Origin of the sequence: Pseudomonas putida (assembly GCF_005080685.1) — a bacterium.
GTDB classification, from domain to species: domain Bacteria; phylum Pseudomonadota; class Gammaproteobacteria; order Pseudomonadales; family Pseudomonadaceae; genus Aquipseudomonas; species Aquipseudomonas putida_V.
In genome coordinates this window covers 3,440,506-3,671,191 of sequence record NZ_CP039371.1, presented here as the reverse complement: position 1 = coordinate 3,671,191, position 230,686 = coordinate 3,440,506, and the positions used below count along the sequence as shown (strand labels likewise).

The following is a 230,686-nucleotide window of genomic DNA, read 5'->3' as shown; positions in this document are numbered from 1 at the left end:
GCTTACCTCAATCACCACGAAGGCGACAAGTCGGTCAATCCATTGGTACGTCTGCAAGCGGGCTTCGAGGTGGGGTTTGCCCGGCTGCGTGACGGCTACCAGGGGCTGCTGGCGTTGGCGCTGGCCAATCGACGTGGGTTTCTGCTCGGCTTCCTGGCGTGCGTGCTGGCCAGCTTCGCCTTGCTGCCCACCCTCGGTGAAGATTTTTTCCCGGAAACCGACGCCGGTGCGATGGCCTTGCATGTGCGCCTGCCGTTGGGCACGCGCATCGAAGAAAGCGCCGCGGCCTTCGACCGCATCGAGAGCCGCATCCGCGAGGTGCTGCCGGCCAATGAAGTCGAGTCGATCATCGACAACATAGGCCTGCCCATCAGCGGCATCGACATGGCCTACAACACCAGTGGCACGGTCGGGCCACAGGATGGCGACATCCAGGTCTCGCTCAAGGCCGGCCATGGTGCGACTGCCGAGTATGTGAAGCGCCTGCGTGAAGTGCTGCCGGATAGCTTCCCGGGCACTACTTTCGCCTTCCTGCCGGCGGACATCAGCAGCCAGATCCTCAACTTCGGCTCGCCGGCACCGCTGGACGTGAAGATTTCCGGGCCCAACGATGCCGCCAACCGTGCCTATGCCGCGCAAGTCATGCGCCGCCTGCAGCACATTCCAGGCATTGCCGACCTGCGCCTGCAGCAGTCCGAGAACTACCCGTCGCTGCAGGTCAATGTCGACCGCAAGCGTGCTGCCGAGCTGGGCATCACCGAACGTGACGTCACCGCAAGCCTCGGCGCCTCCCTGGCCGGCACTTCGCAAACCGCGCCGACCTATTGGCTCAACCCGGCCAATGGCGTGTCGTACTCGGTGGTCGGCTCGACGCCACAGTACCGCATGAGCAGCATCGCCCAGCTCGAAGCACTGCCGATCACCGGCAGCACCGGCCATACCGCGGTGCTCGGCGGCATCGCCAGCCTGGCGCGGACCAACACCGCCGATGTGGTCAGCCACTACAACATCACGCCGACATTGGACCTGTACGCCAACGTCCAGGTCCGCGACCTGGGCGGCATCGCCGCAGACATTCAGCGCGTGATCGACGATACCGCGCACCTGCGTCCCAAAGGCGCCACCGTGAGCCTGCACGGGCAGATCACCGCGCTGCATGAAGCCTTCCATGGCTTGGGCCTGGGCCTGCTGTGCGCCGTGGTGCTGATCTACCTGCTGATCGTGGTCAACTTCCAGTCCTGGATCGACCCGTTCGTCATCATCACCGCGCTGCCCGCCGCGCTGGCCGGCATCGTCTGGATCCTGTTCGTCACTGGCACCACGCTATCGGTGCCGGCGCTGACCGGGGCGATCCTGTGCATGGGGGTGGCCACTGCCAACTCGGTGCTGGTAGTCAGCTTCTGTCGCGAACGCCTGGCCGAGCACGGCGATGCCATCAAGGCTGCGATGGAAGCCGGCTTCACTCGTTTCCGGCCGGTGCTGATGACCGCCCTGGCGATGATCATCGGCATGTTGCCGCTGGCCCTGTCCCAGGAGCAGAACGCGCCCCTGGGCCGGGCGGTGATCGGCGGCCTGATCGTCGCCACCACCGCGACCCTGCTGTTCGTACCGGTCGTGTTCAGCCTGGCCCACCGCCGCTCAACCCCTCACGCTGTCGTTGGAGAAAACCTGCATGCCTAGCCAATTCGTCCCTGATCGCCGACGTCTGAAACTCGTGGGCGGCGCCGGCTTGTGCCTGGCCGCATTGGTCGTGGTGTTCGGTGTGCATGCACGGCAGCGCCAGGCCGCGGATGTTCAGGCCTGGACCGAGGGCAGGGCGTTGCCTGCCGTGGTCACCATCAGTCCGATGATGAATGCCGCTGGCGAAACCCTGAGCCTGCCGGCCCACCTGCAAGCCTGGAACATGGCGAAGGTCAATGCACGCGTCAGTGGCTACCTCAAGCACTGGCAGGTGGACATCGGCACGCAGGTCCTGGCCGGCCAACCACTCGCTGAAATCGACAGCCCCGAACTGGACCAACAACTGGCCCAGGCCAAGGCGCGACTGGCGCAACACCAGGCCAGTGCGGCGCTGGCGGAAAGTACCTCCCAGCGCTGGCAGCACTTGTTCGCCAGCCATTCGGTATCGCGCCAGGAAGTCGATGAGAAGGTGGCTGCCGCCGCCGTAGCGGGCGCCGATGCCCAGGCGGCCGAGGCCGATTATGCAAGGCTGAAGGACCTGGCGGCGTACAAGGTCATCCGCGCGCCGTTCACCGGGACCATCACCGCCCGCCATGCGCAGGTCGGCCAGCTGATCAAGGCCGACAGCGACAATGCCACCTCGCTGTTCGACATCGCCGACAACCGCCGTCTGCGCTTGTACGTGCCGGTACCGCAGAACTACGCCAGCCAGATACTGCCCGGCATGCGGGTGCAGTTGTCGGTGCCGGAGCGCCCCGGCCAGCACTACACCGCCGCGTTGCTCGGTACCTCCACCGCCGTTGACCAGGGCTCGGGCACCTTGCTCGCCCAGTACGCCGTGGATAACGCTGCCGGCGCCTTGCTGCCAGGCGATTATGCCAGTGCAAGCATCATGCTGCGCGCCGACCCCAATGCCGTCAGCATTCCTTCCAGCGCCTTGATCTTCAGGGCTCAGGGCCCGCAGGTGGCGGTGCTCGATGCACAAAGCCGCGCGCACCTGCGCAGCATCCACATCGCCCAGGACCTGGGCAGCAAATTGATAGTCGACCGTGGCCTGGGCTTGCGTGACGAGGTGGTGGACAACCCGCCCGATGCCTTGCGCGACAATGACGCGGTGCGCAGCGTGACCCCGGGAGGTGCTCATGCGCCGTCGGTCTAAGCGTGTTGGTCTGATGCTGTGCCTGGTTTTGCAAGGTTGCTCGCTGGCGCCGCAGTACAACGCGCCGGTGGTGGCGCTGCCCAGTCACTATGGTGAACGGGTGGGTGCCTGGCAGCAGGTTGGCGCAGACACGCAACTGCCTGCGCAGTGGTGGACGCTGTTCCATGACCCGCGCCTCGATGCACTGCAGGCGCAACTGGCGGCTTGCAACCCGACGCTCGCTGCCGCGCTGGCCCATTACGATGCGGCAGCCGCCTATGCCCAGGGCCTGCACGGCGGGCTCTGGCCCCAGGCGACGGCGAGTGCGACGCCACTGCGCCAGCGCCAGTCGGATCGCAGGCCGCTGCGTGGCGATACCCAGCCTTCGATCTACGACAGTGACACCGCCGGCTTGAGCCTGGACTTCGACCTGGACCTGTGGGGGCGCCTGCGCAACCAGGTGGCTGCCGGTGATGCGACCGCGCAGGCCTCGCGGGACGACCTGGCCGCTGCACGCCTGAGCCTGCAGCGCCAGCTGGCGGTGTTGTACGTGCGTGCCCGGGGCCTGGATGCCCAGCGCCAGTTGCTCGATAGCGCGGTGGCAGACCGGGCACGCCTGCTGACGCTGATCCAGGAACGCTACAACGGCAACATCGCTTCCGAATTGGACCTCGACCGGGCTACGGCCAGGTTGTCGGAGGCCAAGGCGGCGGCGGATGACGTGATCGCCCAGCGCACCCTGGCACAGCATGCCATCGCCGAGCTGGTAGGCAGCCTGCCGGGCCAGTTCGCCCTGTCGTCGGACCCGACGCCGGTCAACCTGCCCCAGATACCTGCCGAGCTACCCGGCAAGCTGTTGTTGCGCCGTCCCGATGTGGCGGCTGCCGAACGCCGCGTGTTCGCCGCCAATGCCAGTGTCGGTGTGGCGCGTGCCGCCTGGTACCCGGATTTTGGCCTGGTTGGGTTGCTGGGCGGGCAGACCCAGGGCAGCGGCAACCTGCTGGCCGCCGCCAATCGGTTCTGGGCGGTGGGGCCGGTGTTGCAGCTACCGGTGTTCGATGGTGGTCGCCGGTCTGCCGATGAAAGCAGGGCCAAGGCCGAGTTCGAAGCTGCGGCGGCGCAGTACCACGGCAAGGTCCTGCTGGCCGTGCGCGAGGTCGAGGACAACCTGGCACAGGTGCGCGACCTGGCGCGTGAAGCCGCGGACGTGGAGCAGGCAGCGGATGCCGCTGGCAGTGCCGAGCAGATTGCCTTGCACAGCTATCGACAAGGCGCGGTGAGCTTGCTCGACGTGCTGACCGCGCAGCTCGATGCGTTGCAGGAGCGGCGTAAGCTGCAAGCCCTGCAGACTCAGCAGCTCGATGCCTGCATTGGCCTGATGGCGGCACTAGGAGGAGGCTGGGAGAGCGGTGACCAGTTGGCCGCCATTCCTGTTCTTGAACCCTCTGGGTGACACGCCAAAGCGATTCTTGAAGGCGCGGGAAAAATGGCTGACGTCGTTGAAGCCCCAGGCAAACGCCACGGCGGAGATCTTCTGCAGGTCGGTCTCGCGGTCGAAGGCCGCCGCGCAGCGGTCCAGCCTGCGTTCTAGGATGTACTTGCCGATCGACAGCCCCTGTTGGGCGAATGCCCGGTGCAGGGTGCGCTTGGAGGTGCCAAGGTCGCTGGCGATCAGGTCGGGGGTCAGTTCGAAGTTGCCCAGCCTGGCCTCGATGTAGCGCTGGGCTTTTTCGAAGAACGACTTCTGCACCTGGGCCTGGTAGGACGTGGGGGCGTCGTCCGGCCGGCAGACGAAGCTTGGCCGGATCACGCCAATCAGCGCCTCCATGACTGCCTCGCAATCCGCAGCGGGGCCGGTGTCCTCGAAAAACTGTTGGGTGATGAAGCCTGCGATGGCGCCTATGCGTGTGTTGGCGCAGAGCTTCTGGTTAAGCAGCAGGCGGCTGTTGGGCTGGCTGCTATCGAGCTTGTGGCGCGGGATGACCAAAGAGATCTGTTCGGAGAGGCCAGAAAAATAGAAGTCGCTGGGCCGCGCGCTGTCGAGCAGTACCAGGTCGCCCGGGCCGATGACGGTCTGGGTGCCGCAGTGCTCCATCACGGCACTTCCCGACAGCTGGTGGACCAGGTAGAAGAAGTCGTGACCGTCGCGCTTGATGTCCTTGGCACTGCGGTGGATGTGCGAAGAATTGCTGGCGATCTTCGCGCCGAAGCCGGGCTGGGCCGGACAGATCGCCCCTTGAAAGCTTTCGATGCCCTGGCTGACCGGCGGTTCGGGGTGGAATGCGCCGCACTGCTCGGCCAGCGTCGACTCCCACAACTGATAGCCGACGGAGCCCTGCAAACGGTCGCCAAACGTCTGGAGTTGATTCATGACGCACCTTTGTAGTGTGCTCAGATGCCAGCAGCCTGGCTGCATCTGTGTGTGCCAATCCGCGGCCATTCCCGTGGCGACGGGCCAGTTCTCCCGCGTTGGCGGAATACTTTGGTAACATGTTAATCATCTGGGTGGCAATGGTCTAGTGGGGCGGGGCGAGCGGGGATGATATTGCTTCGGGATGCTGCAGCCGGGGCGAGCGGCTGCGCAGGAGAAAGGTCAGGCAACCGCCAGGTAGTGCTTGACGAACGACTCGCTCAGGACTTCCCAGAGCACTGGCGTGCCCTTGGTCACGAACCAGGTATCACCGGCCTTGTAGCGGGTCGCCTGGCCAGTGGATTCGTCGGTCAGCTGGATCTCGCCGGTGACGATCACCGCCTGTTCGTCGAATGGGTAGGTCATGCGGAACTTGCCGCGGGTGGTGCCGAAATAGCCACTGCTGACCGCATCGGTGGGTGCGCCGTGGGTCAGCCGACCAAAGGCTTTCACTTCGCCTTCGAGAATGGTCGAGCCCAGGTCGGCAACGGTTCCCCAGGCGTCGAGGTCGGTCAATTGCACGCCCGGCTGGATGGCGGTGAGGGTCATGGCAGTACTCCAGAAAAGAGGAAGTTGAGGTTCTTTCATTGGGCCCTTGCGGCTCGCTTGCTGTCTTGTCCTGGCGTGCCAAGGCGTTAGACCAGCCTGCCAGGGGGCGTGGGGTCAGAGGTGAATTTCGCCTTCGGCGTACAGGTCGGCCTGTAGCCGCCAGCCTTCGGCCTTGCGTTCCCAGACGAACAGCGACTTCATCTTGAACGGCTCGCCCTCCCTGGGCTGCACGTACCAGGTCACCCAGCTGTAGGCGGCGTCTTGCGCCAGGGGCTGGACGTGGTCGATCCGGAGCGTCGCTTTGACGGTGTCGGCGATGAGTGCGCCGACCAATTCGGTCAGTTGCCGGGTGCCCTGGTAGACCGGCGCCTCGCCGGGGCCGGTGATTTGCGTCTGCTCGGTATAGAGCTGCTCGACGATCGCCGGTGCATCGGCGGCGAGCCAGCACTGTTCGAGCACGTCCAGGCGCTCGCGCAGGGCTGCATGCAGTTGGCTTGTCATGCTGTTGCCTCGTGTTGGTGGTTTATCGTGCTCAGCGCCGGCCGTTGCCGTAGCCCTGGATCTGGTGGGCGACCTTGCCCAGGGTGCAGATGAGGTTGCGCCAGCTGTCCTTGCCGATCACGCGCTTGCGCGGGATCGAACTCATCACGTCCCAATGCCGCGAGCCCTGGGTCATGCCATCGGCGACCACCCGTGAGACCACGTGGCTTGGGGTCACGCCAAACCCGGAGTAGCCCTGGACGAAGAATGCATTGGGCTGCCCGGGCAGCGTGCCGACCTGTGGGAACAGGTTGGCCGTGCATTCCATCGGGCCGGCCGACGCTCTTGCGAATGCGTTCCAGGTCATGACCGATGCCCGCCATGACGTGGCCGCCATTGCGCCCCGAGCCGCCGAACCCCAGGTAGCGCGCTTCCAGTAGCACGGTGTCGGTCACTCCGCGCTCGGCGAGCTCCAGGGCGGTACTGACGCCGGAGAAACCGCCACCGATGACCACCACCTCGGCGTCGATGTCAGCTTCGAAGTCGGGAAACTTGAGGTCGTACTTGCGGGTGGCGGTGTAATAGGTGCTCGGATTTTCGACGGACAGCATGATGTGGCCTTTTTTAGAATTATCGAGTGATGCGTTCTGGACTCAGTACCCTGTGCTCAGCCCTTGGCCAGGTCCTCGGGATAGGTGGTGGTGTTGAGCACACTGAGGCGCGAGTTGAAGGGCTGCACGAGGGTGGTCGCCGGCCTGGTCGGTAGACCAGCGGAGCGAGGCGTGATCGTGGAATACATACACGGTGTCGGCGTTGGAAGTTAGAGCCATGGTATTCATCCCTCATCGTTTTTGCGGTATTTGGAGCGCACTGCAGCGTCAGGCTCAGGCGTTATGCGGGGTGGTCGGGTTGGTCGAGTGGTGGCGGTCCTGGAGCTTGCGCAGGCCGAAGAGCACCACCGACAACAAGAGGATGCCGAGACCGATCAACAACTCCTTGTTGCCGCCGTAACCGGCGAGCTCGGTCGAGGCGGCGCCGACCAGCACGATCAGCCCGGTCAACAGACTCAAGGCCCAGCCGATGGGTACCCAGCCGCGCCCCAGTCTTACTGGGCGGACGGCGCTGGCAGCGTCTTTGCGCAGCCACAGGAAGCCTGTCAGGGCGAAGAAAATCGAGGCCACGTAGCCGATGTTCGCCGTGACCAGGATGGCCAGCGGCGAAGACAGCAGGAAGATCATGGCGATGTTCAGTACCACTGCCACGGTCATGCAGCGGCCCGGTACCTGGTGCTTGTTCAGCACGCCCAGCTGGCGGATGGTCAGGCCATCCAGGGCCATGCCGTAGAGTGCCCGCGAGCCATCGGCCAGGGAGGCGTTCAAGCCCATGAACAGGCCGACCAGCAGCGTGCCGACGAAGAAGCTGCTGTACTGGTTGCCCAGCAGCACGTCGAAGGCGCCGATGAAGAAACCGTTGGGGTTGTCGATCGCCGCTTGTTGGTCCACCAGGCCGCCGAGGGCGAACGCCACCGCGGCGAACACGGCAACGGTGTACAGGCCGGAAGTCACCAGGGCCAGGCGCATGTCTTTCTTGCTTCGGTATTCGGGGCCGAAGGCGGCGCACATCTCGGTGCCATAGGCGCTCCAGGCAATCAGGAACAGCCACATCAGCGCGGGACGGCCCGTGCTCCAGTCCAGCGCTGGGAGCTGTTGCCAGGCGCTCTTGAAGTGGGCGAAGCTCCAGGCCTCGCTGTACAAGGGCGCGAACGCCAGTACCAGGATCGGGATCAGCAGCAGTACGCCCATGTACTTGGACACCGACGCCGCCAGTTGCACCCCGAGGCGGTTGAACTGCCAGAACACCACGATCAAACCGGCACCGATGAACTGGACGAGGCCGATGCTCACCGAGCCCAACGAGTAGCTCCAGGTCTGATCGGCGAACCACTGCGCCTGGATCAGCGAGCCGGCACTGACGCCCACGATGGACAGCACCGCCGACCATCCCAGCCAGTAGCCGAACGAAGCGATGGGGCCCACCAGGGTGCAGCGTCGCTTCCAGCCTTCGGTGGCGATCATGGCGATACCGCCCGGTTTGTCCGGAAACATCGCGCTGACCTCGAGGAAGATCCAGTTCTGGCACGCGCCTATCGCCGCCGACCCGACCCAGATGAGCAGGGCGCCGATCGGCCCCAAGGCACCGAGGGCGTAGCCGAACGAGGCGAAGATAGACCCTGATACGGCCATCGACAGGGCGAAGGCATCGGTCCAGCGCAGGGTCTGGGATAGGTGCGGGGCATTGTTTTCGTTGTTGGCCACGACAGAAATCCTTGGAAAGTGTAAGGCGGTTACATTTAGTTCATACCAGGGCCCGGCAGGAAATGACCTACAGCGACCACCGGTTGTAAATCGGTGCCAAGCGGCATCAGAAGTTGGTCACCAGGAGCAGTTGGGCGTAGACGTTGGTCCGGTCGCTGCCCAACTGGCTGCCACCTCGCTCGGCACTGTGCTCGGGCTTGTAGAAGCCGACCAGGGGCAGTACCTGCAGATGCTCGTTGACCGTCCATTCGCCATAGATATCGAGCTCCTTGGCGCTCAGGTCCTGAGTGGCGGTGTTCAAGGTGTCGAACTTGAACAGCATGGCCCCGGCATTGAAGGTGGGGCTGACAGCCAGCTTCAGGCCCACTTGCTGGATGCTGGCGTTGCTGTTGAACGGCCCTGCATAGTTGCCGGCAACTTCACCCTGGAACCAGGTGCCCAGCTCCCGGCCATTGCCGTAGAAGAGCGGGTCGTAGCCTTCCGAGAAGCGGCTGTAGCGGTAGTTGACCCTGGGTGCGAAGCGCAGGTCGTCGAAGGTCCAGCCCGCTTCCAGGTACCAGGCGTTTTCATCGCTGCGCGGCTTGCGTTCGGTGGCGTATTCACCGGCCAGGAACAACCCCGGTACGCCGGCATTGCCCTGGGCGCGCAGGCTGTAGATCTTCATGCCCTTACGCTCTGGATACAGCAGCTCGGCGAAGGTCTTGTCGGTGTCGAGCACCTTCAGCGCGGTCAGGCCGACGGTGCCCTGGGCCGTAACGTTTTCCAGGGTGGCGACGGCCGTTTCCGGTTCTGCCTGGGCACGGTTATCCGATTTCAGCCACATCAGGTCGCCGCGCAGCCCCTCCTTGCCACCCAGGCGTATGACCGCGGTCTGGTCGAATGCCTTGCGGCCTGTGAGGTAATAGGCGCCACCACGGTCGAGATGGCCATCGAGCAGGCCCTTGCCGAAGTTCAGGGCATCGCCGGAAACGATGAAGCCGTCCCCGATCACGATGTTCTGCCGCCCGAGTGACAGGTCGATACCGTCATTGCCGAGCATCGGCAGGCGCTTGCCCGACGTCCAGCCGATGTAGGCGTCCTCTATCTTGGTGGTGCGTTCGTCGCCCAGGGTCCAGCCCGCTGAGTCACCGTCGCCGAACGTGGCGCTGGACACCAAGTTCAGGGCTGCGTAGGTGCTGGTGGAGTGTTGATCGGTGTGTTTGAGGTCAAGCCCGTATTGCAACACCGCTTCTTGCCAGGACGTCGAACCCGATTTGCGATCCGGCGCTTGCGCATAGGACTCACGGCTGCCATATACGCCAAAGGCGGCGGACAGCTTGGCGTCGATGACCGTGGCACCGTCGTCATACTGGGACAGGCTGTTGGCGTTTGGTGCGCCAAGCAGCACGGGTGCCGTACAACTCAGGGCAAGGCACAGCGAACGCTTGTTGCGGGGTGTGAAGGCCATCGACGCTACCTCTGCATTTTTTAGAATTGTCTGAGTGCGAGACACAGCTTGTTGTGTGGGCAGAAGGCTAACGTCTGGGGATTGGCGGGTGCTTGACCGAGGGAGCCAAGGGCTCGCCTGTGGGTGCCAAGATGCGGGGGAAGGGAGATGTGGTGGGGAGGGGCGCGGCAGGCCTGGGAGGCCCGCCGCGAATCAGTGGGTAGAGATCAATACTTCCAGGTCACCGAGGCCGTCAGGTTACGCGGTGCGCCGTAGCTGGCAGTGGTGGCATTGTTGTACAGCGACAGCAGGTATTTGCGGTCGGTGACGTTGTTCAGGTTCAGCGACGTGCTCCAGTTGCTGTCGATGTCGTAGCTGGTCATCAGGTCGACCAGGCCGTAGGCGTTCTGGTGGATGGCGCTGTTGTCGTCGTTTTCCACCTTGGTCTGCCAGCTCAGTCGGGCGCCAACCTTCATCTGCGGCAGGGCCGGCAGGCGATAGGTGACCATGCCGCGGAAGGCGTGGCTCGGTACGTACTTGCGTGCACGGTCGCCGTCGTCGTTGTCGATGCGCACATAGGTGTAGCCGGCGAGCAGGTCCAGGCCAGGTATCACCTCGCCGGTGGCTTGCAGTTCTACACCGTGGCTCTTGAATTCGTCGGCCGTGTAGTACTGGCGACCGTTCTCGACGCCGCCATACACGGCGACGTTACGTTGTTGGGTCTTGAACAGTGCAGCGGTCACGTGCAGGCGTTCGTCCATGACGCTGCCCTTGAGACCGACCTCCATGCTCTTGCCTTCCAGCGGATCGAGGAGTTTTCCGGAGATGTCCGCCACGTTGTACTGCGGGTTGTAGATCTTGGTCCAGCTGCCATACACGCTCCAGGCATCGTTCAGGTCATAGACCAGGCCGGTGTAGGGCGTGACCTTGCCGTGCTCGCGGGTGGAGCGTTCTGCGCCGTAGCTGTCGCCCTTGCCGTCGGCGCTGAGCATGCGCGCACCGGCAATCCAGTGCAGGTCGTCGGCCAGGCTGAAGCGGGCGCCGGCGAATACGCTCTTCTGCGTATCCTGGAAATTCTGCGACAGCGCTTCGTTGGTAGCGCCAAACGATGGCATTGGGGTTTTGCCTGCCAGGATGTCCGACCACGACGTTTGGAAGAAGCTGCCGTTGACCAGGTCGGTGTCGTACTCCTGGCCTTTCTGATGGGTGCGGCCATATGCGGCACCGAAAGTCAGTTGATGCTCGCGGCCAAACAGGCTGAACGGGCCTTGCACCTTGGCCTCGCCCAGCAGTTGGTGAGCTTCGCTGCGGGTGTGGTTGGCGTAGGCATCCGCGACGTCATCGGTGACCGAGTCGACATAGAGCATGTTGGTATTCTGCTTTTCCTGCACGCCGGACGCTGTGAGGGTGGCGTGCCAGTCGTTGCCGAAATCATGCTTGAGCTCGACGAAGGCGCGCTGGGTATGCAGGTTCCAGTAGGTCCACGGCTGGCCGATGTTGCTGCTGCGGCTGCTGTAGTGGATGGCATTGCCAGCGCTGTCGGCCAGCGGCAGGTTGCCCCAGGTACTGCCGTTGGAGTCGCTGTTGTGCTGGGAGAAACCCACGGTCACGGTGTCGGCGTCGGTCACGTCGATGGCCAGCAAGCCGGCGGCGATGTTGCGCTCGTGGCTGTAGCGGTCCATCCACGAATTGCCTTTGTCGTGGGCATAGATGAAGCGACCGCGCACATTGCCGCTGTCGGTCAACGGCCGGAAAGGTCGACATCGACGCGGCGGTTGTCCCAGGAGCCTACGCTGGTGTTGACCTGCGCCTGGAAGGTTTCGGTCGGGCGTTTGCGCACGAAGTTGACCGTGGCGGACGGGTTACCGGCGCCGCTCATCAAACCGTTGGCACCGTGCAGGATGTCCACCTGCTCGTACTCGGCCAGGTCCAGTTCGCCTACCAGCACGGTACCGACGAAGGGCATGCCCATGCCGTCGTACTCGAAGGTGTTGATGTCGAAGCCGCGCGAGGTGAACTCGGTACGATCGGACTCAGTCTGCTCCACGGTCACCGATGGTGCTGCGCGCAGGGCGTCCTTGATACCGTTGATCTTGAAGTCGTCGAGCTGCTGGCGGGTGATGGTGGTCACCGCCTGGGGCGTCTGCTTGTCGGTCAGGCCCAGCTTGGTGGTGGTGGACGATGCCTTGCCCTCGTATCCCTGGCTGACACCATCGACGCTTTCGTTGGTACCGACGATCTCGGTGGCGGGCAGAGTCAGGTCGTTGGCGGCATGAGCGATGGGCAGGGCGCTGCAGGCGCCGACCAGCAGGAGGCTGGCAGGGATATGACGTTTCAAGGAGAATTCCTAAAGGGAAATGGTTACGAAATGTGTTTAATAATCTGAATGAGAATCTAACTCAAACGCACATTGCATTTCGACAAATTTTTCACATCCCGTCACATCTGCGGCGATTGCCTGTGCCGCCGGGGATTACTGCGGGCCTGTCTCCATGGTTTCTGCACATTTGCTGTTTATGTTCGCGGCCTTTGCCGTGAAGCCATGAGGATGTCGATGCAAGCGCATTCAGAGTTGGATCCAGAAAGCATCCAGATCCACAAGTTTTTCGTCACGCCCGTCGCCAGCATCGTTCACCCCCAGGCAGCAACGCTGAACAACCAGCTTCGCGAGGTCATTGCCAAGCGCATGGAGGTGGATCGGGGGGCTTCGCACAGCAACCAAGGCGGCTGGCAATCAACCGCCGACTTCACCGAGTGGGGTGGTGAGGCTGCACAAGCGCTGCTGGCCTTTGGGCGCAATTTCGCCAGCCAGTTGACCGCCGTCCACAGTGCCGAACATGGCTTCATCGAGCCTACGTTCGAGTGGCGCCACAATGCTTGGGCGAATGTCAATTTCGCAGGCGACTCCAACGACCTGCATGGCCACCCGGGTGCCTATTGGTCTGGTGTGTACTGGGTGGACGACGGTGGCCGCCAGGAAGATCCGGCGGTAGGCGGCGACCTGGAGTTTCCCGACCCGCGAGGGATGATGCCTTCGGCCTACAATCCCGACCTAAGGATGCGTATCGAAGGGTGCTTGACGGCCGGCTTCAGCAGCACGGTTGCGCCTGCGAGCGGAACCTTCATCATGTTTCCGTCGTGGCTGATGCATTCGGTGCGACGCTACAACGGCAAACGACCACGTATCTCGATTGCCTTCAATTTCGGCGTGTAGCGCCAGGCTGACGCTCAATACTTGAGGTCGCGCGCCCGTTCCCGGCCTTGCTGCTTGGTGTGACGTTTGTCCTGCCGGCAGCCGGCGTTGCTCTGCATGTCGGCGTGGCGGCAGTCCTGTTTGATCTGGCGGGCGTCTTGACGGGTTTCCTGGCGCACCTCGCGGGCGGCCTGGCGCCGTTCGGCGCGCTCGGTCACCGCCGCCGATGCCTGTAGCGCCGAGATGCAAAGCAGCATGACCGAGATGAGGCAAAGCAAGCGGGAAGAGGCCATGATCAGGGTGCTCCTATGCAGAATCAGCGGTCGCGAAGGACCTGAGCCTATTAAGTACAGTCGCTTCTGCGCCGCTGACCTAGAACCAAAAGCAGCAAACCCATCGCCGGCTTAGAGCCTGAAAAGAGCCGGCCCTCGCTTATCAATCATGAGTAATCTTGAAGGTTTCACATATCCAGACTAATACTAAGGGACTGCCGAAGAGGGATGGTCATGCAGACGCGCTTTGTAGTGGTTCCCGCCGTACCTTTGGAAAAAGAGCTGTTCCCTCGCCGCATCGGCTTCCCCGGCAACCTGGCGCCAGGCTTTGATCTCTACGACACGAGTGACAAGATCCGGCTGAACTTCAACTTTCCCAGCCGGGCCGAAGCGGAGTACGAATGCGCGCTTCGCAATAGCCAGCAAGGTGCCAACGGGATGAACCTCTTGGGGCATGGTTGAAGCTTGTGATCCGTGGCTACTGGGGCTTATCTGTCGTCTACCTGCGAAAGCGGCCTGGCCACCGACTCGAGCGATTTGCGCTCGGCGCAGACGCCCCAAAGCGCCTGGGTCAAAGCGGCTATGATCATCAGCGCCGCTCCCAACAGATACCCATACAGCACATTGGTACGCTCGCCGGTTTCGATCAGGGCGCCAAAGAGGGTGGGGCCGACCAGGCCACCCAGGCCGGTGCCGAACGCATAGAAGACCGCGATGGCCAGTGCGCGGATTTCCAGTGGGAAGGTTTCGGCTACGGTGAGATACGCCGAACTTGCCGCCGCCGAGGCGAAGAAGAAAATCACCATCCAGGCGATGGTCTGTTGGGTGACATCGATCATTTCCTGCTGGAACAGGTAGCCGCTGACGGTCAGCAGCACCCCGGAGATCAGATAGGTCGCGCTGATCATGATCCGCCGCCCCACCACGTCGAACAGCCTCCCGAGCAACAGCGGGCCGCAGAAATTACCCAGGGCGAAGGGCAATACATACCAGCCCACCTGGGCCGAGGGCACGTGGTAGAAATCGGTCAATACCAGGGCATAGGTGAAGAAGATCGCGTTGTAGAAGAATGCCTGGGCGGTGAGCAACGTCAGGCCCACCAACGCTCGGCGGCGATGCTCGACGAACAGGCTGTGAAACACTTCACGCAGCGGTGTGTGGTCGCGGGCACGCAGGTTCAGGGGCGGCGCTTGCATCGCTGGGATCTCGATGCCGCGTTCGTGGTAATGGCGCTCGATGTTGGCGACGATTCGCTCGGCTTCCTCTGGCTGGTTGTGGATCATCAGCCAGCGTGGGCTTTCCGGCACCCATAGGCGCATCAGCATGATCACCAGGCCCAGCAGCGCCCCGATGCCGAAGCACAGGCGCCAGCCCAGTTCGCCGCCCGCCACCGCCGGATCGAGCAGCACCGCTGCGCCCAACGCACCCAGCGCCGCGCCGATCCAGAAGGTGCCATTGATGGTCAGGTCGACCCAACCGCGGTATCGCGCCGGGGTGAATTCCTGGATGGTCGAGTTGATCGCCGTGTACTCGCCGCCGATACCTGCACCGGTGAGGAAGCGAAAGAGCAGAAAGCTCCAAAGATTCCAGGAAAACGCCGTGGCCGCCGTTGCGCCGATGTACAGGAACAAGGTGATGAAGAACAGTTTGCGCCGGCCCAGGCGGTCGGTCAGCCAACCGAAGAACAGTGCGCCGAGCACCGCGCCGGCGATGTAGGTGGCGCCGGCCAGGCCAATCTCGGTGTTGCTCATGGCCAATGCCGGGCTTTCCTTCAGTGCGCCGGACACGGAACCTGCCAGGGTGACCTCGAGCCCGTCGAGCAGCCAGGTAATGCCCAGCGCCAGCACCAGCAGCGTATGAAACCGCGTCCACGGCAGGCGATCGAGGCGGGCGGGGATGTCGGTGCTGTAGAAGCGCTCTTGCGTCGAGGCACCGTTGGGGGACTGCAAGGTTTGGGTCGTCATGACACTCTTAGGCTGGCGGGGCGGGTATGCCCGGCGGGTGGCTGTCGAAGACCAGGCGAATCGGATCGCGCGCCCTCGGCAGGGCGCGCACTCGAACATCAGGCGGCGCGTTTTTCGCCTTTGAGCAGTTTTTTCTGGGCTTGCATTGCTTGCCCCATTGCCTCGAGTTCCTTTTTTCCGAGGAGCTTGCGGGCAGTCGGGAACAGTTCGCTTTCCTCTTCTTCGATGTGGTGCTCAAGCAGCTCCTTCATCACCTTCACTCGACCGGCGAACTCCACTGTGCTGGTGTCGGTTTGCAACAGATCCGGGATGACCAGCGAGTCCACTGCACGATGCTCTTCCTTGGCTTCGTAATACATCTTCGCTTCCTCTTTGCCACCGGCCTGTTTGATGGCTGGGTACAGGATTTCTTCTTCCAGTGCCGTGTGTATGGACACCTCCTGCTTGATGCGCTCAAGCAGCTCGGCCCGTTTCTTAACCGCACGCTCAGTCGTCGAAGACAACTCATCGAGCAGTTTCTTCACCAATTGATGGTCCTGAACCAACAGTTCGATTGCATTCATGGGGCACCTCTTCACAGGCTGGGGAAAATCACGGTTGCCTTGAGTGGAGTGGTGCGCGAAGGGCAAGGTTCAGCTTGAATGATTGGTGGGTGGTTTGCTGGGGAGGCTGGCGGGGATAGTGGAAAGCGCACGGCTACATCGGAATACTTGTGTAGGAGCCCGCCTTGGCGGACTCCTACGGATGGGCGAATTACTTGATCAGCGGTACGCCACTGAGTTCCTGCAACTGCTCGAAGTTGATGTCGGCGCAGATTTCTACCACTTTCAAACCATCGGACGTCACTTCCAGCACGGCCAGGTCGGTGTAGATACGGCTGACGCAACCGATGCCGGTCAGTGGATAGGTGCACTCCGGCACCAGCTTGCTTTCGCCGGACTTAGTCAGGTGGTCCATCATCACGAACACCTGGCGGGCGCCGGTGGCCAGGTCCATCGCGCCGCCCACTGCGGGGATCGAACCTTCGGCGCCGGTGTGCCAGTTGGCCAGGTCGCCTTTCACCGAGACCTGGAAGGCGCCCAGAACGGCGATGTCCAGGTGGCCGCCACGCATCATCGAGAACGAATCGGCGTGGTGGAAGAAGGCGCCACCGGTGAGCAGGGTCACGTGCTGCTTGCCCGCGTTGATCAGGTCATCGTCTTCCTCGCCCGGCGCGGGGCTTGGGCCCATGCCCAGCAAGCCGTTCTCGCTGTGCAGGAACACTTCCTTGTCGCCCAGGTAGTTGGCCACGAGGGTCGGTGCGCCGATGCCCAGGTTGACGTACGCGCCTTCCTGGATGTCTGCGGCCACGCGCTGGGCCATCTCGGAGCGGGAGAGTTTCTTGGTGATGGTCATGGCGGGCCTCAGACAGCTTTGGCGATCGAAGAAGCGGCAGTGCCGGGGACGGCAACCACGCGCTGGACGAAGATACCCGGAGTGATGATGTGCTCCGGATCCAGTTCGCCGAGTTCGACGATCTGGTCGACCTGGGCGATGGCGGTCTTGGCGGCCATGGCCATGATCGGGCCGAAGTTGCGGGCAGCCTTGCGGTAGATCAGGTTGCCCCAGCGGTCGCCCTTGTATGCCTTGATCAGCGCGAAGTCGGCGTGCAGTGGCATTTCCAGGACGTACTGGCGGCCGTCGATTTCGCGGGTTTCCTTGCCCTCGGCCAGCAGCGTGCCGTAGCCGGTTGGCGAGAAGAACGCACCGATGCCCGAGCCCGCTGCGCGGATACGCTCGGCCAGGTTGCCCTGCGGGACCACTTCCAGTTCGATCCTGCCGGCGCGGTACAGCTCGTCGAAGACGTAGGAGTCGGACTGGCGGGGGAACGAGCAGACCACCTTGCGCACGCTGCCGGCCTTGAGCAGGGCGGCCAGGCCGATCTCGCCGTTGCCGGCGTTGTTGCTGATGATGGTCAGGTCGCGGGCACCGGTGTCGATCAGGGCATCGATGAGTTCGGATGGCATGCCGGCAGTGCCGAAGCCACCGACCATGATGGTCGAGCCGTCGGATATCCCTTCCACCGCGCTGGCGATGGACTCAAACGTTTTATTGATCAAGGCGAGCTCCTGGTTGTTCCTGGAGTAGGGTTTTTCAACCTGGCTGCCGCGCGGTGAGACGGTGGGGGCAGTCAGGGCTTGGAATTGTTAGCTGACTTGCCTATAGCGTGCCGCAAGATGGGGCAACAGGGGAGAGGGTTTGGCGGTATTTGTGCGGTTATCGAACGATTGTGCGATGTGCGGGCAGTGCTGCCAGTGATCCAGGGCGCGCGCTCGCCAGCGCTCCACCCTTCCTCAAGTGCGCTGTGGCCGGGCGCAATTCAACGCTGCAAGGGCAATGGCCAACGCCGCGCCCGCGTAGGCCCAGATCGCCGGGACCTGGGGCAGCAGCACCCCGGCCAGCATTGGCCCGAGCCCTGCGCCAATATCGCGCCAAACGGCGTTGCCGGCCAGTGCCTGGATGCGCTCCTGCGGGTTGCGCAACGCCACGAGCGTCATCACCAGCGGCAGTTGCAAAGCGCGCAGCAGCAACACGAAGAAGGCACCGATGAACAGCCAATGGCTGCCGAACACCAGCAGCGCCAGCGAGGTTGCCAGCGACAGCAGCACCAGCATGCGCAGCGGCCCGAAGCGATCGGCCAGGCGCCCGCCGAAAGGGCTGAAGAGCATCTCGCTCAAGTATCGCACCGCCATCAGCACCCCCGCGACCAACACCCCTGAGCTGCCGAGATGGGTTTGCGCATAGAGCGACAGGCCGAAGATGAACAGGCCGTCCAGGGTCACGCCCTCGATGAAGGACCAGGTGGCGATGCTGTCCGGCAGCCTTAAGCGTCTACCGCTGCGGCTGGCAATCTGATGACCCTGGGAGGGTAGGGCGCGGGCGCGCCACAGCCCGCACAGGGCACTGACGCAGAGCACGAAGAACACGCTGCGTGGGCCATAGGCCAGGGCCATCACCGCGCCGAGCGGCAACGCCAGCATCGGCCCGATGGACAGTGTCGCCCGTGAGCGCCCGGCGCGGCGTGCGGCACCCTGGGGCTCGGCGGTGGCCAAGGTCTGGGTGCTCAAGTTGAAGGTGGCGAAGCACAGCCCCCAGACCAGGCGCAGCACCAGCAGCGCGGCGAAGCCGGAAAGCGTCGCGCTGCCCAGCGCGCATGCCGCCGCCGCGAGGGCTGCAAGGCTGCAAGCCGTGCGATCGCCATGGCTGGCATAGAACCTCACCACCCAGCCATAACCGAGGATGCGTACCAGGCGATTGGCAGCCAGCAACAGTCCCGCCTCGGCGAGTGTCACGCCAAAGTCCGATGCGTACATCGGCAGCAGCAGATAGAGCAAGACGTCACTGGGCAGGCACAGCCCCAGCACCTGGGCGGCGTTGCGGGAGTCTCGGTCGGCGCGGAGGGCTTGCGCCGGCAGGGCAGCGGACGACATGACGATCTCGTGACAGAGGCAGGGGAGGGAGGATAACCCGTTTGGCCGTGCCTGTGGATCCAAAAAACGTCTTCGTGTGCGGGGTGCAGGAAACCGATCGGTATGCCTGCCCCCGGCTGGTGTTTTAGTTCGTTAGTGCCGCCAACGTGCTGACTTGCAATGCCGCCTTGCCGTCCAGTACTGCCGCCAGGACAGTAAACGCCGGGCCGGCCAGGTGCGCTTGGAGTGCAGCCTCATCGCGCCAACGCTCGATCATCACCAGCTCATTGGGCTGACCATGGGTTTCGAACAACTGGTAGAGCTCGCAACCGTCTTCCGACTGCGTAGCGGTGACGGCCTCGCGCAGTGCCTGCGTGACAACGTGCTCATGCCCCTGTACGACGCTGATGCGAGCGACCACGGTTACCTTGGCGTTCATTCGGACCTCTGTTTCGATCTGGGAAAAGTGTCGAGCATACCCGTGCTTGGCGGGAAAGTGCGTCCCCTGTGCGGGGACGCCCACGCACTGGTCGAACCCTGCCCACTCGCGGTATGCGCTTGACAGGGTATCGGCTTCGATTAGAAGAGCGGCACTGAATAGCTCACCGTCAGCCGATTCTGATCCTGATCCCATTCGCTAGGCACTCCGCTGCGCAGCATGCCGTTGCGCCAGCTGAAGCCCAGCCCCTTGAACGTCCCGCTCTGCACCACGTAGTCCAGGGCGATGTCACGCTCCCATTCCTTCTCGTCGCCACCCGAGGCCATGCGGATGTTGGTGCCTTTGAGGTAGGTCACCGAAGCCACCAGCCCTGGGACACCCAGGGCGGCGAAGTTGTAGGTGTACTGGCCGAAGGTGGTGCGTTCGCCGGCGCGGGTGAAGCTGGTCACCAGGCGGTCGGTGAACAGGTAGATGCTCGACCCGGCGGCGCCTTCGCCAGTGTTGCCCTGGTTCAGTTGCACGAAGTTGCCGCTGTCGGACACCCGCTGGTGGCCGAGCAGCACTGCGTGGCCGCCGATGGCATAGGTGAACATGGCGCTCCAGGTGTCGTTGTCGATCTTGCCAGGCGTATCGCCAAGGCCGCTCACCTGGTAGCCGGCCGCACGGCCACTGGCCGAGTCGTTGCGCCCGTCGGCGTCGGTCTTGAAATAGCGCAGGTCGGTGGTCAGCGATTGGTTGTCGGCCAGCACCCAGGTGTGCACCAGGCCCGCGAAATGCTGCACGTAGTAGTCCTGGAGCTGCGCCGCGTAGTACTGCAGCTTGAGGTCGCGGGTCAGTTGGTAGTCGGCACCGGCAAAGAGGAACTCGTTGCTCTCGCGGCTGCCACCCGCCACGGCAAGCCCCGAACGGTTGCTCGAGCCGCGGCCGGTGGTGTGCTCCAGCCGCCCGCCGGTGAGGGTCAGGCCGTCAATTTCCTTGGAGGTGACCATGCCGCCTTCGAAGGTCTGTGGCAGCACGCGACCATCGTTGGCCACCAGGATCGGCAACTTGGGAAGCAGCGTGCCGTAGCGTGCCTCCGTTTGCGAAAAACGCAGCTTGCCGGTCAGCCCCAGCCGGCTCCATTCGTCGACGGCACTGCCATCGCTGTCGTCAGGGATCATCGAGCTGCCGCGGTGGTTGCCTGCGCCACCGTCCAGGCGCACGCCGAGCATGCCGAGGGCGTCGACGCCGAAGCCGACGGTGCCATCGGTGAAGCCGGACTTGTAGTCGAAGACGAAGCCCTGGGCCCATTCGGCGGTCTTGCTCTGCCCGGCCGCGCCGGGGCGGTCACGGAAGTCGTTGTTGAAGTAGTAGTTGCGCAGGTTGAGGCTGGCCTTGCCATCCTCGATGAAGGCGGCCTGGGCAGCGGGTAGTACGAAGGTGCTGGCGGTGAGCAGGTACAGGGGCGCGCGTGGCTTTCTTGTCATTGTTGTTTTCCTGAAGGCGAAAGGGCGCCCGAGACTTCCGGGCGCAAAGGGTGTGGTACAACGCAGGGTCAGTCGGGCAGCCACTCCTGCAGGGTCAGCTCGACGGTGATGAACGACAGGTTGCGACCGCGCTGCAGGCGGCCGGCGAAGATGTTGCCGGCGGCGTCGGCCAGCACCGCCTGCAGGCGGCTCTGTCCGGCGATGACCTCGCCGCTGAGGCTGAGGATTTCGATGCCAGGGCCCGGTACGTGAATATCCTGCATGCCTTGGCGGCCCAGGTAGTGCAGCTCGCCATCGATCAGGCTGCCGAGGCCGCCACGGACCACGGCGCAGGTGATGCCATGGCTGGCGCAAAGCGCTTCTGCGCTGTCGATGATGTCTTCGTTGGGTTTCAGTCGGGCGACCACCAGGCGGCCCAACTGGCCACTCTGCACCTGCGAATCGGTGATAGGTGGAGCAAGGGTCATGAGGCCTCCTTGAGCACGGGGTGCAGCAGGTTGAACTGGGTTTCGGCGTCGGGCTGCACCTGGTAAGCCACCTCGTCGAACAGGCACAGGCGGATCACCAGCGGCTCGTTGCCGACGATCAGCCGATTGAGCACCAGGTGGCCGCCGTGCTGCTGCCCATCGCGGTCGATGAAGCCTGCGTGGCAGTGCAGCAGGGGAGCGCCGCTGGCGTCACGGCCAACGGTGAGGGCGCCGCTGATGAAGGTGATGTAGCCATCCAACACCACTGGCTGGCCGTAATCGTAGGGGCGTTGACTGTCGCAGGTGGTGACCATGCGGTGATAGCTCAGGTGCGCCGCACCGCCACAGAGAATACGCCCCACCGCGCTCTGGTAATGGCAGCCCTGCAGCACCGCCAGCAGGCCTTCTGCGACGTTGCAGGCCAGCGGCAACTCGACGCGCAGTTCCTGGCTACGCGCCACCTCGCAGTCGAGCAGGCGCGGTTGCTGTGGCAGGCCGCCGTGGATGAAATGGCGCACGCCGCCGTGGGTTTCGAAGTGGGGCGTCATGCCGGCTGCTCCTGGCCCGCTTCGAGCAGCGTGCGGATGTGCTTCTTGACGATCTTGCCGTAGCCGGACTTGGGCATGTCGTGCCAGCGCACGAAGCGTTTGGGCCACTTGTAGCGGGCCAGGCGTGGCTCCAGATGGGCCAGCAGTTGTTCGTCACTGACATCGAAGGTGGTGACGATCACTGCGCAGCCGCATTCGCCCCATTTCTCGTCGGGCATGCCCAGCACTGCCACCTCGTTGACCGCCGGATGGGTCAGCAGCGCCTCCTCGATTTCCCGGGGGTAGACGTTGGAGCCGCCGGAGATGTACATGTCCGAGGCGCGGCCGGTGATAAACAGGTAGCCCTGCTCATCGACATGGCCAAGGTCGCCGGTGTGGAACCAGCCATGGCGGAAGCACGCGGCGTTGGCCTCGGGGTTGTTGTAGTAACCGGCGAACACCGCCGGGCCACGCACGCAGATTTCACCGTCGCTGCCGGTGGGCAGTTCGGTGCCGTCTTCGTCGAGGATCGCCACCTGCATGCCGGTACGTGGGTAACCACAGGAGCCGACCTTGGCCTGGGGGCTGTCCTCGGCATCGTGGCAGTCGGCCGGCAGCACGGTGATGTTGCCGGTCACTTCGCCCAGGCCGTAGTACTGCACCAGCACCTTGCCCAGGGTACGCAGCGCGTGGCACTGGTCGGCGCGGTACATCGGCGCGCCCGCATAGATCACATAGCGCAGGCTGCTGTGGTCGTAGCGGTCGACGGCGGGGTCTTCGGTAAGCATCTTGACGATGGTCGGCACGGTGAACAGGTTGTCGATGCGGTGTTCCTGCACCAGGCGCCAAGCCTCGTCGCAGTCCAACCGCTCACCGGCTGGTAACACGCAGGCTGCGCCACGGGCGACGTTGACCAGGGCGTGAATGCCGGCACCATGGGACAGCGGGGCGAGTACCAGCGAGCGCGACTGCTGGCTCAGGCCGGGCATCAGATCGGCCAGGTGGTTGTTGACCACGAACGCCATCTGCCCGTGGGTGAGTACACCAGCCTTGGGGTAGCCAGTGGTGCCCGAGGTGTAGAAGAACCACAGTGGGTCGTGGTAGCGCACTTCGGCTGGGCGGAAGGTTGGCTGCAGCGGTGCGCCTTCGTCGAGCAGGGCGTCGTAGCCCAGTTCGCCGTTGCGCGGTGTGCCGATGGCGATGACCGTCTGCAAGGCAGGCGAAGCGTCGCGCACGGCGTCGACGTAATGGCCGAAGCCCTCGTCGTAGAGCATCGCCACCGCCCCGCTGGAGCTGCCCAGGTAAGCGGCTTCCGGTGCGGTGATGCGCACGTTGGTCGGCACCCAGACCACGCCAAGACGGAACGCCACCCAGGCGCTCTCGAACAGCTGCAGATTGTTGCGCGCATGCACCAGCAACCGATCGCCCTGTTTAAGGCCACGGGCGCGCAGGGCTGCGGCGACGCTGTCGACCCGGCGCAGCAGCTGGCTCCAGGACACGTGCTGGTCGCCGCGGATGAAACCGGGCTGGTCGGGCAGGCGGCGGGCCACCTGGGCCAGCAACTCGCCCAGGTTCATCACGTTGTCGATACCGGTCATAGCACGCCCTCCAGGATGCTCACGTAATTGGTGACGGCTGCGCCGCCCATGTTGAAGACGCCGGCGCGGTCGGCGCGGGACAATTGCATATCGCCGGCCTGGCCGCTGAGCTGCATGGCTGCCATCACATGCATCGATACACCGGTGGCACCGATCGGATGCCCTTTGGACTTGAGCCCGCCCGATGGGTTGATCGGCAGCCGGCCATCCTTGTGGCTGATGCCCTCGGCGATCACCCGCGCCCCCTGGCCCCGTTCGGCCAGGCCCATGGCTTCGTACTCGAGCAACTCGGCGATGGTGAAGCAGTCGTGGGTTTCAACCAGCGACAGGTCATCGAGGGTCAACCGTGCCTGGCTCAGCGCCTGTTGCCAGGCGCGTGCCGCACCTTCGAATACCGTGGGGTCGCGGCGCGACAGTGGCAGGTAGTCGTTGACCTGCACCGCCGCACGAAAACGCACGGCGGGGCCGCTGCCGTCGTGCTGGTCGGCACGGCTGATCACCAGTGCCGCCGCGCCATCGCTGATCAGCGAGCAGTCGCTGCGCTTGAGCGGGCCGGCGACGAAAGGGTTCTTCTCCGAGGGTGTGCGGCAGAAGTCGTAGCCAACGTCGCGGCGCATGTGCGCGTAGGGATTGTGTGCGCCGTTGGCGTGGTTCTTGGCAGCGATCATCGCCAGTGCATCGGACTGGTCGCCATAGCGTTCGAAGTAGGCGCTGGCGATGTTGCCGAACACCCCGGCGAAGCCGCTTTCGGTGTCCGCTTCCTCACGGGCGTAGCAGCACTTGAGCAGGATCTTGCCGACCTCGGCGGTGGGCAGGCTGTTCATTTTTTCGAAGCCGACCACCAGCGCATGTCGCGACTGGCCACTGAGCACTGCCTGAAGGGCGGAGTGGATGGCTGCAGAGCCGGTCGAGCAGGCGTTCTCAACCCGCACCGCCGGGGTGAAGCGCAGGGCGGGGATGTGGTTGGCAAGCAGCGCGCAGGGGAAGTCCTGGTAAAGGAACCCTGCGTTGAAATGACCGACATGCACCGAGTCGATCTGCTGCGGGTCGAGCCGGGCATGGGCCAGCGCGCCGAGCGCCGCGTCGGCCATCATGCGCTCGGGGTCGATATCGGGAAACTTGCCGAAAGGGGCGTGGTACCAGCCGGTGATGAGGGGTGAATCCATGAGGTGAGTCCTCGCTCGATGGGTTTGCGAGGTCGATGGCAAGAACGGTGCCAGCCCCTTGGCAAGGCGTCTGCGCCGTGCTTTTGTGGCGCGTGGCGAGGGTGTCGGCAGGTAGCAGCGAGGTGCTACAGGTGTCGCCCTGAAGCCCCAGGCGACAGTTCCAGGAGACACCTGTTACAGCCCAGGCGTTTGCAGCGACCTCGTATCACAAATTGATACATCGTCGCTCGATCGGCTTCAGGTCTTGTAAATCATAGGCTTAGGGGTTGTTTTAGGCCTTTGCGAGCATCGCTTGGCGCTGCCGAGCCAGGGTGGCACCCCAATTGCTATGTCACTGACACCATCGCCTTATCCCACTCGATCAATAAGAACAAATAGGTCAGGAGAGCTTCATGAGCGATTTCACCCGCCGTTCCTTCATCAAGACGGCCTCCGTAGCATCGGCCGCGGTCGCCGCCGCCGGCCTGGGCCTGTACAGCGGCAACAGCCGCGCTGCCGACTTCAAACTCAAGTACGCCAACAACCTGCCCATCAGCCACCCGATGAACGTACGGGCCCGGGCCATGGCCAAGGCCATCAAGGAGGAAACCAACGGGGCACTGACCGTGCAGGTGTTCCCCAGCAGCCAGCTCGGGAGCGACACCGATACCCTGGCCCAGGTGCGCTCTGGCGCGGTAGACCTGTTCTCCCTCTCGCCCGTGATCCTCGGCACCCTGGTGCCGTCGGTGCAGATCAGCGCCGTGGGCTTTGCCTTCAAGGACTATCAGCAGGTGTGGAGCGCCATGGACGGCGCGCTCGGTGAGCATGTGCGCGGCGAGATCGCCAAGACCGGCACGCTGTTCGCTTTCGACCGCATGTGGGACAACGGCTTCCGCGTCACCACCACCAGCACCCGCCCGGTGACCAGCCCTGACGACTTGCGCGGCATGAAGCTGCGCGTGCCGCCCAGCCCGATCATCATGTCGATCTTCCGTGCCCTGGAGGCAGCGCCCACCAGCATCAACTTCGCCGAGGTTTATTCGGCGTTGCAGACGCGCATCGTCGAGGGGCAGGAAAACCCCATGACCCTGGTGTCCTCGGCCAAGCTGTACGAAGTGCAGAAGTACTGCTCGCTGACCAACCATGTGTGGGATGGTTTCTGGATGCTCGGCAACAGCGCCTCGTTCGCCCGCCTGCCGGCGGACATGCAGGCCATCCTGCGCAAGCATATCGATGCCGCGGTGATGGGCCAGCGTGAAGACCTCGCCAAGCTCGAAGGCACCACTCGCGACACCTTGAAATCGCAGGGGCTGGAATTGGTGGAAGCGCCCGCCGATGCCTTCCGCGAGAAGCTGCGCAGCGCCAACTACTATGCCGACTGGCACGACAAGTTCGGCGACGAGGCCTGGGCCATCCTCGAGCAGTACGCCGGGAAGCTGGCATGATGCGCGCCCCAGCGCTACCGGCCTCCACCGTTTCGCAGCGCCTGCCGGCCCGGGTGCTCATCTGCCTCAACAGCTGGGCCATGCGCCTGGTTGGCGTGATCGCGGTCGCCTTGATGGTGATCGAAACCTTCGTTCTGCTGGCAGGGGTGATTTCCCGTTACGTGCTGCACAGCCCGCTGATCTGGTCCGATGAACTGGCGTCGTCGCTGTTCATCTGGCTGGCGATGTTCGGCGCGGTGCTGGCGCTGGACCGTGGCGAGCACATGCGCATGTCGGCGCTGGTGAACAAGCTGCCGGAAGCCTGGCGCGGCTTCAGCGAGACGCTGTCGGCGCTGATCGTGTGCCTGTTCGTGGCGATGATCATCTCGCCGGCCATGCAGCATTCCCATGAACAGATGTGGATCACCACGCCGGCGCTGGGTATCCCCGATGGTGTGCGTGCCGCAGCCTTGCCAGTGGGGGCGATGCTGATGCTGCTGGCGGCGGTGGCGCGCATGGCGCGCTACTCGACGGTGCGCCAGTTCATGGCCGGGCTGGCCGTGGTCGGCGCGGTGGCTGCAGCATTGTGGCTGGCACAGCCACTGCTGGCGGCGATGGGCAACTACAACCTGGTGGTGTTCTTCCTGGTGCTGCTTGGCGCCTGCGTGTTCGGCGGTATCCCCATCGCCTTCGCCTTCGGCACGGCGACCATGGCCTACCTGGCCCTGGCCACCCATGCGCCGTTGTCGATCGTGGTCGGGCGCATGGATGAAGGCATGTCGCACATGGTCCTGCTGGCAGTACCGCTGTTCGTGCTGCTCGGTGTGGTGCTGCAACTGTCGGGCATGGCCCGTACGCTGATCGACTTCATGGCCTCGCTGCTGGGGCATGTGCGCGGTGGCTTGCAGTATGTGCTGCTGGGGGCGATGTTCCTGGTTTCGGGGATATCCGGCTCCAAGGTCGCCGACATGGCCGCCGTGGCTCCGGCACTGTTCCCCGAGATGAAACGGCGGGGCTCCAAACCCGAGGAACTGGCGGCGCTGCTGTCCGCCACCGGGGCGATGACCGAGACCATCCCGCCGAGCCTGGTGTTGATCACCATTGGCGCCGTGTGCAGCGTGTCGATTACCGCGCTGTTCATCGGCGGGCTGATGCCGGCGGTGGTGGCGACTCTGGCAATCGCGGTGGTGTGCTGGTGGCGCTCGCGCAAGGAGGAAGGCCCGAAGATCGAGCGTGCACCGCTGTCGCGTGTGGCCAAGACGTTCCTGATCGCCTTGCCTGCGTTGGCGCTGCCGCTGCTGATCCGCGTAGCCGTGCTGGAAGGGGCGGCCACCGCTACCGAGGTGTCGACCATCGGCGTGGCCTACGTGGTGCTGGTGGGGTTGGTGATGCACCTGTTCATGCGCCACATCGAATGGCGGCGGCTGTACCCGATGCTGCTTGAAGCAGCGGCGTTGTCGGGGGCGATCCTGCTGATCATCGGCATGGCGTCGGCCATGGCCTGGGCGTTGACCCAATCGGGCTTCTCGCAGTCGTTGGTGGAACTGATCGAGGACATCCCCGGCGGTGTCATCGGCTTCATGGTGGTGACCATCCTCACCTTCCTGATCCTTGGCAGCGTGCTCGAGGGCATTCCCGCCATCGTGCTGTTCGGCCCGCTGATGTTCCCCTTGGCCGAGATGCTTGGCATTCATCCGGTGCATTACGCCATGGTGGTGATCCTGGCCATGGGCGTGGGGCTGTTCGCACCGCCGCTGGGGGTGGGCTTCTACGCCGCCTGCGCCATCAGCAAGACGTCTTCCGACCATGTGATCCGCCGCGTCTGGGGTTATCTCGGCGCGCTGCTGGTGGCGCTGGTGGTCGTTGCCTGTTTCCCGTGGATTTCCATCGGTTTCCTCTAAGAGAGCCCTGACATGAGCCAAGCTGCGAAAACGACTTTGCCTGTATCCGCCCACGGACGCGTGGCCCTGGTGACCGGTGCCGCCATGGGCATTGGCGCGGCCATCGCCGAACGCCTGGGACATGACGGCCATACGGTGGTGGTGGCCGATATCAACCTGAATGCTGCCCAGGAGATGGTCGCCGGCCTGCAGGCCCAGGGCATCGACGCCCTGGCCCTGGCCATCGACATCGGCGATGCGGCGTCGATCAGCGCGCTGTTCGACACCCTGCGCGAGCGCTGTGGGCGCTGCGATGTGCTGGTCAACAACGCCGGTATCGCCCGCACCGAGCCATTCCTGGACACTGAACTGGAGGGTTGGCAGCGGCTGATGAACGTCAACCTCACCGGTACCTTGCTGTGTAGCCAGCAGGCCGCCCAGCTGATGCGCGAGCAGGGCTGGGGGCGGATCGTCAACGTCGCCTCCATCAGTGGCATGCGGGCCAGCATGGGGCGTACCGCCTATGGTACGTCGAAGGCTGCGGTGATCGGCCTGACCCGGCAGATGGCCATCGAGCTGGCCGAATATGGCATTACCGTCAACGGTATCGCTCCAGGACCTGTGGACACACCCCTGACACGTACGCTGCATTCGGCTGCGACTCGCGAGTCTTATGCCCGGGCGGTGCCGCTGCGGCGCTATGGCACACCGGCGGAGATGGCCGGCGCGGTGGCGTTCCTGGCGTCGGAGGATGCGGCGTACATCAGCGGGCACGTGATCCCGGTGGATGGTGGTTTCATGGCCTCGGGTATTCTGGAGATCTGACCCGGACCTTGTGGGAGCGGCCTTGTGTCGCGAAAGGGCTGCGCGGCAGCCCCAGCTATCTGTGCTTCATCGCTGAACCCAGGGGCTGCTGCGCAGCCCTTTCGCGACACAAGGCCGCTCCCACAAAGAGCTCGCACGCTAAGAAGTGGGCTTCAGTCTTCAGTCTGGCGCCGCGCCTGGTCTTCCCGCGTCGCCTGCTCACCGGCCTGCAGGGCCGTCTCGACAAACGTGGCAATGCACGGGTTGTGGTTGTCCGCCTTCCACACCGCCACCACCTCGATCACCGGCGCTTCGCGCAAAGGCCGGAAGCTGGTGCTGGCCAGGCGCATGTTGCGCATCGAACGTGGCACCATGGCCACCCCCAGGCCTTCGCCGACCAGGTTGACGATGGTCTGCTGCATGTTGATCTCGAGGCCGATGTTGGGGGTCACGCCGTGCTGCAGGCAGTAGTTGCAGATCATGTCGTGCAGGGCAGGGGCGATACGCCTGGGCACGATGATGAACGTCTCGTCGGCGAGTTCGCGTGGCTCCAGCAGCGTCTGTCCGGCCAGGCGGTGGCCGGGTGGTAGTACCAGGGTCATCTCCTCACGGTACAGCGTGACCGTCTCCAGGCCTGTGCAATCTTGCGGGCGGTACATGATCGCCACATCCTTGTTGCCGCTGCTGATGTCATGGGCGAGGTCCAGCGGCAGGGTCTCGGTGAGCTTCAGGTTCACCTGCGGATAGAGCGCGGCATAGCGCCGAGTGATGGCCGGGGTGATGCTATAGGCAGTCGACATCATGAACCCTACCGACAGCTCGCCGGCAGCACCCCGCGCCGCTGCCAGCGCATTGCGCTTGGCCTGCTCGAAGGCGGCGAACACCGTGCCGGTGTCGAGGTAGAAGCGCTGGCCGGCCTCGGTCAGCTCGACCCGCCGGCGCGAGCGGTCGAACAGCTTGACCCCCAGTTCTTCTTCCAGCAGCGCGATCTGCCGTGACAGCGGTGGCTGGGAGATATGCAGCTTTTCGGCGGCGCGACCGAAATGCAGGGTTTCGGCCAGGGTACGGAAGTACTGCAGGTGGCGAAGTTCGATCATGATGCTCTCAAAGGTATCAGTCGATGCTTGATTATGTATTGGAAAATATAACTGCGCCTCCCTAATGTGAACCTGCAACACCCCCTCGGCCCCGGCAGTGCCACAAGCGCCGCCCGCCGGCATAGTCACAAGCTATAGAACAAGAAAAAGGTGACGCTAAATGACCGCTTCGACCCACCCTGTTCGCCCGTGCCTACCCGCCGTTCCCGAATGTGATATCGCCCACGACAGCGACCCGCTGGTGCGCCAGGCCTTTCGCCGTGCGCTGCGCCTGATGGAGCGCGGGATCGCCGTGTTGATCCGTGGCGAGACCGGCACGGGCAAGGAAATCCTCGCCCGCGCACTGCATGCCCACAGCCAGCGCCGTGCCGCTCAACTTGTCGCGCTCAACTGCGCCTCCATTCCCGAAACGCTGATCGAAAGCGAGCTGTTCGGCTATTCCCGCGGCGCCTTTTCCGGCGCGCTGCCGGGGGGCAAGAAAGGCAAGGTGCAGCAGGCCGACGGCGGCACGCTGTTTCTCGATGAGATCGGCGACATGCCATTGGAGCAGCAGACGCGTTTGCTGCGGGTGATCGCCGAGCGCGAAGTGACCCCGCTGGGCGCCGAACGCAGCGTGCCGGTCAACTTCGCCCTGGTCTGCGCCACCCACCAGGATCTGGCGGCAAAGGTAGCCGACGGCAGCTTTCGCGAAGACCTGTTCTACCGCATCGCCACCGGTGTGGTAGAGCTGCCGCCCCTGCGTGAGCGCAATGACCGCGGCGAATTGCTGTGCAACATGGTCGCTTTCGAGCTGCCCGGTTGTGAGCCACGGCAAGTGCTGAGCGACGTCTGGGCGCTACTGCTGGCGCACCCCTGGCCGGGCAACCTGCGCCAGATGCGTGCGGTGGTGCGTTATGCCTGCGCTGTGATGGAAGGTACCCGTATCCAGCGCAGCGACCTGCCGCTGGACTTTCTCGGCCAGTGCGAGCCTGGCCCGCGTGAAGCGTCCCTGCCGCTGGCAGGCAACATCACCCCGATCCGCCGCCCGGCGCAGCAGGGCGATGAGCGCGCCGACGTGCTCGACACCCTCCAGGCCTGCCGCTGGAACATGTCGGCCGCCGCGCGCGAGCTGGGTATCTGCCGACCCTCGCTGTACCGGGTGATGCGCCGGCTGGACATCCCGCCGCTCAAAGAGCAACTGGCGCTGGGTGCCTACGGCACCGCCTGAGCCCTCTTTCATTCGCTGATTCGATCAACGCCCTTTGCGATGCAGAGGGCGCGCCTGGCTACGGCCTTCAAAAGGGATAACGACAATGAGCAACACTGCCGTGCAAGCAGCACTGAATTTCAGCTTGGCCGGGCGTACCGCGCTCGTCACTGGCGCCGCTCGTGGCATCGGTCACGCCATCGCAGTGGCGTTGGGGCATGGCGGGGCAAGGGTGGCCCTGTGCGATCTGGACCCCGCGGCCGCCGAACAGGCCGCGGCTGATTTGCGCGAGCAGGGCGTCGAGGCGGTGGGCGTAGGTGTGGATGTGGCCGATGAAGCGCAGGTGCTGGCGATGGTCGAGCAGGTCGAGGCGCAGTTGGGGGGCGTCGATATCCTGGTCAACAACGCCGGGATCGTCTCCACCGCACCGCTGCTGGAGCTGACCACGGCGGAGTGGAACCGGGTCATGGCCATCGACCTCAACAGCGTGTTCTTCTGCGCCAAGGCGGTGTTGCCAGGCATGATGGCGCGGCGCAGCGGGCGCATCATCAACATCGCCTCGGTGGCCGGCAAACGCGGTGGCGGGTTGCTGGGCAACAGCTGCTACGCGGCGGCCAAGGGCGCGGTGATCGCCTTGACCAAGGGCCTGGCGCGCGAGGCGGGGCCTTACGACATTACCGTCAACGCTGTGTCACCTGCGTTGACCGACACGGAGATGACCAGCGTGCTGGCGCCACAGGCCAGGGCCCAGGTGCTGGCGCAGATGCCCTTGGGGCGGGCGGGGACGCCTCGGGATATTGCCGCAGCGGTGTGCTTCCTGGCATCGGCCGAGGCAGGGTTCGTGACAGGGGAGATCATGGACGTCGATGGCGGTTTCATGCGCGACTGACTGCGCGAAAGTGAACAAACCGTGCGCAGCGCTCGGTTTGCCAATAGCGTCCCGGGCTTATTCTCACGCGCAGCGCAAGGTGAGCCCGCCGTCTACCACCAGGTCGACGCCCGTGATATAGCGAGCGCCATCCGACGCGAGGAACACCGCCGCGTTGGCGACATCCCAGGCGTTGCCCATGAAGCCCATGGGGCACTGGGCATGCCGCTTGTCCAGCATCGCCTGGGTCTCGCCGCCATAGGCCTGGGTCAACGAGGTGCTGACCATGGGGGTGTCCATGAAGCCAGGCGACACGCAATTGGCCCGGATACCCAGCGGCGCGTATTGGATGGCCACATTTCGAGTGAAGGCGATCATCGCCGCCTTGGTCGCCGAATAGCCCACGTAAGGAAACCCCAGCCAGCGCTGGGCGGCGATGGACGCAATATTGACGATGGCGCCACTGCGCTGCCCCTCCATGACCGGCAGTGCATACTTGCAGGTCAGGAACAGGCTGGTCTGGTTGACCGCGATGAGTTTGTTCCAGCTGTCCTCGCTGGCCTCCACCGGGCCGCCGGTTTCGGCGATACCGACATTGTTGTGCAGTACATCCAGCCCGCCAAAATGATCCTGCGCCGCGTCCACCATCTGGCGCATGTCCTGTGCGCTGGTGACATCTCCGGTGAAGACTTCGCAGCGGCCTCCCTCTTCGAGGATGATGTCGCGGGTTTGCCCCACCGAAGCCGCATCGCGGTCCACGGCCAGCACCCGGTAGCCATGCCGGGCATACATCACGGCAGCGGCCCGGCCATTGCTCCAGCCATCGGCAATCGCCCCGGCACCTGTAACGAGCCTACCAGGGCCTGTCCGGCTCCACCGCCATGCCTTACTTGATCGGCACCGATGCCTACCTGACCAACTACATGATGGCTGCCGACTTCATGGAAGCCAGCGAGCGCACTTGGCAGCTGCGCTACGCCTACGACTTCGTCGGCCTGGGCATCCCCGGCCTTACGTTCTCGACCCGCTACAACCATGCCGATCATGCCAACCCGGCGACCTTCGCCGGGGAAGGGCGCGAGTGGGAGCGCGATACCGACCCTGCCAGTTAAAAACTGTTACCTATGTGCGTGAACTGATTTGTAACCCATGTGGGTGAGTCATACCCGGTAAAGACTTTTACCGGCTTTTTTTTCGACCCTCAATATTCGTCGGAACCTGTTTGCGCTCAGGGCATACCAAACAAAGGACCAAGCCACTAGCCAAGGAGCACATGCATGAATATTGGGGTCGTTACCTGGACATTGGGCTTGACTGAGCCTGGGCCAGTTGTCGCCAAAGTCCGCGAGCTGGGGCTTGATGCGCTGCAGTATGCGGGCGATTTTCGCGACTGCAGCGGCATCGAACTGAAGGAGAAGGCCGCCGCCGCAGGCCTCAGGATTCTAGCGATCGACCCTTTCAACGCAGGCCCGCCGGAGCCAGATGCAGCCAGTGAGCAGGGGGCTATAGCGTACTACTGCAAGCTGGTCGACTTTGCAATGGACGCAGGTCGTGTGCCGGTCACATTGCAAGGCCTGGCGCTATGGACGCGCAACTGCCCGGATCGGCAAAGCGCCTGGCAGCGGCTGTTGGCCTGTTGCAACGCTGTAGATGCCTACGCGCGCGAACGAGGCGTGCGTACGCTCTACGAGGTATGCAACCACTACGAACTTCCCCTGGTGAATACCAGCGAAGCCTGCCGAGGTCTCATCAGCCAGATGGCCGGCGGTAACCTGCAGATGATCCTCGACAGCTTCCACATGAATATCAATGAGCGCGACCCGGTCGCAACGATTCGGCGCCATGCTCCGAACACAGGTATCTACCATATTTCCGATTCCGGTCGTGGCGGCATGGGTAGTGGGCATATCGACTTCCGGGAGCAGTGCGATGCGCTGCTCGCGGCAGGGTTTGAGGGTGATGTGGCTATCGAGCTGGTGTTGCCACACCTCACCCCAAACTCACCACCCCAGACGGCTGAGGACCAACAAATGCTGGATGCTGAAATCATTCGCAGCGCCGTCGCTTGGCGCAGCTACCTTTCCCAGGGCGGCGGCGCGTAAGCGGATCAAACCAGTCATTTTCTGGGGTTTGCAGTTCGTCGGCCGGGTCATGGCTTGTCGGTGCGCGCTTGCATCTGAGTTGCCGATACCGCTGCACGTTGCAACAGGCCGGGCAGATCAGCAGCCAGCAGCTTGCCGTCTTGTTTGACGAGCCTGCCATCGACCATCACGGTGCGTACGTTTTCCGGTCGGGCCGAGTACACCAGCAGGGCCGCGGGATCGCCACCGGCAAACCCCGACGTATTGATGTCGTCAAGGGCGATGATTTGCAGGTCGGCGCGCTTGCCAGGGGTGATCGAGCCAATTTCGTCTGCACGCCCCAGCGCCGCGGCGCCACCCTGTGTCGCCAGCCGTAACAGGGCCCGCGGGTCGGGCGCTGCTTCGTTGCGCAGCCCGCCGCTCCAGGTCAGGGCCGCCAGGCGAAGGCTGGCGAACATGTCCGCACTGCCTGCCAGCGCGTTGCCATCGATGCCCAGCCCTTGTCGTGTCACTGCGCTGAAATGGTCCAGGCGGGTCAGGCCGTAGCCGACCCGCTGCTCGCTGACAGGAGTGAGCGACAGACTGCCTCCGGCTTTCTCCAGCGCCTGAAGTTGGTCCGGTGTGGCGTCGGTGGCATGAACAACCGTAAGGCCAGGATAGAGATAACCGCGTGTGATAAGCGCGTCAAACATGGGTTTCGCTTCGCCGCTGACATGCACCTGAATCGGTATTTTCAGGCGGCGAGCGGTATCGTACTCGCGCTGGCGCATCGCCCAGTTGGCAGCATCGTCGCGATTACGGGGCAGGCGCCATGCCAGGCCCATCCGTACCAGGCCGTCGCGCTGTTGGGCAAGCGCCTCGAGCTGCTCCAGATCGACGGGGGAGCGGGTGGTCTTGTCGGGGCCGCCGTAGAACAAGGTGGCGCGAATGCCCGCATCCTGCAACGCGCGAAGACCGGCCTCGCCGTGCGCAGGCGACAATACGTTGTCAAAGAAATCGCCCGTGGTGGTGATTCCGCCCGCCAGCAGCTCCAGTGCCCCCAAGCGCATGGCGGTGTAGGTATCGTCGGCGCTCATCTTTGCAGCCAGGCGCGAGCTGACCGGGAAGAACTGGCCTTGGTGGTTCCTGAATTGCCCGCGCATGGTCGTAACGTAGAGGTGGTTGTGGGTATCGATGAAACCTGGCAGGACGATCTGCCCGCGGGCATCGACACGGCGCGCATCGTCGGCCTGCAGATCGCGCCCCACCGCCACGATGCGCCCGTCCCTTATCAGCACGTCCCCTTGATCGATGTCGCCCAGGGCCGGATCCATCGTCATGATTCGCCCTCCTTGAATCAATATCGAAGCCGAGGGTTCTTTCGCGGAAGTCAGTTGCCAAGGTGAGCAGAGCAAGAACAGCAGCACGACTATCGGTGACTTCATGCGTTTCTTCCTTTTAGTGACGTAGTGGCGATGCCTAATGCTCGGCATGCAGTTGTTTTGCCGCAGTCAGGGTGTGTCTGGCTCGGGCAACCTGCTCGGCCTGGACGGCCGGCGCTGCGTTACCCCAGCTGTTGCGTACATAGGTAAGGACAGCAGCGATATCCGCATCACTCAATTTCCAGTCGAACGAAGGCATGCCGGCACCGGTCAGGTTATGTTCGGTTACCACCGCCTTGCTTCCTTTGAGCACCGTGCCGATCAGGTTCGAACCACTGGGGGTGCGTACCCCAGGATTGTCGGCGAAGGCGGTTACCATGCCGTTGATGCCTTCGCCGTTAACGTTGTGGCAGGCCATGCAGTTGTACTCGTAGACCTGCGCGCCGCGCTGCATCATCGGTTCGCTGACGGCCAGCGGCCGCGGTGGCGCGGCGCCGGAGCCGGGCAGGGACTTGAGGTACTCGGCTATGGCGGCCAGGTCCGCGTCGGTCAGGTGCTGTGTGGAGAACTCGACTGCTTCACCCATGGGGCCGGAGGCGATCGCCTGGTGATTGGCACCGGTCTTCAGGTAGGACTGGAGCTGTTCACTGTTCCAGTTGCCGAGGCCCCGATAAGCATCGTTGGTGATCTCCGGCGCATAGCTGCCGAGCAGTTCGGCGCCCTGGAGGTACTGGTCGGTATCGCCGCCGAGCAGGTTCTTGGGTGTATGGCAGGCTGCGCAGTGGCCTGCGCCATCGACCAGATAACGGCCGCGGTTCCACTGCTCGGACTGCTCGGCTTGGGGCACGAACGGCTTGTTGTTGAAATGCAGCAGGTTCCAGCCGAGCAGGCTCAGCCGAATGTTGTAGGGGAAGCCAAGTGTGTTGGCGGGGGCCGATTGCCGGACAGGCTGCAAGGTGCGCATGTACGCCCACAGGTCATGCATGTCGGCATCGCTGATGTTGACGTAGGCATTGTAGGGCATGGCCGGATAGAGCAGTCGCCCATCCTTGTGCCGGCCATGGCGCACCGCCCGAAAGAAGTCACGCTCGGTCCAGTTGCCGATACCGCTGCTGCGCTCGGGGGTGATGTTGGTCGAGTAGATGATGCCGAAAGGTGTTTGCAGGCCGTACCCGCCTGCGTAGGCGTTGCCGTCTGGTGCAGTGTGGCAAGCGGCGCAGTCTGCCTGCCGTGCGATGTAGGCGCCTCGGGCTACGGCAGCGGGATCGACGCGCGTCGCATCAGCGGCGGTCACCCGGTCATCGGCGACGTTGACCGCGGTCGTGTCGCCATTGATCAGCAGGGCGCCACCCAGCCCTGCCAACGCCATCAGCGCCAATGCTGTTACTGTCTTCTTCTTGTTCATCGGGTCATCTCATGCCTGTACCAGCGGGCCGGGTTTTTTGATGTACTGCTCGATGATGGCCTTTGCCGTCCACAGCGCCAGGGCGCCAATGGTCACCGTCGGGTTATACCCGCCGTTATTGGGGAACGATGAAGCACCCAGAACGAACACGTTGTGCGCCGCCCAACATTGCTGGTAACGGTTCAGGGCGCTGGTGTTGGGGTCGGTACCCATGACCACGCCGCCATTGGTATGGGAGGAATCGTTGGCACGGAACGGGGTGTAGTGGTCGGCGGCGAAGTTGTACGACTCGATGTGCGTACCGCCAACCTCGCGTGCAATTTGCTCGCACTTGTTGCGGATGAACTCGCCTGAGCGCTGGTCGTTGAGGTTGTAGTCGAAGGTCATACGCATCAGCGGCCGCCCGTAATTGTCCTTGTAGGTAGGATCAAGGTCGAAATAGGCTTGCTCGTGGGCATAGCTGGTGCCTTGTCCCTGGATCATCGCCCAGTTCTGGTAGCTGTGGCGGAACGCCTGTTTCCAGCCCTTGCCCCAGGCAGGCGCGCCTTTGGGGAGTACGCCCGCCATTCCTATCGGCAGGCCGCTGTTGGACAGCGACTGGATGCCGGCACCGCCGATGAAACCAAGGCCGCTGTGGTCGAAGTTGTCGGCGTTGAAGTCGTCGATCTGGATGGCCAGGCATCCGGTGTTTATGAACGGGTTGAGGTGTTCATTCTCGAACCATAGGTAGGCATAGGAGAGCGTCTGGAAGCTGTAGTTGCGGCCGATCACACCACGGCGAGTGCGCGGGTCGTAGGGCTCGCCGATGCCCGAGAGCAGCATCAGGCGCACATTGTCGAGCTGGTAGGCGGCGACGATGACGATGTCGGCGGGCTGTTCGCCCCGCACGCCGTGCTTGTCGATGTAGCTGACCCCGGTCGCAGTCTTGCCGTCGGCAGACTTGTTGATGTGTAGCACTTCGGTTTCGGTCAGCAGCTCGAAGCTTGGGTGGCGCATCAGCGCCGGCACCACGCAGGCATTGGGGCTGCTCTTGGACCAGTTGCCGCAACCGAACAACTGGCAGTAGCCGCAATAGGTGCAGGGGCCCATGCGCACGCCCAACGGGTTGACGTAGGCCTGGGAGATCGTGCCGGCGGGTACCGGGAAAGGGTGGTAGCCCATCTCGGTGGTCTTCTGGGTAAAGATGTCATTCCAGTGGCTGGGGACCAGGGGAGGGGTCGGGAATTCACGGTTGCGCGAACCTTCGAAGGGGTTGCCGCCGGGCATCACCTGGCCTTGGATCACCCCGGCCTTGCCGCTGGTGCCGGCGATGCGCTCGAAGCGATCATAGAAGGGCTCGAGTTCGGCGTAGGTCACGCCCCAGTCCTGCACCTGCAGACCCGCCACCAGCTGCTGCTTGCCGTAGCGCTCCACGGTTCTGCTGTAGGGCTCGAAGTCGAACGGATTGAATCGCCAGGACGCGGCGGCCCAGTGGGTACCGGCGCCGCCAACGTTGTTGCCGAGGGTCAGGTTGCTCCACTCGCGCACCGGCAGGGCCTGCTGGCCGGCGTGGTTGCGCATGGTGTAGGTTTCCAGGCGTGGCGCCTGGAGGATTTCCTTGCGGGTGGCCCAGCGCAGTTCGTCGGTGTCCACCGAGGGCGGAAAGTCGCTGGCGGTGTCGCGCCAGGCGCCACGCTCGATGGCTACCACCTTGAGCCCGGCCCGGGCCAGTTCCTCGGCGATGATCGAGCCGGACCAGCCCAGGCCGATTATCACCACATCCGCTTTGGCTCTTGTCGTTCTCATCTGTATTCCTTGGGGGGCGGGCAGGCTCAGGCCGGCAGGGCCACGGGGCTGCCTCGCGCAAATTGGGGGGAAGGTGGCGGGCGGGCTCAGCCCGCCCGGTCGAGCAGGCTCACCGGCTCCAGGTCGAGCGGCAGGCCTTTCCTGTGCAGGTATGGGCGGTAGTCGTAGCGGGCGCCGGGGAAACCGATCAGCCGCCAGCCAACCATGTCGCGGTTGCCGCCATACATCGGGTCGGCGAGGTACCCTTCGCGCACGTTCTGCAACAGCAGGGCGAAGAAGTCGGCGTCCAACGGCGCGGTGCCGGCCTCCATCGCTTGCAGCAGGGCATCCTGCTGCTCACCGCTCAGGCCGCTGAACGGCCGGGCGTGCTGCCGCTGGCAGTACTGGCCGAGCCGCGCCAGGCCTTCCCGGTAGCGCTGCGCAGGCGTCAGCCTGAACTGTGGCCCTTGCTCGGGCGTGCCCTGAACGTATGGGCCGAGGCGGTAGGTGCTGGCGGCCTGGCCGTAGGGCCCGGCCAGTTGCCGGTCGAGAAACACCACGCAGCCGGCCTGGCTGGCGCTCATGCCCAGCTCGTCCTCGGGGATCAGACGGTCGAAGATGGCCGCCACTTCCCGGGCCTCTTCTGTGGTGAGGTAGGTAAGGGCGCCCGGTTTCGCGGGCTGGGGCAGAGCGTCTGCGTGGGTGCCGATGGCCTGCGGCCGGTCGCTGGCGAGCACGCCGGCACTGACCTTGCCGACGGCGCCAAGGGCGCTGAGTTGAACGAGTGAGATCAGGGCTTCACGTCGATTCATGTCCATCATCCTCAGGACGTGCGTCGGCCAAGAGGTACTGGCGACGCGTGCGTTATTGTTATGGGGCCGGCCTTGTGGCTGGCGGGGCGAGTCTAGGGGCGCAGCGGCGACCCGCGCCACGACTGTTTTGACGGGTTTCCTTCAAGTTTGTCGCAGGCTACTCTTGCCCGACTTCAGCAACGGTGCATCCACGGGGTAGGGCGGTTATGGCTTCAGACGGCAAAGGGCAGGGGCGTGCGACAGTCACCTTGAGCGATGTGGCGCGCCTGGCCGGCGTCGCGCCGATGACGGTGTCGCGCTACCTCAACCAGCCGGATACCGTGCGCGAACCGACACGGCTCAAGGTGCGTCGGGCCATCGAGCAGACCGGCTACGTGCACAACCGCCTGGCCGGGGCATTGAAATCCAGCCGCACCCGGTTGGTAGCGGTGGTGGTGCCGATGGTCACCAACCCGATCTTCTCCGACACCTTCCAGGCCATCAACGAGCGCCTGATCAAGGCCGGTTACCAGGTGTTGCTGGGCGTGTCCGGCTACCAGACCGAGCAGGAGCAGGAACTGCTCGAGGTGATCCTCAGCCGCCGCCCGGACGGCATCATCCTAACCGGCACCCTGCACACCAGCCTCAGCCGCAACCGCCTGCGCGCGGCCGGCGTGCCGGTGGTGGAAACCTGGGACCTGTCCGCCGAGCCGATCGACATGCTGGTCGGGTTTTCCCACGAACAGGCTGGGCGCGAGGTGGCGCGTCAATTGCTGGGCCAGGGCTACCGACGCTTCGCCCTGCTGGCCGTTGACGATCCGCGTGGTTTGCGCCGGGCCGACAGCTTCGTCCAGGCCCTGGCCGAGCAGGGCATCACCGACGTCCAGCGCCAGACCTGGCAGGGCCTGCCGTCCCTGGCCCAGGGGCGTGAAGGCCTGAGCATGCTGCTGGAACAGTCCGCCGTCGATGGCGAAGGCCCTTGCGCCGTGGTCTGCACTTCCGACACCATCGCCCAGGGCGTGCTGACCGAAGCGGCCGCCCGCGGCATCGCGGTGCCCCGGCAACTGGCGGTGATGGGCTTTGGCGACATGGCTTTCGCTGCACACACCTTTCCGGCCTTGTCGACGGTGCGCATCGACGGCACTCTGATGGGCGACACAGCCGCCAGGTTGCTGTTGGAGCGCCTTGGCGGCGATAGGCAGTCGCCCGCGACCATTGATATCGGCTTCAGTCTGGTGCAGCGCGAGAGCACCAGAACGCTTGAAAGTTAGCGTTAACATTTCCACGCTTCTGAAAACTTTTTTCAAAATCCACTTGTCCTGAAATTTGTGATGCGCTAGGTTTTTTTGCAGAAATGGTAACGATACCATTTGCGGTAATGCACTCAGGATAAGAACAATGTCGAAGATCACCTGTGTTAGAACCCTGCGTCTGCCCGAACGTCCCAAGCTGCTCTGGCTGGAGATCGAAACCGATGAAGGCCTGGTTGGCCTGGGCGAAACCTTTCGCGGTGCCGCCACCGTCGAGGCGGCCATTCACGAACTCATCGCCCCAGGGCTGATCGGCCGCGACTCACGGCAGATCGAAGCCATTTCCCTGGAGCTCACCACGCCCTACGTGGGTTACCACAGCGCCAGCGCTGAAATCCGTGCCGCCAGCGCTGTGGACATCGCCCTGTGGGACCTCAAGGGCCAGCGTCACGGTATTCCCATCCATGAAGCGCTCGGCGGTGCCTGCCGCGAGCGCATCCGGGTGTACAACACTTGCGCCGGTTACGAATTCAACACCCAGCAGGGCGCCCGTCGCGAGATCTGCGCAAGTGACCGCGCCCAGGGCCCCTATGACGATCAGCTGGCCTTCAGCCGCGACGCCGGCGACCTGGCCATCAGCCTGGTGGAGGAGGGGTACACGGCCATGAAGATCTGGCCGTTCGACCAGTTCGCCCGCCAACCCGGGGCCAACACCATCAGCCTGGACGAGGTGCAGAAAGGCTGTGAAGCGTTCCGCCAGATTCGCGCGGCGGTGGGCAACCGCATCGAGATCATGTGCGAATTGCACAGCCTGTGGGACAGCACGGCAGCCCTGCGTATCTGCCAGGCGCTGGAAGCGTTCGATGTGTACTGGGTAGAAGACCCGCTGTGCAAAATGGATGACGCCCAGGCCCTGGCGGACTTGCGCAACCGTACCCGGGTGCCTATCTGCGCCAGCGAGACCCTGGGCGGCAGCGCCGCCTACCGCGACCTGCTCAAGGCCGGTAGCCTCGACTACCTGATGCTGGACCTGGTGTGGTGCGGCGGCTTCACCGAAGCGCGCAAGATTGCCGCGCTGGCCCAGGCTTGGAACAAGCCGCTTGCGCCCCATGACTGCACCGGGCCGGTGGCGTTGTTCGCTGGGCTGCACCTGAGCCTGCATGCACCGACTGCAGTGTTGCAGGAGGTAGTAAGGGCGTCGCTATCGACCTGGTACGGCGAACTGGTGACTGCACTGCCGCAGATCGACTCAGGCTTCGCGCTTGCGCCGCAACGGCCTGGTCTGGGCACGGCACTGCGGCCTGAAGTACGACAACGCGCCGATGCGACCGTGCGTGAAACCCACTGCTGACTGATTGCTGCGCGGCGACCTAAAAGGTGGCTCGCCCTCGCAATCCGGTATCGAGAATACAATGAAAAAAATACATTCTCTGCGCCGCTTCATCGCCGAACACCGGCGCCATGAAGTCATTGCCCTGCTGTTCGTGATGATGATCATCAACCAGGGTGACCGCGCCACGCTGTCCATCGCCGGCGCCAGCCTGGCCGATGAAATGGGCCTGGGGCATGCCCAGATGGGCTGGCTGTTCTCGGCCTTCGCCTGGGCGTACATGCTCTTGCAACTGCCGGGAGGCCTGGCGATCGACCGCTTCGGCAGCATCCGCGTGCTGGGCTTGGCGATCATTGCCTGGTCGGTGTTCACCGGGCTGATCGGCACTGTCGCGATGATGCCGGTGGGCCTGGCCTTCGTCGCCGTATTCGCCTTGCGCTTTCTGGTCGGCGCTGCCGAGGCGCCGTGCTTTCCGGCCAACAGCAAGATCGTCTCGATGTGGTTCCCCACGGCTGAGCGTGGGACTGCGACGGCGATCTTCAATTCGTCCCAGTACTTCGCGGCAGTAGTGTTCACACCTCTACTGGCGTGGATTTCCACCCGCTGGGGCTGGCCGTGGGTGTTCTACGTGATGGGCGTGGCCGGCGTCGCCATGGGCTTGGTGTTCATCCGCCGGATCAAGGCACCGGTCGAGCACTCGACGTTGACGCCAGTGGAGCTGGAAACCATGCGCATGGGCGGTGCCAGCCTACGTGAGCATGGCGCCAGAAGAGCGCAGGGGCAGGGCTGGCGCGACACCTGGATGCGTGCTCGTGGCCTGCTGCGCCAGCGCATGTTCCTCGGCATCTACCTGGCGCAGTTCTGTATCAGCACGCTGACGTTCTTCTTCCTCACCTGGTTCCCGGTATACCTGGTGCAGCAGCGCGGGCTGTCGTTGCTGGATGCCGGGCTGTTGGCGGCGGTGCCAGCGATTTGCGGCTTTGTGGGCGGGATCACCGGGGGTATGGCTTCGGACTGGATGTTGCGCAAGGGGATGTCACTGACGTTGGCGCGCAAGCTACCGATCTTCATCGGCATGGCGCTGTCGATGAGTATGATCCTGTGCAACTACGTGGAAACCAACCTCCTGATCGTGCTGTTCATGGCCCTGGCGTTCTTCGGCAAGGGCGTGGGCGCGCTGGGCTGGGCAATCATCGCCGATGTCTCGCCCAAGGACAGCATTGGCATGAATGGCGCGATCTTCAACACCTTTGGCAGCCTGGCCGGCATCGTCACCCCGGTGGTGATCGGCTACATGGTGCAGTCGATGCACTCGTTCAACGGTGCCCTGGTGTATGTCGCGCTGAATGCCGTCGGCGCGTTCGTCAGCTACCTGCTCATCGTCGGCCCGCTGCAACGCCCCGACGACAGCTCGAACCCGCAAGGCCGCGACCGGTCCGCGCCATCGCTCAAGCCCGCTACTGCGCGCTGATTCCATTACTGAGAAGGACAACAATAATGAACGCATCAGGACGTACTTCCCGCGCTTTGCGCATTGCCGGTTTTGCCCTGGGCCTTGCCTGCGCCCCGCTGATACAGGCGCAGGATCTGCCGCCCAGCGGCCAGCCGCTGACTGAGGTCGCCCGTCTGGACTGGCTGTGCAACGCCGTGGCGCTGACCTCCGGTGGCCGCCTGTTCGTCGGCCTGCCGCGCTGGCCGGGCTTCGAGAAAACCCCGTCGATCGCCGAGGTGCTGCCCGACGGCAGCCTCAAGCCGTTCCCGGGCGGACAGTGGAATGCCTGGTCACCGGGCAAGCCGAGCGCTGCGGCGCTGGTAAAGATCAACACCATCCATATCTTCGACGACGACACCCTGTGGGCCATCGACCAGGGTGAGGATGCCGGCCCCAAAGGCATCAACCTCGGGCAGAAGATCCTGCAGTTCGACACCCGCGACGGCAAGCTGCTGCGTAGCATCAGCCTGCCCGCCAGCGTGTTGCCGGCCGGCGCCAACCTCAACGACCTGCGTCTGGACAGCGAGCATGCCTATGTGACCGACTCGGGCCTGGGCGCGATCATCGTCATCAACCTTAAAACCGGTGAAGCCGTGCGCCGCCTGGCCGGGCATCCGTCGACGCAGATGGCGCCCGAACGCCGACCAATCGGCGAGAACGGCCAGCCGCTACTGCTGGCTGACGGCAGCGATCACCAGGTGCATTCCGACCCTATCGAGATCAGCCCCGACGGCCAATGGCTGTACTACCAGCCGCTGAGCGGGCCGTTGTGGCGGGTGCCGACCGCAGCGTTGCGCGACACGCGGATCAGCGAGGCGGAGCTGGGCAAGCAGGTCGAGTTCGTGCATGACACCAGCCCGCTGACCGGCACCGCGATGGACAGCGCCGGCAACGTCTACCTGGGCGAGTATGACCGGCCGCGTGTGTCGGTGTACGCCCCGGACGGTACGCTGCGCGTGGTCGCCGAGGACCCGCGGCTGTGGAACCCGGATGCGATGATCATTTCCGACCAGCGCGAGCTGTACATCCCGGTACCGCAGAGTGCGCGCATGGCCTCCAACCGTGGCCCTGGCGGCCAGGACGCGATCGTGCGGCCCTTCATGATCTACAAGGTGCAGCTGCCGGCAGCCCTGGGCGGGCGCGAAAAAGTCCCGGCCGTGGCCGGCAAGCCGCTGGCCACCGTCGCCCGCTGACCCACTTACCCCTTCGAACCCTTTGATGCACTTGCGAGCCCTGAGCGGCTCGCGAGCAGGGCGCCCCTGCGCCCGCATTCAGCCAGCCCTGCGCAATCACGCTCAGGGCACTACCCCAGGAGATGTACCGATGAAAACAACAATGACCATCGCCGCCTTGTCCCTTGCCTTCGCCATGGCGACCTCCGCTCAGGCGGCCAGCCCGGCAGCCACGGTGGTGGCCCAGGAAAACCTGTCTACCGCCGCTGCCCAGCAGCTGGCGCAGCAAGCCACCGAACTGGCAGCCAGCCGCGCCATGAAGATCTGCATCGCGGTCACCGATGCCGACGGCCACCTGCTGGCCTTCACCCGGATGCAGGGAGCCTATGCCGGCTGCGTCGAGGCCTCGATTGCCAAGGCCACCTCGGCCGCGCGCTTTGCCATCAACACCATCACGTTCTATGACCTGGCGCGCAAAGAGAACCTGGCCATCGGCACCATCCCCGGCATCCTGCCGGCGGTGGGCGGTGTAGTGGTCAAGCACGGGGGCAATGTGGTCGGTAGTGTCGGCGTCAGCGGTGCCACCGACCTGACCGAACAGAAACTCGCCGAAGACGTGGCAGCGACCTTCCACTGATGGCCGTGGCCCTGCGCGCCATTGCGCGGAGGGCCAACCTGGATCGATTGAAAAGGAATTGCAGATGAACGTTCATTTCCGGCGCCTGTTCCTGGCTGGCCTCACTCTGTTTGCCGTGCCATGGGCTCAGGCCAGTGAAGGCACTGCCGTGCGTGGCACCATCCAGCTGTCCCTGGGCGGCGCGGCAGCGCTGCTCGATACCGCCGTGGCCAAGGCCCGCGCCGAAGGCACTCACCCGTGCATCGCGGTGACCGACGCCAATGGTTACCTTCTGGCCTTCAAACGCATGGACGGCGCAGCCCCGGGTTGCATCGAGGCGGCGATCAAGAAGGCCAACTCGGCGGCGATCAACGACGTCGACACCGTGGTGTTCTACGACCTGGCGCGGCAGAAAAACCTGCAACTGGGCAGCATCCCCGGGATCTTGCCCGCCGTCGCCGGGGTGGTCATCCGCCAGCAGGACCAGGCTGTCGGTGCCTTGGGCGTGGCTGGCGGTGCCAGCGATGACCAGGAGCAGCGCATGGCCACCGAGCTTGCGCGTGCCTTCGAGAAAACGCTGCCTGCCAGCCACCCCTGAGAGAGGTTCGTGATGAACAGTCCTGTACGTTCCCTGGATGTGGTCGAGGGCGCCTATGCCAACGACTACGGTCTGCTCAAACCGTCGCGCATGCCCAACACGCTCAGCGTGGCCGGGCTGGCGGCGACTCTGGTGGCCGCCCTTTATTGCGGCTGGGGCAACCACACGTTGCCGGATTTCGCGGCCTGGTCGAGTACGCTGTGGATGTGCGTCGCCTTGTTCAGTGCGGCGTTGATCACCCCCAGAACATTCGCCCCGGGCTTCCTGATGTCGTTGCTGCCGTTCCTAATCGCCTGGCGCGTGGCGGCAATGAACGATGCGCATGTCATGGTCTGGGTCGCAAGCATCGCCGCCGTGCCGCTGTTGCTGCAGTTCGCCGACTGCGTGCTCAACGACCTGCGCCGTGATCGCAACAAGCCAGGGGCCTGGCTGGGGTTGCTGTTGTGGCAGACGACGATCATGCGCATGTACTTCGGCCTGAACGAGCTGTGCCACAGCTCCGAGAAGATCTTCGCCGGGCTGGGCTGGTTCCATCGGTTGGAGACGGGCTTTCAGGGCTTTGGCCTGGGCGAGGTCGCGGCGTACTTCGTGGTGTTGGGTGGGCTGATCGAGTTTGCCAGTGCCGTCAGCGTCGGGCTGGGGTTGTTCGCAAGGCTGGGGGCATTTGTGAGCCTGGTGTATTTCCTCGTGGCTACGGTCGGTTTCGGCGGTGAGTGGAGCCGGGGCTATGCCTGGGCTTCGCCGGGCGGGGGCGGCTGGGAGTACGTGATGCTGCTCATGGTGGTGTTTGCCGGAGTCATGGTGACCGGGGCCGGCAAGTTCTCGCTCGATGGCTGGCTGTTGCGTCGGGGCTGGATGCCGCGTCGATTGCGGTGGTTGGCGTTCAATGAAAAGTGGGGGCGCCACACTGGGTAGGAGAAGTACGCGCAGTAGGCGAAAGCGGCGCAGGCATGGCAGACTCCGCGTCTTTGGTTACTGGATGTTTCTAGGTGGACAAGATTGACCGTCGCCAAGGCATGGCTGATGTCGCCCAACTGGCCGGCGTCAGCCTGAGTACCGTCGATCGTGTGCTGAACGAACGCGGCAGCGTTTCCGACAGCAAGCGTCGCAAGGTGCTGCAGGCAGCCCAGGCGCTGGGGCTCAAACGCCTGCTGCCGTCTGCGCTGCATGGCTTGCTGCGCTTCGATTTGCTGCTGGTAGACAGCGCCACCGACCATTACCGGCGCCTGGCAGCCGCCTTCGTCAAGCAGGCGCAGATGCACCGCTCGCGGCTGGTGCTGCAGCGCCACATCTGGCAGGAACGTGATCCGCAGCAATTGCTGGATCTCATCAACCAGCCCAGGGTGCCGCGCCAAGGGTTGATCGTGGTTGCCCAAGATACCCCGCAGGTGCGTGAAGCCCTCAGTGCGCAGGTCGCTGCTGGCGTGCCGGTGATACTGGTGACCAGCAGCCTGCCTGGGCTGGAGGGGGCAATCTACGCGGGTATCGACAACCATGTCGCTGGCCGCGCCGCCGGGAGACTCATGAGCCAATGGGTTACGCCGGCCCAGAGCCGTGTGCTGCTGGTAACCAACTCATTGCTCTATCGCGCCCATCAACAGCGTGTGCAGGGCTTTCTCGAGGTCATGGCCGAGCGGGCGCCGCAGGTCGAGGTGCTCGGGCCAGTGGAGTGCTTCGACGATAACCAGCTCAATGCCGCAAAGATCAGCGATTACCTGGCTCAGGACGCTGGGGTGGTCGGGCTGTACACCACTGGCAGCGGCTCCACGGGTGTGCACCAGGCGCTGTCCAGGCACGCCGGGCGGTTGGTCTGGATCAGCCATGAGGCGACTGCACAGCATGCCGACATGCTCCGCGAAGGCCTGTTGTCGCTGGTGCTCGATCAGGATCCTGAAGGGCAGGCCGAAGCGGCCATCCAGCAACTGCTGTACGCCAACGGTGACCTGGACGCACCGCCGCAGGTGTGGCCGCAGCTGCGCATGGTCATCGACGAAACCCTCCCGCCTGCCACGTGTTGAAGCGATTTTGACGTAAACACGTCAATGCTCTGATGGCGCGGCGTTATGTCGCGCCATAGACTTGCACCCGCCGTGACCGGCAGGTTACCAGTTTCGCTCCCCCGTACACCGCGTTTTTCGTTCACACGCCAGATCCCCATCGCCCCCGACGAGCCCGTCCGTGCTCGCCGTGTGCCTTTGCGCGCCCGAAATTCCGCGACCTGCCGCACGGCTCCCCCGTGATTGTCGATAAGGAGAACTCCATGAAACGTAGGGACGCCTTGCGTTCAATGGGTGCGTTGTTCGCCGCCGCTGGCCTGGCCAAGGTCGGCGCAGTTGAACTCAAGTCGGTGCCGCCCGAAACCGGCCTCAACCGCGAAATGCTGCCATCCCCGGTCATGAGCGGCGGTCAGGGCAATGTCTTCAAGGGCCAGGCGCGCGCCACCCTGACTGCCGTGTTCGACCGCCTGATCCCTCACGACGAGCTGGGCGCTTCGGCCAGCGAAGCCGGCTGCGTCGACTACCTTGATGCGCAGATGAACGGGCCCTATGGCGAGTCGAAAGACTTGTACTTGGACCAGCCGCTGCGTGCCGATGAATCTCAACTGATGGGCCTGACCATCAGCCTGCGCACGCGCCGCGACTACACCTTGGCTGGCCTCGACTTCATCGATCGCCACGCCCGTAAGCTGCATGGCCGTGCCTTTGCCGAACTCGGCGGCGAGCAGATGGACGCAATCCTGCGCCAGCTCGATGAAGGCCGCCTGGACTGGGAAGGCGTCGGTAGCGGCAGCCGTTTGTTCGAATTCCTGCTGCTCAGCGTGCGCGAAGGCTATTTCGCCGACCCGCTCTATGGCGGCAATCGCGGCATGGTCGGCTGGAAGCTGGTTGGGTTCCCCGGCGCCCGTTACGACTACCGCCAGTACATCGACCGTCGCGGTCAGAACCTGGGCTTGGAGCCCATCAGTCTGATCCCGGTGAGCTGAGGCCAGAGGAAAACAACATGGCAATTACACGTAAAAAAGCTGACGTAGTGATCGTCGGCCTAGGCTGGGCCGGGTCGTTGATGGCCGAAGAACTCACGCGCGCTGGGCTGGAAGTGATCGCGATCGACCGCGGCCCGTGGCTCGACACCTCTACCGACACGCCGCCGGCGGTCGACCCCGACGAGCTGCGCTGGACCATTCGCCGCGAGCTGCTGCTGCAGCCAGGTGATTACACCCTGACATTCCGCAATCATTCCGGGCAGACCGCAGTGCCTACCCGTGAACTCAAAGCCTTCCAGATGGGCAAATCGGTCGGTGGCGCGGGTTTCCACTGGGCCGGCATGGCCTGGCGCTTCTCCGAGTGGGACTTCCGCGTGCGCTCGGCGACCATCGAGCGTTATGGCGCCAGCAAGCTCAAAGGCCTGGAGCAGGTGCAGGACTGGGGCATTACCTATGCCGACCTCGAGCCTTTCTACGACCGCTTCGAGCGCATCGCCGGGATTTCCGGCGTTGCCGGCAACATCAACGGTGAGCTGCGCCCCGGCGGCAACCCGTTCGAGGGCCCGCGCAGCCGCGAATTCCCGACCCCGGCGCTTAAAGACTCGCGCCTGATGCAGATGTACCGCTCCAGCACCGAGCAAATGGGCTTGCACCCGTTCTACATCCCGGTGGCGCACGTCGGTTCGGCTTACGTGAACCCGCTGGGCGTGAGCATGGCGCCGTGCACCTACTGCGGCTACTGCATGTTCCACGGCTGCGGCAACTACTCCAAGTCCTCGCCACAGGCTTGTGTGATCCCTGCGCTGATGCGGCGCAAGAACTTCACCCTGATCACCCAGGGCTATGTGACCAAGATCCACAAGGCCGAGGACGGCAAGACCGCCACCGGCGTGAGCTACTTCGACGAGCAGGGCCGCGAAGTGATCCAGCCGGCCGATATCGTCGCGCTGTGCTCGTTCACCTACGACAACGCCCGCCTGATGCTGCTCAGCGACATCGGCAAACAGTACGACCCGGTGACCCAGACCGGCACCATCGGCCGCGCCTACAACTACCAGACCTGCGCCGGTGCGCATGTGTGGTTCGAGGACGAGACGCTCAACCCCTTCATCGGGGCCGGCGGCCTGGGTATCCAGGTGGACGACTACAATGGCGACAACTTCGACCACAGCGCGCTCGACTTCATCGGTGGCGCCGGCCTGCTCACCGTCTCCCGCGAGGGCATGCCGATCGGTCGTTCGGGGCTGTTGCCGCCGGGCAGCCCGCGCTGGGGCAAGGGCTTCAAGCAGACCTACAAGGACAACTACCAGAACTACGGGATCATCTTCGGCCAGGGTACCTCGATGCCAACCCGCGATGCCTACCTGTCGCTGGACCCGAACTACAAGGACCGCTGGGGGACGCCGCTGCTGCGCATGACCTTCGACTGGAACCAGAACGACCGCAACATGGCGCGTTTCATCGAGCAACGCGCCGTGGACATCGGCAAGAAGATGGGCGCCAAGCATGTGCACACCTTCAACTCGGCAGCCCGGTCCTGGACCCCGTACGACGAAAATTCCAACCACACCCAGGGCGGCATGATCATGGGCGAAGACCCGCGCACCAGCGCAGTCAACACCTACCTGCAGAGCTGGGACGCGCATAACGTGTTCGTGGTCGGCGCCTCGGCCTTCCCCACCAACGCCGGCTACAACCCTACCAGTACCGTGGGCGCCCTGGCCATCCGCACGGCCAGGGCGATCCACGAGAAGTACCAGCACAACCCCGGTTCCCTGGTGTGAGGCCTGCGATGATCAACAAGAAAACCGCCCTGATCGGCGGCGGCGTGCTGGCCCTGGCCGGCGCCGTGATGCTCGGCCTGGTGATCCAGGCCAACTCCACCGCGCGCTCGGACATGGCCGACGATTCTGTGCGCCTGAGCGACTTCCGCTCACCTGACGCAGCTCTGGTCAAGCGGGGCGAGTATGTGATGCGTTCGGCCGACTGCGCGGCCTGCCATACCGCCAAGCACGGTGACTTTGCCGGTGGCTACGTGATCGGCACGCCCTTTGGCGATATCCAGTCATCGAATGTCACCCCTGACCGGGAAACCGGCATCGGCAACTACACCGAACGTGACTTCTTCAATGCGGTGCGCCAGGGGCGTGGCCGGCACGGCATGCTGTTCCCGGCAATGCCTTACACCGACTACACACGCATGAGCGACGATGACCTGCATGCCTTGTGGGCATTCTTCAGCACCCTGGAGCCCAAGGTCCACGAAGTGGACGAGCTGGCGGGCATGAACTTCCCGTTCAACCAGCGCCTGCTGATGGCTGGCTGGAACTGGATGTTCTTCGAGAACAAGCCGTTCGTGCCCGACCCTGGGAAAAGCCCCGAATGGAACCGCGGGCGTTACCTGGTGGACGGCGCAGGGCATTGCGCCGCCTGCCACAGCCCGCGCAACGGGCTGGGTGGGCCGGTGGTCAGTGAGGCGCTGTATGGCGGACTGGTGGGTACCTGGTTCGCGCCGAACATCACCAACGACCGGCACTTGGGGTTGGGCGACAGCTCGGTCGAGCAGATCGTCGATTACCTTAGAACCGGCAGCGATGGGGTGGCTGTCGCCAGCGGGCCGATGGCCGAAGCCATCGAGAACTCGACCCAGCACCTGACCGATGCCGACCTGCGTGCAATCGCCGTTTATCTCAAGTCACTGCCGGGCAGCGGGCTACCGGCACCCGAGGCGCTGGCAGCCTCTGAGCCGCGCATGCAGCGTGGCGGGCAAGGGTACGAGGTGCATTGTTCAGCGTGCCACGGCACAGCAGGCGAGGGCGTGAGCCACATGCTCACCGGCTTTGCCGGCAACAAGGCGATCCTGGCCGGCAATACCGACACCCTTACCAGCGTGGTGCTTGGTGGCGCGCGGGCCGTGCACACCCACACCTATGTCACCGGGGCCGGCATGCCGGCGTTCGACTGGAAACTCAGCGATGCCGAGATCGCCGACATCCTGACCTTCATGCGCAACAGCTGGGGCAACAGCGCCGCAGCGGTGTCGCCCGATGAAGTGGCGAAGATGCGCAAGCGGCTCGAGCTGCCTGAGCAGATGCGCGCCAGCGTTCGGTAAACATCTGTCGTCGGCAAGCCCAGTGCTCCGGTAGGAGCCGGCTTGCCGGCGACAGGTCCCTGTCAGTCTGCAGACCAATAACAAAGAGAATTCCATGCTCCCTTTCAAACATCGAGCCCTGCTCGCCGCCATGGCCTGCGCACCGCTTGCCCACGCCGCCAAACCTTTTGCCAGCGATTCGCCATGGGCCCTGGGCGACTGGAACGGCACCCGCAGCGATCTGGCCCAGCAGGGCATCGACTTCGAATTCGCCTACGTCGGCGAAATCGGGACCAACCTGGATGGTGGCTACAACAATGATCGTAGCGCCAGCTACAGCGACCAATACGCCCTCGGCGCGCGTTTCGACCTCCAGAAGCTGCTCGGCTGGCACGATGCCCGCTTGCAGCTGACCGTGGCCAACCGCAACGGCGACAATATCTCGAATGAACGTGTCGGCGACCCGCGCGTCGGCACCTTGAGTTCGTCCCAGGAAGTCTGGGGCCGCGGCTCGCATTGGCGCATGACCCAGCTGTACTTCCAACAGGCGTTCTTCGACCAGCGCCTGGACATCAAGGCCGGCCGCTTCGGCGAGGGCGAGGACTTCAACAGCTTCGACTGCAACTTCCAGAACCTGACCTTCTGCGGCTCGCAAGTCGGTAACTGGGGAGGCATCTGGTACAACTGGCCGATCACTCAGTGGGCCCTGCGAGTCAAGTACGCACTCGCGCCTGAGCTGTTCGCGCAAATTGGCGCGTACGAGCAGAACCCGTCGAATACCGACAATCCCAACGGCTTCAAGCTCAGCGGCAGCGGCACCAAAGGTGCGGTACTGCCGGCGGAGTTGTTGTGGAAACCGCGCATCGACGGCCTGCCAGGTGAATACCGCGTGGGTTACTACTACAGCACTTCGAATGCCAACGACGTGCTCGAGGACAGCAATGGCCAGCCAGCGGTGATCAGCGGCGCGGCGTATCGCAGTGCATCGAGCAAGCACGGTGTCTGGCTCGGCGCCATGCAGCAGGTGACCCGGCACGCGGGCGACGCCTCGCGGGGGCTGACGCTGTTCGCCATGGCCACGGCGCACGACCGCAAGACCAGCAAGGTCGACCACTACGTGTCGGTCGGTGCGATCTACAAGGGCCTGTTCGACGCACGCCCAGAAGATGACATCGGCCTGGCGATCTCCGAAGTACACGTGAACCCGGCCTATCGCAAGAACGCGGCACTAACCAACGTGGTCAACGGTGTCGACGATTACGCGGATCCCGATTACCTGCCAGTGCAGGAAACCGAATACAACGCCGAGCTCAACTACGGCGTTCACTTCACCGACTGGCTGACAGTCCGCCCGAACCTGCAGTTCGTGCGCCACCCCGGTGGGGTAAGGGAGGTGGATGATGCCTGGGTAGCTGGCTTGAAAGTGCAAGCGACGTTCTAACCGCCCTCGGCGGGCCGCGTTCAGGCAGGGCATCCTTGCTGGACGGATGCGTACGCCGGGCAGCGCTTCTAGAATGTAAATTCCTGAGCCACAGGAGATTGTCGTCTAAAGGTTTTCAGTTGATTAGGTCCAATTGAAGAAGCGTTAGGCAGGTCGCTTCGCTTATCTAATCTGACCCCAATCTGATTTGGATGGGCGATGGAGGAGGTAGGCGAGCGGCCGTACTGTTGCAGGGAATTGGGAAAGAGATTTGGATTGTTGCGAGACTGTCCCTTGAGTGTGCTACTGGACAGTGTAGAAAACAGAGACTTCGGGGTTTGCGAATGATGGCAACGCTTTCGCCGTAAAAAGCGTTGCCGTATTTGCTGGCGTTTGAATGGAGTCAGGCCGGAGCTGTTTGGTGAGTGGTATTGTCCACTTTGTTTCGAACGAACAACCAGACGGCCAATGCCCCTGCAACACCGAGTACGCCGGTAACCACAAATGCTGCACTGTAGGTTCCGGTCACCTGAATGATCACCCCGGTCAGTGTCGGAGCGAAGAGACCGGCGCAGTTCCCCATACCGTGCATGAGGCCACCAGCAGTGCCGACATAATAACTAGGTACGGTGTCCTGAATCAGCGCCCAGTAGGCTGATGCCGTCAGCATCAAGAAGCCAATGGCAACGGACATGAACAGAACGACCATCTCCGTCGATTCCGAGCGGCCACTGATGCCAATACAAGCGGCAGCTACAGTGAGGCAGGTGACCAGTACGACCTTGCGGGAGAAAAGCTGACGCCCGGTCTTCTGGTAGATGCGGTCAATTAGGAAACCGCCCGCTGCCATGCCGCAAGCACCAACCAGCCAAGGGAAGGCAGTGATCCAGCTCATGTCCTGGAGGGACACGCCTTTGGTATCCACCAGGTAGCTGGGGAACCACGTCATGAAGAAGTACAGCGTGTAGTTGTAGCAAAACAGCGAGAAGCCGGTGCATAGAACTGCGGGGCGCAGAAGCACGGACGCCAGGCTTGGTTTGTCAACCGGTTGGTCAGTATGACTGACGGTCTCTCGACCTTCATGGATTTCAACAAGTTCGGCAGCGCTTACTCTCGGATGATCCGCGGGGTTATCAGTAGCGATGAATTTCCAGGCCACAGCCCAGAGCACTCCAATAGCGCCAACGATCACAAACGACCATTGCCAACTCAACGATAGGGCGAGGAAGCCAATCACCGGCCCCGCCAGCGCACCACCCAGCGGCCCACCAGCTTGGTTAATGCCGACGGCCCGAGCACGCTCGCGGATTGGGAACCAGTTGTTGACTACCTTGTTAGCAGTGGTGGGTACCGGACCCTCACCAACGCCGAATAGGGCGCGGACGATCAGCAATGACCAGAAACTGAATGCCGTCGCGGTGAGTGCGCACAGGGCGGACCAGATGCACATGGCATAGAGGAATACCCGTTTCGGGCCATACCGGTCAGCCAGATAGCCACCGATGAAGTTGAACGCGGCGTAGCCGACGAAGAAGCCGCTGAATACCATCCCCTTTTCGCTGGGCGTAAGCTCAAAGCTCTTGGTGATAAAAGGCATCGCAACCGAGAGCGCAGCGCGATCCATGTAATTAATAACCATCGCGATGAACAGCATGGTCACGATGAACCAACGGTACTGACTTTTATTGTTATTCATGTAGGTTCGCCTAAGGAAGGACGCGCAGGCCGAGGAGATCCTGCGCGCTTTAGGTGGAGGATATGAATCAGCGCTTCTGGGCAGCTACGGCTTCATCAACCATGTCGAAAAGGCTGTAACGTGGCACCCAGCCCAGTAGTGCGCGAGCTTTGGCTGCGGTGCTGTGCGGCTGGCCCAGTTCGGCAGGCAACTTGGCTTCGACGTAGCGGCGACCGGTGGCTTTGGCCAGGTACGGAATGAAGGTGTCCAGACCTACCAGGCTAGGCGGCGCCAGGTTAAAGGTCTCGCCAATGGCCGTAGGCTTGTCGAGCATAAGCAACAGCGCGTCCACGATGTCGCGTACATCGGTGAGCTCTTGAGTGTGGGCGTTGCCGTTCGCGTCACGAGCAATCAGCAGCGGGTCGTCGTCGGCGGCAAGCGGTTCAAGAATTTCCAACAGCCGTTGAACATCGCTGGCGGCGGAGTTTGCGTTGTGGCTGCTTGCGGCGCGCAGGCTATCGATACGACCCTGTAAGGAGAAAGCCGGACGCGAGTATTCGCCCTTGGGGTCGATCACTTCTGCAGCAGCTTCGATGTGCGAGAAAATCGCAGTGCTGACTTTGAGGTTCGGATTGGTGCGAGCGAAGAAGTCCAGCAGGTCCTGACCCAGCAATTTGGTCATGCCGTAGAAGCTGTAGGGCTCGCGCGGATGGTTTTCGTCTACTGGGCGGTAGCGAGCGAAGCGAGTTGGGTAGACCTGGTCGCTGGAAGCGAAGATCAGTCGTACGGGGTGTTGGGCGGATTGACGTGCGGCGCAGTCGAACACGTTGTAGCTGCCGGTTACGTTGGCCTGCCACAAGCGATCACGGTCTTCAGCGCGGAAGGAAATCAGTGCTGCCAAGTGAAAGACTGCTTCAGCACCTTCCATCGCTTGGGCAACGCAGTTGCGGTCAGCGAGGTCACCGGTGATGCATTCAATGCCAGCGGCTTGAGCCGTGGAAAGGTTTGGGTCACCTGGCAGAACGACGGTGCTGATGGAGTGACCACGACCCATCAGTGCTTTCGCGACTTGGCTGCCTACGCGACCAGAAGCACCAGTAATGAATACCTTCACGAGTAAATCCTCTGAATTGTTATTGGTTGGGACATGCATGCACGGTGCGGTAAAAGGTCGCAGGCGACAATCAACTTCCCGGTAGACTCGTCCTACTTCTCCCGCACTGTGAGAATGTCTGAATTCATTTCGCTCTAGATCGCCCGCTGGACTGCCTTTGCGATGGCGTCATAGAACAGTTCCACCTGTTCGACTTCCTTAGCTCTCAGGCTGGCGTGAACCAGGCCTTGACCAATGTGTAAATCAGCTGGGATGCCGCCGTCCTGCAGCAACGCTGCATACGCTTTCCCTTGGTCACACAGCGGGTCGTACTCCGCAACGCCGATAAAGGCTGGGGCCAGGCCCGACGTGTCTTGTAATTTAAGAGGAAGAGCCTGGGGGTGATCTCTGTGCGAGGGGGTGGGCACATATCCCTGTAGCGAGGTAAGCAATCCCGCAGTGGTTAGCATGGGGGCATACGCATGCTGCTGCATCGAAGGCAGGTGAACAGAGTCGGTTAACACCGGATACACCAGCACCTGCAGTAGGGGTTGTTCCATCGCACTCTCTCGAATAGCGACGCAGAGGCCTGCGGCAATCGTTCCACCTGCACTGTCACCCGCAACGATCAGCCGCTCTCGGCTCAAGGCTGACCACTTTCCCTCTCGCAAGGCGCGCCATACGGTCAGGGCGTCCTCCAAAGGCGCCGGATATGGATGCTCCGGTGCCAAGCGGTAGTCAACTGCAACTATGGCCACCTGCATTCGCTTGAGCAGGGCAAAGGCAAACCAGTCATGGGTTGTATGGCTCCCCATGTTCCAGCCACCGCCATGTAAATAGAGCAATGTTGGCCAGCCACCGTCAGGCGCCTCGCCGTTGGGTAGGTAGATCCGAATCGCGAGATTACCTATCGCATCATCGAAGAAGCTGACGTTGGCTGGAGCCTGTGGAGTGAAGTGACGACAGGCTGTGGCAAATGCTTCCCGTCTGGATTGCAGGCTTTCATCCCTCGCTTTGAACATCGCGCTGGCGTCGATGTACGCCACCAAGTTGGGGGTGAGGTCGTATTCCGTCATTCGTCGTACCAGGGCTGAAGGGCCTGTGCAGCCTATCCCGGTAAGCATTGATGGGCGCGGGTTTGCGCAGGTCTGGCGAACAGAACTCTCGCTATATGAGAAAACCACAGTTGCCGAGTGACGATGACGTTTTGTCGCAGGGAGAGTAACCCCTAGCATCGGCTCCAGTTGCTGGCTCGACGAGCCTGCCGTCCCATTCAGCCTGGAGAACAATAAATGGCTATTCACCAGTATTCCGACGACTACGACAACAGTGCTAATCGCAACGTCGCGGTAAGCGATGAAACCCTGGAGAAACTCTCTCGTTGCTCCAGCGGTTCGCTGACCACGCAGCTGTTCAAGCGCGGTTTCCGTCAACCAGCGTTCGTCGGTCTGAAAGCCATGAGCCGAAATGCCAAGCCTTTTGCAGGTCGTGCGTTCACCATGCGGTTTATACCGGCGCGGGAAGACATTGATACCTACGGCACCATGACCACCAAGCCTAATGGCGACAATTTGCAGTGGCAGGGCGTGGAGCAGATTCAGCCGGGCGATGTGTTGGTTATCGATAGCCGTAACGACCCAGCCGCAGCTTCCGCTGGCAACATTCTGGTCACCCGCCTTTTGGCCCGAGGCGCCCGCGCCATTGTGACCGACGGCGCCCTGCGCGACGGCAGTGAAATTGCAGAGATGACTCTGCCGGCGTACGCCCGAGAAATCACCGCGACTACCCGTATTTCCTACCATCACGTGGCCGACCTGCAGGTGCCAATTGGCTGTGCAGGCATTGCCGTGTACCCAGGCGATGTAATCGTTGGCGACGCAGATGGCGTGACGCTGGTCCCTGCGCACCTTGCCGCTGAATTGGCCGATGTGTGCTTGGAGCAAGACGACATCGAAAACTACTTGGCCATGCGTATCGCCTCCGGTGAGGCGCTGTGGGGTGTCTACCCACCAAGCCCCGAGGCCGTCGCCGCCTACCAAGACTGGGTAGCCTCCGGCCGTCCTGCTATTCCATCGATCATTGCCAAGAAGGACTGAGATCATGGCCGAGCATAAGCACGCCCAGACCATTCGCCGTTACTTCGCGGCCTGCAACGAAGCGGACTACGACAAGTTGGTGTCCTGCTTCACTCCTGACGCCGTGCACTACTTCCCAGATGGGTTGCCGGACATTCCGTGGCGTACTGCCGACACCATCGCACGCAAGTGGCAATGGTGTGTGGAAAACCTCGGTTCACAGTGGACGATCGAGAAGATCTTGGTCAGCCATGACAGTGACGAAGCGGTGATTGAGTGGACGCACTGGAAGAGCAAACTGAGCACCGCACTGCGGGGTGACGAGTGGTACATCTTCGACAAAGACAGTGGTTTGATCAAAGAGATCCGCGCTTATTACGCATCGCCTGCCGACAAGCAGGTGTCCATTAATGAACTGGTTGACTTCGATTATAGCGGTCGTGGCTATCACCTCGAACCGGCCACTAAGGAAGCATGAACATGACCCAGTTAAATGCGCAACAAACCATTGATCATGCTGTGGCCTCGGCCGTCCAAGCTGCGCCATTGTGGGCCAAGGCCAGCGTCGAAGTGCGCACCCGGCTGCTGAGGGGGCTGGCCCAAGCGCTGGAAGCTCACCAGGCTGATCTCGTAGCGATTGCTGATAAAGAAAGCCATCTTGGCGCCGGTCGGCTCAACGGCGAAGTAGCGCGTACTGGCTTCCAGTTGCGCGGCTTCGCCGAGCAGCTCGAAAATGGCGCGGCCCAGGGCAAAGTAGTGGACGAGGCTGCTGCCGGTGCACCGCCAGTTGGGCGCCCGCAATTGACCCGTGTACAGCGCCCACTGGGACCGGTGGCAACGTTCTCGGCAAGCAACTTCCCGTTCGCCTTCTCTGTACTCGGTGGCGATACCGCATCGGCACTTGCGGCTGGATGCCCGGTGGTGGTTAAAGCTCACTCGGGCCACCCGAAGCTATCTGTTGCTGTCTACGAGCTCGCGCGTCAGGTTGTGGTGGCACAAGGACTGCCGGAAGGTCTCATCACTCTGGTGGAGGGCGCTTCACGCGGCGCGGGGGGCTACCTCGTGCAACATCCTGACATCGCAGCGGTGGCCTTCACTGGCTCCTATCAAGGCGGTACCGCCTTGTGGAAACTGGCCAACGAACGTCCTCGTCCAATTCCATTCTTCGGAGAGCTCGGCTCGATCAATCCACTGGTGGCGTTGCCTGCCGCGCTACAGGCAGACAGCCAGAACCTGGCCAACACGCTGGCCGGCTCGATCACCCTCGGCTGCGGGCAATTCTGTACAAGCCCTGGTGTTATCGTATTGCTCGAAGGCGAAGCCAGCGAGCGTTTCGTTGAGCAACTGGGTGCTGCCCTTGAACCGCTCCTCACTCATGCCATGTTGACGCCGTCCATGCGTGACGGTTTCGAGCGTGCCACGTCAGTGGTGGGAGCACATGCCGAGGCAATCTTCACAGGTACCGAAGGTGTTGGGCCTGCTCCACGTCTTTATCGTACCGATGCAACGTCGTTCATCGCTAATGCCCATCTGCGTGAAGAAATGTTCGGTCCGGCTGCATTGGTCGTGACCGCTTCTGATCTTCGCCAAGTCGAGCAAGTGCTGGCGGCCATCGGTGGCACGCTCACCGCCACCCTCTGGGGCGCCGACGACGATACTGCCGACAACCGCTCACTTGTTCACGCTGCCGAACAGATCGCTGGCCGAGTGCTGTTCAAGGGTGTGCCTACCGGTGTGGCTGTTTGCTCTGCACAACAACACGGTGGCCCATGGCCGGCCTCTACAGCTCCGCAGACCACGTCGGTTGGCTACGCGGCGCTTGAGCGTTTCCTTCGTCCAGTAGCGCTGCAAGACGCGCCAACTTGGGCACAAAAGTAAAAAAGAGGGCGAAATCATGATGCGTCATATCGTTATGTTTCGTCGCCGTGCGGATGTCGACGCCCAGCCCGGCCTTGAGGCTGAGCTGGTCGAACGCATGCATGTACTGCCTCAGCAGATCGACTTCATTCGGGACTGGCGAGTGGCGGCCAATGAGCTCGATAGGCCGATTTGCTGGGACTATATCCTGGAATCCAGTTTCGATGATTCCGCTGCGGTCGAACGCTACCTGCCTCACCCTGCTCATCAGGCGTTGGTGAAAGACTTGAAGCAGTATTTCGAGTGGGTGGCGGTCGACTACACCGTTTGACATCGACAGCGATAACAACAGACGCGCCCCAACGAGGGCGCGCGGAGTCACCGATGAATAACAACAAGTCCTACCGCTGGACAATCCTGTCCATGCTTTTCCTCGCCATGGTTATTAACTATGTCGATCGTGCTGCGCTTTCGATCGCCATGCCTTTTATCACCCAGGACTACCACCTGACCCCAGCCGAGAAAGGACTGATTTTCAGCAGCTTCTTCTTTGGCTATGCGCTGTTCTGCTTCGTCGGCGGTTACCTGGCCGACCGTTTCGGTCCCAAGCGCGTGCTGACCTGGTCGATGGGTTTCTGGTCGGTTCTGTGCGGTTCTACCGCCCTGGCTTTCAATTTTTGGTCGCTGTTGATCGTGCGTGCCTTATTCGGCGTCGGCGAAGGCCCGGTCAGTACTACCGCCAACAAGGCCATCAATAGCTGGTTCCCCATCACCGAGCGAGCTCGGGCCATTGGCATTGCCCAGGCGGGCGGCCCGTTGGGCGGCGCGTTGGCGGGTCCGATCGTTGGCTTCCTGGCCATTTGGCTGGGTTGGCGCGTTGCCTTTGTGGTGATCGCCTGCATTGGCATTCTTTGGGCGGTCGCTTGGTGGCGCATGGCTGCATCCACGCCCAATGAACACCCTCGGGTCAGTGCCGAGGAACTGGCACTGATTAACGCCGAGCGCGATGTTCCGGTGCAGGCGGCGGACGAGGCACCTCGCACCCCGGTCATGCAGGTCATCACTCAGCGTGCGGTGCTGATCTCCGGGCTGTCGCTTTTTTGTTACAACTACATCCTGTACTTCTTCATGACCTGGTTCCCGAGCTACCTGATCGACGCCAAGGGCATCGACCTCAAATCGATGAGCGTGGTCACCGCGCTGCCGTGGCTGGTGGGTACGTTCGGCTTTATCGGTGGTGGGTTACTGATCGACTGGGTGTTTAAGCGCACCGGGCGCCGTCTGTATTCGCGCAAGCTGGTGCTGGTCAGCTGCCTGCTGGTGGCCGCTAGCTGCGTCGCCCTGACAGGGCAGCTTGAAAGCATCAGCGCGGCGGTGGCGGTAATGACCGTTGCCGTGGGCTTCCTGATGCTATCTGCACCAGCCTACTGGTCGATGATCCAAGACGCTGTACCTGATCATCAGGTTGGTACCGCTGGCGGCTTCATGCATGGCCTAGCCAATCTGTCCGGGATCGTGGCACCTACGGTTACCGGGATCATTATTCAGTCGACGGGCACCTTCTCCAGTGGCTTTGCCTTGGCCGGCGCGCTGGGCATTGTTGGAGCTGTCATCGTGGCGCTATTCGTAAACGAACGAGCCGCGGTCGAGGCAGCCCCTGCCATCGTGTGAATACAATTTGCCGTGCAGCAATGCCTGGCGCGGCAGTCAGCAATTCGAGGAGTATCAGGAATGCAAACCTTGTTGATCACCGGTGCCGCAGGCATCGTCGGTACCGCGCTTCGCCCTCTGCTGCGCGAGCACTACCAATTGCGTTTGCTCGATCGCCGACCAGTCGGCGATCTTCAGCCGGGAGAAACAGAAATCGTAGGCGACCTTACCGATCCCGCTTTGGTTGATCGCGCAGTTCAGGGCACGTACGGCATTCTTCATTTAGCGTGTGCACACGGTACTGACATTGCGTTCCAGGCGACGGTCGAGCCCAACTACCACGCGACGCTGTATCTGCTGGAAGCTGCGCAACGGCATGGCGCAAAACGTTTCCTCTTCACCAGCAGCCACCATGTGGTTGGGCAATATCGAACCGATGCAGCCGAGACCTTCGATGATGCAATTCCAGCGCCTGATAGCTATTACGCGATGAGCAAGGTCTTCGGCGAAGCCGCCTGTGCGGCGTTCTCCCAGCGCTACGACTTGGCCACCTTCATTATCCGAATCGGTAATGCGGACGCAAAGGTTTCTGACGCGCGTCGCCTGCGTATGTGGACCAGCGGTCGAGATCTTGCCCAGTTGATCCGCATTGGCCTGGAGCATCCCGAGGTACGCCAGGAGATCGTCTACGGCGTCTCGGAAAGCCCCAATCCGCTGTTCAGCAACGGCCGTGCCCGCGCCCTCGGCTACCAGCCGAAAGACAATGCCAAGGATCATCTGGCACCTGAATACCTGCCTTACGAACAGATGGACCCACACACATCTGGTCGCGACCATGTAGGTGGAGCTTATGCCGGTGCGCCATTGGTGAGCGTACTTGGAGCGCGGTCATGAAAATTGCCAGTATCAAGACCTTCGTGGTCGAGATACCGTTCCACGACGGCGGCAACCCCAAGATCATCACCCCGATGACCTGGCACACGCTGGAAAACGTGCTGGTGCGGGTGGAAGACGAGCTCGGCAATGTGGGCTGGGGTGAGGCATTCGGTTATTTCGTGGCCGATTCGGTAAGGGCAATGATCGATCGCCTGATCGCCCCGTTGGCCGTCGGCCAGACCATCACCGATATCGCGGCATGGAACTTGGACACCCAGCTACGGTTGCACATCTTCGGTCGTTACGGTGTGACGATGTTCGGCTTATCTGGGGTGGACATGGCCCTCTGGGATCTGCAGGCCAAACGTGAGGAACTGCCCCTGCACCACCTGCTGGGTGGCGGTACCCGGTCATCTATTCCCGCTTATGCCAGCTTGGTCCGTTATGGCGAAGGCTCGATCGCGCCGAAAGTCTGCGAGCGCGCGCTGCGCGAAGGTTTCAAGCACATCAAGCTGCACGAAAACGTTGTCGGGGAAGTCGCCGAGTGCCGTCGTGCCATCGGCCGCGACATTCCTCTGGCCACCGACGTCAACTGTTCATGGGCAATCGACGCCACTCGCGAATGGTTGCCAAAGTTGGCCGAAATCGACTTGGCATGGCTGGAGGAACCGATCTTCCCCCCAGAAGACTTCCAAGCGCTGGCCAGCTTACGCGGACATGGCGTGCCGATATCCGCCGGTGAGAACTGGTGTACCGCTGTGCAATTCGAAGAAGCCCTTCGACAAGGTGCAGTGGATTCTATTCAGCCATCGGTAACCAAGGTTGGCGGCGTCAGCGAGTGCATGCGCATCGCCAATCTGGCTGCGCAGTACGACACCTTGGTTCTGCCTCATAGCCCGTACTTCGGCCCTGGCCTATTAGCGACCCTTCACCTGGCCGCCGCTCAGCCAGGAGTGCCATTGGTGGAATACCACTACGTCGAGACGGATGGTTGGCTCTATGACATCAAAGGGTTGCTGCACGATGGACTGATGCATGTTCCAACGGCAGCAGGCCTTGGGCTTGAAATGAACATGAGCGTATTCGAGCAGTTCCGCCGAAGCTGAGCCCGCCCGAACCGCGACCCTAATAACAACCCCCACCGGCGTGTAAAAACGCGCCGGGCGGGACGCTGCATGCTTGAAAAAGGAACTGCCAATGACTCGCGTAGAACTCAGCAATAAAACTTGGTCGTTGTCGCTAATTCCCGAGTGGGGCGGACGCGTCGCGCTGATGCAAGCGGATAGCGTGGACATCATGACCCCGCTGGTAGCCGACAGCTTCGATCCATTGGCATGGCCAAGGGGTGGTATCTATCCGCTCATGCCTTATTCAAACCGGGTTCGTGAGGCGAACCTGATGCATGAGGGGAAATCCTATTCGTTGCCTCCTCATCCTGCGGCTCTCCCGCATACCCTGCATGGCGTAGCGCAAACTTTGCATTGGACGGTGGCTGCAAGGAGTGCAGACAGCGTCATCTTGGTCTGCCTTTACGAGGGAGAACATTGGCCGTGGCCGGTAAGGTTTGAGCAACGTTTCTCCTTGGGCGGCAATACCCTTTCGGTACGGCTTGCCGTTACCAACCTGGGTGAGACATCGATGCCCGCAGGCTTGGGCCTGCATCCCTATTTCCACCGCCATCCAAGGATGCGTGTTGAGCTTAATGTAGGGCGCTCTTGGCAGATTGATGATGAGTACTTACCAACCGGCAAGTCGGATGCAGTGAGTGCTCCAGTCATCATCGATGACGCGCTGGGGCAAGAGTTGGCCTTGTACGGTTCGCAGTGGGATGGCGAGCTCAAGGTTGATTATCACCAAGGTCATTTGCTCATGAAAGCAGACGAACCTCTTACCCATTTCGTCGCGTTTGCCCCCCCTGGTGCTCCTTATCTTTGCCTGGAGCCCGTCTCGCACTTGGCGGATGCCTTTAACAGTCATGTCAGCGAGTGGACAGACCGAGGCACGAATGTGGTCCAGCCCGGCCAAACGCTGGAGGCGAGCGTGCGATTTATCTGGTCACCACGCTGACACCTGCACGCAGCGGTGAGCCCGCTGCGCACACTGAATGTCCAAAGGAAAATAATAAGAATGCAATTCAGTCAACCTCGTTCCTCGTCCGTATCCGCCATCGCTCTTTGTGTATCAGGGCTCATTCCATTGTCGGCACAAGCTGCGTTCTTCGAAGACAGCAAGGCCAATCTTACGCTGCGCAACTTCTACTATAACCACGATCTGCGCGACTCGACCGCGCCCGCCCAGTCCAAAATTGAAGAGTGGGCGCAGGGATTTATCTTCAAAGCCCAATCTGGTTATACAGACACGCCGATTGCCGTAGGTGTGGATGTCTACGCAGGCTTAGGCTTAAAACTAGACTCTTCACCGGATCGTAGCGGCAGTGGTTTGTTGCCTGGCGCCTATAAGCGCGTCGGCGCCCCTCGCAATTCCGATCCGCGCTCGGCAGATGAGTATTCGGAAGCCACAGCGGCAGTGAAGGTTAAAGTGTCGAAGACGGAGCTCAAGGTAGGTGGGCTTTTCCCAAAGATACCGCTGGTGTATGCCGGCGATTCGCGGTTGCTGCCGCAATTCTTTGAAGGCGCGATGCTAGATATCAACGAGCTTGATCACTTCAGCTTCAGCCTCGGGCAAATGCGCCAGGTCAACTATCGCGAGTTCAGTGGGAGCCGGGACATGCAGACCGGTAACTATTTCAACGTGACGGGTGACCGATTCACCTATCTCGGCGGGACCTGGCTGCCCGACCCAAGCCTGTCGGTAGGGGTTTGGGGTGGACGGCTGGAAGATGTCTATCAGCAGACGCTGTATACCGCTACGAAGTATGTCGATCTGGGGGGCGTGCGACTGAGCGGTACGCTGAACTATCTCGACAGTAAAGAGGACGGCGCTGCTCGCGCCGGCGACCTCGACAGCCGCATGACCTCCGGCCTGCTGAGCGCCGCGTATGGTTTCCAAAAGGTCACGCTGGGATACCAATACAATGCCGGTGACAGCGCCTTACCTTTCTTGCATGACACTGACCTCCCAGGCGTTTCCAACGCTATCCAGGTCCTGCGCTTTGACAGAGCAGGAGAGCGCTCCTGGCAGGCGCGCTATGACGTTGACTTCGCCGGTCTCGGGGTACCCGGCCTCTCTGCGTTTGCACGATACGTTCGTGGCGACGACTTCGAGGTCAATGGCCAATCCGGCAAAGAGTGGGAGCGTAACTTGGACATCACCTATGTCATCCAAAGTGGGCCTCTCAAGGACTTGGCCTTGCGCTGGCGCAATGTGGAGATTCAAGGGGACGTCACTGGACGAAGGGATGAGAACCGTGTGATTCTCACCTACACCTTCGCCCTTAAATAGCTCAGACAGGGCCGCGTGTGACGGTCGCGGGGGCTCCGCGACTGTCCACAGGAGTGCACATCACTGTGCCCGACCAAGGGGCTGTTTTGAGTGCATGACGGCTGACTGCTTGGCGCGAAGAGGTAATGTACAAAGTGGTGCCATCATTACCGCCGAAACAGAGGTCAGTAGGTGATGCAACAGGGACGCCAAGCATCTGCTCGATGTTACCGTCACGGTCGAATTTGACAATGCTCCAGCCATCTGATAGCGCGGTCCAGACGTTGCCTTGTTCATCCACGGCAAGGCCGCTCAGCAAACCCGAACCCTTGGGAAGCGTGGCGAAACGACGAACCTGACTGGTTGAGTCGAGCCTAAACAGCGTGCCGGAGTCAGCAGCCAATGCAAACAGTTGGGCCCGGTGAGGGTCCCAAGAAAGGGCAGTGATCGCTTCGTTAAATTGCCACTGGCTGGCCAATGTCCCGTCCCGGTGCACCTCGCCGACTTTCCATTGGCCGCTGCCCATGCGAATAGCCGCCCAGATCCGCCCCTGTGGATCGCTGCAGATGCAGGTCGGCATTCCAAATCCCCATTTACCACGGCTGCGAACTCGACCCTCGCTGACAAATAGGTATTCATGTTCCAGTGCGATGAACTGACCGTCAGCGGTGAGTTCCATACCGATGACAGGGTGTTCAGGCCGAAAGATCTTTTCTGTGCCCTCGCAGGTGTATCGGTAGACCGCGGGTGCAAGTCGATCGACCCAGTAAAGGCATTTCTCCCGCCCGCTCCAGCGGGGAAAGCCCCCTAAGAACGCCCAGCGGTCATCGATTGGCTGCAAGACATCCGGTGTGTTACTGACTTGGCGAACCGTCAATTGGCTGCCGACTCGTTGTGCTGACGCTGCGACTTCTGGCCCTAGGAGGTCCAGGCGTTTACGTGTAAGTCGGTAGGCTGGACCGGCAATGCTCAGCGCCCCCCTTACCTGACCTGCAGCATCAATGATCGGAGCAGCTACACACCGAATACCCAGGACGATCTCTTCATCGTCGATGGCGTAACCACGGGTGCGGGTAACCTCAAGCTCAGTCAACAGACGTGCCCGATCAGTAATGGTGAGTGGGGTAAGACGCTCCAACTGAATTCTTTTCAGCAGATCGCGCCGTTCAATCTCGGCAATCGCGCTGAGAATCGCTTTGCCCTGGCCGGTGCAGTGCATCGGCTTGCGTTGCCCCATTGCCGCCGCAGAACGGTTGCTGTGCGCGCCGTCGCATCGTTCTAGAGATAATACGTGTTCACCATCACGCACTGCCAGATAGGTGGTCTCGCCAGTCAAGTCGCGCAATGACCTTAATTCGAAGCTGGCGGCAGCGACAAGGTCGGGCTCGAGCCAGGCGCCGCGCACCATTTCAAGGTACCGAAAACCGAGTCGATACCGTTTACCAGTGCTGTCACGCCTAATCATGCCGCGATCGATCAAAAGGCCTAGTAAGCGGTAAAAGGTCGCCCGGGGCAGGTTTACCTGCGCGTTGAGTTGCTGGGGTTCGAGTCCGTCAGCTGATAGACCGATTGCCTCCAACAAATCGAACGCTTTTTCGAGTGCGGCAGTACCCTTGGTTCGTTCCATATCACCTCTCCTTTATTTTTGATACATATCACGATATGAGAGGTTCTGGCGTGCAACCAGGTGATGCTTCGTAAAAAAATCCCACTATGCGGGACTTGCCTCTGCGCTGATCGCCGGCTTCGCTGGAACGGCTGGCTGTGTGAGAGCGATTTTCAAAGTAAAAGGGGGACGCTTATGAAGCGATCCATTGAAGGGAAGCCAGTCAAGTTGCTTCAGCAGTACTTAGACAAATTGCATCACCGCGCTTGGGCTTTTGCTGGCGAACGCACGCCTTCAGGTGCTTTCCCGAATCACCAGTCTGAAGCCGACATCCTCCACTTGCGCCCCACGCTCCAGGCTGCCTTCGATCCGCTGCAGCAGAAGCTCTGCCGTACGCAGGCCAATGCGCCCGCCGTCAACACTCACCGTGCTCAAGCGCGGGTGGGTATGCGCGGCGAATTCCAGGTTGCCGAAGCCCATCACCGCCAGGTCCTGAGGCACCTGCAGGCCGTTGGCCTGGGCCTCGGCCATGACCCCCTGGGCGAGCAGGTCGATGCTGCAGATCACCGCATCCATAGGTACCTTGGCTGCCAGCATCCGGGCCATGGCTTCACGGCCGTGGCCCATATTCACCGGCACTGCTTCGAGCTCGCAGGCAACTACCTCAACGCCGGCTTCACGCAGGGCCTCCACACACGCCTGGCGCCGCCGAGTGGCGCGGGCATCGTCGCTCCAGACCAGGCCCACGCGGCGGTGGCCGCGTTCGATAATGTGCTCGGCCATGGCCCGGCCAACGGCCTCGTGGGAAAAACCGACCACCGTGTCGATCGGGTCCTGCGCCAGCTCCCAGGTCTCTACCACCGGAATGCCTCGGGCGATCAGTTTTTCCCGCGCTTCAGGGCTTTGCAGCTGGCGGGTCAGCACGATGCCGTCGGGGCGGCGGGCGAGGATCGCATCGATCAGTTCCGCTTCACTTCTGTTTGCCAGGTCTGACTGGCTGAGCAGCAACTGGTAGCGGGCCGTGGCCAGTCGCTGACCGAGCTGGGTAATGGTGTCGACGAAGGCACGGTTGGCGACATTCGGTACCACCACGATGACCAGCCGGCTGCGCTGCGAAACCAGGGCGCCCGCGAGCATGTTCGGTACATATCCCGTCTTGCGGATGGCATTGCGCACCTTTTTCTGGGTTTTCTCCGACACCAGTTCCGGCCGGTTGATCACCCGGGAAACGGTGATGGGCGAGACCTTGGCCATCTTCGCCACGTCGTCGAGGGTGGCAGGGGCAGCCAGCGGTGGTTTCGGGTCAGCGACGGTAGCGGGCGTTTCCAGCATGGGGGCCTCTGGACGGGAGCTTTGAGCATGTTGCCGATGTTACCGGAACGGCGCGCGTTTTTTGCATTTCCTGCTCATTCCCAAAGTATGGGAATTCACTGCGAACGGACATTTGCAAAGCCCGCCAGCTCGAGCCTAGGATTAATGACAGCGCTGTCATTTGATAGCGCTGTCATTGGTCGAAAACAGCTCTCCTGCAGGGCTGCGAGCTGCCAGAATTCGAAGCAGGTGCCGGTGCAAGGCCCTGCACGACGCCAATAAAAACAATGAGGCAACCGCGATGCACAACCACGACACCTACGCCGCCGGGCCAGCCCCCGGCGCCGTTGCCGCGTCCACCACAGCTACCCGTTATCGCTACCTGATCCTGGCCCTGATCACCATGGTCCTGGCCTTGAGCAGCGGTGACCGCGCCGCCCTGTCGGTAGCGGGTTCCGACATGAGCAAGGAGCTCGGCATCAGCTCGGTGGAAATGGGTTACCTGTTCTCCATCTTCAGTTGGGCCTATGTAATCTTCCTTATCCCCTCGGGCTGGCTGGCGGACCGCTTCGGCTCGAAGAAAACCATGGCACTGGCCATCTGCGTATGGTCAGCCTTCACCGTGTGCATGGGCCTGGTGCACTTCGTCGGCATGATCGTGCCGCTGCTGCTGGCACTGCGCTTTCTGCTGGGTGTGGCCGAGGCGCCGGTAGGGCCGGCTTCAACCCGGGTGATCGCATCATGGTTTCCGTCTGCGGAGCGGGGTATGGCCGGGGCCATCTTCAACAGCGCCCAGTACATCTCGCTGGCGTTCTTCACCCCGTTCATGGGCTGGCTGTGCTACGCCTTCGGTTGGGAATACGTGTTCATCGTCATGGGCATCGTCGGCTTCGGCATCGCCGCGATCTGGTGGAAAAACTACTACCTGCCGGTCAGCCACCCGAAGATGAACGGCGAGGAACTCGACTACCTGCGCAAGGGCGAAGCGCTGGTCGACCTCGAAGCCCAGGCTTCGCTGCCCAAGGAAAAGCGCCGGAACTCGTTGACGGAAGTCGGCCTGCTGTTCAAGAGCCGCATGTTGATCGGCATGTTCCTCAGCCAGTACTGCGTCAGTGCGGTGACCTGGTTCTACGTCACTTGGTTCCCGATCTACCTGGTCAAGGAGCGTGGCTTCGACATCCTCCAGGCCGGCCTTGTCGCTTCGATCCCGGCCCTGTGCGGGCTGATCGGCGCAGTGTCGTCGGGGTTCTTCTCCGATTACCTGTTGCGTCGTACCAGATCCCTGAGCATTGCCCGCAAGACGCCCATCATCACTGGCGTGCTGCTGAGCTCGAGCATGATGCTGTGCAACTACGTCGATGCCCAGTGGCTAGTGATCGCCGTTATGAGCCTGGCGTTCTTCGGCAAAGGCTTCGGCAACCTCGGCTTCAGCGTGGTGGCAGACACCGCGCCGCGGGAAATGATCGGTATGACCGGCGGCGTGTTCAACGCCTTGGGCAACACTGCCGGCATCGTCACCCCGGTGGTGATCGGTTACCTGCTGCACTCCAGCGGTTCGTTCAACAGCGCACTGATCTACGTCGGTGCCCACGGCCTGCTGGCAGCTTTTTCTTACCTGGTGATCGTCGGTCGCATCCAGCGACTGCAGCTATCCGACCTGACCGGAAAAACTTCCAACGCTCAATGATCAAGAGGAAGACCGCATGATCGAAAGCAACGTGTACATCGCCCCGAAAATCGCCGCGCTGCAACCTGGGGCCGCCACCACCGACAGCATCGAGTGGATCAAGCTGTCGTACACCGTACTGCCGCTGGGCGCGCCGATCAGCGATGCCAAGGTCTTGACCGGTCGGCAGAAACCGCTGACCGAAATCGCCTTCTTCTTCGCCGAAATCCGCACCCGTGAAGGCCACGAAGGCATCGGTTTCGGCTACTCCAAACGTGCCGGTGGCCCCGGCATGTACGCCCACGCCCAGGAAATCGCCCCGACGCTGCTGGGCGAAGACCCGAACGACATCGCCAAGCTCTACAACAAGCTGCTTTGGGCCGGTGCTTCAATGGGCCGCAGTGGCCTGACCACCCAGGCCATCGCACCATTCGACATCGCCCTGTGGGATCTGAAAGCCAAGCGCGCGGGCCTGCCGCTGGCCAAGTTGCTGGGCGCTCATCGCGACTCGGTACAGTGCTACAACACCTCCGGCGGCTACCTGTCGACGCCCCTGGAAAAGGTCCTGGAAAACGTGCAGACCTCCCGTCGCAATGGCATCGGCGGCATCAAGATCAAGGTCGGCCAGCCGGACACCAGCATCGACTTCAAGCGTGTGCAGGCGGTGCGCGAGCAACTGGGCGAAGGCTTCCCGCTGATGGTCGACGCCAACCAGCAATGGGACCGGGTTACCGCCCAGCGTTTCTGCCGCAAGCTCGAGCAGTTCGACCTGACCTGGATCGAAGAGCCGTTGGACAGTGCCGACGTCGAAGGCCACGCCGCCTTGGCTGCGTCGTTGGACACCGCCATCGCCACCGGCGAGATGCTCACCAGCTTCAACGAGCACGCCCAGCTGATCACTGCCAACGCTTGTGATTTCGTCCAGCCCGATGCGCCGCGGGTAGGCGGTATCACGCCGTTCCTGCAGATCATGAACCTAGCCAGTTTCAGAGGCCTGAAGCTGGCCCCGCATTTTGCCATGGAAATCCACCTGCACCTGGCGGCAGCCTACCCGGAGGAGCCGTGGCTGGAACACTTCGAATGGCTAGAGCCGATGTCCAATGAACGCCTGGAGTTGCGTGAGGGCCGCATGTGGGTGCCCAACCGCCCAGGCCTGGGCTTCTCCCTCAGCGAACAGGCCCTGGCCTGGACCCAGCACAGCATCGAGTTCGGCAAACGCCCGTGAGCAAGCCTTGGCGGTGGCGAGCGTGCCGCCACCGTCATGGGCGTCATACCTATAGGAAAACACCATGAGTTACCGTGAAGTCAGCCCAGTCATTCGCCTCGATGCCGCCGACAATGTCGTGGTCGCGCGTATCGAGATTCCTGCCGGCACCGCCATCCCCGGTGAAGGCGTCACCATCCAGCAAGCCGTGCCGCTGGGGCACAAGGTCGCTGCCCGGCTGATCACCAAGGGCGAGCCGGTGCTCAAGTACAACACGGTGATCGGCTATGCCGCCGAGGATTTGCCGCCTGGCACCTGGATGCACAGCCACAACATCGTCTTCGGTGAAACCGACCGCGATTACCGCTACGGCCTGGACTATGTGCCCACCGACCTGCTGCCGCCCGAGCAGCGCGCGACTTTCCAGGGCATCGTCCGCGAGGATGGCCGCGTGGCCACCCGCAATTACCTCGGTGTGTTCGTGGTCGGCAACTGCGGTGCCACCGTGGCGCGCAAGATCGCCAACCACTTCGACGAGCGCCGCTTGGCAGGTTTCCCCAACATTGATGGCGTGGTGCCTTATGTGCACGAAATCGGCTGTGGCATGGAAATGACCGGCGAGCCGATGGACCTGTTGCGTCGCACCATCGGTGGTTACATCAAGCACCCCAACACCGTGGGTGCGGTGGTGATCGCCCTGGGCTGCGAGCGCAACAACATCCACGGCTTCTTCGAGCAGGAAGGGCTGGTGGAAGGCGACATGCTGAAGAAGCTGGTGATCCAGGAGGTCGGCGGGGTGAAAAGCGCCACCGATCAGGGCATCGCGCTGATCGAAGGCATGCTGCCCAAGGCCGACCAGGCGCGGCGGCAGCCGGTGTCCGCCGAGCACTTGATGATCGGCATGCAATGCGGCGGTTCGGATGGATTCTCCGGCCTTTCGGCCAACCCGGCGCTGGGCGCGGCGGTGGATATCCTGGTGCGCCATGGCGGTACGGCGATCCTTTCGGAAACCTCGGAAATCTTCGGCGTCGAGCACACCCTGACCGCCCGCGCCGCCACCCCGGCGGTGGGCCGCAAACTGATCGAGCGCATTGAGTGGTGGCTGGAGTACAACCGCGGCCGCGATACCCAGATCAACGGCCGCGTCAGCCCCGGCAACAATGCCGGTGGCCTGGCCAACGTGCTGGAAAAGTCACTGGGCGGCGCGAAAAAGGGCGGCAATGCGCCGCTGATGGACGTGTACGAGTATGCCCATCCGGTGAAAACCCACGGCCTGGTGTTCATGGATACCCCTGGCTACGACCCGGTCTCGGCCACCGGGCAGATCGCCGGCGGTGCCAACCTGATCGCCTTCACCACCGGCCGCGGCTCGTGCTTCGGCTCAGTGCCGGCGCCGACCTTCAAGCTGGCCAGCAACTCGCCGATGTACCAGCGTATGAGCGATGACATGGACATCAACTGCGGGCAGATCATCGACGGCGACAAGACCATTGCCCAAATGGGTCAGGAGATTTTCGAGCGCCTGCTTGCCCATGCCTCGGGGGAAGCGACCAAAAGCGAGCTCAATGGCTTGGGCGAGGATGAATTCTGCCCGTGGCAAATAGGCGTGCTCGCCTGACCCGGCCTCTTCGCGGCTAAAGCCGCTCCTACAGGTTCGCCTCGATCTTAGGGGCTGTGCAGTCCCTGTGGGAGCGGATTTATCGAGGCGTCGACCGCCGCGGAAGGGCCCTCTCGGAAATCACAATAACAATGGCCGGTGCGAAAACCGGCCAAGGGACCTGTCATGCATAAAAACAACAAGACGCTGCCCGCTGCCATCCTGCTGTCCGCTGCGCTCCCGGCCCACGCTGGAGGTTTCCTGGAAGACAGTCAAGCCTCCCTGAAAGCCCAGAACTTCTACCTCAACCGCGACTTCCGCGAAGACGCCGGCATCTCCAAACGTGAGGAGTGGGCCCAGGGATTTATCTTCGATTTCCGCTCCGGCTACACCCCCGGTACGCTCGGTTTCGGCATCGACGCCCTCGGCATGCTCGGCCTGAAGCTCGACTCAGGCCCAGGCCGCAGTGGCACCGGCTTGCTGCCGGTGGGCGACGATGGCCGCGCCCCTGACCAGTACAGCAAGTTTGGCCTGACCGCCAAGGCGCGTCTGTCGAAGACCGAGCTGAAGATTGGCACCCAGCTGCTCAAGTACCCGACCATCGCCTCCAGCACCGGGCGCATCCTGCCACAGACCTTCCAGGGCGGTGTGATGACCTCCAAAGAGCTGGATAGCCTGACCTTCACCTACGCGCAGATCGACCGCACTACCAAGCGTGACTATTCCCATACAGAGGCCATGAGCCTGGTCAACAAGAACCGGCGATTCAGCGGCACCCCCGAGGCTGACGACTTTCGCATGGGGGGTGTGGACTACTTGGTCAACCCCAACCTGAGCCTCAGCTACCAATACGGCGAGCTCGACGAGATTTACGGCCAGCACTATTTCGGCCTGCTCGGCAGCACCTCGCTGGGCCCCGGCAAACTGGCGCTGGATGCGCGCTACTTCATCAGCGACGACAAGGGGGAGGCGCTGGCCGGTCCGGTCGACAACCGCACGCTAAACGTGCTGCTCAGCTACAGCCAGGCCGGGCATACCCTAGGCGTCGCCTATCAGGGGCTTTCCGGCTCCACGGCCATGCCTTACCTGATCGGCACTGATGCCTACCTGACCAACTACATGATGGCCGCCGACTTCATGGAAACCGGCGAACGCACCTGGCAACTGCGCTATGCCTACGACTTCGTCGCCCTGGGCATCCCCGGGCTGACCTTCTCTACCCGCTACAACCATGCCGATCATGCCAACCCGGCCACCTTCGCCGGGGAAGGACGCGAGTGGGAGCGCGATACTGACCTGGGTTACACCATCCAGTCCGGGCCGCTGAAGAACGTCAACGTGCTGTGGCGCAACGCCGCGCTGCGTTCCAATTACCAACGCGATATCGATGAGAACCGGCTGATCGTGAGCTACACATTGCCGCTGTTCTGATCGCTCAGGTCATGTACGAGGAGTAGCCGCCGGGTATTGGCGGTGTGGCCGGTAAAGACTTTTACCGGCCTTTTTTTCAACCCGTCTGCTGCCCTTGCTCCAGCAGCCTGCCGACGACGGCTAGAGACTGTCAGGGTCGCCGAAGAACATCTGTATCCGCGACCGCAACCAACGCTCCGCCGGATCATTATCCTGCGCCCCCCGCCAAGCCATGTGCAGCTCGAAACTGCGCACCTCGATCGGCAAGTCTTCAGCGCGCAAACCGCCGGCAGCGGTCAGCACATCCGCCGTGTAGTCCGGCACCGTGGCGAGGATATCGGTGCCCGCCAGCAAGCTCCCCAGGCCATTGAACTGCGGCACCGCCAATACCACATGGCGCTTGCGGCCGATCTCGTCAAGCGCCTCGTCGATGAACCCGGACAAATCCCCGGCAAACGACACCAACGCATGCGGCCGGGCGCAGAAGTCATCGAGGCTGATGCTGCCCGGCATGCTGTCGGCCCGCAGCAGCTTGGGTTTGCTGCGCCGCAGCACCTTGCGCTTGGCATTGGCCGGCAGGTCGCTGGTGTAGCTCACGCCCACCGAGATTTCGCCCGAGGCCAGCAGTGTCGGCATCAACAGGTAGTTGACCCGCCGCACCACCAGGACGATACCCGGCGCTTCGGCGCGGATGCGCTTGAGGAGTTGCGGCAGCAGGGCGAACTCGGCGTCGTCCGAGAGGCCGATGCGAAAGACCGCATTGCTGGTGGCCGGGTCGAACTCGGCGGCGCGGCTGACTGCAGTGGAGATCGAGTCCAGCGCCGGCGACAGCAGGGCGAAGATCTCGTGGGCGCGGGCCGACGGCTCCATGCTACGGCCCGTGCGCACGAACAGTGGGTCGTCGAACAGGTTGCGCAGGCGCGACAAGGCCGCGCTGATCGCCGGTTGGCCGAGGAACAGCTTCTCGGCGGCGCGGGTCACGCTGCGCTCGTGCATCAGGGTTTCGAACACGATCAGCAGGTTAAGGTCTACGCGACGCAGGTCGTTTCGATTCATCGGTGCGCTTCGCCTAAAGTGGGGCAGGGGTGAATCTTAAGGCCAAAGGCTGTTACCCTGCACCGGTTTCCGGGCATTGATACGCTCAGGAGCCCAATCGATCATAAGCATGTCGACTATTAATGGCTGCTGATGGTCTAACGGGCAAAGCCCGGATAAAGTTCGTGGTAATACGAGATTCACATAGGCGAGGTATGCGATGTCCCGCATCATCCGTTTCCACAAGTTCGGCGCGGCCGATGTGCTCCGCTTCGAGGAGCAGGCCGAACCGACGCCTGCTGCCGGCGAGGTGCAGATCCGCGTCGAGGCCATCGGCATCAGCTGGTACGACGTGCTCTGGCGGCAGAATCTGGCACCGTCCCAGGCACGCCTGCCAGCCGGGATCGGCCATGAGATGGCCGGGGTGGTCACGGCGGTCGGCGAGGGCGTAGAGGACATCGCGGTAGGCGATCGGGTGGCCAGCTTCCCGGCCACCAGCCCCAACGAGCACCCGGTGTACGGCGATGTCATCGTGCTGCCGCGCACGGCCATCACCCGGTATCCCGACCTGCTTACGCCAATCGAAGCCAGCGTGCACTACACGCCGTTGCTGATCGCTTACTTCGCCTATGTCGACCTGGCACGCGCCAAGTCCGGGCAGACCGCGCTGGTGACCGATGCCAGCCACTGCGCTGGGCCGGCCTTCGTGCAACTGGGCAAGGCCCTGGGCCTGACCGTGTTCGCCGCTACCAAGGAGCCCGAGCAGCGCGAGTACCTGTTGGGGCTGGGCGCCGACAAGGTGATCGTCACCGAAGAGCAGGATCTGTTGCTGCAAATCGGCAAGTACACCGGTGGACGCGGCGTGGACATGGTCCTCGATGGCATGGGCGGGCCGCAGATGTCGTTGCTTGGCGATGTCCTGGCCCCGCGTGGCAGCCTGGTGCTGTATGGCCTGCAAGGCGGCAACCAGACGCCGTTCCCGGCATGCGCGGCGTTCCAGAAGAACATTCAGTTCCATGTGCACTGCGTGAGTAACTTCACCGGCAAGCCGGAGCTGGGCATCATCCAGGACCAGGTGGCGTTGCACCGGGCCCTGCGCGACATCAACCAGTTCACCGCCGACCAGCTGCTGACTCCGCAGATCATCAAGGTCTACCCTTTCAGCCAAGTGGTCGAGGCACATCGCTACATGGACGAATGCCCTTGTGGCGGACGGGTCGTGCTGGACCTTGCCAAGCCGTAGCCGGCGACAGCTGCACGGTTCAGAAAAAGCCCAGGTTGATGACCTGGGCTTTTTTGTGTCCGTAATTCCTACAGCGCGTAAGTGTAAGTTCCTACAAGTCTTATATGTCGCCAATTGACCTGCGTCATATGTTGGAAAGGTTTTTTACTTGAGCGGTCTTTATGTTGAATGCAAGGTGGCTTTCCTTGCTGACTGCATGGTTTTTTTACTTTGATCTGTATCTTTTATTCGTTCTGCAACGCTCGATAATGGCACGGTGATAGTTTGCCAAGCGGCGGCGCAAAGCGTTCTGCCGCCTCGGTTTAGCTGATATCGATGTGAAGAAGATTTTTATCTCTGGGATGCTTCCTAATAGTTTGTAGGACGTTTCTTTAACTGGATGCTCTGTGCCGCTGTCTTCTGGCAAGTGCGGGGGTGAACTAAAAAGTTGGCGAGGTGACCCAGTGACAGTAACTCACGATCAGGCCATGTCTTTCATCTACGAGCAGGTACTGGAGCGTTTGATGGGGCACATGTCCCCGGCGCAGCGGGCCTCGGTGCAACTGCTGGTACAGCGTTTGCTCGTTTCGGCAGGGGGTGCCGAGCACATCGGCACGTTCCGCCTGCTGGTGGTGCACGGTAACGACCGGCGCAGTGCGCGATTGCTGGCGGTACTGCGTGCGGCCCAATTGTGTATCGCCCTGCGTGCGCCGGGCACGTTCCAGTTGCGGGTGCTGATTGCCTGCCTGCCGGGCCCCAGTCGCGCTGTGATGCAGCAGCACGAGCGCTGTTTCAACGCTCTGTTCATGGCTGACGACCCCCGCGTGCAATTGCAGATCATCGAAGGCGCCGAGGCAGTGTCGTTCGATTGCCGAACCCTGTTCCACTGCAACGACTGGGTGATGCACCGGCGGTCGCTGCTACTGTTCGGTCATCTGCGCGAGGCCGGTTGCCAGGCCCTGTTGGGCAGCCGCTTGCATCTGGAACTGGCCAGTGCCGTGTGCCGCGTCATCGACGATAGCGAGGCACGCGCTGATGCGCTGGTCACGGCCTTGCCAAAGCGTGAGCGCCTGCGCTATCTGGCCTGGGCGCGACGCTTGCTGCGGCTGGCAGAAGCACGTGGCACTCAACCTGCCCAGCAGTGCCTGGCGGCGCTCCTGGGTGGGTTGAGCCAGCTCCACACCATAGCCGAGTCGCCACTGGAAATGTTGCACCCGCAGGTGAACGTGGTCGCCGACGAAAAGGCGCCGCTTTGCAGCATCAACGTCGATGACCTGCTGCCGCACCTGCGTGACGAGAGCCAACTGGACGTCATGCTTCAATGCGCTGGCGAAACGACCCAGGACGGCTCGCCACTGGCTGCTTTCCTCGATTCCCTGGCGCTGTCGCAGCTGGCGAATCTCCTGCAACAGTGTGCCTCGTCGAGCGAGCAAGCGCCGAGCCTGGCCGAGGAGGGCAGCGATGTCGTCGTGCAGGCGGCTGTGCTGGCACCCGGCCCAAACGTCTATGGCCTGGAGCCAGCGCACAGCAGTTGCCTTTTGTTCCGGCCCTTCGTCAACCGCGGTCAGGCGCTCGAAACGTATCTCAGCTGCTGCCATCCCGACATGCTGGTGGCGCTTCCATATCTGCTGCGGGCCTTGCAAGGGCAACCCTGTCCGGACGCGATCAAGGACTGGCTGGTCAACACCAGTGGCTTGCCTCTCATGGCGCTACAGGCGATCTTCGACGGTCGTGTGCCTCTGCGGGCGCGCCGCTTGCTGGCAAGCCTGGCGCGACGCGACGCGAGTCTGGTCCTGAGGCCGAGCGGCGAGGCCAAGCGCTGATGGGGCGTTCGCCATCGGACGAGTTCGCCTACCAGGCGGTCTACCGCTATCTCGAAAGCCAGTTCGACAATGCCCGGCGCAGCGGCCAACTGCGCTTGCCATCGCTACGCGCGCTGGCACGGGTGCTGCGGGTCTCGCTGGGGACGGTGCAGACTGCCTATGCTCTGCTCGAGCATGAGGGGCGGGTAGTCTCGGTTCCCAAGAGCGGCTATTTTCTTCGCGTCGATGATCAGCTTGCAGACGGGCCTGGCGCTGCCTTGTCGGGGATGCCTGCACAGGGCAGCGCGTTGAAGCTCCCGCAGCGTGCCCTGCTTACTCACGAACGGCGCCTGGCCCGCCAACAAACCCGACGCTGGGGGGCGGCGGCGGGTGCTGGAAGCGAACAGCTTCAGAACGTCGTGGCCAAGCGCTACACCCGATGCTGCGAGCATCCCTGGCGTGCCGAGGACGTGCACCTGGGGCCCGACGTGCGGGCGGTGCTGGAAACGCTGCTGCCAGCCCTCGGGCTGCGCGGCGCCATGGCGCTGGTCGCCTCGCCCTGCTGCTGGCGGCTGCTGAACGCATTGCAAGAGGTGGGCATGCGGGTGCTGGAGGTGCCATCCGATGCTTACGGGCAGTTGGACCTTGCGGCCATGGCCCGGCAGCTGAGGGACGAGCCGGTGCGTCTGGTCGTGATGCCGTCCTGCCTGGGCATGCCTCAGGGGCGGTTGTCGACACAGCAAGAGCAGCGAACGATTGCCGAACTGTTGGCCGGTCGCCCGCTGTGGCTGCTGGAGAACGACTTGGACAGCGAATTGTGTTTCAGTACGCCGCCCAAGTTGCGTCTGCGCGATCTGGTCGATCCTCAGCGCTTGCTGATACTGGGTTCGCTGTGGGCCACGGCGGGAGCCGAGGCGCCTTACGCCTACGTACTCAGCCGCCATGCCGAGGCCGGCCGAGCGTTCACCCGGCGCGCTTTCGAGCTGGCCCCACTGCGCCAACAGGCACTGGCCTGCCTGCTGAGCAAGGGCGAGACCGATGCCCACCTGAGGGGGTTACGCGGCGATCTGCAATGGCGCATGGACTACCTGTGCCAGCAACTCTGGAACCTGTGCGGAGAATGGTTGACGTTCGAGCCGCCGGAGGGTGGCGGCCTGGTTTGGGTACGCATGCGTGAACCTGGGGCCGTGCGCCAGGCGCAGGCGGTGTTGGCGGGGTCGGCGCTGCAGGCGCTGCCTGGTGATTGGTTCAGCGTGCAAGGCGGTTACTCGCAATGGCTGGCCTTGGCCTGGCTTGGTGAGCACCCCGACCCGCTGAACGAAGCGCTGCAACGCTTGGCGCGGGCAATCGCCCCGAGGGTCGACGGGTAGCGCTCGACCGTTGATCCAGCGCGCTTGCCAGCGCCTGCGATCTGTATGTATAACCAGTGCCAAGCCCTGCAACCTGACTTCGCCTCGTGATTGCCCATTCCGTCGATGACCCGTTCTACTACCTGCACAACTTTCGCCAGGTACTGATGTGGGTCGAAAAACGCTATGCCGACTTGCTCGATGAGCAGGAACTGGCTTTCCTGCATCGCTTCGCCCTGCTCGAACAGCCCGCCCAGGCGCTGATGGTGCGCATGGTCATGCGCAAGGGCGAGCTGTTTCGCCTCGACCGCCTGACCTACGCCGAGATCGGCGCCACCGAGCAGGCCTTGCAGCCTTTGCTGGCACTGGGTTGGGTAGCAGAGCCTGCACAACTGAGTCTCGAGCAATTGTTTCACCTGTTGCGCAAGGACGAGTTTGCCAGCTGCTTTGCCGCCTACCTGGCCCGCCCACGGGCCAGCAAGCGTGAGTTGCTGGCTCAGCTCGAACCCCTGGAGCTGGCGGCCAGGCCCCTGGGCGAGTGGTTCCCGGCGTTGCCCGTGGCCATCGTGCAATGGCATCAGCAAGATGTGTGCGACCGCATGCGGCTGTTGTTTTTTGGCAACCTGTACCAGGACTGGTCGGATTTCGTGCTCGCCGATCTGGGTCTGCTGCGCTACGAGCAGGTGACCTTCAGTGCCGATTCGCGGGCCTTGCGCCAGCGTGACGACGTCGACCTGGCGATGGCCCTGCACCAATGCGCCGAGCGTCTCGAGCAAGGTGATGCACCCACCCGGATCCTCGCCACGTTGCAGGGTCTGCGCAGTGACAACCCCTGGCTGGCGCGGCGCCATGCGCGCCTGCTGTTCGCCCTTGGCCAGCAGTGCGAGCGCCTTGGCGAGTGGGATCAGGCACTGGCGCTGTATGCCGACTGCAGCCATGCGCAGGCGCGCATACGTCAGGTACGGGTGCTGGAACGCAGCGAGCGCTGGCCGCAGGCCCATGCGCTGGCCTTGCAGCTGGCTGCCGCGCCGGCCAATGCGCTCGAAGTCCAGGCGCTGGAGCGCATGCTGCCGCGCCTGGTGCGCAAGCTCGGCGGGCCGCCGCAACGCCGTCGTCGCAGCGCGCCACTGGAGCTGATCGAACTCGAGTTGCCACGGGACCATGCCGCGCTGGGCGTCGAGGAGGCGGTGCGCCAGCACTTGGCCGAAACGGGCGCAGCGGTGCACTACGTCGAGAACACGCTGTTGAACAGCCTGTTCGGCCTGCTGTGCTGGGAAGCGATCTTCGCCCCGGTGCCGGGTGCATTCTTCCATCCGTTCCAGGCCGCCCCCCAGGACTTGCACGACAGCGACTTCCAGCTGCGCCGCGCCGAACTGTTCGACGCCTGCTTCGCACGCCTGGACGACGGTAGCTACCGCCAGGCGATCCGCGATTGCTATGCGGCCAAGCAGGGCCTGCAATCGCCGTTCGTGTTCTGGCCCATGCTCGGCGAGGCCTTGCTCGAACAGGCGTTGGCCTGCCTGCCGGCAGCGCAGCTCAAGCAGTGCTTCCTGCGCTTGCTGCAGGACATTCGCAACAACCGCGCCGGCATGCCCGACCTGATCCAGTTCTGGCCAGAGCAGGGCACCTACCGCATGGTCGAGGTCAAGGGGCCGGGCGACCGCCTGCAGGATAACCAACTGCGTTGGCTGGAGTTCTGCCGCGAGCAGGGCCTTGCGGTAGCCGTCTGTCATGTACGCTGGAGCGAGGCTGCATGAGCTACAGAGTGGCGGTTCGCGCCCTGTGCGAGTTCAGCGCCAAGGTCGGTGACCTCGACCTGCGTTTCACGCCGTCGCCCACTGCCCAGGAGGGCATGGAGGGCCATCGCCGAGTGGTCGCCAGGCGAGGAGCGGAGTATCAGGCGGAAGTCACCTTGGAAGGTGAGTACCAGGGCCTGAAGGTCCGTGGGCGTGCCGATGGCTACGACCCGACCGCCAATCGCCTGGAGGAAATCAAGACCTACCGCGGCGACCTGGCGCGCCAGCCACACAATCACCGGCAATTGCACTGGGCCCAGGCCAAGGTCTATGCCTGGTTGATGTGCCAGGCGCGGGCTTTGCCGAGCATCGAGGTCGCGTTGGTGTATCTGGACGTCGACAGCGATGCCCAGACGCTGATCAGCGAGCCCTACAGCGCCGCCGAACTGGAACGCTTCTTCCACGCCCAGTGCCAGCGCTTTCTCGGTTGGGCGCGGGCCCAGGAGCAGCGCTTGGCCGAACGCAACGTCGCCTTGCAGGCCTTGGGCTTTCCCTATGCACAGTTTCGGCAGGGCCAGCGGCAACTGGCCGAGACCCTGTACAAGGCAGTAAGCACCGGGCGCTGCCTGATGGCCCAGGCCAGCACCGGTATCGGCAAGACCTTGGGCACGCTGTTTCCATTGCTCAAGGCCATGGTGCCGCAGGGGCTCGACAAACTGTTCTTCCTCACCGCCAAGACTCCAGGCCGGGCGCTGGCTCTGGACGCCTTGCGCCAGATCACCGATGCCACGCCGCAACCGGCGTTGCGCACGCTGGAGCTGATCGCGCGCGACAAGGCCTGCGAGCACCCCGATAAAGCCTGCCATGGCGAGTCGTGCCCACTGGCACGAGGTTTCTACGACCGCCTGCCCGCCGCTCGCGAGGCCGCTGCGCAGTTGCCCATGCTCGATCGCGCCAGTTTGCGTGACGTAGCATTGGCGCATCAGGTCTGCCCGTATTATCTGGGCCAGGAGATGGCCCGTTGGGTCGATGTGCTGGTGGCCGACTACAACTATTACTTCGATGCTCACGCCCTGTTGTTCGGCCTGTCCCAGGTCAACCAGTGGCGGGTGGCGGTATTGGTCGACGAAGCGCATAACCTGGTCGAGCGCGGTCGTGGCATGTACAGCGCCAGCCTCGACCAGGGCCAGTTGCTGGCATTGCGCCAGAGCAAGCCGCAGGGACTGGTCAGCGCCCTGGACCGGTTGAACCGGCAGTGGAACGCCCTGTACAAGGACCAGCGTGCTCCGTACCAGGCCAGCGAGCAGTTGCCGGACGCATTCTTGAGGGCATTGCAGCAGTGCCTCGGCCTGATCCAGGCGCGGCTGAACGAAACGCCCGCTGAAGTGGACCCGCAGGTGCTGCAGTTTTTCTACCAGGCGTTGCAGTTCAGCCGGGTAGCGGAACTGTTCGACGAGCATTTCCTGTTCGATATCAGCCAGCGCGAGGGGGCGCGCAAGCGGCGCCTGGCCACGCTCTGCCTGCGCAACGTCAACCCGGCGCGGCTGCTGGCTCCGCGGATGCAGGCGGCGCGCAGCGTGACCCTGTTCTCCGCCACCCTCAGCCCGAGGCGCTTTTATGCCGACCTGCTGGGCATGCCCGGCGATACCGCCTGGCTGGAGGTCGCTGCGCCGTTTCGCGCCGAGCAACTTGAGGTGCGTATCGCCAGCGAGGTCTCGACCCGGTATCGCGAGCGCCAGGCGTCGCTGGCGCCCATCGTCGAGCTGATCGCCACGCAGTACCAGCGTCAGGCGGGGAACTACCTGGCGTTTTTCAGCAGTTTCGAATACCTGCAGCAAGTGGCTGCGCTGCTCGCCGAGCGATACCCGGGTATCCCCGCCTGGGCCCAGGCGCCGGGCATGGATGAAGCCGCACGCCAGGGCTTTCTCGAGCGCTTCGTCGCCGACGGCGAGGGGGTCGGCTTCGCGGTGCTGGGCGGCGCCTTCGGAGAAGGTGTGGATTTACCCGGTACGCGGTTGATCGGCGCCTTTGTGGCGACGCTGGGTCTGCCGCAGGTCAACCCGATCAACGAGCAGTTCAAGCAGCGTTTGGGTCGACAGTTTGGCGCTGGGTTCGACTATGCCTACCTGTACCCGGGCGTGCGCAAGGTGATCCAGGCAGCGGGGCGGGTGATCCGCGGTGACCAGGACCGTGGGGTGTTGGTGCTGATCGATGAGCGCTTCGCCGAGGCGCGGGTGCAGCAGATGTTCCCGAGCTGGTGGCAAGTGGCGGCGCAATAGGCCCAGGCGGCTTGGCAAAATGCCATGTGCTCCCCCATCGCATGGCGCTGAAACTCCCAGTACACTGCGTGTTCCAACACCCACATCCGTTGAACTCGAGGTTTTTGCATGACGCTCAGTCCTTTGGCAGGCAAGCCGGCTCCGGCCAGCGTGCTGGTCGATATTCCCCGCCTGCTCACCGCTTACTACACCGGCCGCCCAGACGCCGCCGTGGCGGCCCAGCGCGTGGCCTTCGGCACCTCGGGGCACCGGGGCAGTTCGCTGGAGCTGAGCTTCAACGAACATCATGTACTGGCCATCACCCAGGCCATTTGCCTGTATCGCCAGGAAAAGGGCATCGACGGCCCGATCTTCATCGGCGCCGATACCCACGCGCTGTCCGCCCCGGCTGCCGCCAGCGCGCTGGAGGTGCTGGCGGCCAACGGCGTGCGGGTGATGTTGTCCAAGGACGACGAGTACACCCCGACCCCAGCGGTGTCCCACGCCATCCTCTGCTACAACCGGGATCGTGACCAGGGCCTGGCCGACGGTATCGTCATCACCCCTTCGCACAACCCGCCACAAAGCGGCGGCTTCAAGTACAACCCACCCAATGGTGGCCCTGCCGACAGCGACGTGACCAAGTGGATCGAGGCCAAGGCCAACGAACTGCTGGCCGCCAACCTGGACGGCGTCAGGCGCATGGATCACGCCCAGGCGTTGCAGGCATCCACCACCGAGCGCCACGACTACGTCAGCCATTACGTCGAAGACCTGCAGAATGTCATTGATTTCGACGTGATTCGCTCGGCCAACCTGCGCCTGGGCGTCGACCCGCTGGGCGGTGCTGGCGTGCGCTACTGGTCGGCGATTGCCGAGCGCTACCAGCTGAATCTGGAAGTGGTGAACACCGAGGTCGACCCGACGTTCCGTTTCATGAGCGTCGACTGGGACGGGCAGATCCGCATGGACCCATCCTCGCCGTATGCCATGCAGGGCCTGATCGGCCTGCGCGAACGCTTCGACGTGGCGTTCGCCTGCGACCCGGACCACGATCGCCACGGCATCGTCACCGCCGATGGTCTGTTGCAGCCGAACAACTACCTGGCCGTGGCCATCGATTATCTGTTCCGCCATCGCCCGCAATGGCGCAGCGACGCGGCAGTGGGCAAGACGGTAGTGTCCAGCGGTCTGATCGATCGCGTCACCGCGCGCCTGGGCCGTGAACTCTACGAAGTGCCGGTAGGCTTCAAGTTCTTCGCCCAAGGGCTGTTCGATGGCGCGTTGGGCTTTGGCGGCGAAGAGAGTGCAGGGGCGTCGTTCCTGCGTTTGGACGGCTCGGTCTGGGCCACCGACAAGGACGGTCTGATCCCGGCCTTGCTGGCGGCGGAAATGACCGCTCGCACCGGTCGCAACCCGAGCCGGGCCTATGCCGACCTCACCGCTGCGCTGGGCAAGCCGTACGCCACTCGGGTAGAGGCCAAGGCCGATGCACGGCAGAAGGCGCTGCTGAGCAAGCTGTCGCCCGAGCAGGTCAAGTCGACGGAGCTGGCCGGCGAGCCGATCGAGCAGATCCTCAGTCACGCGCCGGGTAATGGCCAGGCGATCGGCGGGCTGAAGGTCATGACCGCCAACGGCTGGTTCGCCGCGCGGCCATCAGGGACCGAAGACATCTACAAGATCTACGCCGAAAGCTTCGTCGACGAGGCGCACCTGCAGCGTCTGGTGGAAGAAGCCCAGGTGCTGGTAGACGCGGCGATCGCCTGATCGACGCTGGGCCCCGGCAAGCGGGCTCCTACCGTTGCGTACAAAAAAGGCCGCTCGCCACAATTACCTTGTGGGAGCGGCCTTGTGTCGCGATAGGGCTGCGTAGCAGCCCCCTTGGCCACTGAATCAGGCCACGTCGACCAGCACGATCTCGCTGTCCTCGATCGCGGTCACTCGCAACACCTCCTCCTGCTCGATCGCCACGCCATCACGCGCCTTGGCCTGCACGCCGTTCACCTCTACCAGCCCCTTGGCCGGCACCAGGTAGCCCCGGCGTCCGGCATCGAAGCGATACTCGGCGCTTTCACCCGCCTGCAAGGTCGCCGCCACCAGGCGCGCATCGGTACGAATGCGCAAGTTCTCCTCGTCGCCAGCGCGGCCACTGGCCAGGGTCACGAAGCCTTCGCCACGTTCGCCTTTGGGGAATGGCCGGGTGCCCCAGCTCGGCGCCTCGCCGACCCGCTCAGGCACGATCCAGATCTGGAAGATCCGCGTGTCGACCTGCTCCAGGTTGTACTCGCTGTGCACGATGCCGGTACCGGCACTCATCACCTGCACGTCACCGGCCTCGGTACGGCCCTTGTTGCCCAGGCTGTCCTCATGAGTAATGGCACCTTCGCGAACGTAGGTGATGATTTCCATGTCGCGATGCGGGTGCGGTGGGAAGCCACTGCCGGCGGCGATCAGGTCATCGTTCCATACGCGCAGGTTGCCCCAGTGCATGCGTGCCGGGTCGTAGTACTCGGCGAACGAGAAGTGGTGATGGGCGTCGAGCCAGCCGTGGTTGGCATGGCCGAGTTTTTCGAACGGTCGCAGTTGCAGCATGATCGCGCTCCTCAATCAGTGGAATGAGGCAATGATGCGCTAAAAAAAGATCGAAAATAAGCGTAAATATCGGCTTGTAATGATCACATAAATAGATAGTTATTGTTGTCTGCCTGCTTTCGTTTCGTCACCTAATTGACTGATATTCAAGCAATAGCTGGCGATTTTTTGCCGATGGGGCGAACATGCCCGCTGTCTTGATTTTCACCGGAGTGACCGTGGCTCACGAGCATCCTCAGCCCCCCGCCGAACTGATCCCGCCTGCCCAGTTGCCCTGGTTCCGCCGCCTAGCGGCACGCCTGCTGGGCCGAGGCTTGACCCGCCTGCAGGCGCAGCACCGCGATTCGTGGTTCCTCGGCCATGTCAGCGGCCAGCGCAGCGGTCACACCGATGGCATGCGCGAGGGTTTGGAGCAGGGCAGGATCGAAGGCTATGAAGCCGGGCGCCAGGTGCTGGTGATTCGCGATACCCGCCCTGAAACCGCCGCTGTACCCGGGTGCGACGACAACCTGTTCGACGACTGGCGCCTGCCGCTTTCGGCCGAGCTGAAAAAGCGCTTCAAGGCCGATGTAGCCCAGCGACTGCCGGCCGAAGCCCAGCCAAGCGCTGCGCAATGGAAGCTGATATTCAGCGAAACGCCGTCGACCTGCGTGGTGGCCGGCGCCGGGGCGGGCAAATCGACCTCCCTGGTGCTGCGTATCCTGCTGCTGCGCCACTATCTGGGCTACGAGCTCGACGCGATGACCGTGGTCACCTTCACCCGAGAGTCGCGCAAGGACTTCATCAAGCGCCTGGTGCAGGTGTTCGCCCTGTGGCAGCTCGATCTGCAGCCGGCCCAGGCCCGCGAGCTGGTGCGTACATTCCATTCCCGCATCCTGCCGCTGGTGCGCAGCCTGCCGGGCTTCGGCCAGATGCGGGCATTCGAAACCCTGGGTAACGAGCTGCCGGCCGGACGCGAGGCAGAGGGCGAAAGCAACCCATTCGACCTGCGCCTGAATGATGCCCAACGCCAGCAGCTCAACCTCTGCTACCGCGACCTGTTGCAAGGCAATCCGCGTTTTGCCGAGATCATCGCCACCCTGCGCCGCGAAGCGTTGCAACTGAAGCCACTGGACCCGGATCACCCCGATGTGCAGAAGCGTGTGCAAGTACTTCAGCTGGCCGCCCAGCGCGACGAAGAACTGTGCGATGTGATCGAGGACCTGTGGTTCGCGGCAGGCGCCTGGCCGATCAAGGGCATCGAGCCATGCCGGGAAACCGTTGAAATTCGCGGCAGCCGTTTTCACGTCCATGGCCGCCTGGCGGGCACCGATGCCTGGGTGGTGCTGGGCTTCGATCCGGGCGAGAGCGCCCAGTACCAGCGCCCCGGTGCCAAGCTGGCGGTGCGTGCCGAGTGGGCGGTCAAGCGCACCTTGCTGCAGGCGTTCTGCGACAAACCGCTGATCTGGCTCGATAACTACGCCATGGCCCGGCGCCTGGCGGCCTCCCTCGCGGGCGACGCAGTGGCCGGGCCCGGCTTCGAGTACAAGGTCAAGGGTGAATTGGCGCCCGCGCCACTGCTGGACGCCTTCGTCGGCGCCGCCAACTTCATCGAGAACCTCGGCCTGGATGTCCATTGCGCCGTCAGCGCCATGAGCTTTCCCAGCGGCGACAGCGACGCACTGTTCTTCGAGGCCCTGGCGTTGTACTGGAAGGCGCTTGAGGCGCACCTGCTGGGCCTCTCGCCGCCGGTGATGAGCTACAACCGCATGTTCGCCCTGTTCGGCGAGAACAACCCGGAAAACCTGCGCTTGTTGCCTGACCCGCTGCTCCGGCCGCTGGCGCACCTGATGATCGACGAGTTCCAGGATGTGTCGCCGCAGATCGTCAGCTGGCTGCGTGCCAGCCTCACGGAAATCCGCCGCCGTGGCCCGGCCATGCATACCGGGCGCAATGCCCAGCATTCCTCGCTGATGTGCGTGGGGGACGATTGGCAGTCGATCTACGGCTGGCGAGGCAGCTCGCCGAAGTACTTCATGGAGTTCACCAAGGCTTTCCCGTCCCCGGCCAATACCCGGGTCATGCTGGTCGACAACTACCGTTGCCAGCAGCAGGTGATCGACGCTGCCGAGCATCTGGTCAAGGGCACGCCGGCGATCGCCGGGAAAAAAGCCCGGGCCAGCGGGCCGGCCGCGCAGTTGCCTGGGGCGCCGGTACGCGTGTTCGACCGCGACGAAGCGGCCTTGGGCGAGACACTGCTCGAACACTACCAGCGCGGCGAGTCAGTGATGATGCTGTACCGCAAGGGCAGTGACAAAGCGCTGATGAGCGACCACCTGCAATCGGTTCTGCAAACCGAGGCCATGCTCCCCGCCGAGCAACGCCGCTTGCGCCAGCTGACCTATCACAGCGCCAAGGGTCTGCAGGCCGACGCGGTGTTCATGCTCGGCGATTGCCAGTACCTGACCAGCTCGCCGTACAAGAACCAGGTGTATCGCCTGGCCGGGCTGGGGCGCTCCGGCGATGCCCAGCCATTCGATACGGCCCAGAAGGAGGAAGTACAGCGCCTGGCCTACGTCGCGGTGACCCGTGCGGTCAGCCATTGCTATTGGCACGTCGAAGCGGCCAACGGCGATGCCCAGGGTGCGCCACGCGCATCGAGCCAGGTGGACGGCCGCCAGGCCTTCTTCGAGGACCTGCGCGGCCAGTAGGGCGGTCAGCCGTTGGGGTCCTGTTCGCCTGTCAGGCTCATGTACAGGGCGTCGAGTGCAGCTTCACGCGCGCCCGCCACGGCGCGTGACGCTTCATCGTATTGGCTGGAGTTGAGTGCGATGCGCTGCAACCGGCCTTGACTGTCCAGCGGTGAGGCGGACAGCCAGCCCGTGAGTTGCCGCACGACATCTGGCGCAAGGCGAGCAGAGGGCTCACTGCTGGGATCGGCACAGTAATCGAGGTATTCCTGGGCATCGCTCCAATCCGTTTTCACGGCCTCGAAGCGCTCTGCGAAGCGCTGTTCCAGGAAGCGCATCCAGCTCGGTTGCCGGGCGATCCAGCCACGCCGGGTCGCGGCACCTTCATCCATCAGGCGCACCGCGTCGGCCACGTTATCTTCGACGAGCGGGGATACCTGGGCGGTTTGCCGGTAAAGCATGTCCTGGCTGGGTTCAGGGAATTCCAGCTCGCTGGCCAGCGCCTGGCGAAGCGCCAGGCGGATCTCGATCTCGTCGACCATGGCCTGTTCAAGCTCCTCCAGGCTGAGGTCATCCAACTCGTCGAGCGGGGGAAGGTCCGGCATTCTCGGTTGCTGCTCCGTTGGCAGTTCCAGCCAGGCGCGGTGCGCGGCTTGTCGGGCCGCGCGCGCGGTATAGATACGGCTGGCGAGGACGTTGACCTGCTCGCGACGAAACAGGCGACGATAGAAATTGAACAGGTGCGGGCCGCGCAACTCGGCGTCGGTGCTTTCATCGAAGGCAAGCAACTCTACCTCCAGGGTGCTGAAACCATCTGCTCCGGCATCGCCGCAGGAGGCAGGGAACTGCGCTGCAACTTCTTCAAGACGCGTGCGCAGCTGGGTATCCTGGCTGGCCCGGGTGAGCATTCTCCAGACCTGATCGCTCAATGCCTGGGGGTTGCCCCGAGCTTGCGCCGACCGGCCAAGGCGTTCTACCACGTCACGCAACGAGGCGTTATCGCCGTCGTCGAACAGGTCGCGCCAGGTGCGTTGCTGAGCCGCGTTGGCGTGGTCCAACCAGTTCACCGCCTGGTCCGCAGGCAGGAACCCCTCTGCTTCCTCGACCCTGGCTCCGGCAGTGCGCAAGCGCCGAGCCAGCCGTGGCTGCAGGCGGTTGAAGTTGAAATCCAGGCGCCACAACAGTGCCCTCTGCGCGCTGCCAATGGTCTGGAAGTAAGGCGTGGCTAACAGATGGTCGAGATCGGGAAGGTCGGTGATCCTGTTTTCGTCGAGGGCCACGGAGCGCAGTTGGCTGCCTGGGTTGGCCATCAGCTCCATCAGGCTCGCCGGCCACTGCGTCAGTCCGCATTGGCTCAGGTTCAGCGAATGCAGGCGCAACAGGCCCGCCACGTTCGGTACCTCGCCTAGCTGCGGGTTGGCTGACAGGTCGAGCGTTTGCAGTCGGGTCATCTGCCCGAAACGCTCGGCCTGCACCTGGTTCAGGCTGATCTGGTTGTGGCGCAGGCGCAGATGCTCCAGCGGCAGGCGGGTGAATAGGTCGAGGTCTTCTTCGGACAGGCTCAAGGCGTTGCTGCTGAGGTCCAGCGAGCGCAGTTGGGTCAGTTGCTCGAGCGCTCGGCGGCCCTCGTCGGTGAGCGCTTGCAGTTCGTTGGACGGGAGGATCAGTTCACGGAGTCTGGGGGTGTTGCGCAGGGCGCGGAACAGTGAGCCCGTGTCGAAGCCTGGCCCGGCAAAGGCCAGCCTTAGCGAGCGCAAGAACGGGAAGCTCTGCAGGAAGCCTGGGGGAAGGGATTGGATGGGGCCGCCATACAGCGACAACGACGCCACGTGGTCGAAGCGTGCGGGTAGCAATGCTGGCAGGGATTGTAACCCCTCGAGATTGAGTTCGAGTGCGTTACCGCCGGCAGCACGGTGTTGGCGGGTGATCGCCGGAGGATCGGCGCGCCATGCTCGATTCAGATGCAGGCGCAATCTGGCGTGGGCCGGTCGATACGCCGTGTCGGCAGCCTGCACCCAGGCTTGCAACGTGGCGTCCAATGCCTCCTGCTCGCGTTGCAGGGCCGTGATCTGCTGGCCAACGTCGCCGCGTTCGCGCAAGCGCGCCAGCAGTTCGCGGCGCTCGCGTGCGGTCAAGCTGGGGAACAAGTCTTGCAGGCGCTCGTCGGGAATGTTGCGGACCAGGTTACGCAGCCGCTCGAACAGCCTTGGGCGACCGCTGAGCGGGTATCCGATCCGGCCGTCGCTCAGGCGCATGGGAGACCTGAACCCCGGGCGAGGCACCTGTTGGCCAATCAGTGCGGCGCAATGTGCACGGTCGGCGAGTGCCGACTGCAGGATGCTTTCGGTCGTTGCACCGGGGTGTTCAGCCAACAGGGATTGCTGCAGCGCCCTGCTGTCGGCATTGGCCAGGCCAGGGCGATACAAGCCGGCGAGCGCCCGATCCAGACGCACGCGGCTCTGCAACAATCGCGCCTCCTCGGCAAGACGCAGGGGGACGCGTCCTGCTACCAGGCGCGAGCGTTCGGCTATCGTGGCTCGGGCGTCAAGCTCAAGCACTGCCCGGGCTGGCAGGCTGGGAAACTGCCTTGCAAGGGTGACATGAGCACTGTCGAATTGCGGCTGACGCTGCTGGTAAAGGCTCCCGATCAGGCTGTCGCGGCGCGCCTGCAGACGTAGCGCCAGGCGCTCGTCCAGGTCGCTGGCCGACAGCGATGAGGCATCGCCACGCAACGAGGCCCGTGCGGATTCGTCGAGCTGCGCCAGTACCGTTTTGCTGAGCTGGCCGCTTTCCAGGTCGTTCAGGGTGAGGACTATTTCCACATGGGGATGCGAGCCTGGCGCTGAGTAATGGCTCGCCAAGCCCCAGGGTTCAGGGCCGGCGAAAACCTTGAGCGCGTAATCCGCTGGCCAGCCCGGCAAGTGCGGTAGTTCAGCGACCGCATAGTGTTTGTAGGCTGCGAGAGAGCGGCCGTGGCGCACCGCCTCGATTATCGCATCGGCCTCGCGATCGCAACCGAGGCGCATCAGGCTATCGGCCAGCAGCGCGGGCGGCGGCTGATGATTGATGTGGGCGTAACGCAGGGTATCTGCCGTGGTTTCGGTGCTGCGCATGGCGAAGGACAGTTCGCTGTCGTCGAGGCCGTCGGCCAGCGGCCCGAAGCGACGCACCAGCTGCACATCGCTCCAGTCCAGCGGTGCCTCCATTACCAAGCGCCAGGCACCGTCGCCGTTGTCGCTCAAGCGTGCGGCATAGCCTGCGCGGGGGTGGCGCGCGCGCAGATGGCCATCGGCGCCTTGCAAGGTTTCGATGACTTCGCCTTCGATACGGATGAAGCGGTGATCACCTTGCGTATAGATGCCCCGCGAATCGGGTATCGCGCGCTCGTTCAGGAGCGTGTCGCTGCGATAGCCATCGAACGAGGGGGACCACAGCCTCTCCTTGCCGTCGTCCCAGACGCTGCGCATCGCATCGACGAATCCCGCCTGCTTCAGCGCCATGCCTGCCCCAGCGACTGCGGCGACGGTCACCACATTGAACAGAATCGACTCGACCTGGGCCAAGGCCTGGGCGTTGTCGCCTTGCTCCCAGGCCTCGATGCCATGGAAGACGCTGCCCATGATCTGGGCGGCGCCCAACGCCATCATCAAGGGGTTCAGGGCGGGGATGAACATTGCAGCGACGTTGAGCACGGTCAGCCCGGCATCCAGCCAATGGGTCAAGCGTGCCAGGCGCTGTTTGGCATCCACGTCGGCGGTCGGCACGGCAATCGCCCTGGCATCGCTCTTGAGTCGCAGCACATGCAGTGCATGCAACTGAGCCCAGGGTTGATCGGGCAATTGCGTGACGGCAATCGTCAGGTGCGCCTTGGGGCGCAGGCCCGTTGCGTTGTCTGGGTTGGCGAATAGTTTTTTGCGCAGAGCGCGTTCCAGTTCGGGCTGCAGCTTCAGTGGTGCCAGTGCAGTGAGGCGCTGCCGCGAAGCGGTGTCGGCCAGCGCTTGGCGCAAGGCGCGGGTGGCGTCGGCACGTGAATCGTATTCACGCACGCTGTCGTTGGTTGCGTTGGGCAGGTAGACGATGATCGGGCTTGGCAGTCTGTCGTCGTCGGTGCCGATCAGCAGCAGCTCGTGCAGGGCGATGGTTTCCAGGGTCACACGCCAACAATGCAATGCCCGCGCGCCGTAGCGAGGTGCCGCGATACCCGCGCACAGTTGCTCGATGGCGGCCAGACCGGTATCGCTGAGGTTGCCGCGCATGAGCGCGATGTGTCCCTGCACGCGCAGTTCGGCCCGGCTGGCGTCGGTCCATAAGGTCGGCAACGTGGCCTTGGGGCGTCGAGCACATGGGCCAGGTGTTGCTGGTAGGCGCGGCCCAGATCGAGTCGTCGACAATGGTCGATGAAGCCGGCCAGCGTCAGCCCGGGTATCGGCTGGATGTCCGTGGCGCTGCGTTGCAGGCGGTCGAACGGGTGGACCTCGTTGTCGGCGGTAAAGTTGTGCAGCGCGGCTTCGAGCAAGGTTCGGGTTTGAGCCGCACCCTTGGGTACCACGGGGGAGCGCTCGCGAGGTGGTGTCTGGCCCAGTGGCGATGGGCCTGTCGTGGGCTGTTTCAGCTCGAAGGGCTGATGCACGAACAGCGCTTCGGTCACTGACACCTCATTGTTCAGGCGGTTACTCAGCAAGGGCTCGCAGAACTCGACGATGCCCTTGAGCGGCGCCAGCGCCGCGTGCAACGCCTGGCGTCGAGCGTCCCGCTCGGCGATCGCATCGCGCAGGGCTTGTTGCCTGGCTGGGCTGGCCTGGGCGAACCAATCGACTGGCTGGCCCTGAGAATCCAGGAATTCGCTGCGTAGGCGGCTCAACATCGGGCCGACATGCTCGGGGTGCAGGGCCTTGCTCCAGCGGGGCAGGGTGCGCGAGATCTGTGCGTGGTGCAGTGGTAGGGCCATGGTGGCAATCCTTTGCAAGAAAGATATCCATCAAGCCCTTTGCGCCTGGCAGCTGGGTGGTACTTGGCTAGCCCCTGAAGAGGGGTCGGTCTTGCACATGCGACGGTCGGTGAGGGACCAGCGTTCGGCGGCTGCCTGGGCCACTGTAACCTGCCGGCCTGACGCGCAGGCGCCAGGCGCAAGCCAGGGAGAAAGCGTATGCATTCGCGGTTCGGTCCCAGGGACCATCTGCTGGATTTAAATGGCATCGAGGTGGCTGTGCGCACCTGGGGCCCGGAAGACGGCATTCCGCTGTTGGCCTTGCACGGTTGGCTGGATAACGCCGCTTCGTTCGAGCGCTTGGCGCCGATGCTCGATGGCTGCTTCGTGGTGGCCCCCGACCTGGTCGGCCATGGCCGCTCGGACCACCGCCGGCACGACAGCGGCTACTACCTGTGGGAGCATGCCGAGGACATGCTGGCGGTCACCGACAGCCTGGGCCTGGCGCAATTCCACGTCCTGGCCCATGGCATGGGGAGCGGTATCGCGTCACTGCTGGCAGCGATGACCAGCGGCATCGCCAGCATGGTTTTCCTCGATGGCATGGGCGCACCGTTCACCGTGGCCGATGACGATCGCGTGCAGCATCTGGCGCGGGCCTATCGGCTCAAGCGCATGGTTCAGCGCAGCCAGGCGCAAGGCTTCAGCGAGCCGCACGGCAGCCGTTTCGTCGACCTCGAAGCCGCCCTCGAACAGCGGCGCAAACGCCTGGATGGCGAGCTTTGCGACGATGCAGCGCGGCTTTTGGCGCTGCGTGACCTGTTGCAGTTGAGCGATGGCTACTGCTGGCGCCACGACCCTCGCCTCGTGTTGCCCGAACCCATGCCCCTGACCGAGCGCGAGGCTTGCGACCTGCTGCGCCAGATCCGCTGTCCGCTGTACCTGATGCTGGGGCGCCAGGGCGCCTTTGCCGACGCCGGATTCGCTCGGCGCCAGGACGCATTGCCCAGCCAGGCCAAGGTGTCCTGGCACCCGGGCGGGCATCACTTTCACCTGGAAGCGCCGGACCGCGCGTTGGTCGATCAACTGCTGCGCATTCTCGCCCGACACGAAGGGAGCGGGTTGCTGCGACGGGTAAACGAGTGAAGCGCATGGCCAGCGGTTCCGCTGCTGGGCTAAGGTAGCTGCCGACGCCCATAACAAGGAAAACCGGCATGTCATCGCTCGACCTCCAATCACCTCGAACGCACTGGGTGCAAACACCGCAAGGCAAGTTGTTCGCCCAACAATGGTCGCCAGCGGAGGCGGGAGCGGTGCCGATCATCCTCTTGCACGACTCCTTGGGATGCGTAGAGCTATGGCGTGACTTCCCAGCGCAACTGGCGGCAGCCACAGGGCAACAGGTGATTGCCTACGACCGACTGGGCTTCGGCCGGTCCGATGCGCACCTTGGCTTGCTGCGGCGCGGGTTCGTCGAGGCCGAGGCGCTCGAGGGCTTCGCCGCGTTGCGCGAGCAACTGGGCATCGATGAGTTCGTGGTCTTCGGTCATAGCGTTGGCGGTGGCATGGCGGTGAGCTGCGCGGCTGCATACAGCGGGCAGTGTCGTGGCGTGATCACCGAGTCGGCGCAGGCGTTCGTCGAAGACCGCACACTCGAAGGCATTCGCGCTGCTGATCGTCAATTTGCAGAGCCTGGGCAACTGGAGCGCTTGCAGCGCTACCACGGCGACAAGGCCGCCTGGGTGTTGCGTGCCTGGGTCGATACCTGGTTGGGCGCAGACTTCGCCGATTGGTCCCTGGATGCAGTGCTGCCAGAGGTGGTTTGCCCCCTGCTGAGCCTGCATGGGGAACAGGATGAGTTCGGGTCGAGCGCCCATCCTGAGCGCTTCGTGGCCATGGCCGGTGGCCCATCGGTGATGCGGATGTTGCCAGGGTGCGGGCATGTGCCGCATCGGGAGCAGGGGCCGGTGGTACTGGACGAGGTGCTGCGGTTCCTGGGCTGATCCGTACCGCTTCGAAACGGCCGTCCGGGCGGTGGATGCTGGCCAGTGGATATCCCGCCAAAGCCGATTATGCTTCAGATACCTTGCCGTGATCCGAGGCGCGGTTCGCCGTACCTGCGTGACCCGATGCAAGCCCTGAGGCCCGGGTGCGATGGTGGAATACATGTGAGGTGCTCCGGCCTGCCATAACGACAAGACGGAGGCACCCCATGGCGGTTCTCGACAGCGCATCCACGGGCAGTAGCGCGCCCCAACGCGGTATCACCAAGGAGGAGCGCAAGGTCATCTTCGCCTCGTCCCTGGGCACGGTGTTCGAATGGTACGACTTCTACCTGTACGGCTCGCTGGCGGCGATCATCGCCAAGCACTTCTTCGCCGGCGTCAATGAAACCACCTCGTTCATCTTCGCTTTGCTGGCCTTTGCTGCAGGCTTCGCCGTAAGGCCGTTCGGCGCCATCGTGTTCGGCCGGCTGGGCGACATGATCGGGCGCAAGTACACCTTTCTCATCACCATCGTCATCATGGGCCTGTCCACCGCGGTGGTAGGCCTGCTACCGAGCTACGCGGTGATCGGTGTGGCCGCGCCGGTGATTCTCATTACCTTGCGTCTGCTCCAGGGCCTGGCATTGGGTGGCGAGTACGGGGGCGCTGCCACCTACGTCGCGGAGCACGCGCCCAAGGGGCGTCGGGGCTTCTTCACGGCGTGGATCCAGACCACCGCGACCCTGGGCCTGTTCCTTTCCCTGCTGGTGATCCTCGCTTGCCGGACCGCGCTGGGTACCGAGGCCTTCGAGGCCTGGGGCTGGCGCATTCCGTTCCTGCTGTCGATCCTGCTGCTGGCGGTTTCGGTGTACATCCGCATGCAGCTCAACGAGTCGCCGGTGTTCATGAAGATGAAAGCCGAGGGCAAGGCGTCCAAGGCACCGCTGACCGAGTCCTTCGCCCGCTGGGACAACCTCAAGGTGGTGATCATGTCGCTGCTGGGCGGCACCGCCGGCCAGGCAGTAGTGTGGTACACCGGGCAGTTCTACGCGCTGTTCTTCCTGCTGCAGATGCTCAAGATCGACCCACAGACAGCCAATCTGCTGATCGCCGGCTCGTTGCTGATCGGTACGCCGTTCTTCATATTCTTCGGGAGCCTGTCCGACCGCATCGGCCGCAAGAAGATCATCATGGCCGGTTGCATCATTGCCGCGCTCACCTATTTCCCGATCTTCAAGGCGCTGACCGAGTACGGTAACCCTGACGTGTTCGTGGCCCAGGAGCAGAATCCCGTGGTGGTGGTGGCCGATCCCGGCCAGTGCGCGTTCCAGTTCGACCCGGTGGGCAAGGCCAAATTCATCAGCTCTTGCGACATCGCCAAGAGCCTGCTGGCCAAGCGGGCCATTCCCTACACCAACGAGGCGGCCGAACCTGGCAGCGTGACGCAGATCCGTATCGGCGAGCGGGTGTTGCCGAGCTTCGAGGGCAGCAGCCTGGCGGCGGCCGACTTCAAGGTGCAGAACGATGCCTTTACCGTCACCCTGGGTGGGGCGCTCAAGGAAGCCGGGTATCCAGAGAAAGCCGACCCGGCGAAGATCCACTACCCGATGGTGCTGTTGCTGCTGACCGTGCTGGTGATCTACGTGACCATGGTCTATGGCCCCATCGCTGCGTGGCTGGTCGAACTGTTCCCGGCGCGCATCCGCTATACCTCCATGTCTTTGCCGTACCACATCGGTAACGGCTGGTTCGGCGGCTTCCTGCCGACGGTGGCGTTTGCCATGGTGGCGGCTACCGGGGATATCTATTACGGGTTGTGGTACCCAATCGTGATCGCGGTGATGACGGCGGTGCTGGGGATCTTCTTCCTACCGGAGACCAAGGACCGGGATATCAATCACGCGTGAGGCCGGTGTCTTCAGTACCGGCCCTATCCAGGGGTCGGTGCTGAAGGATCAGTCGAAGTACCCTCGCAGGCTGAAGGCATACCCGATGTCCACATCCGCCTCGCCTCGGCTCCAGCGCTTGTTCATCACGAATTCGAACGCCGGCTCGAACAGCCCGTCGCGTACCACGGCCCCGGCCAGTACCTCGACGTCGTACCAGCCATTCTCGATCTCGATGATTGGTCGCCCCGGTACCTGGTAACGCGCGAGCAGGTCGCCGAGGGTCTTGTTGGTGAAGTGCTGAAGGATGCGCCAGGTGTAGAGCATGACGGCGCGGTTCTCGATACGTAGTACGTAACCTGTACGATGATGCTTCAAGCGGCTGCCCGGCTCACGCAGGGCCGGCGTCTGCCCGTCCAGGGTGAAGATGATGTGGTAAGGCAGGTTGTCGACCCCGGCCAGGGGCACCACCACGCCTTCGCGGACCGCCCGGTCACCGCTGTCGGTATGGGTGAACTCGGTCGCCAGGTCATCGGGCAGGCGGTTTTCGTACTTGAAGCGATCGAGCAGCTGGATGTCGCCGAGCAAGAAATAATCGACCAGGTCATTGAGGACTTCGCTGAATTCGTGGCGCATCTGTTTTCCTTGTTGTTGGCGCACAAGTAACAGATGCAAATGTAGCGAACCCCACTGCGACCTGCCATAGACGACGTTCAGTGCTTCTGGGCGATCTGGATCAGATTGCCGCAAGTGTCGTCGAACACGGCCACCGTGACCGGGCCGAGATCGGTCGGCGGCTTGGTGAAATGCACGCCGGCTTTGCACAGGCGCGTGTACTCCGCCTGGATATCCCGCACCCCGAACGAGGTGGCAGGGATACCATCTTGCTTCAAGGCCGCTTTGTAGGTTTTCGCCGCAGGGTGGGCATCGGGTTCGAGCAGCAGTTCGACGCCGTCAGAATCCTTGGGGGAGGTGAGTGTCAGCCAGCGATGCTGGCCATTGGGGATGTCATGCTTGGGCTCGAAACCGAGCACATAGTGATAGAAAGCCAGGGCCTTGGCCTGGTCGTCGACGAGGATGCTGGTGACAACGATCTTCATAGGCGCACACCTTTTCCTGGAGACGTTACTTAACAAGTAAAGACGTTCTGGCCTATTCCACCAGCGAAGGGGTTGGGCCAGCCAGGTTCAATGAGCCGTTTTGCCGGCCGGGCTGTCAACTGGCAAATCTACCAGTAGCCAGGTCGATGCGGCGGCGCGACGCCCTGCACAGCTGCGCGGCGAGTGCGACTCAGATCGCGATCGCACCGCTGACCAGGCCATACAGGGCAATTGCTGCGCCTAGTATCACCAGGACGAAAACCACACGCTCGAAGCCTGTGAACAGTTGGCGGGCCTGTTCGCGCCGCGCCTTGATGTAGAGCAGCGTCCCTGGGCCGTAGATCAGCGCTGACAGCAACACGTACTTCAGCCCGCCGGCCCAGACCATCAGCACCGCGTAAGCCGTGGCGAGCAGGGCAATCAGCAGGTCCTTGCCGCGCTCGCCGGGTTCGCTTTCGTAGGTTTCCCGGCTCCCCGCCAGCTTGAGCGCATAGGCAGCCACCAACAGGTAGGGGATCAGTGTCAGCGAACTCGTCAGTTCCAGAGCCAGGGTGAAGGCGTATTCCGTGAACCAGGTCAACAGCAGGAACAGCTGCACGAACAAAGTGGTCAGCCACAGCGCCGAGGAGGGTACCTGGTGGGCGTTTTCGCGGGTAAGAAAGCTTGGCATGGCCTGGTCGTGTGCCGCTGAGTACAGCACTTCGGCGGCGAGCAGGGTCCACGACAGGTAGGCGCCGAGCACCGAAATGATCAGACCGATACTGATGAATATCGCGCCCCAGCGCCCGACGATGGCTTCCAGCACGCCAGCCATCGATGGCTGGCGCAGGCCGGCGAGCTCAGGGCGCAGCATCACGCCATAGCTGAGCAGGGTGATCAGCACCAGCAGGCACAGCACGCCGATGAAGCCCAGTACCGTGGCGATGCCGACGTCGCGGCGGTTGCGTGCATAACGCGAGTACACGCTGGCGCCTTCGATGCCGAGAAACACGAATACCGTGACCAGCATGGTGCTGCGCACCTGGTCGAACAGCGATTCGCTCGGCGCCGCCATGTCCAGGGCCGCGTGGCCGACCCGGCCGTAGTCGTCCAGATGTGCGAGGTCGGCAGCCGGCCCTGCAGCGGCGTTGCCCCAGAAGTTCTGGCTGAACAGGTCGCTGTCGAAGGCGGCGATGATGACCACGACGAACACCAGGATCGGGACCATCTTCGCCACCGTGGCGATGGTGTTGATCACCGCCGCCTCCTGTACGCCCCGCAACACCAGGAAGTGGAAGCCCCACAGCAGTACCGACGAGACTGCGATGGCCGCGACCGTATTGCCATCGCCGAACACCGGGAAGAACGCCCCCAAGGTCGACTTGATCAGAATGAAGTAGGACACGTTGCCGATGCAGGTGCCGGCCCAGAAGCCGAACGCCGAGGCGAAGCCCAGGTAGCTGCCGAAGCCAGCGTTGGCGTAGGCGTAGATGCCGGAATCAAGGTCGGGGCGACGCCGTGCCAGGGTCTGGAAAACGAACGCCAGCATGAGCATGCCGGCGCCCGCGATGCACCAGGCGATGATCGCGCCGAGCCCGCCGGTAGCGCGGCCGAAGGTGGCCGGCAGGGAGAAGATCCCGGCACCGACCATCGAGCCGACCACCAGTGCGGTAAGCGACCATACGTTGAGTTTGCTTTGCGTGGCGCTGCTCATCGGTCTTGGTTCCCCCCCCAGGTCAAGTAGGTCAAGTGGGGTTGAGTAAAGACCGAGCGCGAGCTTTCTGCCATCGTTGGCACAATCGCCGACAGGTTCTTGCAAGGGCCAGCCTGCCGGCGATTTGGGGCCACATCGCGGCCCGTGGGGCATCAGAAGGTGGCCTTGACCTGCAGGCCAACCACCAGGGCATTGTCGATCGCCTGGCCTGAGAACGCGCCTGGCTCGATGATGTATTGCACATCCGGGCGCAGGTTCAGCCAGGGGGTTGCCTGGTAGCCGTAGCTCAGTTCGATCAACTGTTCGGCACTGTCGATGTCAGGGAACTGCTCGCCGTTGTTGAATGCGGCGTCCTCGAGCAGGTCTCGGCTACGCGGGTTGGGCACCGCTCGGCCATAGCCCAGGGCCACGGTGTCGCGTGGGCGACCTTCGAACGGCTTGTACAGCACCACGCCAGCGCCATACCACTTGGTGAACGGCGAGGCGGCCTTGCTCGACGCCGAGTATTGACCGAAGGCGTGCAGGCTGCGGCCCGGCAGGGCGTCGTCGTTCCACACGGCCTGGTCGACCAGCAGGTAGTGGCCGCTACGTCCGGACACTTCCTTGTCGCTGCCGATGCGCTTCACGTCGGAGCTGTCGTAGTAATAACCCAGCTTGTACTCACCTGGCAGCTCGCCTTGCAGCTTGTAGACGAGCTCCACGGGCACCACGGTACCGGTGGTGTGCTTGGGCCCCAGGTGCCACGCACGGCTGGAGTTGCCATTGCTTTCGGGGTCGACGTTGAACGCGGCCACGCGAAGCTGCCAGGCGGGTGACAGGTCGTATTTCACGCGCACGCCCAGGTGTGCGTTGGGGTAGTTGGTCCAGCCGCTGCCGCCGGACATGTTCAGCGGGTGACCGCAGAAACCGGCGTTCATGAAGTTGCACAGGATGCCGCTGTCCAGGCCGCCCAGGTCGTTGCCCATGGCCATGTAGCCGAGCTTTACATTGAGCGCCGGGGTGAACAGGGTGCGCTCGTAGCTCAGTTCGGTGAGGCGGGTGTAGAGGCCGCCGAAGTTTTCCTGAATGGGCAGGCGGTTGCCTACCAGGTCTTCGGAGGCGCTGTTGCCGCGGCGGTCGTTGATGGTCAGTTGGACCTTGCCGCCGTTTTCCAGGCCGTACAGTTTCGACAGGTCGAACTGCACGCCGAGCTTGAGGTTCTGCGAGTAGCGTGCCGAGCGGTGCAGGCCGCCGTGGGCGTTGTAGGCGGTTTCGCCGCTGTAGTCGCCGGTGAACTTGATGCCGTCATCTTCGAGCTGGTGGCGCAGGCCGCCCCAGTCGCCGGTCATGGTGCTGCGCGAGAACATGTCACCGTCGGCCAGGGCAGGGGTGCTGGCCAGGGCCAGCAGCAGGGTAGGGGTGATGCGAATTGCGGATGGCATTGCTGTGTCTCGTGTTGTTTTTCAGGGCCTCTTCGCGGACAAGCCCGCTCCTACCTAGGTCAAGATTCAAACCTGTAGGAGCGGGCTTGCCCGCGAAGCTGGCGATGGGGTCTTACGGCAGAGCGTAAGAAATCACGTAGTCGCCACGATCAGTCGACTGGCGCGCACCACCAGCGGTGATGACCACGTACTGCTTGCCGGTCTTCGGCGAGACGTAGGTCATCGGGCCGCCCTGGCTGCCGACGGGCAGGCGGGCCTTCCAGATTTCGTTGCCGTTGCTGCTGTCGTAGGCGCGCAGGTAGAAGTCCTGGGTGCCCGCGATGAACACCAGGCCACCTTGGGTGGACAGGGTGCCGCCGAGCGTCGGCAAGCCGATCTTGATCGGCAGGTGCATGCGGATGCCCAGGGGGCCGGTATCCTCGACAGTACCGACCGGAACCTGCCAGGCCACCTGGCGGGTCTTCATGTCGACTGCGGTCAGGGTGCCGAAAGGCGGTGCCTGGCAAGGGATGCCGGCGACCGACAGGAAGCGGTTCTTGTTCACCGCGTATGGCGTGCCCTTGAGCGGTACGGCGCCCATGCCGGTGTTCAGCGCTTCGCCACCGGAGGCAGCGTCACCCTTGTTCTGCGACGGGATCATCTGGATCCACAGGCCCAGGCGCATGTCGTTTACGAAGATGAAACCGTGTACCGGGTCAGTGGAGATGCTGCCCCAGTTCATGCCGCCCAGCGAGCCGGGGAAGCTCAGCGACAGGTCGCTGCCTGGCGCGGTGTACAGGCCGTCGTAGCGCATCTTCTTGAAGTCGATACGGCACAGCAGTTGGTCGTACGGGGTGGCACCCCACATGTCCGACTCGGTCAGGGTCTGCGCGCCGATCTGCGGCATGCCTACCGATTTCGGCTGGGTCGGGGAGTATGGCTCGTTAGGAATGTTGCCCGGCTTGACCGGCACTTCGTCGACCTGGGTCAGCGGCTTGCCAGTGGCACGGTCGAGCACGTAGATCTGCCCGGCCTTGGTGCCGATCACCACTGCAGGAACGGTCTTGCCGTCGTCCTTGGTGAAGTCGATCAGGCTCGGCTGCATCGGCAGGTCGAAGTCCCACAGGTCGTTGTGCACGGTCTGGAACACCCACTTCTGGTTGCCGGTGGTGGCGTCCAGCGCCAGTACCGAGGCACCGTAGGTGTGGTCCAGCTTGCTGCGCTCCACACCATAGATGTCGGTGGACGAAGAGCCCATCGGCAGGAATACGGTGTTCATGTCCGGGTCGTAGGACATCGGTGCCCAGCTGTTGGGGGTGCTGCGTACGTAGGTGTTGCCGTCAGCTGGCGCTTCGCGGTCTTCCGGGTTGCCCGGGTCGAAGGCCCACTTCATGGCGCCGGTGATCACGTCGAAGCCGCGAATCACGCCGCCTGGCATGTCGGTCTGGACGTTGTCGGCAACACGGCCGCCAACCACCACGGTAGTGCCGGCCATCAACGGTGCGGAAGACAGCTGGTAGTAGGAATCGGGCACGTCGCCGAGGCCGGCCTTGAGGTCGACCTGGCCGTTGTTGCCGAAGCCCTGGCAGAACTCGCCGTTGTCCGCGTCGACAGCGATCAAGCGGCCGTCGATGGTGTTGGTCAGCAGGCGACGTTGGCAGTTGGCACCCGCCGCTACGCTACCGCCGGTGATTGGCGAGCTGTTTGGCTGGGTCGGCTGGGCGATGGCGGTAGTGGCGTCGAAGTAGGCCATGCCACGGCAGCGCTGCCAGACCTTGGACTGGGCGTTGATCTCGTTCTTCCACAGCTCTTTGCCGGTGTCGGCATCGAGTGCGATCAGGTTGTTGTGCGGGGTGCAGATGAACACCTTGTTGCCGACCTGCAGCGGGGTCAGCTGGTCTTCGGCACCGTTGCCGTCGCTGATGGCGACGTCGCCGGTGTGGTAGGTCCAGGCCACCTTGAGCTTGTCGACGTTGTCGCGGTTGATCTGGTCCAGCGCGGCGAAGCGGCTGCCACCTTCGGTATTGCCGTAGTGGGCCCAGTCCTTCTGCTCCTTGCCGGCTTCGACCGGGGTCATCCCCGGGCCCTTGCCGTTAGGTGCGACGCTTGGGTGTGCGACGAACATGTTGCCGGCGGCGATCACCAGCACCACGGCCAGCACGCCGGCCAGGCCGTAGGCGCCACGCCCGGCAACGCCGCCGCTGGCACGGGCCAGCATGGGGTAGACGAGGGCCACGACCATGCCGATGGCGCCGAACATGAACAGGCGTGAGAACAACGGCCAGAACACCAGGCCGGCGTCGATCACCGCCCAGATGGCAGTGCCGAGCAGAAACACGGCGTACAGCCAGGCACCGGCAGGTTTGCGCCGGGCAATCAGCACACCGGCGATGGCCATGGCCAGGCCGCCGATCAGGAAGTACCAGGAGCCGCCCAGGCCGGCGAGCTTGATGCCGCCAGCGGCGAGGAGCAGGCCAAGCAGGGCGATGATCACGCCCAGGCCGGCCAGGATGAAGGTGGAGGCGCCAGAGGCGCGCGGTGTTTCGTTCATGCCAGGTATCTCAGCAGGTGGAATCGGCGCAGTTTAAGCCCTTAGCAAGCTAATTAACAAGTTAGTACATTAACTTGTGGGGCTGATTGTCGCAGGGGTGAACTCGCCTGAATGTGCTGAAAATTCTAGATCAAGCGGCTAAAAATGCACGGTTTGTCATGAACGGTGCGAATCAGGGAATCGTGACCGTTAGACTTTTGTCTATCGTTGGGCCTGCCGTCGGATGGCAGGCCCGCATCGGTCAGAAGTGGTAGCTGGCGGTCACTACGGCGGCGCGGGCATCGCCGTATTCGATGGCCGAGGAACGCGCGGCAGACCCAATGCGTTGGCGTACGCGCTCGACGTAGGTCTTGTTGAACAGGTTGTTGACGTTCAGTTGCAAGTCAAGCTGTTCGGTGACCCGGTAGCTGAGCATGGCGTTGTGCAGCCAATAGGCATCGAGCTTGGCGTTGGTGCTGGAGGTGACGTTGCGCTGGCTGACATGGCGGGCGCCGTAGCCCAGTGTCCAGGCGTCGCCCAGGTCATAGGTGGTCCACAGGTTCAGCGAGCGGGGTGGGGTATTGGCCAGGGCGTGGCCCTTGGCCGCAGAACTGGTATTGCCTGGCGCAGCTTCGAGGGTCTGGCTGTCGAGGAAGGTGAAGTTGGCGAATACGTTCCACTGCGGGCTCAGACGGCCCGTCAGGCCCAACTCCACGCCTTGCACGCGCTGCTTGCCGGATAACTGCGTCGCGCCACTGGCCAGCGTTTCGCGGGCGTTGTGCTTGACGATGTGGAACAACGCGGCATCGAGTTCCAGCGTGTGGTCGAGCAGGGACCACTTGCTGCCGAGCTCCCAGGCTTCGGAGCGCTCGGGTGCGAGCACCTGGGTGTTGCCGTCCAGGCCACGGCCGTTGCCGGTGAGGCTTTCCACCGTTGGATTGAAAGAGTTGCCCCAGGAGAGGTAGAGGCGGCCGTTCTCGGTGGGTTTGTAGACTACCCCGGCGCGGCTGCTCAGCACGCGATCGCTGGCCTTGTATGCCGAGGTGCGGGCACGCTCCGGGGAATAGGCAGCGGTCTTGCCGACGAGTCGGTCCTGCCGCAGGCCCAGGTGCAGGTCCCAGCGTTCGTCCAGGGCGATGGTGTCGAACAGATAAAGCGCGTAGGTATCCAGGGTATTTTGGTTGTAGCGCTCGGTCGTCCGTGCGAGGGGCCTGGCCAGTACCCCGGTGGGTTCCCGAGGGCATAGCCGTTGGCGGGATAGCCGGCCTTGCCAAGGCCATGGTTATAGGTTTCGAGGTCGAGGGTTTCGCGGGAAAGCTCAACCCCAGCGACCCAGTCGTGGGTCATGCCCAGCCAGCGGGCATTGCCGATCAGGCTGGTCTGGTTCATCCACAGCTCGGTGGTGGCCTCGCGGCCGTAGCCTTGCGGCCCCGCCGGTCGATAGCGCCCAACGGGCAGCCCGCGGGTATCGACCTGGGCGGCAGAGACCACGGTATCGCGCTCGAGGCGGCTGTAGCGGTTCATGTGCAGCAGGCGTACGTCATCGTTGAAGCTGTGCTCCAGCTTCAGGGTAAACATGCTGTGCACGGCCTCTTCCTTATCCAGGCCCTCCAGGCCGAAGTACGCCTCGCGCTCGACACCTGCCAGACGCTTGCCATCGCGCGCGGGCACGCCGTAATCAGGCAGGTTGTCGTCGACCTGGTGCATCGCGCTGAGCGTCAGGCGGGTACTCTCGCTCAGGCCCAGGCTCAGGCTGGGAGCCACGCCCCAGCGCTCTCGTCGGGTGCTGTCGCGGCCGGGAACCTGGTTCTTGTGCTGCATCAGGTTCAGGCGAATTGCGCTGTTTTCGCCGATGTCTTCCAGCGGCTGGTTGGTGTCCAGGGTCAGGCGTTGGTAATGGTCGGTACCCAGGCCTGTGCCCAAGTGGATGAAGGCGCGCTGCTCGGGCTCCTTGCTGATGATGTTGACGCTGCCACCGGTGGTGCCGGCGCCGCCGAATACCGAACTGGGGCCCTTGATGACCTCCACCTGCTCGGTGTTGAAGCTATCCGAGCGGGTGGTCTGGGCGGTGTCGCGCAAACCGTCGACCCGCAGGTTGCTGTCGGCCGAAAAGCCGCGGATGTTGAGGCTGTCGCCGGAACCGCCGCCGCCTTCGCCGGCATTGAAGGTGATGCCCGAGACGTTGGCCAGCACCTGGCGCAGTCCCAGCGCCTGTTGACCGGCAATCAGCGGGGCGGGTACCACGGTGATGGTTTGCGGGGTATCGAACAGGGGCGCTGGAAGCTTGTGCGATGCCGAGTAATCGGTCCGCAGGCCTGGAGCTGGTGCGTTGACTTCGGTGGCCTCCACCTCGAGTGGGGCGGAGAACTCGGGCGAGCCGTCGGCGCAGGCCGAGGCGGAGCCAAGACCGAGGGCGGAAGCGGTGAATACATGGCGGAGACGGCAGTCGGTGATCAGAGAGTACATGATGAAATGTCCAGAAATCGGGCGCACTGCGCCGCTGCCTGGTTCGCCAGGCAGGGATTGGAAAGGGAATCAGGGAGCGGTTTTTTCAGGCGCCGGGGCTGGCCGTGTCGCCGCCATAGAACACCGCCAGCCACACCGTCGGGGTGTCTTGCGCAGTCCATTCCACGCGGTGGCGGCAATGGGCGGGGATGTCGAGGCAATCTCCTGGGACCAGCAGGCAGGTGTGCTCGGCCTGTTCGAAACGCAGGCCGGCGCTGCCGCTCAGCAGCAGGATCCACTCGCCCTCGGGTTGGTCGTACCAGAAACCGGGTGGGCTTGCCTGGCCGTGGGATACGATGCGCTCGATGCGCAGGTCGGTGCGTTGCAGCAGGGTCTCGACCCACTCGGCGGCAGCCGGGTCACGGGTGGGGATGGGGGCGAACAGGTTGGTGGGTGTCATGGGGAAACTCACTGAAGAGGTGGTGTTCCACTATGGACGCGCTGCTTCAAGGACGCGCTTCTTGACCGTCCACGCTGATTGTAGGACCGTTCTCTGATTTGGATACCGGGGCAGATATGGACAAACTCCTGGCGATGAAAATGTTCATGGCCACTGTCGAGGCTCAGGGTTTTTCCGCTGCCGCGCGCAAACTGGCGGTGGCGACCTCCTCGGTGACCCGCCTGGTCGACGCCCTGGAAGCAGAGCTTGGCGCTACCTTGTTCAATCGTTCCACCCGCCAGGTCAGCCTGACCGAGGCGGGCCTGCGCTACTACGCTCGGTCACGGGAGATCTTCGAGGCCCTGGACGCTGCCGACGCCAGTGTCGCCGACCGTGGCGAGGAACCGGTCGGGGTGCTGCGCTTGTGCCTGCCGGTCGAATTCGGTCGACGGGTGATCGCTCCACACCTGGGGCCATTTTTGGCCCAGCACCGAAATCTTGAGCTGGACATCGACCTCAGCGATCGCCTGGATGATTTGCTCGACGGCCGCTACGACCTTTCCATCCGCCTGGGTGACCCCGCGCCCAGCGACGAACTGGTGTGCCGCCAGGTCGGTCGCTTCGAGCGCTGGCTGGTGGCTAGCCCGGCCTACCTGGCGCAACGCGAGCCGTTGGCGCATCCGACGCAGTTGCTCGATCACGCCTGCCTGCGTTTTCGCTACGGGCAAAAGGCTCGGCCCTGGCGTTTGCGCCGCGGCAGCGAGGCCCTGGAACTGAGCGTGGCAGGGCCACTGCGCAGCGCCAATGCCGACATGCTCCGTGAAGTGGCACTTGCAGGCGGAGGCATAGCCTTGTTGGCCGACTGGCTGGTGCAGGAGGACGTGGCGGCTGGCCGCCTGCAACGCCTGTTTGGCCAATGGCAGGCAAGCCCTGGCGCCGCCAGCGACACGATCAATGCATTGTACCTGCCCAACCATCGCGGCTCGCGTCGGGTGCAGGCGTTCATCGGCTTCTGCGAAGCGCTGTTGCAACGCTGAACCCGAGTCGTTGCGCCTGGCGCAAAACCCTGTTGCGCCCGCATGGGATTCTATCGGGCGGTGCGTCTGGGTAAGGTGCGCAGCATATCCGTCCTGTTCGAGGAACCCCGCATGAATCCTTCCCTAGCCGTTGCCGGCCCATCGGCTCACAGCCTGAGCCGAGCTTTGGTAGCGCTGTTGGCGTTCTGCTGTGGCGCGATCGTCGCCAACATCTACTACGCCCAGCCCATCGTCGGGCTGATCGCACCGGACCTTGGCCTTTCCGAACAACACGCCAGCCTGATCGTGTCCCTGACTCAACTTGGCTATGCCCTGGGCCTGTTGCTGCTGGTGCCGCTGGCTGACCTGCTGGAAAACCGCCGGTTGATGATCTGCACCGCCGTACTGGCCACCGTCAGCCTGTTGCTGGCCGGCACCAGCGGTCATGGCCAAGGGCAGTTGTTCCTGGCTTATGCGCTGTTGATCGGCTTCAGTTCGGTGGCGGTACAGATGTTGATCCCGCTTGCCGCGCACCTGGCACCCGAGCAGCAGCGCGGGCGGGTGGTGGGCAACATCATGGGCGGCCTGCTGCTGGGTATCCTGCTGGCCAGACCGTTGTCGAGCGTGGTGGCCGACCATTTCGGCTGGCGCACCGTGTTCATCGGCGCGGCGGCGATCATGCTGGGGATCATCCTGTTGCTGGCACTGACCCTGCCGCGCCGGATGCCCGAGCACAAGGCCAGCTACGCCGAGTTGATGCTATCGCTGGTGTCCCTGTTGCGGCGCTATCCGCTGTTGCGCCAGCGCTCGCTGTACCAGGCGTTGATGTTCGCCGCGTTCAGCCTGTATTGGACAGCCGTGCCGATGGCCCTGGCCGGTAGCCATGGCCTGACACAGAGCCAGATCGCCGTGTTCGCCCTGGTTGGCGCGGTGGGTGCCGTCGCAGCCCCGCTGGCGGGGCGCCTGGCCGATGCCGGACATGCCCGCCGCGGATCGCTGCTGGCCTTGACCCTGGCCCCATTGGCGCTGCTGCTGGGCCTGAGCGCACCGGGCTACAGCGTGATAGGCCTGGGCCTGACCGGAGTTTTGCTGGATTTCGCCGTGCAGATGAACATGGTGATTGGCCAGCGCGAGGTCTATGCACTCGACCCCGCCAGCCGCGGGCGTCTCAATGCGGTGTACATGACCAGCATTTTCCTGGGCGGGGCCGTGGGCTCGGCGGTCGCCAGCGCATTGTTCGTGCAATATGGCTGGCATGGGGTGGCGCTGGTCGGTGCTGGCTTGCCAGCCTTGGCGTTACTGGCATTCCTGGCAACCGGCCGACGTGCCTGAGAGGCGCTGGGGCGCAGTCAACGCCCCAGCGGCAACGCCACCCCGATCAGCGCGAACAGGCTGCCGCAGCAGCGGTTGAAGCGTTTGCCGCCGCGGGCAAGCCAGGGGCGGATGCGAAACGCCATGCGTGCCAACAGGTATTCGACCAGGCATTCCACGCCAGCGAAGGTCGCCGCCATCACCACGAACTGCAACAACAGGCCGCGCTGTGGGTCGATGAACTGTGGCAGGAAGGCGCCATAGAACAGCAGGACCTTGGGGTTGGCCATGGCCGACAGCAAGCCTTGGCGCAGCAGTCCGGCATTGCTCAGCTGCGCCGCGTGCGTGGTGCTTGTCAGGTGCAGGGCTGGGCTGCGCCACAACTGGATGCCGAGCCAGACCAGATAAGCGCCGCCCACCCACTTGAGTACGGTCAGCACCGAGCCACTGGTTTGCAGCAGCGCGGTAAGGCCGAACATGGCCAGGGCGATCAGCGCACTGAAGCCGATCACCCCACCGGCGATGGTGAACAAGGTGCGTCGGGCCCCATGGATTGCGCCGTGGGTCAGGGCCAGCAAGCTGTTCGGACCAGGGGTCAGGGACAAGCCAATGCTGGCGAGCAGATAGATAAGCCAGGTGTCGAGTGCCATGTGCGATCAGCCTTTGCGCTCAGATGGGAACAATGGGGGCCGGGCTATCGCCCGGCGTGGTCATTGTGGCGTACCGAACAGCCCGGTCCAATAGATTCCAGCGTCGCTCTTCGGGTCGGTTGCATAGGCGGCGCCCATTTCCCGGAAGTCGGGGTTCATCAGGGTGGCGCAATGGCCAGGGCTGGCCAGCCAGCCATCGACCACCTTACGCGCTGTGTCGCGCCCGGCAGCGATGTTTTCGCCGATTTGCTGATAGAGGTAGCCGGCCAGCTCGGCGCGGTCCCCCGGGGTGCGGTTGTCGCGGTCGATGTGGTCGAAGAAGTTCTGGTTGGCCATGGCCCGGGTGTGGCTGGCGGCCACGCCGGCCAGGGTGGTGTTCCAGGTCAGGGTCGGGGCCGCAGCGAACGGTTGGCCGCCGCACTGGCGCGCAACCTTGCGTGCTGCATTGACCTCCTGCAACAACTTCTGGCCTTCGGCCTGCCAGTCGCCCAGACGCCCGCTGAGCAAGGGGCGGGCCAGCACGATGCGCCAGTCGCGGCCTTCCTGGCTGACACCAATGTCGACGAACTGGGGGTCGAGCACCACCTGGCAGAAGCTTTCCTCGATGGCATGCATGGCCGCGCGGGCGTCGCGGGGCCGGACAGGCTGATGGCCTGGACGTTGACCATGGGATAGGCGGCGCGGGTCATGGCTTGCTGCAGGTCGCGAGTGCCCTCCGGCGACAGGGCCAGACGGGTGTCACTGTTGAGAGGGGGCAGCTCCAGCGACGCTTCGCCGCCGCATGGCTGAGCCTGGCTGCGGTAGACGTTGATCGAATCGATCAGTTGCGCCTCTTCGCCGGTAACGGCCAGGGCCGCGGTCGAGATGACCAGCCCTGCCGACAAGGCAGCAACGGATGACAGGACGCGCATGTGGATCTCCCTATGACTGGCAGCGTCGTGGTGTGCGCTGCTCATCCTACACAAGCCCGGGGCTTTTGGCCCCGGTCATGTGCAAAGCAAAATGAAGGCCGCAAAGGGGGTTGGCGGCAAAAGCATGAGTAGACCACCCAGGGTAGGAAAAGTGCGACACTTTTTGAATCGTTCTTGTTGCTCTCTGGCCCTTTGCCTTGAATCATCGACCGTGCCCGACGGCGGCTGTTCCGTTGCCGTGGACCCTCACCGGGCCAGGGCTTGGTTCGGCTTGTAGAAGATGAAGTGGCGGGTCTCGGCAGTCTTGCGGTAGGCCCTGGCCCAGTCAGGATGGACCTGGCGATCGTGGAAGTAGAGGGCGCCACCGGTGGAGTCCTTGAGTTGCTGGTTGAGCGCCTTGCGCGCGATCTCCTTGGCGATGTCGTAGCGCTGTGGCTCCTCGACCTGGTCGGGACGCCCGTCGCACCACCAGGAAAACTGGCACGCGCGCGTTTCGACGCCCTGTTTGACGACGCCGCAGAGGGTGTCGGGAAAACCGTCATGGCCCAGGCGATTGAGCACCACGCTGGCCACCGCGCTCATGTCCTTGTCGTCGGCGCCCTTGGCTTCCCAGTAGATGGTGCGGGCCAGGCAGGTGATGCTGTCGTCCATTGGCGACTGGCCAGCCGGGTCCACGGCGCGCACCTCGCCCGTCGTCAGTTTTTCGCGTGGTTTTGGCGGGGCGGCGTCTTCCACCACCTTTTCCTCGAGGGCCTCGGCCTTGTCTTCGGCGACGGATGCCTTGCTCGCCTCGGTGGCGAACAAGGGGGTTGCCAGCAAGGTCGCGGTCAAGCCGATCACCATCCCCGTCAGGCGCATGGTCGAGGTCTCGAACTGTGGACTGAATCACAGTCTAGCCAAACGCAATCGACTTGGCCTGGCGGGGCGTTGGTTCATGGCTCAGTGCCGTGGCGGCCATAGGCCTGGCTGATGCGGTCGATGACCATGGCCAGCGCGACGATGGCCAGGCCAGCCTTCACGTCCTGGCCGACGTTCAGTGTCTGAATGCCCGCCGGTACGTCCTCGCCCAACCCCCGCGCACCGATCGTCGACGCCACCAGACAGCGTGAGGGCTTCGGGGAAGCCACCGGTCATAGGCCTGCCTCGACTCTGGCTGCGTGCTCGGCCGGCAGCCAGGGCTTCCATATGTCCGGGTTGGCCCGTAGGAACGCGAGCGCGGCTTCCCGGGGCGGCTGGCGGGTTTCGTTCATGTGTGCCAGCGCCTTGTTCAGGCGGTCGATGGGCAGGTCGACTTTCTCGAACACAGCCACCAGTTCTGGATAGCTCTCGCGAAATGCCTTGGACACGGCGATCGACAGTTTCGCCGGCAGTGACTGACTGCCCCGTGGATTGGCGTTGTTCGGGTCCATCAAGGTTTTCCAAGCCTCGGCGTCGTAGGCGGGTTCTGCCAGGCGTACCAGGTCGTAGCGACCGATCAAGGGTGAGGGACTCCAGTAGTAGAACAGCACCGGCTGGCCGCGGCGGATCGCGGAGGCGACCTCGGCATCGAGGGCGGCGCCGGAGCCGCTGCGAAAGTTGTTGTACAGGCTATCGAGGCCATAGGCCTTGAGCTTCTGGCTATTGACCGTTTCCGAGGTCCAGCCACTCGGGCTGTTCAGAAAGCGGCCCTTGCCGGGGGATTCGGGGTCGCGGAACACGTGGTGGTAGCGCTTCAGGTCATCGACGCTGCGTAGCTCGGGCGCGAGTGGCTTGAGATCGCGTGCGGGGTCGCCTTTGATGACGTAGGCAGGCACCCACCAGCCTTCCTCTGCGTTTTTCACGGTATCGCCCAGGGCGAACACCTGGCCTGCCTGTTCGGCCTTGACCCAGGCGGGGCTGCGCCCGGCCCACTCCTCGGCGATGACTTGCAGGTCGTTGCGGGCGAGGGCGACTTCCATGCTCACGGTGCTGCCAGGGAGGGTGTCGGTGGGGTAGCCGTAACCGTGCTCGACGATCAGGCGCAGGACTTCGGTGGTGAAGGCGCCGCTTTCCCAGGCAATGGCACCAAAGTGGATGGGCGCGGATGGGTTTTTCGAGGTGGCGTCTTTCGAGGCGGCAGTGTCGGTGCTGGCCAGGCCGACAGCCAGCAGCAGGCCGGCCAGCAGGGTGGGAATCGTTTTCATGAGCCCTCGTCGGTTGCGGATCCTTGCGGTCCGAAAAAGTGTAGACGACGAGGGTTGCGGGGCCGCTGGAGGCCCGCGCAACGATCAGACGCGGAACTGGTCCATTAGCGCCTGCTGCTGGTTGGCCAGGCTGTTCAGCGATTGGCTGACGCGCGCAGACTCATTGGCCTGGCCAGACAACGATTCGGTGACATCGCGGATGGTCGCAACGTTGTTGTTGATCTCCTCGGCCACCGCGCTTTGCTCTTCGGCAGCCGAGGCGATCTGCAGGTTCATGTCGGTGATCACCGTCACTGCCTGGCCGATGCGCTGTAGCGCGGTCACTGCCTGGCCGACCTGCTCGACGCCGCCCTGGGCCTGGCGGTGGCTGTTGTCCATCGCGCCGACCACTTCGCGGGTGCCGTTCTGCAGGGTTTCGATGACCTGGCGGGTTTCCTCCACCGACTCCTGGGTACGGCGCGCCAGGTTGCGCACCTCGTCGGCGACGACGGCGAAGCCGCGCCCGGCTTCCCCGGCACGGGCCGCCTCGATGGCGGCGTTGAGGGCCAGCAGATTGGTCTGCTCGGCGATCGAGCGGATCACCTCGAGCACCGAGCCGATGCGCTCGCTGTTGTGCGCCAGGCCCTCGACCTCGGTCATGGCATTGGCCATCTCGGCGGCAAGGGTATCGATGCTGCGGGTGGTGCGCTCGATCACCGCCAGGCCCTCGCGGGTCGCCTGGTCGGCTTCGCGGGCAGCCTGGGCAGCTTGCGCGGCGCTGCGTGCGACATCCTGGGCGGTGGCGCTCATCTCGTTGGACGCGGTGGCTACCTGGTCAACCTGGCGGTACTGCTGCTCCATGCCGGCGCTGGTTTCGGTGGCGATGACCGAGGAGCGGTCGGCGGTGCCACGGGCATCCTGCACCGAGCGTTTGACCTCGGCGATGATCGGTTGCAGTTTGTCGAGGAAGCGGTTGAACCAGCTGGCCAGTTCGCCCAACTCGTCCTGCTTGTCGTAGTCCAGGCGGCGGGTGAGGTCGCCTTCGCCGCTGGCGATGTCCTTGAGCATGCTGGCCACGCCGAGGATCGGCCGGGTCACGCTGCGCGCCATCAGCCAGATCATCAGCAGGCCGATCACCGCCGCCGCCAGGCCCAGGCCGAGCTCAAGCAGGGTGCCGCTGGTATTGAGCGCGTCGAGTTCTTGCTTGAGGCTATCGGCAGGTCCGGTCAGGACCTCCTCCGGAACATCCAGCACCACGCCCCACGGGCGACTGCCGGGGATCGGCGCGAAGGCGGCCAGCACCTTCAGCCTTTGCTGGTCGTGGGCGATGGTCATTTTACCGTCGGCCAGCTTGCGCACCAGTTCGGCGCCCTGGCGCGGATCGACCTGGTCGAAGCGCTGGGCCAGCTTGCTGGCGTCGGCACTGTAGCCGGCCAGCAGACCTGTGGGGCTGAGAATGCCGACGGTGGTGCGGCCTTCGTACAGCCCGCGACTGGCGTCCTGGCTGAGGGCTTGCAAGCTGTTGAGGTTGATATCCACCGACAGGGTGGCGATGACCTTGCCGTCGACCGCCAGCGGGAAGGCGATGCTGGTCATCAGCACGCGCTGGCCTTCGATGTCATAGAAGTAGGGTTCGGTCACGCAGACCTTGGCAGTTTCGCGCGGGCAACTCCACCAGGCATTGGCAGGTTGGCCGCCAGCGCCGATCTCGGTATTGGCCATGTCGTGTTCCGGCAGCGCCATGGAGGTCAGGGTGCCAGCCCGGGGCTGCGACCAGTACAAGGCGAAGCGGCCGCTCTCGTTGCTGCCCAGCGCCTCCTGGTTGACGAACAGGCTGTCCTTGTTGTCCAGCGCATTGCGCTCAAACACCAGCGACAGCCCGAGCAGCTCGGGGTTGGCTTGCAGGGCGGCTTGCACCTGGCGGGTCATGTCCTCGCGCAGATCGAAGGCATCGATGAAGCGTTTTTCCGCCTGTTCACGCAGGAACAGCACCTGGCGGGAAAAGCCGGCGCCGTATTGGTAGGCATCCATGAACTGGCGCCGGATGTTCAGGGCCTGTACCTCGCCCTGCGACTCGATCCGCGCCTGTGCGGCTTCGGCAAGCATCTGCGAGCTGCTCGCCTTGACCAGGTCGGAACTGTGGTCCATCCGGTACAGCGAAAGCCCGACGAGCAGGGTGACGATACCGGCCAGGCAAAGGCCAGCGAGCAGCGTGATCTTCCACTGGATGGAGAGTTGGCGCAGAGGCATGGAGAGTACCCTTGTAATTGGAGTGTGGCTTGCCTGTGTATCGGCGGGGGCGGCGGCTACTTTATTGGTGCGGGCGTTTTAATGGGGGTTTCATGGATTTGTGGATAGATGGGCTGTTCGCTTGGGAGATGCAGTGCGGCAGATATCGAGCGCCGCCCGCGCGGCGCATCGCGACGCAAGGCCGCTCCCACATCTGTTTCAGGCCAATCATGTCTGGTAGGCCATAGTTGTCAGCCTGGTGGGCCCGGCGCGATATTTGTGTTGGCGCAGGGGCCTCCACGATTTTCCGTTGTGCCCCAAAGGCGAACAACCATGGCCTGACAGACAGTGGCACGTTGCAACAAATGTGGGAGCGGCCTTGCGTCGCGATGCGCCGCGCGGGCGGCGCTCGATCCCGACAACAACCTAAACCTCAAGCCAACCACCTTGAAAACACCGCCAATCCGTGACGTTCCTCTACAATCCACGGTTTTGACATCCTCCGCCCACTGCGGCAGAGTGCGCGCTTTTTTTCTGTCGCAACGAGGGAAGCCAAACCATGAATGCAGTGATCGCCGCAGTCGGCATCATGCTGATTCTCAGCCTTTCACGCGTGCACGTGGTCATCGCCCTGATCATTGGTGCGCTGGTCGGAGGGCTGGTCGGCGGGCTGGGTATCGAAGGCACGCTCGAGGCGTTCAATGGCGGCCTCGGTGGGGGCGCCACGGTGGCATTGTCCTATGCCTTGCTCGGTGCCTTTGCCGTGGCCATTGCCAAGTCCGGCCTGGCGCATGCATTGGCCGACCGCGCCCTGGCGATGGTCGACCGCCAGGGGCATGCCGAAGGAGGCAAGGTCAAATGGCTGCTGATCGGCTTGATGCTGGTGGTCGCCGTGGCTTCGCAGAACATCCTGCCCATCCACATCGCTTTCATTCCGCTGCTGGTACCGCCGCTGCTGTATGTGCTGACGCGGTTGCGCATCGACCGGCGGCTGGTGGCCTGCGTGATCACCTTCGGCCTGATCACCCCCTACATGTTCCTGCCAGTGGGCTTCGGCAACATCTTCCTCAACCAGATCCTGCTGGCCAACGTCGCCCGTGCCGGCGTCGACATCAGCGGGGTCAATGTCACCCACGCCATGGCCATTCCGGCTGCCGGCATGCTCGCCGGCCTGTTGCTGGCCGTGTTCGTGAGCTACCGGCGCAAGCGCGACTACGACCTGGCACGTATCGAACAGGTCGAGCAGGTGACGGTGCAGTACAACCCGCTGACCCTGATGGTGGCCGGCCTGGCGATTGCCCTGGCGTTCATCATTCAGCTGTGGCTGGGCTCGATGATCATCGGCGCCATGGTCGGATTCCTGGTGTTCTCGCTGTCGGGCATCGTGCGCTGGAAAGACACCGACGACCTGTTCACCGAAGGCATGAAGATGATGGCCATGATCGGTTTCATCATGATCGCGGCCTCAGGCTTCGCCGATGTGATGAAAGCCACCGGCGAGGTCAACAGCATGGTCGAGGCTGCAGCCCAATGGATCGGCCATAGCAAAGGCATCGGTGCATTGCTGATGCTGCTGGTCGGCCTGTTGGTGACCATGGGCATTGGTTCGTCGTTCTCGACGGTGCCGATCCTCGCGGCGATCTTCGTGCCGCTGTGCGTGCAACTGGGCTTCGACCCGCTGGCTACGGTGTGTATCGTTGGCACCGCCGGCGCCTTGGGAGACGCAGGCTCTCCAGCATCGGACTCGACCCTGGGACCGACCTCCGGGCTGAACGTCGATGGCCAGCATCACCACATTTGGGACACCGTGGTGCCAACCTTCATCCACTACAACCTGCCGTTGCTGGCGTTCGGCTGGTTGGCGGCGATGGTGCTGTAGGGGGATGCTGCTGTAGGGAAAGGATCAACCGTTGTTGGGCGCAGGGGAAATGCTGTTGAGGACGGTGCTGCCGTCCTTGCTGCGGGTCAGGTAGACCGGCAGTACCTTGGGCAGGTTGTCCACCAGCCGACCGACTTCGCGGGTGTTGTAGATGCCACTGATGCGAATGTGCCCGGTGGCCTGGTCGGCCAGCCGCAGCGGTGCATCGAGGTACCGGTTGATCACCGGCAGCGCCTGGTCGAGGCTGAGGTTGTCGAGGATCAGCTTGCCGCTGCGCCAGGCCAGGGTGTTGCCGTAGTCTTCGCTCTGGGCCACTTGTGGCTCGAAGTCGCCCGCGCGATAGCTGGCCTGCATGCCTGGGCTCAGGTGGTAGCCGCTGCCGCTGCCATCCGTGCTGACCAGTACGGAACCCTCCACCAGGGTGACCTTGACTTGGTCCTGGTATTTCCACACGTTGAACTGGGTGCCGGTGACACGCGTCTGACCGCGTCCTGCCTGGACGATGAAGGGGTGCGTGCTGTCGTGCGTGACCTTGAAGAACGCCTCGCCACGATCGAGGGTGACCTGGCGCTGGTCCTTGTAGTTGAAGAAGGTCAGCTCGGTGTTGAGGTTCAACTCCACCGTGCTGCCATCGCTCAGTTGCACGATCTGCATGTGGTCGCCGGCTTCGAAGTGCTGATAGCGGTTGGGCAGCCAGCCTTGCTCCCAGCCCATCCAGCCAAGCAGGGGCAGCACCGCGAGGGCGATGGCCGCTGCCGAAGCCAGGGGCCGCCAGTTGCGCGGCGCGGCAGCCGGGCTTGGTGGGTTGAACTCCACCACGGTGGCGGTGCGTGGCAGCAAATCGGCGGTGTCCCAGATCTCCAGCATCGCCTCGTACTCTTCCCGGTGACGCGCGTCCGCCGCTACCCAGCGGGCAAATGCTTCACGCTCGGCGGCCGTGCAATCATCGGCGTGCAAGCGCATGCACCAGTGCGCGGCGGCATCGGTCATGGCATCGTCGGGGTTGGCGTTGAGGCGGTCGTGGTTCATTGCGGCTCCGGGTTTTGCGCATTCTACCCTCGCAATGGTGTATCGATAAACGTCGTAATGGCGAATGACTATCAGTCATGCGCTTTTTCGTCGGAATTGCGAGTGATTCCGATCCCCTGATAGGCATACGGAGCCCTGAAACCGGCATTTTAGATAGCCTGCTAATCAGAGCTTTGACATTGACTGCCTAGGCAGTAATATTTGCACACAATTACCCGAGTCGTTATCGATGCCTCATTTCACTCCGGAAAACTTCGAAACCTGCGCCATCGGCATCCTGCTTGGGCGTGCGGCACTGCTCAAAGACCGCATCCTCGATTCGCACCTGGAGTCCGAGGGCATTACCGCGGCGCAGTTCAAGGTGTTGATCATCGTCACCCAGTACCAGGTGGATACGCCCGCCGAGCTGTGCCGTTACCTGGGCCTGGATAGCGGCTCGATGACGCGCATGCTCGATCGCCTGGTGCAAAAGGGCCTGATCGAGCGCAATCGCTGCGCCGAGGACCGCCGTCAGGTGCGCCTGGCACTCACCAGCGAAGGTCAGCGCGTGGCCAACCGCTTGCCAGAGATCGGCGCTGCGGCGATGAACGAGCTGGTCGGCGTTCTGCAACCTGAGGAACTCACCACCCTCGAAAGTCTGTTGACCAAGCTGCTGGTGAATGCTGGCGACCCGCTGATGATCCGCCGCTTCGGCGATCGTTGATCCCTGTTACGTACTAGCCAAGGTATTATCATGGCCACTCCCGCTGACACCCCGACTCCCTCCGAACAGGGCTCGCCAAGCAAGCGCAAGGCCTGGCTGCTGGGCCTGCTGTTGCTACTGATCGTCGCCGGAGCCTGCACCTACGCCTGGTACACCCTGGTCGGGCGCTGGCAGGTAAGCACCGACGATGCCTACGTCAACGGCAACGTGGTGGAAATCACCCCATTGGTCGCTGGCACCGTCACCAGTATCGGCGCCGATGACGGCGATCTGGTGCATGCCGGCCAGGTACTGTTGAAGTTCGACCCGGCCGACAGCGAAGTGGCCTTGCAGTCCGCCGAGGCCAAGCTGGCGCGCACGGTGCGTCAGGTGCGCGGGCTTTACAGCAATGTCGATTCGCTCAAGGCGCAGTTGCAGACCCGTCAGGCCGAGCTGCAGAAGGCGCAGCAGAACTACAACCGGCGCAAGGTGCTGGCCGACAGCGGTGCGATCGCCGCAGAGGAAATCTCCCACGCTCGTGACGACCTGACCGTCGCCCAGGCTGCGGTGAACAGCGCCCGCCAGGAACTCAACACCAGCACCGCGCTGGTGGACGATACCGAGGTCTCTTCGCACCCCGAGGTCATGGCTGCTGCCGCCGACTTGCGCCAGGCCTACCTCGATCATGCCCGTACCACCCTGGTCGCGCCGGTTACCGGATACGTGGCAAAGCGCACCGTGCAACTTGGCCAGCGCCTGCAACCGGGCACCGCGACCATGGCAGTGATCCCCCTGGACCAAGTGTGGATCGACGCCAACTTCAAGGAGACCCAGCTGCGCGACATGCGCATTGGCCAGCCGGTGGAAATCACGGCCGACCTGTACGGCAGCGAGGTCAAGTACAGCGGCACGGTCGATAGCCTGGGCGCCGGTACCGGCAGTGCCTTTGCCCTGTTGCCCGCGCAGAACGCCACCGGCAACTGGATCAAGATCGTCCAGCGCGTGCCGGTGCGTATCCACATCAATCCCGAGCAACTCAAGGACCACCCGTTGCGCATCGGCCTGTCGACCATCACCGAAGTCGATCTGCACGACCAGAGTGGCCCGACCTTGGCGCAACAGCCGCCTCAGCAGGCCAGCTTTACCACCCAGGTGTACGACCACCAGCTGGCCGAAGCCGATGAACTGATTGCGCGGTTGATTCACATGAACAGCGCCGCCGGCAAGACGGCCCAGCGATGAGCAAGGAAGCGCCTGCGCAGTTCACCCCGCCGAGCCTGTTGCTGACCACCATCGGCCTGTCCCTGGCAACCTTCATGCAGGTGCTGGACACCACCATCGCCAACGTGGCCTTGCCGACCATTTCCGGAAACCTGGGCGTGAGCTACGAACAGGGCACCTGGGTGATCACCTCGTTCGCGGTAAGCAACGCCATCGCGCTGCCACTCACCGGTTGGCTGAGCCGGCGTTTCGGCGAGGTCAAGCTGTTCATCTGGGCCACCTTGCTGTTCGTGCTGGCGTCGTTCCTGTGCGGTATCGCCCAGTCGATGCCGGAGCTGGTCGGCTTCCGGGTCTTGCAGGGTGTGGTGGCCGGGCCGCTGTACCCGATGACCCAGACCTTGCTGATTGCCGTGTACCCACCGGCCAAACGCGGCATGGCCCTGGCTTTGCTGGCGATGGTCACGGTGGTGGCGCCTATTGCCGGGCCGATACTCGGAGGCTGGATCACCGACAGCTACAGTTGGCCGTGGATCTTCTTCATCAACGTGCCGATCGGCTTGTTCGCTGCCGCCGTGGTGCGCCAGCAGATGCGCACGCGGCCGGTGGTCACCAGTCGCCAGCCGATGGACTACATCGGCTTGCTGACGTTGATCGTCGGGGTCGGAGCATTGCAGGTGGTGCTCGACAAGGGCAACGATCTGGACTGGTTCGAGTCGTCGTTCATCATCATCGGTACCTTGATCTCGGTGGTGTTCCTGGCGATCTTCATCATCTGGGAGCTGACCGACCGCCACCCGGTAGTCAACCTGCGGCTGTTCGTGCACCGTAACTTTCGCATCGGCACCATGGTGCTGGTGGGGGGCTATGCGGGCTTCTTCGGCATCAACCTGATCCTGCCGCAATGGCTGCAGACGCAGATGGGCTACACGGCGACGTGGGCGGGCCTGGCCGTGGCGCCGATTGGCCTGTTGCCGGTGATCATGTCGCCGTTCGTGGGCAAGTATGCCCACCGTTTCGACCTGCGGGTGCTGGCGGGGTTGGCGTTCCTGGCCATCGGTGGCAGTTGCTTCATGCGCGCCGGGTTCACCAGCGAGGTGGATTTCCAGCACATCGCCCTGGTGCAACTGTTCATGGGGATTGGCGTGGCGCTGTTCTTCATGCCGACCTTGAGCATCCTGCTGTCTGATCTGCCGCCGCACCAGATTGCCGATGGCTCGGGGCTGGCGACCTTCCTGCGTACGCTTGGGGGGAGTTTCGCGGCGTCGCTGACCACGTGGATCTGGATTCGCCGGGCGGAGCAGCATCATGCTTATCTGAGCGAGCACATCAGCACGTTCGATCCGGCGACCCGGCATACCCTCAAGCAATTGGGGGGTGCGGGGCCGCAGGGGTATGCGCAGCTGGAGCAGATTCTCAACGCGCAGGCGTACATGATGTCCACGGTCGATTACTTCACCCTCATGACCTGGATGTTTGCCGGGTTGATCTTGTTGGTCTGGTTCGCCAAGCCACCGTTTACGGCCAAGGCGGCAGCGGCGGGGTCAGGGGGGCATTGAAGCCTAACTCCAAAAGCCGAATTCCCATGGACTGGCTTTTCACCTATTGTCGGAAGTCCGTTACCAGCGATGGGTAGGTCCATGGAGAAAGTCATCGTCATCACCGGTGCCAGTCGCGGCATCGGCGCGGCCACAGCGTTGCTGGCCGCTCGTCAGGGTTATCGAATCTGCATCAACTACCATGCCGACGACCAGGCTGCCGAGCGCGTCCTTGCCCAGGTACGCGCGCTTGGCGCCGAAGCCATCGCGGTGCGGGCCGATGCCAGCGTCGAGGACGAAGTGATCCAGTTGTTCCAGCGCGTGGACCACGAGCTTGGGCCGGTCAGCGCCTTGGTCAACAACGCCGGAACCATCGGCCAGCAGAGCCGGGTGGACGGCATGTCCGAGTTTCGTCTGCTCAAGGTCATGAAAACCAACGTCGTCGGTCCGATGCTCTGCGCCAAGCATGCGCTGCTGCGCATGTCTCGCCGCCATGGCGGCCAGGGTGGGGCCATCGTCAACGTATCGTCAGTGGCCGCACGGCTTGGATCGCCCAACGAATACGTCGACTACGCCGCCTCCAAGGGCGCGCTGGACACCTTCACCCTGGGCCTGGCCAAGGAAGTGGCCGGCGAAGGTGTGCGCGTCAATGGCGTGCGCCCCGGCTATATCCATACCAGCTTCCACGCATTGTCCGGCGATGCCGATCGGGTAGCCAAGCTCGAACCGGGCTTGCCCATGGGGCGGGGTGGCCAGCCGGAGGAAGTCGCCGAAGCGATCATCTGGCTGTTGTCGGACAAAGCGTCCTATTCCACCGGCAGCTTCATCGACCTTGGTGGCGGGCGCTGAGTCGGCAAGCGCTCAGGATTGCAGCAGCTCAGTGGCGCGCTCGGCCAGCAGCGCCAGGCTGAACGGCTTGTTCAGGACGCGAGAGTCGGGTATTGGCTGGCCTTGGTTGAACGCAGCGCTTTCGTCGTATCCGGTGATGAAAAGTACTTTCAGACCGGCATGCAAGGCCTGGGCGTGTTCGGCCACCTGACGGCCATTTACCCCATCGGGTAGCCCGACATCAGTGATCAGCAGATCTGGACGAGGACTGTTGTACAGATGGTCGATCGCAGAATGCCCTGAGTCGAACACCTGCACCTGGTGTCCCAAGTCCTCCAATACCTCGGTGATCACCCGGCGCATCGCCGCCTGGTCCTCTACCAGCATGATCCGACAGGAAGCCGCTATGGGTAGTGCAAGCGTATGCGGCGTATACTCCTGATCCGTCGCAACCCCTCGATAACGGGGCAGGTATAGCTCGATATGACTGCCAACACACAGCTCTGACTGAATGTGTAGCTGGCCACCGGATTGCCGCACGAAACCGTATACCATCGACAAGCCGAGCCCCGTCCCTCGGCCAATTGGCTTGGTTGTGAAAAACGGGTCCACGGCACGCGCCAGTACGTCTGCCGTCATGCCTTGGCCGGTGTCCTTCACACCCACACGTACGAAATCGCCCTCATGTAGGTCTAGATCCCGGGCTCGCTCGGCATCGAGGGAGACATTGTCGGCAGAGATACTGACGAGGCCGCCATTGTGCATGGCGTCACGCGCATTCAGGCAAAGGTTCAGCAGTGCACTCTCCAATTGGGGGGGATCGATGAACGTGGGCCACAGCGCCTCGGCGAAATGGCTGCGCAGCGAGAAATCCGGACCAAGACTGCCCCTTATCAAGTCCTCCATATCTTCGACCAGCCGACGTACGTCGGTAGCTTGGGGTTGTAGGGTTTGTTGGCGCGAGAAGGCTAGAAGGCGATGCACCATTGCCGACGCGCGCTGGGCTGAACTGTTGCTAACGGCCAGAAGGCTGGCAAGCTCGTCGAAGCGCCCTTGTTGTATCCTCTGCTGCATCAATTCCTGGGCACCCAGGATACCGCCGAGGAGGTTATTGAAGTCATGGGCAATGCCGCCCGTGAGCTGGCCTACCGCTTCCATTTTCTGTGCTTGACGCAGGGCCTGCTCGGCTTGGATCAAGCGCTGCTGGTCAGCGACCCGTTCGCTGATGTCGTAGGCGAAGACGAAGGCGGCGACCACGACACCATCATCGCCGCGAATACAGTTGAAACGGAGTTCGTAATAGCGCTGGGCAGGGCTAAGGCCGAACAACTCGGTCACGATGAATTGCTCACCGGAAAGCGCCCGTTGCCACAGGCTCAGGATCATGTCGTGTTCGCGCTGATCGCACTTTAGCAACGCTGGCATCGCATCACCGACGCTGGGTAACGTTCCGTAAAGGGAATGAAAGTCCAGCCTTGCCTGGCGGTTGATGGCCAGCCAACGCATCTCTGTATCCAGTACGTGGACATTGGCCGCGCTGTAGTCGACCAGCCGGGAGAAAAACTGCCGCTCGGAAAGCGCGGTATGCACCTGCTGCTCGAGATTTTCGTTGATCTGCAGCAGCATCTGATCGGCTTTGCTCCGCGCAGTGACATCCCTGAACAGCACTGCGACCTGGCGTCGAGTAGCAGGTTCGATCCGAAAGCAGGTGACTGCAAGGATGTGGCCAGTGGCTATCAGCTCTTGCTCAAAGTGTGATGACTCCCCTGTGCGCCACACTTCACTAAAACGCGCTACCCATTGATCCGCTTCGTTGGGAATCAAGTCACGTACGCATTTACCGACCACATCCCCGGTCCCGGCATGTTTCACATAGGCAGCATTGGTCAGCACGTGCGAATAATCGCTGAGCGGGCCGTGCGGGCCGTCGAGCAACTCAAGGATGCCGAAGCCTTCATCCATCGTTTCGAACAGTGATCGGTAGAAATGCTGGTCGTTCTGTTTGTAACGCGCCAGGCGCGATTCGAGCTGAGCATTGATGCGCTGCAATCTTTCGATTTGCTGGATTGGCGAGGATTGGCGGCGAGAGGACATCACGATGCTCGGCAGAAAGGTCTGCGCTGACTGTAGCGGGTCCTCGCGATAAGCGGTAATGATTCGGAAACTTAAAACGAACGAATGATACGCCCCAGCGTTTCCATGGCGTGCTCGGCGCTAGAGCCCCAAGGGCTGCCGTAATTCAAGCGTATGCAGTTGCCGAATCGCTGTGTCGGGGAAAAAATCGGCCCCGGTGCGATGCTGATGCCTTGGGCGAGCGCCAGATGGAACAGCTTGAGCGCGTCCAGTCGTTCGGGCAGTTCCAGCCACAGGAAGTAACCCCCAGAGGGTTGGCTGACCCTCGTTTGCGATGGAAAGTACTGGGTGATGGCGGCAAGCATGTTGGCTTGCTGGCCCTCCAGCGCATAGCGCAGCTTGCGCAGGTGACGATCGTAGCCACCGTGCTGCAGGTAGTCGGCGATGGCCGCCTGTGCCGGCATCGAGGCGCATAGCGAGGTCATCAACTTGAGCCGTTCGATCTTGCGCGCGAAGCGCCCGGCGGCCACCCAGCCGATCCGGTAGCCGGGTGCCAGGCTTTTGGCAAACGAGCCGCAATGCATCACCAGGCCCTGGGTGTCGAATGCCTTGGCCGGTTTCGGAGCCTGCTGCGAATAATAGAGTTCGGCATAGACATCGTCTTCGATCAATGGCACCTGATGGCGTGTGATCAGTTCCACCAGCGCCTGCTTCTTCGCCTCCGGCATGCTGGCGCCCACCGGATTCTGGAAATTGGTCATGCACCAGACGGCCTTGATCGGGTGCTTTTGCAGGGTTTGCGCCAGTACGCCCAGGTCCATGCCTTCGCGGGGGTGCACGGGAATCTCGACTGCCTTGAGCTTCAGGCGCTCGAGCACTTGCAGGCAGGCATAGAACGCCGGCGCTTCGATGGCCACCAGGTCGCCGGGCTCTGTCACCGCTTGCAGGCACAGGTTCAGGGCCTCCAACGCGCCGTTGGTGATCAGCAGCTCCTCCATCGGCAGCATCAGGCCGCCGACCATGTAGCGCAGGGCAATCTGCCGGCGCAGCTGCGGATTGCCCGGCGACAGGTCGGTGACCACCATGCGTGGATCCATGGCGCGGCTGGCGCTGGCCAGCGAGCGTGACAGGCGCTGCAAGGGGAACAGTTCAGGGCTGGGGAACGCCGAGCCGAACGGCACGGTGCTGGGATCCTTGATCGATTCCAGGATCGAGAACACCAGTTCGCTGACATCCACCTCGGTGGACTCGCTCAGTGGCTGTTCGGCCTGCGGCTCGCGGAAGGGGCGCGGCGTATTGGCGTTGACGAAATAGCCCGAGCGCGGCCGTGCGCGGATGAGCCCACGGCGCTCCAGCAGGTAGTAGGCCTGGAACACCGTGGACGGGCTGACCCGGTGGGTCTGGCTGGCGTAACGGACCGACGGCAGACGCTGGCCAGGGCCAAGCACCCCGGAGCGGATCAGTTCGGCAATGTCGTCGGCAAATTGTTCGTAGCGTTTCATACGGGCTCGGCAGGCGAGGGGGTCGGCCCAGTATGGCGCCTGAACTGTTTGCAATACAGGAGCAGGCTTGGTGATTTGAACCGTATCAGATGACAGAGCCAGGTGTGCTGGCCTTCAAGTGCTTGCGGCTATCCCTGGCGCCTGCGACGGTGAGCGCATCTGCCTCGGCTTCGGTGATCGGCACGCGCTCGCCTGCCAGCACCGCCACCGACATGCGTAGATGCTCGTCGGTAACGATTTCGATTTCCTCACCTTTGCCTTCAATGGGCAGGTGATCGCCAATGAGCGTGCAGGTGGATCCGTCGATTTCGATGGGCATGACTGTGGCCTCCTGGGGCGGTTATCCATTGAGACCGCAGCGGGAGGCGGGACGTTGCATTCTCTGATCTAGCCTTTCGCGTCGGATCGCCGCAAAAGGGCTGGAACACACAGCGAAATCTCATGGTCAACCGCTTATCCAACACGGCGGGAGATCTTCGATGGACCCATGGTGGGATTCGATCTGGCAAGCCATCGAGGCCGAATTCGCCGATATCGCCGATACCCGGGAAGTCACGCAGATCATGGTGCGCCTGCTGATGGCCGCGGTGCTCGGCGCGGTGCTGGGGTTCGAACGCGAACACAAGGGTAAATCGGCGGGTGTACGGACCCATATGCTGGTGTCATTGGGTGCGGCGCTGTTCGTGCTGGCGCCGAGCATGGCCGGTGCCGACGCCCAGGCACTGAGCCGGGTCATCCAGGGTATCGTCGCGGGGATCGGTTTTCTCGGGGCGGGCACCATCCTCAAGGGCAACGGCCGGGACACCAGTCACGTCAAGGGGCTGACCACTGCGGCAGGCTTGTGGATGACGGCGGCGATCGGCACGGCGGCCGGCATGGGGCGCGAGGCCACGGCGCTGATCAGCACGGTGCTGGCGCTGCTGGTACTGGGTACGATGCCGTTGCTGGTGGAAAAGATCGAGGGGCAGGAGAAGGAGGAACAGGCGGTGAAGCAGGAAGAGGAGGAGGGCAGGAAGCACTGAGGGGAGCCGAAGCTCCCCTCAAAGCGTTGTTGCCTGCTCTTTTCTTATTATTGAAGACTGGCCTTTTGTTGTTTTTGTAAGCCTGCCTCGGTGTAGCGGGTGACCCCCATGCGGGGTCAAGAGCAAACGTATTTTTTTGAGCGCTGACCTGTTTTCATCTTGCGATCCGTTCTGACTGCCGCTACCTGAAGGTAGTTTTATTGTTCTGTGTCAGCCCGCGGGGACGAACCCCTGGAAAATCTGTCGACTCCAAAAAAATCTGCTTGCTACGCCTCTGCCGTGTTGTTCTTGTTATGTCAGAGCCGTTACCTGTTGTTTTTATTGGGTATCGCATTTTTGTTGTTCTTGTACCAAAGATATAGCAGGTGCCGTGCCAACTTTTAAAAATCCTTTAAAATCAATGTGTTAATGATTTTGAGTGGATTGCGTGGCCGGGAAATTCTGTCGATTTGTTTCCCTGTTACCCGATTTTCTGTGGTGGTGGGCAGGGGAGGTAACACTCCCGCCCACACTTGTGTGACACCCGTATGACTCAGTGCGCGCTGCGCGCCCGCGCCACTCGCGAGCCGTTGGCGCGCCCGAGCACGGCGCTGATGCGCTGGCCTGCGGCAATCAGCTTGTCGAGGTCGATGCCGGTGTCGATGCCCAGCCCTTGCAGCAGAAACACCACGTCTTCGCTGGCAATATTGCCAGTGGCGCCCTTGGCGTAGGGGCAACCACCGAGGCCGGCCACCGAGCTGTCGAACACGGCGATGCCCTCGAGCAGGCTGGCGTAGACGTTGGCCAGCGCCTGGCCATAGGTATCGTGGAAGTGCCCGGCCAGCTGTTCCCTCGGCACCTGGGCAGACACCACTTCGAATAGGCGGCGGGTATCGCCGGCGGTACCGGTGCCGATGGTGTCGCCCAGCGAGACCTCGTAGCAGCCCATGTCGTGCAGGGCCCGCGCCACCGGCGCCACCTGCTCTGCGCTGACCTTGCCTTCATATGGGCAGCCCAGCACGCAGGACACATATCCGCGCACCCGCACGCCATGGCTGCGGGCCGCCTCCATGATCGGCTCGAAGCGCTTGAGGCTGTCACTGATCGAGCAATTGATGTTGCGTTGGGAAAACGCCTCGGAAGCCGCAGCGAACACCGCCACTTCCTTCACGCCGGCCGCCAACGCATCCTCGAAGCCACGCAGGTTGGGGGCAAGGGCTGCATAGGTGACGCCTGGGCGTTGCTCGATGGTGGCGAACACCTCGGCGGAGCCAGCCATCTGCGGTACCCATTTGGGCGAGACGAAGCTGCCCACTTCTATATAGCCCAAGCCAGCCGCGCTCAGGTCGTCGACCAGGCGCACCTTGTCGGCGATGCTGATGGGTTGGGCTTCGTTCTGCAGGCCATCGCGTGGCCCCACTTCGACCAGGCGGACTTTGTTCGGCAACGGCATGGCAAGGCTCCAGTGACGGGTCAGGCTTTGTGGTTGTTGTTCAGGGTGGCGGCCAGGGCCTGTTCGCAGCGTTCCTGGGCGGTGTCGAGTTCGAGCTGCATCTGATGGATGTCGAGCATATGTTGTTCGAGCTGACTGCGACGTTCGGCGATCTTCGCCAGCATGCTGTTGAGCTGCTTGAGGTTGCCGCTGGTTGGGTCGTACAGCTCGATCAGCTCGCGGCATTCGGCCAGCGAGAAACCGATGCGCTTGCCGCGCAGGATGAGCTTGAGACTGACCTTGTCCCGCGCCGAGTAGACGCGTTCGAGACCGCGACGCTCGGGGCTGAGCAGGCCTTGTTCTTCGTAAAAGCGGATAGCCCGGGTGGTGATGTCCAGCTCACGGGACAGGTCGGAAATGCTGTAGGTCTGGCTGCTCATGCGTGGCGCTCGACGGAAGGTATGCCACTATCCTGAATGCAGGTTGACGTATACGTCAAGCAGAAGCCGAAACCACCCTGTTGTGCCGGCTGTGGTCAGTCTGGTTGTTGCGCTCGGCGGTAGTGGTTGGGGGTCTGGCCGCTCAGGCGTTTGAAGAACCGTGCGAAGTAGGTCGGATCGCTGAAACCCAGGTTGTCCGATAGCTGGCCGATGCTCATCTGGGTGTAGGTCAGGTTACGGCGGGCTTCGAGCAATAAACGCTGGTGAATGACTTGCAACGCGGTTTGCCCGCTCAGCGCCCGGCACAGTTGGTTGAGTTGCAGGCTGGTGATGTTCAGGCGGGCGGCAAACGCCTCCACGCTCAGGTGCTCGCGGTAGTGCGCCTCGACCAGGCGCAGGTATTGACCCAACAGTTGGCGGTCCCGTTCGTCGCGGTTACGCGGCGCCTGGCCCAGTTGCTGGCGGCGGCTGATCCACACCATCAGGGCCGTTACCAGCGCCTCGAGCATGGCCGCACGTGCTGGCGCCGTCCCCTGATACTCCTGCTGCAGGGTCTCGATGAGGCTGCGCAGCGAGCGCCGGTCCTTGCCCAGCGCATAGCACCCAGGGGCCGCCAGCACGTGCAGCGGCGCGCCGAGACGCTGCTCCAGATCGGCTACCAGGGCGGGGCCGAAGGTAAGGACGTAGCCTTCGATGTCGGCGCTGAAACGAAACCCGTGCACCGCCAGCGGTGGCACCACCTGGATGGCAGCCTCGCGGATGATGGTGTTCACGCCTTCGATCTGCACCTGGGCTTCGCCGCGCTGGACGTACAGCAACTGGCACAGGTCGGCATGCTGGTGCGGCTTGATTTCCCAATGGTGCAAGCGGCTGCGTGCCGGGATCGACTCACAGTGCAGCAGGTCGGTGCTGGGCCAAGCCTGGTTCTCACCATAAAGCTGGAACAGTGGCACGCCCGGTAAGGTGGATTTCATTGTTATCTGCCTGTTCGTTAATCGAACGTTTTTTGTAAAAGTGCAGTTTTTGCATCGGATAGCACACTTTTTTAGCGGGGTTTGCCCGTAAAAATGCAAGGGCAAACCCTAACAGCAGATGCTCGCCACTGCCAGAGGTGGGGCGCCATCGCCACAACGAGACAACAACAATGAAAACTCAGGTTGCAATTATCGGTGCGGGTCCGTCGGGCCTGCTGCTTGGCCAGCTGCTGCACAACGCTGGCATCGAAACGGTCATCCTTGAACGCCAGACTGCCGAATACGTACTTGGCCGCATCCGCGCCGGTGTGCTCGAACAGGGTACCGTCGATCTGTTGCGCGAGGCCGGCGTCTCGGCCCGCATGGACGAGGAAGGGCTGGTTCACGAAGGCGTCGAACTGCTGGTGGCCGGGCGCCGTCAGCGCCTGGACCTGAAAGGCCTGACCGGTGGCAAGACGGTGATGGTCTACGGCCAGACCGAAGTCACCCGCGACCTGATGCAGGCGCGCGAGGCCAGTGGCGCGCCGATCTTCTATTCTGCCAGCAATGTCCAGCCCCATGAGCTCAAGGGCGAAAAGCCCTACATCACGTTCGAAAAAGACGGCGAGACCTACCGCCTGGATTGCGACTATATCGCTGGCTGCGATGGCTTCCACGGGGTGTCGCGGCAAAGTATTCCCGAAGGTGTGCTCAAGCAGTACGAGCGCATCTACCCGTTCGGCTGGTTGGGTCTGCTGGCCGATACGCCGCCGGTCAATCACGAGCTGATCTACGCACACCATGAGCGGGGCTTCGTGCTCTGCAGTCAGCGGTCCAATACCCGTAGTCGCTACTATCTGCAGGTGCCGCTGGACGATCGCGTCGAAGCTTGGTCGGACGAGCGCTTCTGGGACGAGCTCAAGGCGCGTCTGCCTGAAGATGTCGGTGCGCGACTGGTCACTGGGCCTTCGTTGGAAAAGAGCATCGCGCCGCTGCGCAGTCTGGTGGTCGAGCCGATGCAGTACGGCAACCTGTTCCTCGTTGGCGATGCGGCGCACATCGTTCCGCCTACCGGGGCCAAGGGGCTGAACCTGGCGGCTTCCGACGTCAACTACCTGTTCCGGATTCTGGTCAAGGTTTACCGGGAAGGGCGTACCGACTTGCTTGAACAGTATTCGCCGTTGGCGTTGCGGCGGGTTTGGAAGGGGGAGCGGTTCAGTTGGTTCATGACCCAGTTGCTGCATGATTTTGCTGGGCACAAGGATGACTGGGATCAGAAGATGCAAGAGGCGGATCGGGAGTATTTCCTGTCGTCCCAGGCGGGGTTGGCGAATATTGCCGAGAACTATGTGGGGTTGCCTTACGAAGAGGTGGCTTAGGTCGGCATTTGGCATTTGGCATTTGGCATTTGGCATTTGGCGTTGGCGTTGGGCGTTGGGTGAATATCCATTTGCGACGGTGGCGTTGAGTCACCTTTCCGCTTTTACAGCGGGTCACTTTTTGTCAAACGCCACAAAAAGTAACCAAAAAAGGCTGGCTCCCACATACGGCCCCTACGCTGCGCTTCGGGGTTCCCTCGCTTCGGCGGCTTGCGGGCCCGCGCGGCCTACGACTTGCTCCGCAAGTCTACATCTCGCGCCTCCGGCTACGCCGGAGGGTGCTGCGCACCTGGCCCTCCAGCCGCCTACGCTCGGCCTCCTGAGGTCGCGGGTAGATCAAGAGCAAGAGCAAGATCAACAGCCAGAGCAACGGCAGGCGAATCGCTGTGCTCTCGCGGTTTACCTATCGCTTTGTGTTGGCGGCTAGTGCGTTCTGTTTTTCGAAGATAACGCCAGTGCAGGCGCCGCCGCTAACTTTGCGACGTCAGGAGGCCGAGCGTAGGCGCCTGTAGGGCCAGGTGCGCAGCACCCTTCGGCGTAGCCGAAGGCGCGAGATGTAGACTTGCGCAGCAAGTCGTAGGCCGCGCGGGCCCGAAAGGCGCCGTAGCGAGGGGACCCGTAGCGCAGCGGAGGGCCGGATGCAGGAGCAAGCGGTTTTGCCTACTTTTTCCAAGAAAAAAGTAGGCCGCCGTAAAGGCGGCAGGGGCCAGTAGCGCCGCTACACCCAATGGATCAGCTCACGATCTAAATGCCAAGCCAAGCCAAGCCCAGCCCAGCCCAGCCCAGCCCAGCCCAGCCCCTCAAACCCTCAAGGCATCCCCAACCACTCCGGCAACGCCAACGATATAAACGGCACATACGTCACCAAGATCAGGAACAGCAACAGAATCGACAACCAAGGCAACGCCGCACGAATGGTCTGCCCCAAGGTCAACCCAGTCACCGCCGAGGTCACGAACAGGTTAAGCCCCACCGGCGGATGCACCAACCCGATCTCCATGTTCACCACCATGACGATCCCAAGGTGAATCGGGTCGATCCCAAGCTTCATGGCAATCGGGAAGAAGATCGGCGCCAGAATCAGGATGATCGCCGAAGGCTCCATGAAGCTTCCCGCCACCAGCAGCACGATGTTGACCATGATCAGGAAGCCAATCGGCGTCAGCCCCTCGGACATCACCCACTGGGTGATCTGCTGGGGAATCTGCTCGGTGGTCAGCACGTGGGCAAAGAGCATGGCGTTGGCGATGATGAACAGCAGCATGATGGTCAGCCGCCCGGACTCCAGCAGCACCTTGGGGCAATCCCGCAGGCGCATGTCCTTGTACACGAACAACGCAATGAACGCCGAGTACACCGCCGCCACGGCTGCCGCCTCGGTGGGGGTGAACATGCCGCTGTAGATGCCGCCGAGGATGATCACCAGCAGCAACAGGCCCCAGAACGCGCGCCTGGCGGTGCTCAGCCACTCGGCGAAACTGGCCCGGGGTTGTGCCGGCAGCTTCTTCACCCTGGCAACGATGTAGATCGTCACCATGAGCGCCACGCCCAGCAGGATGCCCGGTATCACACCGGCCATGAACAGCTTGCCGACCGAGGTCTCGGTGGCGGCCGAGTACACCACCATCACGATCGACGGCGGGATCAGGATGCCCAGGGTACCGGCGTTGCAGATGATGCCCGCGCCGAATTCGCGTGGGTAACCCGAACGCACCATCCCGGCCACGGCAATCGAACCCACAGCCGCTACCGTGGCGGGCGAGGAGCCCGACAGCGCGGCGAACAGCATGCAGGCCAGCACCGCAGCGATGGCCAGGCCGCCTCGGATATGGCCGACGCAGGCATTGGCGAAGTCGATCAGGCGTTGCGCCACGCCGCCGGTGGTCATGAACGCACCCGACAGCAGGAAGAACGGAATGGCCAGGAAGGTGTAGCTGTCGGACGTCTCGAACAGCTTGATCGCCAGCGAACTCAGCGAGTCCTGGCTGAACAACAGGATCGACAGCGCCCCCGACAAACCCAGGGAAATCGCGATCGGCACCCCCAGGAACATGAACACGAACAACAACAGAAACAGACAGAGAACCGTCATCAGTGATGCTCCTCACCGGGGTTGGCCAGCTTGCTCGCTTCCGCGGCCTCGTCGGCCAGGCCCAGGCCGTATTGGCGGTGGGTGTAGAGGCGGTAGAGGATTTCCAGGTAGCGCACGATGATCAGGGCGAAGCCCAGTGGCACGATCAGGGCGATGTGGCCGATCTTGATGCCGTAACGATCCAGGTCCTCGGCGCCGATACCGGCAGCGAGTACCGCGCTCACCCACTTGATGCTGGCCAGCAGGAACAGCCCGGCGTAGGCCAGGCAGCAGGCGCAGGCGATCATCGCCAGGACCCGCTGCACCGGTTTGCGCGTGCGCCGCACCAGCACGTCGACGCCCAGGTGGCCGGCGGTACGCACGCCATACGAAATGCCGAAGAAGATCAACCAGCCGAACAACACCTTGGTCAGGGCGATGCTCCAGGTCATTTCCTGGGCATAGCCCATCAGGTGGTCACCGATCGCCAGCAGCAGGTCGCTGGCCCAGGCCCAATGATCACTGAGGCTGTAGAACATCGAATAGAGGTTGTTCAAGGCCACGTAGATGAAGGTCACCAAGGTCATGGCCGCCAGGAGGAAGGCGATCATGCCTTCCTCGAAATGCTCCCAGACACGCCTGAGCGCTTGCATAGGAATTCTCCACGAAGAGAGGGGTGGGCCACCCAGGCGACGGGTGGCCCAGACAGGGCGGGGTGGCTGTCAGGACGCTTTGTTGGCGTCGTCGGCGGCCTTGATCAGGTCGGCGCCGATCTGGTCGGAGAATTTCTCCCATACCGGGCGCATCGCCTCACGCCAGGTTTCCCGTTGCTCAGCGGTGATCGGGTCGATTTCGCTGGTCTTGGAATCGATGATCTTCTGCTTCGAGGTCTGGTTGAGCGCCTCGGCCTGTTTGTTCACCTCGACGGTCACCTTGTCCATGATCGTCTGCAACTCGCCCCGTACGTCTTCAGGCAGGCCATTCCAGAACTTGGCGTTGGTGATCACCATGTAGTCGATCAGGCCGTGGTTGGTCTCGGTGAAGAATGGCTGCACTTCGTTGACCTTCTGGCTCTCGTAGTTCGACCAGGTGTTCTCGGTGCCGTTGACGGTACCGGTCTGCAAGCCCTGATAGACCTCGGCGAAGCTCATCTTGCGCGGGTTGGCGCGAATCGCCTTGAACTGCTCCTCGAGCACGCTGGAAGCCTGCACGCGGAACTTCAGGCCACGGGCGTCCTTGGGCAGGATCACCTTCTTGTTCGCCGAAAGCTGCTTGAGGCCGTTGTGCCAGTAGGCCAGACCACGGATCCCCTTGTCTTCCATGGAGGTCAGCAGCGCCTTGCCTTGCGGGCCTTGCTGAAAGCGGTCGACTGCGGCCAGGTCGTTGAACAGGAATGGCAGGTCGAAGATCTGCACCTGCTTGTTGTAGTGCTCGAACTTGGCCAGCGAGGGCGCCAGCATCTGCACGTCGCCCAACAGTAGGGCTTCCATTTCCTTGCCGTCGCCGAACAGCGACGAGTTGGGGTAGACCTCGACCTTGACCTTGTCCTTGAGCTGCGGGTCTTCGGCGACGAGTTTCTGGAACATCAGCGCGCCTTGGCCTTTGGGTGTGCTGTCGGCTACCACGTGGGCGAACTTGATGATGATGGGATCGGCGGCCTGGGCCAGGCCCGCCATGGACACGGCGGCGGCGCACAATAGCGCCTGGGTGAGTTTGAACATCGATGACACCTCGGATTTATTGTTGTTGAGGGTTGGCATAAAGATGGCGCAATGGGCTGCGTGTGGAGAATCAGCTTTTGTGTAAGGCGGCGTTCGGCAAAGCCGAACGCGGGCGAAATGACTGCCCCTGCCGCTCCCACGCTGTTCAGCCTCGATGCTGGCCCAATAGCCGCTGCGCCCGCAGCAATACCGGCGCATCGACCATCTGCCCGTCCAGTTGGAAGGCGCCGGCGCCATTGGCAGCCGCGCTGGCCGACACCACTCGACGCGCCCAGGCCAGCTCTTCGCTGCTGGGCGCCAAGGCGGCATGGATCACCGACACTTGCTTGGGATGGATGCACAGCGCTCCGCCGTAGCCCATGTCGCGGGCATGGCGCATCGCTTGCCGCAACCCCTCAGGGTCGCCGATGGCCGGGTACACGCCATCGAGCGGTGGCAGCAGATCGGCGCCGCGCGAGTGCAGTTGCACCGCCATGCGCGCCTGATCGAGGAACTGCCGGGCGGCCTCGCTTTCGGTATTGAGATCGAGGTCCAGGGCCAGGTCGAGGCTGCCGAACGACAAGCGCTCGACGCCCTCGGCGGCAGCGATCTGTGCCAGTGCCAGCAGGCCCTTGGCGCTCTCGATGATCGGCCAGATCGGCTTGCCGCCGTGCCAGGCGACCGCTACCTGGGTGGCATTTTCCACCTTGGGCAGCAGCAGCCCGACGACCCCCGGCTGCTGCGCGCAGAAGGCCAGGTCGTTGGCATGCTCCGGGTGTTGGGGCGCATTCACCCGGACCCACACCGCGGCTTCTGGCTCGACCTGCAGGAACGCTGCGAGGTGCGCTCGGGCCTGCTGTTTCAACGGCTCTTCCACGGCATCCTCGAAATCGACGATGACCGCGTCGGCTCCGGCTGCCAGCGCCTTGGCGAAGCGCTCGGGGCGGCTGCCGGGGACGAACAATGCGCTGCGAACCCGGTTCATACCACGCCTCCGGCAGCCAGGTCGGCCTGTTGCTCGGCGCTGAAGCCGAGCTCGGCAAGAATCGGCTGGGTGTGCTGCCCCAGCCCCGGCACCGCGTCCATGCGTGGGCTGAACGCGGCATTGCGCCCCGGCGGCAGCAGCGACGGCAACTTGCCGGCCGGGCTGTCGACCTCGCGCCAGCGGTCGCGGGCGCGCAGCTGTGGGTGTTGCCACACCCCGTGCATGTCGTTGACCCGGGCATTGGCGATCTGCGCCTGCTCCAGGCGCTCCACCACATCGTCCAGCGACAGGCTGGCGAAGCGCTCGATGATCAGTTGACGCAGCACGTCGCGGTTTTCCGAGCGCTTGAAGTTGGCACTGAAGCGGTCATCGCTGGCCAGCGCCGGGTCGAGCAGCACCTTGTCGCAGAACAGCGCCCATTCGCGCTCGTTCTGCAGGCCGAGCATGATGGTGCCGCCATCGCCGGTGGGGAAGGGGCCGTACGGATAGATGGTCGAGTGCGATGCGCCTGCCCGCGGCGGTGGCGGCGCACCGTCGTAGGCGTAGTACATCGGGTAGCCCATCCATTCCACTAGGCTTTCCAGCATCGATACGTCGATGCGGCTGCCAACGCCCGTCTTGTCGCGCAGCATCAGCGCTGACAACACCCCGGTGTAGGCGTACATGCCGGCGGCGATGTCGGCGATCGAGCAGCCAGCCTTGGCCATCTCGTCCTCGCCAGGGCCGCCGGTTACCGAGAGGAAGCCGCCCTCGCTCTGGATCAGCAGGTCGTAGGCCTTTTTCTTTTCATAAGGGCCGCCTTCGCCGTAACCGGAGATATCGCATACGATCAGCTGCGCAAAGCGCGCGTGCAAGGCCTCGAACGACAGGCCCATGCGCGCTGCCGCGCCTGGGGCGAGGTTTTGCACCAGCACGTCGGCCTTGGCCAGCAGCGATTCGAGGATACCTTCGGCAGCGGGTTGCTTGAGGTCGAGGGTGAGGCTCTCCTTGGAGCGGTTGGTCCAGACGAAATGCGAGGCCAGGCCGTCGACGCGTTGGTCATAGCCGCGGGCAAAGTCGCCGCTGCCGGGGCGCTCGATCTTGATCACGCGGGCACCCAGGTCGGCCAGTTGCCGCGTGCAGAACGGCGCTGCGATTGCGTGCTCCAGGCTTACGACAGTGATGCCGTCAAGTGGACGGGGCGTGGGTTGGGTCATGTCAATCACCTGTGGGTCTGGGTTGCGGGGCGCGGCTCAATGCAGATCTGCCAGCGTGCTGGCGTCACGCAGTTGCCACACCCGTTCGATCAGTTGCTTGCCCTGGGCCTCGCTGCGTGCACCGGAGTAGGCCAGCAAGCGCTGGAACTTGGCTTCCAGCTCCGGGCGACTGAGGGTGTTGCCCGGGTCGCCCTTGGGGTCGTCGATGGCGGCGCTGTAGTGGCGCCCCTGCACATCGGTGACCTCAACGCGGCCGAGCCAGCGTGCCGGATAGGCCGCATCCACTTCTGCGTCGAGCTGCATCTGGACCTTCTCGCGCAGGGCGGCGACCCTTGGGTCGGTCAGTGCCAGGTCGCGGAACTCCAGCAGTTGCGCGCTGCCATGCACGGCGATCAGGCCCAGTACGGTGCCCATGGAAAACTTGGCTTGGTGCACGGTGGTTGGGACGGTGACCCGGCCGAGCACATCGATGGCACCTTGGTGCACGCGGGTCACCACCTTGGCGATCTGCTCGTGGCCCAGGCCTTCGCGCTGCATCAGGTGCAGCAGGGCATCGGCGGCGGGATGGGTGTGGCGGCACGAGGCGTGGAACTTGAACGAGGTCTCGACCAGTGCCCAGCGCGTACCCAGGCGATCGCTCAGGCGTGTCGGGTCGGCGTCGCTGGACATGCCCGCAGCCATGCCTTGGTCGCCTTCGAGGATGTTGCGTGCACCGCTGAGGCCGTCGGCGGTCAGGTAGGCGGCGAGCAGGCCATCGGCGGCAGCCTTGGCAGTGTGCAGTTGCTTGGAGTCAGCGGCATCGCGCAGGAACTCCCACAGCCCGGCGGCCTGGGTTCCGGCGCTGCCCAGCAGGTTGATGAACTGCTCCTGGTTGAAATCGAGCAGCTTGCCCACGCCTACTGCAGCGGCCAAGGTGCCGACCGTGGCGGTGGTGTGGAAGATGCGGTAGTGCGAACGGCCAAGGAACTCGCCGATGCGAATGCCGGCTTCATAACCCGCAACGGCTGCCAGCAGCAGGTCCGGGCCGGACTTGCCGAGGTCTTGCGCGGCGGCCAGCACGGCGGAGAACACCACGGTCGCCGGGTGCAGCACCGAGCTGTTGTGCAGGTCGTCCTGTTCGACCAGGTGCGAGGCAGCGCCGTTGACCAGGGCGGCGAAGTAGGGCGAGGAACTGCGCCCGTTGGTCAGGATCCGCGCGTTGCCCTCGGCTGGCCCCATGCGCTCGGCATAACGCTCGAACAGTGGAATTGGGTGCGAGCCCTGGCTGGCCAGGGCCGAGCCCAGCCAGTCGAGGAACAGGTCCTCGGTGCGGTCGAGCACGTGGCCGGGAATCTGGGCGTAACGCAGGTCGGCGAGAAAGCCCGCCAAGGCTTGGGTATGGTGCATGGTCAGGCCCTCAGAAGCTGCGTGGCAGTTCGAGCAGATGCTCGGCCACATAGGAAAGGATGAGGTTGGTGGAGATCGGCGCTACCTGGTACAGGCGGGTTTCGCGGAACTTGCGCTCGACGTCGTATTCGCAGGCGAAGCCAAAGCCGCCGTGGGTCTGCAGGCAGGCATTGGCGGCTTCCCAGCTGGCCTTGGCGGCCAGGTACTTGGCCATGTTGGCGGCGGCGCCAGCGTTGCGGCCGCTGTCGTATTCCTCGCAAGCGCGCCAGCGCATCAGGTCGGCGGCTTCGATTTCGATATGCGCCTCGGCGATGGGGAATTGCACGCCCTGGTTCTGCCCGATCGGCCGACCGAATACCACGCGGTCGCGGGCGTAGGCGCTGGCCTTCTCGACGAACCAGCGACCGTCGCCGATGCACTCGGCAGCGATCAGCGTGCGCTCGGCATTGAGGCCGTCGAGGATGTAGCGAAAGCCCTTGCCTTCTTCACCGATCAGGCTGCTGGCGGGGATTTCCAGGTTGTCGAAGAACAGCTCGTTGGTTTCGTGGTTGACCATGTTGGCGATGGGCTGAACAGTCAGGCCGTTGCCGATCGCGTCGCGCAGATCGACCAGGAAGATCGACATGCCTTCGGACTTCTTCTTCACCTCGGCCAGCGGCGTGGTGCGCGCCAGCAGGATCATCAGGTCGGAGTGCTGGACCCGCGAGATCCATACCTTCTGGCCATTGATCACGTACTTGTCGCCTTTGCGCACCGCAGTGGTCTTGAGCTTGGTGGTGTCGGTCCCGGTAGTGGGCTCGGTGACGCCCATCGACTGCAGGCGCAACTCGCCGCTGGCGAGCTTGGGCAGGTAGTAGCGTTTCTGTTCGTCGCTGCCGTTACGCAGCAGGGTGAACATGTTGTACATCTGGCCATGGACGGTGCCGGAATTGCCACCGCAGGCATTGACCTCTTCGAGGATGACCGACGCCTCGGCAAGGCCCAGGCCCGAGCCGCCGAATTCCTCGGGGATCATCGCCGACAGCCAGCCGGCATCGGTCATGGCCTTGACGAAGGCTTCGGGAAAGCCCTTCTCCTCGTCGATCTTGCGCCAGTAGCTGGCATCGAATTCGGCGCACAAGGCGCGCACGCCTTCGCGGATGGCGTTGAGGTCATCACTGTCGTACGTATGCATGGGATATCCCTGTCAGGTATCAGTCGAAAAGCACTTCGGCGCTCTGCGCGACGCCATCTCCGTTGCCCGCCCACAGTTGGGCCTGGCCGGGTTCGCTGATGTGGCCGGCGACTTCGAAGGGGGTCGGAACGGTCAACGGGCGTACGCCGCGATAGGCGAAGCGCCGCACTTGCTTGCCTGGGTTGGCGCGCAGGAACGCGCGCAGGTTGAGCGTGGCGATCATCGGGCCATGCACCACCAGGCCGGCGTAGCCTTCGGTATCGGTGACGTAGGGATGGTCGTAATGGATGCGGTGGCCATTGAAGGTGACGGCGGAGTACCGGAAAAGCAGGGTCGGCGTGGGTGCGATCGTTTCGCTCCAGTCAGCGTGGGCAGGGGTCGCCTGGCTTGCGAGCTTGGGCGGGTTGGGTTCGCGGTAGACGATGTCCTGCTCTTCGCGCACGCACAACTGGCCATCTTGCGAGTAGTCGTGGCGTACGGTGACGAACAGCAGCGCGCCGGTGCGGCCGTGCTTTTCCTCGATGTGGAGGATGGTGGACAGGCGCTCGGCCTCACTGCCAACCCGCAGCGGGGCGATGAATTCAACGCGGCCCCCGGCCCACATGCGGTTGCGCTGGTCGGCCGGTGGCAGAAAGCCGCCACGGGCGGGGTGGCCGTCGCTGCCCAGTTGCGGCTCGGGCACCGGTTCCTGGAAGAAGCACCACATCCACAGCGGTGGCAGCGGTTGCCCGACGGCGGGGGCGATGTCGCCGAAGGTCGCGGCGATGCGCTTGACCAGATTGCGGCTCAGCTCGTCATGGACCCGCTCGGTGCGGCCGATCCACGGGCTGTAGTCGATGGGCGGATTTATAGCAGTCATCACCATGGGCCTCTGCATTTGTTGTTATGCGGCGATCATGCGAGGCGTCTGGCATTCTGTGAATTTGCATTTGCATAAAGCAGCGTTCATGTATGCTGAACGCCATGAGTTTGCCTGCACCGGAGCCCGCATGCATTTTGACCTGGCTGACCTTAGGCTTTTCATTCACATCGGCGAATCGCCGAGCCTGACCCAGGGCGCGCGTCGTGCGTTTCTCTCGCCAGCCGCTGCCAGCGCCCGCATCAAGGCACTCGAGGCGCAGCTCGACACCCGTCTGCTGTACCGCGACAGCCGCGGCGTCGAGCTGACCCCTGCAGGGCACAAGCTGCTGACCCATGCGCGCCTGATCATGCGTCAGGTGGATTATCTCAAGGCCGAGTTCACCCAGTTCGGCACCGACTCGGCCGGGCATATCCGCATCTTCGCCAACACGACTGCAGTCACCGAGTTCCTGCCCGAGGTACTGGCAGGCTTTCTGGCCAAGCGCCCCGGCGTGACCGTCGATCTGCAGGAGCGTCTGTCTCGGGATATCGTCCGTGGCGTGCTCGACGGCAGCAGCGACATGGGCATCATCGCCGGGCCGGTGGAGGCCAGTGGGTTGCAGGTCATGCACTTCAGCACCGACCGCCTGGTGTTGATCGTGCCGGCGGGGCACGAACTGGCGCGCTCAGGGAAGGTGACGTTGAAGCAGACCTTGGCGTTCCAGCACATCGGTTTGCACGATGGCAGCACGCTGCTGAGTTTTCTGCGCGATCACGTCGAACGCATGGGGCTGAGCCTGTCGCTGCGCATTCAGCTGTCCAGTTTCGAGGCCATCTGCCGGTTGGTGGAGGCGGGCGTGGGCATCGGCATCCTTCCCGAATCGGCGGCGCTGCGGCACAGTCAGACCATGAACCTGGTCACCATCACCTTGGACGAGCCTTGGGCGGTACGCGAGCGCAGTATTCTGGTCCGCGAGCTGGATGCGCTGCCTGGGGTGGTGCGGGCGTTGATTTCTACGCTGATGCCGGCGGGGGCGGTGGGGGGCTCGGCGGTAGGGATGTAGTGCGGCGTTTCGCGAAGTGTGCGCTGTAGGGTTTTGGTGTCGCATATATCGAGCGCCGCCCGCGCGGCGCATCGCGACGCAAGGCCGCTCCCACATCTGTTTCGGGCCAATTATGTCTGATAGGCCATGGTTGTCAGCCTGGTGGGCCCGGCGCGATATCTGTGTTGCCCCAAAGGCGGACAACCATGGCCTGACAGACAGTGGCACGTTGCAACAAATGTGGGAGCGGCCTTGCGTCGCGATGCGCCGCGCGGGCGGCGCTCGATTTCAGCGGCACCCCAACTCCCAAGCGCACGCTTCGCGATGCGCCGCGCGGGCGGCGCTCGATTTGTGCGGCACTGCAACTCTCCAGCGCACGCTTCGCGAAGCGCCGCGCTACCAATCTCAAGCGAACCTACCAAGACCCTAAAAGAAACTCCGCTGAGCCTTCAAGGTAACCACACTCTCGCAATAGGTATTGATGCCCGCATAAGCATCGCAGCCACCCCCACTGAGATCGGAGTTGCTGTAGATCAGATCCAGATCCAGGCCCAGCCAGGGCCGCGAGAGCTGCAGCGACCAGTCTGAGAAGGCATCGACCTGGCTGCCATCGCCGATGGTGAAAGGGGTACCCAACTGGTGATGGGCCAGTTTGACCGTGAGGTCCACATCAAGCAGCGGCAGGCGCCCTAGGTCGGCGAACAGGGTGCTGGTGCGGTTGTCGGGGTTGTCGCGCAGCGCACCGCCGATGCGGCTGCCAAGTATCGAAAGGCCGCCATACAGGGCATAGCTGTCGGGGCCGGCGATGTTCGGTTGGCTGTAGTGGATCAAGCCCACCTCGTAGCCGAGGGTGCTGTCGAAGCGGTCCTTGTAGCCCAGGTAGCTGTCCAGGCGCAGGGTCGAGTCCGGGGCCACGCCCATGCTCGGGGCGTACTGGCCGAAGTACAGACCGCTCGGGTGGCTCAGATCGAGACCGCCGTGGAAGGCGCCCACGGCGCTGGGTGAAATCAACCCCTGGGCCATGCTGCGCGAAGGTGTGGTACCCAGCGTGAAATTGAAGTCGCCCAGTTCGCGCTGGATCTGCTGGGCGTGCAGCGTCGGGCTCAACAGCAGGGCCGCGCTCAGCAACAGAAGGGGCCTGGTCATGGTCTCCGTCCTGGAAGGCTTGCTCTAGAGGGGGCCAGGATACCTGGGTTGGCCGGCAATGGTACACCGTCAAGGGCGAACGGGTCGCGATTGCAGCTGCCGCAGGCAACTTTCCGATCATTGGCGTGCCGGTATTTGGCGTTGCGCTACGCTTGAAAAACCGAGCCCAGCGATACTGCGGGGAGCCTGAAATGGAGCCGCAAGCGCAAGTGCAACGTCGGCCTCTGCTGGAGCCGATCGACCGCATCACCGAAGTCATTTTCGGCCTGCTCATGGCCATGACGTTCATTGGTTCGCTGAGCGTGGCCACCGCCCAGCGCGAAGATGCACGATTGATGCTGATCGCGGCATTTGGCTGCAACCTGGCCTGGGGATTGGCCGATGCCGTCATCTTGTTGTTACGCACCTGGACCGAGCGCACCCGTAGCCGCACTCTGTTGGCCCGCCTGCAAGCGGACCAGATCGGCGCGCTGGGCCGTCGCCTGATCGGCGAGGCGCTGCCGGAGCGTATCGGCCAATCCCTGGACGACAATGGCCTTGAGTTGCTCAGGACGCATCTGTTACGCGATGCCGGGCGTGCATTGCCGGCGCGGCTTGGCGTGGATGATTTCAAGGCGGCACTGGCGACCTTCCTGCTGGTGGTGCTGGCCACCTTCCCGATGGTCGTTCCGTTTCTGCTGATAGAAGCCACCGGCATGGCCATCCGCGTGTCGCATCTGGTGGCGTTGGCCATGCTCTACCTGGCCGGTTGCCTGCTGGCGCGGTATTCAGGCGGGCGAACCCAGCTCACCGGCCTGTGCCTGGCGCTGGTCGGCGCGGCGCTGATCCTGGCGATCATCGCCCTGGGCGGTTGAGGTCGGCATGTGCGCAGAACGGACGGGCGAACTCTGGAGCAATGGCAGCCCTTTGCTAACTTTGTTCCACGGCACGGCTGCCGGCTGTCCAACCACTTTTCCAACGCGGTATGACCTCATGGGGAACTGCGATGCGCATGCCATTGTTATGCGTCGTGTCGGTGGTAGTGTGCCTGAACCTCCCAGCCGGCAGCGCGCTGGCTGAAGACCTGCCGGCGCCCGATCCCGCGCCGGCGCAGGCCAAGCAGGCGGTGTTCAACCAGGAACAGCTGGTCCAGATGACCGCGCCCATCGCACTGTATCCCGACCCGTTGCTGGCCCAGATATTGATGGCCGCCACCTACCCAGGCGAGGTCAGCGAAGCGGTGGCCTGGTCCAAGGCCAACCCCAAAGCCCAGGGTGACGACGCGGTCAAACAGGTGGCGAGCCAGCCCTGGGATCCGAGCGTGCAGGCGCTGGTGGCGTTTCCCCAGGTGCTGGTCACCCTCGGCCAGGACCCGGTCTGGGTGCAGCGCCTGGGCGATGCCTTCCTGGCCCAGCCCGACGACGTCATGGCCAGCGTGCAGCGCCTGCGCCATCAGGCCCAGGCTGCCGGCAACCTGCAAAGCAACCAGTACCAGAACGTCACCGTGCAGGCCGCCCCGGCGCCGAGTGCCCAGGCTGCTGGCAACGCACCTGCCGCACCTGCCAGCACTAGTTCGACCACCACCATCGTCATCGAGCCTGCCGACCCGCAGGTGGTGTACGTGCCCACCTATAACCCGACCACCACCTATGGCACCTGGGCGTATCCCGCCTCACCACCGGTGTACTACCCACCATCGCCGCTGTACTACGCGGGGTCTGCGCTGATGGCGGGGCTGGCGTTCGGCGCGGGCGTGGCGATCATCGATTCACTGTGGGGCGATTGCGACTGGGGCAACAACGACATCGACGTCAACGTCAATCGCTACAACAACATCAATGCCAATAACCGCATTGGCAACAACCAGGGCAAATGGCAGCACAACGCCGTGCACCGCGATGGCGTGCCATACCGTGACAATCGTAGCCGCGAGCAATACGGCCGCCAGCTGCAAGGCGCCAACCAGCGCACGGCCTTCCGTGGCGACGATGCGCAACGCGCCCAGGCCCGTGACCGGGCGCGCTCGTCGATGGACCGGGCTGGGATCGAACGGCCCGCCACTTCCAACCAGCAAGCGCGTGAGCGCGTCCGCGAAGCCAAGGCCAGCGGTAACCTGGGCAATCGGGTCCAGGCCGGTGCCGATCGCTCCGGGGTTGGCGAGCGCCGCCAGGAACCCCGGACCCAGCGCGAACATGCTCCCCGGGCGCAAAACACCCAGGCCCGCCAGGCCGTGCAGAACCGGGCGGGTAGCAGTGCCGGCAGAGCCCGTGACAACGCTTTTGCCGGCGTGCGTTCACCGTCGCGCAGTGCGGCGCAGGCCAATCGGGGCCGCACCAGCCAGTCGTTCGCCCAGCGGCCGAACACCTCGCGCGCAGCCGGCAAACAGATCTCGAGGCCCAGCGCGCCAATGCGCCGTGGCGGGGGAGGTGGCCGTCGATGAACAGCAAAGCGATCGGTGCCGCATGGGCAATGGCGTTGAGCCTGGCGTGCTCAGGCCTGGCCCTGGCGCAACAGGCGTTCACCGCCCCCGAGCAAGCGGTGGATGCCTTCATCCAGGCCCTGGGCGTCGAACCGCCCGACGAGGCGCGTCTAGCCCAACTGCTCGGCGATGACTGGCGCACCTTTATTCCCCGAGGCGGCGTGCAACGCAGCGATGTCGAAGCGTTCTTGCAGGCCTACCGCGAGCAGCACAGCCTGCAACGCAATGCCGATGGCAAGGTCATCCTGGCGGTCGGCCCCGATCATTGGACGCTGCCTATCCCGCTGAGCAACAGCCCCAGCGGCTGGCGCTTCGACCTCAAGGCCGGCCTCGCCGAAATCCGCGCGCGGCGCATCGGCCGCAACGAGCTGGCCGCCGTGCAGTCGGTGCTCGCCTACCATGACGCGCAGATGGAATACGCCACCCAGGACCGCAACGGCAATGGCGCACTGGAATACGCCCAGCACATCTTCAGTACGCCCGGTAAGCACGACGGCTTGTATTGGGACGATGAGCAGGATGGCCAGGTCAGCCCGCTGGGGCCGCTGTTCGGCAAGGGGCGTACCGGCAAGGACTGGTACGGCTACCATTTTCGCATCCTCGACGGGCAGGGCGCCTCGGCACCGGGCGGTGCCTACAGCTACCTGATCGGCAACCAGATGAGCCGTGGCTTCGCCTTGGTCGCCTGGCCGGCGCGCTACGGCGACAGCGGCGTGATGACCTTCATGATCAGCCATGACGGGCAAGTGTTCGAAAAGGACCTCGGACCGCACAGCGACCAGTTGGCCAAGGCCATGACGCGCTTCGACCCGGACGACAGCTGGAAGGAAGTGGACGTCGACAGCGATGATTGAGCGGCACTGGGGCACCGTGCCGCACGATGGCTACCAGATGTTGAAGGTGTAGGTGATCAGCACCCGGTTCTCGTCCACGTCGGTGGTTTCACTGCCGCGGTACATCACGTTGCGCAGGCGAAAGCCCAAGCCCGCCAAGGGGCCGCTCTGGATCACATAGCCCAGGTCGATGTCGCGCTCGCGTTCGGTGGCCGACTGGTTGCGGATCTGGAAATCGTCGGCGCGGATGTAGCGAGCCATCAAGGTCAGGCCAGGCAGGCCCATGGCCGCGAAATTGTAGTCGTAGCGCAGTTGCCAGCTGTCCTCGCCAGCCCGGACGAAGGGCTGGTAGGTGCCGTTGTTGAACGCCCAGGGGTCGGCGACCAGCAGAAACGGCAAGCCCGTCTCGCCGCTCTGCTGCTGGTAGGCAACGCCCAGCGAGTGGCCGGCGCTGGAGTAGGTGACCATGGCTGCGCGAAAGCGGTTGTCCACGGTGGTGCGCCCACGACTGTCACTGTCGAACAGGCGCAGGTCGGTCTTGAGCTTGCGATCGCCACCCAGTGGCAGGGTGTAGACCAGATCGGCGATGTTCTGCTGGTAGTTGTCCTTGAGTTCGGCGCGGTACAGCGTGCCGGTCAGTTGCGGGGTGAAGTTGTACACCGCGCCCGCGTAGTTGAAGCGGTCGGTCGGTTTGCCTCCTGTTGAGCCATCGGCGTACATCACGATGTCCTCGTAGTCGCTCGAATCGCGCTGGTGCATCTGGCGGAACTGGCCGCCGGTCAGGGTCAGGTCGTCGATGTCGTTGGATTGCAACTGGGCGCCCTGGTAGGTCTGTGGCAACAGGCGAGTGTCGTTGCGCACCACCACCGGCAGCACTGGCTCGTGATCGCCGACGGTCAGCACCGTGTTGCCGATGCGCGCCTTACCGGTCACACCGAGGAAGGCGAATTCGTCGGCGGGGCTGCCGCTCACCGGGTTGCGTCGCAGGGCGCCAGTGCCGCTGGTGCCGCTGCCGGAATCGAGCTTGATCCCCACCAGCCCCAGGGCGTCGACGCCAAAGCCCACGGTACCCTCGGTGAACCCCGACTGCGCACGCAGCAGGAAACCCTGGGTCCAGTCCTCGGCCTTGCTCTGGCTCTTGCCATCGTGGCGCGGGGTATCGGGCTGGTCGGCATCGCGGAAGTCGCGGTTCATGTAGAAGTTGCGCAGTTCGAGGCGCAGGTGGCTGTCGTCGATGAAAGCGGCGTCGGCCAGGCCGGGGCTGAGCAGGGCGGCGAGCAGGGGCAGTTGCCTGACAGGTGAGCGGGTGAGATACGGCATGATGTTTACCTGTAATTGTTTTTGTTTTTGAGCAGGGCGGATAAACAAATGCGTTAAATCATTTTGTTGCGGTTTTTTGTTCTGAATTCAATGTCAATGGTCGCTTTAAACATATCAATATCATTACCTAAATAGGCGTTATTATCTGCTGCTCCAAGTGGCGCCTGCTTACTGCCTGAGTAAGGTTGTCTGGGGGTGACGCCGCCCGGTCCTGATGACCGGGTGGCGACAGGGTCGTTTTCAGTCCTCGTTACTGGTGGGCGGGTGGTCGCCGCCCAGGTCGACCTTGCTCAGATCGGTATTGAGCTTGTTCAGCAGGTGCAGCAAGCCGACCGTGTCGTCGAAACTGAAGCCCTGCAAGGCCTGGCCGTAGAACTCGTAGATGCGCCCTTGCAAGGATTGCCAGAACCGCAGGCCGGAGGCGGTCAGCAGCACCAGGCGAGCACGGCCGTCGTCCGGGTGTGGCACGCGCACCACATGGTTGTCGCGTTCCAGGCGCTTGAGCACGCCGTCCAGGTTCTGGCGGCTCACCACCAGGTACTCGGTCAGTTCGTTGAACGAAACACCTTGTTCGGCGCCCTCGCGGGACAGGGCACCGAGTACCGCCCATTGCACGGTGCTGATGCCAAATTCGCTCTGGACCTGGCGCTGCAGGGTGTTTCCGGTCTGGAAGAGCCGGAAGAACAACCGGTTAGGGATGCTCTTCGCCTCGTTGGTGGTCATTACCGCTCCTTGTCCGATCGGCTAACGGGTGCGCTGCCAACACGGGGCGCATGGGTTACTTGGGGGTGAGTTCCCGGGCGATGATGTTCTTCATGATCTGCGCGGTGCCATCGCCGATCTGCAGGCCAAGCACATCGCGCAGGCGCTGGGCAAACGGCAGGTCTTCGCCGTAGCCGGTGTGCCCGTGGGCCAGCAGGCACTGCTTGACTACATCGAACGCCAGCTTCGGGCCCCACCATTTGTTCATCGCTGCCTCGGCATTGTGCGGCAGATTGCTGTCCTTAAGCCACAACGAGTAGTAGCACTGCAGGCGTGCGGCATGCACGTAGGTCTGCAATTCGGCCAGCGGGTGGGTCAGGCCCTGGAAGGCGTTGAGGCTCTGGCCGAAGGCCTGGCGCTCGGTCAGCCACTGCCAGGTCTCGTCCAGCGACTGCTGGGCCAGCGCCAGGCATTGCAGGCCGATCAGCGCGCGGCTGTAGTCGAAGCCCTGCATGACCTGCTTGAAGCCCTTGCCTTCCTCGCCCATGCGGTGGTTCAGCGGCACCCGCACATTGTCGAAGAAGATCGAGCCGCGGCCGATGGCGCGTTCACCGGCGTCGTCGAAGCGGGTGGTGCTGATGCCGGGCAGGTCCATCGGTACCAGGAACGCGCTGATGCCGCTGGCGCGTTGCTCTGGCGTGCCGGTGCGGGCGAATACCACGGCGACATCGGCCTGGTCGGCCATGGAGATCGAGGTTTTTTCGCCATTGAGCACGTAGTGCTCGCCCTGGCGCTCGGCCTTCAGGCGCAGGCTGGCAGCGTCGGACCCGCCGCTGGGTTCGGTCAGGGCGATGCACACCACCTTGCGCCCGGCGTTGATTTCGCCCAGCCAGTGGCGGGCCAGCTCGGGGTCGGCATGCTGGGCGATGATCTGACCATTGAGCGAGGCCAGCAGTGGAATGTAGGCGACGTTGAAGTCGCCGCGCGCCAGCTCCTCGATGATGATGCCGGCGGTGACGCAGTCCAGGCCGCTGCCGCCGTATGCCTCGTCGAGTTCGCCGCCGAGCAGGCCCATGTCGCCGAGCTGGGTGATGGTCGTGCGTTCGATGCGCCCGTCACGGTCGCGTTGCCGATAGCCGGGGGCGAGCACTTCGCTGCTGAAGCGGGCGACGCTTTCGCGGATGGCGTTCTGTTGTTCGGTGAAGGCGAAGTTCATGTGTGTCTCCTGACCCGCTGGCACTGGGGCGCCGCCCTGGGCAGGGCGGCGCAGGGGGTTATTTGTAGAACTTGCGGAAGTCCGGTTTGCGCTTTTCCTTGAAGGCGGCGACGCCTTCGCGCGATTCCTCGGTTTCGTAATACAGGCTCAGGGCCTGCATGCCGAGGCCGCCGATGCCGGCGATGTTCTCGCTGTCGGCATTGAAGGAACGCTTGGCGATGGACAGGGCGGTCGGGCTCTTCTCGAGGATCTCGTCGCACCACTTCTGCACTTCGGCATCCAGTTCGGCGTGGGGTACCACGGCATTGACCAGGCCCCAGTCCAGCGCTTGCTGGGCGCTGTACTTGCGGCACAGGTACCAGATTTCCCGGGCGCGCTTTTCGCCGATCAGGCGCGACAGGTAGGCGGTGCCGAAGCCGGGGTCGACCGACCCGACCTTCGGTCCGACCTGACCGAAGATGGCCTGTTCGGAGGCGATCGACAGGTCGCAGACCACGTGCAGCACATGGCCGCCACCGATGGCGAAACCGTTGACCCGGGCGATCACCGGCTTGGGCACTTCACGGATCAGCCGCTGCAACTCTTCGACCGGCAGGCCGATCAGGCCGCGGCCATCGTACTGGCCTTCGTGGGCACCCTGGTCGCCGCCGGTGCAGAAAGCCTTGTCGCCAGCGCCGGTGAACACGATGACGCCGATGGCCTTGTTCCAGCCGGCGCGGTTGAACGCGTCGATCAGCTCCATGCAGGTCTGGCCGCGGAACGCGTTGTAGCGCTCCGGCCGGTTGATGGTGATGGTGGCGACGCCGTCGTTTTCTGTGTAGAGGATGTCTTCGTAGTTCATGTCGATACTCCTTGAAGGCCGGCTTAGCCGGCCATGGTCAGGCCGCCGGACACGCTGATGACTTGTCCTGTGATGAAGTTGGCGTCGTCGCTGGCGAGCAGGGCGATGATCCCGGGGTAGTCTTCCGGCTGGCCAAGGCGGCGCATCGGCACGGCGTTGCGGAACGCTTCCAGGAGCTTGTCCGGGTTGTTGGAGGTGGCCGCCACGCTCTTGAGCAGCGCAGTGTCGGTAGGGCCTGGGCAGACCACGTTGAAGTTGACGTTCTTGGTCGCAAGCTCGCGCGCCAGGGTCTTCGACAGGCCCACCAGGCCTGCCTTGCAGGCGGCATACACGGCCTCGCCGGAGGAGCCGACGCGGGCGGCGTCGGAGGCGACGTTGATGACCTTGCCGCCACCGGCCTCGAGCATTTTCGGCAGCACCACGTGGTGCATGTTCAGGGCGCCGGTGAGGTTGATGTCGATCAGTTGCTGCCACTGCTGCGGTTCGGTCTTGAGGAACGGCAGGAAGCGGTCGAAGCCTGCGTTGTTGACCAGCACGGTGGGTGTGCCCAGGTCGCTTTCGATGGCTGAGACGGTGGCGACGATCGCTGCATAGTCGGTGATGTCCGCGGCATAGGCCTTGGCCTGGCCGCCTTGTTCGAGGATCAGGTCGACCGTGGTCTGGGCTGCCGCCTGGTCGCGGTCGAGCACGGCTACCCGGCTGCCTTCCTCGGCGAAACGCTGGCACACGGCGCGGCCGATGCCGCCGCCACCGCCGGTGATGATCACGGTTTTACCTTGCAGGCCTTTCATGGGGTCGTCCTCTTGTCGTCAGTGCTTGAAGGTGTGATTCCGGCTGCGCTGGCGCGGCCCAGGCGGATGTCGCGGGCCAGCTCGCGCAGCTTGAACTTCTGGATCTTTCCGGACGGAGTGCGTGGCAGTGCTGGCAGCACCTCCAGGTATTCGGGCAGGTAGTTCTTGCTCAGGCGGTGCTCGAGCAGGAAGGAGACCAACTCGGCCAGGCTCAGCGCGGGTTCGCCTTCGTGCAGGGTGACGTAGGCGCAGACCCGTTCGCCCAGGCGCTCGTCGGGGCAGCCGACCAGAGCCACCGAGGTGACGGCGGGGTGGGTGTAGATGAGGTTCTCGATTTCCACCACCGGGATGTTCTCGCCGCCTCGGATGACCACGTCCTTAGTGCGCCCGGTGATGCGGATGTAGCCGCGGGTGTCCATCTGCGCCAGGTCGCCGGTGTCGAACCAGCCGTCGCGGTCGACCGTGTACCATTCCGGGCGTTTGAGATAGCCGAGGAACAGGCTGGCGCCGCGCACCTGTAGGTGGCCTTCGACGCCTGCAGGCACCTGCTGGCCATGGTCGTCGAGCACCCGCACTTCCATGTAGGGCAGGGCGCAGCCGTCGGTGTGGGTGGCGCGTTCGGTGTCGTCCTCCGGGAAGGTCATGGTCACCGCGCCGGTCTCGCTCATGCCCCAGGCGGACACCACCTGCGCGCCCATGGCCTGGCTGGCCTTTTCCACCAGGATGCTGGGGATTGGCGCGCCGGCGGCGGCGAACACCCGCAGCGAGGCCAGCGCTTCGCCATGCTCGGCGGCGATATCCACCAGGTCGGCCAGGAACGGCGTCGATGCCATGGTGAAGGTCGGGCGCTCGGCTGCTGCCACCTGGGCGGCGAAGCGCGGGTCCCAGACATCTTGCAGCACGGCGGGTGCCTGCAGGTAGACGGGCATCATCAGGCCATACAGGAAGCCGGTCTGGTGGGCCATGGGCGAGGCCATGAACACTACGTCGTCGCTACCCAGGTGCAGGCGTTCGGCGTAGGGGCGAATGTTGGCGAACAGGGTGTTGGAGCTATGCAGCACGCCCTTGGGCTCGCCCGTGGTGCCGGAGGTATACAGCAGCTGGACGATGTCGTCGGCATGCGGTCGGCGGTCGGCGAACAGGGCCTTGGCATCGACCTGTCGTTCCCAGGGGTGATCGAGCAGCAGGCGGGTGAAGCTGTCGTCGCCACCGATGGTCAGTACATGCTCGAGGCTTGGCAGGGTCTGGCGCAGGGCGTTGGCCATGGCCTGGTAGTCGAAGCCGCGGAAGCTGTGCGGCACCACCAGTACCCGGCTTTGCGCATGTTCCAGAATGAAGCGCAGTTCGCGCTCGCGGAAGATCGGCATCAGCGGATTGAGCACCGCGCCGATACGCACGCAGGCCAGGTGCAGGGCGAACATCTGCCACCAGTTGGGCAACTGGCACGACACCACGTCGGCTTTTTCCACGCCCATGGCCGCCAGGCCCAGCGCAATGCGGGTGACGTGGCGGTCGAGCGCCTCGCGGGTCAGTTCGATGCGTTGGCCATCGCCCACCCGGTAAGCCACCAGGGCAGTGGTGTGTGGCGCTGCGGCCAGGCCGCCGTCCCAATAATCTGTAATGATGTTGTCTTTCCAGGCCCCGGAGGCCTGGAGGGGTGAGCGACGTTCCAGAAGCTGGTTTGTTGTTGTTTTCATTGTATATACCAGTGATTGATACGTGGCGTTGTCGACAGCCACACTGCCGTTGGCGATGAGCGAACAATACGCTCGTGAAAATTATTATGTCAACATGTTGTCTTTATGTTTTCTGCTGGCATAGACTCGGTCCAAGCCTGGTGCTCGTCCTTCGCGAGCACCGCCGTCAATCAAAGAGGAGCGCGCCCGTGGCCTATGAAAACATCCTCGTCGAGCAGCACGGACCGGTCGGGCTGATCCGCCTGAATCGGCCCGCTGTTCACAACGCCTTGAACAATGCCCTGATGAGCGAGCTGGGCGAGGCGCTGCGCGCCTTCGAACGCGACCCCGAGGTGAGGGCGATGGTGATCACCGGCAATGCCAAGGCCTTCGCCGCCGGTGCCGATATCGGAGAAATCCAGGGGCAGGCATTTGCCGATGCCTACATGGACGAGTTCATCACCGCCAACTGGGAGCAGGCCTGCCGTTGCCGCAAGCCGCTGATCGCGGCGGTGGCAGGCCTTGCGCTGGGCGGTGGTTGCGAACTGGCGATGATGTGCGACCTGATCATCGCCGCCGACGATGCCCGCTTCGGCCAGCCGGAAGTACGTGTCGGCACCTTGCCGGGGGCGGGCGGCACGCAACGCCTGACCCGCGCCATCGGCAAGGCGCGGGCGATGGACCTGTGCCTGACCGGGCGCCTGATGGATGTGGCCGAGGCTGAGCGGGCCGGGTTGTTGAGCCGCGTGGCGCCTGCCGCGCAGTTGCTCGACGTAGCCCTCGAGGTGGCACGCGAGATCGCCAGCCACTCGGCGCTGGCGGTAAAGCTGAACAAGGAAGCGGTCAACCGGGCATTCGAGACCACCCTGGCCGAAGGTGTGCTGTACGAGCGCCGGCTGCTGCATGCCAGCTTCGCCAGTGCCGACCAGAAGGAAGGCATGCAGGCGTTCACCCAGAAGCGCGCCCCGGTCTGGCGCCATCGTTGAGACGGCCATTCGTTCACCCATCGCAGGCAAGGGCCTGCAGGAGCTGTCCATGTCTTCTCCCGTGAAACTGACGCTGGTCGACCGACTGGCGTTGATCCGGATCTACAGCCCGCCGGTCAATGCCTTGGGTCATGCCGTGCGCGCCGGGCTGCTGGAGGCCCTGCGCGAGGCCGAGGCCAACCCTGGCGTGCGCATGCTGCTGTTGCATTGCTCGGGCCGGACCTTCATCGCCGGTGCCGATATCCGTGAATTCGGCCAACCACCGCAGGCACCGACCCTGCCTGAAGTGACGCAGGCCATCGAGGCATGCCGCAAGCCGGTGGTGGCGGCCCTGCATGGTTCGGTGCTTGGCGGGGGACTGGAAGTGGCGATGGCCTGCCATTACCGCATCGCTCGCCAGACCACGCGCCTCGGCATGCCCGAGGTCAAGCTGGGGTTGCTGCCCGGCGCTGGCGGTACCCAGCGGCTGCCGCGCCTGGTGGGCGTCGCCCGGGCCTTGGAGATGATCGTCGGCGGCGAGCCGATCGATGCATTGCAGGCCCTCGACGCCGGCCTCGTCGATGCACTGTTCGATGACGAGGAAGAACCGGTGACTGCCGGCCTGGGCTATGCCATGCGCCTGCTGGCGGCCGATGCCCAGCCACGGCGTAGCGGCGAGCTCGGCGTCGCGTCGGTGGACGCCGGGCTGTTCCAGCAGCAGCGCCTGCGCGAAGGCCGCGAACGCCCTGGCGCGTACGCCCCCTTGCGTTGCATCGCCGCGGTCGAGGCTGCCACGTGCCTGCCATTGGCCGAAGGCCTGCAGCGCGAACGCGCACTGTTTCTCGACTGCATGCAATCGCCCGAGCGCGCGGCCCTGGTCGAGGCGTTCTTTGCCCGGCGCCAGGCGGCCAAGGCCAGCCACGGCGCGGGCTAGGCTGCTCCCCACATTCTCGAGGAAAACTCCATGGACATCGACTACACCGCCAGCGAGCTGGCTTTTCGCGACCAGGTCCGGCAGTTCCTGGCTGACCGGCTGCCGACCGATATCGCCACCAAGGTGCGCCTTGGCAAGCACTTGGACAAGGCCGACCACCAACGCTGGCAGCGCATCCTTGCCGAACAGGGCTGGTACGCCGCCAACTGGCCGGTGGAGCACGGCGGCACTGGCTGGAGCGTGGTCCAGCGGCACATCTTCGACGAGGAGTGCGCTGCGGCGGGTGCGCCCAGGCTGATCTCGTTCGGCGTCAACATGGTCGCTCCGGTGATCATCAAGTTCGGTACCGAGCAGCAGAAGGCCCACTACCTGCCACGCATCCTCGACGGCCAGGACTGGTGGTGCCAAGGCTACTCCGAGCCGGGCGCGGGCTCCGACCTTGCCAGTCTCAAGACCCGCGCCGTGCGCGACGGCGACCATTACGTGGTCAACGGCCAGAAGACCTGGACCACCCTCGGCCAGCATGCTGACATGATCTTCTGCCTGGTGCGTACCGACCCCGAGGCGCAGGCCCAGCGCGGTATCAGCTTTCTCCTGATAGACATGCGCAGCCCCGGCATCACGGTGCGCCCGATCATCACCCTGGAAGGCGAGCACGAAGTCAACGAGGTGTTCTTCGATAACGTGCGGGTGCCGGTGGCAAATCGCGTCGGCGACGAGAACCAGGGTTGGACCTGCGCCAAGTACCTGTTGACCCATGAACGCACCGGCCAGGCCGGCATCGGTGGCTCCAAGGCGGCGCTGGCGCACCTCAAACACGTTGCCAGCGTCGAGCTTCGAGGCGGCCGGCCACTGCTCGACGACCCGCTGTTCCGCGCCCAGGTGGCAGAGCTGGAGATGCAACTGCTGGCCATCGAGATGGGTACCCTGCGCATTCTCGCCGCCGCCCAGGAAGGCGGGGTGCCGGGGGCCCAGAGTTCGATCCTGAAGATCAAGGGCTCGGAAATCCGCCAGGCCATCAGCCACCTGCTGCGCAAGGTCCTGGGCGTGCATGCGCTGCCTTTCGTCGAGGCCGAGCTGGCCGTCGGCGAGCCACCCGAGCCGCTGCACGCCAGCTACAGTGCGGCACCGGCCAGCCAGTACTTCAACCTGCGCAAGCTGTCGATCTACGGCGGCTCCAATGAAATCCAGAAGAACATCATCGCCAAGATGATTCTCGAACTCTGAAGGGGCACGGCATGGACTTCAAACTCAGCGAAGAGCAGCAGATGCTCAAGGACACCGTGGCGCGCCTGGTGCGTGACACCTACAGCTTCGAGCGCCGCGAGGCATATGCACGCAGTGCCCTGGGCCATGGCGCCGATTTCTGGCAGCAGCTCGCCGAACTGGGCCTGTGCGCCGTGCCGTTCGCCGAGGCGCAGGGTGGCTTCGGCGGCAACGGCGTGGACAACATGCTGGTGATGACCGAATTGGGCAGGGGGTTGTGCCTGGAGCCTTACCTGACGTCGCAGATCCATGCCGGTGGGCTGCTTGCCCAACTGGCCGAGAGCGACGCGCATCAGGCTCTGCTCGAGGACGTGGTCGCCGGCCAGGTGCAACTGGCGCTCGCCTGCGAAGAGGCGCAGAGCCATTACTGCCTGGAGGATGTGCACACCCACGCCGAACTGCGCGGCGGCAGCTGGCACCTGACCGGGCGCAAGGTGGTGGTGATTGGCGGTGGCAGCGCCGCGCGCCTGCTGGTGAGTGCCCGCACCCAGGGCGGCGAGCGTGACCTGCACGGCATCAGTCTGTTCCTGGTGGACCCGGCAGGGGCGGGCGTGAGCCGCCGCGAGCATGCCAACATCGATGGCCCGCGCGCATGCGAAGTGCTGCTCGAAGACGCGCCTGGCCAATTGCTGGGCGAGATCGGCGAGGCGCTGCCGCTGCTGCGTTATCACCAGGGTCGGGCAATCGCCGCGCAATGCGCCGAGGCGCTCGGCAGCATGCAGGTGGCCTGCGAGCTGACCCTGGATTATCTCAAGACCCGCAAGCAGTTCGGTGCACCCATCGGCAAGTTCCAGGTGCTCCAGCACCGCATGGCCGACATGCAGGCGGAGCTGGAGATGGCCACGTCCATGGCGATCCTGGCTGCCTGTGTCGCCGACCAGCCCGACAGCGTTGCACGCACGCAGCGCTTGAGCGCCGCCAAGTTCATCGTCACCCGCGCCGGGCGGATGATCGCCGAGCAAGCGATCCAGCTGCATGGCGGCATCGGCATGACCTGGGAATACGTGCTGGCCCATCATGCCAAGCGCCTGGTGATGCTCAGCCATCAGTTGGGTGACGATGACCATCACCTGCAAGCCTATGCCGCCCTGTTGTCGGCGGCCTGAAGGAGCGCGTATGCATTCGTTCAAGCGTATCGGCGTCATTGGCAGTGGCGCGATGGGCCGGGGCATCGCCCAGTTGTTCGCCAGCGCGGGTATACCGGTGTTGCTGCACGACAGCCGGCCCGAGGCCATCGAGCAGGCGCTGGCGTACAACCGTCAGCAGTTCGAGCGCCTGGCCAGCAAGGGAAAACTCGATGCCGACGGGCTGGGCGTGGCGCTGGCGTGTCTGCAACCTGCGCCGGCACTGGCCGATCTGGCCGATTGCGACCTGTTGATCGAGGCGATCATCGAACAATTGGAGGCCAAGCAGGACCTGTTTCGTCAGCTGGAGACGTTGGTCGGCACCGATGCGGTACTGGCCAGCAATACCTCGTCGCTGTCGATCGGGGCTATCGCCAGTGGTTGCCGGCACCCGGAGCGGGTGGCTGGATTGCACTTCTTCAACCCGGTACCGCTGATGAAGATCGTCGAGGTGGTGCGCGGCGAACGCACTGCGGCGCAGGTGATCGAGCGCCTGAGTGCACTGGCCGAACATGCCGGGCACTACGCGGCGGTGACGCCGGATTCACCGGGTTTCCTGGTCAACCATGCCGGCCGCGCCTATGGCCCGGAGGCCTTGCGTATTCTTGCCGAGGGCATTGCCACGCCGGCGCAGATCGACCGGATACTGAAAGACAGCCTGGGTTTTCGCATGGGGCCGTTCGAGCTGTTCGACCTGGTGGGGCTGGACGTGTCCCATGCGGTGATGGAGTCGATGCACCAGCAGTTCTACCAGGACCCACGCTACGCGCCCAGCCCTTTGGTGCCGCCGCGTCTGGCGGCCGGGTTGCTTGGCCGTAAGAGTGGGCAGGGTTTCTATCGCTACCTTGATGGCGTACTACAGGCACCGGAGCCGCAAGCCGTGGCGGTGGTGACGCTGACGCGGCCGTTCTGGCTCGATAGCCGCGACCCATCGGTCCGCGAACAGGTCGGGGCGGTGCTGGAGCGAGCCGGGGCGCGGCTGGAGGAGGGGCTGCAACCGAGCGAGCAGGCGATCTGCCTGGTGACGCCGCTGGGCGAGGACGCCAGTACGGTGATCGCTCGCAAGCTACTGCCACCGGTGCGCACGCTGGCGCTGGAGACCTTCGCCGGCTTCGATCGTCGGCGGGTGCTGATGCGCCAGCCGGCACTGGACGCCGAGGTGTTGGCTCAGGCGCGAACCGCTCTGGGCGGCGATGGCGTGGCAGTGGAGGTTATCAATGACTCGCCTGGGTTCATTGCTCAGCGGGTGCTGGCCAGTATCGTCAACCTTGGCTGCGAGATCGCCCAGCGAGGTATTGCCGAGCCGCAGACGCTGGACCAGGCGGTGCAGTTGGCATTGGGATATCCGCATGGGCCTTTGGCGTTTGGTGATCGCCATGGGCCGGAGCTGATCCTGCAGATTCTGCAGGGGATGCACGGGGTGTATCAGGAGCCACGGTATCGCGTCAGCCCCTGGTTGCGGCGACGGGTGCAGTTGGGGCTGCCATTGACTGCGCTGGAGTGAGGGTGCCGATCAGCCGATCGGGTCCTGCCCCAATACCTTGCTCAAGGCCACTCGTGCATCTTCGAGCTGCACCAGGGAAGCATGCCGGGCGCCAAGCGCATCGCCATTCTGGATGGCGGTGAGAATCGCCTTGTGCCGGGGCAGGGCAAGTTCATCGAAATTGGCGCGCTGGTTCGAGTAGCGTACCGATTCGCGCAAGGCCATCGACAGCATGTTGCACAGGTAGGCCAGCAGGTCGTTGTGGGTGGCATCGGCGATACGTGCGTGGAAGTCCAAATCCGGCTGCAGACGTTCTTCGTGGTTACGCGCGGCTTCCATGCGCTGGTAGGCCTCGTCGATCGAAGCGACGTCCTCGGGCGTGGCATTGGTGGCGGCCAGCGCGGCGGCGGCCGGTTCGATGACCCAGCGTACGCTGGACAACGTATTGAAGAATTCCTGTTGCGGCGTGGCTTGCATCAACCAGTGCAGCACGTCGGGGTCGAGCATGTGCCAGTCATGGCGCGGCCGTACCTGGGTGCCGACCCGTGGGCGGGCCTCGACCAGACCCTTGGCGGTGAGGGCGCGCATCGCTTCACGGAACACCGGCCGGCTGATCGCATAGGTTTCGCACAGGCTGGCCTCGGAGGGCAGTTTCTGCCCCGGTGCGAGTTGGCCGGATACGATTTGCAGGCCGAGATCCTGGACCAGGGTGGCATGCATGCTTTTGCGCGTGGTGGGCTGGCGGTAGTTCATGTGGGGCGGGGGAGATCCTTCGGGCGGAGGCTGCGCATCATAGCACTACTGTGATGGGAGCCGACCCTGTAGGAGGGGGGTTGCCCGCGAACCAGACACTGCGGTGCATCGCACGGGCGGTGCCCGTGTTCGCGGGTGAACCCGCTCCTACAGGGATCGCTGTGGTTGGGTGCAGCGATAGCCCTGTAGGAACCGGCGAGACTCAGTGCGAGTGCTTGGGCACCGCCGAGCCTCGGCAGCCGACCAGGAAGTCGAAGTCGCAGCCTTCGTCGGCCTGCATCACATGATCCAGGTACAACTTCGCGTAACCGCCAGTGATCAGTTGCGCTGGGGCCTGCAGGTCGGCCAGACGGCCAGCCAGTTCCTCGTCGGAAATATCCAGGTGCAGGCGGCCTTCCTTGCAGTCCAGTTCGATCCAGTCGCCTTCGCGCACCGCCGCCAACGGCCCACCTGCCGCCGCTTCCGGTGCCACATGCAGGACCACGGTGCCATAGGCAGTGCCGCTCATGCGGGCATCGGAGATGCGCACCATGTCGGTCACGCCCTGGGCCAGCAGCTTGGCCGGCAGGCCCATGTTGCCGACCTCGGCCATGCCCGGGTAGCCCTTGGGTCCGCAATACTTCATCACCAGCACCGAGTTGGCGTCCACGTCCAACTCTGGATCATTGATGCGCGCCTTGTAGTCCTCGAAGTTCTCGAACACCACCGCACGACCACGATGCTGCATCAGCGCCGGGGTCGCCGCCGATGGCTTGAGCACAGCGCCCTTGGGCGCCAGGTTGCCGCGCAGGATGCAGATGCCGCCATCGGCCACCAGCGGTTTGTCGAGCGGGCGAATGACTTCTTCGTCGTACAGCGGCGCGGCCTGGCAGTTGTCCCACAGGCTCTTGCCATTGGCGGTCAGCGCGGCAGGGTTGGGCAACAGACCGTGTTCGCCGAGGCGGCGGATGACGGCAGGGAGGCCACCGGCATAGTAGAACTCTTCCATCAGGAAGCGCCCCGAGGGCTGCAGGTCGACCAGGGTCGGCGTACCGCGGCCGACGCGGGTCCAGTCTTCCAGTTGCAGGTCGACGCCGATGCGTCCGGCAATGGCTTTCAAGTGGATCACCGCGTTGGTCGAGCCACCAATGGCAGCGTTGACGCGGATGGCGTTCTCGAAGGCTTCGCGGGTAAGGATCTTCGACAGGCGCAGGTCCTCGCGGACCATGTCGACGATGCGCATGCCCGACAGGTGCGCCAGCACGTAGCGGCGCGCGTCCACTGCCGGAATGGCGGCGTTGTGTGGCAGCGAAGTGCCGAGTGCTTCAGCCATGCAGGCCATGGTCGAGGCGGTACCCATGGTGTTGCAGGTGCCCGCCGAGCGCGACATGCCGGCCTCGGCCGAGAGGAACTCGTTGAGGTCGATCTGGCCGGCTTTGTAGGCCTCGTGCATCTGCCAGACGATGGTCCCGGCGCCGATGTCCTTGCCTTTGTGCTTGCCGTTGAGCATCGGCCCGCCAGTGACCACGATGGCCGGCACGTCGCAGCTGGCGGCGCCCATCAGCAGCGCGGGGGTGGTCTTGTCGCAGCCGGTCAGCAGCACCACGGCATCCACCGGATTGCCTCGGATCGCTTCTTCCACATCCATGCTCGCCAGGTTGCGCGTGAGCATGGCGGTGGGGCGCAGGTTGGACTCGCCGCTGGAGAACACCGGGAACTCCACCGGGAAGCCACCGGCCTCCAGCACACCCTTCTTCACATGCTCGGCGATCTTGCGGAAATGCGCGTTGCAGGGCGTGAGCTCCGACCAGGTGTTGCAGATGCCGATGATCGGCTTGCCCTGGAATTCATGATCGGGGATGCCCTGGTTCTTCATCCAGCTGCGGTACATGAAACCGTTCTTGTCGGTGGTGCCGAACCATTGGGCGGAGCGCAGCGGGCGTTTGTTATCAGACATGAGTGAGACACCTTCATTGGTATTACTATTTGTCGTTATGTGGCCGACTCTACCGACTAAAATGGCATCTGTGAAGGCTTGTCGATTTAAATAGTAATACTATAAGATCATTCGGCCAGGTCAGAGGACTGCCAAAAAGCCCCGGCCAGGTGCTGTGCCCATTACAAGAACAATTGGAGACATCGCCATGATTCAGGAGCAGCGGCTCGTCCGCCTGATCACTCTGAAACTCATCCCTTTTCTGGTCTTGCTGTACCTGGTGGCCTATGTCGATCGTTCGGCGGTGGGTTTCGCCAAGCTGCACATGGGCGCCGACATCGGCCTCGGTGATGCCGCTTATGGCCTCGGCGCCGGGCTCTTCTTCATCGGTTACTTTCTCTTCGAGGTGCCGAGCAACCTGTTGCTCGACCGCTTTGGCGCACGTCGCTGGTTCGCCCGCATCCTGGTGACCTGGGGCGCGATCACCATCGGCATGGCGTTCGTCACTGGGCCCAATGGCTTCTACGTGATGCGCTTCTTGCTCGGAGCGGCCGAGGCGGGCTTCTTCCCGGGGGTGCTGTACTACATCACCCAGTGGTACCCGGTGCGCCACCGCGGCAAGATCCTCGGCTTCTTCATCCTTTCGCAGCCGCTGGCCATGCTGGTCACCGGGCCGCTCTCGGGCGCGCTGCTGGGGCTCGATGGCAGCTACGGCCTGCATGGCTGGCAGTGGCTGTTCATTTGCATCGGTACTCCGGCGGTGCTGCTGGCCTGGCCGACGCTGCGCCTGCTACCCGACGGCCCGGCCAAGGTGCGCTGGCTCAGTGACGAACAACGCAGCTGGTTGCAGGAGCAATTGGCCAACGATCTGCGCGAGTTCGGCCAGACCCGCCACGGCAACCCACTCCATGCCTTGAAGGATGGCCGGGTGCTGTTGCTGGCGCTGTTCTACCTGCCGGTGACCTTGAGCATCTATGGCCTGGGCCTGTGGTTGCCGACGCTGATCCATCAGTTTGGCGGCAGTGACCTGGTCACCGGCTTCGTCTCGGCGGTGCCGTATCTGTTCGGCATCATCGGCCTGCTGATCGTCCCGCGCAGCTCCGACCGCCTGAACGACCGCTATGGCCATCTGGGCCTGCTGTACGCCTTGGGCGCCATCGGCCTGTTCCTCAGTGCCTGGCTGAGCGTGCCGGTGATGCAACTGGCGGCGCTGTGCCTGGTGGCGTTCGCGCTGTTCTCCTGCACCGCGATCTTCTGGACCCTGCCGGGTCGGTTCTTCTCCGGTGCCAGCGCCGCCGCAGGCATCGCCCTGATCAACTCGATCGGCAACCTTGGTGGCTACCTCGGGCCATTCGGCATCGGCGCGCTCAAGGAGCACACCGGGCAGCTGTCCTCGGGCCTGTATTTCCTCGCCGTGGTGATGCTGTTCGGGCTGTTGCTCACCGGCGTCGTCTACAGCCGCCTGGAGCGCCGCCAACGACTGTCTTCCACGCGGGTGGCCGAGGCCTCCCGTTAATCTTCGCAACCGAAAAGCGAGCACAAGCATGCGATTGATCCAATTCGAAACCGCCACTGGCGAGCGCCGCGTGGGCGTGGTGGAAGGCGAGCACGCCCTGGAAGTGCGTGGCGCCGGCAGCACCCGTGAACTGGCCCTGCAGGCGATTGCCGCCGGCCGCGACCTGGCCAGCGAAGTACAGGCCGCAGGCCTTGGCGAGAGTCACGACTACCTGGCCCTGTTGGCCGAAGGCCGCGTGTTGCCACCGCTGGACCATCCGGACGCGGCGCACTGCCTGGTCACCGGTACCGGCCTGACTCACCTGGGCAGCGCCGCCACCCGTGACAAGATGCACCAGCAGCAGGCCGAAGGCGCCGTGACCGACAGCATGCGCATGTTCCAGTGGGGGCTGGAGGGCGGTCGACCGCCAGCGGGCGAAGAGGGCGCGCAGCCAGAATGGTTCTACAAGGGCGACGGCGGCATCGTCGTGCGTCCCGGTGCCGACCTGCCGCTGCCGGCCTTCGCCGAGGATGCCGGGGAAGAGCCGGAACTGGTCGGGCTGTACCTGATCGGTGAAGACGGCACGCCGTACCGCCTCGGCTATGCCTTGGGCAACGAGTTCTCCGATCACGTCATGGAGCGGCGCAACTACCTGTACCTGGCCCACTCCAAATTGCGCGCCTGCAGCTTCGGTCCGGAGCTGCGCCTGGGCGCATTGCCGGCGCACCTGGAAGGCACCAGCCGCATCCTGCGCGATGGTCAGGAGCTGTGGAGCAAGCCGTTCCTTTCGGGCGAGCAGAACATGTGCCACAGCTTCGAGAACCTTGAGTTCCACCACTTCAAGTACGACCAGTTCCTGCGTGCTGGCGATATCCACGTTCACTACTTCGGCACCGCCACGCTGTCGTTCGCCGACGGCATCCAGGCGCGCCCAGGCGACACCTTCGAGGTCAGCCTCGATGCCTTTGGCCAGCCGCTGCGCAACGGTATCAAAGCTGCGCCCGAGCAGGTCCGCCCCGGGGTCGTGAAAAGCCTCTGAGCCTTCTTTTTTCGTTACAGGAGTCAATCATGACCGTAAGCAACTTCATCGGCGGCCAGCGCAGCGCTACCGGCAGCGTGCGCCTGCAGAGCCTCGATGCGCGCACCGGCGAGGCGCTGCCTCTGGCATTCGCCCAGGCCACCCCTGAAGAGGTGGCCGCCGCTGCGCAGGCCGCCGAGGCGGCGTTTGCCGAGTACAACGGCCTGGCACCGGAGCGCCGCGCGCAGTTCCTCGAGGCCATTGCCGACCAACTGGACGCACTGGACGACACCTTCGTCGCCACCGTCTGCCGCGAGACCGCGCTGCCGGCCGGGCGGATCCAGGGCGAGCGTGGTCGTACCAGCAATCAGATGCGCCTGTTCGCCAAGGTGCTACGCCGTGGCGACTTCCTCGGCGCGCGCATCGACCGTGCGCAGCCCCAGCGTCAACCCTTGCCACGTCCCGACCTGCGTCAGTACCGCACCGGCGTCGGCCCGGTGGCGGTGTTCGGTGCCAGCAACTTCCCGCTGGCGTTCTCCACCGCCGGCGGTGATACCGCCGCTGCCCTGGCTGCCGGCTGCCCGGTGGTGGTGAAGGCGCACAGCGGCCACATGGCCACCGCCGAACAGGTCGCCGAAGCCATCGAGCGCGCGGCCGTGGCCACCGGCATGCCGGCTGGCGTGTTCAACATGATCTACGGCGCCGGTGTCGGCGAAGCCTTGGTACGCCATCCGGCGATCCAGGCCGTGGGCTTCACCGGTTCGCTCAAGGGTGGCCGTGCCCTGTGCGACCTGGCAGCGGCACGGCCGCAGCCGATCCCGGTGTTCGCCGAGATGAGCAGCATCAACCCGGTGCTGGTGTTGCCTGGGGCATTGCAAGCCAGGGGCGAGCAGGTTGCCAAGGAACTGGCAGGCTCGGTGGTGCTGGGTTGCGGGCAGTTCTGCACCAATCCAGGGCTGGTCATCGGCATCGCCGGTGAAGCGTTCACTGCCTTCGTCGCGGCTCTTGCTGCGCAACTGGCCGACCAGGCCGGGCAGACCATGCTCAACGCCGGCACCTTGCGCAGCTACGCCAGCGGCGTGCAGCGCTTGCACCAGCACCCAGGCGTGCGCCACCTGGCCGGTGCCGAACAGACCGGCGACCAGGCCCAGGCGCAGCTGTTCCAGGCCGATGTGAGCCTGCTGCTCGATGGCGACGAATTACTCCAGGAAGAAGTCTTCGGCCCTACCACGGTAGTCGTCGAAGTGGCCGATGAAGCCGAGCTGCGCCGCGCGCTGGAAGCCCTGCATGGACAATTGACCGCAACGCTGATTGCCGAGCCGGACGACTTCCAGCGCTTCGCCGCGCTGGTGCCGGTGCTCCAGCGCAAGGCCGGTCGCCTGCTGTTAAACGGCTACCCGACCGGTGTCGAGGTGTGCGATGCAATGGTGCACGGCGGGCCGTATCCGGCTACCTCCGATGCCCGAGGTACCTCGGTCGGCACCCTGGCCATCGATCGCTTCCTGCGCCCGGTGTGCTACCAGGACTACCCCGACGCGCTGCTCCCCGATGCCTTGAAGAACGCCAACCCGCTAGGCCTGCAACGCCTGGTCGACGGCCAGCACAGCCGTGAGCCGCTGAACTGACGCTAAAGGCGTAGACGTTGTACCGCTGTACGCCCGCCTGGCCATGCCCGGCGGGCTTTCTACGAATGACCCAAGAACAACAACAAGAGGTTGCAGCCATGCCCAGTCGTTCCGTGCCCGCCGACCTGGTCGAGCGGGAATCGTTGGATAACCGTCTGTTCCGCAAGATCAACTGGCGCATCGTGCCGTTGTTCATCGTGTGTTTCCTGTTCGCCTACCTGGATCGCGTCAACATCAGCTTCGCCAAGCTGCAGATGCAGAGCGCGCTGGGTTTCAGCGACGCCGTGTACGGCCTGGGCGCGAGCCTGTTCTTCGTCGGCTATTTCCTGTTCGAAGTGCCGAGCAACGTTTTGCTGCACCGCATCGGCGCGCGCATCTGGATCGCCCGCATCATGGTCACCTGGGGGCTGACCTCGGCGGCGATGATGTTCGTCACCAGCGAGACGTGGTTCTACGTCCTGCGTTTTCTCATCGGCGTCATGGAAGCCGGCTTCGTGCCTGGGGTGCTGTACTTCTTCACCCAGTGGTACCCCAGCGACCGCCGTGCGCGCATCAATGCCTACTTCAAGAGTTCGATCTGCTTGTGCGGGATCGTCGGCGGCCCGCTGGCAGGATTCATCCTCAGCCATTTCGACGGGGTCAATGGTCTTGCCGGCTGGCAGTGGCTGTTCCTCCTCGAAGGCCTGCCTTCGGTGCTGCTTGGCCTGCTGGTGCTGTGGCTGGTCAGTGACCGTATCGAGGATGCGCGCTGGCTCGACAGCGAAGAGAAACGCTACCTGCGCGAGCGCCTGGATGCCGAGCCCAAGCCGAGCGGCGGTAGCTCGATCCGGGCGATCCTGCGCGAGCCGGCCTCGGTCGCGCTCTCGGCGATCTACCTGTGCCTGGTGATGGCGCTGACCGGTCTGCTGTTCTGGATGCCGCAACTGATCCGCAACGCCGGGGTGGCGGATGCCATGGACATCGGCCTGCTGACCATGATCCCGTACCTGGTGGCGGTGGTCGGCAACCTGCTGATCGGGCGCAGTTCCGACCTGCGTGGCGAGCGGCGCTGGCACATGGCGAGCTGCGCGGCGATGACCACCGTCGGCTATGCCCTGTGTGCCGGGTTCAGCGGCCAACTGTGGCTGCTGATGCTGGGCATGAGCCTGATCATGACCGGGATCATCGCCTGGATGCCGATCTTCTGGACGCTGCCGCCGAAGTACCTGGCCGGCCTGGCTGCCGCAGCCGGCATCGCGCTGATCAACTCCATCGGCCAGCTCGGCGGCATCGTCGGCCCCTACCTGGTGGGCAAGGTGCGCGATGTCAGCGGCTCGCCGACCCCGGCCCTGTGGCTGTTGACGGCGGTCAGCCTGCTGGCGGTGGTGTTGATCGTCTGGGCCGTGCCGCGCCGCCTGTATGCGGCTCAAGCTGAATCGCGCATCGACTGAGGAGGTTTCATGCAACGTATCGTTTCCTTCGGCCCGATCTCCAGCGCCGAGGTGCTGGACGACCTGGGCCGGCGTTACCACTTCCAGCGTTTCGACCAGCCGCTGGCCGACCTCAAGGCCTTTCTCGCTGCCTTGGCCACGGCTGACGGGCTGATCGGCAGCACCTTGCCGCTGGGCGCCGATTTGCTCGACCAGGCGCCAGCGCTCAAGGTCATCGCCAGCGTGTCCGCCGGCTTCGACAACTACGACCTGGACTACCTGCGCAAACGCGGCATCCGCCTGACCAATACCCCCGATGCGGTGACCGAAACCACCGCCGACACCGGCTTCATGCTGTTGATGATGGCCGCACGGCGCGCCGGCGAGCTGGCGCAACTGGTGCGCGACGGCGAATGGACGCGCGGTATCGACGCCTCGCGTTTCGGTCTCGACGTGCACGGCAAGACCCTGGGCATCGTCGGCCTCGGGCGCATTGGCGCGGCGCTGGCCCGACGGGGGCACTTCGGCTTCGGCATGCCGGTGCTGTACAGCGGAAACAGTGACAAGCCTGAGTATGAGGCGGAGTTCGGCGCACGCCGGGTGCCGCTGACGCAGTTGTTGGGCGAGGCCGATTTCGTCTGTGTCTGCGTGCCGCTGAGCCCGGCCACCCATCACCTGTTTGGTCGCGAGGAGTTCGCCGCCATGCGCGCCGATGCGGTATTCGTCAATATCGCCCGTGGCGCGGTAGTCGACGAGCCCGCTCTGGTCCGGGCACTGGCCGAGGGGCAGATCCGCGCGGCCGGGCTGGACGTGTTCGAGCGTGAGCCGCTGCCGGCAGATTCGCCGTTGCTGGCACTACCCCAGGTGGTGGCTTTGCCGCACATCGGTTCGGCCACCGTCGAGGCACGTGCGTTGATGGCCCGCACCGCCGCGAGCGAATTGGCGGCGGTGCTGGAGGGCAGGGCACCTTGCCACCCCGTACTCTGAGGCGCAGACAGGCGAGCAAGACGCACCAGCCTGTGAGAGGATGGCCGCTTCCGCCGCCAAGTGGCCAACCGAGACCTCGAACGCAAGCCTGATGAAGACGCCAAAACGAATCGAACCGCTGATTGAAGACGGCCTGGTCGACGAAGTGCTGCGCCCGCTGATGAGCGGCAAGGAAGCCGCCGTCTACGTGGTGCGCTGTGGTAGCCAGGTGCGCTGCGCCAAGGTCTATAAAGAGGCCAACAAACGCAGCTTCCGCCAGGCTGCCGAGTACCAGGAAGGGCGCAAGGTGCGTAACAGCCGCCAGGCCCGCGCCATGGCCAAGGGCAGCAAGTACGGGCGCAAGGAGGCCGAGGACGCCTGGCAGAACGCCGAGGTGGCGGCCTTGTTCCGTCTGGCCAACGCCGGCGTCCGGGTGCCCAAGCCGTTCGACTTCCAGGACGGTGTGCTACTGATGGAGCTGGTCACCGATGCCGACGGCGATGCCGCGCCACGCCTGAACGATGTGCATCTGGAGGCCGAGGAGGCGCGTGAGTACCACGCTTTCGTCATCCGCCAGATCGTGCTGATGCTCTGCGCCGGCCTGGTGCATGGCGACCTCTCGGAGTTCAACGTGCTGCTCGGCCCCGATGGCCCGGTGATCATCGACCTGCCCCAGGCGGTGGACGCAGCCGGTAACAACCATGCGTTCAGCATGCTGCAGCGCGATGTGGCGAACATGGCGCATTATTTCGGCCGTTTCGCACCGGAACTCAAGGCTACCCGCTATGCCCAGGAGATGTGGGCCTTGTACGAGGCCGGCGAGCTACGGGCGGACAGCCCGTTGAGCGGGCGATTCGAGGACGACGAGCATGCAGCGGATGTCGCAGGGGTGATGCGCGAGATCGAAGCTGCCCGGCTCGACGATGCCCGCCGCCGCGCGGCGCTGGCCGAGGCCGAGCATGGGCCGGCCAGGGCCGAGGAGCCGCCGCCGCCCTGGTTGCAGTAATGATTCGGCAAGGTAAGGTCATGCCAATGACCTTACCGATTGGCCTTTTTCGGTAACTTTAGCTGCATTTATTGATACTAAATTCCTACATATAACTTCCTGTGCTTGGGAAGTTTCCTATAGAAATATTTTTTGTTCAGAAACGTCCTTCTGGTTAGTCAGACCTATGTAGGACAGTCCCGCTTTAGCAGGCGCTAACATCCATCCATGTCGTCTTTTGTACATGGAGTGCAAGGTGTCCCTTAAAGCGCAAGCGGGTATTTCGGCTTCGATCGATAGTGGTTTGGCTTGTCTGGTCCTGCTGGCTCGCTATCACGAAGTAGCGGTATCCCCCGAACAACTTCTCCATGGCTTCGCCATACAAGGCGAGCCTTTTTCCAATGCGCAGATACTTGCCGCCTTCCAGCAACTTGGCCTCAAGGCCAAGCAGCGATACATCGATCCAGAACGGTTGGGCCACGTGTCCTTGCCTGCCATCGCGGTGGATACCGAGGGTGGCTATTTCATCATCGCCCGGGTCGAGGGTGGGCGCGCCCTGGTGCAGGACCCTCGAACCAGCTCCCCGCAAACCCTGACACTGGCTGAACTCGCCCGGCGCTGGCAAGGAGCGCTGATCGTAGTGCGCTCTGACGCCGCGTTGCCACAAGGGTTGGGGCGTTTCGACCTGACCTGGTTCATTCCCGCGTTGGTCAAGTATCGCAGGCTGCTGGCGGAAGTCTTGCTGGTGTCTCTGGTGTTGCAGTTGCTCGCGCTGTTGACGCCGCTGTTTTTCCAGGTGGTGATGGACAAGGTGCTGGTCCACAGGGGGCTTACGACGCTTGACGTGATTGCGCTGGGGCTGTTGGCCGTGATGGTGTTCGAAAGTCTGCTCAGCGCGGTGCGCGCCTATATTTCCGCGCACACGGCTTCGCGCATCGATGTGGAACTAGGCGCCAAGTTGTTTCAGCATTTGATCGAACTCCCCTTGGCCTATTTCCATGCGCGCCGCGTGGGCGACTCGGTCGCCCGCGTGCGGGAGTTGGAAAATATAAGAAGTTTCCTCACCGGTAGCAGCATCACGTTGTTATTGGATGTGCTGTTCGTGGTGGTGTTCATCGTGGTGATGTTTCTCTACAGCGGGTGGTTGACCTGCTTGGTCATCGCTTCGCTACCGCTTTATTTCCTGGTCTCCCTGCTGGTCACACCGGTGCTGCGTGCCAGGCTTGATCAGAGCTTTCAGCGGGGCGCGGAAAACCAGGCGTTTCTGGTGGAAGCGGTCAACGCCATCGATATGTTGAAGTCCATGGCCGTCGAACCACAGATCAGCCGCCGTTGGAACAACCAGCTCGCAGCCTACGTTGCCGCGAGCTTCAAGACTCAGGTCCTGTCCAATCTCGCTCATGAAAGCGTGGCCTTCATCGGCAAGTTGGTGACGGTGGCGACGCTGTGGCTCGGCGCACGGCTGGTCATCGATGGCGAACTCACGGTTGGCGAACTGATCGCCTTCAACATGCTCGCCGGGCGCGTGGCGCAGCCGATCATGCGCCTGGCGCAGTTGTGGACCACCTTCCAGCAGACAGGCATTTCGATACAGCGGCTGGGTGACATCCTCAACAACCGTACGGAAGTGAACCGTGGTACGCCATTGCCAACGTTGGCAGGCCGGATAACGCTCGATCGGGTGTGTTTCCGCTACCGTCCCGATGCCCCGGAGGTGCTGCGCGATGTCAGTCTTGATATCGCCGCAGGTGAAATCGTTGGCATCGTCGGGCGCTCCGGCTCGGGCAAAAGCACGCTGACCCAGTTGATTCAGCGCCTGCACTCGCCGGAGCGCGGTCGGGTATTGCTCGATGGCGCGGACCTGGCGTTGGCCGACGTCGCCTCGCTGCGCCGGCAGATCGGCGTGGTGTTGCAGGAGAACATGCTACTGCGGCGCACCATGCGCGAAAATATCGCCCTGGCCAATCCCGCAGCGCCACTTGAAGAGGTCATCACTGCAGCGACCCTGGCCGGCGCGCACGAATTCATTCTCGAATTGCCCGAAGGCTATGAAACCTTGCTCGGCGAGCACGGTGCGAGTCTGTCGGGTGGCCAACGGCAACGGATCGCCATTGCGCGGGCATTGATGGGCAATCCGCGCATCCTCATCCTTGACGAGGCGACCAGTGCGCTGGACTACGAGTCCGAGCGAATCATCCAACAGAACATGGCGCACATCTGCGCCCAACGCACGGTGATCATCATTGCCCATCGCCTTTCGGCGGTGCGTCACGCCGATCGTATCGTGGTGATGGAGCGTGGCCAGGTCGTCGAGCAAGGCACCCATGACGAATTGCTGGGCAATCCGCTTGGCGCCTATGCCTACCTGCATGGCTTGCAATACGGAGCTTGCGCATGAGCGCTGCTGGTTACGAGCTGCTGCAGCGCTACCGCGAGGCCTGGCACATTGCCTGGAAGCGGCGGCGGGCCATGCAAGGCCCCCTGCGGGAGCCCGATGAACTCGCGTTCCTGCCCGCCGCCCTGGCCCTGCAGGAAACACCAGCGCACCCCTTGCCGCGCCGAGTGCAGTGGAGCCTGCTGAGTTTCATCGGCCTGGCGTTGCTTTGGGCTTGCGTCGGCGAAATCGACGTGGTCGCAAGTGCCCCCGGCAAGATCGTTCCCAGTGGCCGCAGCAAGCTGATCCAGGCCAGCGAAGTGGCCGTGGTCCAGTCGATTCACGTGCGCGATGGCCAAGCGGTGAGCAAGGGTGAACTGTTGCTGGCGCTCGAAGGGCAGATGACCCGCGCCGAAATTGATCGCTTGCAGGGTGACCGGCTCGCGGCGCAAGTCGACCTGGCGCGCTCCAGCACATTGCTAGCCGCCATCGACGGTGATGCGCCTCCTGCCTCCCTGGCGCCGCTAATCCCCGAAGCCACGTCCACACAACAAATGACGGCGCAGCGGTGGCTCGAAGGCCAATACCTCGAATTGCGTGCCACGCTGGAGCAGGTGGACGCGGAGATCGACCAGCGCACGGCCGAGACTCGTTCGGCACGAGCCCGGGCGGATGCGTTGCGCCAGCTGCTAGTAATCACGCGGCAACTGACGGCGGACTACAAACAGCTGTTCAGCGAGTCGGCGGTTGCCAAGCACACCTGGCTGGAAAAGGAGCAAGCGCGCCTGGAGCAAGAGCGCGAGTTGGCCATCCAGCATTCACGGATCGAAGAGCTGAACGCCGCACGCCTGGCTGCCCGTCATCGCAGGGCGGGCGTTATCGCGCAATTGCGTCGGGCCATGCTCGACCTGCACGGCGAGGCCGAGCGGCGCTTGGCGAGCCTTGGTCAGGAGCTGAAAAAAGCCGAACAACGCCACCGGCTGCGAGCGCTGACCTCGCCGGTCGATGGCACCGTGCAGCAACTGGCGGTGCATACCGAGGGCGGGGTTGTGACGCCTGCGCAAACGTTGATGGTAATCGTGCCCAGCGGCCAGCCCGTTGAAGTGGAAGTGCAGATCGAGAACAAAGATATCGGCTTCATTCACCCGGGGCAGACGGTCGAGGTCAAGGTCGAGACATTTACCTTTACCAAGTATGGCGTGGTGCCAGGGGTGGTACTGAGCGTTTCCCACGATGCCATTGAAGATGAGCGGCGGGGGTTGGTTTATAGCGCACGGATTCAGTTGAACGAAGATGAACTTCGAGTGGGAGAGAAGTCGGTAAAGCTGGCGCCCGGCATGGCGGTGCGCGCGGAACTGATTATCGATAGGCGTAGAGTGATTAGTTATTTCCTTAGTCCGTTGCAGCGGCATGTTCGGGAGAGTTTGGGGGAGCGATGACAACTACCTGCGAAAAATGGGTTTCAGCGATTATTTGGAATTTCTTGAGAGTTGCCGTGTTGAGCATGTTTGCTATGACTCCCGTGGGTATGGGGATAGTTGCTTATTTGATTGGTCTGGCTACCGGTGAGGATGTATTTGAGGTAAGTGAGCCTTACTCCTCTTATTCGTGCGTGAGGTTGTCTGGTGTGTTGGACGGAGTCATTAGTGGAGCGGAGGTGACTTGGTTTCAAGGTTTTGGCTCTAGCGGTAATTACGAGTGTGATGTCGAGTTTTATAGTCGCTTGATGCGTTAACTTGCTTTGATTTTCATTGGCTACTTTTCAGAAGACAGGGATTAAAGATGGAATTAACAACAAAAGATTTGGAGTTTGCGAAGGCAATTCTTGATAAGGAGGGGCCAGGGAGAATGTATGATCTTCTGGCACGAAAGGGGGACAGGTATGCAGTGTTGGCAAATGGCGTAGTGCGCGGTGACACGATAGCGGGTGTGGCGGCAATTAATTTTATGAAATCCGTTGCGGCTGATGCGGGAACACCTATGGGTGAAACTCAGGTTGATGCTGTTCGACTGGGGATGGCACATGCATACCTGTCGGCATTGAATGCCAACGTTGTGGCTGGGGTAGTGAAAGGACCATTGCCGCAAACAGATATCGCTAGGTTTCACCGTGAGGTATTTGTAGGCAATGGTTACCCAGAGAGTGCTTGGACGCTTCATTCTGTGTTCATGGCGATGCCACAAGCGAGTCACCAGACTTATTGGGAGCAGGTTTTGTCTTCAGCGGGCGACCTCCGAAAAGAAGTTGAGTTATCCGCTCGTACCCATTACCTGATGGGACAAAGCTCGGTCATGGGGCCGTCAACCGTGCGTGCCGCTGCCCGAGACTGGATTCGAAGAGTGGAGTCTCCCTCAGGTTGGCGAGAACTTGGCGAGGTCGGCATGAACAGTTTGTTTAAACCGATTCTGAGAGATATGCCTGTCCCTGCTGAATCCTCATCGCCTAGTTCTCCAATCAAGATCGACATCACCCCCACCACCGAATCCCGCCGCGACCTGCAAGGTCAGGACGATATCCGCAATGACGTCTCCGCAGGCTACGTGACCCGACGCCTCACTCACAGCATCGCGTTCACCGACAAGACCCTGGACAACACCGACTTCACCTCCGCCCAGATGGGCAGTCTGGCCACCGGGGGTATCCGCCCTGGCGAACTGCAGCGTGACCCCAACGTACGGCCCAACCAGCATCTGGCGCAATTCTACAAGGAGGGCCCCGACAAGCCCGATTTCAGCCTGCGCAACGCTGCCGTGCTCAATGGGCTGGCGGCCATGACCACGGTCAACACCTACGTCGACCCGCTTCTGTTCGACCTTAGCGGCAAGGGAGCCGGCATGACTGGGCTGGATGACGCGGTATTGTTCGACGTCGATAACAGCGGCTCGTTACATCGCACCGGGTGGGCCGACCGACAGACCGGCATGTTGGTGCACGACGATGGCAGTGGCCAGATCAACCGAATCAGCCAGTTGTTTTCCGAATACTACGCAGGTAAGCCGGGGACCGATGGCGCGCCGGGAGAAACACCTTTCAAGGATGGTTTCGCAGCGCTGGCAAGCGTGGACGCCAATGCCGATGGTGCGATCACGCCGACCGACGCAGCCTGGGGCGCGCTCCGGCTTTGGGTCGATGGCAACCACGACGGCCGCGCCGACCAGGGCGAGCTCAAGACCCTTGCCGAGCATGGCATCACCCAGATCAGCCTGGGCGGTGTCAAGCCGCTGGGAGAGCTGCGCCAGGGTAACGAGGTCATCGCACGTGGGACATTCCTCGGCAACGGCGTGCAGCGGGAGGTACTGGCTGTGAGGTTTCTTGCCGATACCGTCAGCAACCTCGTCGAAAGGCAGAAGGATGCGGCCATGTTGATCTCGACCAGCGGCGAGACGTCCCGCCGCGCATATGTGCACCAGGGGGTGCAGGACGCCACGCTCGATGCTGGTGTGCTGAAGGTGGAGACCCTGAATGGGGGCGTCGGCAACGATACGCTCAAAGCCGCCCCTGATGGGAGCTGGTTGGTGGGGGGCGGAGGCAGCAACACCTACGTGGGCGGCGCCGGCGACGATGTGTTCGTGATCAGCGCCAGTGACGACCCGGCCAACCTGCGCGGCAACGGCGGGCGCGACTCCGCGCTGATCGTCGGCGAGCTGGGTGTCGGCCTGAATATGGCCGAGACCGGGCTGACCATCGCCCAGGGTGGGCGCGGCAAGGACATCATCGTCAGCGGAGGCCAACGTGGCGTGTTCATCAAGGGAGGGGCTGGCGATAGCCTACTGATCGGTGGCGGTGGCAACGATGTGCTGGCCGGTGGCAGCGGCCGCAACACCATCCTTGGTGGCACCGGCAAGTCGGTGATCTATGCCGGCCCCAGCGGTGACTACATTCACGCCTCGGCAGCTGGCAGCATCATCCATGCCGGCCGCGGGGCGGACCATATCATGGGAGGCGCCGCCGACGATGTGATCGAGGCAGGGCGTGGCAATGCCATCATCGATGGTGCTGGCGGTGTCAACCTGGTGACCCTGCATGGCAACCACGATGAATACCTCATCACCCGCACCAAGACCGGATACACGATTGTCGACCGGGTGAAGGAGCGCGACGGCGACCTGACGTTGAGCAATGTGCAGAAACTCAGCTTTGCCGACGTTGCCGCGATCGACTTGGTCGCGCCCCATGCAATGCCAATCGGCGATTCGTTGGCCCCCGCACAGCTCACACCGTTCCGCACGCAGGGCGGGGCAGCTGTACTACCTGCCTCGGCGTTGCTGGCCAATGATCTGCCGCTCGCCAGCAGCGGCCCTTTGCGCATCGCTTCGGTCGGTGACGCCAAGGGCGCTACGGTAGTGCTCACCGCCCAGGGCGATGTGCAAGTGACGCCGTCGGCGGGCCATGATGGCGATATCAGCTTCCGTTACGACCTGGTCGATGCGGCCGGCAACGCCTCCATCGCGGTAACCGAGATCGGCAGCAGCGCCTCGGCGCCATTGCGGGCCACGGTCATCTTGCGTCACGCGCAGTCGCCCAATGACCCGCTGGCGTTCCGCCAGTGGTACCTCGAGGACATCGACGTGCTGCCGGTCTGGCGCGATTTCACCGGCAAAGGCATACGCATCGGCCAGTTCGAGCCAGGGGGCGAGTTCGCCGTTGCGCCGGAAATCTTCGACGTGCAGCATCCAGATCTCAAGGTCAACATCGACCCTGTCTGGCTGGCGACCCAACGCAGCAGCGGCACACTGCCGGCGTTGGCCTCCAATCATGCAACCCAGGTTGCCGGCGTCATGGTGGCAGCACGCAACGACCAGGGCGGCATCGGTATCGCCCATGAAGCCACGCTCGGCGGTCATTACCTGGCCAACAAGGGCGACGACCTCACCAGCCTGGGACAGATGGTCAATTATGACGTGGCCAACAACAGCTGGGGCTTCAAGACCGACTTTGCCATTGGCAACGTGCAGGAGGGAAGGATCGACACTGCGTTGGCGCTGGCTTTCACTAGCACGTTGGCCGCTACCAACGGCCGAGGCGGATTGGGCACCATCGTCGTCGCCTCGGGCGGCAACCAGCGTGAAAAAGGTGGCAGCGCGCAAGGTTCGCTGATCAACAACTCGCGGCATGCCATCGAGGTCGCGGCGATCAATGCCAAGGCAGACCTGTCGGTGCTGCAGGTAGCGAGCGTGCCGTTTTCCAATCCCGGTGCCAGCCTGCTGGTGGCGGCTCCTGGCAGCCATGTGCTGTCCAGTGGCATCGACCTGGAAGCCGAGCGGGGGGCCAAGATCGGTAGCGCCTATGGCACCACGCAGGGCACCAGTTTTGCCGCGCCGATTGTCTCGGGGGTGGCGGCCTTGATGCTGCAAGCCAATCCTGGGCTGGGCTACCGGGATGTTCAGCAGATCCTTGCGTTGTCTGCGCGCAAGGTTGAAGACCCCACCACGGCTTGGGCTGACAACGCGGCGCGCAACTGGAACGGTGCAAGCATGCACGTTAGCCACGATTACGGTTTCGGCTTGATTGATGCGCGTGCGGCGGTGCGCCTTGCCGAGTCGTGGCCAGGCCAAGCGAATGCAGCCAATGAGCGTCAACTAAGCGCCAGCAGTGAAGCTCAAGCCCGGCAGTTGCTTGCAGGGCAGACCCTGACCCTGTCCCTGCCGATGCCCGGTGATGTACGGGTCGAGCACGCAGAAGTCGATATCCATGCCTCGGTTGGCCGTCTCGGCGACCTGACCCTCACCCTGGTGTCCCCTGGCGGCACACGCAGCGTGTTGCTGGACCGTGCAGGCAAGGCGCCGGGTTCTGCCGCCGATGCGCCGGGCGACCTGCGCTCCGGTGTCTTCAAGTATGCGTTCATGTCCACCCACCACCGCGCTGAGCCATCGGAAGGTGACTGGCACCTGGAAATACGCAACGCGAGCAATGGCCTGCCGCTGACGATCGATCGCTGGAGCCTACGCCTGGCTGGCAGCCCTGTCAGCGAGAATGACGTCTATTACTACACCGACGAGTACGCAGCCAGCCTGTCGGGCAATCCAGGCCGGTCCGTGCTGGACGACGCTGTCAACGGCAAACCGGGCGGGCGTAACACCCTCAATGCGGCCGCCGTCAGGCGTGGTGTTTCGCTGAACCTGACCAGCGGTGTCGGTCAGATTGCAGGGGCAGCCCTGACCATCGCCCCTGGCTCGGTGCACAACCTGATCAGCGGTGACGGCGACGATACCTTGGTGGCTGGCCCTGACGCAGCGCTACTCGATGGTGGCCGGGGTAATAACCTGTTGCGCGGTGGTGCGGGTACCGATCGCTTCGTGATTCACCGGCGCGCAGCTGGATCCGACCTTATCGAAGGGTTCGAGGCAACGCGGGAGGTGGTGGATCTGATCGGATTCGGTAACCGAAAATTCACTGACCTGACCCTGCATCAGGACGGACCGGCGGTCGTGCTCGATCTGGGCAAAGGTCAGACAGTGCGCTGGGCGCAAGCCAAGCTAGGCAGTCTCCAAGCCAGCAATTTCCGCTTTCTGAGAAGTGTCGAGGCCGCTCCTGGCTACCTTTCAGGCAATCCCGAAGGGGAGAAACCAAAACCTGGCAACGCACCCATCGTGCTAGCGGGAGGCGCCAAGGGCGTTTCGCTGACTTCGGATGAAACAGGGCGGATGGTGGCGACACTGGCCGGCACCGTTCACAAGCCGGCAGGGGTTGCACCCAGCGTCTTCCAGCTGGCCCATCAGGAAGGCGTGACGGACTACGGCAACGCGTTGCGCGGTTTCCGCCATGGTATCGACAAGATCGACCTGACCCAGATAGGCATCAGCCGTTTTGAGGATCTGCAGATCAGCAAGCAGCAACGCTTCCAATTAAACGGTTTTGCCCAGATTCACGGTGTGTCGGTCGAAACCAAGGCGCTGCCAGGGCAGGATGGTGCGGTCAAGTTGCTGTATCTCGACGCGCTCGAAGTCGCCCAGGTGACCGCCGATGACTTCGTCTTTGCCAAGCCAGCGGTTGTGACGGCCGGGGACCAGGAAATCGCCTCCGCGCACCTGGTGCAGTTGCACGCTTCGACTTTGGCAGTCGAAACCATGCATCCTGCATCGGTGGCAGAGGGTGGGCCGAGCACTGTCGCGCCGCTGCCTAATCTTGCCAACCTGGTCGAAGCCATGGCCGCCTTCATACCCCAGCCGGGCAGTGCTCCCCTGGCGCTACAGGCACCCGCGCAACCTTGGGAGTCGACCCTCGCCGTCGCCGCATGAAACGGCAGTTCCGCCTGCCCGGTGTGGCTACCAGGGCAGGCTATTGCGTCCCCTGCAATTCACATTCTCGTGATTGAGCCTTTTCACTGGCGCCCGACAGGCATAAGGTATACGCCGTTAAAATTCCCTGGAGCTGTCATGTCCAACCTTTTCCCTGCCGTTCGTCCCCGCCGCCTGCGCCAGAACGAGCCCCTGCGCACGATCTTCCAGGAGACCGAATTCCGTCTCGAGGACCTGATCCTGCCGATCTTCGTCGAGGAAGGCATCGATGACTTCGTGCCGATCACCAGCATGCCCGGCGTCAACCGCATCCCGGAAAAGCTGCTCGCCCAGGAAATCGAACGCTATGCCCGCGCCGGCATCAAGTCGGTGATGACCTTCGGCGTCTCGCACAACCTCGATGCCACCGGTAGCGATACCTGGAACGAAGACGGCCTGGTGGCGCGCATGGCGCGTATCTGCAAGGACACCGTGCCGGAGATGGTGGTGATGTCCGACACCTGCTTCTGCGAATACACCAGCCACGGCCACTGCGGCGTGCTGCACGACCACGGCGTGGACAACGACGCGACCCTGGCCAACCTGGGCAAGCAGGCGGTGGTCGCGGCCGCCGCCGGTGCCGACTTCATCGCGCCATCGGCGGCGATGGACGGCCAGGTCCAGGCGATTCGCAGCGCACTCGACGGCGCAGGCTTTCACGACACGGCGATCATGGCCTATTCGACCAAATTTGCCTCTTCGCTGTATGGCCCGTTCCGTGAGGCGGGCGGCACCGCGCTCAAGGGCGATCGCAAGAGCTACCAGATGAACCCGATGAACCGCCGCGAAGCCGTGCGCGAATCGCTGCTCGACGAGCAGGAAGGGGCCGACGTGCTGATGGTCAAGCCGGCGGGCGCCTACCTCGACGTGATCGCCGACATCCGCGCCGCGTCGCGCCTGCCGTTGGCGGCCTATCAGGTCAGTGGTGAATACGCGATGATCAAGTTCGGCGGCCTGGCCGGTGCCATCGACGAGGGCCGGGTGGTACGTGAAAGCATTGGCGCGATCAAGCGTGCCGGTGCCGACCTGATCCTGACCTATTTCGCCATGGACCTGGCGCGCGAAGGTATCTGACTCGGCCAACGTCCATCAGTGCGAGGAGACGTACTGCGCCCCGGCGAACGCCGGGGGCAGGGCGAAGTGTTCTCGCATGCGCTTGGCCTCGGCCGCAGGCGTAAGGCCGAACAGCCGTTTGAATTCTCTGCTGAACTGCGAGGCGCTGGTATAGCCCACGGCGTAGCAGGCGGTTTCGGCCGTCATCCCCTGACGGACCATCAGCAGGCGCGCCTGGTGCAAGCGCGTCGACTTCAGGTACTGCATCGGCGAGGTGCGGGTAATGGCCTTGAAGTGGCTGTGGAACGTCGGCACGCTCATGCCGGCCTCGCGCGCCAGCTGCGCCAGGTCGACCGCTTGCGCATAGCGGGCATGAATGCAGCGCAGGGCCTTGCCGATCTTGCCGAACTGACCCTGCATCGCCAATGCTGCCCGCATCGCGTTGCCCTGTGGGCCGGTTAGCACGCGAAAATACAACTCCCGTACCAGTGCCGGGCCGAGGATGGCCGCTTCGAGCGGCTGGTCGAGGGCTTCCAGCAGACGCAGCACGCTCGCCTGCATCCTCGCATCCATCGGGCTGGACATCATGCTTTCGGGCGGATGTTCTTGCGCCGCGGAGCGTTGCTGGCCGATCTCCACCAGCAATTCGGCGGCGAGCTTGAAGTCCAGGTGCAGGTACAGGGCCAGCAGCGGCTGTTGCGCCGAGGCGTCGGTTTCCATGGTGAACGGCACCGGAACCGCGACCGCCAGATAGTGTTGCTCATCATACAGATAGTCCTGGCCCCCGAAAAAACCACGCTTGCGCCCTTGGCAGACGATCACGATGCCTGGGTCATACAGGACTGGTGTACGGGCCAAGGCACGGTCCGAGCGCAGGATACGCACGTCGGGCAGGGCGGTCAGGTTGTAGCCCTCGGCAGGTGCCTGGGCACGCAACAGGGCCAGCAAGCGCTGTCGCTCGGTCCGTGGCAGTGCGGCAGTGGTGTCGTGCATTGGCCATGGCCTCATAGGAATAGGCAAGAAAACGACAGTATCCTGCCTGAGCGAAACTAGCACGCCTGGTTATTGTGCATCCACGTCAACGTTCAGTGGAGCCAGTCCCATGTCATCGAGCAAAACACTTTTCATCACCGGCGTAAGCAGTGGCTTCGGCCGGGCGCTGGCCCAGGAAGCGCTCGCTGCGGGCCATCGTGTCGTCGGCACGGTGCGCAGCGAGCAGGCCAGGCTGGATTTCGAGGCGCTCGACGCGACCAATGCCGTGGGCCGCCTCCTCGATGTCAGCGATTTCGCTGCCATTGATGCAGTGGTGGCCGACATCGAGGCCGCCGTCGGGTCGATCGATGTGTTGGTCAATAACGCAGGCTATGGCCATGAAGGCGTCATGGAGGAGTCGCCGCTGAGCGAAATGCGCCGACAGTTCGACGTCAATGTGTTCGGCGCGGTCGCCATGACCAAGGCTGTGTTGCCCTACATGCGTATGCGCCGTCGCGGTCATATCCTCAACATTACCTCGATGGGCGGCTTCATCACCCTGCCAGGCATCGCCTACTACTGCGGTAGCAAGTTCGCCCTGGAAGGTATTTCCGAGGTGTTGGGCAAGGAGGTGAAGCCGTTCGGCATTCACGTTACCGCCGTGGCGCCCGGCTCGTTTCGTACCGATTGGGCGGGGCGTTCGATGAGCCGTACGGCCCGGTCGATTGCCGACTATGACGCGTTGTTCGACCCGATCCGCCAAGCCCGCGAGGAAAAGAGCGGCAGGCAGCTCGGCGACCCGGTCAAGGCGGCGAGGGCGATGCTGGCGGTGATCGACAGCGACACGCCTGCGGCGCACCTGCTGTTGGGCAGCGATGCGCTGGCACTGGTCCGCGAAAAGCTGGCGACGCTGGCCAAGGAAATCGATGCCTGGGAAGCCTTGTCGCGGTCCACCGACGGTTGAGCAGGAGAAGGTGCGTGCAAGCCCCTCGGTCGACGCTGTTCCTGTAGAAGAGAGGCCGGCGTGGACGAAACTGGATTAACGGTCAAGACTCATTAGGCAAAATGCTGACAGCAGTGAATTTTTCAGCGCTCTCTCGTATCTGATGCATAGCACCGGGCCATCAAGATGATCGCGCCCGGGGAACTGTGAAGCACAAGGGATACAGGCATGAAATCTCGCAAGAAAAGCGTCAAGCCCATCGGCCTCAAGGACATCACCATCGTCGACGATGCCAAGATGCGCAAAGCGATCACCGCCGCAGCGCTGGGCAATGCCATGGAATGGTTCGATTTCGGTGTCTATGGCTTCGTTGCCTACGCGCTGGGCAAGGTGTTCTTCCCCAATGCCGATCCCAGCGTGCAGATGATCGCCGCCCTGGCGACTTTCTCGGTACCGTTCCTGATCCGGCCCCTGGGCGGGTTGTTCTTCGGCGCCTTGGGCGACAAGTTCGGCCGGCAGAAGGTCCTGGCCGCGACCATCGTGATCATGTCGCTGAGCACCTTCGCCATCGGCCTCATACCGTCATACGCGAGCATCGGCATCTGGGCGCCGATCCTGTTGCTGCTGGCGAAGATGGCCCAGGGGTTCTCGGTGGGCGGCGAGTACACCGGCGCCTCGATCTTCGTCGCCGAGTACGCCCCCGACCGCAAGCGTGGCTTCCTCGGCAGTTGGCTGGACTTCGGCTCGATCGCAGGCTTCGTGCTGGGCGCAGGGGTCGTGGTGCTGATTTCCACGATCCTCGGCGAAGAAAAGTTCCTCGAGTGGGGCTGGCGCCTGCCGTTCTTCCTGGCCTTGCCGCTGGGCATCATCGGCCTCTACCTGCGCCATGCGCTGGAAGAGACACCGGCGTTCCAGCAGCATGTCGACAAGCTCGAGCAGGGCGATCGCGAAGGCCTGGCGTCAGGGCCGAAGGTGTCGTTCAAAGAGGTGGCGACCAAGCACTGGCGCAGCCTTGTGACCTGCGTCGGCGTGGTGATCGCCACCAACGTCACCTACTACATGCTGCTCACCTACATGCCCAGCTACCTGTCGCACAACCTGCACTACAGCGAAGACCACGGTGTGTTGATCATCATCGCCATCATGGTCGGCATGTTGTTCGTGCAACCGCTGATCGGCCTGCTCAGCGACAAGTTCGGGCGCCGTCCCTTCATTATCATCGGTAGCGTCGGCCTGTTCGCCCTGGCCATTCCGGCGTTCATGCTGGTCAACAGCGGGGTGCTGGGGCTGATCTTCGCCGGGCTCTTGCTCATTGCTGTGCTGCTGAACTTCTTCATTGGCGTGATGGCCTCGACACTGCCGGCGATGTTCCCCACGCATATCCGCTACAGCGCATTGGCCAGTGCGTTCAACATCTCGATCCTGATTGCCGGCCTGACCCCGACCTTGACCGCGTGGCTGGTGGAAAGCACCGGCAATCTGTACATGCCGGCCTATTACCTGATGGTGATCGCCGCAGTGGGCCTGGTGACCGGGTTGACCATGAAGGAGACCGCCAACAAACCGCTACGGGGCGCGGCGCCGGCAGCGTCGGACATCGAGGAAGCGCGTGAGCTGTTGCAGGAGCACCACGACAACATCGAGCAGAAGATCGAGGACATCGACGAGCAGATTGCCGAGCTGGAGGCCAAGCGCAAGCTGCTGGTGCAGCAGCACCCGCGCATCGAGTGATGGCGCGTGCTCAGCGCGGCATGTAGCCGCGCTGCCAGTTACGTGGAATGAAGCGCGACACCAGGGCCAGCAGGCAGGCGAGGGCGCAACTGCCGGCCAGTGCCTGCAGGCCCAGGTGATGCTGCAACCAGGCACCAAGGGCGGCGCCCAGCAACATGCCGGCCCACGGCACCAACTGCACCCGCCAGCCGCTGCGCCGCTCACCCAGCAACCAGCGCCCCAGGCCGCGACCGAAGCGTGATAGCGCGCCGGTGACGTAGGTCAGGCCGATGGGCAGGCCGTTCACTTGTTCGACCACGGCATTGATCATGCCCATGGCCAGGGTTGCCGCCAGCAATGCCGGAAAACTCGCCGCAAAGGGCCAAGCCGCAGCGAATGCGAGCAACGCCGCCACCACCAGCAATACCGGCCAGGCCCGGCGCCGGAAGCCTCGCGCCAGCAGCACCCCCAAGGCATTGCCGGCGACGAAACCCAGCACTGCGCCACTCAGGCGCAGCACCATGGCAAGGTCCGCCTCGCTGATGGCCACCGCCAGGCGTGTGGTATTGCCGCTCATGAACGACACGAAATCGCCCAGCGCCAACAGGCCGATGGCGTCGGTCATGCCTGCAAGTACCGACAGGCCGGCGACCAGCCCGAGGCCGACGCGCCCGCGCAGGATCTGCAGGCGCAGACGCCTGGCGTTGCGGGCGGGAAGGGCGTTGGGCAGCATGGGCAGGCCTCAGCGCAGCAGGTTTTCGCGGGCCAAGGTGCCTTTGATGGTGCGCTCGACCACATCCACCAGGACCATGGTCTGGTGGTCCACCTCGATGTTGAGGAGGTCACCGGCCTGGTAGCGGGCGAAGGTGGTCTGGCGCAGGGTTTCCGGGATCAGGTTGATGGTCACCACGCCGTCCTCGACATCGGCCACGGTCAAGCTGCAGCCGTTGACGCCGAGAAAGCCCCGCGCGAAGACGTACTTGGCCCATTCCGGGGGCATGCGGAACGTGATGAACGCGCCGGTGTCCTTGATCGACAGCTCGACGACTTCGGCAGTGCAAGCGATATGGCCAGCCATCAGGTGCCCGCCGACTTCGGCGTTCATCTTCGCCGAGCGCTCGATGTTGACGCCCACGCCTGCGTTGAGAAAGCGCAGGTTGGTGCGTTCCAGGGTAGCGGTCATGGCATCGAAACGAACCTGGCTGCCGTCGATCTCGGTGACCGACAGGCAGGTGCCCTCGACACTCACGCTGGCGCCGATCTTCAGCTCCTCGAGCAGCTCGGGGGTGAGGTCGATGGTGAACTGGTTGTGGCCTGGGTAGCGGGTCACATCGAGGAGGGGGCGGACGGCCTGGACGATGCCGGTGTACATGGTGTTGCTCCTGGGCGCGGACTGGAAACCCCAGCACGCTATGCCCGTAGCGCAGTAAAAGCAAGACCGGCCACAGGCCCACCTCAAGCCCTAAGCCTGTGGTGAACCTGTGCGGGCTTGTCGGGGCGCCGAACCGCCGCGAAGGGGCCGGTACAACCCGCGAAGGCTCAGAACTTCAATTGCCACTGCCCGACAATGGCATGGTTGCGGCTATTGCTCCCCAGCTCGCCGCTGTACCCGAGCCCGACGCTCTGCCGTGCACTCAACCCCAGGTCCAGCCCGGCCTCGACCAGCAGGCTGTCGCGGTCGAGCGCGCTGCCTTCGACACTGAAGGCGTCGCCGCCGGCCAGGAAGGCCTGGCGCGTGCGGGCATCGACGCTGCCATACACATGTCGCCAGCCCAGGGACGCCCGCGGTGTGAGACTCATGCCGTTGTCCAGTTGCCCGAGGTGGGCCAGGCGCATGCCGAAGGTGCTGCTGAAGTTGTCCTGGGTATCGGCATCTACCGCCAATGCCGCGTCGCCACCTTGCTCGCGGTAGCTGTCGCGGTGGTAGCGTTGGTAGCCGAGGTTGGCGAATGGCTCTGCGCTCAAGCGACCGCTGCCCATGGCATACCCCAGCTCGACGAAGGCCTGTTGGCTGTCGGCATCGTAGGCGCCCTTGAGGCGCTCGTTGAAGCCGCTGAAGGCCACGTCGCGCTTGGTGTCGCCGTCATGGCTGCTGTAGGCCGCACCCAGGCGCACGGCCAGTGGGCCGCTCTGGTGCTGGGCATACACGCCGGCATGCCAGCTGCGTACGCTGCCATCCAGGCCGTTGCTGTCCAGGCGGGTACGTGAGTAGCCACCGAGCACGCCCAGGTGCCAGTCGTTCGCCAAGGCCCAGTCGACGCCCAGCACAGCGCCGCCGGTACGCTGTTCGAGAGCGCTGGCGCCGTGGCTGCCATCGACCTTGCCATAGCTGCCCAGTGCCTGCGCCCAGACGCGTCCCTGGGCGCTCGGGTCGTTGAGATTGCGCGCCTCGCGGGGTACCCCGGTGGCAGCAAGGGCCGGGCCGTCGCCATCGTTCATACCTACCAGCAGGCCGCCGCCACTGCCCATGGCCTGCATGGCTGCGAGCATGCTGCTGCCGACCTGGGCGGTGCCAGCCAGGGTTGCCGCCGCCAGGTTGGCGGTGTGGCTGCCGGAAAGCTGCTCCATGGCGCTGCCGGCGCTGATTGCCGAGGTGCCGAGCACGGCATTGTAGAGCGCACTGTCGTGGCTGAGGCTGCCCAGGCTGCGGGCGGCAGCGGCGCCGTTGCCGGTGCGTGCGTAGTCGGCGAAGGCCACGTCGTTGCGGTTGTAGGCCAGCTCTACCGAGGTGCTGCCATAGCTTAGCGTCGGGGTAAGGAAGGCGTAGTCACTGGTGACCTGGGCGAAGGTGCCGTTGACTGCGGCGGCCGTCAGCACGGTGTACTGGCTCTGCCAGGGGTATTGGCCCGGAGTCGGCTGGATGCGCAAGGTGGCGCCGTTGAGGTTGGCGTTACCCGCAACGCTGATCGGTGCGCTGCTGCCGTCGGCGTTGACGCCGTAGATCAGTGTCGCGCCCTGGCCGAAGTCCAGGTCACCGCGGACCTGGGCCACGCCCAGGTCGCTGTTGGTGAGCATCGTCCCGTCGACCTGCAAGCCGCCGACCGAGCCTCCACCTGCGTAGGTCGCGCCCTGCTCGACGCGCATCCGCCCAAGGATGCTGCCTTGGTTGATGAGGGTGGCACCTGTGTCGATGACGCCACCTTGGCTGAAGTCGTCGACACTGGTGAGGGTCCAGTTGCCGCCGCTGACCTGCAAGGTCTGGAAATTGGCGCTGTTGCCAAAACTGCCGGTGCCGTCGAGGGTCACGCTGTCGATGCCGTCGCCGCCATCGACCAACCCCTCGAACACGCTGCCGGTCTGGACCACCAGGGTATCGTTGCCCGCGCCCATGCTCAGTGCCAGGCCGTTGCCACCGATGATGCTGCCGCTGTTGATCACGGTATCGTCGAACTCGCCGATCAGTTTGACGCCGAAGCCGCTTTCGCCTGCGATTTGGCCGGCGTTGCTGATGGTGGTCGCGCCTACGCCCGAGCCCTCGGCGCCGTCGTCGACCAGGATGCCATTGTCGACACTGCGAATAACGCCACTGGCGGTGTTGATCACGGTGCCGCCGCCCATGGCGATGCCTTCGCTGCCGTTCGGTCGGCCGCCGCTGTCTGCGCCTTTGGCGCCCAGGCCCTGGATGGTGCCGGCGTTGTACACGTAACCGATGTTGTCGATGTCGACCCCATCGCCGTCGCCGTTGATCTTGCCGTCGGCGATGGCCCCGGTGATGGTGCCCCAGTTGTAGACCGTGCCACTGCCATCGGAACCGAAGCCCGAGCCGTTGCGCCCGGTAACGCTGGCGTCGGCATAGTTGTAGAGTGTCGCATCGGACTTCAGGTCGATGCCATGGCGGTCGGCGCTGATGGTGCCGTGGTTGTACACCGTGACGCCGGTGGCGGTGCCGATCTTGATGCCATCCCACTTCTGCTCGAGACCGTCCGCATCCTGAGGCGCGGTGTCGGTATGGATCAGCCCGTAGTTGGTGATGGTGGCGTTGGAGCCGGTCTTGATCGCATCGTTGCCCACGGCATGGATCACCCCGGTGGCCTGGTTGACCAGGGTGGTGGTGAAGGCGGGGTTGTCCAGGCTTTCCAGGTCGATGGCCTGGCCCTCGACAGTCGACTCGATGGTGCCGGCGTTGACGATGGTCAGGCTGCCACCTGCGCTGGGGTTGGTCTGCAGGCGCAAGCCGTCGTTGGTACCCTGGATCAACGCCCCGGCTTGGTTGGTGATCACGTAGTGGCTGAGGTCTTCGCCCTCGTCCTTGCTGTCGATGCCACGGCCATTGCTGGAGGCGATGATGCCGGCGTTGTCGAGACTGACCGTGGCGCCACTGGTGTGCTTGGGCAGGATCACGCCATCATCGTCACTGGCGACGATGCTACCGGAGGCGGCGACTTGCAGCGTGTCGGACTTCTTCAGCTCAAGGGTATCGGTGGTGGCGCTGTCGATCAGATAGTCCCTGGCGAAGGCGGCGGGGGCGAGCGAGACGCTGGCCAGCGCCACGCACAAGGCCAGGCGATGAGGCGTGAATTGCATTGGGCGACCCAGGATGTTGGACAAGGCCGCCCAATATGGCCAGTGGATATTACGGTTTCATTGATCCTGGCCGAGTCTTATTCCATTGCCGCTATCAGACATGTCCGCTGCTGCTGACGATCCGCAGGCACAGCGCCTCATAAGGGTCCAGATTGATCATCAGGCGGCCATCCTCGGTCAGGTCGCCCTCGAGGGTCTCGTTGATCATGTCCACCACCGGGCCTGGGGTGAAACCGGTCAACTGCAGCTCCTCGGCAATCACCTCCTGGCTGAAGTTCAGCGCGCTGATCTGGATGCCGCGGCCCGCCGGTAACTCATGCACCATCACCAGCAGCCCCGGGCTGGCAACCTCGGGCACCAGCACCTGGCGGCTGGTGGCGATGCCATAGGCCTGACGCACGGCCAGCAGTTTCTTCACCTTGCAGGCGAACGAGTCGCCATGTTCCAACTGGCTGGCCAGGCTCCCATACAGCGCGCGGGCACGGGGCATGCCGCGTACCGAAGCCTCTGCCTGGTCATCGAGCCCGGCCAGGTCGTAGCCGCCGCGGTGGATCCAGCGGGTATCGCCATCGCCCATGCGTTCGGCAACCTGTTCGGCGGCCAATGGCAGCGCGCCGACCAGGTCCCAGCCGGACAGCGCGACCACGCCCGGCTGCATGGCGTTGTACATCACCAGCAGCAGGTGCACCTTCTGCACCCGCTCGATGTCCGACGCACTGATACGCTCCAGGTCGCGGATGCCCAGCGCCGCGGTGATCAGGCTGGCGGTGGTGCAGGAGATGCCATTGGTGACGAAGCGCAGGTTGTAGGGCGCATGCTCGCCCGACAGGCGCTCGTAGATCTCCTCGCGGATGTGTTCGCGCAGGATGTTGCCCGGCAGGGTCTGGCCCTTGTACATGTACATGTCGTGGGCGTGCAGGGTCCAGAAATGCACCAGCTCCACGGTCAGCTCGTCATGGTTCTGCAGGGCATGGATCAGCGATGCCGGGTCGATACCGAAGGTGTGCATTTCCTTGAGCATCAGGCGCAGGAACTCGGTGTCGCCGGTGAGCAGGGCATGCTGGTAGGCGGGCCGGGTGATGAAGTCGTAGGACAGGTCGGCGCCGCCCTTGGACATCTGCGCGATATCGTCCAGGGTCAGGTTGAGTTCCTGGAAACTGAAACCGCCGGCCTTGCGAATCATGCCGCCGATCAGTTGGTTGCCGACGATCGACAGCGGATGGCTCTCGGACCAGGCCGGGCCTTCGGCGCGGGCCTCGACGCCGAGAAAACCATTGGCGTCCAGGCGCAGGCCGCGTGCGCCCAGGCAGTCCAGCGCATGCAGGGCATCGCCGATGATCATCTGCTGGGCGGCGAAGGTCGGATCGAGCCAGTTGAGCGAAGGTTGGCCCTCCTTGAAGTAGTGCAGGTACACCCAGCGCCGGGTCTTGCCGTCCACCCCGGTGATCGGTGCGGTGGCGCTCCAGTCGGTTTCCTTGACCCCGGGCTCGAAGAAGATCACCCGTTGCAGTTGGCCGACGATGTAGTGGCGCAGCTTGAGTTCGTCGCACTGTGCCGGCGACAGGTTGACCGCGTCACGCCCTGGCGGCACCTCGGGCAGCAATGGCCAGTCCTCCTCGCGGACCTCGACCATGTGGTAGAGCCCTGGGAAGGCGCCGTGGGCCAGTTCGGCCAGGCGGAAGTCGGCGCCCTTGCCGGTATGCGAGGGGATCAGGTCGTCGATGGTGACGGCGTTGTGCGCGGCTGCCATGCGGCTCATGTGCACCAGCTCCTGCTCGCTGCCGTAGAGCGGGTCGATGTCGAAGCCGATGCGATCGAAGTTGCCGTCGATGCTGGGTGTGTAGTCGCGCCCACGCACGCCGCCGGACTGCTTGATGGGGCCGGTGTGGATGCCTTGCACACCGAGCTCGGAGAGGCGTTTCCACAGGGCTTCGTGGCCCAGTGCCGCGAGTACCGAGCAGCCTTCGGGAGCGATGATGGCGTCAGGGTAGACGGTCAGCCACACCGAGGCGATTTCGGTGGCTCGCCGGGGTTGGGCTTCGGCGTAGGGGTTGAGCCACAGGCGCGACTGCCCGGCGTAGAGGCGGGCGCGTTCCTGGGAAGCCTTGAGCATGGAGCGGTCTTCGAGCCACTTGACGTACGACGGGTCGGGTTGGGTCATTACGCGTCCTCTTTGCGTGTCGGCACCGGCCCAAGTTAAGACGATATTGGGGGCGGAACGTTCGGCTGGAGTCGACCCACCCGCTTGCCGCGTTGGCTGGCCACTTCGATGGCCTGCCCATCGCGCTGCTTGCCCTGACGGGCCAAGCCCTCCAACTGTGGAATCAGCATGCCCTCCGGCAGGTGCCGCCAGAACCGTCCCGGCAGATGTTGGCGCAGGGCATCAGGGTTGAGGCGGGCAGGATTGAAGGTGTGCCGGTAATAGGTGCGCCATAGCTCGGCGCCTGGGTCATCGGCGTTGCGCGCCCAGTCGCGCCAGGCTTGCGGGCAGCGCCGCTGGTAATCGAACGCCTGGCCATCGAAGCGAATGCCATCTTCGGGTGTGGCGATCAACCAGCGCTGGCGACCGAGGCGATCGGCAAAGTGCCCGCTGGCGCTTTCGAGGATATCGTGGGCCGGCTCGTGATAGGCCACCAGGTCGAGTTGCAGTTGCTCGGCCAGGCCTTCGGGCAGTGGCACGAAGCGCACGAATGCGTGCAAGTGATGGGCTTCCCGGCTCACTTGCTTGATCCGCCGCTGCAGTTCACTGCCCAGGCAGTCACCGGCGAGCATGGCGGTGCGGTCGCCATGGGCCACGCGCCAAAGCACCTCATACAGCAGATTCCAGCGCTGCTCGCCGCGGTAGCGCGCCGCCTGTTCCAGCTGGCTCAGCAGCGCTGCCGGTACCCGAGCCTTGAACGGCCCCGGCCCCTCGGGCAACGGCGTCGGCGTGGCCAGCAAGTCATCGATCGGCCCTTGGGCCCAGGTCACTTCGGCTGGGTCGATGCCATGCCCGAGCAGGCAGCGGGCCTGCTCGCGCCAGCGGCCGAAGAGGTTGTCGCAATCGAGCGCGATCATCCCCACAGGCCCATCTGTATCGGTGCCTGCGGCTCGCGCAGGCGCGCCCGCAACAGCCCGCTGCGCAGTTCGGCCTGGGCCGGGCGATAGTCGCTGGTGACGATGAACGGTCGGGCTTTTTCCAGCACGCAGCGCAGTTGGATGAGGTCGTCATAGCGGATCCGCCGCTCGCGGCGCAGCGCCACCAAGCGCTGCACGCTGCGCAGGCCGATACCGGGGATACGTGCCAGCAAGGCCGGCTCGGCCCGGTTCACGTCCAGCGGAAAAACCTCGCGGTTGGCCAATGCCCAAGCCAGCTTGGGGTCGATATCCAGTGCCAGGTTGGTATTGTCGCTGAGCAGTTCGCCAGCCTTGTAGCCATAACCGCGCAGCAGGAAGTCGGCCTGATACAGGCGGTGTTCGCGCAGCAGAGGCGGGGCAGCCAGCGGAACGCTGCCGGGGCTGTCGGGAATCGGGCTGAACGCCGAGTAGTAGACGCGTTTGAGCCCGTAGCCCTGGTACAGCGACTCGGCGTTGCGCAGCAGCGTGCTGTCGTCGGTGGCATCGGCACCGACGATCACCTGGGTGCTCTGCCCGGCCGGGGTGAAGCGCGGGGCGCGTGGCTCATTGGCGACGGCCTGCTGGCCCTGATGGATCACGCCCATGGCCTGGCGGATGGTGTGTGCGTGTTTTTCCGGTGCCAGGCGTTTGAGGCTGGCGTCGGTGGGCAACTCGATGTTCACGCTCAAGCGGTCGGCCAGGCGTCCGGCTTCCTCGATCAGCAGCGGGTCGGCGTCGGGAATGGTCTTGAGGTGGATGTAACCGCGAAAGCCGTGGTCCTCGCGCAACAGCTGGGCGACGCGGATCAGTTGCTCCATGGTGTAGTCGGCCGAGCGAATGATGCCCGAACTCAGGAACAGGCCGCTGATGCAGTTGCGCCGGTAGAAATCGAGGGTGAGGCGTACGACCTCCTCGGGGCTGAAGCGCGCCCGAGGCACGTTGCTGGAGCGGCGATTGACGCAGTATTGGCAGTCGTACAGACAGAAGTTGGTCAACAGCACCTTGAGCAACGACACGCAGCGCCCATCGGGGGTATAGCTGTGGCAGATACCCATGCCATCAGTGGCACCCAGGCCATCGCCGCCCCGCGAGCTGCGCTTGGGGGCGCCGCTGCTGGCGCAGGAAGCGTCATATTTGGCGGCGTCGGCGAGGATGCCGAGCTTGGCGATGAGCTGCATGTCGCGTTCTCAAATTACTGAATATTCATACAGTATTTTGAGAACGCGCTCTTGGCAAGAGCCTGTTGTCGTACTGTGGCTCAATCCTTGGATCCAGGCAGCACGCTACTGAGCAACTGGCGCGCGGTCTGCTTGATGATCCCGCCGCGATCCGGGTCCTGGATCAGTGCCGAGGCGAACTTCTTCGCCTGTTCCAGGCTGATGTGCGGTGGTAGCGGTGGCACGTCCGGGTCGGTGCGAAAATCGATCACCACCGGCACGTCGCTGGCCAGGGCCTGCTCCCAGGCCGGGCCGACGTCTTCCTCACGGTCGACATAGATGCCCTTGAGTCCGATCGAGATGGCGAACAGGTGGTAGGGCACATCGGGGATGTCCTGGCTGGCGGCGAACTTGGGGTCGCCCTGCATCACGCGCTGTTCCCAGGTCACCTGGTTGAGGTCCTGATTGTTGAAGACCGCGCAGATCCAGCGGCCGTTCGCCCACTGGCGCCAGTACTTGGCCACGGTGATCAACTCGGCGAGGTTGTTCATCTGCATGGCACCGTCGCCGACCAGGGCGATCACGCTGCGCTCGGGGTGGGCGAACTTCGCGGCAATCGCGTAGGGAACCGCCGCGCCCATCGAGGCCAGGCCGCCGGACAGCGAGCACTGCATGCCTGGGCGAATCTGCAGATCACGGGCGAACCAGTTGGCGCATGAGCCTGAGTCGCTGGTGATGATCGCCTGGTCCGGCAGGCGTGGCGACAGTTCATGCACCACGCGCTGCGGATTGATGGGCGAAGCGGGGGCGAGGGCACGCTTTTGCAACTTTTCGTCCCAACGCTTGCGCCAGCCCTCGATGCGCTCGCGCCAGGTGCGCTTTTCCTTGTGGACCAGGAGTGGAAGCAAGGCATCGAGGGTCTCGGCCGCGTCGCCCTGCAGGTTCACTTCCATTGGGTAGCGAAGGCCAAGCATGTCGGGCGCTATGTCGATCTGCACGCCCCGCGCCTTGCCTTCCTCAGGTAGGAATTCGGCATAGGGAAAGCCCGAACCTATCATCAGCAGGGTGTCGCATTCGTTCATCAGTTTCAGGCTTGGTTCGGTGCCCAGCAGGCCGATGCTTCCGGTGACCCAGGGCAGTTCATCGGCCAGCACGGCCTTGCCCAACAGCGCCTTGGCAACGCCGGCGCCCAGGGTGTTGGCCACCGCTGCGACCTGGCGGCTGGCTTGCAGGGCCCCGGCGCCGACCAGGATTGCCACCTTTTCGCCGCTGTTGAGCACCTGCGCGGCACGCTCCAGCTCTTCGGCCCGGGGCACTACGCTGGGCCGGTTGTAGCCGACGCCGGAGTGCAGGGTGCCATGGGCCCGCGCTGGCGCCTCGTAGGGCAGTTCCTGCAGGTCATTGGGCAATATCAGCGCCGTCACCCGGCGTTCACCCAGCGCGGTACGGGCGGCGCGGTCGACCAGATGGCGGACCTGGGCTGGCGCTGCCGCTTGCTGGACGAACGCGCCGGCTACATCCTTGAACATCGAGACCAGGTCCAGTTCCTGCTGGTAATGGCCGCCCAGCGCAGTGCGTGCCTGCTGGCCGACGATCGCCAGTACCGGCATGTGGTCCAGGCGCGCGTCGTAGAGGCCGGTGAGCAGGTGCGAGGCACCCGGTCCGGAGGTGGCGATGCACACGCCCAGCTCACCGGTGAACTTGGCGTGGGCGCTGGCCATGAACGCCGCCATCTCTTCGTGGCGGCACTGGACGAACTCGATCTTGCCGGCACGGCGCAGGGCGCCGAACACGCCGTTGATGCCGTCGCCGGGGTAGCCGAAGATGCGCGTCACACCCCATTCGCTGAGGCGTTCGACGAGAAAGTCGCTGACGGTGGTTGCCATGGTTTGGCTCCTGTTCAGGTTGCGTTCGTGGTGAGCGCCGACCGCGCTGGCGTTTCCCGCCTGCGCGGTGCCATGAAGCTGCGCCTGGCCCAGAAAAGTTGTTCCAGCTGGCCTGCGCCCAGCCCCCCGTGGGTCGCCAGGGTACTGGCCTGTTCCCAGTCGAGGTCGGGGCTAAGCCATGCTTGCGCGCCGATGGCGTCGAGGGCGAGGAGGCGTTTCGCGCCATCGCCCGGGTCGTGGGTCACCAAGGCCAGGCCGTCACAGCCGTTGTGTTCGCTGCTGGCCTGGGCCACGGCCGCGAGGAACAACGGCCCGGCGCAACGCGAGGTGACGTACGCCAGGCGAGGGCGGGCGCCTGGCGCACCGTCACGGACCGATTCGTACCATCCCTCCACGGGGATCAATGCACGGCCTTCGTCGCGCAGCCTGGCGTACAGGCGGGTTCGCATCACCTGCTCGAGCGATAGCTCGGTCACCGCTGGCCGGGTGCCCATCGACCAGTGCGGCACCCAGCCCCAGCGCACTAGGAGCGGGGTAGGCTCGCCGTCGCGACGCAAGATCGCCCGCAGGCGCATCCGCGGCTTGACCAGGCGTTGCCGGGTGTCGCCTTGCCGCGCCGTGGTGGCTGCGGGGTCGTCGTCCTCGCCTGCGATCGCGCAACCGGGCAGGCTGAACGGCCCGAGCTGGCCACCGGTTGCTGGGGTCTGGACGATGCATTGGCACATGATGTTCTACCTCCTTGGCGTGATTCCTGGTCACGACGGGCTAGGCTCATGACGAGCCAAGCGACCGCGCCTGCAGTTCGGAGGGCGGGAGGCTGGCCGCCGTTCAGCCTCATGCGAGGCAGCGGCGACGAACGGGGACGCTGCGGGCGCGTGGATTGTTTTGAACTGCCCCGTCAGGTGGGTCTCGAAGCTGGATCGAATGCCAGTGAAGGCGTTCAGGACGACGATGGAGTAGCCATGAAAATCACGAACAAGCGTAATTGGGCCTTGTTGGGCCTGACGTGCGCCATGCTCAACGCGCAGGCCGCCGAGACCAAGCGGGTCGATGTGCTGCTGGTGGGCGGCGGGATCATGAGTTCGACCCTGGCGGTCTGGCTCAACGAGCTGGAACCCGGCTGGTCGATGCAGATGGTCGAGCGCCTGGACAAGGTCGCCGAAGAGAGTTCCAACGGCTGGAACAATGCCGGCACCGGCCATTCGGCGCTCGCCGAACTCAACTACACCCCGGAGAAGGACGGCAAGATCGACATCACCAAGGCGGTGGAGATCAATGAGTCGTTCCAGATTACCCGCCAGTTCCTGGCCTGGCAGGTAAGGCAGGGTGTGTTGAAGAATCCACGCTCGTTCATCAACAGCACCCCGCACATGAGTTTCGTCTGGGGTGACGACAATATCCGCTTTCTCAAAAAGCGCTACGAGGCGTTGCAGGCCAGTCCGTTGTTCCGTCCGATGCAGTATTCAGAAGACCCCGAGCAGATCCGCAAGTGGGTGCCATTGATGATGCAGGGGCGTGACCCCGCGCAGAAGTTGGCGGTGACCTGGACACCCATCGGTACCGACGTCAATTTTGGCGAGATCACCCGCCAGTACGTGGGCTACCTGCAAAGCCGGCCGAATTTCGACCTGAAGTTGTCCAGCGAAGTCCGCGACATCAGCCGCAACGACGATGGCTCCTGGCATGTCGAGTACAAGAACCTGAAGGACGGCAGCGAGTCGAGCACCGATGCCAAGTTCCTGTTCATCGGTGCCGGCGGCGCGGCACTGCCGCTGCTGCAGAAGTCGGGTATCGACGAAGCCAAGGACTATGCAGGATTCCCGGTTGGGGGCTCGTTCCTGGTCACCGAAAACCCCACCATCGCCCAGCAGCACATGGCCAAGGCCTATGGCATCGCCGCCACCGGCGCGCCGCCGATGTCGGTGCCGCACCTCGATACGCGGGTGCTCGACGGCAAGCGGATGATCCTGTTCGGGCCGTTCGCGACGTTTTCCACCAAGTTCCTCAAGGAAGGCTCGCTACTCGACCTGTTCGCCAGCATGAGCCTGCACAACAGCTGGCCGATGGTGCGGGTCGGCGTGCGCGAGTTCGATCTGGTGCGCTACCTGATCGGCCAGGTGATGCAGTCCGATGACGACCGCTTCGCGGCGTTGCAGACGTACTATCCCGAGGCGAAAAAGGAAGACTGGCGCCTGTGGCAAGCCGGGCAGCGGGTGCAGATCATCAAGAAGGACAAGGACCAAGGCGGCGTGCTCAAGCTCGGTACCGAGGTGGTGGCATCGAAGGATGGCAGCATCGCCGGTTTGCTCGGCGCCTCGCCGGGCGCGTCCACCGCGCCGCCGATCATGCTCGACTTGCTGAACAAGGTCTTCAAGGAACAGGTCGCCTCGGCGCCCTGGCAGGCGAAGATCAAGCAGATCGTGCCGTCCTATGGCATTCACCTGAACGATCATCCGGACCGGGTGCAGGAGGAATGGGATTACACCAACGAGGTATTGCAGCTGGCTCCGGCGCCGGAGATCGACAAACGCCAGGACCCTGGCAATCCCAAGGATATCCAGCCGATCAAACAGGGCCACCAGGATACCGATCCGGACCTCAAACCCTAGCCTTTTCCCAGCCGAGCCGAGGCCGCTTGGCTAGACTTACAGACAGCCCGCCCCGGCCTCGCCGCAGCGGGCGTCTGTACTCATCCGACCACCGCCCACGGGGCGGGCGACCCGCGCCGACGGTGGCCTTCTGCTAGAGGAGGGCTGGTCATGGACGAGGAAAAACTGCACGCATTCATGGGCAAGCTGGTGGGCGACATGGGCGCCGCAGCCACGCTGGCCAATGTCATTCTCGGAGACGAGCTGGGCTTGTACCGGGCCATGGCCGATAGCGAGGCCGTTACCCCGGAGGCGCTGGCCAGCAAAACCGCCTGTCATCCGCGCCTGGTGCGGGAATGGCTCAATGCCCAGGCGGCGGCCGGCTACATGGTGCATGAACGAGGGCGTTTCCGCCTGCCTGAGGAGCAAGCCATGGCGCTGGCTATCGAAGCGTCGCCTGCCTATATGACCGGTGGCGCCGCAGTGGTGGCGGCGCTGTTCCACGACAAGGACAAACTGGTGGCGGCCATGCGCGGCGATGGCGGCCTGGCCTGGGGCGATCATCACCCGTGCATGTTCAGTGGCACCGAACGCTTCTTCCGACCCGGTTATCGAACGTTCCTGGTGTCCGAGTGGCTACCGGCACTCGATGGCGTGGTGGCCAAGCTGCAGGCGGGCGCCAAGGTGGCGGACGTGGGCTGCGGACACGGCGCTTCCACGCTGGTGATGGCCCAGGCGTTTCCGGCTTCGACCTTCATCGGCTACGACTACCATGCACCCTCCATCGCCACGGCCACGGAGCGTGCGCGTGAAGCCGGGTTGCAGGGGCAGGTGGCGTTTGCCCAGGCCTCGGCCAAGGACTATCCCGGGCATGATCACGACCTGGTGTGCTTCTTCGATTGCCTGCATGACATGGGTGATCCGGTGGGGGCGGCGCGCCATGCCTACCGGGCGCTGAAATCCGATGGCACGGTGATGCTGGTGGAGCCCTACGCCGAGGACGCCCTGGATGGCAACCTGACCCCGGTCGGACGCCTGTTCTATGCCGCGTCGACGTTCATCTGCACGCCGAATTCGCTGTCGCAGGAGGTGGGCCTGGGGCTGGGGGCGCAAGCGGGGGAGGCGCGCTTGCGGGCGGTGTTCGAGGAGGCTGGGTTCACCAGGTTCCGGCGGGCTACGCAGACACCGTTCAATCTGATTCTGGAGGCCAGGAAGTAGCCGGCGCCCACAGGGGCGCCGGGGCATACGAAAAAGGGGCGCCTGGTTGGCGCCCCTTTCAGTCTTGCTTAGGCTTCAGCGTCCCAGGGACGATCGCCTTTCTCATCTTTCACGCGGGTGGGCAGGCCCATCACGTCCAGCGCCTTGAGGAACGGCTCGGCTGGCAGTTCCTCGACGTTGACCATGCGCTGGGCATCCCATTCGCCACGGGCGACCAGCAAGGCCGCGGCAACCGGCGGAACGCCAGCGGTGTAGGAAATACCCTGGCTATCGGTCTCGGCGTAGGCTTCTTCGTGGTCAGCCACGTTGTAGATGAACACTTCGCGCGGCTGGCCGTCCTTGGTGCCCTTGACCAGGTCGCCGATGCAGGTCTTGCCGGTGTAGCCAGGAGCCAGTGAGGCGGGGTCCGGCAGCACGGCCTTGACCACTTTCAGCGGTACCACTTCCAGGCCTTCGGCAGTTTTCACCGGTTGCTCGGAGAGCAGGCCGAGATTTTTCAGCACGGTGAACACGTTGATGTAGTGCTCGCCGAAGCTCATCCAGAAACGCACGTTCGGCACGTCGAGGTTCTTCGAAATCGAATGGACTTCGTCGTGGCCGGTCAGGTACAGGTTCTGCGAGCCCACCACTGGCAGGTCGTCGGTACGCTTGACTTCGAACATGGTGTTGCTGGTCCACTGGCTGTTCTGCCAGCTCCAGACTTGACCTGTGAACTCGCGGAAGTTGATTTCCGGGTCGAAGTTGGTGGCGAAGTACTTGCCATGGGACCCGGCATTGACGTCGAGGATGTCGATCGAGTCGATGCGGTCGAAATACTGCTGCTGCGCGAGCTTGGCGTAGCTGTTCACCACACCCGGGTCGAAACCGACGCCGAGAATGGCGGTGATGTTCTTTTGTTGGCACTCTTCGAGGTGTTTCCACTCGTAGTTGCCGTACCACGGCGGGGTCTCGCAGATCTTGCCCGGCTCTTCGTGGATGGCGGTGTCCAGGTAGGCGACACCGGTATCGATGCAGGCACGCAGCACCGACATGTTGAGGAAGGCGGAACCGACGTTGATGACGATTTGCGATCCGGTCTCGCGGATCAGCGCCTTGGTTGCCTCGACATCGAGGGCATTGAGCGAGAAGGCCCGGATGTCGGCGGGCACCTTGAGGCTACCCTTGGCCTTGACGCTGTCGATGATGGCCTGGCATTTGGAGATGTTCCGTGACGCGATAGCGATACGACCCAGTTCGTCGTTATGCTGCGCGCACTTGTGGGCCACCACCTTGGCGACACCTCCTGCACCAATGATAAGAACGTTCTTCTTCAATTTATCCCTTGCTCCTCACTGAAAGCCGGTCTTACGACAGGCTGGAAACGTAGTCTTCGAAACCGAACTCGCGCTTGACCTCGACGCTGCCGTCGAGTTGCTTGACGACGATGGCCGGCATCTTCAGACCGTTGAACCAGTTTTTCTTGACCATGGTGTAGCCCGCCGCGTCGACGAACGACAGGCGATCGCCGATGGCCAACGGACGATCGAATTGGTACTCGCCGAAGATGTCACCGGCCAGGCACGACTTGCCGCAGACCATATAGGTGTGCTCGCCGGCGTTGGGGGCCATCTTGGCATTGAGGCGATAGATCAGCAGGTCGAGCATGTGCGCTTCGATCGAGCTGTCGACCACGGCCAGGTGCTTGCCGTTGTACAGGGTATCGAGCACGGTCACTTCCAGCGAGGCGCTGTTGGTGATGGCGGCTTCGCCCGGCTCCAGGTAAACCTGCACGCCGTACTGCTCGGAGAACGCCTTCAGGCGCGCGCAGAACGCATCCAGTGCATAGCCTTCGCCGGTGAAGTGGATACCGCCACCGAGGCTGACCCACTCGACCTTGTGCAGCAGATGGCCGAAGCGCTCTTCGATGTGCGACAGCATCTTGTCGAACAGGGCAAAGTCGCCGTTCTCGCAGTTGTTGTGGAACATGAAGCCGGAGATCTGCTCGATCACCTGCTCGATCTTCTCTGGGTCCCACTCGCCGAGGCGGCTGAACGGGCGCGCCGGATCGGCCAGCAGGTAGTCGGAACTGCTCACTTGCGGGTTGACGCGCAGGCCCCGGGTCTTGCCTTCGGACTGCTCGGCGAAGCGCTGCAACTGGCCGATCGAGTTGAAGATGATCTTGTCGCAGTTCTCGAGCATCTCCTCGACCTCGTCGTCGGCCCAGGCCACGCTGTAGGCGTGGGTTTCGCCGGCGAACTTCTGGCGGCCGAGCTTGAGCTCGTAGAGGGACGAGGAGGTGGTGCCATCCATGTACTGCTGCATCAGATCGAATACCGACCAGGTAGCGAAGCACTTGAGGGCGAGCAGGGCCTTGGCGCCGGAGTGTTCGCGCACGTAGGCGATCTTCTCCATGTTGCCCAGCAGCTTGGTTTTGTCGATGAGGTAGTACGGCGTCTTGATCATTTAAAGGCCCCCGGCCAGGCCGGCCAAAAAAAGGACACGCATTGTGCCTTCCCTTGTCGCATATCGAAAGGGCGGAACACGTATTTCGTCAGCGATGCTGGCGATTCGCCGGAATTTTTCCGTGCATGGCAGGTTCAGTAGAACAGAACTCTGTGACCATCCTGAGCGACTGCAGGGAAAACAAGGAGATATCCGATGAGTAACCGCTACAAGACAGGCGATCACGTGCGTTGGAATTCCGAGGCTGGGGTCATCCATGGCACGGTGGTCAAGGTGCATACACAGGATGTGGAATTTCTCGGCAGGCATCGGCATTGTTCCAGCGATGCACCGCAGTATGAAGTGAAGAGCGACAAGACCGGGCATCTGGCGATGCACAAGGAAGAGGCGCTGGATAAGGATTGATTGGGCTTGGGCTTAGGATTTGCGGTGGCGCGCAGATCGAGCGCCGCCCGCGCGGCGCTTCGCGGGGCAAGCCCGCTCCCACATCTGTTTCGGGCCAATTATGTCTGGTAGGTCATGGTTGTCAGCCTGGTTGGGCCCGGCGCAATATTTGTGTTGCCGCCTGGTCGCACTACGCTATTGCGTGGTGCCGCCATAGGTGGACAACCATGGCCTGACAGACAGACTGTGGGAGCGGGCTTGCCCCGCGAAGCGCCGCGCGGGCGGCGCTCGATCTATGCGACACCACAACTCTACAGGGCACACTTCGCGAAGCGCCGCGCGGGCGGCGCTCGATCTATGCGACACCACATATCTCAAGCGCACCCCTCCAACCACTCCCGAATCTGCTCCAAGGTCGCCGTAGCCCCTCCACAGACCACCACCAGCACATTCTGGTAACTGCCCAGCGCGCCGGGTGTGTACGCCAGGGCCAACGCCGCCCCACAGGCGGGTTCCACCAGCACACGATGATCGAGCAAGAACCGCTCGCACGCCTCCAGCGCTGCTCGGTCGCTGACCAGGTGGCTGTGCACCGGATGCTGGCGCGCGCACGCCAACGCTTGCTCGGCAACGCGCTTGGCCCCCAGCGAGGTGGCGACCGAGTCGATTCGTTCCAGTTCCACCGTACGCCCCGCTTGCATCGCCGCATGCAGGGATGCCGCGCCCTCGGTCTCTACCGCCAGGACCGGTACATCGTGCCAGCCATTGCGTGCCAGCCCCTCGACCACGCCGCTGAGCAGACCGCCGCCGCCCACGGACAGCACCACTGCGTCCGGCTTGAACCCGCTTGCCGCCACTTCATCGACCAGGCTGGCATGCCCGGCCCACAGCAGCGGGTCGTCGAACGGATGAATGAAGGCGTCGTCCGGGCCGAGCAGGGTCTGCGCGAAGGCGTTAGCCTCTTGCCAGGAGCTGCCGTGAACCACCACCTTGGCGTCTTCCAGGCCCAGTAGTTCCTTCGCCCTCTCGGTCGTGGTCTCGGGCACCACGACGGTCACCGGTACGCCCAGCTTGCGCCCAGCGTACGCGACCGCGAGCCCGGCATTGCCCCCGGACGACGAGACGAAATGGCGTGCGCCTCGGGCGTGGTGAACTTCGCAGGCATGGCCGACCCCACGCAGCTTGAACGAGCCACAAGGTTGCAGGGCGTCGAGCTTGAGCCACGACGCGCGGCCAGAGGCCAGCGAGAGCGGGCGCGATTCGATCAGGGGGGTATTGATATGTAGCGTCATGGCTTGGCTCCGCGCAGTTGCTCGAGGTAGTTGTAAACGGTGTAGCGGGTCACGCCCAGGGCCTCGGCGGCCTTTTCCACGCCGCCCTTGACGATGAACAGCCCGCGCTCCTGCATCACGCGCACGGCCTCGACCTTGGCCTGTTTGTTCATTCGGCCCTGGCCGGAGCGCTGCAGCGAGCCCTGGATGATCTCGCCCATCAGCACGGACATGTCGGCAGGCTCGCCCGGGTTGCTCTGGGCAGGGACGGCGCCCAGGGGCTGGAGCTGCTGAAGAAAGCGCATGGCAGCGTCGAGGCCGGTGATGTCGGTATTGACGCACAAGCTGGCGAAGGGGTGGCCAGTGCTGTCACGGAAGATCGCCGTGGCGCTGCGCAGGCTGCGACCCTTGAGGTGGGTGGGGTAGTCAGGCAGTACCACGGGCTCGCAGCCATGCTGTTCGGCGCCGGCCTGCATCAGCGCCTTGAAGCCTTGGTCCTGTTCTGGCGCGGCGAGGATCGGGCTGCCGACCACGCGGCCGGAAAGATGGCCGTTGACGATCGCCACCACGGAGTGTTCGGGGTGATCGAGGTCGTGCAGGAGAATTTCCAGGTTGCCGGGCACGACGCTACCCAAGGCCTGGATTGCGGCTTTGAGGACCGTGAGGGTGAGCTGACGCTCGTCGGTCGTGGAGAGGGGCATGACTCATCGCCAAATTCAACTGTTTGTGTATTTTTACACATTAAGTTGAATTTGGCGATTGGGCCGCAGAGCGGCCCGTGCCGTGATCAGCCCAGGGCTGGCGTGCGCGGAGGAATCACCCGGCGCGACCCGGTCGATTCGAATGCCGAGGCGAAGCTCAGCAGGGCGTTGTCACTGTACGCGCGTCCAGCGAAGGTAAGCCCCACCGGCATGCCGATATCCGCCATCACGCCCATCGGCACGGTCACGGTCGGCACGCCCAGGTGGCGGATGGCGAGGTTGCCGTTGGCCACCCAGACGCCGTTGCTCCAGGCGATGTCGGCCGAGGCCGGGTTGACGTCGGCATCGGCAGGGCCCACGTCGGCCACGGTCGGGAACAGCACCGCGTCCAGGCCAAGGTCGTCCATCCAGTCTTCCAGGTCCAGCTTGCGGGTTGCTTCCAGGCCGCGCAGGCCGTCGGGTAGGGTCTCGATCTGGTCCCAGGTCTTGAGGCCGCGCTTGGCCATGTTGACGTACTCGTCCATGCCGGCAGCCAGGTCGTCCTCACGGTTGGGCAGAGTGCCTGGATCGTGGGGAAGATCTGGGGTCCATCGACGTCGGCCAGGCGGTTGAGCTTGGGGTCGTCGTTGGCGCGCAGGAAATCGTCGAAGCCCCAGCCCGACAACTCCCACAGTTCGTCATGGAGAAACGCTTTGCTGACGATGCCGCGGTTGTACACGGTCGGGGCACCTGGGCGGTCACCCTCGCAGTTGGATACCAGCGGGAAGTCCACTTCGATCACCTCGGCACCGGCCGCTTCCAGGGCCTGGCGAGCCGCCTGCCACAGGTCAATGACGCTGGCGCGGGTATTGATGCGCTGGCCAGTCGGGCCGCCGATGCCTGGTTTTTCCGACGTGCCGGCTTCGGGGTCGGCATTGATGTACATGCGCGGTACGCCGAAACGCTTGCCCTTCAGGCTGCTGGCATCCACCGCCAGGTCCAGGTAGGAGGTCGGGCGTACCGACGACGCTGCCGGGATCGGTACCCATGGCTGCAGGCGCCACAGGTCGCCGCGCTTGTCGGCATCGTCGGCGACCACCACGTCGAGGACCTCGAGCAGGTCGGCCATGGTGCGGGCGTAGGGCACCACCACGTCCATGGTCGGGGTCAGCGGCCAGTTGCCGCGCACCGAGATGACTCCGCGCGAAGGCGTGTAGGCGCACAGGCCGTTGTTCGAGGCCGGGCCGCGGCCGCTGGACCAGGTTTCCTCGGCCAGGCCGAAGGCACTGAAGCTTGCGGCTGTGGCGGTACCGGCACCGTTGGAGGAGCCGGAGGCGAACGGCGCGGTCAGGTAGTTGGCGTTGTACGGGCTCTCGGCACGGCCGTAGACGCCGCGCTGCATGCCGCCATTGGCCATCGGTGGCATGTTGGTCTTGCCCAGGCACACGGCGCCGGCCGCGCGCAGGCGCTCGATGGTGAAGGCGTCGCGCTGCGCGACCAGGTCCTTGAAGGCTGGGCTGCCGGAAGCTGCGGTCAGGCCTTTGACCAGGTAGCTGTCCTTGGCGGTGTAGGGGATGCCGTCGAGCGGGCTGAGCAGTTGCCCCTTGGCCCGGCGTGCGTCGGACGCCTGGGCTTCGGCGATGGCCTCGGGGTTGCGTACCACGACCGCATTCAGTGCGGTGGCAGTGCTGGCCGGGTCGTAGGCGTCGATGCGCGCCAGGTACGCCTTGACCAGCTCGACCGCCGTCGTGCGGCCCGACTCGAGCGCGTCACGCAGCTCGGCAATGGAAACCTCGGTTACCTCGATCATGCTTTCACCAAAAAAGATTGTGCAGGTGGGGGCTAATGCGAGGAGTGTACAAGAAGGGATTGGGGGAAGCAGGTTTGCGCGGGAGAAATGGATTTTTGCATGGGGGCATTGTTGGGGCGTGGGCGGCCCTATCGCCGGCAAGCCGGCCCTACGGGTGCAGCGCAATCCTCGTAGGGGCCGGCGATGGTTCAGCCCAGGTCTGCTGCCGAATGGCGCTCAGGCACCTGGCTCGCTTCGTCGCCCCAGGTACGGTTCACCCGGGTGCCGCGTTGCACCGCCGGGCGCTTGGCGATTTCCTCGGCCCAGCGTTGTACATGGGCGTACTCATGCACGGCGAGGAACTGCGCAGCACCATACAGGTTGCCGCGCACCAGCTGGCCATACCAGGGCCACACGGCGATATCGGCGATGCTGTATTCGTCGCCACCGAGGTAGCGGCTTTCAGCCAGGCGCCGGTCGAGTACGTCCAGTTGGCGCTTGGCTTCCATGGTGAAGCGATTGATGGCGTACTCGATTTTCTCCGGCGCATAGACGTAGAAATGGCCGAAGCCACCCCCGAGGTAAGGCGCCGCGCCCATCTGCCAGAACAGCCAGTTGAGGGTCTCGGTACGCGCGGCCGGTGCCTTGGGCAGCAGGGCGCCGAACTTTTCGGCCAGGTATAGCAGGATCGAGCCGGACTCGAACACCCGGATCGGCGGCTCGACGCTGCGGTCGAGCAGGGCAGGGATCTTCGAGTTGGGGTTGACCTGGACGAAGCCGCCACCGAACTGGTCGCCTTCGCCGATGCGGATCAGCCAGGCGTCGTACTCGGCATCTGCATGGCCCAGGGCGAGCAGCTCTTCGAGGGCGATGGTGACCTTGACGCCGTTGGGAGTGGCCAGGGAGTACAGTTGCAAGGGATGCTTGCCCACGGGCAGGTCCTTGTCGTGGGTCGCGCCGGCCACCGGGCGATTGATGCTGGCGAACTGACCGCCAGAGGCTGCATCGTTGCTCCAGACCTCGGGCGGGACGTAGGGGGGCTTGCTCATGCACGGTTCTCCTTCAATGGCGCGATGCAGTCACATAAAGACCAAGACCGCCATCTATGCCACGGGTTCGGTGGCCAGGGCAAATGCAAAGCGTGCATCGCGCTGGCGTCAGCAATCGCAGACGTTGGCCATAACAGCGGACTGTTGCGCAAGGCTGGTCGGTAACTGTGCTGGTCGCCCGTCCGGGAATACCCTTATGCTGTAACGAAATATGTCTCGAAGCCTGGAAAAAGGATGCTGCAATGCCGCTCAAGGACCTGCTGATCGCGCTGGTGGTGATCATCGCGTGGGGAGTCAATTTCGTGGTGATCAAGGTCGGTCTCGACGGTCTGCCGCCGATGCTGCTGGGCGCGCTGCGATTCATGCTGGTCGCTTTTCCGGCGATCTTTCTGGTGAAGCGGCCGAACCTGCCGTGGCGCTGGCTGATCGCCTACGGCGCGACCATCTCGCTGGGTCAGTTCGCCTTCCTGTTCCAGGCCATGTACAGCGGTATGCCGCCTGGACTGGCCTCGTTGGTGCTGCAGTCACAGGCGTTCTTCACCCTGGGCTTTGCCGCATTGTTTCTCGGCGAGCGTCTGCGCCTGGCCAGCGTGCTGGGCTTGCTGGTGGCGGCCAGTGGCCTGGCGCTGATCGGCAGCGAGGACAGCGGCCATGTGCCGTTCGTGGCCTTGCTGCTGACCCTGTGTGGCGGGGCCATGTGGGGGATGGGCAACATCATCACCCGCCGTTTTGGCTCGGTGAACCTGGTGGCCCTGGTGATCTGGGGCGGCTTGATTCCGCCGCTGCCGTTCCTGGCGCTGTCGTGGTGGCTGGAAGGCCCCGAGCGCATCGGCCAGGCCCTTGCCCACATCAGCTGGAGTTCGATCCTGGCCTTGGCCTACCTGGCATTCGTCGCCACCATGCTTGGCTATAGCCTGTGGAGCAAGTTGCTGTCGCGCCACCCGGCCGGCAAGGTCGCACCGTTCTCGCTGCTGGTGCCGGTGATTGGCCTGAGCTCCTCGGCCTGGCTGCTGGGCGAGCGCCTGACGCCAATGCAGGGCTGGGGTGCCTTGTTGGTGATGGCCGGCCTGCTGGTCAACGTGTTCGGGCCCAAGCTGGGCCAGCGACTGCGCGCAGCGAGCGCGCAGTAGCTGCGACTTCGCCCGGCAACCGGCGTGCGGCCACTGGTCGGTTGCGGGGGGATTTGCCCGGGTAGTCTGCAAATGACCGGCTAGTCTCACTTCACCGGTCCCGTTCTTTCAGGCAGCCGATCTGGTTGCCGGCAGGACCGCCGCTGGAGGGAGACAGGGCATGAGCGAGTCCTTTTACGAAGACATGAACGACGCATTCCCGATCAACAGCCAGGTTCGTTGCGGTCAGGCCGCCTACCGGCTGGGCTTCGCCCACATGACGCTGGACGAATCGCAGCAGCTACTGCCTGCGTACCTGCAACGCGCGAAGAAGGGCCGCTTCACTCCCCGCATACCACAGAAACGTTGACACTCATCACACCCCGCCAGGCGGCGTAGTGCTGTTCACTCAAGAATGCCGGGGCTGCTGCGCAGCCCATCGCGACACAAGGCCGCTCCCACAATGACCGTGAAAGCCCCCATCTACAGGGCAAGCACGGACAATGTGGGAGCGGCCTTGTGTCGCGATGGGCCGCAAGGCGGCCCCAGCATTCTTTAAGTGAACAGCATTAGGCCGTCTGGCGGGTTTTTTGTAGGAATTGTTTGATCCTGCTCATGGCAACGTCGCTTTGCCCTCGCTCAAACCAGGCGCTTATGGAATCCTTGCGCGGCAATTCGGCAAAGGAGGATTGTTATCCATGCGCGTCAGGGAAGAGACCTATTGGCAGTGGGCGGACGCCCATCTGCACAGCCGCAGCCATGATGAAGCACTGAGCGACGGCACCACCTTCGATGTACAGGTGCGTTTGTCGCGGCTGGGGGCTACGCAATTGTTCCTCGGCTTGTACGGCCAGGATGGCAAGGCCCTGGTGGAGGAGTACTACCGCTCTCGCCCGGGCGAGACCATGACTCGGGCATTGGTGTGGGGCGTCGATCGCGCCCGTGCCCTGGCGACGGGTGCAATTGCCCTGCCGGAGCGGGCGGCACCGCGCTTGCGGGCATGAAAAAGCCCGGCCGTTGCCGGCCGGGCTCAAGTGCGGGTGAGGCCACTCAGTTGAGCGGTTCGATCACCTTGACTGCCTGCCGCTCACGGGCGGCGGGCCATTCTTGTTGCAGGGTCTGCAGGACGCGACCGACGAACTCGGTGTCGGCGGCGGCCTTCTTGCCGACGTAGCCCTGGCCACGGCGGTAGACCTTGAAGCGCGCACGCATGCTGGGCAGGTGCTCTTCGAATTCGTCTTCGATGGTGTTGGGCGGAAGGCGGTCGAGGCGCACTTCGCCGGTTTGGCTGACCCACAGCAGGTGGTCGTCCAGGCTGTCCTTGCGAACGGCGAACAGCTGGGCCAGTTGGTCGATCGTGGGATTGTTGTTCAAGTTCATCATATAAGCCCCTATTACTCAGTCGTTGTTGATTTTTCACAGTTGGCGCTAGCACGGTGTAGCGCACTACCTAGGCTGCTACAGCAGCATCGCAACAGGGGCTTTCTCACGCTGCCTTTTGGACAGTTTCCCTCTCCACGGACGGCCTGCGTTACCGCGCAGGCCGTCTGGAACACCCTTGCCACCGCTCCCGATCGGGGAGACGGCCTCATCATGCCCAAGGCCGATCAGCGTCGTCAACAGTTTTGTAGTGAATATTTTTTGGCACTACATCGTGTCGGACAATCCTAACGGAGGCTGCTCATCGACCGGTTTCGGAAAGGATCTGGTAGGCGGCGCGCACCCTCGCTTCGTTGGGGAAATTGCGGTTCGCCAGCAGGATGATCGCCTTGTCTTCGGCAGGAACGAACGCCACGTAGGCCCCGAAACCGTTGGTAGACCCCGTTTTGTTGTACCAGGCCGCTGGCAGGCGCGGCAGCGCCGGATCCAGGCGGTGGGTGGCCTGCGGTTCGCGGACCATTCGCGCGCCGTTGCCGTCGATCAGCGTTTGCAGCGAAGCGGGGTAGGGATAGCGCTCCCAGCCCAGGCCCTGGGTCATCGCGCCTACCTCGAAGTAGCCCTGCTGGGTGATGGCCACGGCCCTGCGAAGTGCTGGAGCCAACTCGGCCGGCTGCATGTGCAGACGGGCGTAGCGCAGCAGGTCGCGGGCGCTGGTCTTGATGCCATAGGCGGCATCGGCGAAAGGACCTGGGCTCACGCGTACGGGACGATTCTGCGCATCGTAGCCCTGTGCGTAGAGGCCCTGGGCGTTGGCCGGGACCTCCAGGTAGGTATGCCGCAAGCCCATTCGCGGGAGCAGGCCCTGGGTCATCAGGTCGGCGAAGGGCTGTTTGCTGGCGCGGGCGGCCAGGTCGCCGAACAACCCGAGGCTGGGGTTGGAGTAGCAGCGCTGGGTGCCAGGCGCAGCCTTTGCCTGCCATTGGCGCAAGAATGCCAGGGCTTGCTCGTCGGTGTGCACTGGCTCGGGAAACTGCAGGGGCAGGCAGTCGGCGCTATAGGCCCCGAGCTCCAACACGCTGGCCTTGCCCAATGCGCTGCCGGCAAGAGCGGGTTGGTAGCGTTCGGCGGGAGCGTACAGGTCGAGTTCGCCCTCGGCGCTGGCCAGCGCGGCGAGCGTGGCAGTGTAGGTCTTGCTCAGTGAACCGACCTCGAACAGCGTGTCGGCGCTCACTGGCGTGCGCTCGCGTTTGCTGGCCACGCCGTAGCTGAAGTAATGCGACTGGCCGTTGGCGTACACCGCCACGGCCATGCCGGCTATGCCTTCGGCTTTCATCAGTGGCTCGATGATCTGGTCGACCTGGGCTTGCAGCGCGTCGGCGGCCTGCGCCAAGGGGCTGGCCAGGGCCAGCAGGGTCAGGGTGAGGCGGGTCAGTGACATGATCGGTCCTTGCGCGGGTGTCCGTTGGGCGATACCGGTGGGGGCTCTAGCGTTAGCAGGAATCAGCGTTAGACGTTATCGTCGCGTTTTGGACAACAACAAGATGGAAACTGTTATGAAGTATGTGCGCATGTTGTTCGACAACTTCACTTTGGCCTTGCTTAGCGTGGTAGCGATCGCCACCGTGTTGCCTTGTTCGGGCGATGGCGCGGTGTATTTCGGCTGGCTGACCAACCTGGCGATCGGCCTGCTGTTCTTCCTGCACGGTGCCAAGCTGTCGCGTGAAGCCATCATTGCCGGGGCCGGGCACTGGCGTCTGCACCTGCTGGTGTTCTCCTGCACCTTCGTGTTGTTCCCGTTGCTGGGCATGGCATTCAAGCCGCTGTTCGTGCCGCTGGTGGGTAACGAGTTGTACCTCGGTATTCTCTACCTGTGCGCCTTGCCAGCCACGGTGCAGTCGGCCATCGCCTTCACTTCGTTGGCACGCGGCAACGTACCGGCTGCCATTTGCAGCGCTGCCGCCTCCAGCCTGATCGGCATTTTCCTCACGCCATTGCTGGTGATGATGTTGCTGGGCGCTGCGGGTGATACAGGTTCCGGCCTGGACGCCGTGCTGAAGATCACCTTGCAGCTGCTGGTACCGTTCGTGGCCGGGCAGATCGCACGGCGCTGGATCGGTGCCTGGGTCAAGCAGAACGCCCGCTGGCTGAAGCTGGTCGATCAGGGGTCGATCCTGCTGGTGGTCTATACCGCATTCAGCGAAGCGGTGGTCACTGGCTTGTGGCACACGGTGTCGCCCCAGCACCTGGCAGGCCTGTTCGCTGTCTGCGGCATCCTGTTGGCAGTGGTGCTGTTCGGCACCCGGTTGCTCGGCAAGTTGTTTGGCTTCAGCCTCGAAGATCGCATCACCATCCTGTTCGCCGGCTCCAAGAAGAGCTTGGCAACCGGGGTGCCGATGGCGCAGGTATTGTTCGTGGGCAGTGGTATCGGCGCGATGATCTTGCCGTTGATGCTGTTCCATCAGATCCAGTTGATGGTCTGCGCGGTGCTGGCGCAACGCTACGCCAGCCGTGAGGAGCCGGTCGAGCAGGCGACCGCTGCGTCCCGCTAGACCCGCTCCGGCGAAATGGCAGGCCGCGCCTAGCGCGCCTGCCCTGAAGCACGCTCGCGCAACGCCTTTCGCACCTCGGCCTCGATCGCATAGGCCGGCCCCTCCAGCGCTTGGTAGTCGCGGGTGTAGCGCCGGGCAAACTCCTCCACGCCCAGTTCCTGGTACTGCTGGACATGCTTGAGCTCATGGGCCCACAGCGCCACGTTGTCTTCGGCATCGCCGGCATGGCGAAACACGATGGTGTCGATCAAGGTCACTGCATTCACATCCGGGTTCTGCAGCATGGCATTGGCCGCGCTGAGCTGTTGCTCGTCTCCTACCCGGTAACGCGCTGCGTCGAGCACGGCGAAGTCGTACCACGGCTCGAGCTGGGCACGTATGTGCAGGGGAATCGGTTCGCTGCCCAAGGCGTTCGCCTGGTCGCGGGCCTGGCGCAGGGCATAGGCCAGACTGGCCGAGGCCATCACCTCGACATCCTTGAGCACCTGTCCGGCCTGGCCTGGATCGATCGGGGCGCAGAAACAGCCCAGCAGGCACACCGGGTATTGGCCAGCGGGGCAGGCCTGTTCGGCCGGCGCCGGTGGTGCCAGCAGCAGGCCGGCCAGCAGGAGCAGGTGCCTCATCGGGCCGGCTACGGTCAGAAATTGGCCGGGGTGTTGGCGCTGATGATCTCGGCCTCGTCGGGGCCGATGTTCTTGAAGCTGTGCGGCAGGGTAGTGGGGATATAGTAGCCGTCACCGGAGTTCAGCACGCTGACCTGGCCGTCGACCCACAATTCGACCGTGCCCCGGGTCACCAGGCCGCATTCCTCGCCTTCGGCGTGGACGATAGGTTCGCCCGAGTCGGCCCCTGGTGCGTAAAGCTCGCGCAGCATGCGCATCTGCCGCGCCTCGACGCTGGCACCGACCAGCAACATGCGTAGGCCGTTGCGACCGAGGTCCGGCTGTTCACTGGCGCGGAACACGAAACGCTCCTCGCGCACCGGCTCATCGAAGCTGAAGAACTCCGCCAGGGTCATGGGGATGCCTTCGAGCAGCTTTTTCAGCGAACTGACCGATGGGCTGACGCGGTTCTGCTCGATCTGCGAAATGGTCGAGTTGGTCAGCCCACTGCGGCGGGCGAGTTCCCGCTGGGAGAGGTTGTTGCGCTCACGCACCAGTTTGAGTCGTGTCCCCGTGTCCATAGCCGCCTTGGTGTCAAAAAAGAATGGTTGTCAGAGGTGTCAAAAATAATGGGCGACGCATTAAAACACACTCTGCTCGCTTGCGCGCTGTGCTTCTCAGGCACGTTTGTCGCGCGGCATCGGCCATAGCCCGACCAGCAGCAACAGCACGGCCACGGCCAGGAAGGGCAGGCGTGGGTCGAGGGCATAGACCAGGGTTCCGGTCAGCGGCCCTATCACTGCGCCCATGCCCTGAGCTGCGCCGATCGAGCCGGCCGTGGCGCCTTGCTCGTTGGCTTGCATGGCGTTGGCGGCCAGCGCGGAAAAGGCCGGGAAGACGAAGCCCATGCCGGCGGCGGCAACGAAATAGCATCCCCACAACCAGGGCGCGGACGTGGCCAGGGCACCACACGCGAAGCCCAGGGCGGAAACGCTGGCGCCGACCCGGATCATCTTCAGCGGTGGCCATTCCAGCCGGCGCAGCAGAACCTGCGCCAGGATCAGCGCTACGCCTACCGTGGTCAGGGCGATGCCGGCAGTTTGCGCGGCCTGGGCCGGCCCCAACTGCAGGCGGTCGAGGGCGAAGAAACCGACCACGATCTGCGACACCGTTACCGCCAGCATGGCACTGAAGGCCACCAGCAATGGCCGGCGCAGGCGCGGGTCGCCCAGGTGCACCGGGGAGGGCGCATGGCTATGCGGCAGGGGCTGTGGCTTGAGCGTGAACAGCAAGCAGATGAACGCGCCGGCCGGCAGCAGTGACATCACATGGAACGGCAGGCTCAGGCTGTGGCGCGCCAGCAACGCGGCCAGCGCTGGCCCGACCACCAAGCCGACCGCGTTGGCTGCGCCCAGCGAGGCCATGGCCCGGGCACGCCGCTGCGGCTCGACGTGATCGGCGATCAGGGCATTGCATGCCACAGGGATCGCGGCATAAAACGCGCCGATGCAGCCTCGCGCGAGCATCAAGCCCACGAACGCCAAGGTCGCCCCAGGCAGCCAGCGAAGGGCACCTTCGATGAACAGGCACATCAGCCAATAGGCCACGGTGAAACCGGCACTGCCCAGCAACAGGATGCGCCGCCGCCCAAGCCGGTCGGCCGCCCGGCCCAAGGCCTGGCGAGCAAAACCCAGACCACGCCGGCCACGGTGACCGCGGCGCCGGCTTGCCAGGTGGCCATGCCGAGCAGGCGGGCGATCGGGCCGATGAGCGCAACGAATGCCATCATCGACATGGTGCAAGCCATGTTCGCCAACAGCAGCGGACGCAAGTCCAGGCGGGTGGCGGACAGCTTGGCAGGGTCCTGGGCAACGTTCATCGGGCGATCCATGGCAGCTTCTGAAGACCTGGCAGCTTAATGAGAATTTTTATCGTTTGTCGAGCATCGCTATTCGCTGCGTCGCAGCGGCCCTGGCCACATGCTGCGCATCACCCCGTCCCGGCGCACCCACGCGTGCATCAGCGCCGCGCCCAGGTGAACGAGAATGGTGGCGAACAACAGGTAGCCGGCCCAGCCATGCGCTTGGCGCAGCATGGCATACAACTGCAAGTCGTGGGGGCGATGGCAGGGAGTTGCAGCGGGCGGGGGTAGCCGCCGGCAGACAACATCGCCCAGCCGAGCAGCGGCATGGCCAGCATCAAGCCATACAACAGCAGGTGCGAGGCGCCCGCTGCCCATCGTTGCACGGCAGGCAGGTCCGCAGGTAGCGGCGGATGGGGCAGGGTCAGGCGCAGGGCGATACGCGCCAGGACCAGCACCAACAGCCCCAGGCCGATGGCCTTGTGCAAGGGCAGTAGCCAGGTATGGCGGGGCGAGAGGTCGCCGACCATGCTGACACCGATGAACAGCATGGCCAGGATCGACAGCGCCATCAACCAATGCAGCAGGCGTGCGATGGGGTGGAAAGCTTGAGGTTTCATGGGCGGGCTCCGGTATCCAGCGTTTCTCGGCTGCGGCGGTTGAACGACTCCGAATAGGCGGCCGAACGCGCCGCGAGGATCGGGTCGGCGGAGGGGCGGATACCGCTTGGCAGGATCAGCGGGTCGAAGTTCAGGTCGCGGCAGGCGCCCTGTTCAGGCCCATCGACCCGCTCCAGTACCAGGGTGCCAGCGTCGACACTGCGGCGCTCATCAGGCCAGGCGCGTGCTGGATCGTCGACGGCATCGCCAGGCTCGGCGAGCGTCAGGCGCAGGGTCCAGCGCAGCGGGCCCTGGGCCAGGCGCTGCTGCAGGTCGTGCTGGAGGAACTGTTTGTCGTCGACCTGACCCGGCAGTGGGGCGAAGCCAGCCTGTGGTTCGAGCTGCCAGCGCACCGGATGCTCGGCGCCTTGCGCGTCGATCAGGCGGAAGGCGTTGATGCTGTGGTACTGGGTGCTGGCAAAGCTGTCACTGGGTTTGTAGCTCGCGGCCCACTGGCGGAACGCCGCGCTTTCCGGGTGCGCGGCAAAGAAGGCTTGCAGCTTGGCCGGGTCCGGCTTGCGCGTGGCCGGGTCTGGCGCGCTGGCCAGTACCTGGTCGTAGAAGCCCTGGGGGGTACTGACCGCCAGCACGGGTGGGTTGTTCATGCCGGTGCGCCAGACCTGGCCATCGTCGGTGCTTAGCTCCAGGGCGAGGCTGCGCACCGGCACGCTGGTGTCGGGCGCGAAGGGGTTGGCGCCGCCAATGGCGAAGCGGCCGATCACCGGCACCCGAGCCTGGCTGAATGCACGCGCGGTAGATAACGTGGCGGCCTGCCCGCTGGCCTCGAAATAGCCACTCACGCACAGGCCCTTGGCGTGGTTCTTACGATAGCCAGGGTGGTGGCCAGCCTGGGCTTCGAAGGTGTCGATGATGCGCTGCGGGGTCAACTCGGGGCGGCCGACCCAGCCGGCGGCGTAGGCGAAGGCGCCGCCCAGCGCCAGCACAGTAGCGCCGATCGCGCCAAGGCGCAGAGCCTTGGGCAGACCGTGCAGGGGAGCTTTCATGGCAAATGTCCATTGCAGTGAAGGTGCCGGTACGACGCGGCAGGGCAAAACTTATTCCCTGGCGCGGGAATAGATTTCCTGCCCGGGCGTCTGCCTCTTACACTGATCCCACCCAGAGGCCGGAACCTTGCCATGCATGATCTGGATGACACCCAATGGCGCGAGCTGCTGCAACGTCTGCGCCGCTTCGCCCTGTGGCTGACTCGCGATGGCGGCGCCGCCGACGACCTGGTCCAGGCTACCGTCGAGCGGGCGCTGACCCGCAGCGGCCAGCAGCGTGACGCCGATGGCCTGCGCGCCTGGCTGTTCACCATCCTTTATCGGCTGTTTCTCGACAGCAAACGTCGTGATCGCCTGCATGCCCGTTGGTTGTCCTGGTTCGGCCGTGCCGAGGCCGGCAGTGAGCCGCTGGCCAGCGATACCGAAAGCATCGTCATGGCCCAGGCCGATTTGCAGGCCTTCGCCCGGCTGAGCACGGAGCAGCGGGCGCTGCTGTTGTTGGTCAGCGTCGAGGGCCTGAGCTACAAAGAGGCCGCGCAGACTCTGGGTATCCCCATTGGCACGGTGATGTCGCGTCTGTCGCGCGCCCGCGCCGCGTTGCGTGAACTGACCGAGGGCAACCCGCCGCCCCCGGCGTTGCGGAGGCTGAAATGACCCGCCTGATTCCCAGCGAGCACGAACTGCACGCTTATGTCGACGAGCGCCTGGACCCGGTGCGACGGTCTGAGGTGCAGGCCTGGTTGGCCGCCAATCCTGATGAGGCCATTCGCGTGGAAGGCTGGCGCAGCGACGCCCGGCGCCTGCGCGCTGCATTGGCCGGAGTGGGCGAGGCAGCAGGGGCGCCGCACCTGGACCTGACTCAGCTACGCCGTCAGTTGCGCCAACGCCGTCAGCGCCGCTGGGCGTCGGCGGCGGTATTGCTGGTGGCGCTCGGGGTAGGTGGGCTGGGCGGTTGGCAGGCACGCGACATGGCCCTGGTCGACAGTGTGTTGCCCATGGCCGATGCGCTGCAGGCCCATCGCATGTTCGCCGCCAGCCAGGCTCTGGACGTCAAGGCCAGCGATCCGGCCAGGCTACGTGCCTGGCTGGGCCAGCATTTCGATCAGGTGGGTCCGCTGCCGGACCTTGCAGACTATGGCTTCGCGCCAGTGGGCGCGCGATTGCTGAGTAACGAACAGGGGCCGGCGGCGCTGTTGGTGTTCGAGGATGCGCAAGGACAGCGGATCAGCCTGTTCATGCGCTCACCCGGCAAACTGTTCGGGCCCATGCCCGACGGACAGCGGGTGGATGGGCAACTGGAGGCGCGCTACTGGTCCCATGGCGCGTACAACTTCGCCTTGGTCAGTGCGGCGGACGATGTACGAGGGGCGGGGGTGGGGCAGGCGTTGCGGTTGGGGTTGTAGGCCTGGAACGCGTTGGCCCTGTCGCCGGTTTGTCGGCGACAGGGCCGCTGCAATCAGCTCAGTTCCAGCCAGATCGGCGCATGGTCGGAGGGCTTTTCCATGCCGCGCAGTTCGTAGTCCACGCCTGCCGCCTTGATGCGTGGCAGCAATCCCTGCGAGGCCATGATCAGGTCGATGCGCAGGCCACGCTTGGGTTCGTCCTCGAAGCCACGGCTACGGTAGTCGAACCAGCTGAAGCGGTCGGCCACTTCCGGGTGCAGGTGGCGGAAGCTGTCTACCAGGCCCCACCCCTTGAGCCGTTCCATCCACTCGCGTTCCTCGGGCAGGAAGCTGCATTTGCCGGTCTTGAGCCAGCGCTTGGCGTTGTCCGGGCCGATGCCGATGTCGCAGTCCTGGGGAGAAATGTTCATGTCGCCCATCACCAGCAACGGCTGCTCGGCGCTGAACTGGCCTTCGAGCAACGCTTGCAGGTCGCTGTAGAAACGCTGCTTGGCCGGGAACTTGGTGGGGTGGTCGCGGCTTTCGCCCTGGGGGAAATAGCCGTTCATGATAGTGATCGGGGTGCCGTTTGCATCCTCGAAGGTGCCCCAGATGAAGCGGCGCTGGGCGTCTTCATCGTCATTGGCGAAGCCCTTGTGCAGCGCCAGGGGCGCCTTGCGCGAAAGCAGGGCGACGCCGTAGTGGCCTTTCTGCCCGTGATAATGCACGTGGTAGCCCAGCGCCTGGACATCGGCCAGCGGGAACTGATCGTCGCTGACCTTGGTTTCCTGCAGGCCGATCACGTCCGGCTGATGCTTGTCGATCAGCGCCGCCAGTTGGTGGGGGCGGGCACGCAGGCCGTTGATGTTGAAGCAGACGATCTTCATGGCAAAGACGATCCTGGTAAAAGGCGCGATGCTAGCCGACATCGGCCCTCATCACCAGCGTGGCGGCCAGTGATGGTGGCTGCTAACGTGCTGATGGGGCTGAACGATGCGCTCTGGTGCGCCTCCAAGTCACTGTACCCACCGTTCCAAGGAGGATAGAGCGCAATGCCCGACACCCACGTGCCCGACATCAACGCCCCGCAGGCTACGGTCTGCCAGCTGGACGACGGTTTCAGCCGTGAGGCGCGTTCGTTGTTGTACAACGCGTATCGCCACGAGCCCACCTTCGCCTACCTGTTCGAAGCCCAGCGTCCAGGTTATGAACGGCGTCTGCGCACCCTGGTGCGTGAATGGGTGCGACAGCATTTCTACCTGCAGCTGCCGGCCATCGGCTTGTTGGTCGAGGATCGGCTGATCGCCCTTGCCCTGATCGTGCCGCCCCTTCGACGCCTTGGGGTCTCCGACAGTTGGGCCTGGCGCCTGCGCATGATGCTCGGCACTGGCTTGCGCTGTACCCGGCGCTACATGGACTACCAGGCGGCGCTGGCCGCTTGCCTGCCTACCGACAAAGTGCATGTGCTGCCGCTGCTGGGTGTGCACCCGCAATTTCAGGGACAGCACTACGGCGAACAATTGTTACAAGCTGTGCATGACTGGTGTTCCGAGGACCCGAATACCCAAGGGGTGGTACTGGACACTGGCAACGAGCATTACCTCGCGTTTTATCAGCGCCAGGGCTATGAGGAAATCGGCGAGATCGCTGTAGGGCCAATCCGGGAACGGGTGTTCTTTCATCCGAACCCTGCGTCATCTAAAACTGCAGATGCGTGAACTTCATCCAGGCCGCTCCCTTGAGCGCCTGGCTCTGGTAGCATGCGCCGCATGACGTATTCAGGAAGACTGACCTGGGCCTGGTTTTCTGGGCCGCCAGTTGTACCGCATGGGGCCAGAGCGAGTTGCTGGTGAAAGTCGCACCGGCCAACAAGGACCTCAAGGCTAATGTCGAAGGCTATATAGGCAGCCTGGGTGACCGCGACGAAGAGGCGCTGCTGCGTTTCAGTCGTGGCGCCGAGGAGCAGGCGCGCAAAGCGGCGCAGGCACTTGGCTACTATCAGGCGCAGATCGATACCGAGGTCAAGGCGCCCGCCAAAGCCGACGGCTCCCCCCAATTGATCATTCGCATCGAACCCGGCGAGCCCGTGCGTTTGCGCAATGTCACCGTGCGTGTCGAGGGGCCTGCCAACGAAATGAGGGCATTTCGGGTCCCGGACAGCCGCGCCCTGCGGGCAGGCGAGCAGCTCAACCATGGCGTGTACGAGGACGCCAAGCGGCTGATCCAGAACCAGGCCTCGCGCTACGGTTTCTTCGATGGCCGTTTCAGCCAGCAACGTCTGGCCGTCGATCCTCAGGCCGGAATCGCCGACATCGACCTGGTGTACCAGAGTGGGCCGCGCTACCACCTGGGCGCCGTGCACTTCGGTGGCGATACCCCGCTCGACGAAGAGCTGCTGCGGCGCATGGTCTCGTTCAAGCCCGGCACGCCCTACGATTCGCAACTGGTCGCCGAACTCAACAACGATCTGCAGTCCAGTGGCTACTTCGACGGTGTACGGGTGGACGCAGCGCCCACCTCGGCAGTGGGCCAAGAGATTCCCGTCGACGTTCGCCTCGAAAGCCGTAAGCCCCGCACCATGGGCCTGGGCCTGGGCTTCTCGACCGACGTCGGTCCGCGCGGCAAGGCCAACTGGACCCGCCATTGGGTCAACCCGCAAGGCCATAGCTATGGCTGGGAGACCGAGCTGTCCCAGCCACGGCAGAACGTCGGGCTGTGGTATGACATCCCGCTCGACCCGCCGCTGACCGACAAGCTGCGCTTCGCCGGGGGCTACCAGTACGAGGAGATCGCCGGCACCGATACCCTGAGCAAGCTGCTCACCGTTGGCCCCGAGTGGCACAGCAAGTTGCCCAGTGGTTGGCAGCGGGTGATCTCGCTGAAGTACCAACGTGAGGAATACCGCCTGGGCGATGATTCGGGGTTGAGCAACCTGCTGATGCCGGGCGTGAGTTTTTCTTACCTGCGCAGCGACAACCGCATCGATCCGCATAACGGCTACCGCCTTCAGTTCGACCTGCAGGCGGCCAAGGAAGGTCTGGTCTCCGACACCAACCTGCTGCATGGCAACGTCCTGCTCAAGGGCCTCACCACCCTGGGCCGCAACCACCGGTTCCTCGGCCGCGTGCAGTTCGGTGGCAGCGCCACCAATGGCTACAAGAACAACATCCCGCCATCTCTGCGCTTCTTCGCAGGTGGTGACCAGAGCGTGCGTGGCTATGACTACCAGACGCTTTCACCGAAAAACAGCGATGGCGACCGCATCGGTGGCCGCTACCTGGTCGCCGGCAGCGTCGAGTACCAGTATTCGCTGGCCGAGAAGTGGCGTGTAGCGACCTTCATCGACCAAGGTAATTCGTTTAATACGCTGGAACTGCCCAGCCTCAAGACGGGCGTCGGTATCGGCGTGCGCTGGGTGTCGCCGGTGGGGCCGCTGCGCCTGGACCTGGCCCACGCGCTCGATGATGACGGCGGTTTCCGTCTGCACTTTTCCATGGGGCCCGAGCTGTGATGCGTGTAGTCAAATTCGTCCTGTTGCCGTTGCTGGCGGTGTTGTTGCTGGTGGTGGGGGCGGTGACCGCGTTGCTCGGCAGCGAGGCCGGCAGCCGATGGTTGCTGGGCCATGTGCCGGGGCTGGAAGTCAGCGACTTCCAGGGTCGGCTGAGCGGAAGCTGGCAAGCCAGCCGGTTGGTCTGGACCAGCGCCGGCAACCAGGTGGAGCTGCAGCAACCTCAGTTGGTGTGGTCACCGGCCTGCCTGTTGCGCGCCACGCTGTGCGTAGAGCGCTTGCAGGCGCAGCGTATCGACATGGCCTTCGCCCCCAGTGACCAGGCTAGCGAACCCGGCCCGGTGCTGCTGCCGGCGTTGCGTCTGCCAGTGGCCATCGAGCTGGGTGAGGTCAAGGTCGGCCAATTGCGCCTCGATGGCAGCGACCTGCTGGGCGACTTGCAGTTGGCCGCGCGCTGGACCAGCAGTGGCATGCGCATCGATAGCCTGCAGTTGCAGCGCGACGACCTGCGCGTGGACCTGCACGGCGACCTGCAGCCCGAGGGTGATTGGCCACTGCGTCTGGAAGGCAACGTGCAATTGCCCGCCGTGGACGGCCAGGCCTGGCAACTGGCCTTGACCGCCAGCGGCGAACTGCAGAAGACCCTGACGCTCGAAGCCACCAGCAGTGGTTACCTGCAAGCCCGGCTCGATGGCGAGGTGGAGGCGTTGGCCGAGCACCTGCCAGCCAAGCTGCATATCCGCAGCGATGCCTTCAAACCGAGCGCCACACTGCCGGACACCTTGCAACTCAATCAGCTGAAGCTCGATGCTGAAGGTGACCTGCTCAAGGGTTACCAACTGTCGGGCACGGCCAGCCTGCCTGCTGAACAGTCGCCGGTGGCGCTGGTGCTGGCCGGCCGGGTCGATGCCAAGGGTGCCCGGCTGGACGCCCTGGACCTCAGTGCCAGCGAAACCCAGCGCCTCAGCCTGCAAGCCAGTGCCGACTGGCAGCAGGCGCTGAAGGCCGAGGCGCGGCTGGTCTGGCAGGACTTTCCCTGGTTGCGCCTGTATCCTCTGGAGACCCCTCCCGAGGTCACCCTCAAGCGGCTGAACGCCCAGGTGCAGTACCTCGACGGCAAGTATCAGGGCACCTTTGCCGGCGACCTCGATGGGCCGGCTGGGGCGTTCAGTGTAGCCAGCCCCTTCGAAGGCGACCTCGAGCAAGTGCGCCTGCCGCAATTGGCCCTCAACGCAGGGCAGGGCAAGGCCGCGGGCGCCGTTGCCTTGCGTTTCGGCGACACCCTGGCGTGGGATGTCGACCTGCAGTTGTCTGCGCTCGACCCGGCGTATTGGCTTGCCGAGCTACCGGGCACCCTGGCCGGTCCGCTGCGCAGCAAGGGCGAACTCAGGGGCGAGCAACTTACCCTGGATGCCCAACTCGACCTCAAGGGCCGCCTGCGTGGCCAACCGGCCGTGCTCAAGGTCGAGGCCAAGGGCGCGGACCAGCAGTGGACCCTGGGGGCGCTGGCCGTGCAACTGGGCGATAACCGTATCAACGGCAGCGGCAGCCTGCAGCAGCGCTTGGCCGGCCGGATCGACCTCGACCTGCCGCGCCTGGGCCAGTTGTGGCCAGGCTTGCGGGGCCAGGTGAAAGGGCGGCTGGACGTCGCCGGTACGCTCAAGGCACCGCAAGGCACGCTTACCCTGCAAGGCCAGCAGGTGGCTCAGGCCGATAACCGTATCCAGCAACTGGCCTTGGATGCGCGGCTGGATAGCACCCAGCGCGGGGTTGTCGACCTTACCGCCAGCGGCATCCGGCTCGGCGAGACGGCCCTGGGGACGCTCAAGGTCGACGGCAAGGGCGATATTCGCCAACAAGCCATGACCCTGGGCCTGGACGGTCCGCAGCTCAAGCTGAACCTAGCGCTCGATGGCCAGCTGAGCAAGGGCGACTGGCGTGGCCGCTTGGCCAGCGGAAGGATCCAGGCCGGTGGCCAGGACTGGCTGCTACAAGCCCCGGCACGCTTGCAGCGCCTGGCCAGCGGCCAACTGGATTTCGGTGCCCATTGCTGGCGCTCGGGGCAGGCCAGCCTGTGCGGCGAAGACCAGCGCCTGGCGCCAGAGCCGCGGCTGCGTTACCACCTCAAGCAGTTCCCGCTTGACAGCCTGGCGCAGTGGCTGCCGAAGGATTTCGCCTGGCAAGGGCTGCTCAGCGCTGACGTCAATCTCGATATCCCTGCCAGTGGCCCCAAGGGCACCCTGGTGGTAGACGCCAGTGGCGGAACGCTACGCGTGCGCGACAAGGACCGCTGGCTGGACTTCCCCTACCAGGCTCTGCGCCTGGACAGCACGCTGGCACCACGGCGTGTCGATACTCGGCTGGTGTTTCGTGGGGAGCGTCTTGGCGAGTTCACCCTCAACACCCGTCTCGACCCGCTGGGCAAGGACAAACCGTTGAGCGGCGACTTCAACCTGGCCGGCCTCGACCTTTCGATCGCACGCCCCTTCGCGCCGATGGTCGAGCGCCTGGCCGGCCAGCTCAATGGCAGTGGTCGCCTGTCCGGCAGCTTGCTGGCCCCGCAGGTCAACGGCGCCCTGGCGTTGACTGGCGGCGAAGTCAGCGGCGCCGAGCTGCCGGTGAGTTTCGAGGGACTGTCGTTACAGGCCCTGATCGCCGGCGAGCGCATCCAGCTCAACGGTGGCTGGCAAAGCGGTGCGAACGGCCGCGGTCAGTTGTCCGGCGAACTCGACTGGGGCCAGGCGCTGGGCGTCGACCTGCGCCTGCAGGGTCAGCGCCTGCCGGTTACGGTCGAGCCCTATGCCACGCTGGAAGCTTCGCCCGACCTGACCGTGCGCCTGGTCGATGACAAGTTGGCGGTAACCGGCAAGGTGCGGATACCCAAGGGCGAAATCGTCGTGCGCGAGTTGCCGCCGTCGACCGTCAAGGTGTCGGACGACACTGTCATCGTTGGTAACCAGACCGAGCAGGGCAAAGCCCAGATGGCCGTGGCCATGGACATCGACGTCGAGGTGGGGCAGGACAAACTGTCGTTCAGCGGCTTCGGCTTGACCGCCAACCTGCTTGGCCATGTGCACATCGGCGACAATCTCGACACCCGTGGCGAGCTGAGCCTGGCCGATGGTCGCTACCGGGCCTATGGCCAGCGCCTGACCATCCGCCGCGCTCGGCTGCTGTTCGCAGGCCCCATCGACCAGCCTTACCTCGACATCGAGGCCATTCGCAAAGTCGACGACGTAATTGCCGGCATCCGCTTGAGCGGCAGTGCCGAGCAGCCGACCACCCAGGTGTTCTCGGAGCCGGCCATGAGCCAGGAGCAGGCGTTGTCCTACCTGGTGCTGGGCCGGCCGCTGAACAACAGTGGCGAAGACAACAACATGCTGGCTGAGGCGGCGTTGGGCTTGGGCCTGGCGGGCAGCGAAGGGCTGACGGGCAGCCTTGCTTCGAACCTTGGAATCGACGACTTCCAGCTCGACACGGAAGGGGCTGGCAACTCCACCAGCGTGGTCGCCAGCGGCAACCTCACCGAACGCCTGAGCCTGCGGTACGGAGTAGGGGTGTTCGAACCGGCCAACACCATCGCGCTGCGCTACAAGCTCAGCCAGAAGGTCTATCTGGAGGCCGCCAGCGGCTTGGCCAGCTCGTTGGATATCTTCTACAAGCGGGATTTCTGAGCCCCTTCACGAGGGCTTTCCCTTTCGTCGCTCGCTTTGCAGCCCGCCCCGTTCAAGGGGCGGGCCGCGAGCGCCGACGCCCCATCGTTGGGCGCAAGTGGCTGATCGAATGATCTGGAATAGACCATTTGATCCGATTTTCATCGCACGCTTTTCCCATCTATCTGATTCGTATCGCAAAAATTCTTTGGCATGAACTGTGTATGACCCAGGCGTCGTGGCGTAGAGAGCCGCCGCGATGCCGTCCTGGGCGCTGCACGGGGCGAGCCACATATCTCTAGTGCCCAGGTGCGCGAACCCTAGGGTTTGCCGATGCCATGGCCTTGCAAGCTGCTGCCCATACCCTTTATGAGACAGTGACCGCGATGAAGACTATTTTTGAGTGGCGTGTAAAGGCTGACCAGTCGGGCGTGATCGCCCCCAATGAACGGCTCCCCTGGCCTCAGACGACGATCATGGGCATGCAGCATGTGTTCGCCATGTTCGGCGCGACCATGCTCGCTCCCATGCTGATGGGCTTCGACCCCAATATAGCGGTGCTGATGAGCGGCGTGGGAACGCTGGTCTTCTTCATCATCACGCGCGGCAAGGTGCCCAGCTACCTGGGTTCGAGTTTCGCCTTCGTCGGGGTCGTGGCTGCGGTCACCGGCTATGCCGGTGTCGGGCCCAATCCGCAGATCGACATAGCCTTGGGTGGCATCATCGTCTGTGGCCTGGTCTACGTGCTGGTCGGGATGCTGGTGCAAGCTATAGGTTATGGCTGGATCGAGAAGCTGACACCGCCGGTGGTGACGGGCACGGTCGTCGCGGTGATTGGCCTCAACCTGGCTGCGATCCCGGTGAAAACCATGGCGTCCAATGGTTTTGAAGTCTGGGTTCAACTGATCACCTTCACCTGCGTGGTGTGCATCGCGGTGTTCACCTCTGGCCTGATGCAGCGGATGCTGCTGCTGACCGGGTTGATGGTGGCAACGGCGATCTACTTCGTCCTGGCCAACGGGTTGGGCCTGGGCGCGCCGATCGATTTCTCGAAAGTGCAGGCAGCGGCCTGGTTCGGTTTGCCGACCTTTCACACGCCGGTATTCACCCCGGGTGCAGCGTTGCTCATCGCGCCGGTGGTAATCATTTTGCTGGCCGAGAATATCGGCCATCTCAAGGCCATATCGTCGATCAGCAAGCAAAGCATGGAGCCGCATTTTGGCCGTGCCTTCATCGGCGACGGCGTCGCCACCATGCTCAGTGCAGGCGTGGGCGGTACCGGTGTCACCACCTATGCCGAGAACATCGGTGTGATGGCGGCTACCCGGGTGTACTCCACGGCCTTGTTCGTGGTGGCGGGGTTCATGGCCATCCTGCTCGGGTTGTCTCCCAAGTTTGGTGCGCTGGTACATGCGATACCCACACCTGTGATGGGCGGTGTTTCCATCGTGGTATTTGGTCTGATCGCCGTGGCAGGTACCAAGATCTGGGTAGAGAACAAGGTCGACTTCAGTGATAACCGCAATCTGCTGATCGCCGCGGTTCCGCTGGTGCTGGGCACGGGGGATTTCACGCTGCACTTTGGCAGTTTCGCGCTCAATGGCTTGGGCAGTGCGACTTTTGCGGCGCTGATCTTGAATGTGCTGTTGAACATCAAGCGGCGCCGGCCGGAAGGTGCATCCGAGGAAGTGCTCAGCCCGTCTGCCAAGTAATCATGGGGCCTGCAGAAAGGGAGGCATGGCCTAATGCTGTTCACTTAAGAATGCCGGGGCTGCTGCGCAGCCCTTTCGCGACACAAGGCCGCTCCCACAATGACCGTGAAAGCCCCTATCTACAGGGCAGGCACGGACAATGTGGGAGCGGCCTTGTGTCGCGAAAGGGCCGCAAGGCGGCCCCAATGCCGGCAATGTAGAGCTTAAGTGAACAGCATTAAGGCATGGCCGCCCTTTCTGCATTGCGGTGGGTCTAGCGGGTCATGGCGCGACCGAGGGCGTGGTAGCGGCGGTCGAAATACACCAGTACGTCGGCTTCGACATGCTGGACGATATCCAGCACCTCGCAGAACAGTATGTCGTGGGTGCCGACACTCACGGTACTGGTGACCTTGCAATCGAACGAGACCTTGGCCTGCTCCAGCACCGGTGCCCCCGATACCCCGGTGCTCCAGTTGCCGGCTTGAAAACGCTCGGCTTGCGAGGTCTTGCCGCCGAAGGCGTTCGACAGCGCCTGCTGCCCGTTGCCCAGTGTGTTCACGCAGACCGTCTGGTTACCCTTGAACGCTTCGTACACAGAGGCGTTGCGGTTGACGCAGACCAGCAGGGTGGGAGGGCTGTCAGTGACGCTGCACACCGCCGTGGCAGTGAACCCGGCCTTGCCATGCTCGCCGTCCGTGGTGATCACGTTGACGGCAGCGGCGAGGTTGGCCATGGCATCGCGGAAGGTCTTGCGGTCGAGCGGGAGCGGCATTTCAGGCAAGTTGCTCATGGCGGGCCTCGTGTGATTGCTTGAAGAAGTCGAGCGTGATCGCATGGAAGGGTTCTGGGTCGGTGATGCTGGAGGCATGGCCGCCATACTCGAGCAATTCGAAGCGGGCGTTGTTCAAGCCCTCGGCCAGTCGTTGCGATTGTTGCCAAGGCACCAGCATGTCGTCGCGGTTGGCGATGACCAAGGTGGGCACATCGATCTCGCCCAATCGCGTACGGATATCGAAGGCCTCCAGTGCCTGGATGCGCCGAAGCAGATTCGGCGTGGTTGGGAAGTGCTGCAGCGCAGCAGCTTCCATGGCCGCCAATCGGTCGCTGTTCGCCGCGATCCAGTCCGCCGGGTAGAGGAAGATGGCCTGGGCGTGCAGGTAGGCGGCGGGCCCTGTGTCATTGAGCAGGTGCTTGCGAATCGCGAAGCACCGCCGTGAATGGGGGTTGGGCTCGGCCCAGGCATTTACCAGGGTGAGGCTGGTCAGGCGCTGCGGGGCGATCAACGCCAGCTCCAGGCCGATCAGGCCGCCCAGGGCATGGCCCATGAACTGGCAGCGTTCGATCTGCAGCGTTCGCAGCAGGCTGTGCAGTTCTTCGGCCATGTCCCGAATGCTGTAGTGCTCCCCGAGCGTGGCCGGGCTGTTGCCAGTGCCGGCCTGGTCGTAGGTCAATACCCGATAATGCTGGCCGAGAACGGCGATATCCGCGGCGAAGAAGCTGCCCACGCCGCCCAGGCCAGCGCTAAGCACCAGTGTGGGGGCATCGGCGTCCTGGCGTCCGTGAAATTCGTAGTGCATGGATGGCTCCCGGTGGTTGGCAAACGCTCAGCCGATATGGGCGATGCTGGCGATCTCGATGAGCGCTTGCGGTTTGACCAGACCTGCCTGGATGCAATAACGGGCGGGCTTCTCCCCGGGGAAATACTCGGCATAGATCGCATTGATGTGCGGGTAGTCGTTCCAGTCCTTGAGCATGATCATGTTGAACGTCACATCGTCCATCGTGCCGCCAGCGGTTTCGATGACGCGCTTGATGGTCTCGAGCACATGGCGCGTCTGCGCAGCGGCATCGCCTGGGTGAACCACGTCGTTGTGTTCATCGAAGGGCAGGGTGCCGGAGACGTAGAGCACGTTGTCGGCCAGCGTCGCCGGAACGAAGGGGGCGATTGGAGCAGGGGTGCCTGCAGGCACGATGCATTTTTTTGGCATGGTCTGTTCCTCGGATCAGTGGGAAGGCGTGAAGGCGTCACGGAAAGCGTCGAGCGACGACACCCAGCCAAAGAAGGTCTGGATGTTGTACAGCGCGGCTTCTTGCGCCATCGGAGGGCCTGCCTGGTGCGTGGCATCGGCGAGGACGATGCCGAAGTACTCCAGGTGGAAGCCGTCGCGCAGCGTGGACTCGACGCAGACATTGGTGGCGATGCCGGTGAACACCAGGTTGCGAATGCCGCGGCTGCGCAGCGTGCTGTCGAACACCGAGTTGAAGAAGCCGCTGTAGCGGGTCTTGGGTACGACGATATCGCCCTCTTGCGGTGTCAGCGCCTCGACCAGTTCGTAGTCCCAGCCGCCCTTGGCGAGCAGCGTTCCGCTGAGTTCGGGTTGGCGCCGCATGGTCTTCAGGGCGTTCGACTTGTGCCAGTTCGGCGATCCTGGACCGCCTGCCTCGACGTAGGAGGCGTCCCAGCCGTTCTGGAAGAAAATCACCTGGATGCCCGCGGCGCGCGCGGTGTCGATGGCCGAAGCGATCGCGGCGATGACTGGCTGTGTATGCGACACATCGAAACCGGCCAGGTCCAGGTAACCACCTTTGCTGGCGTAGGCGTTCTGCATGTCGACGACGACCAGGGCCGTCTCGCTGGCCCGCAGGCGCAAGGCTTCGGGCTGGGCCGCCAGAACATGGGACGGTTCGTTGCTGGTGCTGGGATCGAAAGCGCAGACTTCTTTCATCACGCCACCTCCGCGACATCGATGTGCTGGCGGCTGCGCATGAGCGGTTGGATGCGCGTGCCGAAATCCTCGATGCCTTGCACGAAGTCGTCGAATGTCAGCATCACACCTTGAACGCCCGGCACGGTGGCGACCTCGTCGAGCATCTTGGCAACGTGCTGATACGAGCCTACCAACGTCCCCATGTTGATGTTCACCGCTGAAGTCGGGTTCGCCATCTGCCGCAGGTTGGAGTCGCTGCCCTTGTCAGCGGCGCCTTTTTCCCCCAGCCAGGCGATCGCTTCCTGGTCCGCCCCGGCCTTGATGTGCTCCCAGCGGGCATGTGCCGCTTCGTCGGTGTCGGCGGCGATGATCATGAACAGCACGCAGGCAGTGACCGTGCGGCCGGTCTTGGCACAGGCATTGACCAGGGCGTCGGCAGTTGGCGCGAAGGCGGTGGGGGTATTGACGCCTTTGCCGAAGCAGAAGTTGTAGTCGGCATATTGGGCGGAAAACGCCATGCCGGCTTCGCTCTGGCCTGCGCAGATGAGCTTCATGTCCGCTTGCGGGCGAGGGCTGACGCGGCAATCGGTCATGCTGAAATGCTCGCCCTTGAAATCACTGGTGCCTGTTGCCCACAGCTCGCGCAGCACCTGGGCGTACTCGGCCAGGTACTGATAACGGGTGCCGAAGAACGCGTCACCTGGCCACAAACCCATCTGTTCGTATTCGGGCTTCTGCCAGCCGGTCACCAGGTTGACCCCGAAGCGGCCATTGGAAATCGAGTCGATGGTCGAGGCCATGCGCGCGACGATCGCGGGAGGGATGGTCAGGGTGGCGACGGTTGCGAACAGCTGAATCCGGGAGGTGACGGCGGCCAGGCCTGCCATCAGCGTGAACGACTCCAGGTTGTGTTCCCAGAACTCGGTTTTGCCACCGAAGCCGCGTAGCTTGATCATCGAGAGCGCGAAGTCGAAACCGTAGTGTTCAGCGCGTTGAACGATCTGGCGGTTCAGGTCGAAAGTCGGCATGTACTGGGGGGCATTCTCGGACAGCAGCCAGCCGTTGTTGCCAATTGGGGTAAAGATTCCAATATCCATCGGTCGAGCCTCGCATCGTCGGGGTAGCCCTGCGAACAGGGGACGGGGGAGGCTTCAGCAAGCAGCGGGCCAGTTCTGAAAAAGACTTAATTATCAAATGGCTATGTTTGTGAGTGCGTATTTACCAGACCAAATGGTCCGATACGGAGTGTTTGGATGGTGCATGGCTGATCCAATCTGGGGCGTTCAACACGTCTGGCGACGCCAGTGATGCCAGGGGTTGTCGGTTTGCAGCCCTCGGTGTGGCGGGTAGACTACGAGTCCTTTTGCAATTGGAATTGTCGGCGTGATGGTCAGAACGATCGGTAAGGCGCAGGAACCCAAGCCCAAGCGCAAGGGAGAATTGGCTGCCAAGGGCGAACCGACCGCTGCAGAGAAGCGGCGGGCACGTCAGATCGAAGGTAAGAGAACCGTCATTCTCGAGGCGGCGCTGAAGCTCTTCGCGCAGTTTGGCGTGCACGGTGCCAGCCTCGACCAGATCGCCATGCTCGCCGATGTGTCCAAGACCAACCTGCTTTACTACTTCAGCAACAAGGACGAGCTCTACAAGGCGGTGTTGCAGCGCATTCTGGATGTCTGGGTCGATCCGCTGGAGCACTTCACCGCCGACAAGTCGCCCGAGCAGGCCATCAGCGAGTACGTCCGGGCAAAGCTCGCGGTCTCGCGCGATCACAGCAGCGAATCGAAGCTGTTCTGCATGGAAGTGATGCAGGGCGCGCCGCTGATGCTCGGTCAGCTGCAGCATCCACTGAAGGAAAAGGTCGATCTGAAGGTGAAGGTCATCGAGGGCTGGATCGAGCGCGGGGCGCTGTCACCGGTCGATCCGTATCACTTGATCTTCACCATCTGGGCCACGACCCAGCATTACGCCGATTTCGGCACGCAGATCGAGGCCCTGACAGGCAAGTCGCTTGGCGATCCAGGCTTTTTCGAAGAGACCTGCAGCAATATTTGTAATCTACTGCTGAGCGGTATCATTCCGCGAGACTGATGGGTGGCCTGGTTGCCGTGGGTTGCTGCGACGAATCCATTTACAGTCAAGTGCAAAGCCTACATCTGCCGGCGAATATTGCCGATCTGGCGCAAGCTCAGCCCGTACTTGTGCGCCAACAGGCTGCGAGACAGGCCATCGGCGCTTTCCTTTTGAATCTGCAGATTGCGCAGCCGGCGCAGGAAGTGGTCCGGTTTGGGGATCTCGAGTGCCACGCCGGCGAAGCGCTTGATCAGCGCGTCGAGTGCCTCGGGCGGCAGGACGTCGGCAAGCTTGGTGCGCGCGCGATGCTTGGGAATGTACTTGGGCCGGCCGCCGAAGGCGCAGGTCAGTGCATAGGCGTGTTCGATGCCGATGCAGTCGATCAACGCCTGCAGGGACTGTGGCAGCAGGGTTGTATCTATACAGGTCAGGTCTGGCAATTCCATGTGAGGCTCCCTCCGGGAAAATGGGGTGCGATGCTTGAACATCCGTGGTGTCAGGTCGATGATCGCCGGGAGTACGGGATCGTTGACATGGAGGGATTTTCAGGCAGTGCAGAGCCTGCTAGCTAGGCGCCATGAGGTGCAGGGAATGTAGGCGTGGTGGGCAGGAATTGCAGGTATGACTGTCCTAGGACGTAGGAAAGGGCGTCAGCGATTGCCTACAGCCCGTGGTTTATCGTTATCTGTTGTTGGGAACGTAATCATGGGTGGCACCCCCAGCAATATTTACTGGGTGACGAGGAAGTACAGCGCGGCAGGGGTAGGCGATGTATCATTGCCGCGGCTCATCGCGAGCCATTCGCCTTAAGATGTTGCAAGGAACCTTCGATGACACACGTACAGCGCCTCAAATACTCCCTGCTGATCATCCTGGTTGTACTGGGCCTGATGCTGGGCCTGTCCCACCTGCAAAAGCAGGGCACCATCAGCGAGCAGACCTTCCAGATGCTGGCCATCGCCATT

General features: G+C 63.6%; 185 protein-coding genes and 9 pseudogenes (2 of these 194 running past the window's edge). 92 read left to right on the top strand and 102 right to left on the bottom strand.

What is annotated here, in order from left to right:
* The 3 genes in view from E6B08_RS16640 to E6B08_RS16630 are tightly spaced (each overlapping or abutting the next) and all read left to right on the top strand, a layout consistent with a single transcriptional unit that may run on beyond the window.
* Positions 1–1,680: the 3' portion of an efflux RND transporter permease subunit gene (locus E6B08_RS16640; RefSeq protein WP_136915054.1), read on the top strand. Its footprint begins 1,518 nt before the window's first position; only the last 1,680 of its 3,198 coding nucleotides appear in the window; the start codon falls outside the window, past its left edge; the stop codon is at positions 1,678–1,680.
* Complete coding sequence (locus tag E6B08_RS16635; protein ID WP_136915053.1) at positions 1,673–2,839, top strand: efflux RND transporter periplasmic adaptor subunit; 1,167 nt, start codon at positions 1,673–1,675, stop codon at positions 2,837–2,839. Before E6B08_RS16640 ends, E6B08_RS16635 begins: the two co-directional genes overlap by 8 nt.
* Positions 2,823–4,271, top strand: coding sequence for an efflux transporter outer membrane subunit (locus E6B08_RS16630; RefSeq protein WP_136915052.1), 1,449 nt, complete (start codon positions 2,823–2,825; stop codon positions 4,269–4,271). The genes E6B08_RS16635 and E6B08_RS16630 overlap by 17 nt, the downstream gene beginning before the upstream one ends.
* Here E6B08_RS16630 and feaR read toward each other — a convergent pair.
* The 8 genes and pseudogenes from feaR to E6B08_RS16595 all read right to left on the bottom strand — a co-directional run bounded on the left by feaR (position 4,206) and on the right by E6B08_RS16595 (position 12,309).
* Positions 4,206–5,189: a transcriptional regulator FeaR gene (gene feaR / locus E6B08_RS16625; RefSeq protein ID WP_192938541.1), complete on the bottom strand. Its 984-nt coding sequence runs from the start codon at positions 5,187–5,189 to the stop codon at positions 4,206–4,208. The genes E6B08_RS16630 and feaR overlap by 66 nt on opposite strands.
* A gap of 222 nt (positions 5,190–5,411) precedes the next feature.
* On the bottom strand, positions 5,412–5,777 hold the full coding sequence (locus tag E6B08_RS16620) for a cupin domain-containing protein (protein ID WP_136915050.1): 366 nt from the start codon (positions 5,775–5,777) through the stop codon (positions 5,412–5,414).
* Positions 5,778–5,891: 114 nt separating this feature from the next.
* Positions 5,892–6,278, bottom strand: a complete 387-nt coding sequence (locus tag E6B08_RS16615) for a DUF4440 domain-containing protein (RefSeq protein ID WP_136915049.1) — start codon at positions 6,276–6,278, stop codon at positions 5,892–5,894.
* A 31-nt stretch (positions 6,279–6,309) separates the two neighbouring features.
* A pseudogene (locus tag E6B08_RS16610) lies at positions 6,310–6,868 on the bottom strand (FAD-dependent oxidoreductase).
* 56 nt (positions 6,869–6,924) lie between these two features.
* On the bottom strand, positions 6,925–7,056 hold the full coding sequence (locus tag E6B08_RS31330; protein ID WP_265411712.1) for a hypothetical protein: 132 nt from the start codon (positions 7,054–7,056) through the stop codon (positions 6,925–6,927).
* 85 nt (positions 7,057–7,141) lie between these two features.
* A complete protein-coding gene (locus E6B08_RS16605) occupies positions 7,142–8,572 on the bottom strand; it encodes an APC family permease (RefSeq protein WP_238349221.1) in 1,431 nt (476 codons plus the stop codon).
* A gap of 106 nt (positions 8,573–8,678) precedes the next feature.
* A complete protein-coding gene (locus tag E6B08_RS16600; protein WP_136915048.1) occupies positions 8,679–10,019 on the bottom strand; it encodes a hypothetical protein in 1,341 nt (446 codons plus the stop codon).
* A 206-nt stretch (positions 10,020–10,225) separates the two neighbouring features.
* A pseudogene (locus E6B08_RS16595) lies at positions 10,226–12,309 on the bottom strand (TonB-dependent siderophore receptor).
* 243 nt (positions 12,310–12,552) lie between these two features.
* Between E6B08_RS16595 and E6B08_RS16590 the strand changes: the two are divergent.
* Complete coding sequence (locus tag E6B08_RS16590) at positions 12,553–13,212, top strand: TIGR02466 family protein (protein ID WP_136915047.1); 660 nt, start codon at positions 12,553–12,555, stop codon at positions 13,210–13,212.
* A gap of 14 nt (positions 13,213–13,226) precedes the next feature.
* Here the strand turns inward: E6B08_RS16590 and E6B08_RS16585 are convergent, their stop codons facing one another.
* Entirely contained in the window at positions 13,227–13,484 is a 258-nt protein-coding gene (locus tag E6B08_RS16585) for a hypothetical protein (protein WP_136915046.1), read from the bottom strand.
* Positions 13,485–13,691: 207 nt separating this feature from the next.
* Here E6B08_RS16585 and E6B08_RS16580 point away from each other — a divergent pair, with 207 nt between their 5' ends.
* Positions 13,692–13,925, top strand: a complete 234-nt coding sequence (locus E6B08_RS16580) for a hypothetical protein (RefSeq protein ID WP_136915045.1) — start codon at positions 13,692–13,694, stop codon at positions 13,923–13,925.
* Between the two features lie 26 nt (positions 13,926–13,951).
* Here the strand turns inward: E6B08_RS16580 and E6B08_RS16575 are convergent, their stop codons facing one another.
* The 11 genes from E6B08_RS16575 to E6B08_RS16525 all read right to left on the bottom strand — a co-directional run bounded on the left by E6B08_RS16575 (position 13,952) and on the right by E6B08_RS16525 (position 24,539).
* Positions 13,952–15,427: an MFS transporter gene (locus E6B08_RS16575; protein ID WP_136915044.1), complete on the bottom strand. Its 1,476-nt coding sequence runs from the start codon at positions 15,425–15,427 to the stop codon at positions 13,952–13,954.
* A gap of 98 nt (positions 15,428–15,525) precedes the next feature.
* Complete coding sequence (locus tag E6B08_RS16570) at positions 15,526–15,990, bottom strand: hemerythrin domain-containing protein (RefSeq protein ID WP_136915043.1); 465 nt, start codon at positions 15,988–15,990, stop codon at positions 15,526–15,528.
* 190 nt (positions 15,991–16,180) lie between these two features.
* Entirely contained in the window at positions 16,181–16,822 is a 642-nt protein-coding gene (locus E6B08_RS16565; RefSeq protein WP_136915042.1) for a 3-oxoacid CoA-transferase subunit B, read from the bottom strand.
* Between the two features lie 8 nt (positions 16,823–16,830).
* Positions 16,831–17,526, bottom strand: a complete 696-nt coding sequence (locus tag E6B08_RS16560) for a 3-oxoacid CoA-transferase subunit A (protein ID WP_136915041.1) — start codon at positions 17,524–17,526, stop codon at positions 16,831–16,833.
* A 234-nt stretch (positions 17,527–17,760) separates the two neighbouring features.
* Entirely contained in the window at positions 17,761–18,897 is a 1,137-nt protein-coding gene (locus tag E6B08_RS16555) for an MFS transporter (protein ID WP_136915040.1), read from the bottom strand.
* A 124-nt stretch (positions 18,898–19,021) separates the two neighbouring features.
* Positions 19,022–19,315, bottom strand: coding sequence for a putative quinol monooxygenase (locus tag E6B08_RS16550; protein ID WP_136915039.1), 294 nt, complete (start codon positions 19,313–19,315; stop codon positions 19,022–19,024).
* Positions 19,316–19,455: 140 nt separating this feature from the next.
* Positions 19,456–20,781, bottom strand: coding sequence for an OprD family porin (locus E6B08_RS16545; protein WP_136915038.1), 1,326 nt, complete (start codon positions 20,779–20,781; stop codon positions 19,456–19,458).
* 68 nt (positions 20,782–20,849) lie between these two features.
* Positions 20,850–21,248, bottom strand: coding sequence for a PPC domain-containing DNA-binding protein (locus E6B08_RS16540; protein WP_136915037.1), 399 nt, complete (start codon positions 21,246–21,248; stop codon positions 20,850–20,852).
* Complete coding sequence (locus E6B08_RS16535) at positions 21,245–21,796, bottom strand: hypothetical protein (protein WP_136915036.1); 552 nt, start codon at positions 21,794–21,796, stop codon at positions 21,245–21,247. The genes E6B08_RS16540 and E6B08_RS16535 overlap by 4 nt, the downstream gene beginning before the upstream one ends.
* Positions 21,793–23,373, bottom strand: a complete 1,581-nt coding sequence (locus E6B08_RS16530; RefSeq protein WP_136915035.1) for an acyl-CoA synthetase — start codon at positions 23,371–23,373, stop codon at positions 21,793–21,795. Before E6B08_RS16530 ends, E6B08_RS16535 begins: the two co-directional genes overlap by 4 nt.
* A complete protein-coding gene (locus E6B08_RS16525; RefSeq protein WP_136915034.1) occupies positions 23,370–24,539 on the bottom strand; it encodes an acetyl-CoA acetyltransferase in 1,170 nt (389 codons plus the stop codon). The genes E6B08_RS16530 and E6B08_RS16525 overlap by 4 nt, the downstream gene beginning before the upstream one ends.
* A 392-nt stretch (positions 24,540–24,931) precedes the next feature.
* Here E6B08_RS16525 and E6B08_RS16520 point away from each other — a divergent pair, with 392 nt between their 5' ends.
* Genes E6B08_RS16520 through E6B08_RS16510 form a run of 3 tightly spaced genes read left to right on the top strand, consistent with a single transcriptional unit; the run spans position 24,932 to position 28,647 of the window.
* Positions 24,932–25,963, top strand: coding sequence for a TRAP transporter substrate-binding protein (locus E6B08_RS16520; RefSeq protein ID WP_136915033.1), 1,032 nt, complete (start codon positions 24,932–24,934; stop codon positions 25,961–25,963).
* Positions 25,960–27,843: a TRAP transporter large permease subunit gene (locus tag E6B08_RS16515; protein WP_136915032.1), complete on the top strand. Its 1,884-nt coding sequence runs from the start codon at positions 25,960–25,962 to the stop codon at positions 27,841–27,843. The genes E6B08_RS16520 and E6B08_RS16515 overlap by 4 nt, the downstream gene beginning before the upstream one ends.
* Positions 27,844–27,855: 12 nt before the next feature.
* On the top strand, positions 27,856–28,647 hold the full coding sequence (locus E6B08_RS16510) for an SDR family NAD(P)-dependent oxidoreductase (RefSeq protein WP_136915031.1): 792 nt from the start codon (positions 27,856–27,858) through the stop codon (positions 28,645–28,647).
* 152 nt (positions 28,648–28,799) lie between these two features.
* Here the strand turns inward: E6B08_RS16510 and E6B08_RS16505 are convergent, their stop codons facing one another.
* Positions 28,800–29,723: a LysR family transcriptional regulator gene (locus E6B08_RS16505; protein ID WP_136915030.1), complete on the bottom strand. Its 924-nt coding sequence runs from the start codon at positions 29,721–29,723 to the stop codon at positions 28,800–28,802.
* 160 nt (positions 29,724–29,883) lie between these two features.
* Between E6B08_RS16505 and E6B08_RS16500 the strand changes: the two genes are divergently transcribed.
* A complete protein-coding gene (locus tag E6B08_RS16500) occupies positions 29,884–30,930 on the top strand; it encodes a sigma-54-dependent Fis family transcriptional regulator (protein ID WP_136915029.1) in 1,047 nt (348 codons plus the stop codon).
* 85 nt (positions 30,931–31,015) lie between these two features.
* Positions 31,016–31,798, top strand: coding sequence for an SDR family NAD(P)-dependent oxidoreductase (locus E6B08_RS16495; RefSeq protein ID WP_136915028.1), 783 nt, complete (start codon positions 31,016–31,018; stop codon positions 31,796–31,798).
* A gap of 63 nt (positions 31,799–31,861) precedes the next feature.
* Here E6B08_RS16495 and E6B08_RS16490 read toward each other — a convergent pair whose 3' ends face one another.
* The gene (locus E6B08_RS16490) at positions 31,862–32,608 is read right to left on the bottom strand and encodes an SDR family NAD(P)-dependent oxidoreductase (protein ID WP_265411756.1); all 747 of its coding nucleotides are present in this window, start codon (positions 32,606–32,608) and stop codon (positions 31,862–31,864) included.
* A gap of 32 nt (positions 32,609–32,640) precedes the next feature.
* Here E6B08_RS16490 and E6B08_RS16485 point away from each other — a divergent pair, with 32 nt between their 5' ends.
* Both E6B08_RS16485 and E6B08_RS16480 read left to right on the top strand, forming a co-directional pair.
* Positions 32,641–32,889: an OprD family outer membrane porin gene (locus E6B08_RS16485; protein WP_265411755.1), complete on the top strand. Its 249-nt coding sequence runs from the start codon at positions 32,641–32,643 to the stop codon at positions 32,887–32,889.
* A gap of 165 nt (positions 32,890–33,054) precedes the next feature.
* Positions 33,055–33,879 carry a sugar phosphate isomerase/epimerase family protein gene (locus E6B08_RS16480; protein WP_136915027.1) on the top strand — a complete coding sequence of 275 codons (825 nt, stop codon included), beginning with the start codon at positions 33,055–33,057 and terminating at the stop codon, positions 33,877–33,879.
* Between the two features lie 47 nt (positions 33,880–33,926).
* On the opposite strand, the gene E6B08_RS16475 is transcribed toward E6B08_RS16480, so the two are convergent.
* The 4 genes from E6B08_RS16475 to E6B08_RS16460 form a co-directional block, all read right to left on the bottom strand.
* On the bottom strand, positions 33,927–35,282 hold the full coding sequence (locus E6B08_RS16475; RefSeq protein WP_238349219.1) for an amidohydrolase family protein: 1,356 nt from the start codon (positions 35,280–35,282) through the stop codon (positions 33,927–33,929).
* A gap of 34 nt (positions 35,283–35,316) precedes the next feature.
* Complete coding sequence (locus E6B08_RS16470) at positions 35,317–36,624, bottom strand: c-type cytochrome (protein ID WP_136915025.1); 1,308 nt, start codon at positions 36,622–36,624, stop codon at positions 35,317–35,319.
* Positions 36,625–36,633: 9 nt separating this feature from the next.
* The gene (locus tag E6B08_RS16465) at positions 36,634–38,409 is read right to left on the bottom strand and encodes a GMC family oxidoreductase (RefSeq protein WP_136915024.1); all 1,776 of its coding nucleotides are present in this window, start codon (positions 38,407–38,409) and stop codon (positions 36,634–36,636) included.
* Between the two features lie 86 nt (positions 38,410–38,495).
* Complete coding sequence (locus E6B08_RS16460; protein ID WP_136915023.1) at positions 38,496–39,200, bottom strand: gluconate 2-dehydrogenase subunit 3 family protein; 705 nt, start codon at positions 39,198–39,200, stop codon at positions 38,496–38,498.
* 206 nt (positions 39,201–39,406) lie between these two features.
* Between E6B08_RS16460 and E6B08_RS16455 the strand changes: the two genes are divergently transcribed.
* The 12 genes from E6B08_RS16455 (at position 39,407) to E6B08_RS16400 (ending at position 53,152) form a co-directional block, all read left to right on the top strand.
* Entirely contained in the window at positions 39,407–40,450 is a 1,044-nt protein-coding gene (locus tag E6B08_RS16455; protein ID WP_136915022.1) for a LacI family DNA-binding transcriptional regulator, read from the top strand.
* A 127-nt stretch (positions 40,451–40,577) separates the two neighbouring features.
* Complete coding sequence (locus tag E6B08_RS16450; RefSeq protein ID WP_136915021.1) at positions 40,578–41,780, top strand: mandelate racemase/muconate lactonizing enzyme family protein; 1,203 nt, start codon at positions 40,578–40,580, stop codon at positions 41,778–41,780.
* Positions 41,781–41,841: 61 nt separating this feature from the next.
* The gene (locus E6B08_RS16445) at positions 41,842–43,230 is read left to right on the top strand and encodes an MFS transporter (RefSeq protein WP_136915020.1); all 1,389 of its coding nucleotides are present in this window, start codon (positions 41,842–41,844) and stop codon (positions 43,228–43,230) included.
* A 26-nt stretch (positions 43,231–43,256) separates the two neighbouring features.
* A complete protein-coding gene (locus E6B08_RS16440; RefSeq protein ID WP_136915019.1) occupies positions 43,257–44,444 on the top strand; it encodes an L-dopachrome tautomerase-related protein in 1,188 nt (395 codons plus the stop codon).
* 130 nt (positions 44,445–44,574) lie between these two features.
* Positions 44,575–45,060 (top strand): heme-binding protein, encoded by a 486-nt coding sequence (locus E6B08_RS16435; RefSeq protein ID WP_236548359.1) that lies wholly within the window; start codon positions 44,575–44,577, stop codon positions 45,058–45,060.
* A gap of 64 nt (positions 45,061–45,124) precedes the next feature.
* Entirely contained in the window at positions 45,125–45,637 is a 513-nt protein-coding gene (locus E6B08_RS16430; protein ID WP_136915018.1) for a GlcG/HbpS family heme-binding protein, read from the top strand.
* Between the two features lie 12 nt (positions 45,638–45,649).
* A complete protein-coding gene (locus E6B08_RS16425) occupies positions 45,650–46,552 on the top strand; it encodes a DoxX family protein (RefSeq protein ID WP_136915017.1) in 903 nt (300 codons plus the stop codon).
* A 74-nt stretch (positions 46,553–46,626) separates the two neighbouring features.
* Positions 46,627–47,655, top strand: a complete 1,029-nt coding sequence (locus tag E6B08_RS16420; protein WP_136915016.1) for a LacI family DNA-binding transcriptional regulator — start codon at positions 46,627–46,629, stop codon at positions 47,653–47,655.
* A 242-nt stretch (positions 47,656–47,897) separates the two neighbouring features.
* Positions 47,898–48,620, top strand: a complete 723-nt coding sequence (locus E6B08_RS16415) for a gluconate 2-dehydrogenase subunit 3 family protein (protein WP_136915015.1) — start codon at positions 47,898–47,900, stop codon at positions 48,618–48,620.
* Positions 48,621–48,637: 17 nt separating this feature from the next.
* On the top strand, positions 48,638–50,404 hold the full coding sequence (locus tag E6B08_RS16410; protein ID WP_136915014.1) for a GMC family oxidoreductase: 1,767 nt from the start codon (positions 48,638–48,640) through the stop codon (positions 50,402–50,404).
* An 8-nt stretch (positions 50,405–50,412) separates the two neighbouring features.
* Positions 50,413–51,732: a c-type cytochrome gene (locus tag E6B08_RS16405; protein ID WP_136915013.1), complete on the top strand. Its 1,320-nt coding sequence runs from the start codon at positions 50,413–50,415 to the stop codon at positions 51,730–51,732.
* A 94-nt stretch (positions 51,733–51,826) separates the two neighbouring features.
* A complete protein-coding gene (locus E6B08_RS16400; protein ID WP_136915012.1) occupies positions 51,827–53,152 on the top strand; it encodes a carbohydrate porin in 1,326 nt (441 codons plus the stop codon).
* 382 nt (positions 53,153–53,534) lie between these two features.
* Here the strand turns inward: E6B08_RS16400 and E6B08_RS16395 are convergent, their stop codons facing one another.
* From E6B08_RS16395 to E6B08_RS16385, 3 genes are all read right to left on the bottom strand, one after another.
* A complete protein-coding gene (locus tag E6B08_RS16395; RefSeq protein ID WP_136915011.1) occupies positions 53,535–54,827 on the bottom strand; it encodes an MFS transporter in 1,293 nt (430 codons plus the stop codon).
* A gap of 67 nt (positions 54,828–54,894) precedes the next feature.
* A complete protein-coding gene (locus tag E6B08_RS16390) occupies positions 54,895–55,920 on the bottom strand; it encodes an NAD-dependent epimerase/dehydratase family protein (RefSeq protein WP_192938540.1) in 1,026 nt (341 codons plus the stop codon).
* 134 nt (positions 55,921–56,054) lie between these two features.
* Positions 56,055–56,975 carry an alpha/beta hydrolase gene (locus E6B08_RS16385; RefSeq protein ID WP_136915009.1) on the bottom strand — a complete coding sequence of 307 codons (921 nt, stop codon included), beginning with the start codon at positions 56,973–56,975 and terminating at the stop codon, positions 56,055–56,057.
* A 216-nt stretch (positions 56,976–57,191) separates the two neighbouring features.
* Here E6B08_RS16385 and E6B08_RS16380 point away from each other — a divergent pair, with 216 nt between their 5' ends.
* The 9 genes from E6B08_RS16380 (at position 57,192) to E6B08_RS16340 (ending at position 65,759) form a co-directional block, all read left to right on the top strand.
* The gene (locus E6B08_RS16380; protein ID WP_136915008.1) at positions 57,192–57,995 is read left to right on the top strand and encodes a ribonuclease activity regulator RraA; all 804 of its coding nucleotides are present in this window, start codon (positions 57,192–57,194) and stop codon (positions 57,993–57,995) included.
* A gap of 4 nt (positions 57,996–57,999) precedes the next feature.
* Positions 58,000–58,452 (top strand): nuclear transport factor 2 family protein, encoded by a 453-nt coding sequence (locus E6B08_RS16375; protein ID WP_136915007.1) that lies wholly within the window; start codon positions 58,000–58,002, stop codon positions 58,450–58,452.
* A 2-nt stretch (positions 58,453–58,454) separates the two neighbouring features.
* Positions 58,455–59,852, top strand: coding sequence for an aldehyde dehydrogenase (NADP(+)) (locus tag E6B08_RS16370; protein ID WP_136915006.1), 1,398 nt, complete (start codon positions 58,455–58,457; stop codon positions 59,850–59,852).
* A gap of 16 nt (positions 59,853–59,868) precedes the next feature.
* A complete protein-coding gene (locus E6B08_RS16365; protein WP_136915005.1) occupies positions 59,869–60,162 on the top strand; it encodes a Dabb family protein in 294 nt (97 codons plus the stop codon).
* A gap of 53 nt (positions 60,163–60,215) precedes the next feature.
* Positions 60,216–61,502: an MFS transporter gene (locus E6B08_RS16360; protein ID WP_136915004.1), complete on the top strand. Its 1,287-nt coding sequence runs from the start codon at positions 60,216–60,218 to the stop codon at positions 61,500–61,502.
* 60 nt (positions 61,503–61,562) lie between these two features.
* Positions 61,563–62,375: an NAD-dependent epimerase/dehydratase family protein gene (locus E6B08_RS16355; RefSeq protein WP_136915003.1), complete on the top strand. Its 813-nt coding sequence runs from the start codon at positions 61,563–61,565 to the stop codon at positions 62,373–62,375.
* On the top strand, positions 62,372–63,463 hold the full coding sequence (locus tag E6B08_RS16350; RefSeq protein WP_136915002.1) for a mandelate racemase/muconate lactonizing enzyme family protein: 1,092 nt from the start codon (positions 62,372–62,374) through the stop codon (positions 63,461–63,463). The genes E6B08_RS16355 and E6B08_RS16350 overlap by 4 nt, the downstream gene beginning before the upstream one ends.
* Positions 63,464–63,554: 91 nt before the next feature.
* Positions 63,555–64,424 carry an aldose 1-epimerase gene (locus E6B08_RS16345; protein ID WP_136915001.1) on the top strand — a complete coding sequence of 290 codons (870 nt, stop codon included), beginning with the start codon at positions 63,555–63,557 and terminating at the stop codon, positions 64,422–64,424.
* 60 nt (positions 64,425–64,484) lie between these two features.
* Positions 64,485–65,759: an OprD family porin gene (locus E6B08_RS16340; protein WP_136915000.1), complete on the top strand. Its 1,275-nt coding sequence runs from the start codon at positions 64,485–64,487 to the stop codon at positions 65,757–65,759.
* 1 nt (position 65,760) lies between these two features.
* Here the strand turns inward: E6B08_RS16340 and E6B08_RS16335 are convergent, their stop codons facing one another.
* Positions 65,761–67,365: an IclR family transcriptional regulator domain-containing protein gene (locus E6B08_RS16335; RefSeq protein ID WP_136914999.1), complete on the bottom strand. Its 1,605-nt coding sequence runs from the start codon at positions 67,363–67,365 to the stop codon at positions 65,761–65,763.
* Positions 67,366–67,638: 273 nt separating this feature from the next.
* Complete coding sequence (locus E6B08_RS16330) at positions 67,639–68,676, bottom strand: LacI family DNA-binding transcriptional regulator (RefSeq protein WP_136914998.1); 1,038 nt, start codon at positions 68,674–68,676, stop codon at positions 67,639–67,641.
* A 280-nt stretch (positions 68,677–68,956) separates the two neighbouring features.
* On the opposite strand from E6B08_RS16330, the gene E6B08_RS16325 reads away from it, so the two are divergent.
* The 4 genes from E6B08_RS16325 to E6B08_RS16310 all read left to right on the top strand — a co-directional run bounded on the left by E6B08_RS16325 (position 68,957) and on the right by E6B08_RS16310 (position 74,553).
* Positions 68,957–70,342: an MFS transporter gene (locus tag E6B08_RS16325; RefSeq protein WP_136914997.1), complete on the top strand. Its 1,386-nt coding sequence runs from the start codon at positions 68,957–68,959 to the stop codon at positions 70,340–70,342.
* Positions 70,343–70,358: 16 nt separating this feature from the next.
* Entirely contained in the window at positions 70,359–71,546 is a 1,188-nt protein-coding gene (locus E6B08_RS16320; protein ID WP_136914996.1) for an L-talarate/galactarate dehydratase, read from the top strand.
* A 64-nt stretch (positions 71,547–71,610) separates the two neighbouring features.
* On the top strand, positions 71,611–73,143 hold the full coding sequence (locus E6B08_RS16315) for a UxaA family hydrolase (protein ID WP_136914995.1): 1,533 nt from the start codon (positions 71,611–71,613) through the stop codon (positions 73,141–73,143).
* Between the two features lie 165 nt (positions 73,144–73,308).
* Positions 73,309–74,553, top strand: a complete 1,245-nt coding sequence (locus E6B08_RS16310; RefSeq protein ID WP_136914994.1) for an OprD family porin — start codon at positions 73,309–73,311, stop codon at positions 74,551–74,553.
* Positions 74,554–74,673: 120 nt separating this feature from the next.
* Here the strand turns inward: E6B08_RS16310 and E6B08_RS16305 are convergent, their stop codons facing one another.
* Positions 74,674–75,588 (bottom strand): LysR family transcriptional regulator, encoded by a 915-nt coding sequence (locus E6B08_RS16305; protein ID WP_136914993.1) that lies wholly within the window; start codon positions 75,586–75,588, stop codon positions 74,674–74,676.
* 199 nt (positions 75,589–75,787) lie between these two features.
* Here E6B08_RS16305 and E6B08_RS16300 point away from each other — a divergent pair, with 199 nt between their 5' ends.
* The 6 genes from E6B08_RS16300 to pgm all read left to right on the top strand — a co-directional run bounded on the left by E6B08_RS16300 (position 75,788) and on the right by pgm (position 85,701).
* Positions 75,788–76,810, top strand: coding sequence for a zinc-dependent alcohol dehydrogenase family protein (locus tag E6B08_RS16300; protein ID WP_136914992.1), 1,023 nt, complete (start codon positions 75,788–75,790; stop codon positions 76,808–76,810).
* Between the two features lie 443 nt (positions 76,811–77,253).
* Entirely contained in the window at positions 77,254–78,612 is a 1,359-nt protein-coding gene (locus E6B08_RS16295; protein WP_136914991.1) for a hypothetical protein, read from the top strand.
* Positions 78,612–79,961, top strand: a complete 1,350-nt coding sequence (locus tag E6B08_RS16290; RefSeq protein ID WP_136914990.1) for an aminotransferase class I/II-fold pyridoxal phosphate-dependent enzyme — start codon at positions 78,612–78,614, stop codon at positions 79,959–79,961. Before E6B08_RS16295 ends, E6B08_RS16290 begins: the two co-directional genes overlap by 1 nt.
* An 86-nt stretch (positions 79,962–80,047) precedes the next feature.
* Positions 80,048–81,697, top strand: a complete 1,650-nt coding sequence (locus E6B08_RS16285) for a VRR-NUC domain-containing protein (RefSeq protein ID WP_136914989.1) — start codon at positions 80,048–80,050, stop codon at positions 81,695–81,697.
* A complete protein-coding gene (locus tag E6B08_RS16280; protein WP_136914988.1) occupies positions 81,694–83,955 on the top strand; it encodes an ATP-dependent DNA helicase in 2,262 nt (753 codons plus the stop codon). The genes E6B08_RS16285 and E6B08_RS16280 overlap by 4 nt, the downstream gene beginning before the upstream one ends.
* Positions 83,956–84,063: 108 nt before the next feature.
* Entirely contained in the window at positions 84,064–85,701 is a 1,638-nt protein-coding gene (gene pgm, locus E6B08_RS16275; RefSeq protein ID WP_136914987.1) for a phosphoglucomutase (alpha-D-glucose-1,6-bisphosphate-dependent), read from the top strand.
* Positions 85,702–85,827: 126 nt separating this feature from the next.
* Here pgm and E6B08_RS16270 read toward each other — a convergent pair whose 3' ends face one another.
* Positions 85,828–86,526: a pirin family protein gene (locus E6B08_RS16270; protein WP_136914986.1), complete on the bottom strand. Its 699-nt coding sequence runs from the start codon at positions 86,524–86,526 to the stop codon at positions 85,828–85,830.
* Positions 86,527–86,711: 185 nt separating this feature from the next.
* Between E6B08_RS16270 and E6B08_RS16265 the strand changes: the two genes are divergently transcribed.
* Complete coding sequence (locus E6B08_RS16265; protein ID WP_136914985.1) at positions 86,712–89,216, top strand: UvrD-helicase domain-containing protein; 2,505 nt, start codon at positions 86,712–86,714, stop codon at positions 89,214–89,216.
* Between the two features lie 5 nt (positions 89,217–89,221).
* Here the strand turns inward: E6B08_RS16265 and E6B08_RS16260 are convergent, their stop codons facing one another.
* Together E6B08_RS16260 and E6B08_RS16255 are read right to left on the bottom strand one after the other, a co-directional pair.
* Positions 89,222–93,460, bottom strand: coding sequence for an NEL-type E3 ubiquitin ligase domain-containing protein (locus E6B08_RS16260; protein ID WP_416194404.1), 4,239 nt, complete (start codon positions 93,458–93,460; stop codon positions 89,222–89,224).
* The gene (locus tag E6B08_RS16255) at positions 93,346–94,143 is read right to left on the bottom strand and encodes a dermonecrotic toxin domain-containing protein (RefSeq protein ID WP_136914983.1); all 798 of its coding nucleotides are present in this window, start codon (positions 94,141–94,143) and stop codon (positions 93,346–93,348) included. Before E6B08_RS16255 ends, E6B08_RS16260 begins: the two co-directional genes overlap by 115 nt.
* Before the next feature lie 198 nt (positions 94,144–94,341).
* On the opposite strand from E6B08_RS16255, the gene E6B08_RS16250 reads away from it, so the two are divergent.
* The 3 genes from E6B08_RS16250 (at position 94,342) to E6B08_RS16240 (ending at position 98,014) form a co-directional block, all read left to right on the top strand.
* On the top strand, positions 94,342–95,268 hold the full coding sequence (locus E6B08_RS16250) for an alpha/beta fold hydrolase (RefSeq protein ID WP_136914982.1): 927 nt from the start codon (positions 94,342–94,344) through the stop codon (positions 95,266–95,268).
* A 68-nt stretch (positions 95,269–95,336) separates the two neighbouring features.
* The gene (locus tag E6B08_RS16245) at positions 95,337–96,125 is read left to right on the top strand and encodes an alpha/beta fold hydrolase (protein ID WP_136914981.1); all 789 of its coding nucleotides are present in this window, start codon (positions 95,337–95,339) and stop codon (positions 96,123–96,125) included.
* Between the two features lie 209 nt (positions 96,126–96,334).
* Positions 96,335–98,014 carry an MFS transporter gene (locus tag E6B08_RS16240; RefSeq protein ID WP_136914980.1) on the top strand — a complete coding sequence of 560 codons (1,680 nt, stop codon included), beginning with the start codon at positions 96,335–96,337 and terminating at the stop codon, positions 98,012–98,014.
* A 48-nt stretch (positions 98,015–98,062) separates the two neighbouring features.
* On the opposite strand, the gene E6B08_RS16235 is transcribed toward E6B08_RS16240, so the two are convergent.
* The 7 genes and pseudogenes from E6B08_RS16235 to E6B08_RS16205 all read right to left on the bottom strand — a co-directional run bounded on the left by E6B08_RS16235 (position 98,063) and on the right by E6B08_RS16205 (position 107,621).
* The gene (locus tag E6B08_RS16235; protein WP_136914979.1) at positions 98,063–98,629 is read right to left on the bottom strand and encodes a hypothetical protein; all 567 of its coding nucleotides are present in this window, start codon (positions 98,627–98,629) and stop codon (positions 98,063–98,065) included.
* Between the two features lie 77 nt (positions 98,630–98,706).
* Complete coding sequence (locus tag E6B08_RS16230) at positions 98,707–99,093, bottom strand: VOC family protein (RefSeq protein WP_136914978.1); 387 nt, start codon at positions 99,091–99,093, stop codon at positions 98,707–98,709.
* A gap of 190 nt (positions 99,094–99,283) precedes the next feature.
* A complete protein-coding gene (locus tag E6B08_RS16225; RefSeq protein WP_136914977.1) occupies positions 99,284–100,786 on the bottom strand; it encodes an amino acid permease in 1,503 nt (500 codons plus the stop codon).
* Positions 100,787–100,938: 152 nt separating this feature from the next.
* Positions 100,939–102,207 carry a carbohydrate porin gene (locus E6B08_RS16220; protein WP_136914976.1) on the bottom strand — a complete coding sequence of 423 codons (1,269 nt, stop codon included), beginning with the start codon at positions 102,205–102,207 and terminating at the stop codon, positions 100,939–100,941.
* A gap of 112 nt (positions 102,208–102,319) precedes the next feature.
* Positions 102,320–104,737, bottom strand: a complete 2,418-nt coding sequence (locus tag E6B08_RS16215; protein ID WP_136914975.1) for a glucose/quinate/shikimate family membrane-bound PQQ-dependent dehydrogenase — start codon at positions 104,735–104,737, stop codon at positions 102,320–102,322.
* 241 nt (positions 104,738–104,978) lie between these two features.
* Positions 104,979–107,182 (bottom strand): annotated as a pseudogene (locus E6B08_RS16210) (TonB-dependent receptor).
* 85 nt (positions 107,183–107,267) lie between these two features.
* Positions 107,268–107,621: a cupin domain-containing protein gene (locus E6B08_RS16205; protein WP_136914974.1), complete on the bottom strand. Its 354-nt coding sequence runs from the start codon at positions 107,619–107,621 to the stop codon at positions 107,268–107,270.
* Positions 107,622–107,737: 116 nt separating this feature from the next.
* Between E6B08_RS16205 and E6B08_RS16200 the strand changes: the two genes are divergently transcribed.
* Positions 107,738–108,637, top strand: coding sequence for a LysR family transcriptional regulator (locus tag E6B08_RS16200; RefSeq protein WP_136914973.1), 900 nt, complete (start codon positions 107,738–107,740; stop codon positions 108,635–108,637).
* A 111-nt stretch (positions 108,638–108,748) separates the two neighbouring features.
* Entirely contained in the window at positions 108,749–109,948 is a 1,200-nt protein-coding gene (locus E6B08_RS16195) for an MFS transporter (RefSeq protein ID WP_136914972.1), read from the top strand.
* A 17-nt stretch (positions 109,949–109,965) separates the two neighbouring features.
* Here the strand turns inward: E6B08_RS16195 and E6B08_RS16190 are convergent, their stop codons facing one another.
* The 7 genes and pseudogenes from E6B08_RS16190 to E6B08_RS31525 form a co-directional block, all read right to left on the bottom strand.
* On the bottom strand, positions 109,966–110,577 hold the full coding sequence (locus tag E6B08_RS16190) for a LysE family translocator (RefSeq protein WP_136914971.1): 612 nt from the start codon (positions 110,575–110,577) through the stop codon (positions 109,966–109,968).
* A gap of 60 nt (positions 110,578–110,637) precedes the next feature.
* Positions 110,638–111,488, bottom strand: a pseudogene (locus E6B08_RS16185) (CAP domain-containing protein).
* A gap of 246 nt (positions 111,489–111,734) precedes the next feature.
* Positions 111,735–112,346 carry a cell wall hydrolase gene (locus E6B08_RS16180; RefSeq protein ID WP_136914970.1) on the bottom strand — a complete coding sequence of 204 codons (612 nt, stop codon included), beginning with the start codon at positions 112,344–112,346 and terminating at the stop codon, positions 111,735–111,737.
* 74 nt (positions 112,347–112,420) lie between these two features.
* A pseudogene (locus E6B08_RS16175) lies at positions 112,421–112,597 on the bottom strand (proline/glycine betaine ABC transporter permease); the annotation flags it as partial.
* A 21-nt stretch (positions 112,598–112,618) separates the two neighbouring features.
* Complete coding sequence (locus E6B08_RS16170) at positions 112,619–113,650, bottom strand: ABC transporter substrate-binding protein (protein WP_136914969.1); 1,032 nt, start codon at positions 113,648–113,650, stop codon at positions 112,619–112,621.
* An 84-nt stretch (positions 113,651–113,734) separates the two neighbouring features.
* Positions 113,735–114,490 carry a methyl-accepting chemotaxis protein gene (locus tag E6B08_RS31530; protein WP_416194403.1) on the bottom strand — a complete coding sequence of 252 codons (756 nt, stop codon included), beginning with the start codon at positions 114,488–114,490 and terminating at the stop codon, positions 113,735–113,737.
* 102 nt (positions 114,491–114,592) lie between these two features.
* A pseudogene (locus tag E6B08_RS31525) lies at positions 114,593–115,558 on the bottom strand (HAMP domain-containing protein); the annotation flags it as partial.
* Positions 115,559–116,417: 859 nt separating this feature from the next.
* On the opposite strand from E6B08_RS31525, the gene E6B08_RS16160 reads away from it, so the two are divergent.
* A complete protein-coding gene (locus E6B08_RS16160; protein WP_136914967.1) occupies positions 116,418–117,737 on the top strand; it encodes a Na+/H+ antiporter family protein in 1,320 nt (439 codons plus the stop codon).
* A 24-nt stretch (positions 117,738–117,761) separates the two neighbouring features.
* Here E6B08_RS16160 and E6B08_RS16155 read toward each other — a convergent pair whose 3' ends face one another.
* Positions 117,762–118,766, bottom strand: a complete 1,005-nt coding sequence (locus tag E6B08_RS16155; protein WP_136914966.1) for a FecR family protein — start codon at positions 118,764–118,766, stop codon at positions 117,762–117,764.
* Positions 118,767–118,995: 229 nt separating this feature from the next.
* On the opposite strand from E6B08_RS16155, the gene E6B08_RS16150 reads away from it, so the two are divergent.
* The 4 genes from E6B08_RS16150 (at position 118,996) to E6B08_RS16135 (ending at position 123,053) form a co-directional block, all read left to right on the top strand.
* On the top strand, positions 118,996–119,469 hold the full coding sequence (locus E6B08_RS16150) for a MarR family winged helix-turn-helix transcriptional regulator (RefSeq protein WP_136914965.1): 474 nt from the start codon (positions 118,996–118,998) through the stop codon (positions 119,467–119,469).
* A gap of 30 nt (positions 119,470–119,499) precedes the next feature.
* The gene (locus E6B08_RS16145; RefSeq protein WP_136914964.1) at positions 119,500–120,690 is read left to right on the top strand and encodes an efflux RND transporter periplasmic adaptor subunit; all 1,191 of its coding nucleotides are present in this window, start codon (positions 119,500–119,502) and stop codon (positions 120,688–120,690) included.
* Positions 120,687–122,225: a DHA2 family efflux MFS transporter permease subunit gene (locus tag E6B08_RS16140; protein WP_136914963.1), complete on the top strand. Its 1,539-nt coding sequence runs from the start codon at positions 120,687–120,689 to the stop codon at positions 122,223–122,225. Before E6B08_RS16145 ends, E6B08_RS16140 begins: the two co-directional genes overlap by 4 nt.
* A gap of 81 nt (positions 122,226–122,306) precedes the next feature.
* Positions 122,307–123,053, top strand: coding sequence for an SDR family oxidoreductase (locus tag E6B08_RS16135; protein WP_136914962.1), 747 nt, complete (start codon positions 122,307–122,309; stop codon positions 123,051–123,053).
* Between the two features lie 12 nt (positions 123,054–123,065).
* Here E6B08_RS16135 and E6B08_RS16130 read toward each other — a convergent pair whose 3' ends face one another.
* The 3 genes from E6B08_RS16130 to E6B08_RS16120 all read right to left on the bottom strand — a co-directional run bounded on the left by E6B08_RS16130 (position 123,066) and on the right by E6B08_RS16120 (position 126,926).
* Positions 123,066–125,126, bottom strand: a complete 2,061-nt coding sequence (locus tag E6B08_RS16130) for a PAS domain-containing sensor histidine kinase (protein WP_136914961.1) — start codon at positions 125,124–125,126, stop codon at positions 123,066–123,068.
* A gap of 71 nt (positions 125,127–125,197) precedes the next feature.
* A complete protein-coding gene (mapR, locus tag E6B08_RS16125; RefSeq protein ID WP_136914960.1) occupies positions 125,198–126,607 on the bottom strand; it encodes a GntR family transcriptional regulator MpaR in 1,410 nt (469 codons plus the stop codon).
* A gap of 85 nt (positions 126,608–126,692) precedes the next feature.
* Complete coding sequence (locus tag E6B08_RS16120) at positions 126,693–126,926, bottom strand: DUF3203 family protein (RefSeq protein WP_136914959.1); 234 nt, start codon at positions 126,924–126,926, stop codon at positions 126,693–126,695.
* 160 nt (positions 126,927–127,086) lie between these two features.
* Here E6B08_RS16120 and E6B08_RS16115 point away from each other — a divergent pair, with 160 nt between their 5' ends.
* Positions 127,087–127,629: an MgtC/SapB family protein gene (locus E6B08_RS16115; RefSeq protein WP_136914958.1), complete on the top strand. Its 543-nt coding sequence runs from the start codon at positions 127,087–127,089 to the stop codon at positions 127,627–127,629.
* 532 nt (positions 127,630–128,161) lie between these two features.
* On the opposite strand, the gene E6B08_RS16110 is transcribed toward E6B08_RS16115, so the two are convergent.
* The 3 genes from E6B08_RS16110 to E6B08_RS16100 form a co-directional block, all read right to left on the bottom strand.
* Positions 128,162–129,061, bottom strand: coding sequence for a hydroxymethylglutaryl-CoA lyase (locus E6B08_RS16110; protein ID WP_136914957.1), 900 nt, complete (start codon positions 129,059–129,061; stop codon positions 128,162–128,164).
* A gap of 20 nt (positions 129,062–129,081) precedes the next feature.
* Positions 129,082–129,480 carry a MerR family transcriptional regulator gene (locus E6B08_RS16105; RefSeq protein WP_136914956.1) on the bottom strand — a complete coding sequence of 133 codons (399 nt, stop codon included), beginning with the start codon at positions 129,478–129,480 and terminating at the stop codon, positions 129,082–129,084.
* Positions 129,481–129,575: 95 nt separating this feature from the next.
* The gene (locus tag E6B08_RS16100) at positions 129,576–130,454 is read right to left on the bottom strand and encodes a helix-turn-helix domain-containing protein (RefSeq protein WP_136914955.1); all 879 of its coding nucleotides are present in this window, start codon (positions 130,452–130,454) and stop codon (positions 129,576–129,578) included.
* A 170-nt stretch (positions 130,455–130,624) separates the two neighbouring features.
* On the opposite strand from E6B08_RS16100, the gene pobA reads away from it, so the two are divergent.
* Positions 130,625–131,812: a 4-hydroxybenzoate 3-monooxygenase gene (gene pobA / locus E6B08_RS16095; RefSeq protein ID WP_136914954.1), complete on the top strand. Its 1,188-nt coding sequence runs from the start codon at positions 130,625–130,627 to the stop codon at positions 131,810–131,812.
* Positions 131,813–132,620: 808 nt separating this feature from the next.
* Here pobA and dctM read toward each other — a convergent pair.
* The 8 genes from dctM to E6B08_RS16055 all read right to left on the bottom strand — a co-directional run bounded on the left by dctM (position 132,621) and on the right by E6B08_RS16055 (position 141,183).
* The gene (dctM, locus tag E6B08_RS16090) at positions 132,621–133,904 is read right to left on the bottom strand and encodes a C4-dicarboxylate TRAP transporter large permease protein DctM (protein WP_136914953.1); all 1,284 of its coding nucleotides are present in this window, start codon (positions 133,902–133,904) and stop codon (positions 132,621–132,623) included.
* A complete protein-coding gene (locus E6B08_RS16085) occupies positions 133,904–134,536 on the bottom strand; it encodes a TRAP transporter small permease (RefSeq protein WP_136914952.1) in 633 nt (210 codons plus the stop codon). The genes dctM and E6B08_RS16085 overlap by 1 nt, the downstream gene beginning before the upstream one ends.
* Before the next feature lie 69 nt (positions 134,537–134,605).
* A complete protein-coding gene (locus E6B08_RS16080) occupies positions 134,606–135,604 on the bottom strand; it encodes a TRAP transporter substrate-binding protein (protein ID WP_136914951.1) in 999 nt (332 codons plus the stop codon).
* A gap of 145 nt (positions 135,605–135,749) precedes the next feature.
* Positions 135,750–136,568 carry an HpcH/HpaI aldolase/citrate lyase family protein gene (locus E6B08_RS16075; RefSeq protein ID WP_136914950.1) on the bottom strand — a complete coding sequence of 273 codons (819 nt, stop codon included), beginning with the start codon at positions 136,566–136,568 and terminating at the stop codon, positions 135,750–135,752.
* Entirely contained in the window at positions 136,565–137,764 is a 1,200-nt protein-coding gene (locus E6B08_RS16070; RefSeq protein ID WP_136914949.1) for a CaiB/BaiF CoA transferase family protein, read from the bottom strand. Before E6B08_RS16070 ends, E6B08_RS16075 begins: the two co-directional genes overlap by 4 nt.
* 36 nt (positions 137,765–137,800) lie before the next feature.
* Positions 137,801–139,150, bottom strand: coding sequence for an MmgE/PrpD family protein (locus E6B08_RS16065; protein WP_136914948.1), 1,350 nt, complete (start codon positions 139,148–139,150; stop codon positions 137,801–137,803).
* Positions 139,151–139,160: 10 nt separating this feature from the next.
* Positions 139,161–140,324: an acyl-CoA dehydrogenase family protein gene (locus E6B08_RS16060; protein WP_136914947.1), complete on the bottom strand. Its 1,164-nt coding sequence runs from the start codon at positions 140,322–140,324 to the stop codon at positions 139,161–139,163.
* A gap of 19 nt (positions 140,325–140,343) precedes the next feature.
* A complete protein-coding gene (locus tag E6B08_RS16055; RefSeq protein ID WP_136914946.1) occupies positions 140,344–141,183 on the bottom strand; it encodes an FAS1-like dehydratase domain-containing protein in 840 nt (279 codons plus the stop codon).
* Between the two features lie 130 nt (positions 141,184–141,313).
* Here E6B08_RS16055 and E6B08_RS16050 point away from each other — a divergent pair, with 130 nt between their 5' ends.
* Entirely contained in the window at positions 141,314–142,228 is a 915-nt protein-coding gene (locus tag E6B08_RS16050; protein ID WP_136914945.1) for a LysR family transcriptional regulator, read from the top strand.
* Between the two features lie 405 nt (positions 142,229–142,633).
* Here E6B08_RS16050 and E6B08_RS16045 read toward each other — a convergent pair whose 3' ends face one another.
* Entirely contained in the window at positions 142,634–143,353 is a 720-nt protein-coding gene (locus E6B08_RS16045) for a TorF family putative porin (protein ID WP_136914944.1), read from the bottom strand.
* Positions 143,354–143,544: 191 nt separating this feature from the next.
* Between E6B08_RS16045 and E6B08_RS16040 the strand changes: the two genes are divergently transcribed.
* From E6B08_RS16040 to E6B08_RS16030, 3 genes are all read left to right on the top strand, one after another.
* Complete coding sequence (locus E6B08_RS16040) at positions 143,545–144,207, top strand: hypothetical protein (RefSeq protein WP_136914943.1); 663 nt, start codon at positions 143,545–143,547, stop codon at positions 144,205–144,207.
* Between the two features lie 131 nt (positions 144,208–144,338).
* Complete coding sequence (locus tag E6B08_RS16035; protein WP_136914942.1) at positions 144,339–145,772, top strand: DUF3300 domain-containing protein; 1,434 nt, start codon at positions 144,339–144,341, stop codon at positions 145,770–145,772.
* Entirely contained in the window at positions 145,769–146,665 is an 897-nt protein-coding gene (locus E6B08_RS16030; RefSeq protein WP_136914941.1) for a DUF2950 domain-containing protein, read from the top strand. The genes E6B08_RS16035 and E6B08_RS16030 overlap by 4 nt, the downstream gene beginning before the upstream one ends.
* A 30-nt stretch (positions 146,666–146,695) precedes the next feature.
* Here E6B08_RS16030 and E6B08_RS16025 read toward each other — a convergent pair whose 3' ends face one another.
* The 6 genes from E6B08_RS16025 to E6B08_RS16000 all read right to left on the bottom strand — a co-directional run bounded on the left by E6B08_RS16025 (position 146,696) and on the right by E6B08_RS16000 (position 153,211).
* Entirely contained in the window at positions 146,696–147,964 is a 1,269-nt protein-coding gene (locus tag E6B08_RS16025) for an OprD family porin (RefSeq protein ID WP_136914940.1), read from the bottom strand.
* Between the two features lie 240 nt (positions 147,965–148,204).
* A complete protein-coding gene (locus E6B08_RS16020; RefSeq protein ID WP_136914939.1) occupies positions 148,205–148,687 on the bottom strand; it encodes a MarR family winged helix-turn-helix transcriptional regulator in 483 nt (160 codons plus the stop codon).
* Positions 148,688–148,742: 55 nt separating this feature from the next.
* Positions 148,743–149,882 carry a cyclohexanecarboxyl-CoA dehydrogenase gene (aliB, locus tag E6B08_RS16015; RefSeq protein ID WP_136914938.1) on the bottom strand — a complete coding sequence of 380 codons (1,140 nt, stop codon included), beginning with the start codon at positions 149,880–149,882 and terminating at the stop codon, positions 148,743–148,745.
* 58 nt (positions 149,883–149,940) lie between these two features.
* On the bottom strand, positions 149,941–150,723 hold the full coding sequence (locus E6B08_RS16010; RefSeq protein WP_136914937.1) for an enoyl-CoA hydratase-related protein: 783 nt from the start codon (positions 150,721–150,723) through the stop codon (positions 149,941–149,943).
* A gap of 23 nt (positions 150,724–150,746) precedes the next feature.
* Positions 150,747–151,514, bottom strand: coding sequence for an SDR family NAD(P)-dependent oxidoreductase (locus tag E6B08_RS16005; protein WP_136914936.1), 768 nt, complete (start codon positions 151,512–151,514; stop codon positions 150,747–150,749).
* Positions 151,511–153,211 carry an AMP-binding protein gene (locus tag E6B08_RS16000; RefSeq protein ID WP_136914935.1) on the bottom strand — a complete coding sequence of 567 codons (1,701 nt, stop codon included), beginning with the start codon at positions 153,209–153,211 and terminating at the stop codon, positions 151,511–151,513. The genes E6B08_RS16005 and E6B08_RS16000 overlap by 4 nt, the downstream gene beginning before the upstream one ends.
* Before the next feature lie 188 nt (positions 153,212–153,399).
* On the opposite strand from E6B08_RS16000, the gene E6B08_RS15995 reads away from it, so the two are divergent.
* The 5 genes from E6B08_RS15995 to E6B08_RS15975 are packed head-to-tail and all read left to right on the top strand — an operon-like array spanning position 153,400 to position 158,983.
* Positions 153,400–154,176, top strand: a complete 777-nt coding sequence (locus tag E6B08_RS15995; RefSeq protein ID WP_136914934.1) for an enoyl-CoA hydratase — start codon at positions 153,400–153,402, stop codon at positions 154,174–154,176.
* Positions 154,177–154,225: 49 nt separating this feature from the next.
* Positions 154,226–155,089 (top strand): enoyl-CoA hydratase-related protein, encoded by an 864-nt coding sequence (locus tag E6B08_RS15990; RefSeq protein ID WP_136914933.1) that lies wholly within the window; start codon positions 154,226–154,228, stop codon positions 155,087–155,089.
* 30 nt (positions 155,090–155,119) lie between these two features.
* Positions 155,120–156,316, top strand: coding sequence for an acyl-CoA dehydrogenase family protein (locus E6B08_RS15985; RefSeq protein ID WP_136914932.1), 1,197 nt, complete (start codon positions 155,120–155,122; stop codon positions 156,314–156,316).
* 11 nt (positions 156,317–156,327) lie between these two features.
* Positions 156,328–157,461, top strand: coding sequence for an acyl-CoA dehydrogenase family protein (locus E6B08_RS15980; protein ID WP_136914931.1), 1,134 nt, complete (start codon positions 156,328–156,330; stop codon positions 157,459–157,461).
* A gap of 10 nt (positions 157,462–157,471) precedes the next feature.
* On the top strand, positions 157,472–158,983 hold the full coding sequence (locus tag E6B08_RS15975; RefSeq protein ID WP_136914930.1) for a 3-hydroxyacyl-CoA dehydrogenase: 1,512 nt from the start codon (positions 157,472–157,474) through the stop codon (positions 158,981–158,983).
* A gap of 9 nt (positions 158,984–158,992) precedes the next feature.
* Here E6B08_RS15975 and E6B08_RS15970 read toward each other — a convergent pair whose 3' ends face one another.
* Positions 158,993–159,715, bottom strand: coding sequence for a FadR/GntR family transcriptional regulator (locus E6B08_RS15970; RefSeq protein WP_136914929.1), 723 nt, complete (start codon positions 159,713–159,715; stop codon positions 158,993–158,995).
* Positions 159,716–159,917: 202 nt separating this feature from the next.
* Positions 159,918–161,651: an IlvD/Edd family dehydratase gene (locus E6B08_RS15960; protein ID WP_136914928.1), complete on the bottom strand. Its 1,734-nt coding sequence runs from the start codon at positions 161,649–161,651 to the stop codon at positions 159,918–159,920.
* Positions 161,652–161,838: 187 nt separating this feature from the next.
* Here E6B08_RS15960 and E6B08_RS15955 point away from each other — a divergent pair, with 187 nt between their 5' ends.
* From E6B08_RS15955 to hemB, 10 genes are all read left to right on the top strand, one after another.
* On the top strand, positions 161,839–163,146 hold the full coding sequence (locus E6B08_RS15955) for an MFS transporter (RefSeq protein WP_136914927.1): 1,308 nt from the start codon (positions 161,839–161,841) through the stop codon (positions 163,144–163,146).
* Positions 163,147–163,174: 28 nt separating this feature from the next.
* On the top strand, positions 163,175–164,164 hold the full coding sequence (gene araD1, locus E6B08_RS15950) for an AraD1 family protein (protein ID WP_136914926.1): 990 nt from the start codon (positions 163,175–163,177) through the stop codon (positions 164,162–164,164).
* Between the two features lie 29 nt (positions 164,165–164,193).
* Positions 164,194–165,768, top strand: a complete 1,575-nt coding sequence (locus tag E6B08_RS15945) for an aldehyde dehydrogenase (NADP(+)) (RefSeq protein WP_136914925.1) — start codon at positions 164,194–164,196, stop codon at positions 165,766–165,768.
* Between the two features lie 98 nt (positions 165,769–165,866).
* Positions 165,867–167,198, top strand: a complete 1,332-nt coding sequence (locus E6B08_RS15940; protein WP_136914924.1) for an MFS transporter — start codon at positions 165,867–165,869, stop codon at positions 167,196–167,198.
* Between the two features lie 9 nt (positions 167,199–167,207).
* On the top strand, positions 167,208–168,164 hold the full coding sequence (locus E6B08_RS15935; protein ID WP_136914923.1) for a 2-hydroxyacid dehydrogenase: 957 nt from the start codon (positions 167,208–167,210) through the stop codon (positions 168,162–168,164).
* A 91-nt stretch (positions 168,165–168,255) separates the two neighbouring features.
* Complete coding sequence (locus E6B08_RS15930; protein WP_136914922.1) at positions 168,256–169,149, top strand: PA4780 family RIO1-like protein kinase; 894 nt, start codon at positions 168,256–168,258, stop codon at positions 169,147–169,149.
* A 223-nt stretch (positions 169,150–169,372) separates the two neighbouring features.
* Complete coding sequence (locus tag E6B08_RS15925) at positions 169,373–171,526, top strand: type I secretion system permease/ATPase (protein WP_136914921.1); 2,154 nt, start codon at positions 169,373–169,375, stop codon at positions 171,524–171,526.
* Positions 171,523–172,941: an HlyD family type I secretion periplasmic adaptor subunit gene (locus E6B08_RS15920; RefSeq protein ID WP_136914920.1), complete on the top strand. Its 1,419-nt coding sequence runs from the start codon at positions 171,523–171,525 to the stop codon at positions 172,939–172,941. The genes E6B08_RS15925 and E6B08_RS15920 overlap by 4 nt, the downstream gene beginning before the upstream one ends.
* Before the next feature lie 976 nt (positions 172,942–173,917).
* Entirely contained in the window at positions 173,918–178,741 is a 4,824-nt protein-coding gene (locus tag E6B08_RS15915; protein ID WP_238349217.1) for a S8 family serine peptidase, read from the top strand.
* Positions 178,742–178,879: 138 nt separating this feature from the next.
* Positions 178,880–179,854: a porphobilinogen synthase gene (hemB, locus tag E6B08_RS15910; protein ID WP_136914918.1), complete on the top strand. Its 975-nt coding sequence runs from the start codon at positions 178,880–178,882 to the stop codon at positions 179,852–179,854.
* Positions 179,855–179,869: 15 nt separating this feature from the next.
* Here hemB and E6B08_RS15905 read toward each other — a convergent pair whose 3' ends face one another.
* The gene (locus E6B08_RS15905; protein ID WP_136914917.1) at positions 179,870–180,826 is read right to left on the bottom strand and encodes an AraC family transcriptional regulator; all 957 of its coding nucleotides are present in this window, start codon (positions 180,824–180,826) and stop codon (positions 179,870–179,872) included.
* A 109-nt stretch (positions 180,827–180,935) separates the two neighbouring features.
* Here E6B08_RS15905 and E6B08_RS15900 point away from each other — a divergent pair, with 109 nt between their 5' ends.
* Positions 180,936–181,769, top strand: coding sequence for an oxidoreductase (locus tag E6B08_RS15900; protein ID WP_136914916.1), 834 nt, complete (start codon positions 180,936–180,938; stop codon positions 181,767–181,769).
* Positions 181,770–181,976: 207 nt separating this feature from the next.
* A complete protein-coding gene (gene proP / locus E6B08_RS15895) occupies positions 181,977–183,479 on the top strand; it encodes a glycine betaine/L-proline transporter ProP (protein ID WP_136914915.1) in 1,503 nt (500 codons plus the stop codon).
* A gap of 10 nt (positions 183,480–183,489) precedes the next feature.
* Here proP and E6B08_RS15890 read toward each other — a convergent pair whose 3' ends face one another.
* From E6B08_RS15890 to E6B08_RS15855, 8 genes are all read right to left on the bottom strand, one after another.
* Entirely contained in the window at positions 183,490–184,191 is a 702-nt protein-coding gene (locus tag E6B08_RS15890; protein WP_136914914.1) for a YoaK family protein, read from the bottom strand.
* A gap of 9 nt (positions 184,192–184,200) precedes the next feature.
* A complete protein-coding gene (locus E6B08_RS15885) occupies positions 184,201–184,830 on the bottom strand; it encodes a riboflavin synthase subunit alpha (RefSeq protein WP_136914913.1) in 630 nt (209 codons plus the stop codon).
* A 167-nt stretch (positions 184,831–184,997) separates the two neighbouring features.
* On the bottom strand, positions 184,998–187,982 hold the full coding sequence (locus tag E6B08_RS15880; RefSeq protein WP_136914912.1) for an autotransporter outer membrane beta-barrel domain-containing protein: 2,985 nt from the start codon (positions 187,980–187,982) through the stop codon (positions 184,998–185,000).
* 94 nt (positions 187,983–188,076) lie between these two features.
* Positions 188,077–190,143 (bottom strand): maltose alpha-D-glucosyltransferase, encoded by a 2,067-nt coding sequence (gene treS / locus E6B08_RS15875; RefSeq protein ID WP_136914911.1) that lies wholly within the window; start codon positions 190,141–190,143, stop codon positions 188,077–188,079.
* Between the two features lie 35 nt (positions 190,144–190,178).
* Positions 190,179–191,045, bottom strand: a complete 867-nt coding sequence (locus tag E6B08_RS15870; protein ID WP_136914910.1) for a TIGR03915 family putative DNA repair protein — start codon at positions 191,043–191,045, stop codon at positions 190,179–190,181.
* The gene (locus tag E6B08_RS15865) at positions 191,036–192,256 is read right to left on the bottom strand and encodes a putative DNA modification/repair radical SAM protein (RefSeq protein ID WP_136914909.1); all 1,221 of its coding nucleotides are present in this window, start codon (positions 192,254–192,256) and stop codon (positions 191,036–191,038) included. The genes E6B08_RS15870 and E6B08_RS15865 overlap by 10 nt, the downstream gene beginning before the upstream one ends.
* An 80-nt stretch (positions 192,257–192,336) precedes the next feature.
* On the bottom strand, positions 192,337–194,121 hold the full coding sequence (locus E6B08_RS15860; protein WP_136914908.1) for a thiamine pyrophosphate-requiring protein: 1,785 nt from the start codon (positions 194,119–194,121) through the stop codon (positions 192,337–192,339).
* A gap of 14 nt (positions 194,122–194,135) precedes the next feature.
* Entirely contained in the window at positions 194,136–194,846 is a 711-nt protein-coding gene (locus E6B08_RS15855; RefSeq protein WP_136914907.1) for an SOS response-associated peptidase family protein, read from the bottom strand.
* A 237-nt stretch (positions 194,847–195,083) separates the two neighbouring features.
* Between E6B08_RS15855 and mqo the strand changes: the two genes are divergently transcribed.
* Together mqo and E6B08_RS15845 are read left to right on the top strand one after the other, a co-directional pair.
* Entirely contained in the window at positions 195,084–196,730 is a 1,647-nt protein-coding gene (gene mqo / locus E6B08_RS15850) for a malate dehydrogenase (quinone) (protein WP_136914906.1), read from the top strand.
* Positions 196,731–196,880: 150 nt separating this feature from the next.
* Positions 196,881–197,927, top strand: coding sequence for a class I SAM-dependent methyltransferase (locus E6B08_RS15845; protein ID WP_136914905.1), 1,047 nt, complete (start codon positions 196,881–196,883; stop codon positions 197,925–197,927).
* 68 nt (positions 197,928–197,995) lie between these two features.
* Here E6B08_RS15845 and E6B08_RS15840 read toward each other — a convergent pair whose 3' ends face one another.
* Positions 197,996–199,240, bottom strand: a complete 1,245-nt coding sequence (locus E6B08_RS15840; RefSeq protein ID WP_136914904.1) for a saccharopine dehydrogenase family protein — start codon at positions 199,238–199,240, stop codon at positions 197,996–197,998.
* 31 nt (positions 199,241–199,271) lie between these two features.
* On the bottom strand, positions 199,272–200,369 hold the full coding sequence (locus tag E6B08_RS15835; protein WP_136914903.1) for a carboxynorspermidine decarboxylase: 1,098 nt from the start codon (positions 200,367–200,369) through the stop codon (positions 199,272–199,274).
* 195 nt (positions 200,370–200,564) lie between these two features.
* Between E6B08_RS15835 and E6B08_RS15830 the strand changes: the two genes are divergently transcribed.
* The gene (locus E6B08_RS15830) at positions 200,565–200,774 is read left to right on the top strand and encodes a DUF2945 domain-containing protein (RefSeq protein ID WP_136914902.1); all 210 of its coding nucleotides are present in this window, start codon (positions 200,565–200,567) and stop codon (positions 200,772–200,774) included.
* A gap of 353 nt (positions 200,775–201,127) precedes the next feature.
* On the opposite strand, the gene E6B08_RS15825 is transcribed toward E6B08_RS15830, so the two are convergent.
* From E6B08_RS15825 to yghU, 4 genes and pseudogenes are all read right to left on the bottom strand, one after another.
* Complete coding sequence (locus tag E6B08_RS15825) at positions 201,128–202,045, bottom strand: pyridoxal-phosphate dependent enzyme (RefSeq protein ID WP_136914901.1); 918 nt, start codon at positions 202,043–202,045, stop codon at positions 201,128–201,130.
* A complete protein-coding gene (locus tag E6B08_RS15820) occupies positions 202,042–202,725 on the bottom strand; it encodes a helix-turn-helix transcriptional regulator (protein ID WP_136914900.1) in 684 nt (227 codons plus the stop codon). Before E6B08_RS15820 ends, E6B08_RS15825 begins: the two co-directional genes overlap by 4 nt.
* An 86-nt stretch (positions 202,726–202,811) precedes the next feature.
* Positions 202,812–204,514 (bottom strand): annotated as a pseudogene (locus tag E6B08_RS15815) (amidase).
* Between the two features lie 188 nt (positions 204,515–204,702).
* Positions 204,703–205,542 (bottom strand): glutathione-dependent disulfide-bond oxidoreductase, encoded by an 840-nt coding sequence (gene yghU, locus E6B08_RS15810; protein ID WP_136914899.1) that lies wholly within the window; start codon positions 205,540–205,542, stop codon positions 204,703–204,705.
* 242 nt (positions 205,543–205,784) lie between these two features.
* Here yghU and E6B08_RS15805 point away from each other — a divergent pair, with 242 nt between their 5' ends.
* The 3 genes from E6B08_RS15805 to E6B08_RS15795 all read left to right on the top strand — a co-directional run bounded on the left by E6B08_RS15805 (position 205,785) and on the right by E6B08_RS15795 (position 207,655).
* Positions 205,785–206,672: an EamA family transporter gene (locus tag E6B08_RS15805; RefSeq protein WP_136914898.1), complete on the top strand. Its 888-nt coding sequence runs from the start codon at positions 205,785–205,787 to the stop codon at positions 206,670–206,672.
* A 160-nt stretch (positions 206,673–206,832) separates the two neighbouring features.
* Entirely contained in the window at positions 206,833–207,021 is a 189-nt protein-coding gene (locus E6B08_RS15800) for a hypothetical protein (RefSeq protein ID WP_136914897.1), read from the top strand.
* 328 nt (positions 207,022–207,349) lie between these two features.
* Positions 207,350–207,655 (top strand): hypothetical protein, encoded by a 306-nt coding sequence (locus E6B08_RS15795; RefSeq protein WP_136914896.1) that lies wholly within the window; start codon positions 207,350–207,352, stop codon positions 207,653–207,655.
* A gap of 46 nt (positions 207,656–207,701) precedes the next feature.
* On the opposite strand, the gene E6B08_RS15790 is transcribed toward E6B08_RS15795, so the two are convergent.
* Both E6B08_RS15790 and ampC read right to left on the bottom strand, forming a co-directional pair.
* Positions 207,702–208,034 (bottom strand): hypothetical protein, encoded by a 333-nt coding sequence (locus tag E6B08_RS15790; RefSeq protein WP_016486521.1) that lies wholly within the window; start codon positions 208,032–208,034, stop codon positions 207,702–207,704.
* A gap of 298 nt (positions 208,035–208,332) precedes the next feature.
* The gene (gene ampC / locus E6B08_RS15785) at positions 208,333–209,469 is read right to left on the bottom strand and encodes a class C beta-lactamase (RefSeq protein WP_136914895.1); all 1,137 of its coding nucleotides are present in this window, start codon (positions 209,467–209,469) and stop codon (positions 208,333–208,335) included.
* Between the two features lie 115 nt (positions 209,470–209,584).
* Here ampC and E6B08_RS15780 point away from each other — a divergent pair, with 115 nt between their 5' ends.
* Positions 209,585–210,580, top strand: coding sequence for a bile acid:sodium symporter family protein (locus E6B08_RS15780; RefSeq protein ID WP_416194353.1), 996 nt, complete (start codon positions 209,585–209,587; stop codon positions 210,578–210,580).
* Positions 210,581–210,609: 29 nt separating this feature from the next.
* Here E6B08_RS15780 and E6B08_RS15775 read toward each other — a convergent pair whose 3' ends face one another.
* The 5 genes and pseudogenes from E6B08_RS15775 to E6B08_RS15755 all read right to left on the bottom strand — a co-directional run bounded on the left by E6B08_RS15775 (position 210,610) and on the right by E6B08_RS15755 (position 214,706).
* The gene (locus E6B08_RS15775; RefSeq protein ID WP_136914893.1) at positions 210,610–211,203 is read right to left on the bottom strand and encodes a DUF4157 domain-containing protein; all 594 of its coding nucleotides are present in this window, start codon (positions 211,201–211,203) and stop codon (positions 210,610–210,612) included.
* A 14-nt stretch (positions 211,204–211,217) separates the two neighbouring features.
* Complete coding sequence (locus E6B08_RS15770; protein WP_136914892.1) at positions 211,218–211,763, bottom strand: cupin domain-containing protein; 546 nt, start codon at positions 211,761–211,763, stop codon at positions 211,218–211,220.
* 96 nt (positions 211,764–211,859) lie between these two features.
* Positions 211,860–213,061 (bottom strand): annotated as a pseudogene (locus E6B08_RS15765) (MFS transporter).
* Between the two features lie 69 nt (positions 213,062–213,130).
* Positions 213,131–213,663 (bottom strand): annotated as a pseudogene (locus E6B08_RS15760) (cytochrome b).
* Entirely contained in the window at positions 213,660–214,706 is a 1,047-nt protein-coding gene (locus tag E6B08_RS15755; RefSeq protein WP_136914891.1) for a catalase family peroxidase, read from the bottom strand. The pseudogene E6B08_RS15760 and the gene E6B08_RS15755 overlap by 4 nt, the downstream one beginning before the upstream one ends.
* A 132-nt stretch (positions 214,707–214,838) precedes the next feature.
* Between E6B08_RS15755 and E6B08_RS15750 the strand changes: the two genes are divergently transcribed.
* Together E6B08_RS15750 and E6B08_RS15745 are read left to right on the top strand one after the other, a co-directional pair.
* Positions 214,839–215,360: a sigma-70 family RNA polymerase sigma factor gene (locus E6B08_RS15750; protein ID WP_136914890.1), complete on the top strand. Its 522-nt coding sequence runs from the start codon at positions 214,839–214,841 to the stop codon at positions 215,358–215,360.
* Positions 215,357–216,109 carry an anti-sigma factor family protein gene (locus tag E6B08_RS15745; protein ID WP_136914889.1) on the top strand — a complete coding sequence of 251 codons (753 nt, stop codon included), beginning with the start codon at positions 215,357–215,359 and terminating at the stop codon, positions 216,107–216,109. The genes E6B08_RS15750 and E6B08_RS15745 overlap by 4 nt, the downstream gene beginning before the upstream one ends.
* Before the next feature lie 53 nt (positions 216,110–216,162).
* On the opposite strand, the gene xthA is transcribed toward E6B08_RS15745, so the two are convergent.
* A complete protein-coding gene (gene xthA, locus E6B08_RS15740; protein ID WP_136914888.1) occupies positions 216,163–216,975 on the bottom strand; it encodes an exodeoxyribonuclease III in 813 nt (270 codons plus the stop codon).
* A gap of 165 nt (positions 216,976–217,140) precedes the next feature.
* Between xthA and E6B08_RS15735 the strand changes: the two genes are divergently transcribed.
* From E6B08_RS15735 to E6B08_RS15720, 4 genes are all read left to right on the top strand, one after another.
* A complete protein-coding gene (locus tag E6B08_RS15735; RefSeq protein ID WP_416194352.1) occupies positions 217,141–217,806 on the top strand; it encodes a GNAT family N-acetyltransferase in 666 nt (221 codons plus the stop codon).
* A gap of 74 nt (positions 217,807–217,880) precedes the next feature.
* Positions 217,881–219,599 carry an autotransporter assembly complex protein TamA gene (locus tag E6B08_RS15730; protein ID WP_136914887.1) on the top strand — a complete coding sequence of 573 codons (1,719 nt, stop codon included), beginning with the start codon at positions 217,881–217,883 and terminating at the stop codon, positions 219,597–219,599.
* A complete protein-coding gene (locus E6B08_RS15725; RefSeq protein ID WP_136914886.1) occupies positions 219,596–223,270 on the top strand; it encodes a translocation/assembly module TamB domain-containing protein in 3,675 nt (1,224 codons plus the stop codon). Before E6B08_RS15730 ends, E6B08_RS15725 begins: the two co-directional genes overlap by 4 nt.
* A gap of 317 nt (positions 223,271–223,587) precedes the next feature.
* On the top strand, positions 223,588–224,961 hold the full coding sequence (locus E6B08_RS15720; RefSeq protein ID WP_238349216.1) for a solute carrier family 23 protein: 1,374 nt from the start codon (positions 223,588–223,590) through the stop codon (positions 224,959–224,961).
* Positions 224,962–225,214: 253 nt separating this feature from the next.
* Here E6B08_RS15720 and rutF read toward each other — a convergent pair whose 3' ends face one another.
* Genes rutF through rutA form a run of 5 tightly spaced genes read right to left on the bottom strand, consistent with a single transcriptional unit; the run spans position 225,215 to position 228,748 of the window.
* Positions 225,215–225,733, bottom strand: a complete 519-nt coding sequence (rutF, locus tag E6B08_RS15715; RefSeq protein WP_136914885.1) for an NADH-dependent FMN reductase RutF — start codon at positions 225,731–225,733, stop codon at positions 225,215–225,217.
* The gene (rutD, locus tag E6B08_RS15710; protein WP_136914884.1) at positions 225,717–226,520 is read right to left on the bottom strand and encodes a pyrimidine utilization protein D; all 804 of its coding nucleotides are present in this window, start codon (positions 226,518–226,520) and stop codon (positions 225,717–225,719) included. Before rutD ends, rutF begins: the two co-directional genes overlap by 17 nt.
* A 27-nt stretch (positions 226,521–226,547) precedes the next feature.
* Positions 226,548–226,931 carry a pyrimidine utilization protein C gene (gene rutC, locus E6B08_RS15705; RefSeq protein ID WP_136914883.1) on the bottom strand — a complete coding sequence of 128 codons (384 nt, stop codon included), beginning with the start codon at positions 226,929–226,931 and terminating at the stop codon, positions 226,548–226,550.
* Between the two features lie 15 nt (positions 226,932–226,946).
* The gene (rutB, locus tag E6B08_RS15700; protein WP_136914882.1) at positions 226,947–227,669 is read right to left on the bottom strand and encodes a pyrimidine utilization protein B; all 723 of its coding nucleotides are present in this window, start codon (positions 227,667–227,669) and stop codon (positions 226,947–226,949) included.
* Complete coding sequence (rutA, locus tag E6B08_RS15695; protein WP_136914881.1) at positions 227,669–228,748, bottom strand: pyrimidine utilization protein A; 1,080 nt, start codon at positions 228,746–228,748, stop codon at positions 227,669–227,671. Before rutA ends, rutB begins: the two co-directional genes overlap by 1 nt.
* Positions 228,749–229,037: 289 nt before the next feature.
* On the opposite strand from rutA, the gene rutR reads away from it, so the two are divergent.
* Positions 229,038–229,739 carry an HTH-type transcriptional regulator RutR gene (gene rutR, locus E6B08_RS15690; protein WP_136917414.1) on the top strand — a complete coding sequence of 234 codons (702 nt, stop codon included), beginning with the start codon at positions 229,038–229,040 and terminating at the stop codon, positions 229,737–229,739.
* Positions 229,740–229,798: 59 nt separating this feature from the next.
* On the opposite strand, the gene E6B08_RS15685 is transcribed toward rutR, so the two are convergent.
* Positions 229,799–230,167 (bottom strand): Mor transcription activator family protein, encoded by a 369-nt coding sequence (locus E6B08_RS15685; RefSeq protein WP_136914880.1) that lies wholly within the window; start codon positions 230,165–230,167, stop codon positions 229,799–229,801.
* A gap of 384 nt (positions 230,168–230,551) precedes the next feature.
* On the opposite strand from E6B08_RS15685, the gene E6B08_RS15680 reads away from it, so the two are divergent.
* Positions 230,552–230,686, top strand: the 5' portion of a protein-coding gene (locus E6B08_RS15680) for a hypothetical protein (RefSeq protein WP_003248064.1). 54 nt of this gene lie beyond the right edge of the window; only the first 135 of its 189 coding nucleotides appear in the window; the start codon lies at positions 230,552–230,554; its stop codon lies beyond the right edge, outside the window.

Excerpts from the sequence above, each read along its gene's own strand:
- E6B08_RS16635 (WP_136915053.1), top strand. The coding sequence starts at position 1,673 with ATGCCTAGCCAATTCGTCCCTGATCGCCGACGTCTGAAACTCGTGGGC.
- E6B08_RS16630 (WP_136915052.1), top strand. The coding sequence starts at position 2,823 with ATGCGCCGTCGGTCTAAGCGTGTTGGTCTGATGCTGTGCCTGGTTTTG.
- feaR (WP_192938541.1), bottom strand. The coding sequence starts at position 5,189 with ATGAATCAACTCCAGACGTTTGGCGACCGTTTGCAGGGCTCCGTCGGC.
- E6B08_RS16620 (WP_136915050.1), bottom strand. The coding sequence starts at position 5,777 with ATGACCCTCACCGCCATCCAGCCGGGCGTGCAATTGACCGACCTCGAC.
- E6B08_RS16615 (WP_136915049.1), bottom strand. The coding sequence starts at position 6,278 with ATGACAAGCCAACTGCATGCAGCCCTGCGCGAGCGCCTGGACGTGCTC.
- E6B08_RS31330 (WP_265411712.1), bottom strand. The coding sequence starts at position 7,056 with ATGTATTCCACGATCACGCCTCGCTCCGCTGGTCTACCGACCAGGCCG.
- E6B08_RS16600 (WP_136915048.1), bottom strand. The coding sequence starts at position 10,019 with ATGGCCTTCACACCCCGCAACAAGCGTTCGCTGTGCCTTGCCCTGAGT.
- E6B08_RS16590 (WP_136915047.1), top strand. The coding sequence starts at position 12,553 with ATGCAAGCGCATTCAGAGTTGGATCCAGAAAGCATCCAGATCCACAAG.
- E6B08_RS16585 (WP_136915046.1), bottom strand. The coding sequence starts at position 13,484 with ATGGCCTCTTCCCGCTTGCTTTGCCTCATCTCGGTCATGCTGCTTTGC.
- E6B08_RS16580 (WP_136915045.1), top strand. The coding sequence starts at position 13,692 with ATGGTCATGCAGACGCGCTTTGTAGTGGTTCCCGCCGTACCTTTGGAA.
- E6B08_RS16575 (WP_136915044.1), bottom strand. The coding sequence starts at position 15,427 with ATGACGACCCAAACCTTGCAGTCCCCCAACGGTGCCTCGACGCAAGAG.
- E6B08_RS16570 (WP_136915043.1), bottom strand. The coding sequence starts at position 15,990 with ATGAATGCAATCGAACTGTTGGTTCAGGACCATCAATTGGTGAAGAAA.
- E6B08_RS16565 (WP_136915042.1), bottom strand. The coding sequence starts at position 16,822 with ATGACCATCACCAAGAAACTCTCCCGCTCCGAGATGGCCCAGCGCGTG.
- E6B08_RS16555 (WP_136915040.1), bottom strand. The coding sequence starts at position 18,897 with ATGTCGTCCGCTGCCCTGCCGGCGCAAGCCCTCCGCGCCGACCGAGAC.
- E6B08_RS16550 (WP_136915039.1), bottom strand. The coding sequence starts at position 19,315 with ATGAACGCCAAGGTAACCGTGGTCGCTCGCATCAGCGTCGTACAGGGG.
- E6B08_RS16545 (WP_136915038.1), bottom strand. The coding sequence starts at position 20,781 with ATGACAAGAAAGCCACGCGCGCCCCTGTACCTGCTCACCGCCAGCACC.
- E6B08_RS16540 (WP_136915037.1), bottom strand. The coding sequence starts at position 21,248 with ATGACCCTTGCTCCACCTATCACCGATTCGCAGGTGCAGAGTGGCCAG.
- E6B08_RS16535 (WP_136915036.1), bottom strand. The coding sequence starts at position 21,796 with ATGACGCCCCACTTCGAAACCCACGGCGGCGTGCGCCATTTCATCCAC.
- E6B08_RS16530 (WP_136915035.1), bottom strand. The coding sequence starts at position 23,373 with ATGACCGGTATCGACAACGTGATGAACCTGGGCGAGTTGCTGGCCCAG.
- E6B08_RS16525 (WP_136915034.1), bottom strand. The coding sequence starts at position 24,539 with ATGGATTCACCCCTCATCACCGGCTGGTACCACGCCCCTTTCGGCAAG.
- E6B08_RS16520 (WP_136915033.1), top strand. The coding sequence starts at position 24,932 with ATGAGCGATTTCACCCGCCGTTCCTTCATCAAGACGGCCTCCGTAGCA.
- E6B08_RS16515 (WP_136915032.1), top strand. The coding sequence starts at position 25,960 with ATGATGCGCGCCCCAGCGCTACCGGCCTCCACCGTTTCGCAGCGCCTG.
- E6B08_RS16510 (WP_136915031.1), top strand. The coding sequence starts at position 27,856 with ATGAGCCAAGCTGCGAAAACGACTTTGCCTGTATCCGCCCACGGACGC.
- E6B08_RS16505 (WP_136915030.1), bottom strand. The coding sequence starts at position 29,723 with ATGATCGAACTTCGCCACCTGCAGTACTTCCGTACCCTGGCCGAAACC.
- E6B08_RS16500 (WP_136915029.1), top strand. The coding sequence starts at position 29,884 with ATGACCGCTTCGACCCACCCTGTTCGCCCGTGCCTACCCGCCGTTCCC.
- E6B08_RS16495 (WP_136915028.1), top strand. The coding sequence starts at position 31,016 with ATGAGCAACACTGCCGTGCAAGCAGCACTGAATTTCAGCTTGGCCGGG.
- E6B08_RS16480 (WP_136915027.1), top strand. The coding sequence starts at position 33,055 with ATGAATATTGGGGTCGTTACCTGGACATTGGGCTTGACTGAGCCTGGG.
- E6B08_RS16475 (WP_238349219.1), bottom strand. The coding sequence starts at position 35,282 with ATGAAGTCACCGATAGTCGTGCTGCTGTTCTTGCTCTGCTCACCTTGG.
- E6B08_RS16470 (WP_136915025.1), bottom strand. The coding sequence starts at position 36,624 with ATGAACAAGAAGAAGACAGTAACAGCATTGGCGCTGATGGCGTTGGCA.
- E6B08_RS16465 (WP_136915024.1), bottom strand. The coding sequence starts at position 38,409 with ATGAGAACGACAAGAGCCAAAGCGGATGTGGTGATAATCGGCCTGGGC.
- E6B08_RS16460 (WP_136915023.1), bottom strand. The coding sequence starts at position 39,200 with ATGAATCGACGTGAAGCCCTGATCTCACTCGTTCAACTCAGCGCCCTT.
- E6B08_RS16455 (WP_136915022.1), top strand. The coding sequence starts at position 39,407 with ATGGCTTCAGACGGCAAAGGGCAGGGGCGTGCGACAGTCACCTTGAGC.
- E6B08_RS16450 (WP_136915021.1), top strand. The coding sequence starts at position 40,578 with ATGTCGAAGATCACCTGTGTTAGAACCCTGCGTCTGCCCGAACGTCCC.
- E6B08_RS16445 (WP_136915020.1), top strand. The coding sequence starts at position 41,842 with ATGAAAAAAATACATTCTCTGCGCCGCTTCATCGCCGAACACCGGCGC.
- E6B08_RS16440 (WP_136915019.1), top strand. The coding sequence starts at position 43,257 with ATGAACGCATCAGGACGTACTTCCCGCGCTTTGCGCATTGCCGGTTTT.
- E6B08_RS16435 (WP_236548359.1), top strand. The coding sequence starts at position 44,575 with ATGAAAACAACAATGACCATCGCCGCCTTGTCCCTTGCCTTCGCCATG.
- E6B08_RS16430 (WP_136915018.1), top strand. The coding sequence starts at position 45,125 with ATGAACGTTCATTTCCGGCGCCTGTTCCTGGCTGGCCTCACTCTGTTT.
- E6B08_RS16425 (WP_136915017.1), top strand. The coding sequence starts at position 45,650 with ATGAACAGTCCTGTACGTTCCCTGGATGTGGTCGAGGGCGCCTATGCC.
- E6B08_RS16415 (WP_136915015.1), top strand. The coding sequence starts at position 47,898 with ATGAAACGTAGGGACGCCTTGCGTTCAATGGGTGCGTTGTTCGCCGCC.
- E6B08_RS16410 (WP_136915014.1), top strand. The coding sequence starts at position 48,638 with ATGGCAATTACACGTAAAAAAGCTGACGTAGTGATCGTCGGCCTAGGC.
- E6B08_RS16405 (WP_136915013.1), top strand. The coding sequence starts at position 50,413 with ATGATCAACAAGAAAACCGCCCTGATCGGCGGCGGCGTGCTGGCCCTG.
- E6B08_RS16400 (WP_136915012.1), top strand. The coding sequence starts at position 51,827 with ATGCTCCCTTTCAAACATCGAGCCCTGCTCGCCGCCATGGCCTGCGCA.
- E6B08_RS16395 (WP_136915011.1), bottom strand. The coding sequence starts at position 54,827 with ATGAATAACAATAAAAGTCAGTACCGTTGGTTCATCGTGACCATGCTG.
- E6B08_RS16385 (WP_136915009.1), bottom strand. The coding sequence starts at position 56,975 with ATGACGGAATACGACCTCACCCCCAACTTGGTGGCGTACATCGACGCC.
- E6B08_RS16380 (WP_136915008.1), top strand. The coding sequence starts at position 57,192 with ATGGCTATTCACCAGTATTCCGACGACTACGACAACAGTGCTAATCGC.
- E6B08_RS16375 (WP_136915007.1), top strand. The coding sequence starts at position 58,000 with ATGGCCGAGCATAAGCACGCCCAGACCATTCGCCGTTACTTCGCGGCC.
- E6B08_RS16370 (WP_136915006.1), top strand. The coding sequence starts at position 58,455 with ATGACCCAGTTAAATGCGCAACAAACCATTGATCATGCTGTGGCCTCG.
- E6B08_RS16365 (WP_136915005.1), top strand. The coding sequence starts at position 59,869 with ATGATGCGTCATATCGTTATGTTTCGTCGCCGTGCGGATGTCGACGCC.
- E6B08_RS16360 (WP_136915004.1), top strand. The coding sequence starts at position 60,216 with ATGAATAACAACAAGTCCTACCGCTGGACAATCCTGTCCATGCTTTTC.
- E6B08_RS16355 (WP_136915003.1), top strand. The coding sequence starts at position 61,563 with ATGCAAACCTTGTTGATCACCGGTGCCGCAGGCATCGTCGGTACCGCG.
- E6B08_RS16350 (WP_136915002.1), top strand. The coding sequence starts at position 62,372 with ATGAAAATTGCCAGTATCAAGACCTTCGTGGTCGAGATACCGTTCCAC.
- E6B08_RS16345 (WP_136915001.1), top strand. The coding sequence starts at position 63,555 with ATGACTCGCGTAGAACTCAGCAATAAAACTTGGTCGTTGTCGCTAATT.
- E6B08_RS16340 (WP_136915000.1), top strand. The coding sequence starts at position 64,485 with ATGCAATTCAGTCAACCTCGTTCCTCGTCCGTATCCGCCATCGCTCTT.
- E6B08_RS16335 (WP_136914999.1), bottom strand. The coding sequence starts at position 67,365 with ATGGAACGAACCAAGGGTACTGCCGCACTCGAAAAAGCGTTCGATTTG.
- E6B08_RS16330 (WP_136914998.1), bottom strand. The coding sequence starts at position 68,676 with ATGCTGGAAACGCCCGCTACCGTCGCTGACCCGAAACCACCGCTGGCT.
- E6B08_RS16325 (WP_136914997.1), top strand. The coding sequence starts at position 68,957 with ATGCACAACCACGACACCTACGCCGCCGGGCCAGCCCCCGGCGCCGTT.
- E6B08_RS16320 (WP_136914996.1), top strand. The coding sequence starts at position 70,359 with ATGATCGAAAGCAACGTGTACATCGCCCCGAAAATCGCCGCGCTGCAA.
- E6B08_RS16315 (WP_136914995.1), top strand. The coding sequence starts at position 71,611 with ATGAGTTACCGTGAAGTCAGCCCAGTCATTCGCCTCGATGCCGCCGAC.
- E6B08_RS16310 (WP_136914994.1), top strand. The coding sequence starts at position 73,309 with ATGCATAAAAACAACAAGACGCTGCCCGCTGCCATCCTGCTGTCCGCT.
- E6B08_RS16305 (WP_136914993.1), bottom strand. The coding sequence starts at position 75,588 with ATGAATCGAAACGACCTGCGTCGCGTAGACCTTAACCTGCTGATCGTG.
- E6B08_RS16300 (WP_136914992.1), top strand. The coding sequence starts at position 75,788 with ATGTCCCGCATCATCCGTTTCCACAAGTTCGGCGCGGCCGATGTGCTC.
- E6B08_RS16290 (WP_136914990.1), top strand. The coding sequence starts at position 78,612 with ATGGGGCGTTCGCCATCGGACGAGTTCGCCTACCAGGCGGTCTACCGC.
- E6B08_RS16280 (WP_136914988.1), top strand. The coding sequence starts at position 81,694 with ATGAGCTACAGAGTGGCGGTTCGCGCCCTGTGCGAGTTCAGCGCCAAG.
- pgm (WP_136914987.1), top strand. The coding sequence starts at position 84,064 with ATGACGCTCAGTCCTTTGGCAGGCAAGCCGGCTCCGGCCAGCGTGCTG.
- E6B08_RS16270 (WP_136914986.1), bottom strand. The coding sequence starts at position 86,526 with ATGCTGCAACTGCGACCGTTCGAAAAACTCGGCCATGCCAACCACGGC.
- E6B08_RS16265 (WP_136914985.1), top strand. The coding sequence starts at position 86,712 with ATGCCCGCTGTCTTGATTTTCACCGGAGTGACCGTGGCTCACGAGCAT.
- E6B08_RS16255 (WP_136914983.1), bottom strand. The coding sequence starts at position 94,143 with ATGGCCCTACCACTGCACCACGCACAGATCTCGCGCACCCTGCCCCGC.
- E6B08_RS16250 (WP_136914982.1), top strand. The coding sequence starts at position 94,342 with ATGCATTCGCGGTTCGGTCCCAGGGACCATCTGCTGGATTTAAATGGC.
- E6B08_RS16245 (WP_136914981.1), top strand. The coding sequence starts at position 95,337 with ATGTCATCGCTCGACCTCCAATCACCTCGAACGCACTGGGTGCAAACA.
- E6B08_RS16240 (WP_136914980.1), top strand. The coding sequence starts at position 96,335 with ATGGCGGTTCTCGACAGCGCATCCACGGGCAGTAGCGCGCCCCAACGC.
- E6B08_RS16235 (WP_136914979.1), bottom strand. The coding sequence starts at position 98,629 with ATGCGCCACGAATTCAGCGAAGTCCTCAATGACCTGGTCGATTATTTC.
- E6B08_RS16230 (WP_136914978.1), bottom strand. The coding sequence starts at position 99,093 with ATGAAGATCGTTGTCACCAGCATCCTCGTCGACGACCAGGCCAAGGCC.
- E6B08_RS16225 (WP_136914977.1), bottom strand. The coding sequence starts at position 100,786 with ATGAGCAGCGCCACGCAAAGCAAACTCAACGTATGGTCGCTTACCGCA.
- E6B08_RS16220 (WP_136914976.1), bottom strand. The coding sequence starts at position 102,207 with ATGCCATCCGCAATTCGCATCACCCCTACCCTGCTGCTGGCCCTGGCC.
- E6B08_RS16215 (WP_136914975.1), bottom strand. The coding sequence starts at position 104,737 with ATGAACGAAACACCGCGCGCCTCTGGCGCCTCCACCTTCATCCTGGCC.
- E6B08_RS16205 (WP_136914974.1), bottom strand. The coding sequence starts at position 107,621 with ATGACACCCACCAACCTGTTCGCCCCCATCCCCACCCGTGACCCGGCT.
- E6B08_RS16200 (WP_136914973.1), top strand. The coding sequence starts at position 107,738 with ATGGACAAACTCCTGGCGATGAAAATGTTCATGGCCACTGTCGAGGCT.
- E6B08_RS16195 (WP_136914972.1), top strand. The coding sequence starts at position 108,749 with ATGAATCCTTCCCTAGCCGTTGCCGGCCCATCGGCTCACAGCCTGAGC.
- E6B08_RS16190 (WP_136914971.1), bottom strand. The coding sequence starts at position 110,577 with ATGGCACTCGACACCTGGCTTATCTATCTGCTCGCCAGCATTGGCTTG.
- E6B08_RS16180 (WP_136914970.1), bottom strand. The coding sequence starts at position 112,346 with ATGCGCCTGACGGGGATGGTGATCGGCTTGACCGCGACCTTGCTGGCA.
- E6B08_RS16170 (WP_136914969.1), bottom strand. The coding sequence starts at position 113,650 with ATGAAAACGATTCCCACCCTGCTGGCCGGCCTGCTGCTGGCTGTCGGC.
- E6B08_RS31530 (WP_416194403.1), bottom strand. The coding sequence starts at position 114,490 with ATGGAGCAGCAGTACCGCCAGGTTGACCAGGTAGCCACCGCGTCCAAC.
- E6B08_RS16160 (WP_136914967.1), top strand. The coding sequence starts at position 116,418 with ATGAATGCAGTGATCGCCGCAGTCGGCATCATGCTGATTCTCAGCCTT.
- E6B08_RS16155 (WP_136914966.1), bottom strand. The coding sequence starts at position 118,766 with ATGAACCACGACCGCCTCAACGCCAACCCCGACGATGCCATGACCGAT.
- E6B08_RS16150 (WP_136914965.1), top strand. The coding sequence starts at position 118,996 with ATGCCTCATTTCACTCCGGAAAACTTCGAAACCTGCGCCATCGGCATC.
- E6B08_RS16145 (WP_136914964.1), top strand. The coding sequence starts at position 119,500 with ATGGCCACTCCCGCTGACACCCCGACTCCCTCCGAACAGGGCTCGCCA.
- E6B08_RS16140 (WP_136914963.1), top strand. The coding sequence starts at position 120,687 with ATGAGCAAGGAAGCGCCTGCGCAGTTCACCCCGCCGAGCCTGTTGCTG.
- E6B08_RS16135 (WP_136914962.1), top strand. The coding sequence starts at position 122,307 with ATGGAGAAAGTCATCGTCATCACCGGTGCCAGTCGCGGCATCGGCGCG.
- E6B08_RS16130 (WP_136914961.1), bottom strand. The coding sequence starts at position 125,126 with ATGTCCTCTCGCCGCCAATCCTCGCCAATCCAGCAAATCGAAAGATTG.
- mapR (WP_136914960.1), bottom strand. The coding sequence starts at position 126,607 with ATGAAACGCTACGAACAATTTGCCGACGACATTGCCGAACTGATCCGC.
- E6B08_RS16120 (WP_136914959.1), bottom strand. The coding sequence starts at position 126,926 with ATGCCCATCGAAATCGACGGATCCACCTGCACGCTCATTGGCGATCAC.
- E6B08_RS16115 (WP_136914958.1), top strand. The coding sequence starts at position 127,087 with ATGGACCCATGGTGGGATTCGATCTGGCAAGCCATCGAGGCCGAATTC.
- E6B08_RS16110 (WP_136914957.1), bottom strand. The coding sequence starts at position 129,061 with ATGCCGTTGCCGAACAAAGTCCGCCTGGTCGAAGTGGGGCCACGCGAT.
- E6B08_RS16105 (WP_136914956.1), bottom strand. The coding sequence starts at position 129,480 with ATGAGCAGCCAGACCTACAGCATTTCCGACCTGTCCCGTGAGCTGGAC.
- E6B08_RS16100 (WP_136914955.1), bottom strand. The coding sequence starts at position 130,454 with ATGAAATCCACCTTACCGGGCGTGCCACTGTTCCAGCTTTATGGTGAG.
- pobA (WP_136914954.1), top strand. The coding sequence starts at position 130,625 with ATGAAAACTCAGGTTGCAATTATCGGTGCGGGTCCGTCGGGCCTGCTG.
- dctM (WP_136914953.1), bottom strand. The coding sequence starts at position 133,904 with ATGACGGTTCTCTGTCTGTTTCTGTTGTTGTTCGTGTTCATGTTCCTG.
- E6B08_RS16085 (WP_136914952.1), bottom strand. The coding sequence starts at position 134,536 with ATGCAAGCGCTCAGGCGTGTCTGGGAGCATTTCGAGGAAGGCATGATC.
- E6B08_RS16080 (WP_136914951.1), bottom strand. The coding sequence starts at position 135,604 with ATGTTCAAACTCACCCAGGCGCTATTGTGCGCCGCCGCCGTGTCCATG.
- E6B08_RS16075 (WP_136914950.1), bottom strand. The coding sequence starts at position 136,568 with ATGAACCGGGTTCGCAGCGCATTGTTCGTCCCCGGCAGCCGCCCCGAG.
- E6B08_RS16070 (WP_136914949.1), bottom strand. The coding sequence starts at position 137,764 with ATGACCCAACCCACGCCCCGTCCACTTGACGGCATCACTGTCGTAAGC.
- E6B08_RS16065 (WP_136914948.1), bottom strand. The coding sequence starts at position 139,150 with ATGCACCATACCCAAGCCTTGGCGGGCTTTCTCGCCGACCTGCGTTAC.
- E6B08_RS16060 (WP_136914947.1), bottom strand. The coding sequence starts at position 140,324 with ATGCATACGTACGACAGTGATGACCTCAACGCCATCCGCGAAGGCGTG.
- E6B08_RS16055 (WP_136914946.1), bottom strand. The coding sequence starts at position 141,183 with ATGACTGCTATAAATCCGCCCATCGACTACAGCCCGTGGATCGGCCGC.
- E6B08_RS16050 (WP_136914945.1), top strand. The coding sequence starts at position 141,314 with ATGCATTTTGACCTGGCTGACCTTAGGCTTTTCATTCACATCGGCGAA.
- E6B08_RS16045 (WP_136914944.1), bottom strand. The coding sequence starts at position 143,353 with ATGACCAGGCCCCTTCTGTTGCTGAGCGCGGCCCTGCTGTTGAGCCCG.
- E6B08_RS16040 (WP_136914943.1), top strand. The coding sequence starts at position 143,545 with ATGGAGCCGCAAGCGCAAGTGCAACGTCGGCCTCTGCTGGAGCCGATC.
- E6B08_RS16035 (WP_136914942.1), top strand. The coding sequence starts at position 144,339 with ATGCGCATGCCATTGTTATGCGTCGTGTCGGTGGTAGTGTGCCTGAAC.
- E6B08_RS16030 (WP_136914941.1), top strand. The coding sequence starts at position 145,769 with ATGAACAGCAAAGCGATCGGTGCCGCATGGGCAATGGCGTTGAGCCTG.
- E6B08_RS16025 (WP_136914940.1), bottom strand. The coding sequence starts at position 147,964 with ATGCCGTATCTCACCCGCTCACCTGTCAGGCAACTGCCCCTGCTCGCC.
- E6B08_RS16020 (WP_136914939.1), bottom strand. The coding sequence starts at position 148,687 with ATGACCACCAACGAGGCGAAGAGCATCCCTAACCGGTTGTTCTTCCGG.
- aliB (WP_136914938.1), bottom strand. The coding sequence starts at position 149,882 with ATGAACTTCGCCTTCACCGAACAACAGAACGCCATCCGCGAAAGCGTC.
- E6B08_RS16010 (WP_136914937.1), bottom strand. The coding sequence starts at position 150,723 with ATGAACTACGAAGACATCCTCTACACAGAAAACGACGGCGTCGCCACC.
- E6B08_RS16005 (WP_136914936.1), bottom strand. The coding sequence starts at position 151,514 with ATGAAAGGCCTGCAAGGTAAAACCGTGATCATCACCGGCGGTGGCGGC.
- E6B08_RS16000 (WP_136914935.1), bottom strand. The coding sequence starts at position 153,211 with ATGAAAACAACAACAAACCAGCTTCTGGAACGTCGCTCACCCCTCCAG.
- E6B08_RS15990 (WP_136914933.1), top strand. The coding sequence starts at position 154,226 with ATGTCTTCTCCCGTGAAACTGACGCTGGTCGACCGACTGGCGTTGATC.
- E6B08_RS15985 (WP_136914932.1), top strand. The coding sequence starts at position 155,120 with ATGGACATCGACTACACCGCCAGCGAGCTGGCTTTTCGCGACCAGGTC.
- E6B08_RS15980 (WP_136914931.1), top strand. The coding sequence starts at position 156,328 with ATGGACTTCAAACTCAGCGAAGAGCAGCAGATGCTCAAGGACACCGTG.
- E6B08_RS15975 (WP_136914930.1), top strand. The coding sequence starts at position 157,472 with ATGCATTCGTTCAAGCGTATCGGCGTCATTGGCAGTGGCGCGATGGGC.
- E6B08_RS15970 (WP_136914929.1), bottom strand. The coding sequence starts at position 159,715 with ATGAACTACCGCCAGCCCACCACGCGCAAAAGCATGCATGCCACCCTG.
- E6B08_RS15960 (WP_136914928.1), bottom strand. The coding sequence starts at position 161,651 with ATGTCTGATAACAAACGCCCGCTGCGCTCCGCCCAATGGTTCGGCACC.
- E6B08_RS15955 (WP_136914927.1), top strand. The coding sequence starts at position 161,839 with ATGATTCAGGAGCAGCGGCTCGTCCGCCTGATCACTCTGAAACTCATC.
- araD1 (WP_136914926.1), top strand. The coding sequence starts at position 163,175 with ATGCGATTGATCCAATTCGAAACCGCCACTGGCGAGCGCCGCGTGGGC.
- E6B08_RS15945 (WP_136914925.1), top strand. The coding sequence starts at position 164,194 with ATGACCGTAAGCAACTTCATCGGCGGCCAGCGCAGCGCTACCGGCAGC.
- E6B08_RS15940 (WP_136914924.1), top strand. The coding sequence starts at position 165,867 with ATGCCCAGTCGTTCCGTGCCCGCCGACCTGGTCGAGCGGGAATCGTTG.
- E6B08_RS15935 (WP_136914923.1), top strand. The coding sequence starts at position 167,208 with ATGCAACGTATCGTTTCCTTCGGCCCGATCTCCAGCGCCGAGGTGCTG.
- E6B08_RS15930 (WP_136914922.1), top strand. The coding sequence starts at position 168,256 with ATGAAGACGCCAAAACGAATCGAACCGCTGATTGAAGACGGCCTGGTC.
- E6B08_RS15925 (WP_136914921.1), top strand. The coding sequence starts at position 169,373 with ATGGAGTGCAAGGTGTCCCTTAAAGCGCAAGCGGGTATTTCGGCTTCG.
- E6B08_RS15920 (WP_136914920.1), top strand. The coding sequence starts at position 171,523 with ATGAGCGCTGCTGGTTACGAGCTGCTGCAGCGCTACCGCGAGGCCTGG.
- E6B08_RS15915 (WP_238349217.1), top strand. The coding sequence starts at position 173,918 with ATGCCTGTCCCTGCTGAATCCTCATCGCCTAGTTCTCCAATCAAGATC.
- hemB (WP_136914918.1), top strand. The coding sequence starts at position 178,880 with ATGTCCAACCTTTTCCCTGCCGTTCGTCCCCGCCGCCTGCGCCAGAAC.
- E6B08_RS15905 (WP_136914917.1), bottom strand. The coding sequence starts at position 180,826 with ATGCACGACACCACTGCCGCACTGCCACGGACCGAGCGACAGCGCTTG.
- E6B08_RS15900 (WP_136914916.1), top strand. The coding sequence starts at position 180,936 with ATGTCATCGAGCAAAACACTTTTCATCACCGGCGTAAGCAGTGGCTTC.
- proP (WP_136914915.1), top strand. The coding sequence starts at position 181,977 with ATGAAATCTCGCAAGAAAAGCGTCAAGCCCATCGGCCTCAAGGACATC.
- E6B08_RS15890 (WP_136914914.1), bottom strand. The coding sequence starts at position 184,191 with ATGCTGCCCAACGCCCTTCCCGCCCGCAACGCCAGGCGTCTGCGCCTG.
- E6B08_RS15885 (WP_136914913.1), bottom strand. The coding sequence starts at position 184,830 with ATGTACACCGGCATCGTCCAGGCCGTCCGCCCCCTCCTCGATGTGACC.
- E6B08_RS15880 (WP_136914912.1), bottom strand. The coding sequence starts at position 187,982 with ATGCAATTCACGCCTCATCGCCTGGCCTTGTGCGTGGCGCTGGCCAGC.
- treS (WP_136914911.1), bottom strand. The coding sequence starts at position 190,143 with ATGACCCAACCCGACCCGTCGTACGTCAAGTGGCTCGAAGACCGCTCC.
- E6B08_RS15865 (WP_136914909.1), bottom strand. The coding sequence starts at position 192,256 with ATGCAGCTCATCGCCAAGCTCGGCATCCTCGCCGACGCCGCCAAATAT.
- E6B08_RS15860 (WP_136914908.1), bottom strand. The coding sequence starts at position 194,121 with ATGGCAACCACCGTCAGCGACTTTCTCGTCGAACGCCTCAGCGAATGG.
- E6B08_RS15855 (WP_136914907.1), bottom strand. The coding sequence starts at position 194,846 with ATGTGCCAATGCATCGTCCAGACCCCAGCAACCGGTGGCCAGCTCGGG.
- mqo (WP_136914906.1), top strand. The coding sequence starts at position 195,084 with ATGAAAATCACGAACAAGCGTAATTGGGCCTTGTTGGGCCTGACGTGC.
- E6B08_RS15845 (WP_136914905.1), top strand. The coding sequence starts at position 196,881 with ATGGACGAGGAAAAACTGCACGCATTCATGGGCAAGCTGGTGGGCGAC.
- E6B08_RS15835 (WP_136914903.1), bottom strand. The coding sequence starts at position 200,369 with ATGATCAAGACGCCGTACTACCTCATCGACAAAACCAAGCTGCTGGGC.
- E6B08_RS15830 (WP_136914902.1), top strand. The coding sequence starts at position 200,565 with ATGAGTAACCGCTACAAGACAGGCGATCACGTGCGTTGGAATTCCGAG.
- E6B08_RS15825 (WP_136914901.1), bottom strand. The coding sequence starts at position 202,045 with ATGACGCTACATATCAATACCCCCCTGATCGAATCGCGCCCGCTCTCG.
- E6B08_RS15820 (WP_136914900.1), bottom strand. The coding sequence starts at position 202,725 with ATGCCCCTCTCCACGACCGACGAGCGTCAGCTCACCCTCACGGTCCTC.
- yghU (WP_136914899.1), bottom strand. The coding sequence starts at position 205,542 with ATGAGCAAGCCCCCCTACGTCCCGCCCGAGGTCTGGAGCAACGATGCA.
- E6B08_RS15805 (WP_136914898.1), top strand. The coding sequence starts at position 205,785 with ATGCCGCTCAAGGACCTGCTGATCGCGCTGGTGGTGATCATCGCGTGG.
- E6B08_RS15800 (WP_136914897.1), top strand. The coding sequence starts at position 206,833 with ATGAGCGAGTCCTTTTACGAAGACATGAACGACGCATTCCCGATCAAC.
- E6B08_RS15795 (WP_136914896.1), top strand. The coding sequence starts at position 207,350 with ATGCGCGTCAGGGAAGAGACCTATTGGCAGTGGGCGGACGCCCATCTG.
- E6B08_RS15790 (WP_016486521.1), bottom strand. The coding sequence starts at position 208,034 with ATGATGAACTTGAACAACAATCCCACGATCGACCAACTGGCCCAGCTG.
- ampC (WP_136914895.1), bottom strand. The coding sequence starts at position 209,469 with ATGTCACTGACCCGCCTCACCCTGACCCTGCTGGCCCTGGCCAGCCCC.
- E6B08_RS15780 (WP_416194353.1), top strand. The coding sequence starts at position 209,585 with ATGAAGTATGTGCGCATGTTGTTCGACAACTTCACTTTGGCCTTGCTT.
- E6B08_RS15775 (WP_136914893.1), bottom strand. The coding sequence starts at position 211,203 with ATGAGGCACCTGCTCCTGCTGGCCGGCCTGCTGCTGGCACCACCGGCG.
- E6B08_RS15770 (WP_136914892.1), bottom strand. The coding sequence starts at position 211,763 with ATGGACACGGGGACACGACTCAAACTGGTGCGTGAGCGCAACAACCTC.
- E6B08_RS15755 (WP_136914891.1), bottom strand. The coding sequence starts at position 214,706 with ATGAAAGCTCCCCTGCACGGTCTGCCCAAGGCTCTGCGCCTTGGCGCG.
- E6B08_RS15750 (WP_136914890.1), top strand. The coding sequence starts at position 214,839 with ATGCATGATCTGGATGACACCCAATGGCGCGAGCTGCTGCAACGTCTG.
- E6B08_RS15745 (WP_136914889.1), top strand. The coding sequence starts at position 215,357 with ATGACCCGCCTGATTCCCAGCGAGCACGAACTGCACGCTTATGTCGAC.
- xthA (WP_136914888.1), bottom strand. The coding sequence starts at position 216,975 with ATGAAGATCGTCTGCTTCAACATCAACGGCCTGCGTGCCCGCCCCCAC.
- E6B08_RS15735 (WP_416194352.1), top strand. The coding sequence starts at position 217,141 with ATGCCCGACACCCACGTGCCCGACATCAACGCCCCGCAGGCTACGGTC.
- E6B08_RS15720 (WP_238349216.1), top strand. The coding sequence starts at position 223,588 with ATGGCCTTGCAAGCTGCTGCCCATACCCTTTATGAGACAGTGACCGCG.
- rutF (WP_136914885.1), bottom strand. The coding sequence starts at position 225,733 with ATGAGCAACTTGCCTGAAATGCCGCTCCCGCTCGACCGCAAGACCTTC.
- rutD (WP_136914884.1), bottom strand. The coding sequence starts at position 226,520 with ATGCACTACGAATTTCACGGACGCCAGGACGCCGATGCCCCCACACTG.
- rutC (WP_136914883.1), bottom strand. The coding sequence starts at position 226,931 with ATGCCAAAAAAATGCATCGTGCCTGCAGGCACCCCTGCTCCAATCGCC.
- rutB (WP_136914882.1), bottom strand. The coding sequence starts at position 227,669 with ATGAAAGAAGTCTGCGCTTTCGATCCCAGCACCAGCAACGAACCGTCC.
- rutA (WP_136914881.1), bottom strand. The coding sequence starts at position 228,748 with ATGGATATTGGAATCTTTACCCCAATTGGCAACAACGGCTGGCTGCTG.
- rutR (WP_136917414.1), top strand. The coding sequence starts at position 229,038 with ATGGTCAGAACGATCGGTAAGGCGCAGGAACCCAAGCCCAAGCGCAAG.
- E6B08_RS15685 (WP_136914880.1), bottom strand. The coding sequence starts at position 230,167 with ATGGAATTGCCAGACCTGACCTGTATAGATACAACCCTGCTGCCACAG.